Raw genomic sequence first — 230,686 nt, forward strand, 5'->3', positions numbered from 1 at the left:
CACCAGCCGCGGCGCAGCAGCACGGACATGATGCCGGTCGCGATGAGCACCGTCGGCACCACGACGACCAGGCCCAGGATCAGCATCTGGCCCAGCGGGACCCCGAGTACGCCGGCGAGGGCGACCGCGCCGACACCGGGGACCATGAACACGATCCCGCACTCCAGGCCGATCGCGAGGGCGGTCGCCATCCGCGGCAGCCCCTTGTCCCCGATGCGCGGGGCGATCCGGCGGGCCAGCGGTGCGGAGATGACCAGCAGCACGTCGACGAAGATCGACTGGAGTGCGGTGGAGACCGTGACGGCGGTGGCGTAGGGCATCCCGCGCGGGCCGCAGGCCCGCAACAGCGCCGAGACCAGCCGTTCGATGGCGCCCGCGTGGTGCAGCATCGCGCCGGTCAGCACACCGAAGGCGATGAGCAGCCCGACGTCGGCCAGGATGTCGCCGAACCCACCGGTCACCGAGTCGACCGTGCCTGTCACGCCCAGCCCGGCGGTCAGGCCAAGGTACACGGCGCCGATCACGAGCGAGACCACCGGGTTCAGCCGGAACCTCACGATCAGCACGACGACGGCGAGCACGGCGACCGCCGTGTTCACCACGATCACGGTGTCCGACACGGTGGTCCCCCCGGGCAACGACGACGACGTCTTGCCCACATCATGAACATGAACCCACCATGCAAGCAAGTCTCGCGGGTCAGCCCGCCGCCAGCGCCCCACCGAACCCGATCAACGCGAGCCCGGCGACGACGTCCCCGGCACGGCGCACGCGACGGCGGGTGAAGAAGGCCCGCGCCCGGTGCACGGCGAGGACCAGGCCGACGCCGTAGACGCCGCCGAGCACCGCGACCGACAACGCGAGCAGCACGGCGTCGGCGGTGGTCGTCACGCCGGGGACGAGGAACTGCGGCAGCACCGACAGGTACATGACCAGCACCTTGGGGTTGGTGATGTTCGAGCCGAACCCGACCACGAACGACCGCCGGACCGGGACCCGCGTCCCGCCGGAGGGGACCTCGGCGTAGTCCCCGCGGCGCGCGGCGCGCAGCGCCTGCACCCCGAGCACGCACAGGTAGACCACCCCGGCCCAGCGGAGCACGGTGAACGCGGTGTGCGACCCGGCGATGAGCACGCCGAGCCCGAACGCCGCCGCACCGCCCTGCAGCGCGTTGCCGGTGACCACCCCGGCCAGCGTCGACAGCCCACCCGCGCGCCCGCCGACGAGCGAGGCGCGCAGCATCACGAAGGTGTCGGGTCCGGGCATCAGCACCAGCCCGACGACGATCAGCAGGTAGGCACCGTAGGACGTCCAGCTCACGAGGGGCCATCGTAGGCTGTCCCCCCGTGAGATCCCGCCGGCGTCGTACGTCCCGGGAGGCCTCCCCGCTCCCGACGGTCGACGGCCTCGCGCCGGCCCGCGTCCGCACCCCGGCGACGCAGGGGTGGGCGACGATGCGCGACCACCTGGTCGACCGGTTCCCGCACGTCGCGGGGCGGATCGATGCGCGCCTGGCCGCCGGGGAGATCGTGACCGCGGCCGGCGCGATCACCCCGGCCACTCCCTACACACCCTCGACGACGCTGTGGCTCTACCGTGACGAGCCCGACGAGGTGCCGGTGCCGTTCGGCCTGCCGGTGCTGCACGCCGACGACGACGTGGTCGTCGTCGACAAGCCGCACCTGCTCGCGACGATCCCGCGGGGCAGCCACGTCCGCCAGACCGTGCTCGTCCGGCTGCGCCACGAGCTCGGCCTACCGGCCCTCAGCCCGGCCCACCGGCTCGACCGCGCCACCGCCGGGGTGCTGCTGCTGGTGGTGCGACCCGAGCTGCGGGGCGCCTACCAGACGTTGTTCGCCCGCGGCCGGGTCACGAAGACCTACGAGGCGCTCGCCCGGTACGACCCCACCCTGGAGCTGCCGCGCACCGAGGTGTCGCGCATCGTGAAGCGACCGGGGGTGTTCGCCGCCGTCACCGAGGACGGGGAGCCGAACGCCGAGACCCGCATCGAGCTCGACGGGCACCGCGGGGACCTGGCCCGCTACCGGCTGACCCCGCGCACCGGGCGGACCCACCAGCTGCGGGTGCACCTGAACGGACTGGGCGTCCCGATCCTCGGCGACGACGTGTACCCCGAGCTGGTCCGGCGTCCGCCCGCGGACTTCACCCGGCCGCTGCAGCTGCTCTCCCGGGCCCTGGAGTTCGACGACCCGGTCACCGGGGCCCGGCGGCGCTTCGTCAGCGGCCGCACCCTGCAGGCGTGGGACGACCCGGACGGCTGGGCGGCCGGGGCACCGCACGACGGGTGATCAGCCGACGCTGCGGTCGTCGTCGCCGTCGTCCAGCCGGTGGCCGTTGCGGTGCCCGCCGGGCACCGGCGCCCCGTTGAGCGCGCCGTTCAGGGAGCCGTTCGCCGGGCCGTGCGGGCCGTGGTCCTCCGCGGCGCGGTGGCGGCCCTCGCGCAGGCCGCGCTGGTAGCTGGCCAGCCGGTTGCGCACCCGGTCGGGCTGACGCTCCCGCGACCCGGTCGGCGCGACACCGTTCGGGGTGTCCCGCCAGGACGGCGGCACCATCGCCTGGCCGGGCAGCCGCTGCGGCAGTCCCTGCGCGGTCGTCGGCAGGTCGACGCCCCGGTCGGCCCGGATCCGGGCGGCGTCGAACTCGGCGTCGCCGGCGGTCCGCCAGTTGTCGTTCTGCGTGACGGGCAGCGCCGTCGTCTCGGTCGACCCCGGCTCCCGGAACCAGGCCGAGGCGACGGAGGCGAAGATCGGCGTGTCGTCCGCGTCGTCCACGGGCACCGGCACCTCCGAGTCGAACGGTCCGAACAGCTCCACCGGCGGGGTGCTCCCCGCCGCACCGGCCACGGGCAGTGCCTCGGTGGCCGGGGGCTCCTCCGGAGCGGGTGGCGGCTGCGGGGCGCCGTTGCGCCCCGGGCTCACGTCCGGTGGCTGCGGCGGGCGCACGACGGGCCCGGGCCCACCCGGGCCGGCACCACCCGGTCCGGGGGCCGACGGTCCGGGGACGCCCGGTCCGCCACCGCCCGGTCCGATGCCGCCCGGCCCGGGGCCGCCCCGGTGGGGACCGCCCGGGGCGGGGGGGCCGGCGAACGGTGTCGCAGCGGCGATCCCGCCCGCCGGGCGGGGGGCACGACGCGGCAGCCCCGCGGGGTCGTCCCGCTCGGGGACGGCCGGCGGCCAGCTCCGCTCGGGCCCGGCGGCCGGGGAGTCCCGCGGCGGCCACGGCGCCTCCGCGGTGGGGCCGGGAGCACGGGTGTCGTCCGGGCCCGGACGGCGCAGCGACGCCGTGGACCCGTTCCCGGACGCCTCCACCGGCTCGGCAGGCTGCGGCTCGGCGGCGGGGGCCGCGGCCTCGGACCGGCCACCGCCGACGGCCGAGGACGGCAGGTGCAGCACCGCGATCGGGGCGACCGCGGAGTTCCCGGCGGGTGCGCGGACACCCAGCCGCGCGCCGATGGCACGCGCCAGCCGGGCGGCCACGTGCAGCCCGATCTCCTGCGGGGCGACCGGGCCGCCGGGTGTGGCGGAGCCCAGGGCGCGGTCGAGCTCCTCGACCGGGGTGCGGTGCCGCGGCGACTGGGTCCCCTGCAGCTCGACGACGATCCCGCCGTCGGGACCCCAGCGGGTCAGCAGCTCGATGCGTTCCCCCGCGGGCGTCGTGCCCGCCGCGTGGGCGAGCAGCTCGGCCAGGATCTGACCGAGTACCGGCTCGGCGGCCGCGTCGACCGAGACGCTCGGCGTCGGCGGGACGACCGTGCGCGAGGCCGCCTCGCTGGCCGACACGACGGTGTTGAGCACCTGACCGAGCGGTGTGGGCGGGGCGGCGAGCCGGGGCCCGCGGGGCGCACCGGCGAGGACGAGGATGTGGTCGCCGTCCCGGGCGCCGCGGCGGGCGGCCGCGGCCAGCTCCGCGAGGTCGGCCAGCGCACCGGGACGCAGCTCACCGGCCCGCAGGCGTTCGGTCAGCAGCTGCTGGCGCTCGGAACGGGCCCGCAGCCGGTGCGCGATCGCGGCCAGGACGGCGTCCCCGGCCGAGGCACCCGCCGGGCCGGACGGGTTGGGCGGCGGGTCGTCTCGCGCCACGCGATCGTCCTCCGAACCGTTCGGACGGCGCCCGGGGTCGGACGCCACGTCAGTACCCGCTCGGGTAGCGGGCGGGACGGTTGCGAAGCCTACTCGTCGGTCCGCCCAGCGCCCGTCCTGATGCGGTGGGCGGTGGATCGTGGACGGGCGGACGGCGCGGCCCCTGCCGGCGGATCACCACGGGTGCCCGGACCGGCACGCCGGGCGGCCGGGCGGCCGCGCCGGAGGGCTGCGGCGGCGGGTGTTCACTCGAACCGGGACGGGTCCCCCGCGCCGTACCGCACGATCTCCGGCTCGTCGCCGGACAGGTCGACCACGGTGGTCGGCTCGGTGCCGCAGTCCCCGGAGTCGATGACGGCGTCGACCTGGTTCTCCAGCTCCTCCTTGATCTCCCAGCCCTGGGTCATCGGCTCGTCGTGACCGGGCAGCAGCAGGGTGGAGGACAGCAGGGGCTCCCCCAGCTCGGCCAGCAGCGCCTGGGTGGTGGCGTGGTCGGGGATCCGCACGCCGACGGTCTTCTTCTTGGGGTGCAGCAGCTGCCGGGGCACCTCCTTGGTCGCCGGCAGGATGAAGGTGTAGCTGCCGGGGGTGGAGGCCTTCACCGCGCGGAACACGGCGTTGGAGATCTGCACGAACTGGCCGAGCTGGGCGAACTCCGCGCAGACCAGCGTGAAGTGGTGCCGGTCGTCGAGCTTGCGGATCTGCCGGATCCGGTCCAGACCGTCGCGGTTGCCCAGCGAGCAGCCCAGCGCGAAGCAGGAGTCGGTCGGGTAGGCGATGAGCCCGCCGGAACGCACGAGGTCCACGACCTGGCTGATGCTGCGCGGCTGCGGGTTCTGCGGGTGCACGTCGTAGTACCGGGCCATCGCGGCACGGTACCGGCTCGGCGGGCGGCCCGGGGACCGGAGGAGCCGTGGCCCCCGGGCCACGGTGCAACCGTTGCCCGCGCCCGGCCCGGCGGTCCAGGATGCGACCCATGCGCGTCGTCGACTACCGGCCGGAACGGCACGAGTTCGCGTGGACGTTCGGCGGGGCGCCGCCGGTCCGCCGGGTCGCGCCGGGGACCTGCCTGCGACTGTGGACCGAGGACGCGTTCTCCGGGCGGCTCACGTCCACCTCGGACCGTCCGAGTGCGGTGCTCGACATGAGCGAGGTGAACCCGCAGACCGGGCCGTTCCACGTCGAGGGCGCGGAGCCGGGCGACACCCTGGCCGTCCACATCGTCGAGCTGACCCCCGCCCGCGACTGGGGCGCCTCGACGCTGATCCCGCTGTTCGGGGCGCTGTCGACGACCGACCGCACCGCCCTGCTGCACGAGCCGCTGCCGGAGCGGACCTGGATCTACCAGCTCGACCGGGCCGCGGGGACCATGCTGTTCGAGGCCACCAGCGCGGACCTGCGTCTGGAACTGCCGTGCAACCCGATGCTGGGCACCGTCGGCGTCGCCCCGCCCGGACGGGAGGTGCGCAGCTCCCTGGTCCCCGACGTGTTCGGCGGGAACATGGACACCCCGGAGATGCGGGCGGGCGCCACCTGCTACCTGCAGGTCAACGTGCCCGGCGCGCTGTTCTCGGTCGGCGACGGCCACTACCGCCAGGGAGAGGGCGAGAGCTGCGGCACCGCCGTCGAGGGCGCGATGGACGTCGTCCTGATCGTCGAGCTGATCAAGAACGCCCCGGCGCTGGCGTGGCCGCGGATCGAGACCGACACCCACTACGTCGTCGTCGGGTCCGCCCGTCCGCTGGAGGACGCGTGGCGGGCCAGCCAGGTCGGGATGATCGCCTGGCTGGGCGAGCTGTACGGCCTGGACCGGCTGGACGCCTATCAGCTGCTCACCCAGGCCGCGGAGTCCCCGCTGGCCAACGTCGTCGACACCAACTACAGCGCCGTCACCAGGATCGCGAAGGCGCTGCTGCCCACCGCGGCCGCCTACGGCGGGGTGCACCGGCACCTGCGCGAACAGTCCCGTTCCCTCTAGGAAGGCCCCTGCCGTGGACATGCTGCTGAACGGTCGTGTCGTGCTCGTGACCGGCGGGTCGCGCGGGATCGGGCGGGCGGTCGTCGCCGGGCTCGCGGCGGAGGGTGCGCGGGTCGCCTTCTGCGCCCGCGACGCCGAGGGTGTCGCCGCCGCCGAGCAGGAGCTGCGCGCCGCGGGCGCCGGGGAGGTCGCCGGGACCGCGGTCGACGTCGCCGACGGCGACGCGCTGACCGGCTGGGTGGCCGACTCCGCCGCGCGCTTCGGGGCCGTCGACGCGGTGGTCGCGAACGTGTCGGCGCTCGCGATCGGCCCGGGTGAGCAGAACTGGCGCTCGAGCTTCGAGATCGACCTGCTGCACACGGTGCGGCTGGTGGAGGCCGCGCTGCCGCACCTGGAGCGCAGCGACGCCGCCTCGGTCACCGCGGTGTCGAGCGTGTCCGGCCGGGAGATCGACTTCGCCGACGGCTCCTACGGCGTCATGAAGGCCGCGCTGGTGAACTACGTCTCCGGGCTCGCCTTCGACCTCGCCCCGAAGGGCATCCGGGCCAACGCCGTCTCCCCCGGCAACGTGTACTTCCCCGGCGGGGTCTGGGAGAACGTCGAGCAGCACGACCCCGCGCTGTACGCCCACGCCATGGGCCTCAACCCGACCGGCCGGATGGGGACCCCGGAGGAGACCGCGTACGCGGTGGTGTCGCTGGTCAGCCCGCGGGCGAGCCGGATCAGCGGGACCAACCTCGTCGTCGACGGGGCACTGACCCGCGGCGTCCAGCTCTGAGCGCTCACCGCAGCGCCTCCCGTACCACCCGCTCGACGGGTGCGGTGCCCGTGACGAGGTCGAACGCCGGCTCCGTCGCGGGCTCCAGCGGCGGCTGGGCGATGACGCGGGGCCCGGCGGCGGACGGGGACATCACCTGCGCCCGGTGCACCACGAACGGGTGCACCAGGTAGACGTCGCCGGCCCGGCCGACGGCGGCGGCCTCGGGGCACCCGGCGGTCGCCGGGACCGCCTCGGCGCAGAACGCCGACCACTCCGCCCCGGCGCTGCCGTAGGGGGCGAGCAGCCGGGCCACGGCGTGGTGAGAGCCGGTCCGCAGCAGCGTCGGCGCGTCGCGCGGGCCGACGTCGGTGTAGAGGAACAGCATCAGCAGCGCGCGCCCGCGCGAGTCCACCGCGAGCCGCGGGCCGCCGTCGGGTCCGGCGAACGACGACTCGACGTGCCAGCCGTCGTCGCCGGGCTCGCCCGGGACCGGGAAGCGGATCGGGAACGTCCCCATCCCGGTGCGCGGGCGCCACCGTCCGGCGCCGACCAACGCGTCGAACGCCGACCGCAGGGCCGGGGTGCCCGCGGACGCGGTGAACTCCGGGTCGGCCATCCCCCCGACCCGCAGCACCGGGCGGTCCCACCCGGTCGGGTCGTCGAGGTCGACACCCCGGTCGCGCAGCAGCGCCGCCCGCAGCAGGGCACGGCATCGGGCGGCGAGGTCCGCGGGGACGGCACCCGGCAGGTGCACCCACCCGTCGCGGACGAACTGCTCGATCACCGCCCGGATGCTGCCCGGGTCGCGCGCGGACGGCGAGCGGATTTCCCGTCCGAAACGGACAGTCCCTCCCCGCCGAGCACGGGTTAGGGTGACCTCACATCTGACGAAGGAGACCCTCCGTGACCCCGCCCCGGGCCGTGGTGGCGCTCGCCGCGCTGCTCACCCTGATCCTCGCCGGCTGCTCCGGCCCCGCCGGCGACGCGTCCGGCTCCGCCGATGCGACCCGTACCGTCGCGACCGCGCGCGGTGAGGTCACCGTCCCGGCGGCCCCGCAGCGCGTCGTCGTCCTGGAGCCGGTCCAGCTCGACACCGCCGTCGCGCTCGACGCCGAACCGGTGGGCGCGGCCGTTCTGTCCGAGGGCACCGGCGTGCCCGCCTACCTGGGCGAGCCCGGCACGCGGGTCACCGTGGTCGGCACCGTCGCGGCACCCGACCTGGAGCGCATCGCCGCGCAGCAGCCGGACCTGATCCTCGGGACCGAGTCCCGGCACGCCGCGCTGTACGACCGGCTCAGCGCGATCGCCCCGACCGCGTTCCTCGCCTCGCAGGCCGACCCGTGGCGGGACAACGTCCGTTTCGTGGGCCGGGCGCTCGGCCGCGAGGCCGGGACCGAGCAGCTGCTCACCCGCTACGAGGACCGGTGCGCCGAGGTCGCCCGCACCCACGACACCGCAGGGCGCACCGCGCAGATGATCCGTCCGCGCGACGGTCTCCTCACCCTGTACGGGCCGACCTCGTTCGCGGGCAGCACCCTGGAGTGCGCCGGGTTCACCATCCCGGCCCGGGACTGGGAGAACTCGATCTCGGTGGACCTCTCCCCCGAGCTCGTGCAGCAGGCCCGCGCCGACGAGGTGTTCCTGACCGCGGCCGACCCGTCGGCGGCCTCGGCGGTGCCGCCCTCCGTGGCGGCGGTGCGCGGTCAGGCCTTCCCCCGGCTGCACCCGGTCGACCAGTCGGTCTGGATCACCGGGGTGGGTCCGCTCGGCGGGCAGAAGGTGCTCGACGACATCGAGCGGGTCCTGGCCCGGTGACCGCCTTCGCCGGGTCGCCGAACGTCCTGTTCGCCGCGCGGGTGCTCGCCGTCGGCGTGCTGTCGCCGGGGTTCCGGCGGATCGTCCTGGGCGGGCCTGCGCTGTCCCGGTTCGCCCCGCACGGCCGTGACCAGCGGATCAAGCTGCTGGTGCCACCCGACGACGGGTACCCGGCGGTCCTGGAGCCCGGGCTGGTCGAGCACGAGTGGAGGGCCCGGCTGCGGGCGCTGCCCGCACAGATCCGGCCGGTGATGCGCAGCTACACCCCCGCCGCGGTCCGGCCGGACCGCGGCGAGGTCGACCTCGACGTGTTCGGCCACGCCCGGCCGGGGCCGGCGAGCGCGTGGGCGGCGGCGGCGCGCCCCGGCGACGCCGTGCTGCTGTCCGGTCCGGACGCACGGCGGGGGAACCCCGACCACGGCGTGCAGTGGCCCCCGGGCAGGCCACCGAGCTGCTGATCACCGGCGACGAGACGGCACTGCCCGCGGTGCGCGGGATCCTGGCCTCGCTGGGGCCGCGGCACCGCGGGCGGGTGCTGGTCGAGGTCGGCGACCCGGCCGATGCCGTCGGCCTCACCGCCACCCACCCGGGCCGCACCGTCGAGCTGTGCCGGCGGCCCGGGCGGCCGTTGCTCGACGCCGTCGCCGACTGGACGCGGGCCCACGGTGCCGCGGCGGCCCGTCTGGGCGACCGCTTCTACGCCTGGAACGCGACCGAGAGCACCCGGGTCGCACGGCTGCGCCGGATGCTGCACGACGCCGGCGTCGCGCCGGAGCGGGTGCACGCGCAGGGCTACTGGCACGACCGGCCCCGTCCCGCTGCCCGCTGATCACCCGCGCGTCACTCCGGTGTGTCCGTGCGGCCACCCCCGGGGCGCAGCGTTGCCACCGTGGACGAGACACCGGTCGAGCCCCGGGCCGACGCCCCCGACGCCCTCCTCCCGCACCCTGCGGCCGCCGACCCCGCGACGTTCCGGGTCGACGACTCCGACGACGACGACCCCACCCTGGTCGGCCCCGAAGGCAGCCCGGTCGACACCTGGCGTCAGGGCTATCCCTACGACGACCGGCTCTCCCGCGTCGAGTACGAGCGCCAGAAGCGGCTGCTGCAGATCGAGCTGCTGAAGCTGCAGAACTGGGTCAAGGACACCGGGAACCGGATCGTCGTGCTGTTCGAGGGACGCGACGCCGCGGGCAAGGGCGGCACGATCAAGCGGTTCACCGAGCACCTCAACCCGCGCGGCTGCCGGGTGGTGGCGCTGGAGAAGCCGACCGAGCGCGAGGCCGGGCAGTGGTACTTCCAGCGCTACGTCGGGCATCTCCCCTCGGCCGGCGAGATCGTGCTGTTCGACCGGTCCTGGTACAACCGGGCCGGGGTCGAGCGGGTCATGGGCTTCACCGACCCGCGCTCCTACATGGAGTTCCTGCGCGCCACCCCGGAGCTGGAGCGGATGCTCGTCCGCTCGGGGATCCAGCTGGTCAAGCTGTGGTTCTCGGTCTCGCGCGACGAGCAGCGCACCCGGTTCCTGATCCGCCAGGTCGACCCCGTGCGCCAGTGGAAGCTGTCCCCGATGGACCTCGCCTCGCTCGACAAGTGGGAGGCCTACACCGAGGCCAAGGAGGCGATGTTCTTCTACACCGACACCAAGGACGCCCCCTGGACGGTGATCAAGAGCAACGACAAGAAGCGGGCGCGCCTGGAGGCGATGCGCCACGTCCTGGGCCTGTTCGACTACCCGGGCAAGGACACCGGGGTGGCCTCCCCGCCGGACCGGCTGATCGTCGGGCCGGCCGCGGAGATGTTCGAGCAGGACGAGGGACCGCACCGTTTCCCCCCGCTGGCCGACCGGCGCCACTGACCGGTCGACCCGCCGCGGGGACGGCGCTCAGGCGGGCTCGGCCACCAGCGTCATGGTCAGCGAGTGGCCCACACCGAGGCCGGGCCCGGCGGCACGTTCGAGGCCGAGCAGGGCGCGGGAGAGCCGCGCGGCGTCGGCACCGGCGAGCGGCCCCGCCCCCCGGTACGGCTCCAGGGCGCCGTTCCACCGGTCGGCGAAACCGCGCAGCCAGGTCAGCACCTCCGCGGGTGCCCCCTCGGTCGCCGGGGTGAAGTGCAGGTCGTCCGGGTCGACCCGGGCCGGGTCGCGGACCAGGTCGTTCACCAGGGTCCGGAAGCGCGGTACGGACGGGTGGAAGGTCCCGGTCGCGGTGTGCCGACCGACCAGGACCGACCGGTCGACGGCGGTGCGCGACACCAGACGTGCGCCGCTGCCCGCCAGCGCGGCGTCGACGGTGGCGTCGAGCTCGGCGCGGCCGTAGAAGGTCATCGGCTCGGATATCGCCCCGCCGTCGCCGGCGAAGAAGCTCATCGCGTAGTCCCACCGCTCGGTGCCCCAGCGCGGCTGCCACTCCACCGAGTACCGGCCGAGGACGTCGACGACGACCGCGGCCCGCCGGCCCCGGTCCGCGACCGCGGTCAGCACCGAGCCGAGCGCGGCGACGAGCTCGTCGCGGGTGAGGTGGGAGTACGGGACACCGCAGGACAGGTAGAGGTCGAACGCGCCGCCGGGCAGCGCGTCGCGCACGTCGCCGAGCACGAACGTCGCCGACGGCGAGTCGACGGTGCCGCGTGCGGTGGCGACCATCTCCGGGTCGACGTCTAGGCCGACGTAGCGCAGCCGGTCCTCGTCGACGACCGGCGGGGCATCGCCTGCCGGGCGGGTGAGCAGTGTGAACCCGTCGGCGGTGCCGGACCCGATGTCGAGCACCGCCACGGGGTCCGACCGCCGCAGGTGCAGCGCGGCCAGCGCGCCGGCGATGACCCGCCGGGTGACCGGCTCCTCGGACCCGATCTTGACCGGGTCCCGGCGCGACGGGGACAGGTAGTGGGCACTCGCGCCGCGATAGGACGGGGCCTGCTCGGAACGGCTCACCGTCCCTTCCTACACCGAGAAGATCATTCTCGGCTCACCGCGGGCGGCCGGGGTCGGGCCGGCCGCCCGCGGGAGATCGGCGGGGCGGCTCAGGCGAGGTCGTCCAGCTCGCCGTTCCTGATCGAGGCCAGGAAGGCGGCCATGTCGGCCGCCGGGAAGGCGAGCACGGTGCCGTGCGGGTCACGGGAGTTGCGGACGGCCACGGTCCCCGTGGTCACGACGGCGAGCTCGACGCAGTTGCCCTGGTAGCCGCTGCGCACGCTCTTGCGCCACGCCAGCGAATCGATCGCCGCGGGGCCGCTCAGGTGCATCTGTTCCATGCGAATGCTCTCCTCATCTGCACGTGCATTTTCCGTTGCGGAAAAGCTAGCAGGGTGAACGCGGTTCGGTCGTGCAAAACAGGACGAACGCGCCCGGCGGTCGCCCGGCCGCGCCCGAGTGCGCCGGTCGGACCGTGGGCGGTCGAGAACCGACGGTGATCCCGGTCCCGGGGGACGCCGCGCCGTTCGTCGCCCGGCAGCGACGTCGTCGCAGGTCAGCGCTCGGCGCGGAGCTTGCTCAGGGCCTGTTTGGTCTGCTCCGGGCTCAGCGCGTCCACGGTGAGCCGGTCCATGGACCGGCCGTACCGCTCGACGTCGGCCCGCTTGTCCAGGTAGGAGGCTCCGGTCATCTCCTCGAGATAGACCAGGTCGGGCAGCTCCGGTTCGGCGAAGCGCAGCATGGTGAAGGCGTGTTCGGCGCCGTAGCCGGACAGGTCCCAGGGCAGCAGCTGCACGATGACGTTCGGCAGCGACGACAGCTCGACGAGGTGGTCGAGCTGGGCGCGGAAGACCGCCTCGCCGCCGCCCGGGCGGTGCAGCACGGCCTCGTCGAGGACGGTCCAGAAGGTCGGCGCGTCCTTGCGGTGCAGCACGCGCTGGCGCCGCAGCCGCACCTCCAGACGCTTCTCGACGTCGGCCCGCTCGGCGGGCGGGAGGTCGGGGTGTCCGCCGCTGACGACCGCCCGGGCGTACTCCTCGGTCTGCAGCAGCCCGGGGACGAACAGCAGCTCGTAGGACGAGATCCGCGACGCCGAGGCCTCCAGCCCCACGAAGTCCTCGAACCAGCCGGGCACGACGTCGTTGTAGCGGGCCCACCAGCCGCTGGAGTTGCTCTCCTCGGCCATCGACAGGACCTGGTCGCGCTCGGGCCCCTCGCCGATGCCGTACATCGTCAGCAGGTCGGCGACGTCGCGTTGCTTGAACCCGACCTTGCCGGACTCCAGCCTGCTCATCTTCGAGTCCGAGCCGCGGATCGCGTACGCCGCGTCGGCCCGCGAGATCCCCGCCCGCTCCCGCAGCCGGCGCAGGTGCGAGCCCAGGACGATGCGCCGCGCGATGGGGCCGCGGTCGGCTCCGGGCGGGGTGGGGCTGTTCGGGCTGGGGACCACCGGGACGGGCTCCTGCAGGTTGCGGGGACTGCCGATCGGGTGACCCAGCCTACACAACGGGCGCGCGGACCGTCTGCGGTCCCGATCACGGCCCACCACCGGACGGTGACGGTGCGTGCCGGTCGGGGGCGGTCCGATACGGTGTCCGCACCGGTGATCGGCGCCACGACGGGGCGCCGCCCGGGCACCGACCGACGACCCGGCGCCACCCGCGCCGACCACGCAGTGAGGACTCCGCCGATGGCCCAGCCGACCGAGGGTCCGCTCCCGCGTACATCGACACGACCAAGGCCAGCATCGCCCGGGTCTACGACTACGCGCTCGGCGGGAAGGACAACTACGAGGTCGACCGGGACACCATCGAGCGGGTCCGCAAGGTCGCCCCCGAGGTCAACCAGCTCGCCATCGACAACCGGGCGTTCCTGATCCGGGCGGCGCGCTTCGTCGCCACCCAGACCTCGATCACCCAGTACCTGGACTGCGGCTCCGGTCTGCCGACCGCGGAGAACACCCACCAGGTGGTGCAGCGACTGCAGCCGGAGGCCCGCGTCGCCTACGTCGACAACGACCCGACCGTCATCGCGCACGGTCGGGCGCTGCTGGAGGACAACGAGTTCACCCGCTTCTCCGCCGCCGACATCCGGGAGCCGGAGACGGTGCTGGCCGACCCGTCGGTGCAGGGCTTCCTGGACCTCGACCAGCCGGTCGCGCTCTTCCAGATCGGCACCATCCACCACTTCGACGACGCCGTCGACCCGCAGGCGATCATGGCCCGCTACATCGAGCGGCTCGCCCCCGGCAGCGTCGTCGCGATCGCGCACTTCTTCGACCCGGAGAACGCCGACAGCGAGCTCGCCCGGCGGATGGAGCAGGTGTTCGTGCACAGCCCGATGGGCAGCGGCCGGTTCCGCACGCTCGCCGAGATCACCGACCTGTTCCCCGGCCTGGACCTGGTCGATCCGGGCATCGTCCCCTGCTACCGGTGGTGGCCCGACGGCCCGCAGCTGCGTACCGAGGACCCGGTGCAGCGCTGCATCGTCGGCGGGGTCGGCATCAAGCGATGAGTTCGCGGGGCCCCCGCGGTCGGAGGGTGTGACACCCACCGAACACGGGAGGCCCACCGTGCCCGCCACCCTCGACCGCACCGCAGCGCTCCTGCACGACGCCGTCGACGCCGGGCGTGTCCCTGGGGTGGTCGCGGCCGTCGACCGGCCCGGCCGCGGCACCCGCATCCACGTCCTGGGCGAGGACGGCGCCGGGCACCTGCTGCGCCGTGACACCGTCGTCCGGATCGCCTCGATCACGAAGCCGGTGGTCGCGGTCGCCGCGCTCGCACTCGTCGAGGACGGGCTGCTCGACCTCGACGAGCCGGTCGCGGCGTGGCTGCCGGAGTTCGCCGCGCCGCGGGTGCTGCGCCACGAGGCCGCCGAGCTCGACGACACCGTGCCCGCACTCCGCCCGATCACCCTGTACGACCTGCTGACCTACCGCTGCGGGGCCGGGATGCTCCCCCGGTTCTCGTTCGACCTGCCCGTGCAGCACGCCACCGCCGGGCTGGGCAGCGACGGGCCACCGGGCAGCTATCCGTTGCCCGACCCCGACACCTGGACCGCGCGGCTGGCAGCGGTGCCGCTCGTCGCGCAGCCGGGGACGCGCTGGCTCTACCAGACCAGCGGCGACCTGCTCGGTGTCCTGCTGGCCCGCCGCTGCGGGACCGACCTGCAGACCGTGCTGGCCGAGCGGGTGTTCGGCCCGCTCGGGATGCACGACACCGGCTTCTCGGTGCCGGTCGCCGACCGCGACCGGTTCGTGCCGCTGCTGACGGCGGCCCCCGGTGGGGGCTTCGCCGTGGTCGACCCGGTCGACGGCGCGTGGGCGGCGCCGCCTGTGTTCCCCTCCGGAGCGGGCGGCCTGGTGTCCACCCTGGACGACCTGCTCGCGTTCGGCAGGGCGCTGCGCGACGGCGGCGCCCCGGTCCTGTCCCCCGGCGCGGTCGCCGGGCTGACGACCGACCGGCTCGACGCCGCCCAGCGCGCCGGTGCCGCCCCCCTTCCTCGACGACGGCACCGGCTGGGGCCTGGGACTGGCCGTCGAGCCCGGGGGCCGCTACGGCTGGGACGGCGGCCTGGGCACCGGATGGCGCTCCGACCCGTCGACCGGGGTGATCTCCCTGCTGCTCACGCAGGTGAGGTGGGACGGGCCCGAGGGGCCGGCGCTCGTGCACTCCTTCCGCGCTGCGGCGCACTCCTGAGGGTCGGCGGTCCTTCCCGGGCCCCGGCGACCCCGACGGCGACACCCGGGCGGTCGGAGGATCGCCGGCGACGGCCGGGTACACCCCGTCACACCGATTGCGGGACCGTCCCGGGAGGCGCATACTCGCCTTAATTCAACAGCAGTTGAAATGAGGTGGGTGCGATGACGGAGCGGACGACGTGCTGTGTGGTCGGGGGCGGACCGGCCGGGATGATGCTGGGCCTGCTGCTGGCCAGGGCCGGGGTCGAGGTGACCGTGCTGGAGAAGCACGGCGACTTCCTGCGGGACTTCCGCGGGGACACCGTGCACCCGACGACCCTGGACCTGCTCGACGACCTGGGGCTCGGCGAGCGGTTCGCCGCGCTGCCGCAGAGCCGGGTCGACGAGGTCGTGCTCCCCGACGAGCGGGGCGGCGCGCAGCGGATCGGGAACATGTCGCTGCTGAGCAGGGTCGGGGTGCGCCACCCCTACGTCGCGCTCGTCCCCCAGTGGGACCTGCTGGACCTGCTCGCCGACGCCGCGTCCGCCGAGCCGTCGTTCCACCTGCGGATGGACACCCGGGCGACCTCGGTCGTGCGGGAGCACGGGCGGGTCGTCGGCGTCCGGTACGCGACGACCACCGCCCCCGGGGAGGAGACCACCGGCGAGATCCGGGCCGACCTCACCGTCGCCTGCGACGGCAGGCACTCGGTCCTGCGCGAGGAGTCCGGGCTGCCGGTGACCTCCTACGACGTCCCGTTCGACACCTGGTGGTTCCGGCTGCCCCGCCGCTCCGACGAGGTGCGGGCGACGCTGCGTCCCCGGATCGGCGCCGGGCGTTTCGCCGTGGTCATCCCGCGCGAGGGGTACTACCAGATCGGCTACCTCGCCCCGAAGGGCGCCGACGCCCGGCTGCGCGCCGCGGGTCTCGACGCGTTCCGCGCCGACGTCGCCGACCTCATGCCGGAGTTCGCCGACCGGGTGGACGCCCTCACCTCGATGGACGAGGTGAAGCACCTCGACGTGCAGCTCAACCGGCTGCGCCGGTGGAACGTCGACGGCCTGCTCTGCATCGGCGACGCCGCGCACGCGATGTCCCCGATCGGCGGGGTCGGGATCAACCTGGCGATCCAGGACGCGGTGGCGACCGCGACGCTGCTCGCCGCGCCGCTGCAGCGCGGCACCCTCACCGGACGCGCCCTCGCCCGGGTCCGCAACCGCAGGCTGCTGCCGACCGTCCTGGTCCAGGGACTGCAGCGGATCATGCACCGGAACATCGCCGGACCGGCCCTGGCGGGGCGTCTGGACGGGCCCCCGGCGCCGTTGATGAGGCTGATGCGCGCGGTGCCCGCCGCCCAGATCGTGCCCGCCTACCTGGTCGGCGTGGGGTTCCGGCCGGAGCGGGCGCCGGACTTCGCCCGTCGCGACCCGGTACCGGCCGCCTAGACTCCGCGCCGTGCTCGCCCTGGACGCCCTCGACGTCGACCTGCTCGCGGCGCTGCGCGACCGACCGCGGGCCGGGGTCCTCGAGCTGTCGAGGACCCTGGGGGTGGCCCGCGGGACGGTGCAGGCGCGGCTGGACCGGCTCGAACGCGCCGGGGTGGTCACCGGGTACGGCCCGGACGTCGACCTCCCGGCGGCCGGGTACGGCGTGCAGGCGTTCGTGACGCTGGAGATCGCGCAGGGCGAGCTGGGCGACGTCGCCGCCGAGCTCGCGGCGCTGCCCGCGGTCACCGAGGCCTACGCGACGACCGGCTCGTCGGACGTGCTGTGCCGGCTCGCGGCGTCGTCGCACGAGGACCTGCAGGACACCCTGCTCGCGCTCGGCCGCTCGCCGCTGGTCGCCCGATCCACCAGCGTGGTGGTGCTGTCCACACTCGTCCCGCCACGGTGGCGCCCGCTGCTGGAGCGCGATCACCGGGAGGGACCGAGCCGGGCGCCCGCCTACCGGGGCTGACCGGATCCCCGTAGTTCGACGGTGCCCGCGCCGGGGCGGTCGGGGCACGATCCCTCCATGTCGAGGACGGTGCTCGTGCTCCTGCTGGTCGCGGTGCTGCTGGCCGGAGCCGTGGGTCTCGGATGGTGGCTCGGCCCGGGCCGCTACGAGCGCGTGCGCGAGCTGGCCCGGCAGGCGGCCGAGCGCGAGGCGCCGGGCGCGCTGCGCGTGCTGTCCGTACGGGGGCTCGGCGCCGCGGGCGGGTACGCGGTGACCGCCGCCGTCGTCGGCGACCCCGACGCCGTCGCGTCGTTCGGCACCGGCGCGCGGGGCGCCTGTCCGCCCGGGTCGCGGTGCGCGCTCGCCATCGGGCCCGCGGTGGAGCGGGCCCGGGCCGAGGCGGCCGAGCTCCGCAGCCTGACCGGCGTGCTCGACGGGTGCGGGGCGGACGTGGTCGGGATCCGCGAGCTGCGCCGGATCGACCGTCCCGGCGGGCCGCTCCCGGGGATCGACGACGCCGCGGGCCTGGTCGCCGAGGTGACCGTCGCCGACCGTCCGGGGACGGCCGCCGACGGCGGTGCGGCGCTGCTCGCCGTCCTGGACCGCTGCGCGGTCGACGCCGCGCGGGCCCGTGCCGGTCTGGCGGGCATCGACCCGGGCGGTCCGGTCACGCTCTCGGTGCGGGTGCTGGGCCGCGTCGAGCCCGTCCCGCCCGGGCCGGCCGGTCCCGACCGCCCGCGGGCCCTGGTCCTGCGCGAGGCGGCCGAGGCCGCCGCCCCGCACGTGCGGCACCGCACGACGGTCCGCCCTAACCGGGAGGGTGTCGTCCAGGGCGCGACGCTCGACTTCGGCCCCGCGGGCGACGCCGGTTACCGGGCGGCGGCGGAGGGCGCGGCCGTCGCCCACCTCGCGGCGACCGGCGTCCCGGCGGCGAACACCCCGGCGCTGCACGCCGCCCGTCAGTACCTGCCGGGCTCGACCGACCGGGTCCGCGCGTACGTGTCGTTCCGCTCGCCCACACGCGGCACACCGGGTGACGACCGGGTGGTCGCCGTGGACGTGGACGTGGACGGGTCCGATCCCGTGGCACGGCGGGTGCTCGACGCGCCGCAGCCCTGGCGGCTCCCGTTCGAGCCGAGCCTGCGCTGACCCGCCGGCGGGCTCAGCCCAGGTGGTGTGCGGCCCGGTGCGCCCCGAGCACGTCCAGGCCGAAGTCCGTCGACGGGTCGCGCCACACCGAGTGGGCGTGGTTGGCGTCGCGCTGGGTGTTGTCCCACTCGATGAGCAGGCGCGGGCCCTGCACCCGGTAGTAGTTCGGGGCGCCGTCCTCCAGCGGCCCCGCCCAGCCGAGGTGCACGGCGTCGAGCTCGGTGTCGTCGTCGTAGCGGGAGATCGGCTGCAGCGGCTCGGCGACCCGCTTCAGGTAGGTGCCCAGCAACGCGCGCAGCATCTCGCGACCCCCGGCGTCCAGGTCGGACGCCGGCACGCCGGCCGGGGTGCGCGACAGCGCGACGGTCGCCTTCTGCGCGTCGGTGAACGCGGCCCGCTCCTCGATGGCCTCGCTCATGTCGTCGAGCTTGCGCTGCTGCTCGGCGTCGGCGAAGGACCCGGTGCGCCAGATCCCGGCCAGCGGGATCCAGTTGTCCCCCTCCTGCGGGTCGGTGCGGTTCGCCGCCACCAGGTCCGGCGGGGCCTTGTCCAGCAGCACCGCACGCCCGCGCAGCTCGGCGGGCAGCGAGCGGACGAGGTCGCGGGCGAGGTCCTCGACCCGGCCGAGCGGGCGGAGCACGGCGTCGCCGAGCAGCTCGGAGGTGGCCGGGTCGGCGCCCAGGAAGCACGGGGTCGAGGCGACCACGACGCCGTCGACGACGAGGATGTTGACCGACACGTGGTGCCCGCCGAACCGCCAGCCCCAGGTGCCGGTGTCCCCCGGCTCGCCGAAGACGCGCAGGTGGTACATCTGCGGGTCCCGGCCGCGGGTCCGGTCGAACAGCGTCACGAAGCCCTCGGTGTGGTCGAGGACGTTCTCCAGCCCCATCACGGTCGCCACGGTCACGTAGGCGGCCCGCGACAGCCCGGACGCGACCAGCTTCATCGCGGCACGCTGCTGCGGCGGGAGCTGGTCGTGGAAGGTGAGCCCGCCGTGGTCGGTGGGGGTGTAGAACCAGCGACGGCGCTCGGCGTCGGCGTCGCCGTCACCGGTCGGGGCGTGACCGACGGCGACCTCCCGCTGCGCCGGGTCGAGGGTATCCAGCCAGGCCGACGCGGCCCCGGCCATCGCGTCCGCCGTCTCCCGGGTGTCCGCCGCACCGATCATTCTGCCGACGGTAGCGACTGCGGGCAGACTCCACCGGGCGAGATGCGCCATACTCGTTGTGCACAACTAATCGAGCCGGAGGCAACGATGCCCACTCCCACCGACGACAACCGCGACCTGCTCACCGTGATCGCCCGGATGCGGGCGAAGCCGGGCAAGGAGGAGGAGCTGAAGGCGGAGCTCGAGAAGCTGATCGAGCCGACGTCGAAGGAGGACGGCTACGTCAACTACGACCTCCACCAGGGCTGGGACGACCCCGCGGTGTTCTTCTTCTACGAGAACTGGGAGTCCGAGGCGAAGCTCGACGCGCACCTGCAGACCCCGCACCTGGTGCACTTCGTCGGGATCATGGGCGACCTGCTCGACGGCGAGCTCGTGATCCAGAAGCTGCGCCGCATCGCCTGACCTCAGCCCTGCCGGTACCCGGCCGCCAGCTCCGCGAACGCGGCCGGGTCCACCAGCGACGTCGTGTCGCCGGGCTCCCGCCCGGCGGTCACGTCGAGCAGCAGCCGTCGCATGATCTTGCCCGAGCGGGTCTTCGGCAGCTCCGCGACGAGCACGACCTCACGGGGACGCGCGACCGGCCCCATCTCCCGCGCCACGTGGGTGCGCAGCTCCGCGGCGAGCCCCTCGGTCGGGCCGTCGGTGACCGTCACGAACGCGACGACGGCCTGACCGGTCGTCGCGTCGGGCGCCCCGACCACACCGGCCTCGGCCACCCGCGGGTGCGACACCAGCGCCGACTCCAGCTCGATGGAGCCGAGCCGGTGCCCCGAGACGTTCATGACGTCGTCGATCCGGCCCTGCAGCGTCACGTACCCGTGCTCGTCGACGACGGCGCCGTCACCCGCCTTGTACCAGCCCTGCTCGGCGAAGTCGGCGAAGTAGGACGCGCGGAACCGCTCCGGGTCGCCCCAGACGGTCCGCGCCATCGAGGGCCACGGCCGGTCGATCACCAGGATGCCGCCCTCGCCGGGTTCGCAGGTCCGCCCGTCGCGGTCCACCACCCGCACCGACAGCCCCGGCAGCGGCCGGGTCGCCGAGCCCGGCACCAGCGGCGTCACCCCGGGCAGCGGGGCGCAGATCGCCGCGCCGGTCTCGGACTGCCACCAGGTGTCGACGATCGGGCAGCGGCCGCCGCCGATCTCGGTGTGGAACCACCGCCACGCCTCGGGGTTGATCGCCTCGCCGACGGTGCCGAGCAGCCGCAGCGACGACAGGTCGTGCGCCGCGGGCACCTGCGGACCCCACTTCATGTACGTCCGGACCAGGGTGGGCGCGGTGTAGTACACGGTGACGCCGTACCGGGCGATGATCTCGAAGTGCCGTCCCGGCTCCGGGGTGTCCGGGGTGCCCTCGTAGATCACCTGCGTGACGCCGTTGGACAGGGGGCCGTAGACCTCGTAGGTGTGCGCGGTGACCCAGGCGAGGTCCGCGGTGCACCAGTAGACGTCGTCGGGCTTGTGGTCGAAGCAGGCCCACGCCGTCCAGGACGCCTGGGTCAGGTAGCCGCCCATGGTGTGCAGCAGGCCCTTGGGCGTACCGGTGGTCCCCGAGGTGTAGACGAGCATGAGCGGGCTCTCGGCCGGGTGCGCCTGCGCCTCGTGGGTGTCCGGTGCGGTGTCGACGACGTCGTGCCACCACACGTCGCGCCCGGGGGTCCAGTCCACCTCCGAGCCGGTCCGCCGGATGACCAGGACGTGGTCCAGGGAGTCCACCCCGGCGGCGGCCTCGTCGGCGTTGGCCTTCACCGGGACGGCCTTGCCGCGGCGGTACTGGCCGTCGATGGTGACGAGCAGCTTCGCCGACCCGTCGGTGATCCGGAACCGCAACGCGGACGGGGAGAACCCACCGAAGACCAGCGAGTGGACGGCCCCGATCCGGGCGCAGGCGAGCATCACCACGACGGTCTCGACCAGCACCGGCAGGTAGACCACGACCACGTCGCCGCGGCCGACGCCGAGGGCGGTGAGCGCGTGCGCGCAGCGGGCGACCTCGCGCTGCAGGTCGGCGTAGGTGACGGTGCGCCGGTCCCCCGGCTCGCCCTCCCAGTACAGGGCGACCTTGTCCCCCGCACCGGCCTCGACGTGCCGGTCGACGCAGTTGCGCGCGACGTTCAGGGTGCCGTCGGCGAACCACGTGACCTCGGGCCAGCTGCTGCCGTCGTAGCCCTGCTCGGGCGCGCGGTCCCACTCCAGCCGCCGGGCCTGCTCGCGCCAGAACGCCTCCGGATCGGCGGCGGCCTCGTCGTAGGCCGCGGCGGTGACGTTGGCGTGCGCGGCGAGACCGGGCGGAGGTGCGTACATGCCGCCGATCCTCGCCGCAGGCGCCCCCGCGGCGCAGGCCGTCGTGAGACGACTCACCGGTGGGCGAAGGCCCGGTGGTGGTCGTCGAGCAGGTCCAGGCCGAGGTCGTTCTCCGGGTCACGCCACACCGAGTGCGCGTGGTCGGCACCGTCCTGGGTGTCGTCCCACTCCAGCAGCAGCCGGGGGCCGTGCAGCCGGTAGTAGTGCGGCTCCCCCGGCTCGACCGACCCGGCCCAGGCCAGGTGCACCTCGTCGAGGACGGCGTCGTCGTCGTAGCGGGGCATCGGGGACAGGCCGGCCGGTGCGCGGTCGAGGTAGGCCGACAGCAGCGTGCGCAGCTGCTCACGGCCGCGGTCGTCGAGGGCGGAGGCGGGGATCCCGGCGGGCGCGGCGGTCAGCGCGACGTCCTCGGTCCCGGGCACGGGGTCGCCGCCGGGCGGGCCCTCCCGGCGGATGGACGCGGTCGGCAGCGGCCGGTCCCCCGGCGCGACGAGCGGCCGGTTCGCGGTGACCAGGTCCGGCGGGGCCTGCGGGGACAGCAGCGCCCGGTCGAACAGCTCCACGGGCAGCCCGCGCACGATCGCCCGGGCCAGGTCCTCGGGCGGCCCGAGCGGACGGGACCGGGCGCCGCCGGGCAGTGCCACCGAGGCCGGGTTCGCCCCGAGGAAGTTCGGGGTGCTCGCGGCGACCCGCCCGTCGACGACGAGCAGGTGCACCGACACGTGGTGCCCGCCGAAGCGCCAGCCCCAGGTCGGCGAACCGGGGTCGCCGAACACCCGCAGGTGGTACAGACCCGGGTCGCGGAACCGCTCCCGGTACGGGCGCGTCGGCCAGCCCTGTGCCCGGTCCAGCACGTTCTCCAGCCCCATCACCGCGGCGACGGCGGCGAACCCCGCCTCCGACAGACCGGTCGCGAGGAGCTGCATCGCCCGCTGCTGCGCGGTCGGGGACTGCGCGTGCAGGGTCAGGCCCCCGTGGTCGGTGGGGGTGTAGAACCAGCGGCGGCGCTCGGCGTCGCGGCCCGCGTCACCGGACGGCCCGGCCCCGGTCGCGACGGCGAGCGCGTCCGGGTCCAGCGAGTCCAGCCAGGCGGCGGCCGCCGCGGCGCCGGCGTCGGCGTGCCAGGAGGCCGGGCCGGACACCGGGGGGCCGGAGGCCGGGGTGCCGGACGGGGCCGGGCCGGACGGGACGGGGTCGGTCACGTCCGCCCACGGTAGTCCGGTCGCTCAGTCCCCGGCGTCGCGCACGAGCAGTGCGATCTGCACCCGGTTGTCCAGTCCGAGCTCACGCAGCAGCTTCGAGACGTAGGACTTCACCGTCGCCACCGACATGTGCAGCTCCACGGCGATGTCGGCGTTCGACCCGCCGCGCGCGACGGCGTCGGCGACGTCGCGTTCCCGCTCGGCCAGCCGGGCCAGCCGGGCGCGGGCCGCGCGACGGCGGTCGACCGGCCCGCCGCCGTCGCCGCGCACGATGCCGATCAGCCGCCGGACGATGGCCGGGGACAGCACGGCGTCGCCGTCGGCGGCGGCGCGCACCGCCTCGACGATGCGCTCCGGCGCGGCGTCCTTGAGCAGGAACCCGCTCGCACCGGCGCGCAGGGCGCGGACGACGTGGTCGTCGGCGTCGAAGGTGGTCAGCACGACGACGGTCGGGGCGTCGCGCCGCGCGGTCAGCTCCCGGGTGGCGGTGACCCCGTCGACGCGACGCATCCGCAGGTCCATCAGCACCACGTGCGGCTGCCCGGCGGCCACCGCCGCCGCGACCTCGTCGCCGTCGCAGACGTCGCCGACGACCTCGATCCGGCGCACCGGCCCGGCGTCGTCACCGGGCAGCGTGTGCCCGTCGAGCATGAGCCGCAGTCCGGAGCGGACCAGCGGGTCGTCGTCGACGAGCAGCACCCGGATCGCGGTCACGTCCGCTCCGTCGGCCAGGGCAGGACCGCCCGCAGGACGTGCCCGGACGGCGTCGTGCCGTGCGTCAGCGTGCCCCCGGTCAGGGTCTCGACCCGCTCGCGTAGCCCGACCAGGCCGGTCCTGGCGCCCCCGGACGCGGGGCCGGCGATGCTCGGCCCGCAGCGGACGGTGACCGTCAGCTCGGCACCCGGCCTTCCGTCCAGGACGACCTCGACCCGCGCGCCCGGGGCGTGCCGGGCGGCGTTGGTCAGCCCCTCGCGCACCACCCGGTGGGCGACGCCGGCCAGCGGCCGCCCCGGCGGGGCGAGGGTCAGCAGCTCGGTGGAGCGCAGCCCGACGTCGACGCCGACCCCGCGGGCCTCGACCACGAGTGCGGCCACCGCACCCAGGTCGTCCACCTCGTTCGGGACGTCACCGGCGGGTTCGTGCAGCACCTGCACGATGGTCCGCAGGTCCTCCATCGCCCGGTGCGTGGTGTCGCTCAGCACCCGGGCGGTCTCGCGGACCGTGCTGGCGGGCAGGTCCCCGCGCAGCGCGAGCGCCCCGGCGTGCACCGACAGCAGTGACAGCCGGTGCCCGAGCCGGTCGTGCATCTCCCCCGCGATCCGGCGGCGCTCGTCGGCGCGGGCCTGGTCCTCGCGCAGCGCACGCTCGGCCTCGGCGCGGTCGAGCCGCTCGCGCAGGTCGTCGACCATCGCGCGGCGGATCCCGGTGAGCAGACCCGCGGTGACCGAGACGGCCTGGAAGGCGACGGCGCCACCGAGCAGCACGAGCACGGTCCAGCCGTCGGGCACGTTGCGGTACAGGGTGAACGCGGCGGCGCCGACGGCGAGCGCCAGCACCGGCAGCGTCTCCACCGCGCGCCGCCGGGTGGCGATCACGAACACCCCGACCAGCGGGAGGTAGGTGGCGATCGGCGAGACCACCGGCCCGAGCACGGCGAGCACCGCGAACACCCGGGGGAACCGGTAACGCCACGGGATGCCCGCGATCGACGCCAGTCCGGCGGCGAGCAGCGCCCACTGCAGCACCCCGGCGGTGGCCTGTGTCTCGGCGACCGTGAGACCTGCCGCGAGCACCGCGGCCACCAGCAGGGCGGAGATCACGGCGGGGCGGACCGGCACGCGTCGACCATAGGGGGCGGACCGGCGCCGTCCAGCAGGTTTCCGCTCGAACGGGACGGCCACCGGTCCACCTCCCCGTCCCCGACCCCCCGGGGTCGACGGTCAGCCTGCCGGGCGGCCCGGCGGCCGCGCACCCGTCGAAGGTCGCGCGCTGCGCGACCGAAGTCGGCGGGCCGCGTCACCCGGAATGAGTACGATTCGGACATGCCGGAACCGCACAGTCACCGCGAGAGCGGGCAGCACGTCATCGAGCACGCGCTCGAGCTCCTCGAGGCCGCCGACCGGGCGCAGGACTACCCGGAGGCCACCGACGGGCACACCGCGGCCACGGCGTACGCGGTCAGCGCGCTGTACCAGGAGATGCGCCACGGCGACGACCAACTGGCCGTGCTCATCTCCGCGGTGCGCGAGCAGACCGTCGTCCTGCGCGAGATCCGGGACGCGTTGCGGGGCTGATCCCGCCCGCGCCCCGCTCAGGCGCCGACGTAGGCCGCGAGGTGCACCCCGGTCAGCGTCGACCGGGCGACGACCAGCTCGGCCGGGGTCCCCTCGAACACCAGGGTGCCGCCGTCGTGGCCGGCGCCGGGGCCGAGGTCGATGATCCGGTCGGCGTGCGCCATCACGGCCTGGTGGTGCTCGATGACGATCACCGAGCGGCCGCCGTCGACGATCCGGTCCAGCAGTGCGAGCAGCTGCTCGACGTCGGCGAGGTGCAGGCCGGTGGTGGGCTCGTCGAGCACGAACGTCGTCCCGGACTCCCCCAGGTGCACCGCCAGCTTCAGCCGCTGGCGCTCCCCGCCGGACAGCGTCGTCAGCGGCCGGCCGAGGGTGAGATAGCCGAGTCCGACGTCGGCCAGACGCTCCAGGATCCGGTGCGCGGCCGGGACGCGTGCCTCGCCCACCCCGAAGAACTTCTCCGCCTCGGCCACCGGCATCGCCAGGACCTCGCTGATGTCGCGCCCGCCGAGGGTGTAGGCCAGCACCGAGGCGTCGAAGCGGCGTCCGTCGCAGACGTCGCACGTGGTGGCGACCCCGGCCATCATCGCGAGGTCGGTGTAGACGACGCCGGCCCCGTTGCAGTTCGGGCAGGCGCCCTCGCTGTTCGCACTGAACAGCGCGGGCTTGACGCCGTTGGCCTTGGCGAACGCCTTGCGGATCGGTTCCAGCAGTCCGGTGTAGGTGGCCGGGTCGCTGCGCCGCAACCCCTTGATCGCGCCCTGGTCGACGACGACCACCCCGTCGCGCCCGGCGACCGAACCGTGGATCAGCGAGCTCTTGCCCGACCCGGCCACCCCGGTGACGACGGTGAGCACCCCGAGCGGGACGTCGACGTCGACGCCGCGCAGGTTGTGCCGGTCCGCACCGCGGATCTCCAGGTGACCCGACGGGGTCCGCACCGACGGCTTGAGCGACGCCCGGTACTCCAGGTGCCGCCCGGTCAGCGTGCCCGAGGCCCGCAGACCGGCGAGGTCGCCGGTGTAGACGACGTGTCCCCCGTCGGAGCCCGCCCGCGGCCCCAGGTCCACGACGTGGTCGGCGATCCCGATGGTATCCGGCTTGTGCTCCACCACGAGCACGGTGTTGCCCTTGTCCCGCAGCCGCAGCAGCAGGTCGTTCATCCGGGCGATGTCGTGCGGGTGCAGCCCGATCGTGGGCTCGTCGAAGACGTAGGTGACGTCGGTCAGCGACGACCCAAGGTGCTTGATCATCTTGGTGCGCTGGGCCTCGCCGCCGGACAGCGACCCGGACGGCCGGTCCAGCGACAGGTAGCCGAGCCCGATCTCGACGAAGGAGTCGAGCGTGTCGCGCAGCGACGCCAGCAGCGGGGCCACCGTCGTGACGGTCGCGCTCCGCTCCGCTCCGTCTCCGTCGGCCCGCTCGAGCCCCCGGACCCAGTCGGCGAGGTCGGAGATCTGCATCGCGCAGGCGTCGGCGATGGAGATGCCCCGGATCTTCGAGGAACGGGCGAGCTCGGACAGGCGCGTCCCGTCGCAGTCCGGGCAGCGCTGGAACACGATGGCCCGGTCGACGAACGCCCGGATGTGCGGCTGCATCGCCTCCCGCTCCTTGGCCAGGAACGACTTCCGGATCCGCGGGATCAGCCCCTCGAAGGTGACGTTGACGCCGTCGACCTTGATCCGGGTGGGCTCCTTGTGGAGCAGGGCGTTCAGCTGGGGCCTCGTGAAGCTGCTGATCGGCTTGTCGCCGGGGAAGAAACCGGAGTTGGCGAAGATCCGGCCGTACCAGCCGTCCACGGAGTAGTTCGGGATCGTGAGCGCGCCCTCGACGATCGACTTCGACTCGTCGTAGAGGGCCGTGAGGTCGAAGTCGGACACCGAGCCGCGGCCCTCGCACCGCGGGCAGGCACCGCCGACGATCTCGAACTCGCGGCGTTCCTTGACCTGCTGGCCGTTCTTGCGGACGGTCACCGCGCCGGAGCCGCTGATCGTCGCGACGTTGAAGGAGAACGCCTTCGCCGGACCGGCGTAGGGGGTGCCGAGCCGGCTGAACAGGATCCGCAGCAGCGCCCCGACGTCGGTGGCGGTGCCGACGGTGGAGCGCACGTCGCCGCCCATCCGCTCCTGGTCGACGATGATCGCGGTGGTGAGACCGTCGAGGACGTCGACGTCCGGGCGCCCGAGGGTCGGCATGAACCCCTGGACGAAGGCGGAGTAGGTCTCGTTGATCATCCGCTGGGACTCCGCGGCGATCGTGGCGAACACCAGCGAGCTCTTGCCCGACCCGGACACGCCGGTGAACACGGTGAGCCGCCGCTTGGGCAGCTCGACGGAGACGTCGCGCAGGTTGTTCTCGCGCGCGCCGTGCACGCGGATCAGGTCGTGGCTGTCGGCTGCGTGCATGTCGTTCCCCCCGGTCCGGCCCTGCTCAGGGCCGCTGCTGGATGCGGACCATCGTGCCCGCGGGGTCGCGGAGGGCACGGTCGCGCATCCGGTACGGCTGGTCGGCCGGCTCCCCGGACGACCTCGGCGCCACTCCCCTGGAGCCTGTCGAACGCGGCGTCGAGGTCGTTACCGGAGGGGTGGGTGCCCTCGGCCGTCATCCCGGTTCACGCTAGTGAGGTCGACGGCGCCGTGGCTTCTCGATTCCTGACCGGTCGGGTGATCTGCTCGCGGTCGATGCGGTCGCGCGCACCGCGCGTCCGGTCGGTCGAGCTCGCGCAGGCGTCCTCGTCACGCTCGCTCACCCGAGGAAGTCCCCGAGCAGCGCCGCCACCTCGTCCGGGCGTTCCAGGTAGACCATGTGCCCGGCGTCGACCGGGGCGACGGTGAGGTCCGCGCCGAGCGTGGCGCGGCAGTCGTCCAGCCAGTCCTCGGAGACGAAGTCGGCCCGGACGGCGGGGACGACCAGGGTCGGCAGCCCGGCCGGTGGGACGACGGCGGGGCGCGCCATCTCCGCCCACGCCGCGACCAGACAGGCCTGGCTGAGCCGCCAACGCCAGGCGCCGGCACGCTGTTCGAGATGCTCGTCGACCTCGGCGTCGACGAGCGCGCCGGGGACATCGGCCCAGGTCCCGGCCTTGGCCGCGCGGGCGGCGTCGCGGGTCGCGAAGGCGACCTCGCCCCGGACGTCCTCGGCCGCGGCGAGCATGTCCTGCGGGTCGAGCCCGAGCGCCGGGTCGAGGAGCGCGAGCCGGTCGACGCGCTCGGGCGCGGTGCGCGCGAGGTGCGTGGCGATGGCGCCGCCGAAGGAGTGCCCGACCACGGCGGCGCGCCCGACGCCCTCGGCGTCGAGCACCTCCACCAGGTCCGCGACGTGGCGCTCCAGGTTCCACGGCGGCGCCCACGTCGACCGTCCGTGCCCGCGGACGTCGACGGTGATCCACCGCAGCCGGGGAAGGGCGGTGACCAGCGGCCGCCAGCGCAGACCGTGACCGGTGACGCCGTGGACCGCGAGGACCGGCGGACCGGCGGGGTCGCCCGCGTGGTGCACGTGCAGGGTCATGGCACCATTCTGCACTTTGCCGGAACAGCAACGATTCTTGCCGTTCTGCACGACGACGACCAGGCTGCACGCCATGGACACAGCGCTGCACACCATGGACACGGCACGGACCCACGACGTCGTCGTCGTCGGCGGTGGCCCGGCAGGCCTCAACGGCGCGATGATGCTCGCCCGGTCCCTGCGGTCGGTGGTCGTCGTCGACTCCGGCCTGCCCCGCAACGCTCCGGCCGACGCCGCACACGGCCTGTTCGCCCGGGACGGCGTCGCCCCGGCGGAGCTGCTCGCGACCGGCCGGGAGGAGGTCCGCCGCTACGGCGGCACCGTGCTGCACGGCGAGGTCGTCGGCGCCCGCCGGAGCGGGGGCGGCTTCGCCGTGACCCTGGCCGACGGCACCGCTCTGGGGGCCCGGCGGCTGCTCGTCACGACCGGGCTCGACGACGTGCTGCCCGACGTGCCGGGGCTCGCCCAGGGGTGGGGCGCCGACGTCGTCCACTGTCCCTACTGCCACGGCTACGAGGTGCGTGACCGCCCGATCGCGGTGCTCGGCACTGCGCCCGGTTCGGCGCACCAGGCGCTGTTGTTCCGGCAGCTCAGCGCGGACGTGGTGTACGCGACCCACACGGTGGGGCCGACCCCGGAGCAACGGGAGCGCTTCGACGCGCTGGGCATCACCGTCGTCGACGGGCCGGTCGGCGAGGTGGTGCGGAGCGACGGCGCGGTCACCGGGCTCGTCACGCCGTCCGGTGTGGTGGCACGGGAGATCGTCGCGGTGGCGACCCGGATGGAGGCCCGCGCCGGGTTCCTCGCCGAGCTGGGCCTGGTGCCGGTCGAGCACCCGAGCGGGATGGGCCGCCACCTCGTCGCCGATGCGACGGGCGCCAGCACGGTGGAGGGGGTGTGGCTCGCCGGCAACGTCACCGACCCGGGCGCGCAGGTGGGCGCCGCGGCGGCCGCCGGGGCGTTCGCGGGTGCGGCGATCAATGCCGACCTCGTCGAGGCCGGGGCGCTCGCCGCGCTGCGGGAGGTGGCGCACCTCTAGCCTGGGAGCGTGCTGGTCGTCTTCGGGTTGTCGCGCACGGAGCGCCCACTGGGCCTGGTCGCGCTGGGCTGCGGCACGTGCGGTCACGCGGGTCCGCAGCCCGCGGTACGGCGCAGGACCCGGTTCACGCTGTTCTTCGTGCCGGTGCTGCCGCTGCGCAGCCGGTACGCCACGCGGTGCCCGGTCTGCGGGGCAGGGCGCACCCTGTCCCGCGACGAGGCCCGTCGCCACGGCGCGCGGATCTGAGCCGCTCCCCTGCCCCGCCCGGTCGCGGCGACCCCGGGCGAGCACGGTGGCATCCGTCGCGGCCGCAACCCCTCGGACCGTGCGCCGTGCGTGGGCGGGGGGGGTGCGTGGGAGCTCCACGCACCCCGCCGTCGCACTGTTGCCGTCGCGGTCGGCCGGCCCCGACCCCGCCTCCACCTGCATCGCCCCGCAGTCGTCCCGCCGGCGGGACGGGCGTGCGTCCTGCGCCCGTCCCCGGGCGACGCGACCTCCTCGGTCCCCGCGGCGCGCGACGACGCCTCCCTCGCCGCGCGGATCGGTCGGCGGACCTCCCGCTCACCAGTTCCAGTTGCGCACGATGCGTCCCCCCGTCTTCCGGCCCCACTCCATATCGATCACCATTTCCCGTAGTACCGGTCGACTCCGGCCCGCTCCCCGGGCCGGGACCGGCCCGTGATCACCAATTCCAGTTGCGCACAACACGCCCTTCTTCTCGCTCGAACCCACCTCGCCGCGGTCACCAGTTCCAGTTGCGCACGACACGACTCCTTCCCCGCTCGAATCCGTCCGGAATGCGTCACCAGTTCCAGTTACGCATCGACGATCACCCCCTCCCGTGTCACCGCACGGCACCGGCGGACGTCCGGTCGACGAGCTCCGGCGATGCACACGGCCGGAATCACCGGAATCCGTGAGAACGGTTCCGGACAGCGCGACCGATTCCCGCCGTGCACGACGACCTCCACTCACGACCGGGCCACCCACTACGCCGAATGGCCTCACCGGCACGACGACGTCAGGTGACCGCACACGCGGTGCCGCCCTGCTCCGGGAGCGGCTCCGACAGGGTAGGCGAGGAACATCGGCACGTCAGCGCCTTAGTTGATCTTGAATGCCGGCCGGGGAGTCGCGCGCCGACCTCTGGAGCGGGGAGCGCGGCACGACTGAGCAGCGAGGAAGGCACCGGCGGCGACTATGCTGGGGCCGAGATCGAACGATCTACGATTCGAGGAAATCGGTGAACCGACCCGCCGCCCGGAGCGCTCTCCGGTCCTGGTGGGCGGAGTGGCACCTGTGGTCTCTCCCGGCGCCGGTCCGGGTGTTACTCGTCGCGGTCGAACTCGCCGCTGTGTGCCTGCTCACCGTCGATATCGCGGTCCACGGCCTTCCCCGGGACGGATCACTGTGGTGGACCGCGGGCGCGCTACTCGTCTTCAGCGGCGTGCACGCGGAGATCTCCTTGCGGGCAGAGCGATTACGGCGCCGTATCGCCGATACCCGGTACATCGATCTGAGTTCGGTCTGGACTTTCGCCGGCGCTCTCCTGCTGCCGCCGGCACTCGCCGCGTCCACCGTGATCGTCAGCTACACACATCTGTATTTCCGGGTGTTCCGACCGGCCGGCACTCCGCCGCACCGGCAGTTCTACTCGACGTCCACCGTCGTCCTGGCCGTCTACCTGGTCGCCTCGGTCCGGTACGGGTTCGAGGCCGTCGGCGCCACCACGTCCTGGCTCGCGGTCGTGGAGGTCCTCGCCTGCCTGGTCGTGTACACCGGCACGAACATGCTGCTGGTGGTCGGCGTCATCCGGCTGACCCAGCCGCGCAGCAGGTTCCTCGCGATCCTCGCCGGCGGCGACGTCGGCCTGGAGACGGCCACCCTGTGTCTCGGCGGCCTCGTGGCCACCACCGTGGTGCCGGACCACGTCCTGCTCGTCGGGCTGGTGCTCCCCGCGCTGGTGCTGATGGAACAGACCACGCTGATCCGGCAGCTGGAGACCCGGGCCGCGACCGATGCCAAGACCGGTCTGCTCAACGCCGAGGGGTGGCGGTCGCGGGCCCGGCTGGTGCTCGCGACCGCGGAGCGCGACAGGTCCGGCGGCGGGGTGCTGATCCTCGACCTCGACTTCTTCAAGGAGGTCAACGACCGCTACGGCCACCTGGTCGGCGACGCGGTGCTCCGCGCCGTGGCCGAGGCCATCAGCGACGAGATCCGCGACCGCGACGCCGCGGGCCGGTTCGGCGGGGAGGAGTTCGTCGTCGCGCTGGCCGGGGTCCGCGGACGGCCCGACCGTGACGGGGGTGCGGTCCGCGAGGTGGGCGAGCGGATCCGCCGACGGATCGAGCAGCTGCACGTCCGGGTCGACGACGAGGTCCCCGTCCAGGTCGCCGGCCTGACCGTGTCGGTCGGCGCCGCCGTCCACCCGGGGGCGGGCCGCGACCTCGACGTCCTGCTCGCGGCGGCCGACGAGGCGCTCTACGCCGCGAAGGGCGCCGGCCGCAACCGGGTCCTGGTCCGGCACGGACCCCGCACCCCGTCGCCGCCCGGCCCGTCCGTGCCCGCGCCCCGCCCGGGGGCCTGAGGGCGGTGGGTGGACCCGGCGCGGCGCCGGGCCGGATCCACCGCCCGCGCGCCTCAGGTCGGGAGCAGGTACTCCTCGCTGGCGTGGTGGCAGGCGCTCGGGTGGTGCCCGCCCGGCCGGGTCACCAGCGGCGGCTCCTCGGTCGCGCAGATGTCGGTGGCCTTCCAGCAGCGCGTCCGGAACCGGCACCCGCTAGGGGGGTCCACCGGGCTCGGAACGTCACCGGTCAGCCGGATCCGGGTGCGCCCCTCCCGGACCGAGGGGTCGGGCACCGGGACCGCGGACAGCAGCGCCTGGGTGTAGGGGTGCGACGCGCGCGTGTAGATCTCGTCCTCCGTCCCCAGCTCGACCATCTTGCCCAGGTACATCACGCCGACCCGGTCCGACAGGTGCCGCACGACGGACAGGTCGTGGGCGATGAAGATGTAGGACAGGCCGAACTCGCGCTGCAGGGTGCCCAGCAGGTTCATCACCTGCGCCTGGATGGAGACGTCCAGGGCGGACACCGGCTCGTCGCAGATGATGATCTCCGGCTTGAGCGCGAGCGCCCGGGCGATGCCGATGCGCTGACGCTGCCCGCCGGAGAACTGGTGCGGGTAGCGGTTGACGAAGTCCGGGTTGAGCCCGACGACGTCGAGCAGCTCCTGCACCTTCGCGCGCCGCTCGCCCTTCGGTGCGACCTCCGGGTGGATCTCGAACGGCTCCCCGACGATGTCGGCGACCGTCATCCGGGGGTTCAGCGACGTGTAGGGGTCCTGCAGCACGATCTGCATCTGCCGGCGCAGCGCCCGCAGCTCCGCACCGCGACGGGCGAAGATGTCCTCGCCGTGGAAGCGCACCGAGCCCGACGTCGGCGGCTCCAGGCGCATCAGCACCTGGGCCAGGGTCGACTTGCCGCAGCCGGACTCACCGACGATGCCCAGCGTCTCGCCCTTGCCCAGGGAGAACGACACACCGTCGACGGCGCGGACGTGCCCGACGGTCCGCTTGACCACCGCCCCGACCTTGACCGGGAAGTGCTTGACGAGGTCGTCGACCTCGAGGACGGGCTCGCTCATACGAGATCCTCCGCGAACAGGCAGGCCGACGCCCGCGCACCGGGCAGCGGGATCAGCGGCGGGTCGGTCTCCCGACAGCGGTCCACCGCGCGCGGGCAGCGCGGGTGGAACGGGCAGCCGTCGGGGATGGCGGTCAGCGTCGGCGGGAGGCCGGTGATCGCCCGCAGCTCGGTGCCCTTGCTGTCCAGCCGCGGGATCGAGGCCAGCAGCGCCTCGGTGTAGGGGTGGGCCGGGTTCGCGAAGAGCTGGTGCACGTCGCCCTGCTCGACGATCCGCCCCGCATACATCACCGCGATCCGGTCGGCAACCTCGGCGACGACGCCGAGGTCGTGCGTGATGAGGACCAGCCCCATCTCCCGCTCGCGCTGGATGTCGGCCAGCAGGTCCATGATCTGGGCCTGGACGGTGACGTCGAGCGCGGTCGTCGGCTCGTCGGCGATGAGCACGTCGGGGTCCAGTGCCAGCGACATCGCGATCATGACGCGCTGGCGCATGCCGCCGGAGAACTCGTGCGGGAAGTTCGTGACCCGCTGCTTCGCCCCCGGGATCCCGACCAGGTCGAGCAGCTCGACGGCACGGGTACGCGCGTCGCGCTTGCTCATGCCCCGCCGGGTACGGAGCTGCTCACCGATCTGGAACCCGACGGTGAACACCGGGTTCAGCGCGGACAGCGCGTCCTGGAAGATCATCGCGACGTTCTCGCCACGCAGCTCCCGGCGCCGTTCCTCGGTCGCGGAGAGCAGGTCCTCGCCGCGGTAGCGGACGGCGCCGCCGGCGATCCGGGCGGGCGGCATCGGGAGGATGCCCATCACCGTGTTCGCGGTGACCGACTTGCCGGAGCCGGACTCGCCCAGCACGGCGAGGGTCTCCCCCGCGTGGACGTGGTAGTCCACCCCGTTCAGCACCCGGGCGACGCCGTCGCGGGTGCGGAACTCCACGTGCAGGTCCTCCACCTCGAGCAGCGGCACACCGGCCTGCCCGGTCCCGGCCGGTGCCGGGGTCGCCTGGGTGTCGGGACTCATGACCGGCCCTTCGGGTCGAACGCGTCGCGCACCGCGTCGCCGAGCAGCACGAAAGCCAGCACGGTGACGACGAGGAACGCGCCGGGGAACAGCAGCAGGTGCGGCGAGGTGCGCAGGTAGCTCTGCGCCTCGCTGATCATCACGCCCCAGGACACGACGGGGTCGCGCAGGCCGACGCCGAGGAACGACAGCGTCGCCTCCGCCCCGATGAACGCACCGAGGGCGATCGTCGCGTACACCATCACCGGGGCGATCGTGTTGGGCAGCATGTGCCGCCGGATGATCCGCCACGGGCTCGCACCGAGGGCGCGGGCGGCCTTCACGTAGTCCTGGTTGCGGGCGGCGATCGCGGCGGACCGCATGATCCGCATGACGATCGGCCAGGACAGCAGCCCGATCGTGCCGATCACCAGGCCGCTGATGCCGAGCACGCTCTGCCCGACCGAGGTCCGGAAGGTGGAGAGCACGACGATCGCGCCGAGGATGAACGGCACGCCGAAGAAGACGTCGGCGATGCGGGCGAGCAGCGAGTCCACCCAGCCGCCGGCGAACCCGGCGATCAGGCCCATGACGGCGCCGACGAGCACGACCGCGGTCGTCGCCAGCACCCCGACGACGATCGAGACCCGGGTGCCGTAGACGGTGCGGGCGAAGACGTCGCGGCCGAGGTGGTCGTAGCCGAACCAGGCCTGGGCCGACGGGTCCTGCCGAGCCCGTGACAGGTCGCCCACGGTCGGGTCGACGGAGGTGAACAGCTGCGGGAACGCGGCCATGACCAGGAGGAACGTGATGAGTCCTGCCGCGACGAGGAACAGCGGACGACGGCGCAGGTCGTGCCAGGCGTCGCCGCTGAGGCTGCGGGTGCGGGCCGACGCCTCGGCACGGCCGTCGGTGGCCACGGGCTTGTCGGCCGTGGCGGTGGTGGGGTCAGTCAAGGCGGATCCTCGGGTCGAGCAGGGCGTAGGTGACGTCCACGACCAGGTTCGCGAGCAGGTAGACGATCACCAGCAGGACGACGACGCCGGTGACGACCACCCCGTCGAGCCGCTGGATGGACCCGAAGATCAGCCCACCGATGCCGCGGATGTTGAAGATGCCCTCGGTGACGATCGCGCCGCCCATGAGCGTGCCGAAGTCGGCGCCGAGGAAGGTGATCACCGGGATCGCCGAGTTGCGGGTCAGGTGGACGCCGACGACCCGACGCCGGGTCAGGCCCTTCGCGGTCGCCGTGCGGACGTAGTCGGCGCGCAGGTTCTCCGCGATCGAGGTGCGGGTCAGCCGGGCCACGTAGGCCAGTGACAGGCTGCCGAGCACGTAGCCGGGCACGATCAGGTCCAGGAACCCGGGGTCGGCCGGGACGGTCGGCGGGATCAGGCCCAGCCGCAGCCCGAGGACCGACTGCAGCACGTAGCCGGTCACGAACACCGGCACCGCGACCAGGAACAGCGTCGCGGTGAGCACGACGTTGTCCAGGAACCCCCCGGGCCGCAGCCCGGTGAGCACACCCGCGGTCAGGCCGATGATCGCCTGGATGACCAGCGCGACGACCGCGAGCTTGATCGTGACCGGGTAGGCGTTCGCGATCAGCGTCGCGACCTCCTGGCCGCGGAAGTTCTCGCCGAAGTCGCCCCGCAGCAGGTTGCCGAGGTAGGTGAAGTACTGGACGAAGATCGACTGGTCCAGCCCGTACTCCTCCCGCATGCGCTCGATGAACGCGGGCGGACAGGCCTGGTCGCCGCACTTGCCGGCGAGCGGGTCACCGGGCAGCGCCCAGACCATGAAGTAGATGAGGAACGTGGTGCCGAGGAAGACCGGCACGAGCTGCAGGAGTCGTCGCAGGACATAGCGCCCCACGGGTCACCTCCGGGTTCGGGGTCCGGCGGTTCGCGCCGGGCACGTGCACCGGCGGCCGGGTGGTGACCCGGCCGCCGGTGTGTGGTGGTGGGACGGCGTCACTCCTGGACGGTCACGCTCTCCAGGTCCAGCTCACGGCCGAAGGTCATCTCGACGTTCTGCAGGCGCGGCGACCAGCCGAACTGCGCGGACTGGTCGTTGATCGCGACGCCCGGCATGTCCTGGATCAGGACGCGCTCGGCCTCGGCCCACAGCGCGTAGGCCTCCTCGGCGGTGGCCGCGGTCGAACCCTGGTTGACCAGGGCGTCGAAGCGCGGGTTGGTGTAGCCGCTGTTGTTGTTCGCCGCCCCCGTCGTGTACTGCGGGCGCAGCACGTACTCCATGGTCGGGGTGGAGGCGACCCAGCCGGAACGGAAGATCCCGGTCAGGTTCTCGGCGCGGCGCTGCTCCAGGAACTCCGAGAAGGTCGGCACCGGGACGAAGTTGCAGGGCACACCGAGGGTGTTGCTGATGCTGACGCAGGCGGCCTGCATCCACTCGCGGTTGATCGCCGAGTCGACGTTGGAGATCAGCTCGATCGGGCCGGTGAAGCCGGAGGCGTCGAACTGCTGCTTGGCCCGCTCCGGGGAGAAGGTGCACAGCTCGCCGCACTGGTCGTCGACCTTGCCGGGCACACCCTCGGGGATGAACCCGGTGGCAGGCTGGACGAGTCCGTTGTAGACGTTGTTGATGATCGCCTCGCGGTCCACGGCCATCGAGATCGCCTGCCGCAGCTGCGGGTCGGCGTAGCGCTGGTCGTAGATCGGGAAGGTCATCGTGTGGATGCCGGCGTAGGGCTGGTTGCCGTTCCGGTCGGCCAGGTCCTGCTGGTACAGGTTGTCGATCAGGAACGAGCCCGGGATGGACTCGAGGAAGTCCAGGTTGCCGCTGACGACGTCCTGGTAGGCGGCCTCGCTGTCGGCGTAGAAGCGGAACTCGACGCCGCCGACGGAGACGGGCTGCTCACCACCCCACTCCTCGTAGCGGGTCACGGTCACGTTCTGGTCGGGGACGCGGGCCTCGAAGCGGAACGGGCCGTTGCCGACGGGGTTCGCCTCGAAGGCCGCCGGGTCGGCGAAGAACGACTCGGGCATCGGGTAGAACGCCACGTCGCCGAGGGTGTTCACGAAGATCGGCGACGGCGCGCTCAGCGCGACGGTGAAGGTGCGGTCGTCGACGACCTGCAGACCCGACATCGTCTGCGCCGTCGGCTCCCCCTCGGCCGGGCTGACCTGGTCGAACCCGGCGATGTTGGAGAAGAAGTCCGAGCTGGACTGCGCGTTGGTCTTCAGGGCCACGTAGTTCCACGCGGCGACGAAGCTCTTCGCGGTGACGGGCGTGCCGTCGTGGAAGGTCCAGCCCTCCTTCAGGCGGATCGTCCAGTTCTGCGAGTCGGGGGACTCGATGGACTCGGCGACCTTGTTCTCCGGCTCGCCCTGCTGGTTGTAGTCGACCAGACCGGACCACAGCGCGTCGAGGATCTTGCTGCCGCCGACCTCGCGGGTGTTGCCCGGCAGCAGTGCGTTCTCCGGCTCGGTGCCGTAGACCGAGATCGTGGGGGCGCCCTGGGCGTCGCCCGTGGTGCCGCCTCCCCCGCCGCCACAGGCGCTGAGCACCAGCGCGGAGGTCAGGGAGAGCGCGAGCAGCGCCGCGACTCGAGGTGATCGCATCAGAGTCCTGTCTGTCCGGGACGGCCGCGCCCCGCGGGGTGTGCAGGCGGCCGGTGCGGTTCGGTGGTGGGTCGCACGGTAGCCACACCATCCCCGTTCTCCGGTTACGAATCCATTGCGTCCATCGGCATTGCACTGCGCAACACAGAATGGCGCGCGACGGTCGGTGATCGAATCGCGACGTCCCGTCGGACCCGATCCTCACGAAAAACACATCAGCGCAGGTGGGACCCATTCCGAAGCATTCTTCCGTTGCGCAATGTTGCGTTGTACAACGGAACTACCGGCTGGCTCGTATGACTAGTACCACACCACGTGCGATCGACAAGCCCGTGAGCAGCGACGGCGCGCCGGGCGGGCGCACGAGCAACCACGGGTGAACCGGCTCCGTCCCACTCTCCGGAACGAGAACGTCACGTCGCGGAACACGCCCGCCGGAACCGATTCTGCGCCCGAATAGGGCCGGCGCCGTACTGCACGCATTTCTCGGTGAAGCCGCGTCGTCGATTCCACGGCCCCGCCGGATCACCCGCGCCGACATTTCCACACTTCTCGTCCGGCCACTCGGAGAATGGTGGAGGACCGCCCGGGCGACGACTCGCGGGGGCCGCCGGGGTGCGCTTCACCTGCGGGACCGCGGGATCGCGCCCGGGCCGGGGCCCACCGCGCCGACCACGCCATCGGCCCATCGGACGTCAAACGCTCGACGCGAGCATTTCCGGAAGACCGCCTGAAACGGTCATTCGAGTACGGGCGTACCAATCGTGCGGTCAGCGCTGCGCCGAGCGGCTGAACAGATCGCCCTTGAGGTAGATGTTCCAGTCGGCGGCCTTGAGACCGTGCCCACCGGAGCGCAGGTGGTAGCTCATCGCCGGGCCGCGGAAGGCCGTGTCGGCGGCGGGCTTCCAGCCCGTCGTGCCCAGACCGTTGTCGCCGAGGCCGTACAGGTCGTAGATCCCGGTCGCGGCCTCGTAGGCGAGGAACTCGCCCTCCGGGTCGGCGTTCGAGTCGTCGGTGGCGCTGGCGACCACCAGCGTGCGCGGCGCGACCAGACCCATCAGCTCGTGCTGGTCGACGGGCAGCTCGTCGACCTTGTCCCCGTAGTCCTTGTAGGTCTGCGGGAACCAGTGCGGGAACGAGCTGTTGACCCGCGACACCGTCTCGGCGCCCACTCCCCCGTCGCCGCGGCGGGCGAGCTTCGCCCCGGTCGAGCCGGAGTTGTTGGAGATGACCGCGGCGAAGCGCGGGTCCTGGGCACCGGCCCACAGCGCGGCCTTGCCGGACCGGGAGTGCCCGATGACAGCGATCTTCGACGGGTCGATGTCCTTGTCGGTCTGGAGGTAGTCCATCGCCCGGCTGGCGCCCCAGGCCCAGGCGGCGATGGCCCGGCCTGCGTCGTCGGGCAGGTCGCTCCCGGACGGGTAGAACAGGTTGATCATCTTGCTGCGGTAGATGCCGCTGTCGTCCGGGGCGATCTGCTCGGCGTCGATCTGGGCGAAGGCGTACCCGGCCCGGGTGATCGTCGAGACCGGCGCGTAGTCCGAGGACTGGCCGGGGTCGTCGGAGACCGAGCCCCGGTGGTCGATCATCAGGAAGGTGCCGCGCGGCGTCTGCCCCTTCGGGACGAACAGCCGCAGTGTGAACGACCCGGTGCCCTCCGGGCCGGTGATGCCGATCGTGACCTTCTTGCGGAGCACGTCGCCGACCTCGGTGCTCTGCACGTCGGCGGTCTGCCGGGTGGGCCGGGGCAGCGGCTGCCCGTAGACGTTCTCCCGGAACGCCGCCAGCAGTTCCGCACGCCGGGTCCCCTCCCACTGCGCCACGTCGGTGACCGCACCGCCGTCGAGCAGGCGCAGTGGGTTCGGGTACTGCGTGCCGTCGATCGTCACCGTCGCCGCGGCGGACAGGACCGCCGCGGGGGCCGAGGCGTGGGCGAGGTGGGCGACCGGTGCCGCCGTGCCCCCGCCCGCACCCACGAGCCCGGCCACGGCGACCGCGCCGACGACGAACAGCGACGTCGCCGTCCTCGTGACGGGGGGCGGGACGCGACGCCGGCTGAGCGGCGGGATCGAGGTGGGCACGTCCGGGACGTTACCGAGGCCGGGACTCTCTGCAACCGCCATCGCCGATGTGACGCCTATCGGGGACGAGATCACACCCCTGACGTGTGACGCCCATCGGCCCCGGTGTCGCCGCAGGTGACGACGGGGTACGGCCGGGCGGGACGGCCCTCGCGCGGTGATCGGCCCGGGTTCGCAGCTGCGAACCTCAGGACCGCGCCACGGTGCCGAGCGGGTCGCCGACCGTCGACAACGACCGCAGCTTCTCGTGGCTCGCGCTGCCGGGGACGGCGGTGTAGACGAACAGCAGGTGCGACTGGTCGGGGTCGACCAGGGTCTGGCAGTTCAGCTCCAGCACACCGAGCACGGGATGGACGAGCCGCTTCGTGTCCGGCGGGCGGAGACCGACCTCGTGGCGGTCCCACAGGGTGCGGAACTCCGCGCTGCGTCCGCGCAGGTCCTCGGCCAGCACGGCCGCCCGCGAGCCCGGTCCACGCAGCCCGACGATCCGGCGCAGCCCCGACGCGTACAGCCGCGAGAGGAACGGGTGGTCCTCGGCGGGGTAGAGCCCCCGCGCGGACGGGTCGGTGAACCAGCGGTAGCCGAGGCTGCGCGCCGCTCCGGTGTGGACGGTCGTGTCCCCGGTCAGCGCGACACCCGTCGGTGTCTGCCGCAGGGTCTCGCCCAGCTCGGTGACGATCTCGGCGGGGGTGTCGGCGAGCCGGTCGAGGATGCGCAGCAGGCCCGGCGCGACGTGTGCGCCGTCCGCACCCCGCGCGGGCGGTCGCTGCCCCGCGAGCCGGAACAGGTGGTCCCGCTCGTCGAGGGTCAGGTGCAGGCCCTGCGCCATCGAGACCAGCATCTGCGCCGACGGGTGCGGCCCACGCTCCTGCTCCAGGCGGGCGTAGTAGTCGGCCGACATGTGGCACAGCCCCGCGACCTCCTCGCGGCGCAGCCCCTCGGTGCGACGACGACGCCCGCGGGGCAGCCCGACGTCCTCGGGCTGCAGCACCGAGCGACGGTGCCGCAGGAACTCCGCCAGCCCGGTCCGGTCGACCATGCGCCCCTCCTCCGATCCTGCCGTCCTTCCTACCGTGCGGGCCACGGCCGCAGCCACGGATCGACGATCCGTGGCTACCGGGCCGCTCCCCGGCCAGGCTGGGGCCATGCCACGCATCCCTGACCTCACCCTCCCTGACCTGACCGGGCGCCGCGCCGTCGTCACCGGCGGCAGCGACGGCGTCGGACTCAGCATCGCCGGCCGGCTCGCCGCCGCCGGTGCCGAGGTGGTGCTGCCCGTCCGCAACGTGGCCAAGGGCGCCGCCGCCGCCGACCGCATCCGCGACCGGCACCCCGGCGCGACCGTCTCGCTGCGCGAGCTCGACCTGTCCTCGCTGGCCTCGGTCGCCGCGCTCGGGGAGACCCTGCGGGCCGAGGGACACCCCGTCCACCTGCTGATCAACAACGCCGGTGTCATGACCCCGCCGGAGCGTCGCACCACCGCCGACGGGTTCGAGCTGCAGTTCGGCACCAACCACCTCGGACACGTCGCGCTGGTCGCGCACCTGCTGCCGCTGCTGCGCGCGGGACGGGCCCGGGTCGTCTCCCAGATCAGCGTGGCCGCGGCCCGCGGCACGGTCCGGTGGGACGACCCGGACTCCGAACGCTCCTACGACGGGATGGCCGCCTACCGGCACTCGAAGATCGCGTTCGGGCTGTTCGGCCTGGAGCTGGACCGGCGCAGCCGCGCCGCGGGCTGGGGGATCACCGCGAACCTGTCCCATCCGGGCGTCGCGCCGACCAGTCTGCTCGACGCCCGCCCGGAGCTGGGCCGGGGGCGGCAGTCCCTCGGACGGCGGCTGATCGGCGCGATGTCCCGGGCCGGGCTGCTGGTCGGGACCGCCGACTCGGCGGGTCTGCCCGCGCTGCTGGCCGCGACCGCACCGGACGCCGGGCACGCCGTCCTGTACGGGCCGAAGGGGCCGGGGCGGGTGGGTGGCCCGCCCGCCGAGCAGGAGCTGTACCGGCCGCTGCGCGACGCCGATGCCGCCCGGCGGGTATGGGACCTGTCACAGGAACGGGCCGGCGTCTCGTTCGACGGCGCCGCCACCCCCTGACAGCCCCCCTCGCCGACGCCACCAGGACACCGGCGGACCCCACCGCCGCGGACCGCCCGGCCGGGGATCATGGAGGCGTCGACGTACGGAGGTGCCCAGTGGTGGACCGGTCCCCGCAGGAGCGCGAGATCCTGCTGCACGGACAGCGCGTGAGCTACCGCGAGACCGGCCGCGGCGAGGGCCCGACGGTCCTGCTCGTGCACGGTCTCGCCGCCAGCTCCCGGACCTGGGCGCCGGTGTTCGACGCCCTGGGCGGCGGGCTGCACGTCATCGCCCCGGACCTGCTCGGCCACGGCGCGAGCGAGGCTCCGCGCAGCGGTGACTACTCCCTCGGCGGGTACGCGACCGGTCTGCGGGACCTGCTGGCCGCGCTCGAGGTCGAGCGGGCGACGATCGTCGGGCACTCGTTCGGCGGCGGCGTCGCGATGCAGTTCGCGCACCAGTTCCCCGAGTCCACCGAGCGGGTCGTGCTCGTGTCCTCCGGTGGCCTCGGCCACGACCTGACCCTCGCGCTGCGGGCCGCGAGCCTCCCGGGCACCGAGCTGGTGCTGCGCTCGGCGGCGTCGCTGACCCCGCCGTGGATGCGCCGCGCCGCGCACCGGCTCGCCCACCGCGTCGGTCGCGTCCCGCCCTCGGACATCGACGGGGTGCACACCGCGCTGGAGACCTTCGCCGACCGCGGCACCCGCGGCGCGTTCGTCCAGACCGCGCGCGGGGCACTCGAACCGTCCGGTCAGCGGCTCGACGGCGCACAGCGTCTGCACCTGCTGGAGGAGGTGCCGGTGCTGTTCGTCGGCGGCGACCGGGACCGGGTCATCCCGCTCGCGCACACCCTGGCCGCGCACGACCGGCTCCCCGAGAGCCGGCTGGAGGTGTTCGACGGCACGGGGCACTTCCCGCACGCCGAGCAACCGGCACGGTTCGTGGCGCTGCTGGGTGAGTTCGTCGACGGCACCGCGCCCGCCGGCGTCGACCGCGACTCGCTCCGCCGGCGGATCCTGGGAGTCCCCCGGGCCGGCTGAGACGGGGACGCCGCCGGGGTCACCACCGGTCCCGGTGCACGACCTCGTCCACCGGGATGCGCGGCGCCGGCCGGAAGTCCGTGCCGACGGTGTGCGCGACCGGGATCAGCCCCGCCTGCATCACCGACTCGTGGGGGATGCCGAGCAACGCCGCGACGTCGCGCTCGACGGCCATGGTGCCGGTGGTCAGGACGGTGCCGAGCCCGTGCAGACGGGCGGCGAGCATGAAGCTCCACACCGCGGGGAACAGCGACCCCCACCGCGACGCCTGCCGGTCCGCCCCCAGACCGTCGGTGCGGCCCTCGATGCACGGGATCACCAGAACCGGGACCCGGTGCAGGTTCTCGGACAGGTGCCTCAGCCCGTCCCACACCTTCTCCATCGACCCGGGGCGGACGTGGGCGCGGCGCAGCTGCTCGTCCGACATCGGGCTGTCGCCGCGGCCGATGCCGGCCCGCCAGAGGTCGGCGAGCCGGGCGCGTACCGACGGCTCGGTGACGACGACGAAGTGCCAGTCCTGCTGGTGTCGCCCGCTGGGTGCCTGGGTGGCGATCTCGATGCAGCGCCGCAGCAGGGCGGGGTCGACCGGCCTGTCCAGATCGAGCCGTCGCCGCACCGACCGGGTCGTGGTGAGCAGCTCCTCGGCCGACAGGTCCAGGACGGGGTGGGCGGGCGCCGTCGTGCCGGCCGTGTCGTCATCCATGGCGGGTCTCCTGCTCGGATCGGTGGTCCCCGGCGCGGTGCCGGGTGTCGGGGGCGGTGTGCGGACGGGTCGCGCGGGCGAGGGCCACGGCGACGGCCGCGGCGAGGACGAACACGGCGACCTGGTACGCGCCGGCGCGTCCGAACGACGGCACCGCCCCGGCGGTGTAGGCGGCGCCGCAGAGCGCCACCCCGATCGTCCCGCCCAGCTGCTGGGCGGTGGGCAGCAGCCCGGACACCGTGCCCACCGCCCCGGCCGGGACCTCGGCCAGGACCAGGGCGAAGGCCGAGGCGGTGAACGCCCCGAACGCGATCCCGCCGAGGGCCAGTACGGCCCAGAGCGCCGGACCGGGACGGTCGACCACGACGACGGTCGCACCGCACACCGCGGCGAGCACGAACGAGGCGACGGCGAGCATCGACACGTCCCACCGCCGGGCGAGCGGCTCGGCGAGCGCACTGCCGGCGAGCGCCCCGACGGCGTACGTCGCGATCGTCCCGGCCGTGCCCAGCGGACCGAGCCCGACGGGTCCCTGCAGGTGCAGCGACAGGAGCAGGACGAAGGACGGCACCCCCGCGTTGAACACCAGCACGACCCCGATGCCCAGGCGGGCGGTGGCGGTCCCCAGCGCCGCCGGCTGGACCAGCGGATGCGGTGCGCGACGCTGGTGGACGACCAGCGCCGACAGCAGCCCCACCGCCACCGCGAGCGAGGCCCACGTCCACACCGGCCACCCCTGCTCCCCGCCGAGCGCCAGCGGGAGCACGACGGCGGACAGTCCCGTCACGCTGAGCAGGACCCCGACCCCGTCGAGCGGGACCCGGTCGGCGGCCCCTCCCCCAGTCCGCGGGAGCACCGGCCACCCGACCAGTGCGGCCACGCCCACCGGGACGGTCACGGCCAGGGCCGCACGCCATCCGGCGCCGAACGGATCGAGCTCGAGCAGCATCCCGCCGAGCACCGGGCCGGCCAGCGAGGCGACGGCCATCGTCGCGCCGAACCAGGACATGGCCCGGGCCCGCCGACCGGGAGGCACCGACCGCTGGATGATCGACAGGACCTGGGGGGCGACCATCCCGCTGCCGATGCCCTGTACCAGCCGTGCGACGACGAGGACGCCGGCGTCGGGGGCGAGCGCGCCGGCGGCCGCGGCCGCGGTGAACACCGCGGTCCCGACGACGAACAGGCGACGGTGCCCCCAGCGGTCGCCCAGACGTGCGGCGGTGATCAGGGTGCAGGCGAAGGTCAGGGTGTAACCGGCGGCCACCAGCTGGCCCGCTCCCGCGCCCGCGGCCAGGTCCGCGCGGACGTCGGGCACGACGATCTGCATCACCGTGACGCTCATGAGCTGCACGAACGTGCCCGAGAGCAGGACGGGGAGCGCCAGGCGCCTCATCGCCGGGTGGCGATGTCGGCGAGCAGCCCGCCGAGCTCGTCGGGACGGGTCAGGAAGGGCGAGTGACCGCCGGGAAGCGAGTGCACCGCGAACCGGCGACCGGGCGCGGCCCGGTCGGCCTCGGCGATCATCAGGTCCTGGGTCGCGACGGGAAGGGCGCGGTCGTCGGTGAGCCGGACGTAGCTGCGCGGCACGGTGCCCCACCGTCCGGGGGTGACCGCGAACGGGTCGGACAGGACCGCCGTCGTCTCGTCGGGCTGCAGCAGCGACCGCCATGCGGGCCGCCCGGCCGGCCAGTCGTGCAGGAACGAGGAGCGGATCGCCTCGACCTCGGCCGGGTCGGCGGACAGGGGGTTGATCCGCATCGCGCCGATCCGGTCCGGGTCGCCGATCCGGGGCGCGTGCGTGGCGTGGGCGTTCTCCGGCGCGCCGACGTAGTCGGTGAACCGGGGACGGCCCGCGGGGACGAACGCCGACAGGTACACGACGTGGTCGGCGAGGCCCGGCTCCTGTTCGAGGACGGCGGAGGCGGGCCCGCCCCCGGCGCTGTGGGCGACCAGGACCAGCCGGTCGGTGCGCCGCCGGATGTCCGCGAGCTGCCCCAGCAGGTCCTTCACGACGACGTCGACGGTGAGGTCGGCCAGCCCGGACCGCTCCGTCGTGAGCCCCGGCTGTCCCGGGAGGAGGTAGCCCGACGGGTACGGGGCGTCGAGGCCGTGTCCGGGCATGTCGAGGGCGTGGCTGCTCAGCCCGTGCCGGGCCAGCACCGTCCGCACCGGCCCCCAGTGCAGTGAGGAGTGCCAGGCGCCGTGCAGGAGCACGACGGAGGTGCCGGTGGCGGAGCGACGCGGGGAGGTCTTCGGTTCTGCGGACACGCTCCCACCTCACCGGTACCGGCCGGCGTCATCCACCTCCATATCTCGCGCACCGCAGCGTGATATCTCCGAGCTATCGTGACGCGGGTGGAAGCCACGCCATCTGCGGTACGCGCAGGCCCTGGCCGAGCACCGGCACTTCGGCCGGGCGGCCGCGTCGCTGGGGATCGCGCAGCCGCCGCTGTCCTCGCAGATCGCCGCCCTGGAACGCGAGGTCGGGGAGCGGCTGTTCGACCGCACGCCGAAGGGGGTGTTCCCGACCGCGGCCGGCAGGGCGTTCCTCGCACGCGCCCGGAGCGCGCTCGACGAGATGGGCGGGGCGGTCGTCGACGCGGGGCGGGCGGCACGCGGGGAGACCGGGCGGCTCCGGCTGGGTTTCATCGGGTCGGCGCTGCTCGCACCGCTGCCCGGGGTGCTCGGCCGGTTCCAGCGCGCCCGGCCGGACGTGCGGCTCGAGGCACGCGAGACGGGGACCCCGGCCGGCATCGCGGGGCTGCTCGCGGGCGAGCTCGACGTCGCCGTCGGCCGCGGGGCTCCCCGGGGCGCGGGGGCCGAGGACCTCGTCACGGTGCCGATCGGTACCGACGACCTCGTCGCCGTCGTCGCCGTGGCGCACCCCTTCGCGGGTACGGCGTCCGTCGCCATCGGACAGCTCGCCGCCGAGCGGCTCGTCGTGTCCGGCCGGGCCGACGAACCGGGGGTCGGAGCCTGGCTGCAGACCGTCTTCGCGGACGCGCCGACGGCACTGGACGGTGCCGCGACCGCCCGTGACATCCACACGATCGTCAGCCTGGCCGCGTGCGGCGTCGGTGTGGGGCTGGGACCCTCGCGGATGCGGCTGCTGGCCCGCGACGACGTCCGGTTCTGCGACGTCACCCCGGCGGTCCGCCTCCCCGACCTGCAGCTGTCGTTCCGTGCGTCGGACACCTCGCCCGTCCTCGCGGCCTTCCTCGACGTCGTACGGCTGCACTGCGACGAGGTCGGCTCACGGCTGGACCGCGGCCTCGCCCACCACCCCGGCGTCGGGGTCCGCTGACGACACGGCGGCGGGAGCCGCCGTCGCCCGTGCGCTCCGGACCCGGAGCGCACGGGCCCGCCGGGGTCGCGTCGCGGCCGGCCGGGCCCGGCCACGGGGGTCGTTCCGGCCGGGTCACCCGTGCGGCGGTCGCACGGGCGGGTCCGGTGGCGGCGGCGAGTGAAACCCCCCGTATTGGCGGTCGCGGCGCTCGGCGCCGATCATCTCGCGCCCCTCGCCCTACCGTTCGGACCATCGACGACGGACTCGTCCGATTCGGGTCCGGCCACGGGCACCCGGTCACCCGGACCGGCCCCGGCGCCGACCGCGGCGCCCGTCGTGGGAGAGGACCGCGCATGCACTCGTCCGTAGGAGGTGGGCCGTGGCACGCCAGCCACTGAGGACTCCGCACGGTGCACACCGGGGGTGGTCCTGATGCCCCGCAAGTCCCGCCCGGTCCCTGCCGGACCGCAGTGGCGCACCGCCCCCGGTCTGGGGTCCGGTGCGACCGGGCTGCGGGACCGCCCGGAGACACCGGAGCCCGACGCGCGGACCGACGACCGCGAGGCCGCGGTACGCGCGGCACCGGTCCTCGAGCAGGTCCCGGCCGCCCCTGTCACCGTCACCGACGACGAGCCGGAGCTCGCGCGCCCGCAGCGACGGCTCGACGGCGAGCTCCCCCGGTTCCGTCCGGGCGACACGGTGCACCACGGGGCAGGGACCCGCAACGGAGCATCCGCCCCGCACGGCGGCGCCGGTCCGGAGGTCGCCCCGTCCTCCCGTGACGCCGCATCGCACACCGGAGAACCACACACCGGGACACCGCCGCAGAACGGGGCGTCGGCGCGCAACGGCACCACCCCCCGCCACGACACCTCTCCGCGCAACGGCTCCGCTCCGCGGCACGACACGTCGCGCCACGACACCGCCCCGCACCGCGGCACCGCCGCGTACCAGGGCACCGACGACAGCCGGGCCCTCGTCCGGCGCCCGTCGGCGCGCGAGTCGTTCGCCCGGTCGGTCCGGTCCCTCGAGCCGATCTCCGACCAGGAGGCCGCCGCGTTCGCCGGCCGTTTCGCCGCCGACTTCCAGTCCTTCGACGAGGACGACCCCTCCCACCGGGCGACCGTCCTCCGGCCGCTGCTCGCCGACCCACAGGCCAGTACCTGGGGCTGGTCGGGTCGGGGGCGGCAACGCGCCGAGTCCCCGCTGCCGGGACGCCTGTTCCGCTCCTCGGACACGGTCGTGTTCGTCGAGGTGCTCGTCCGGGCCACCACGTACGCGCGGAGCCTGTCCACGGCCGAGCCCGAGCTGCCGACCGGGGGGTACGACGAGCCGGTCGGGATCGTCGGACCCTCGAGCGTCCCGCCCGAGTCCGATCCACGGTGGGTCGCCGTCGAGGCGAACTGGTTGCGCATGACCGTCCCCATCACCCGCTCCGCCGACGACGGCCGCCTGGTCGTCGATCCCCTCCTGGTCCCCGAGCAGACCGGCTGACAACCGCGAGGTAGCACCACTCATGTCGTCGACACACCACACCACGCCCGGCGGGGCGCCGTCCTGGCTCTCCGACAACAACGGCACCGCACGGGCCAGCGAGCACCCGCCGGCCACGGGCGAGCAGGCCCCGGGCCCGGACGACCCGTCCGGCGGGAAGGACGAGCCGCGGGCGACCGACGCCCCGAAGGCGGCGGACCCCGCCACCGCCGCCCCGGCTGCCCCGGCTGCCCCGGCCGGAGCCTCCACCCCCGGCCGACCGGTGGCGTCCGCCGAGCCGGTCCTCGGCAGGCCGACCGGTCACACCGGTACGGCCCCGGCCACCCGACCGGACCCCACGGCGGGCCGGGCGGCCCTGGGGCGCCCCGGCACCCCCACCCGGCCGAGCACCCCCACGCAGCCGAGCGCTCCGGCGCAGCCCGGCACGCCCGGCCGGCCCGGTACGCCGCCGGCCGCCTCCCGGCCGTCGGAGTCGTCGGCGCCGTCGGGGGCACACCGTCCGGCGGCCCCGGCGAAGGACCGCGGGCGCGCCGGGGCGGACACCGGCCCGGCGTCGGAGGCCGCACCGGCCGCCGAGACCAGGCCGGAGCAGGCCCGCACCCCGTGGGACGAGGGCGACAGCGTGCTGACCAACCTGGTGCGGGTGCGCAGCTCCCCGCCGAAGGAGGGGTGGCGCGCCATCGTCTACCGGGCGACGCGCGGCCGGTGGAACCTGGGGCTGTCGGAGCCGGAGGCGCGGCTGCGCGAGCAGCTGCAGAAGATCCGGACGCCGCTGCCCGGTCCGCACAGCGTGGTCGTGGGGAGCATCAAGGGCGGGATCGGCAAGACCACCGTGTCCTCGTTGCTGGGACTCGCGCTGGCCGAGCACCGGGGCGACCGGGTCATCGCCGTCGACGCGAACCCCGACGCCGGCACCCTCGGCGACCGTCTCGTCGGCGAGGAGCCCGCGTCGAAGACGACCGTGCGTGACCTGCTCGACAACATCGGCCACGTCCGTTCCTCGACCCAGCTCGCCGGCTACACCCACCTGGCAGGGCGCCTGCAGGTCCTGACCAGCGAGCAGGAGCCCGAGCTGTCGGAGATGTTCTCCGCGGGCGACTACGAGTCGGTGCTCCGCCTGCTGGCCCGCTTCTTCGAGGCCATCATCACCGACTCCGGCACCGGTGTCGTGCACTCGGCCATGCAGGGCAGCCTCGCCCACGCCGACTCCCTGGTGATCGTCGGTGCCCCGACCCAGGACGGGGCGTCGCGGGCGTCGCGGACCCTGCAGTGGCTGGCGACCCACGGTTACCGCGAGCTCGCCGAGGACGCCGTCGTCGTGCTGAGCTGCGACCGGCACTCCCCCTACGTAGACGAGTCGGTCGTGCGCGACCACTTCCGTGCGCGCTGCCGCGCGGTCATCGAGCTGCCGGCCGACCAGCACCTGTCGACGGGCGGCCTGATCGACCTCGAGGCCCTGCACCCGGTCACCCGGGACGCGGCGCTGCAGCTCGCGGCCACCGTCGCGGAGGGCTTCCACACCTCACGCGCCCGTGGTCTGTCCTCACACGGGTTCCGCAGCGAGGCCCTGCGGTGAGCGGACCGTCCGCGCTGGTCGTCGCGGCGGTGTCGGCCCTCACCGCGTCGCTGGTCGCGGTCGGTCCCGCCCCCGCAGCACCGCCGCCCGGAGTCGAGTGCTCCTGGCGGATCACCGCGTCCCACGTGCTCGCGGAGCTCGACGGTGACACCTCCGAACGGGCCGAGGACCTCCGCCAGGCGCTGCTCGACGTCGGCGCCGGTGAGCCGGGATTCGTCCCGGCGGGCTGCTACGACAGCCCCGGGGACACCGGGGAGACCGGGGGCTCCGGCTCCGGCTCCGGCTCCGGCTCCGACGACACGGGATCCGGCGGCACCGGCTCCGGCGACACGGGCTCGGATGACACCGGCTCCGACGACACCGGCTCCGGTGGCTCGGGCGACTCCGGGAACACCGGCGACTCGGGCTCCGGGAACAGCGGCTCGGGAGACACCGTCTCCGGGACCACCGGCTCGGGAAACACCGGCTCGGGGAACACCGGCGACTCCGCCGGGTCCACCGACCCGGCCGCACCCGCCGGCGGCTCGGGCCCGGACGGGCAGTGCACCACCACCGCGGCGAGCCGCTACGGGTGGGGGGCGCCCGCCCAGGAGGACCAGTTCGAGGGCACCGCGGTGTCCGACGGCTGGACCATGTACGACGGCCCCGGGCACGGCGGCAACGGGCGGCGGACCCCGGACGCGATCAGCGTCGCGGACGGCCAGCTGACCATCACCGGCTCCGAGAACGGCGACGCCGGAGGCATGGCCTGGACCGGCTCCCAGCAGTTCGGCCGGTGGGAGGGCTGCGTCCGTTCCCCGGCCCCGGCGGCGTCGAGCCTGCACACGTTGCTCCTGCTGTGGCCCTCGGCCGAGAACTGGCCGGTCGGCGGCGAGGTCGACTTCATGGAGATCTCCGACGGCGCCCGCCAGAAGGTCGAGGGGTTCCTGCACTACGGCGAGGACAACTCCCAGACCCACGGCTCGGTCGAGGTCGACGCGTCGCAGTGGCACGCGTTCGCCGTCGAGTGGACCCCGGAGCAGATCACCTACCTCGTCGACGGCGAACCGTGGTTCACCGACTCCGACCCGTCGCACAACCCTCCCGGTCCGATGCACCTGACCATCCAACTCGACTACTTCGGTGGTGACGCCTCCGGTGGCGCCGAGATGAACGTGGACTGGGTCCGGCAGTGGCCGATGGAGGGCGCGGGCCTCGACGTCGACATCGACGCCGGCGGTGTGGGTGTCGAGCTCGGCGTCGGCACCGGGGGCGGGACCTCCAGCACCGGATCGGACCGCGGTTCCGGCGAGGACGCGCGTCGCGGTGCGGAGGACGGCGCCGGGGACGAGGACTCCGGGGACGACGGCTCCCGGGACGGTGACTCCGGAGGCGGTGACTCCGGGGACGGGTCCCGGAGCAGGAGCTCCGGGAACGACTCCGACGACGAGTCCGGCGGTGGCGGGCGTGCCGGCTCCTGAGACGAGACCGGTCCACCGGGGAGGGGCGGAGCATCATGCGGCGGTCGCGTAAGCCCTACTGGGCCGAGCACGTGCCCCGCCGGTGGGACAGCACCGCGTTGCGTCGCTCGTCGGTCGCCGTGCTCACCACCGGCACGCTGCTCGGGCTCACCGCGGTCGCCGTCGGTACGTCGACCGACGCACCTCCGGCGACCGGGGAGGCGTGCGCGGGCCCGACCCGCGACCAGGCCCGCGCGTTGCTGGCCGACGTGGCGACGGTCGACGACCCCCGGGCCCAGGAGCTCGCCCGGGAGCTGGCCGGGCTGGGGCTGACCCCCGCCACCCGGCCCGCCGGGTGGCAGCAGATGGCCGTCGACGTCTCCGACCGGCTCAACGGCACCACCGACCCGCAGCTGCACGCCGTCGCCGTACGGCTCGCCGCGGCCGGGTACGGCCCCACCCCGCACGGGCTGCTGCGCCCGCCCGCCGACGACGGGTCCTCCGCGGACGTGGTGCTGCCGGACGGCTGTCTCGACCGGGTCGCGACCAGCAGCCGGGAGCCCGAGCCGCCCGGGGCCGACGGGGCCGCCGCGACCGGGGTGCTCGGCGATCTCGTCGGGGCGCTCACGTCCAGCTCCGACGAGGAGGCCGGAACCCTCACCGACGCCATCTCCGGTGCGCTCGACGCGGCGGACGCACTCCCGGCCGAACAGATCATCGACCTGCAGTTCGACCCGGCCGACCTGGAGGCCGCACCGGAGCCCGCCGTCGCCGACACCCCGGACCGGGCCTGGGCGGACGGCGCGCGCACCCTGGCCCGGCAGGTCGACGCCGCAGCGGCCACCGACCCGCTGGCGGCCGAGCTCGCCGACACCCTCGACCGGCTCGCGCTCACCCCGATCCCGGACCCGACGGCGCCGGGCCCGTCGGACCCGGCGACCGGGGCGGACGCCCCAGGATCCGCGGCGGGCTGGGAGGCCGGAGCCGCACAGCTGGCCGAGCAGGCGACGGCGGCCGCCGGTGTGGACCCGCTCGCCCGTGTGCTGTCCGAACGGCTGTCCGCCGCCGGCTTCCTGGCCCCGGACACCGATCCGAGCGGCACCGACGACGACTCCGGGGCCGACTCGGCGTCCGACACCGACTCGGCGACCGACTCGGCGACCGACCCGGCGACCGACACCGACTCGGCGACCGACCCGGCGACCGACACCGACTCGGCGACCGACTCCGACCGTAGCGGTGGCTCCGGGCCCGACGACGGCTCCGAGCCCGAGACCGGCTCCGCGACCGGGAACGGCTCCGACGGCGATGCCGGAACCGACATCGCCACCGACTTCGGCACCAGCAGCGACGGCGTCTCCGGCGGCGGCACCGGCACGAGCAGCGGCACCGGCACGAGCAGCGGCACCGGCACGAGCAGCGGCACCGGCACGAGCAGCGGCTCCGACACGAGCGGCGGCTCCGACACCGGTGGCGACTCCGCCGACGGATCGGTCACGACCCCGCAGGAGGCCGCCGGGGCCCCCGGCGGGACCGGCAGCGCGTCCACCCCGGCGCCCGGGGCCGCCCGCGCGGACGCTGCCGCGCCCTGGGAGACCGGCGCCGCACTGCTGGTCGACGAGGTCACGGCGGCCGCCGGGACGGACCCGCTGGCCCGCGAGCTCGCGGACCGGCTGACCGAGGCCGGCTTCGGCTCGGGACGGGGCCGGGTCGCGGACGCGACCTGGGACCGGCTCGCGGAGTGCGAGAGCGGCGGGGACTGGACCATCGACACCGGCAACGGCTACTCCGGCGGCCTGCAGTTCGCCCCCGCCACCTGGGAGGCGTTCGGCGGCCGGGGATCCGCGCACGAGGCGAGCCGCACCGAGCAGATCGCCGTCGCGGAGAAGGTCCTGGCCCGGCAGGGCTGGGAGGCCTGGCCCGCCTGCTCCGCCCAGCTCGGTCTCCGCGGCACCGACGCACCGTCGAGCACGTCCACGGACCGACCCGCACCCACCCCTGAGGAGGGCCGATGACGACCTCGGCCGAGCGCCGTCACCAGCCGGCGGCACCGCGCACGCCCTACGAGTTCAACCACCTGATCGGATCGGTGGCGCGCTCCCGCGCGGGCGAGCTCGAGGTCTCCGACGTGGAGGCGATCGTGGACGTCGTGGGCGCCGCCGCCACCGTGGAGGACGGCGACCGGGACCCGCTGAGGCTCGCCGAGGACCTCGGCGCCGCCGTCGGGGCGGTGCGCGACCGGAGCCGCACCGTCCTGCCCGACACCCGCTCGGTGTCGTGGTCACCGTTCGGGGCACTCGTCCCGGTGCTGGCCGGGTCGGCCGGGGCCGGTGCGTCCTCGATCGCCGTCGCGATCACCGACGCCCTGCAGCAGGAGCAGCGCTGCACGCTGCTCGTCGACGCCGACGATCCCGCCCGGTCCGGGCTGACCTGCGCGTCCACCCAGGACGGGCCGTGGACCAGGGAGATCTCCGACCAGCTCGCGGTGCGCTACAGCTGGCGGGACGACGCGCTGGTCGCACGCCTGTCCACCGACCTCCCCGCGATCACCCCCGGCATGGTGCCCGCGCCGCCGGACTGGCTCCCCGACCCGGCACCCGACCCGCTGCACGCCACCGTCGTCGACCTCGGTCACGGCGGCTGGCGGGCGGCGGCGACCCCGCTCTACGGGGCGGGCGGGTGGCTGCGCCGGGGCCTGCCGGCCCAGCGTCCGATCCTCGTCGTGCGCGCGACCCGCCCCTCGCTGCGCCAGGCCGAGCAGCTGCTCGCCCGGCTCCAGCCGTGGGTGGACCGCGGACTCGCCACACCCGTGCACCAGCTCGTCGTCAACGGGGCGCGCCGGTGGCCCACCGGGGTCGCGGGGGCCGCGGGGAGCAGGGTCGAGGCGCTGCTCGACGACGCCCTGTTCGTCCCGCACCAGGCCGGCTGGGAGCTCGCCGGCATCACCGACGACGCCGTACCGACGCGCGTCGTCGACGCCCTCCGGCCGTTGCTGGCCGCGTGGGGCCTCATCCCGTCGCCCCGACGCCGCTGACCGCCCGCCCGTCCCGTAGCCGCGGAGGACCCCATGGCCCTGCTCCACCACCTGCACGACGCGCTGTCCGTGCTGCCCGCCCAGGACCCGTCGCCGTTCGACGAGGTCGCCCCGACCGCTCCGCCCGGGTTCGAGGCGATCCGCCAGGTCGTCGGCTACCTCCAGTGGATCGCCGGTGCGTCCATCGTGGGCCTGTTCTTCGGCGGCATCGTCGCGGCGACCGCCGGGCGGCTGTGGGACCACCACGGGTCCGGACGGCTCGGCGCGCGGATGATCATCGGCAGTCTCGCCCTCGCCGTCCTGTTCGGACTGGGCTACACCCTGATCTCCCAGTTCGCCGACACCACGGCCTGATGAGCGACGCGAGCGCCACCGGCACCGTGGCGGACGACCGGGACCCGGCGCGATCCCGGCGCGGGCAGCGCCGGGCCGGGCTGGTCCTCGTCACGACCGGGCTGCTCGCGCTGCTGCTGACCGGCGGGATCGTCGCCGCCCTGGCCGACCTGGTCCTCGACGGGGGACGCGGCATCGCCGCCGACGACGACGCGCCCGACGCCGCGACGTCCGACACGGCGGCCACCGCCCGGACCGCGCTGGCCACCGCACCGATGCTCGACCTCCCGCCGGCCGCGGCGGCACCGCACGCGCTCACGACGCGGACGGCGGGCCCCCCGGTGGCGCTGCCCGCGGCCGCCCCCGGCGACCCGCTCGCCACCCGGTTCCCGGCGACGCCGGAGGGCGCGCTCGCCCAGCTCGCCGAGCTGATGCGGGTCGGCATGGCGGGCGGTGACCCCGCGGTCTGGGAACGGACCTACGACGCGGTCGCCGAGCCGGGAGCGGCTCCGGCCGCCGGCACCTGGACCGGCCGTGACCTGGTCGACCTGCGCCGCGGAGCGGGGATGTCCGTCTCGGGCCCGCCCCCGGAGGGCACCTCGATCTCCTGGACCCCGACGGCGGCGATGGTCAAGGGCACGCTCGACGGCGGCACCTACACGGTCGCCTGCGTGCTCGGCGAGCTCGTGGTCGAGAACCGGGGCCGGGTCGTGACCGCCGGCTGGGGCAACTGCCTGCCGATGCACCGCACCGGTGACCGCTGGCTGGTCGCGGCCGGACCGACCGCGGCGCTCGCACCGTCGGCATGGCCGGGCAGCGCCGAGGCGGTCGACGCCGGATGGCGGGAGATCCGCCGATGAGCCCCGCGGCGCTCAGCCTGCCCGCCCAGCCGCCGCCCCCGGACGGCGACGGCGGCTCCGGCCTGGGCAGCTACCTGTCCGATCCCGTCGGCTCGATGGGCGCGTCGTCGTTCGACACCGCGATGCAGAAGGTCTGGGACGCCGGGGCGCTCCTGCTGCGCGGCGCGTTCACGCTGACCGACCACGTCGCCCGGTTCGACCCGGCCACGATGCTCGGCGGGTCGGGCGCCGACGCCGCGGAGGGCGGCTTCGTGTCACTGTGGCCGTCCATGACGTGGCTGGCCGCGCTGATCGCGCTCGGGCTCTTCTTCCAGCAGCTGATCTCGGTCGCGCTGCGCGGGGGCCGCGGGATGTTCCGCGCGTTCACCGGACCCGCGCAGTTCGGCATCGCGATGGCACTGACCGCCGGCGCGGTCGTGACCCTGCTGACCGCCGCCGACGGGCTCACCACGATGTTCCTGAGCCGGCTCGACGACGCGGGCACCTTCACCGCCCTGCTCGACGACGGACGGTTCGGCCCGGACCCCGACCTCGGCACGGTCGAGGAGGAGACCCGGTCGATGCTGCTCGGCCTGGCCGCGTTCTTCGGCACGATCCCGGCAGGCGTCGGCCTGGCGCTGCTGACGGTGTTCCGGCAGGCGGCCGTGCTCGTCCTCGTCGCGACCATCCCGATCACCGCCGCCGCGCTGGTCTCCGACTCCACCTCCGGGATCTTCTGGCGCTCGGCGCGGTGGATCCTCGCCGCGGTCCTGATGAAGCCCGTGCTCGCGCTCGTCCTGCTCGCCGGGGTCACCGTGACCGCCGGCGCCGACGGCGTGGCCGGGCTGCTGGCCGGGACGACCGTCCTGCTGGTGTCGCTGCTCAGCCCGGTCATGCTGTTCCGGCTGCTCGCCTTCGTCGATCCCGCGACGGGCGCCGGCGAGGCGGCCCGGTCCCGCGGGCGCTCCCGGGCGTTCGCCGAGCCGGCCGGGGACGACGGCGCCAGCGAGGCGATCAACGTGGCCCGCTTCAGCAGCAGCCGGGTCCCAGGGCCCGGCGGGCACACCGCGGCCGGTGCCGACACCGGAGGGGAGCTCGGCGGGTCGACCGCCCACGACCGCCCGACCGGCGCCGTCCCGGCACTCCCGTCGCCGGTCGGGAGGCCGTCCGCGGCCTCCCCCGCACCCGGCACGGCGGGGACCGGCGAGCGGGACACGGGCGGCGACCGCGGGGGCGCCACCCCCGCCGTCCCGACGGGCAAGGCGGGCACCGGTCGTCGTCCGCGCCGGCGGGACCCCGGATCCACACCCCGGTCGCCCGCGGGGCGACCGGCCGGCATCGAACACCGAGGGGCGGAGGGACCGCGATGAGTGCACCCACGACGACGGACGGCCCGCGGGTCTACCGCGGACTCGCCCACCGGGAGGGCACCGGGTGGATCGCCGGGATGACGCCGGTCCAGGCGTTCCTCGTCATCGCCGTGTGCTCCCCCGCGCTGCTGGCCATGTCGCGCAGCCGATGGAGCCAGACGCTGGGCTGGGGGGCGTTCGCCGCGGTCGTCGTGGTGCTGATCGTCGTCCCGATCCGGGGCCGCCCCGCGTTCCGCTGGCTGGCGGATCTGATCATGTTCCAGACAGGAGTGCTGATGCGCTGGTCCCCCTGGCAGTCCCGCGCCGCCGCCGGGCTGGCCGGCGACCGCACCGAGCCCGACCTGCCCGGGGTGCTCTCCCGGCTGGAGTTCCCGGACGGGCCGGAGTTCCACGGCGCGCGGATCTGCCTGATCCACGACACCGCGGAGGGCCGGTGGGGCGCGACCGGCAGGCTCACCCACTCCGGGGTCGGCATGCTGTCCGACCAGGAGTGCGAGCGGCTCGCCGCCCGGCTGGGCTCGATGCTCGCCGGGCTCGGCCACCGGGAGGTCGTCGACCGCGTCTCGCTGCTGGTGCGCACCGTCCCCGACGACGGCAGCGAGTACGAGGTGTGGCGGTCCCGCCACGAACACCCGGACGCGCCCGACCTGGCACGCCGGGTGACCGCCGAGATCGACCGGGACGTCGCGGGGGTCTCGGTGCGGACCGAGCTGTTCGTGACCGTGTCGGGCACCGAGGAGGCGCTGCGCAGGCCGGCCAAGGCCGCGGGCGGCGGCGTCGCGGGCCGTGCCTACGCGCTGTACCGGCTGCTCGAGGGCGTCACCGACAGCCTCCAGGGCCTCGGTGTCCGCTCGGTGACGTGGCTGACCTCGACCGGGGTCGCCGAGGCCGTCAAGACCGGCTTCAACCCGGCGACGTCGGCCTCGCTGTCCTACCGGCGCCTGGTGCGGCCCGACACCGACGGCACCGTCGGCCTGCCGATCTCCCAGGCCGGTCCGGCGCTGGCCCCGGCACCGGACGCCAGGGCCTACCACCACGACGGGTACTCCTCGGTCTCCTACGCCGTCCAGCCGCCGGAGTCCGGGACGCTCTTCGGCTCGCTCGGCCCCATGCTGGCCGTACGCACCGCGGGCGAACGCCGCACCGTGGCGATCCACTACGAGATCCTGTCCCAGGCCGCGGGCGCCCGGGTGGTGCGCAGCGACCGGTTCCGGCACAACGTGCTGATCGACGCCAAGGCCGCCCGCGGCTTCGCCACCACCGAGGCCGACGCCCGCGACCGGCGCGGGTCCCGCGAGCAGGAGGCCGCGGTCGCGGCGGGCCACGCCGTCGTCCGGTTCACCGTGGCCGCCTCGGTGACCGTGCCGTCGGACTGGAACGTCGAGGACCACGCCGCCCGGCTGGAGAACGACTCCTCGGGCCGGTTCCGGCTGCTGCGCCTGGAGCTGGCACAGGACTCCGCCTTCGTGGCGGCCGCGCTCCCGGTCGGGATCGGGCTGCCCCGCCAGAAGCGGGCGTTCGACTCGTGAGCCCCCTGCGCAGGAACCGGCCCGTCAGGACCCGCGACGCCGCCGAGCTGCTCTCCCAGTTCGCCGGTCGGGACGCCGCCGGGCCCGATGCCCCGGGGTCGGAGCCGGACGAGCCCGGCGGCCGCCGGCGCGAGCGCGTCAACCGGGTCGCCGCGCCGCGCCAGGGGCACCGCGAGCCCGGGCGCGGCTGGAGCGCGGTCGACGCGACCCGCCGCACACCGGTGCACACCGCGACGACCGCCGAGATCGGCGGGCTGTTCCCGCTGCTGGCCGCGAACGGCGTCCCCGCCGTCGGCGCCCGGCTCGGCTACGACACCCAGTCCGGTGGCGCGTTCTACGTCCACCCCACCGAGTGGGTGCTGCGGGGCATGGTCACCAACCCGAACCTGGCCGTGTTCGGCGAGCCGGGTCGGGGCAAGTCCTCCACCGTGGTCGCGCTGCTGCTGCGGATGATGCTCTTCGGGGTCCGGTCGCTGATCAGCGGTGACGTCAAGGGCGAGTACACCCCGCTGCTGCGGGCGTTGGGGATCACCCCGATCGCACTCGGCCGGGGCAGCCCGCACCGGCTCAACGCACTCGACCTCGGGCCCGTGCGTGCCCGCTGGACGGGCTGGAGCATCGAGCGCCAGCGCGAGGAGCTCAGCAGCGTGCTCGCCCGGTGGACCCGGATGCTCACCGCGCTGGCCGAGGCGCAGGGCTACTCCCCCACCGTCACCGACGAGCTCGTCCTGTCCACCGTGCTGACCCGGCTGGTCGGTGCCGCCGACGGCTACACGGAGCTGCGGCCGATCACCATCCCGCAGGTGGTGGCCCGGCTCGCCGACCCCGACGACGACCTGTGGCGGGAGCTGCGCTTCGCCGACCGTCGCCAGTTCGTCGACCACACCCGCCAGATCACCGACGCCCTGTCCAACCTCGTCGTCGGGCCGCTGGCCGGGCTGTTCGACGAGCCCACCAACTTCGACCTGGACTGGGACGCCCCGGTCCAGTCGATGGACCTGTCGCTGCTGCGGTCCCGCGGGGACCAGGCGGTCGCGGTGGCGCTGACCTGCCTCGGCTCGTGGTCGTCGATGATCACCGACCTGCAGGACGACGGCGACGTGCGGATCGTCGTCCGGGACGAGGTGTGGCGCCAGATGCGCCTGGGCCTGCGCGCCGTCCAGGCCGTCGACTCCGACCTGCGGCTGTCCCGGGCCGAGCGCAAGATCCAGCTCCTGGTGATGCACAAGCCCTCGGACCTGCTCTCGGTCGGCGCCGCCGGCTCCCAGGAGGTCTCCATCGCCAAGGACCTGCTGGCCCTGTGCTCGACCCGGATCCTGCTCGGCCAGTCCACCCGGGTCGGTGACGAGCTCGCCGACGAGCTCGGTCTGTACGAGCGTGAGCAGGCCGTGATCACCGGGTGGGCCATGGAGGGGCCGGGGCGCGCCCTGTGGAAGCTGGAGAACTCACCCGGGATGAAGATCCAGACGGTGCTCTCGGCGACCGAGCGGGCCGTCTTCGACACCAACGCCGGCCTGCGGGACGCGCCGGCCCCGGAGCCGTCGCCCACCGGGAGCGGCGTGCGGAAGCCCCGGCTCGTGTCGGTACCGGCCGGTGGCGCGCCGGCGACCGGCGTCGAGCCGGGCGGCTCGTCCCTCCGGCGCTGATCCGGTGGCACGCCGCAGGTCGACCCTCGTGCTGGCGCTGCTGGCCGCTGCCCTGACCGTCGTCCCGGCCACGCTCGGCGTCGGGATCGCCGTGCTCGGCGCGGCCGTGGACGGCGCGCTCCCCTACGGCGGCTGCAGCGGCGACGGCGGGATCGGGGGCGGGTCGCAGTCGATCGGTGGGACCGAGTGGAACGCCGAGCAGACCGAGAACGCCGCGACCGTCGTCGCCGGCGTCGTCGGACGGGGGCTGCCCCGGCGGGCGGCCGTGATCGCGATCTCGACGGTGATCGTCGAGTCGCGCCTGGTCAACGTCGAGTACGGCGACCGCGACTCGCTCGGGCTGTTCCAGCAGCGCCCGTCGCAGGGCTGGGGCACCCCCGAGCAGGTCCTCAACCCGGTGTACGCCACGGGCATCTTCCTCGACCGGCTCGGCGAGCTGCCGGGCTGGGCCTCGATGCCCCCCGGGGAGGCCGCCCAGGCCGTGCAGCGCTCGGCGTTCCCGGACCGCTACGGCCCGCAGGAGGAGCCCGCGGCCGCGCTCGTGGACCGGTTCTGGACCGGGCCGGACAACCCCGTGCCCGCCCCCGGCGGGGCCGCCACGGTCCGGGCCGCGACCTTCGCCTGCCCCGACCAGGGCGGTGCCGGTCTGCCGAGCACCCCGACCGACATCGCCCCCGGGCAGCTCCCGCCCGGGTTCACCCTGCCCGCCGACCCGGCCCAGCGGGCCGCGGTCGGCTTCGCGCTGGCCCAGATCGGCAAGCCCTACGTCTGGGGGGGCAAGGGGCCCGACGGGTTCGACTGCTCCGGGCTGATGCTCGCCGCGTGGGCGTCGGCAGGCGTGGCGATCACGGCCGGGACGGTGAACCAGAAGTCGGCAGGCACCCCGGCGTCGCTGGCCGCCCTCGCCCCCGGCGACCTGATCTTCATCCCCGGTTCGCTCGGCTCGCCGACCAACCCGCGCCACGTCGGCATGTACATCGGCAGCGGGCTGATCGTCAACGCCGTCGACTCCGCCACCGGCATCATCGCGCAGCCGCTGTCGGACTGGGACGGCCAGGTCGTCGGCGTGCGGCACATCGCGGGGCCCGCCGAGCGGGCGGCCCCGGTGGGCGCCGGGCTCGCGGCCGCGCCCTGACCGGCCGTCGAGCGGGTCAGGGTCGGAGGTCGGGGCTGGGAGGTCAGAGGGACGCGGCGCGCGCGAGGGGGTCCTCGCCGCGCAGCGGGCTCGGCCGGCCGTCGTCCTCGTCGCGCCGGGTGCCGATCCGGGCGGTGGCCAGCCCGTACCGGGTGCGGCACCCGAAGCGGACGAACAGCCGCGTCAGGTGGTTCTCCACCGTCTTCTCGCTGACCTGCAGGTCGCGGGCGATCTGCCGGTTCGTCATCCCCTGCTCGACCATCTCGACGATCCGCGTCTGGACCTCGCTCAGTCCCGGTTCCCGGGACCGGCCGAGCGGCAGACGCACCCCGTGCTCGTCGGCCAGCCTGCGCACGTGGCTGCGCAGCACCGGGGAGCCGATCTCGGACGCGACGGTGTGGGCCTCCACCCAGAGATCGGTCGGGTCGGGCACCGCCGTCCCCGCGGCCAGGAGCATCCAGCACAGCTTCGCGTGCTGCCCGTGCTCGCGTGCCGACTGCATCGACCGGTCGAGCAGGGTCCGTCGTTCCGCCTCGTCCCCGAACAGCCCCTCCGCGAAGTCCACCGCCTCGGCGACGCCGACGGCGTCGGCGCCGCGTACGAAACGCCGCCAGTCGCCCGCGGCGCTACGCAGCCGGTCGTGCCACTCCCGGAGGCCGCTGACCGCCGCGATGCCGCAGAGCCGGTTCAGCAGGAGCCTCCGGCCGAAGTCCTGCGCTCCGCCGGGCGCCTCGCACCAGACCCGGTACCCCTGCTCGAGCGCGGCCGCCGCATCTCCGCCGGCCCAGAGCCGGGTGGCCCGCACCGCCGCGTACAGGGGCCGGTGCCGGGCCTGCGCGGAGTCCGGGAGGTGCTCCTGCCACACCGCGACCATGCGTTCGTCGCCGGCCCAGGTCGCAGCCTCCACCGCGAGCAGCGTGGCGAGCTCGCGCGCCCCGGCAGCAGCCCCGTCGGGGCCGTACTCGACGAACAGGGCCCGTGTCTCGTCCGCGGCCTCCCCCCACCGCCCGGCGGCGAGTGCGGAGGCAGCCCGCTGCGCTCCGAGATGGCTGCCCCGCGAGGGGCGCCGGTAGGCCGGGCCGAGCAAGGCCTCGAGAGCTCCGACGACGTCCGGTTCAGCAGCGCGGACTCGGCGGCCCGGTGGCCGAGTGACCGCCGGTCCGGGCCCGGTGCGGCGGTCACCAGCGTCTTGGTCGCAGCCGCCAGCTCGTCGGCGCGCAGGCCGAGTCCGCACTCCCAGCGGCGGACCAGGTGCAGGGCGGAGATCGGGTTCCGGTCGTCGGCCAGTGCCTCGGACACGGGCGGGGGCGCCGACTCGTGCAGGGACAGGGCCGCGACGCCGGCGGCGGCACCGAGCAGTTCGACGTCACCGTCGACGCCCTCCTCCACGAGCCGGGTCACCAGGGCCAGCACACCGCTGTGGTCCCCGGCCCGCAGCAGCAGCCGAGCCGTCCACTCGTCGTCCTGCGGCAGGTGCTCGTGCCGTGCAGCCGCGCGCACCAGGTCCGCCGCACGCTGCGGGGCACGGCCCTCCCGCTCCCCGGCCTGCATCAGCAGCAGCTTGCCCCACGCCGGATCGGGCTCGAGCGCGTCACCGGCCGCCTCGACGTGGTCGGCGAGCACGCCCGGCTCGATCGGCGACCCGAGAGTGTCGGACGCGTGGACGACGGCGGCGTGCAGACCACGCACCCACCCCGTCCCACAGCGGGCGCGCAGCGTCGTCGCGACGGCCGGGCACCGCAGGACCAGCTCCCCCCGCTGCTCCTCCAGGACACCGTCGGTGACGAGCCGGTCGAGGGTGCGGCCGGTGTCCCGGGCGGTCCGGCCCGTCGCCGCGGCCAGCAGCGGCACGTCCCCGGCCCGGACCCGGGCGGGCCCGTCGACGAGGAGAACGAGGTCTTCGGCGACACCACCCGGCTCGCCGACGGCCGTCATCGCCAGGGCGTCGCCCGGCAGCATCGGCGTCACCCGCGGCGCGCGCAGACACACCCGGCGGCCCACCGTGACCAGGCGGTCGGAACGGCGGAGCTCGTCGACGGCGGCGAGCACGGCGGCGGGGTTGCCCGCGAGCGAGCCGAGCGCGCGGCCGAGCGCGGCCAGCAGCGTCGTGTCCGGCCGGGCGCGCAGTGACCTGCGGACGAGCCTGCCGACCTCGTGGGGGTCCAGCGGCCCCGCGTGCACCAGCACGTCGGCCGTCCCGGCGAGCACTGCCGGTCGACCGGCCGTCACCACCACACGGTGCCCGGCCGCCCGTGCCGCGACGGTGACGTGCTCGGGACGGGGCACCCGGTCGACGTCGTCGAACAGCACGAGTCCGGACGGGCCCAGACTGCCGAGCAACCGGCCGATCTCCGCGTACAGTGCTCCCCGTCCGTGTGTGCCGTGGTACGACTCGGGTGTGCACCGGCGACGGAGTGCCGCGGTCCGGCCGACGAGCTCGGAGGTCGCGCGGAGCTCCTCGAACGCCCCGGTGACCGCGTCGAGCAGGGGGACGACACCGTAGAGGTCCCAGTCGGGGCGCGGACCGGCGCCGCGGACGGTCAGCACCGGCCGCCCGGCACAGCACCCGGCGGCGGCGAGCTCGTCGAGCACCGCCGTGCGCCCACTGCCCCGCTCGCCGTGCAGCACGGCCAGGACACCGCCCGGCCCGTCGGCGGCCAGCGCGGCGAGCTCGTCCTCCCGGCCGATCGGTCCCGGCGACTGGTTCGCCACGGTGCTGGTCCCCCTCCGTCGAGCCGGGGCGTCGTCCACCCCTTTCCCAGATGTTAGGACGGTGATCGTCGGATCGGGACCGGATCGCCCGTCCGGGCACCAACGGCGCCCCGGAGGACACCCGGGACGGGGCGCGCAGCGGGGCTGTTCCGTCCCGGAAGTCCCGATGCGCCATCATGATCGCCATGCCGGTGGCACGGAGCACGACCGACACGGTGCTCGAGCTGGTCGGCGCCGACGGGGGCCCGCCGGTCGTGCTGCTCACCGGTCACGCCGGATCGGGCCGCAGCACGGTACTGGCCCAGGTCGGCGCCGCGCTGCACGCGGAGGGGCGCGCGGTCATCGCGGCGCGTCTGTCCCGGGACGGCGTCACGACCGGGATGCACGACGGCTCCGGCGCTCCCCTCGCCCGCGGGGGCGGCCCGGTACCGGTCCCGCTGGGCCCGGTGGCGGGAGCGCACCGGGACCCCGGCGTGGCCCGCCGCGCCGCTGCGGCGACGGCGGCCTGGATGACGGGCCGGGACGCCGTCGTCCTGCTGGACGACGTGCAGTGGATGGACCTCGACACGCTCGCGGTGCTCGACGCGCTCGCCCATCGGCTCGCCGGCTCGACCGTGCGATACGTGTGCGCGGTCGCCCTGCCCTTCCCGGCCCACCTGGCGGAGGCGGGCTCTGCGGCTCTGGCACGGCTGCGGGAACAGTCCCTGCTGGCGTCGGTACGGGTCCCGGCGCTCGACGCGGGCCAGGCGGCGCAGGTCGTGCAGGAAGTCCTCGGCGCCGTCCCTTCGACGGAGCTGCTGACCTGGGTCCGGGACCACAGCCGGGGACTCGCCGCGGTGGTGGCCGCCGCGGCCGCGACCCTGCTGCACGGTGGCGGCGTCCGTCTCGTGTACGGGTACGCCTACCTGTTGCCCGGGGCCGACCAGGACCCGCCACCGGAGACGGCCGCGGCGCTGCAGGAGCGGATCCGGCGGCTCGGGTCGCGGATGTGGTCCACCGCGCAGCTCGCCGCCGCGCTCGAACCCGCCGGGGCAGCTCTGCCCGAGCTGCTGGCCACGGCGGCGGGGACCGACCAGCAGGACGCCCTCGACGGTCTGTCGGAGCTGCGGGCGGCCGGGATCCTGCACGTCGGGGGCGACCGGAGGTGGCGGTTCGTCGTCCCGCTGCTCGGCGCGGCGCTGCGCACCACCCTCGGCCCCTACCGGCGCAGCGAGCTCGCTGCACTGCTCGTCGGCGCGGCCTGGGACGGCCGGGTCACGCCCGACCGGTTCGGGCTCGCCGACCAGGTGGTGCTGGCCGGGCGGCTGCTGCCCGCCGATCGGGCGTACGCCGAGCTCGTCTCCGCCGGGACCCACGCGCGGCCCGACCACGTACGCCGCGAGCAGCGGTGGTGGCAGGCGGCGACCGAGGCGGCGCCGACCGCCTCGGACCGGCTCCGGGCCCGGCACGAGTTCACCCGGGCCGCCGAGCAGTCCGGGGACATCGTGACCACCATCGACTCCATCCGCGGGCTGCTCGAGGACGGTACGACGCCGCGCATCACCCGGCACGCGCTCTATCTCCGGCTCGTGCTGTGCCTGCACTCCGCCGAGGAGACCGAGGAGCTCGACGCCATCGCGAGCGGGTCGGCGCCCTCCCTGTGGAAGGCCGACGACGGCATCCGCGCGGTCTGCCAGGTGCTGGCCCGGGCGGTGCGCGGCCGCTGGGCCGACGCCTGCGCGACGCTGCGGACGACCCGGGAACTGTGGATGGGGGAACCGACCACCCACGCCGTCGGCGAGCTGACCGGGTGGAGTGCCGACCTGCTTGCCGGCCGGGCCTCCCCGGAGTCCGCGGTGGCCGTCGTCCAGAACGAGGCCGATCCGATCGGGGTGCGCTACCGGGCCACCTGGGCCATCTCGACGCTGGTGGAGATGGGTGACGTCCCCGCGGCACGGCGGGTCGCGCGCCGCGCCGGGTTCGCCGAGTACGAGCTGCTGCCGCGGCATCGAGCGGTGTTCGCCCTGCTCGAGGGCCGACCGGAAGCCCCGGAGCTGGCCCGGCGGGCGATCGCGCATCCGGGTGCGCTCAGCTTCGAGATCTCCGCCGCGGCGTTCCACCAGCAGTTCGCCGGTCTGATGGTGATGCGCGGGCAGCTGACGGGGGCCCGGGAGATGGCGGCGGCGGCCCGCGCCGAGGTCACGGTCCTCACCCATGTCCTCGACGTCGTCGATGCGGCGGGCGACGCGGTCCTCGGCGACCTGGACGCCGCCGCGGCCAGGGCCGACCGTGCGCTCACCCGGGCGCGGGAGGAGGACCTGCTGGTCGGCACGGACCTGTTGCTCGTGCTGCTGCTGGAGACCGATCTGGTCAGGGGGGACGACGAGACCGCGCGGCGACGCAGCCGGGAGCTCGACACGGTGGCCGAGACCCTGGGCACTCCCCGGGCGGTCCTGCACGCCACTTTCGGACGAGCGCTGGTGCACCGCGACACCGCCACGGCCGAAGAGACCCTGCACATCGCACGACAGACCGGACAGGCCTTCGACGGTGCGCAGCTGGGCAGGCGGTTGGCCCGGCTCGGTCTGCTGGGCGAGGAGGACCTGCTTGGCGTCTACGACTTCTACGACAGGATCGACGCGCCCCTGGCCCGCTACTGGACGAGAGCGGCGATGGAGGCCTCCGGTGTGCCGGTGCCCGGACGCGCGATCACCAAGGCCGAGAACGAGCGCCTGCTCGGCCAGCTCCTGACCGAGGGGCTGACCAACCGGCAGATCGCGCACATCCTGGACAGCACCGAGAAGAGCGTGGAGGGACGGCTGGGACGGCTGTTCGCCCGTACCGGCTACCGCTCCCGGATCGAGCTGGCGGCGGCGCTACTGGACCGGACCTTCGAGCACTGAGGCGTTCCGGTCCGTGCGGGCGCCGTTGCCTCCCCCGGGGCAGGAGATCGTCCGGGGCGCTCGCCCCCCGGGCCGTGCGCGCCTACCGTGCAGTGTCGGTACCGGACCAACGGAAGGCCTCAGGTGAACGAGTCTGCGCGCGGGCGGGGGCCGTCCGGGTCGGGGCGTCGGTCGGGTGATCCGGGTACGGGGCACCGACGGCGGACCGGCATCGCGGTCGCCGCGATCACCACGCTCGCTGCGCTCGGGGTGTCCGCGGTGGCCGTCACCGCTCCGCTGGCGGGCGCCGGTCCGACGGCCGACACGGCGCCGGCGTGGACCTCGGCGGACGGCTCCGAGCCCCCGCCCGCGGCGGCGGAGGCCGAGCCCGCCGGTCCTGGCGACGCGACGGCTCTCGACGCGGTGCCACCCGACGGTCGGGTCTCCGAGCTCCCCGCGCTGAACCCGTTCGCCCCGGGAGCGGTTCCCCCGGCGGACGCCGCTTCCCCCGGCACGCCTCCGGCCGCACCCGGCGGGTCGGGAGCGCCACCCCCCGGCCCCGCGGCCACGGGTCCGGACACGGAGCCGCCCGCCCCCGTCCCGCCTGCGGACATCCCGGCTCCCGCGCCGGTCCCGCCGCCCGGCGACCCGGCACCCGCCCCGCAGGCGGCAGCGGCACCTCCCCCGGATCCGGTCCCTGCTCCCCCGGCAGCTCCCGCCGCCCCGGCAGCTCCGGCCCCGGCGCCTCCCGCCGCCCCGGCCAGGGCGTCGGACCTGATCGCCGACCCGCCGGTGGGGCTCGCCGCCCCGCTCCCGGATCCCGTCCGGACCCCGTCCTCCGGGACACCGTCCGAGGGGTCACGGGGGGCGACACGAGAGGCGACACCGGAGGCGACCAGGGACGCGGCACCCGACGCGGTCGAGCCCACCGGGCGCCGGGCCGTTCCGCCGTCCGCGGCGTCGGAGGACGCCCGTCCCGGGACCGGACGGACCCAGCCGGACCCGGACCGCTCCCGGGCACCCGAGCCGGACCCCCCGGCGTCGCGGACCTCGGAGACCGGCACCACGGAGCCCCCGACCACGCAGCCCCCGGCCACACGGCCGCGGGCCACGGAGTCACGCGACACCGAGTCACGCGACACCGGGTCGGCCGACTCCGACGCGCGGTCCGGGTCCGGGTCCGCGTCCGCGGAGGCTCGGACCGGCAGTGGGGAGCGGGCGACGCAGGGACAGCCGGGGGCCGGAGCGCGCGCCACCCCGCGCTGCACCACGACCGGTGAGGACCTGCGTACCGCCGCCCGCAAGAACGACGACGGCGACATGACCGGCGCGACGGTCAGCGGGTTCCCCGACCCGTGCGACGACAGGCAGGTCCGGTTGCTCGTGCACCGCACGTCCGGCGACACCGTCGAGGCGACCGCGCGGGTGGACGACGACGGGCGGGCGAACTTCACCCTGCCCGAGGCAGTCACCCCCGGCGACATCCGTGGCGTGCAGCTGGCCCTGCGCCCCTGATCGGGCGTCCGCGGCGACGGGGCCCTCCCCCTCCGGAAGGGCCCCGTCGCGGCGTCCGGCGCGAGTGGCCGGTGCCCCGGTCGTCCCGCGCCGGGGCGCCGGGGATCACGGCGTCGTCTCGAGGTCCTCGACGGTCAGCAGGGTCAGGTCGTCCGCCGAGTCGGGCGGGGCCATGCTGAGCCGCGACGCCTGCCGGTCGGCCATCCGCTCGAACACCCGCCGCGCGGTACGCCCGTTGCCGAACGTGCCGTCCTTCGGGATCTCGTCGAAGTAGGTCAGCAGCGCCTGGGCCGCGTCGTCGGCGAGCCGGTAGTCGTGCTTGCGGCACTGCAGCCGCACGATCGTCACCAGCTCCTCCGGCGCGTAGTTGGCGAACTCCAGGGTGCGGGAGAAGCGCGACTCCATCCCCGGGTTCGCGGCGAGGAACTGCGTCATCTCCTTCGAGTAGCCCGCGGCGATCACCACCACGTCGTCGCGGTGGTCCTCCATCAGCTTCACCAGGGTGTCGATCGCCTCCCGCCCGAAGTCCGGGCCGGTGCCACCGCGCCCGGTGGACAGCGCGTAGGCCTCGTCGATGAACAGGACGCCCCCGAGTGCGCTCTCGAACGCCTCGGTCGTCTTGATCGCCGTGCCACCGATGATCTGCGCGACCAGATCGGCCCGCGCGACCTCGACGAGATGGCCCTTCCGGAGCACGCCGAGCTGGGCGAGGATCTCGCCGTAGAGCCGGGCGACGGTCGTCTTGCCGGTACCGGGGGCGCCGGCGAAGACCAGGTGCCGGGCCATCGGCGGTGCCGACAGCCCGGCGTCGATCCGGCGCTTGGCCATCTTGTTCAGGTTCACCATCGAGGTGACGTCGCCCTTGACGCTCTCCAGCCCGACGAGCTCCTGCAGGGCGCTGAGCGGATCGTTGCCGCGCCGTACCGGCGGTGGGGCCGGGGCCGGGGCGGCTCCGGACGCGGCAGCTCCGGACGCGGACGTCGCCACCGCGGGCCTGTTCACCGGTCCGGTGTCGTTGCCGCTCTCGGTGAGCTCGCGGACCTCCAGGTCGGTGTCGGCCACCCGTTCGACGAGCACCGGCCCCGCACTGTCGTACACCGCGCAGTCGAGGATGCGGACCGGCTCGGTCGTCGCGACGACGATCCCCGCGGCGCCGGCGCCGGCGATCTCGGAGCCGGACACGGTGCCCGCCGACCGCTCCCCGAACCACAGACCGGATCCGGCGGGACCGCGGACGCGGCACTGCTGGGCGTTCAGCTCGGCGCCCGCGTCGACGTGCACCCCGTCCCCGCCGGGCGCCTCGATGTCGGCCTCGGCGACGACCAGGGTGCCGCTCTCGGCGTGCAGCCCGTGCCCCCCGGGCGACCGGACGCTCACCCCCACCAGGTCGGCCCGCGCACCACCCCGGACGTGCACCCCGGAGCCGCCGGGCCGTTCGGTCTCCACGGTCTCCCAGCGGCCACGCGCACTGTCCACGAGGAGGCCGGGACCGGCGGGCGAGAGCACCCGCAGGCGGCGCACGAAGGGCTCGGAGTCGGCGTCGACGGCCATCCCGGCCGCCCCGGCACCGGACACGACCACCCGGTCGATCTCGGGACGGGCCCGTGTGGTCACCCCGATCCCCGCGCCCCCGGTGTCGACGACCTCGCAGTCCGACACGGTCCCGCCGGCCCGACCGGCGAAATGCAGGCCGCGGCCCCCGGCGCCGGTGACCCGGCAGCCGCGCAGCACCGGTGCGCACCCGGCGTCGACGTAGATCCCCTCGGTGCCGCTGCCGGGGACCGTGCAGTCGTCGAGGCTCACCGTGCCGGTGGTGGCCAGGAAGACGCCGACCCCGGCGGCGTCGCGGACCTGCACGGCGGTGGCGGTCAGACCGGCCGCGCCCTCGACGGCGACCGCCGGTTGGGCCGCCGCCTCCACCGTGCAGCCGGACAGCACGGCGGAGGCGGACCCGGCGACGAACACACCGTTGCCGCCGCTGCCGCCGATCTCGCAGTTGCGTGCGGTCAGCACACCCTTCTCGGTTGCGACGAGCGCGGAGGTCCCGATGTCGCGCAGCCGGGACGAGTCGATCACCGCACCGTCCGGGGAGGTCACGACGACCCCGGCGCCGGTCTCGTTGACGATCTCGCAGTCGCGCAGGACGAGCTCACCGGCACCGGAGTGCACCGTCGCCCACGCCGTCGACTCGACCCGGCACTCGACGAGTTCCAGGCGCCCGGCGCTCACCCCGGCCGCCGGGTCGGAACCTCCGGCGCGCAGGGTCAGCCCGGCCACCCGGGCGGTGCCGCCGAGCACGACCAGCGCCGGGCCCTCGGGAACGTGCACGCGGACCGACCCGGCGCCGTCCTCGGCCGCCACGGTGATGTCACGGTCCAGGACCAGCGGCCCGGTGTAGGTCCCGGCGGCGAGCACGACCGTCGAGCCGGCCGGAGCCGAGGCCACGGACCCCGCCAGCCCGCCCGCGGAGGTCGCGCTCACGGTCAGTACGGCACCGCTCACGGCGTCACCTCCGGGTCATGGCACGCGGGTCACGGCACGTCGGCAGGGTGGGTCGCCGACGACCCCGGAGGCCGGCCCGTCGTCGTGCCATGGCAGGGCCGGGCCGCACCCGGGGCCCTGCCACGATCATGACGTCCCGGTACCCCCCGCGGAACCGGTCTCCGGGGCAGCAACGCCGCCCTCCCCGGCGGCACGCGCGGCGACCTGGCGCAGGTCGGCGGCCGAGACCCGCATCGGAGCGGGCCCGAGCGGGTTGAACAGCACGTCGATCCCCTGGGGCGGCAGGATCGCGGCCAGGTCGGCGACCGAGCACAGGCGCCACTCCGCGACCGGCGGGTCCGCCGCCGCGGCGGCCGCGGGGCAGTGCCGCGGGGCGGTCGTCGCCAGCACACAGGGCACACCCTGCGGCCCCGGCGCCACCGTCACCGAGCCCTGTGCGTCGTGCCCGACCGCGAGGCCGATGTCGCCGAGGGCGGCGAGCACGTCGTCGCCGTCGGTGTCGCCGCCGGCCATGCCGCGCAGGACGGCGTCCACCGGATCGGACGGCACGTCCGGGCCGGAGGGGATGTGCTCGGGGTTCGGGAGGAATCGGCCGCTCACACCGTTCTCGTCGACCTCCCATCCGCCGATGACGAACTCGGTGGGGATGGAGCCATCGTCGTCGGGTTCGGCCGCCGGGTCGACCAGCACCATCAGGTCGCGGGCGGCGGTCCGGTCCGGGGTCTCACTCATCGGGGTCCTCCTCGGGGCGGGGTCGCTGGGCGGTGGGCGGTCCGTGGTTCCGGCGGCGACGCTACCGGGCGTCGTCGCCACGCAGCGGGGGGTCGACGGTGGCCGGCGCCTGGTCACCACCGGGGGGCGGAGCCTCTCCCCCGGGACGCCGTCCCGGGGCCCGCCCGTGCAGTCCCAGGTCGATGACCGCCGTTGCCAGACGTGGCACGGACAGCGAAGGTGCGTGGATGTCGGGCCGCCAGCGCCGCCGGTAGGCGGCGTAGATCGCGTCCACGGCCCCGGCGGAGGGTGCGGAGCCGGCGCTCCGGCGCAGACCCCGGCTCACGGCGTGACGTAGCGCGGCCTCCATCTGCTCCGGCGGTTCGCTCCCGGGCCCGGCCGGAGTGTCGCGATCGGGCTGTCCGACGGCCCGGTCGAGCCGCACGATGTGCTCGGTGATCCGGGCCGCGGTGTCTGTCGCCGTGGCTCCCAGGCGGCGCTGCTCGCGCAGCCGGCCGTAGACCCGGGCCACCTCACCCCGGTGCACGGGCGGTCCTGCTGTCAACCCCACCTCGGTGCGGCGATACGACACCGCCCGGACGACGAACGGGTGCAGCACCGCGATCCGTAGGCGAGTCGTCTCGGCGTCGGTCGCCCGGCTCAGGACCTCGGCCGGTGTGGCGCGGCGGACCTCGTCACCGGGGACGATCTCCACCCGGATGCGAACCTCGTGTTGCGGCTCGTCGCCCGAGCTGCCGGGCGCGCGTTCCACGACGACGCTGTCGTGAACGGACGCGTACACCACCTCGACCGGGAAGTCGGCCGGATCGCGCAGCTCTGCCGGCCACGACGCCCGGGTGCGGATCAGCGCATGGTCGAGCCGCCGCTCGAGCTCGGCTCCGATCGCGGCCGCGGCTGCCTGATCACCGGCCTCCACGTGCACCCGCAGCCCGTGGGGACCGGCGGCACGCAGGCGGGAGGCCTCAGCGGTCACCCACGCCGGGAGCGCCGACCGCAGTGCATCGTGAACGACCGACGGGGCGTCGGCCAGATCGGTCACACCGTCGCCCAGAACCAGGACGTGGTCCGGTACCTCCGTCCGGTCGGACCGTCCCGTCGGAGCGGGGTGCGCCGGCGCGTCGGGCACCTCGGGAACGGTGAGCCCGCCCTCCGCCGCTCGCGACCAGGCCAGGTCGACCCAGGAGTCGTCGTCGATCCTGCGGGCGACATCCGTCCACCGTCGCGACGTGGCGAGCGCACGTCCGACGTCCGAACCCGCGTGTGGGCCGAAGATCCGTACCTCGATCGGGATCAGCGGCAGATCAGCCCGGGACCCGCCCGCATCGTCGAGCGAGCCGAGCTCGGTCATCTGTCCGAACAGTGCCTCCTGCGACACCAACTCGTCCGCGTCGACCGCCACGACGGCCTGCTTGAGCGCGCCACGGGCCTTCTCCCAGTCCGGCTCGATGTCGAGGTCGTCGTCGGTCAGGACGGCCGAGGCCATCGTTCCCAGGGCGTACAGGGCATCGGCCAGGTCCGTGTCGAAGGGCGTGTCGTCCGACTCCGCCAGATCCGACACCGAGCGCCGGAACGCCTCGCCGATCTCGTCGGTCGAGTCGCTCAGGAACGTCTGCACCCGCGCCGGCAGCGCCGCACGCACGAGCGCTGGGGACACCCGCGGCAACAGCGGCGTGCCCATCTTCAACAGACCGAGTTCACGTCCGACCTCCGGTGCGAGGATCTGGAGGTAGACGAGCTCGAGGTGACCACGCAGCGCACGGACATCGGCCCACAGGGCACGGGGTGGGCCGTGCGGATGCTCCGTGCGGAAGGCCTCGGCGACCTCGTCGGCCCAGCCCGCCGCGCCACGCCCGACCGCCGCCCAGAATGGTGCGCGCTCAGGACGCCCTTCCTCCACGAGCCGTTCCAGCGCGTACTCGAACAGCCGGTGCTGGCCGAAGACCGCCACCCCCGACGTGATCTGAAGGGTCCGGGCGGGCCGATCCGTTCCCGGCTCCACCAGGACGATCGAGGGATCGGCGACGGTGAGACCGTCGACACCGGACAGCACCTCCCGGAGCCGCTGTCCGGGCCTGCCTGCGGTCAGGGCGCGGTTCACGATGCGCACGCTCTCCTCCACGTCCGGCTGTGGCCGGTGGTGGTGCTGCTCCCCCCGCAGCACCGCCGACGGTCTGGAGGCGATCTCCGCGCTCTCCACGTCGAAGTCGAAGGCGTCGGTCACGAGTCGGTAGTCAGGGCCGTCGAGCTCGAGCACATCGGACACCGCCACCTCGGTCTCGATCTCCACACCGATGGCGCCACCGAGTAGCCGGCCACGTTCCAACCGCGGCCGACCGTGATGCTCGGCGTAGGCCTTCGCCAGCTCGGCGGTGTACTCCGCCTCCTTCGGACCGCCGGTCAACGACGGCCCGATCGGACCCAGCCCGGCCCGCCCACGCAGATACTCCGCCAGCTGGTCGAGCTCGTGCCCCTCGGGGAGCGGGGGCAGTCCCGGCCTCCCGTCGGCTCGGTCCATTCCCCTGCGTACCGCCACCCGCTCGTTGTGGGACAACCGGGGCGGCTCGTGCAGACCGGCCCACGGACGGGCCGACGACGTGGCGTACAGCCGGTTCGCCAGCAGTTGCACCAGGTCGCGGCGGACGTGTGGACGTCCTCCTGAGCTGTCGATCTCACGCAGCATCGTCAGCACCGTCGTGACGGAGGGCGCGTCGGCCTCCGGCAGACCGTCCGCGGCCCGCCGGTCGTCCAGGACGCTCGCCACGTACTCGCGCAGCACCGCAGCATCCATCACCTCGTCGTCCAGCTGCCGCCCGATGATGGTCCGATCGGCCCGATCGCCGGTCACCTGCCCGACCCAGACCCGTACCGAACGCCGCTGCCCGGGCCCGTCCGGCTGCCAGTCCGGCGACCGGCTCGCGCCCGATCCCCGCGACGACACCTCGACCGACACCCGCCGCGTGGAGACTCCCTGGTACAGCGCGCGTGACGCCTGCTCCATGGCACCGACGAGCGCATCGTGCACTGTGGTCGCGCGCCGCCGGCCTGCGGCTACGGCGTCCGTGCCGGGCTCGCCGTCTCCACCCCCCTCGATGTGCACGACGAACCCACCGTTGTCGGGTCGCCCCAGCCGCAGGTAGTGGCTCACCACCTGGTGGGCGAACATCACGAGCTGCATGGTCGGTCCGCCCAGTCTTCGTGTGATCCCCTCGTCGAACGGCACCTCCACGGGCTGCGGAGCCAGTCCCCCGGCGGGAGGGCGCCGGGGCTCGGCGACGTGTGATCCGGACCTCGGAGCCGGTGGGACATCGAGGACCGAGTCCCCCGGGTGCACCGAATGTGAGGCGGCAGCCAGGATCCACGCCTGGTCGTCCACCCGCCGGGTGATGCTCTGCCAGCGCGAGAAGCCGACGGCTTCGCGGCCGGAGCTGCGCGGATCGGTGTCGCGTTCCCTCATCCGTAGTTCGAGCGCGACCAGTGGCAGTGCCGCACGACCGCCGAACGTGTCGAGCTCGTCGAGCTCGGTCGTGATGATGCCGCCGACGACCGCCCCGGCCGGGATGACCGTCTGCCCCGGTGGCACCGGCCGCCACGCCTGGTCCAGGAATCCCCTGACTGTGAACGGGCTCGGGACGGCGAGCGGTGTCCAGAAGAACCGCCCGCGATCGACGTCGATACTCCGGTCGAGAACGTCCTCGGGGATCGTCGCGGAACGGTGGACCGGAGGCTGCGGGTTGCGCCGGAGGACACTCTCGAAGTGCGCGGTGAGGTCGTCGGCGAGATGCTCCAGGAATGCCTGCACCCGAGGTGGGAGTCCGTCCCGGACCACGGCGATCGGCATCCGGGACAGGGAGAATGCTCTGTTCTTCGCGAGGGTCCCGGTGTCCCGGGCGAGCGCGGCGACGGCGGCGTGGGTGTAGACGAGTGTCGCGTACCCCTCGAGGGCGACCGCGTCGGCCCACCGGGCCCGCGCCCGCGCCCGCTCGGACACACCCTCAGGTGCCGGATCCGGGTACTCACGGAACCGGTCGGCGACCTCCTCGCCGAACACCCGTCCCTCCTGGAGCCAACGCAGCGTCAACCCGTCCCTGATCGGGTTGTGCAGCTGCAGCAGGTAGGCGGCGGTCTCGCGGAAGTGGAGCGACAACCCGAACACCGAGACTCCCACGGTCGGCTGCCGGAGCAGCCGCGGCATCGCACGATCCACGTCGACTGTGGTGTCGGCGCCGCTGTTCACGATGAACCCGGTGTGTGGGGGGAACAGCGAGCTGACGGTCTGACCGGGTCCCGCGCTGCGGAGCAGCTGCACGGCCCGGTCCATCTCCCCCCACAGCTCTTCGGCGTCCAGACGGCCCTGCTCGCCCCGCAGCACGGCGACCGGATCGCCCACCAACTCGATGAACGCGGCGTCCGGGCCACCATCGGTGATGATCTGCACGTGCCGACCCGAGACGTGCACGTCGTGGCTGCTCACGCGCACGTCGAACAGCTCCACCTCGGTGCCCTGCGCACCCCCGTTACCTTCTTGATCAAGCCCGCTGAGGGCTTGCAGGCCGCCGGCCGCGGTATGACTGACTGCCCCTGTCGCCCGATGATCTGGGGGGTGTTGTCGCCGTGGCCGGAGGGCGCCAACGACCGCTGATAGAGACCTGACCCGTGTGGTCTGCTCGTAACGTGGCTGCCGGCGCGGGTGCTCGTGGTCGGCCTGCCGCGACGAGAAGGGAGCGGCGGTTGCCCGATCCTGACCAGCACCCGACCGGGTTCGCGGTGTTCTGCGGCCTGGACGTGGGCAAGTCCGAACACCACGCCTGCGCGGTCGACACCAACGGGAAGCGGGTGCACGACAAGGCCCTGCCCAACGACGAATCGGCGCTGCGCACCGTGCTGTCCGGGCTGGCCGAGCACGGCGCGGTGCTGATGGTCATCGACCAGCCCGCCTCGATCGGAGCGCTGGCCATCGCCGTCGCTCGTGATCTGGGGATCACGGTGGCCTACCTGCCCGGGCTGGCGATGCGCCGCATCGCCGACCTGCATCCCGGGCAGGCCAAGACCGACGCCCGCGACGCCCACGTGATCGCCGAGGCCGCCCGGACGATGCCGCACACCCTGCGCCGGGTCGGCACCGACGACGAGACCCTCGCCGAACTCACTGTGCTCGCCGGTTACGACGATGACCTGGCTGGGCAGAGCACCCGGCTGACGAACCGGCTGCGCGACGCCCTGCTGCATGTTCATCCCGCCCTGGAACGCCTGCTCGGGCCACGCCTGGACCGCGGTGGCGTGCTCGACCTGCTCGCGGCCGCGCCCACCCCGCAAGCCCTGCGAGAGCTCGGCGCTGACGGGATCGCCGAGACGATGCGGGCCCGGTCGCCTCGACTGGCCCGCACCCTTCCCGCCCAGATCCTGACCTCGCTCGACGCCCAGAGCCTGACCGTTCCCGGCACGGCCGCGTTCGCCCGTGTCATCACCGGCGTCGCCGGGCAGCTGCGCCAGGTCCACACCGAACGCGACCAGCTCGCCGACGAGCTCGAAGCCCGCCTGGAGGCCCACCCTCTTGGACCGGTCCTGACCTCGATGCCCGGACTCGGGGTCAGGACCGCCATCAAGATCCTCACCATCGTCGGCGACGGCTCCGGGTTCCCCACCGCCGGGCACCTCGCCGCTTACGCCGGCCTCGCCCCAGTCACCCGCCGCTCCGGCACCTCGATCAAAGGCGAAACCCGATCCCAGCGCGGCAACCACGCCCTGAAATCCGCGCTGTTCCTGTCCGCATTCGCCGCCCTGGCCGACCCCGCCAGCCGCGCCTACTACGACCGCAAACGAGCCGCCGGCAAACGACACAACGCCGCCCTGATCTGCCTCGCCCGACGCCGCACCGACGTCATCTACGCCATGCTCCGCGACCGCCGCCCCTACAACCCGCCCACGGTCAACAACCCCGATCCAGAACTCGCCGCCGCTTGACGAACCCATAGAGACACCCCCCGCCCACGAGGACGCTCCAACGCCTCCCGACCGTGAAGCTCGGCATAGGCACGCCACGAACACGTCCTGCCGCGGACCTCCCGTCAACGCAGGCCCCACCTCACCCAGACCGGCCCGCTCCCGCAGATGATCCACCAGCTGGTCGAGCTCGCGCCCGAACGGCAACTCCGGCAGACCGGGCCGCGGATCCTCCCGCACCATCGCCGCACGCACCGCCGACCGCTCGTTGACATGCAGCTCGGGAGCGTCCACCCGGCCCCGCCACGGGTACTCCGGCGCGAGATCCCCCGGCCCGGCCGGCACGATCCCGTCGTCCGCCGCCGGCCGCGACCCCTTCGGCGACGCCGGCTGCCCGTCGCGGACCTGCTGCTCCGCCTCGTGCCGCGACCGGTCGGCGCGGGCACGGGCGGAGCGGGCGTCCGCCTCGGCCGCGGCCCGCTCGTCGAGGAGCCCGGCGAGGTCGTCCAGCCGCGCGGCGGCGTCGGCCCGTCCTGCGTCCCGGTGCGCCTGCGCCGCGGACCGGGCGTCGGTCGCGGAACGGGTCCCGATGATCTCCCGGTACGCGGGGTCGTCGAGTCCCGCGACGAGTTCCACCGCACGGTCCTCCAGGTCGGACAACCGGCGGCCGGATCCGGTCGACGCGCGGAGATCCTGCTCCGCCCGGGACACATCGAGGGAGTGCTCGGTCGCCACCTCGGCGAGGCGGAGCCCGTGCCGCGCCGCGGTGCGCTCACGCTCGATCCGGGCACGCACCGTCGTGATGGCGTTGCGGTGGTCGCGCTCGGTGACGGGATCGGTCACGTCCCGCCCGTCCTCCTGCCGTCGCGCTACGTCCCGCTCCACGGTGGCGAGCCGCCGCTCGGCACGCTCGACGGCGAGCGCCCGCTCCATCCGCACCTGCGTGCGTTCCCAGCGCTCGCGTGCGTCACGGATCTCGGCCGCCAGGCGCGAGCGGTCGTCGAGGAGCCCGGCGAGGCGCTCCAGCCGGACCGCCGCGCGGGGACGGCCGTCCGCGGCGTGCGCGGCGGCCCGGTCCCGGGCGTCGTCCGCCTCGACGACGACGTCGAACTCCGCGCGCTCGGGCCCGGCCAGGTCGTCGGCGAGGCGGTCGCGGCGGCGGCCGAGGGCGGCGAGCCGGTCCTCCGCGTCCGCCCACGCACGGGCCGCCCGGTCCCGGACGGCCGCCGCGTCGTGCACGGCACTGCCCAGCGCGCCGAGCCGTTGCGCGGCCAGCGGCTCGTCGAGGAAGAACGTGAGGCCGTGCAGGGTCAGCTCGGAGCGCAGCTCCGTGGGCCGGGCGGGCGCGACCGCGGGCCGGGGCGCCGCGTCGTCCGCGGGCCGGACGAGCACCGTCCCCTTATCCGGCGGGATCGACAGGGTCAGCACGTAGTGGGTCGCCCCGCCGACCTGGCGGACCGGGCCGGACGGACGGTGGATGTTGGCGCGAGGATCGGCCAGCCCGGGGCGCAGCGCCTCGCCACCGCCCCGCTCACGTTCCACCGGGTCGACCTGCCCGGTGTTGCGGACGCCGTCGCCGTGCCGCAGGTCGGGCACCCCGGCCGGCCCCCATTCCAGGGCGTGCTGGTCGGTGAGGCGCTCGAACCGGGAATCCGCACCGGTCGTCCCGTAGTGCATCGTCGTCTGGTGGTCGAGGTCGAGGGTGTCCGGTTCGTGGAACACGGCGCTCAGCCGCACGGTGAACCGCTGCGAACGGTCCTCCGGGTCGTAGACGGTCGCGACCTCCTCCACCCCGGCGAGGACGCGGCCGACGATCGTTCCGAAGAGCTCCGGGCTGAACAGCACGTCCAGCGCCCGGGACACGCCGGCCGAGTCCCGGAGCCCGGCCGGTACGGCCGGGTCGCCGTGCAGCAGGGCCTGTGCCTCCGACCGCAGCCGCACCGCGTCGGTGCCTGCCAGCACCATCGCCCGCCGGCCCGGTACGTCCACCGCACCGAGGACCCGGTCCCCGGCCGCACGCCGCAGCGCCTCCCCCGCCCGGTCCGGGTCGGCCGACGAACGGAGCCCGGTCGCGGGCACCCGGAAGACGAGGTCCTCGGCATCGCTGCGCGGCCCGGCCACGACCCGGTGCCCGCGCTCGACGTCGAGCTCGAAGCGGACCCGTCCGCCCAGCAGCGCCACCGGGCCCGCGTGGTTCACCGCGCGGGTCTCGCGCAGCGCCGTGCGCCGGTACCGGCGGCGGTCGGCGCTGCCCGAGGGTTCCAGTTGCGGCCCACCGATCCCGGCGTGCGACGCCCCGGGGTTCTCCGCGTCCGCCCCCCGGGCGCCGAGCATGCCGTGCAGCTCGGCCTCCGCCCCGGCCGCGTCGACGACGCCCTCCTGCCGGGTCAGGGCCCCGTACTGCTCGTTGCGCATGCGCCACCGGTCCAGGACGACGTCGACGACGGCGACGTCGTCGAGCGGGACGGCCCGGACCCGTGCGATGACGTCGTCGAACCCGGCGATCGTCCGTGCGCCGTGCATCGTGGTCACGCCGTGCCCGAGCAGACCGCCCAGGGTGCTCCCGACCAGGTCGCCGACCATCCAGGTCTCGAGCTGACCGGCGAGCGAGGCGACCTGGTCGGAGGACAGTCCCGGCACCCCGTCCCGGCGCAGCCGGTCGACGAGGTCCTGCAGCACCGGGGTGTACCGGTCGGCGTCCTCGACGTGGTGCATCCCCGGGATCGGGTTCGACGGGACGATCGTCGGCGGAAGGGCCCACCGCCGGGCACCGTCGTGCCGGACGGCGGGCAGCGGCGGGGGTAGCAGGCCCCACTCCCGCATCTGCTCCTCGGGGACACGCAGGTGGGCGCCGTCGGGGTGGAACACCCGCTCCACCGCCCGGCGGCCCGCCGGCTGCACTGCCGGGTGTCCGCTCGCCCGCACGATCGCCAGCGCGGCGAGCAGGTCCCGGGTGTGCTCGGGGCTGTGCCGGGCGAAGGTGAGCACCGCGTCGACGAGGAGGTTCTTGCGGCGGCCGGTCGCGACGAGGGTGACCAGACTGGCCGCCCGCACCCGGTGGGTGTGCAGCGTCGCGGACAGGCTCACCTCGAAGCCGGCGGAGACCACGCTGCTCCCGCCGGTCTCCCGGGAGACGGCGAACCGGCTGGTGAGCCCGCCGCGACCGGCGACCCGCGGCGCGTCCCCGGGCTGCATCGCCGGGTCGTAGGACAGGTCCGCCGAGCGGAACCCGCCGCCGGCTCCCAGCTCGTGGCGCACCGACGTCGCCTGCGCGACGCTCTGGTCGCTGCGTCGCAGGATCGCGACGTCCCGGGGCACACCGTTGCGGTCGTCCCCGGCGTCGTGGTCGTACCGCGCGTCGAACAGCCGGGCGGACGCCGTCACGCCGGTCACGAGGTCGTGGAGCCTGCGCTGGTAGGCGAACTCCGGGCCGCGTACCGGGTGCCCGAACAACCGGCGCAGGTGCCCCGGCAGCCACGAGCCGACAAGCGCGTGCGTGGCCTCGAGGCCGGCGCCGCCGGGCAGCGTCGCCGCCGCGTCGCCGTCGGAGGCCCGTACCAGGGCACGATCGACCCCTTCGTGCAGCTGCGCGACGCCGCCGAACCAGCTGAAGGTCGTGGTGGCCCGCAGCGGCAGCGCATCGTCCGCCGGACCGGGGTCGGTGGGATCGAGCAGCCGGGCCGCGGTCTGTGGCCCCGACACGGGTGCCGCGACCAGCTCGTCGGGGGCCAGGGTGATCGACCAGGCCGACTCGACGGCGTGCCGTCCGGTCTCGGGCGCCGCGCCCTCCGGGCCGGTCAGTTGCGGGACGTGCCGCCCCGGGAGACCGGGCTGCAGGAGCCTGCGCCACGGGGCCTCCCGCTCCCAGACCCGGACCTCGATCGTCCAGCGCGACCGGCCGGTCACGAGGTGGGCGTCCGCGGCGTGGTCGCTGGTCTCCCGCGAGCTCACCAGCATTCCGGCCGTCATGTCGGTGCCCCGGCGGTAGCTGTACCCGAACCGGCCGATCGGACCGACGCCCGCCTCCTCCGCCGCACCGAGCACGGTGCCGCGGAACCCGAGATAGGTGCGGCGGCTGGAGCCGGCGGACTCCGTGGTGCCGTGCCCGGACCCGTGGCTGCCCTTGACACGGGCCGAGGACAGTGGCCCGGTGTCGGTGGCGTCGAGGATCTCCTGCCGCACCTCGACGGTGGCGAACGTGTGCCGGCGCAGGCCACGGCGGACGAACGTCCGGCGGATCGCGTGCTGGACCGTCTCGTCCAGGTGCACCGCGAGCGACACCTCGCTGAGGAACGCCTCCAGCCGTTGGCCGTTGTCGCCGGCACGGGCCAGGTCCGAGCCGTGGGCGAGCCGGGCGGCACCGCGTTCGGGGGCGTGGGATCAGCTCGTCGAAACCGTCGAGCGTCCCGAGCAGGTCCACGGCCTGCTCGCGCAGCAGGCGCGGGGCGTCACCCAGTGAGACGGGCACGGCACGGCCGAAGCCCAGACGGTGCGCCAGGTACGGGGGCAGGTGCCTGCCACCGGAACCCGTCTCCATCAGCGTGCGGGCCAGGACCGTACTCAGGCCGACGGTGGTGCTGACGACGGCCGGTTCCTCGCGACGCACCGCCCGGAACGGCAGGGGGTACTGGTCGAGGCGCGACCCGCCGTCGCCGGTCCGGGCACCGTGCACCACCCGGATCTCCAGGCGCAGGTCGACGTCGACGGCGTGCAGTCCCCTGCTCAGTTCCAGGATCTGCCGCACGAGGTCGAGGCGGTCCTCGCGGGAGCCCCGGTACCGCTCGCGGCTCTCGCTGTACTCGGCCCCGACGAACTGCCCGGAGGCGTCCGCCGCGCCGCGGTAGCCGCCGTAGGCGAGCAACTGGTCGTAGAGGCCGGCCAGGCGCGCGACCGACAGGCTCGACTCGTAGCGCTGGGAGATCAGCACCGAGGCGTCGATCGGACCGAGCTCGGTCCAGCGCAGCGGGAGCAACCGCATCTCGACCATGGCCGTCGCGGCGGACACCCGGCCCCGTCCGTACAGCTGGCCGGACTGGACCCAGTCCCCGAGCAGGTCGGGCATCCGGTCGAAGATCTGGTCGTCGGACAGGAAGTCGGCCAGTGCCTCGCGCCCCGGGGCGTCCGGGTGCATCGTCTCCGGGTGCAGCAGGTCCGCCACCTGCTCGAGCACCGAGCGGTGCTTCTCCGCCCGGACGTGCAGACCCGCGCTCAGAGCGCGCCGGAACCCCTCGTCGGGGCGCCTGCTGCGCGCCGGTTCCACGGCCGGCCGGATCGACACCTCCCAGCCCTCGACATCGCCGCGGACCCGCAGACGGACGGCCGCTGCCGACGGCGTCGCCGCGAGGTGGACGTCCACCCGGGCCGGTGCCGGGGCCGGCGGGCCGTGCCGGGTCGTCACACCCCGCTCACCGAACGGGTTGTCGATGACCGTCGTCTCGGTGCCGTCGGTGACCCGGTGCAGCACCCCACCGCCGGCCAGCACCCCGGACTCGCTGCCATCGGCGCGCAGCGCGACGCCGACGCTCATCTTCTCCCGGTCCCCGAGGGTGGTGGCCCGTGAGTTCCGCCGGAAGATCTGCGACGCGGTCGTCCCCGCATCGGCCGGTGCCGCCACCGCCGCGCCCCGCTCGGGGGTGAGGGTCACCCGCACCTGACGGGTCTCGGTGGCGGCCGGCAGCGGGCCGGGGCGCGGCCGCCGGACCGTCAGCGGGAAGGTCCGGCCGTCGCCGCGGAATGTCCGCGGCGCGATCTCCAGGCTGGACGTCAGCTCGTCGAGTCCCTCGATCCGGCCGTCGCCCAGGGCTTCCCGGATGGTGCGGGCGACGTCGTCGGCGAGGCGCGGGGTCGCCGACTCGAGGTGGCGGTAGCCGGAGATCCCGGCGTCGGTGACGACCTCGCCGCGCCACGGGGCGAGCGCGATGTCGTCGGGCCGCCAGCGCCCGGTCCGCAGCTCCCGCCGGACCCATGTCGTGGCCGGGTCCAGGAACCGGCCCCAGTGTCCGAGCAGGTCGGCGCCGTGCGTACGCGGAGCGTCGACGTCCTCCAGCAGCCGGGCCAGGAAGTCCGCACCCGGCGGGGCCACCATCAGGTCGGTCGGCGTGCCACCGGAGACCAGGAGCCCGCCGCCGTCGGTGTGCAGCAGCGGCAGCAGCGGGACCCCGTTCCGGGCACCCGCAGGGAGCGTGGGCAACACGCTCAGGTCCAGGCCGTGGGCCGGGCGCACCGAGGGGTTGGCCCAGATCCCACCGAACCGGTCCAGCACCGCGGCCGAGGCGATCAGCTGGCGCCGTGCCGGCGGCGCGGCCGCCCAGCGGGCGCGGGCGGTCGGGTACGGGGCGAGCACCCCGGCGAGCCGCGGCTCCCGGACCCGGACCCCGAGCCGGCGCAGCGCGGTGCGCTGCTCCCCCGGCAGTGCCAGGCCGTCGGCCCACACGATCACCCGGGCCGGGTCGCCGACGGCCCGGACCCAGCCCCTCACCACGTCGAGGTCCAGCGCGCCGTGCAGACCACCCAGGTGTACCCGGCCCGGGTCCGCCTGCTGGTGCGGTGCGGCGCGGTCGGCGAGCACGACCTGCTCCGGCTCGACGACGGTGATCCGCACCGTGCCGCTCGGCGCCGGCCGGGTCGGGGACCGGGGGTCGGCGAGGACCGAGCGGGCGGCCTCGATCAGGCCCGGCTCGTCCAGGCGGCGGCTCAGCGCCTTCGCGACGGCGACGGCCCGGTCGTGACCGCGCTGCTGCCGGTCGGGCCCCCCGGGCAGGGTGAGGGCGTGCGCGTCCCCCTCGATCAGCAGCCGGGCGCGCGGGGTCCCGGCATCCCGGGACCGGCGGTTGTGTTCGTTGATCCGGTCGGCGAGGGCATCGAGGACCGTGTCGTGCTCGCGGGCGAGGAGACGGTGGGCGGGCCGGAATGTCAGGACTGTCGTCCACGGGCCGGAGCCGTGTCCCAGGTCGCCGGTGTCGGCTCCGGAGTCGGTGCCGATACTGCTGATGTCGTCGCTCCCGGCGGAGCGGGTCTCCGGCTCGGTGGTGCCCCCCGGCACACCACGAGGCCCCCCGGGTCCGGTGCCGGGTAGCGCAGGGGCGGTGCGCGGTGGGACTCCGTCACCACCGTCGGAGGCGGGGGTCGTGTCACGCGGCGGTGTGCCCTCCTGGCGCGGGGACCGCGCCGCGGCGAGCGAGTCCTCCACCACCGCGAGCGCGGCGAACAGCATGGCGGCGGCCCGCCACGGGCCCAGGCCGCTGGGGGTCTCGGGTCCCCTCTGGTCACGGTCGAGGGCGACGGCGAGGCCGGCGGTCCGGTCGGACGTGGCACCTCCCAGGTAGGGGGCCACGGCCTCCACCACGCGCGCCACGGTGCCGGCGACGGTATCCGGGTCCCGCAGGCTCAGGTCTGCGTATGCGGGAACCAGCTCCGCAAGGACGAACCGCACGGCCGACCCGGGGTCGCTGGACCACATGACGTCGCTGACGTGCCCGTCCGGCCCGCCGAGACCGTCGAGCAGCTCCGCCGCCGCGGGCGACCGTTCGCCGGCATCGAGCAGGAGCTCGGTCATCGCGTCCAGCCGGGACGCGGCGGCGCCCGCGTGTGCGAGGCCGTCCGGATCGGCGGATAACGCGGTCAGATCGGTGTCCCCCGACAGCGTCGACCGGGCGTCCGCGGCCGACGGGCGCCTGTCGTACCACGAGGCCGTCGAGTTCGACGCGGCGTCGTCGGCATCGAGATCGCCGTCGGCGGGGAGCCCTGTCGCAGAAATCCGGCCCAACGGCCCGTCCGACACGTGGGTGACCGGCACCACCGTCACACCGAGCGTGTCCGCGATCTCCTGTGCCACGGCGCCGGTCCACTGCGCGTTCTGGGCCCGCTGCGTTCCATCGAGCTGGTCGGCCGCGGCGGCGCGCAGGTCGTTGGACACCTCCCAGCGGCCGTCACGCAGCCGGAGCTCGCCCGTCCAGGCGCGGTCATCCATGACGGCTCGCACGGTGCCGTCGTCCACGATCCGGACGGGGAGCGCCGGATGACCGGCACCGACGAGCCAGGACCGGAACGCAGTGGCCGACATCGTCCCGCCGGGAACGGAGATGTTGCGGTTCGCAGCGGTGTCCGACCAGAACAGCGACGGCAGCTCCGCCGGGTCCCGGGCGATCCGGACCCGCGCGGCGGAGTCGACGACCACGGTCCAGGACCGGCGTCCGTCTGCGGCATCGAGGATCGCGCCACGGACCCGGTCGATGGGCCGGGACCGTGCGGAGTACTGGATCCCCGAGCGGTACTCGCCCGGGGTCGGGCCGTGTACCTCCTGCAACCGGGCCAGCTCGCCGGCCGGCACGCCGTCCGGAGTGCGGACGGCGCCCTCGTGCCGGGCGATGCCGGGCACGACCGGGACGATCTCCCGGCCGAGAAGGTGCCCGGCCTGGGCGGCGGCGGCGTACGTGGAGCGGATCCGCTCCGACGGGGACAGTCCGTGCCCGGTCTCCGGCCCCTCCGCGGTGTGCCGGAGACGCCAGGTGGCGCCCTCCGGCTCCACGGTCCACTGCAGCCGCCAGGTCGCGTCCACATCGGCCGAGCGCACCGTGGGGGTCGCGCGCCGGAGCGCCGGCACGTCGAGCAGGGTGTGGGGGTTCCGCGTACCCAGGTCCGGGTTCCCGGCGAACAACCGGCCGACGGCGTCGGTGCGCACCATCCAGGGTGCGTCGGTCTCCGCGCGCAGGGCGTCCTCCGGCACCGTCTCCAGGTGGTACCAGGCGGCCGGTTCCGCGGCGGTCAGCGGGTCGGCCGCCCGGTAGTGACCGGCCGCGAGGTCCGCCCGCAACGTCGCGGTCCGGTCGGGGTCGAGGAACCGGGCGAACGCCGTCTCCACGACGGCGTCGTCGAGCAGCCGGGCCGGGTCCGCCCGATGGGTCCGCAGGAGATCGGCGACGACGGCCGATCCCCGCCCACCGACCACGATCCCCGTGGTGGCGACGGTCTCGCCGCGGACCAGCAGGGGTAGGTACGGCACCCCGGTGCCGTCGGTCACGGGCAGCGGCGGCGCGGCCGTCAGGTCCAGCCCCTCCGGCCGCACGCCGGGCCCGGCCCACACGTCGCCGTGGGCCAGCAGGACCGAGTACCCGACGAGCCCACGCCACGCGTCGGGTCCCAGCGCGGCCGGGTCGACCGGGCCGACCGCCGCGTGCACGACGCCCGACGGGTCGTCGACGCGCACGCCACGCCCGGCCAGCGCTGCTGCGGCCGGGGCGGGCAGGTCGCCCGGAACGCTCCAGACCCGGACCCGGTCCGGATCACCGGTGGCCCGGATCCAGTGGTCGACGTCGGCGAGGTCGACCACGCCACCGGGTGCCCCGAGGTGCACGACCGGCTGCTCCTCGCGCAGCTCGCGACCACCGCGGCGGCCCATCACGGTGCGGGAGTCACGCTCGGACAGCGTGATCCGGGCGGACGACGACGGCTCGGGACGCTCGCCGGTCGGCAGGTCCGTCGCCGCCCGGCTGTCGATGACGACCCGGTCCCCCAGCTCGCCGAGGGCCGCGCGCACCGCCGCCGCGGTCAGGCCGGCCCGCTCGGCACCGGTTCCGGCCCGTCCACCGGAGCGCCATCGGCTGCCGTGCCCGTCGCCCACGACGTCGATGTGCAGGTACCGGCCCTGCGCGCGTGCGGCCGGGAGTCTGCGGCGGATCTCGGCGGCGATGTGGTCCAACGCCGCCCGTGCCTCGCCGGTGATCGTGCGGCTACGCGCCGCGAACTCGATGCCGGACGGGACCGGACCCGCCGGATCCGCCAACCCCGTGTCCGTGACGCCGTGGTGCGTGGTGCCCGGTGGCACGTCCGGTCCGCCGGCCGGGATGGCGGAAGGTTCGGCGACCGTGGCGATCGGGGACACCGGGTCGGGGGTGGCCGGGAGTGAGCCGTCGGCGGGCTGGGCAGGGGCCGACCACCGTGCCCCGGCGGGCTCCGGTGGACCCGGTTCGTCCGTCTCGGGGATCGGATCGAGCGTCAGCTCCCAACGGGTCCGCTCCGGGCCGGTCCCGGGGCCCGGCTCCGGTCGATCCGACTGCCGACGCACCTCGCGGGCCGGGCCGAGCGCGTCGAGCTCGCGGCGCACGGTGTCCTCGACGGTGTCGTCGAGGACACCGTCGAGTTCGGTGCGGCGGGCCTGCAGTCCGATCAGGCGCCGGTCGGCGGCCGTCCGGAGGTCCCGGTCGTCCATGAGATCGGCGAGCCGCCGCTCGGCGTGCGCGTGCTCGATCTCCTCGATCAGGTCGGCGAGCTGGTCCAGCGCCGCCGCAGCCCGGTGGCCCCGCCGCGCCGCCGCCTGCTCCCGGATCGCCGCGTGCACCCGGGCCACGTCAGCCGCCGTACCGGGCTCGGGGGTGACAGGGCGGGGGTCATCGCTCTGCGCGATCGGGTCCGGCACGTCCTGCCCGGGCCGGGAGGTGTCGTCGCCGGGATCGGTGTCCGGAGTGCTGTCGGGAGGCAGGACGGGCTGGGGCGGGTTCGAGGTCTGCAGGAACGGGCCGGGCCCGGTCGACGGTCCTCCCCCGCCGTCCGGAGGCCCGTCCGCGGGGCCTGCGGGCTGAATCCGGGCCTCGACGATCGAGGGGCCGTCCGCCGTTCCCGGATGGACGACCGTGTCGATCAGGTCCGCGGCCGCGACGTCCTCGGGCAGGTGGCCGGCGTAGCGGGAGGTCACTGCCCGCAGAGCCTGGTCGAGCTGGGGGGTCAGCCGGAACGTGTCGAGCGGTCCCGCGCTCGGGCCGGCGTCGACCGGCCGGTGGTGCAGCACCAGGCGCGGCAGCCCGCCGCTCCCGTCGGTCGGTGCGGTCCGGAGCGCAACCACCCAGCGGTCCGTCGTCTCGTCCCACTGTGCGCGCTCGGCGGCGCTCGGAGCCGGCGGCAGGACGCGACGGGCATCGGTGGACCCGTCGGCGCCACCCCTCAACCCGCGACCCCCCTCATAGCCGAGCGCGACCACCCACGACGCCAACTCCGCCACCGTCGTCGGAGCCGCGTGCCGGCCCGGCGTCCACCGCCGGAGGTAGGCATCGAACACCCCCGCCACCTCGACCCGTGAGAGCTGCCGCCCGGCCGACCGCCGCACCGCCGACGCCACCTCCGCCCGCAGGTCCTCGTCCATCCGCCCCGGCGGCCGCCACGACGTCGGCCCCTCCACCGCGGGGTGCTCGCGGACGGCGAGATCGTCGCGGGCGATCCGGTCGGCGACGCGCTCGGTCGTCTCCGCGCGGTCCTCGGCCGGGTCGAGGGTCAGCCGGTCCAGCACCAGCTCCACCTCGCCGGCCGACACCGGCTCGCCGGCGGGCAGCTCCGCCGCCGTCCGGGCTCGCGCGACGCGCTCCGCCACGGCCGGGGCGATGCTCGCCGCGTCCGCCGGTGACCAGCCCTCCCGGGGGCGGGGGTGATCACCGGTGAAGGCGGGGGCGGCTCCACGCGTTCGAGAACCCGGTCCACCCGGTGTCCGAAGGTCAGCGGGACGACCTTGGAGCCGAGCACGTCCGCCAGTTCCTGGGCGGCGTGGACCGTCCGGCTCGCGGTCGTCATCAGCGGATGGGCGTCGATCTCCGGCAGCGCGACCGGGCCGGCGTGGTTGACCAGCAGGAACGCGCCTCGCCGTTCGTCCCAGGTGACTTGGCCCAACCAGTGGTGCCCGGCCGGGGCGGGACGTGGGGCACCGACGGGGCCGAAGGTGAGACCGATCGCCGGGAAGCCGAGATCCGCCAGCCGCTTGATGAACTCCGGCACCGGCAGTGCCGCCAGCTCGCCCTGCGGGTAGCGGTCGCGGTAGGCGCTATGCATCCCCTGCTGCAAGTCGGCGGGGAGATCCGCCGCCGTCCAGGTGACGTGCGGGACGCCCTCGTGGTCGAACCGGAGCATCCAGGCCCGCCTGCCGCGCGTCTCCTGGATCAGGTCGGCGGCCTCGGTGAGCGTCATCGCCGGCACCGCACGCGCCTCGGCGGGCTGCCCGTCGTGGACCACCGGTCCGAGTGCCTGGGCACGGAGGTCGGGGGCGAGATCCGCCATCGGCTCGGCCGGCCGGGGATTGCGCACCTGGTGCTCGAGGGGGTCCCGGGACGCGGTATGCACGGGAATGACCGGCTCGCCCAGGTGGGCGGCCATCCGGACCGCCACGTTCCGCAGCCACCGCTCGATCTCCCGGCTGCGGTGCCCGACCGCCAGCTCGTCGGTGAAGCGGTGCGACGCGGTGCTCAGCCGCCAGGCACCGTCCTCGTCGGACCAGAGCAGCTCGCCACCGACACGCCCGAGCGGGCCACGGTCGGAGCCCGGCGGCAGGACCGCGATGAGCGACGGGTGACCCCGGCGTGCCAGCGAGGCGAAGAACTCGCGCACCGGGTCGTCGGTGCGGGCGCGGAAGTCGCGGCCGTGCACGGCGTACAGCTCCTCCTGCTCCTCGCGGCTCAGGATCGCGGCCGGGTCCTCGTGGCCCAGGATGATCTCCCGGTCGGCGTCGACGATCCACAACCACGTCCCCGAGCGGTGCTCACGCAGCACCGAGGCCGGCAGCGACCCGAGCGGGTGGAGCAGCGGGTTCGGTACGAGCGTGGTCGCGGTCCGGCCGCGCGCCTCCTGCCGCCGTAGCGGGAGTCCCTCGACCAGCGGCCCGTAGGTACGATCCGCATCGGCGGCGGCCGGGGCTCCCGGCGGTCCCTGCGGAGCGTTCGACGGCGCGACGGGCCCGATCCCCGGACCGGTGGCGGGCGGTTCGACGGACGGGGCGGTGCTGGACGTCAGCCGGCTCATCTGAGGGACGTCGGCGGCCGTCCGGCCGGGCTCGATCACGTACCACCCGGCATCGTCCTGCACCGCGAGCGTGGTCAGGCTCGCAGACCTGACGACGCTCAGCTCGCCGGCCGGCAGGTAGGTCGTCGTCTGGAACGGGTACATGGCCCGCGCCCACTCGGCCACACCGTCCAGCACCGCGTCGGCGGCAGCCCCGGTGATCCAGAGCAGGTACGGGCGACGGAGGTTGTTGCCGATGTCCGCGTCACGGAACGCGTCGTTCTGCCGTGTCAGACCGGCGAGCGTGCGCCCGTCCAGCACGATCTCGGTGTCCGTCCGCAGCACTCGTCCGTCGTGCCGGATCACCGCGGCCCCGGCCGGTGCGGTCACCCGGAACCCGCCGTCCCAGCGGGTCGTGATCAGCAACGGTGCCCGGTAGGTCTCCGCCCCGGGCCGTACCCACGGAGCCACCGTGCCGGCGGGCTGCGGGAAGTAGCCCCCCGTGCCCTGCCGTGTGTGGGGGACCCACTCGAACGGTCTTGCGCCGAGCTCCGTGTCTGCCAGGCTCTGCCCGGCCGATCCCAGCGCCAGGCCGATCGTCAGCGGTACCGATCCGCCGCCGTGCGCACGCTGGGTCGTTCTGATCCCGAGGTCACCGAGAGCACCGGCGTCGAGCAGCACGGCCGTCCCGTCGGCCGTACGCGCCTCGAGGACGGCCGGGTCACCCTGGGTGTGCCGCGCCACCAGGTCGGACGGATCGATGGCGGCGACACCGGGGTCCCCGTCCGGCAACCGGGCGTCCCGCACCACCTGTCCGGTCCGGAGCAGCTCTTCGATCGCGTCCAGATCCTGCTGCCGCAGCCGAGGACGCCCACGGTGGGCGCCCTCGCCCATGACTCCGTCGCGATCGTGGACACCTCCGAGCTGGAAACCGCCGCGATAGCGGTCCGACAGGCCGAAGAAGTGCAGGACCTCGTGTACGAGCATGCCTCCGGGCGATTCCAACGGCCAGTTGAGCTGGTCGGCTCCCACCCCGTCCGTCCGGACGTGCACCCGGTGGCGCTCGGCCAGGTGGGCGACGAACGGCGCCGGCGTCTCGACCTCGACCTCGACCTCGACCTCGACGATGTCGAGACGGACGTGCAGCTGGCTGCCGTCCCGGAACCGGTGGAGACCGTTCAGCGCGCTGTCGATGGCCTCCCGGGCGCGGTCCGCGAGCACCCCGGTCTGGTCCGCCGGTCCCGCCAGCTCGATCGGCACCGTGACCTCGTCCACCCATCGTCCGGGCGTCACCTCGATCCGTCGCAGGTCCAGGGCCACGGGAGACACGAACCTGTGCGAGGGGTCCGCCACCAGGCCGTGCAGACGCGCCCGCGGGTCGTCCGGGCGGTCCACCCGCAGGCTGGACGGCTCGGCCTTCTCCCGGAAGTGGACGGTCCGGATGTGCGCCACGGCCGCCGCGGCCCGACGGTGCGCCCACTGGTGCGGTTGCAGCGGATCCGCGATCGGTTCGGCGAACGGCCCGGGCTCGGTCCACAGCGGCCCGCGGCGTACCCGCGGCGGATCCGCCCGATCCTCGACGAGGACGTGGACGCCCCCGGCGCCGGGGCCGTGTGGCCCGTCGTCGACGGTCGTGTCGACCCGGTGGGTCAGGTCGTCGATCGTCACTACGGCGCGCCACCGGTCGGCGATGTCGAGCAACCGGGCCTGCACGGCGGCCCGCAGGGTCTGCAGCCGGCCGGCGGCGAGCGCGTTCCCGTCGCTCGGTTCGTGCGTCACCAGTTCCAGTCGGGGCACGTCGGCCACGTTCTGTGCGGGATCCGGCTGCGCCAGCGTCCGGGTGACCCACCGGTCGACCACGCCGTGCAGGCGTTGCAGCTCGGCGGGACGATCGTTCACCCGGTCCGGGGCCAGCTCGGTCGACCCGTCGGAGGCGAACCGGAGCCACACCCGGGACACGGGCACCTGTGCGGGCGGCACGATGCGCGAGTCGCCGGGATCGGCCGGGAAGGAGCCGGTGCCGGGCACGTCGGAACCGGTGTCCGAGTCCGAAGCCGGTTCCGAGGCCGAGTCGGTCCGGTCCGGGAGGCCGGTGTCCTCGAGGACCAGCCGCCGGGGCGGCGCATCGGGCAGCTCGCCGAACCCGATCTGCGACCACGGGGCGTTGTCGCGCACCGCGATGCCCACATGCCCGTCGGCCGTGACCGCTGCGACCGGACCCCCCGCCACGAACACCGACCCGCGGAAGGGATACATCGCCCGCGCCCAGAGCTCGACGTCGGACAGCGCCTCGGGTGTCCCCTCCGGCAAGCAGGAGAACGATCCGGGACGACCGGAGCCGGCCCTCCGTGGCCAGGAACGCCGGGGACCGCTGCACCACCAGGGCGAACGTCTCCGGGGTGAGCCACACCGTGGTTCCCGGCGGCAGCCGGCGCCCGGAGTGTGCTTCGACCACGAGCGGCGGCACGACGACGAACCCACCGTCCCACTGGGCCTCCACCACGAGCGGGGGCAGCCAGGACTGTGCCGGGACCGCCCAGGGCATGTCCCGGGGCGGGGCTCCACGCAGTACGACCGGCGACGCGTCACCGGGCCGGGAGCCGGGTTCGACGTGCAGCAGCGAGCCGAGTGGCCGGGGACCCAGGTCACGCCCGTCGAGCATCGATCCGTCGGGATGCGCGGAGATCCCGAGGGGGATCGTCGTCCCTCCGTTCCGGCTGAAGGTCCGCCGTACGTCGAGGTAGGCCGTGTCGAGCAGCACGGGCGCCCCGTTGACGGTCTCACCGGCCACGATCGCGGGATCTCCGGCGGTGTGGCGCGCGCGGAGATCACCCGGGTGGGTCGCCGGCGTCCCGGGATCGCCGGCGGACAACGGCATGTCCCGTACGGCGGGCCCGGTCCGGAGGATCTCGCCGAGCAGTCGCGTCTCCGGCTCCAGCAGGCCGGGATCAGTGCTGTGCGGCGCCATCAGCCCGGCGCCCGAGGCCTCGCTCAGCCGGGGCCGCCATACGTGTCGCGGGGGCAGCCCGACGCTCCTCATGACGTCGCGCAGCAGATCGAGCGCAGGCGCCTCCCGACTCCAGGTCCGCTCCTCGGGGCTCCAGAGCAGGGACGTGACGTCGACCCGGACGCGGTCCGGGTCGTCCGGGGCCCGCTCCGAGCTCTCGACGACCTCGACATCCACCAGCAGATGCAGCTGGCTGTCGTCGGGCAGGAGATAGCGCCGGTTCAGCTCGACGTCGATCGCCGTCCGCACCCGCTCGACCAGCAGCGCGGCATACGCAGTGGGCCCGACCAGCTCGATCGGCACCGTCAGCTCGCTGACCCACCGGCCCGGGACCACCTCGATCCGGCGCAGGTCGAACAGCATGTCCGTGACGTACCGGGGCCCCCGGACCGCCCCGTCGACCGAGGGGTCCTGCCCGTCCGGCCCCCCGGGGTGGTCGACCAGCCGAAGAGTCTGTCCGGAGAACCGAGCCGGCGCCGCGTCCACACGCCGCACCGCCCATTGGTCGGGGTGCAGCGGGTCGGTGACGCGAGGTGCGGGAGGCGCCGGCGGCTGCTGAAGAGATCCTGTGTGCACCAGAGCCGGCCGTCCCGGACGGTCGAGCGTCACCTCCACCCCGAACGGGCCGAGATCCTCCGGACCGCTGCCGAATCTGTACAGGACCAGCGCGTCCGGATCCACGTCCGGCGGCAACTCGTCCCGGCGCTCGCGTATCCGATCGGACAGGACGTCCACTACGTCGGCGACGTCGAGGAGGGTCAGACCTCCCTCGGTGACCGGGACGTCGTCACCGAAACCGTCCCGGGTCGACACGGTGAGGGTCGGGAACCCGGCCCGCCTGCCGACCGAGACGTGCTGCAGGCCGTAGTGCAGGACGACGGCGTCGAGCCACCGGTCGGCCAGTGCGCCCAGCCGCCCCCGCTCGGTGGGGCCGAGCCGGTCGGTCCCGGACGGAGCGTCGGCGAGGTGGGCACGCACCCGGGCCGGCGGCAGGGCGCGCCGGGTGTCCGCGGACCCGTCGGCGCCGCCCCTCAGCCCTCGACCCCCCTCATACCCGAGCGCGACCACCCACGACGCCAACTCCGCCACCGTCGTCGGAGCCGCGTGCCGGCCCGGCGTCCACCGCCGGAGGTAGGCATCGAACACCCCCGCCACCTCGACCCGTGAGAGCTGCTGCCCGGCCGAACGCCGCAGCCCGGACGCCACCTCTGCCCGCAGGTCCTCGTCCATCCGCGCCGGCGGCCGCCAGGACGACGACCCCTCCACCGACGGATGCGAGCGGACGGCAAGATCGTCCCGCGCGATCCGGTCGGCGACGCGCTCGGCCGCACCCTCCCGATTACTGTCCGCGCCGAGCCTCAACCTGCTCAGCGTCATCGTGACCTCGGCGATTGACACCGGCGCGGCCGCGGCCAGACCCGCCCCTGCCCGCGCCCGGCCCACGCGGTCCGTCACCACGGGCGCAATGACATCGGCCAGCCGCGTGACTGCCTCCGGTGCCTCGTCCGGCCGCGCGTGGAACCCCCGGGCCAGGACCTGAACCAGTTCCGCGCGATCCTGTGGGCGCTCCCCGGCACGGTCGAGCGCCGTCAGCGCCTGCTCCACCGCGGCGACACCCGGCATCCCGGTGTCAGGAATTCCATCCGCAGCCCGCAAGCGGTCCAGGGCAACCATCACGTACTCGCGCAGCACCGCCGCGTCCAGGGCGGCGTCGGTCCGTGCCGGGCCGATGCCGGCCGCCGCGAGCCGGTCACGGCGCACGGCCTCGGTCCAGATCCGGACCGAACGGCTCTGCTCGGGACCCTCCGGGGACCACCCCGGTGACCGGCTCGGGCCGGCCCCGCGCGAGGACTGCATCACCTCGATCGGCACCGCGCTGTCGACGAGGCGTCTGGCCCGCCGCGCGTCGAGGTTCAGCTCCAGGCGGTCCGCGACCACCTTCGCGCGACGCCGGCCCGAGGCCTCGGCACGTTCGTCACCACCACGGCCACCGTTGCCACCGCCCTCGACGTGCACGACCAGCCCGTCGGCGCCGTTGCGGCCGAGCCAGACGGCCTGGTCCAGCACGGCCGACGCGTACGGCGGGAGCAGATAGATCTGGTCGTCGAGCCTCGTCTTCTTACCGTTGTCGAACGCCCAGGTGAGGGGGTCCGGCGCCGGACCGTCGGGCCGGGTGAAGGGACTGGGCTCCGGGAGTGCGGGCGGGAGCTCGAGCACCGGGCTGTCCGGCCTGGCCGACTGCACCGCGGCGGACATCACCCAGGCCTCGTCGTCGATGCGCCGGATCGTGTCCGTCCACCGCCGGAACGCCACACGGATCAGCGTCGTATCCGGTACGTCGTCGCTGGTGCCGACCCGGAGCTCGAGGACGACGAGCGGCAACGCCGCGCGGCCGCCGGAGGAGTCGAGGGCGTCGAGCTCGGTCTTCATCGTGCCCGGGCCGACCACGTGCGAGGGCGGGATGACCGATTCCCCCGGTTCGAGCGGGCGCCAGGCCTGCCCCAGGAATTGCCGCAGGGTGAACGGGCTGACGTTGCCGTTGACGTCCATGGCCGCGTCGAGGAGGCCTGCGGGGATGCGGGACCGACCGTCGACCGGATGGACCGGGTCCCGCCGCAGGACGGCGTCGAACCGGCTGGTGAGCGTCTCGGCGTTCTGTTCCAGGAACGTCCGGACCCGCTCCGGCAGTCCCTTGCGGACTTCCGCCATCGGGACCCGGGACAGGGCGAACACGAAGTTCTTCGCCAGTGTGTTTCCAGGTTTCTGCGAGAGGGCGGCGACGGCGGCGTGGGTGTACACGAGCGCCGCGTAGCCCTCGACCGCGGTGGCCTCGGCCGCCAGCGCCCGATCCGGGCCGCGTCGAGGCGTCGAGCTGCGGCTCACGTACTCGCCGAACCCGGCGGCGACGTCGGCGCTGAACACCACGGACTCGTCGAGCCACCTGCGATTCGGGGAGATATCGGGGGAGATATCGGACAGCACCGGGTCCTGCGCGATCTCCTGGAACAGGGCGGCCAACCCGAACACCGATACGCCGACGGTCTGCTGGGTGTAGGTGTGCGGCCGGGAGACACCGGCGCGGACCTCGACGTCAGCACCATCGTCGACCCTGAATCCGGTCTCGCGCGAAAAGACCTGGCCCAGGGTCTGCCCCGCGCGGGCGTCACGCAGCAGCCGCACAACATGGTCGATCTCGCCCCCGACCTCGGCGGCACCCGGCCGCCCCTGCTCGCCCCGCAACACCCCGGCGGGCTCACTCACCAGCTCGGTGATCGGCCCGTGGCGTCCGTAGTCACTGACGATCCGCACGTGCCGGCCGATGATCTCGACATGGGGATTGCCGAGCGCCACGTCGTGCAGCTCCAACTCGGTGCCCTGGGCACCCCCGCGACCCCGCGGCTGCTCGAGTGGCCGCAGACCGTGGTGCTCGGCATAGGCACCCGCCAGACGGGACGCGATCCCGTCCTGGCGCGGTCCCCCGGTGAGCACGGGCCCGACCTCACCCAGCCCCGCCCGCTCCCGCAGATGATCCACCAACTGGTCCAGCTCACGACCGTACGGGAGCTCCGGCAGACCCGGCCGCGGGTCGGCCCGCAGCATCGCCGAACGCACCGCCGTCCGCTCGTTGTGCAACAGCACCGGGGCGTCCACGAGCCGGTCCCACGGCCGGTTCGTCGGGGCGTCCGCGGCGGCCGGCGTGATCTCGTCTCCCGGTCGCTCACGGACCGGCAGCTCGGAACCGGGCACCGACCGCCGGCCGCTCACGATCGCGTCCGCCCGCGACGGCAGGGTGTCCTCGATGTCGAGCGGCAGCATCGTGCTCGCGAGCGGACCGGTCGCGGTGTCGGGCAGGCCCGACGACGAGTCCCCGGGTTCGTCCGGTGCCGGAGCCGCCTCGGTCGGCCAGTCCCCCGCCACGAGGGGCGTCGGACCGTCGGCCGGGGCCGGTCCCCCGTCGTCGTCCGGACGGAACCGGGCCGGGGTGACCTCCTCGCCCAGGAAGACGACGGGCTCACGCGCGTCGTCGACCAGCAGGTCGCCCAGCTCCGGCGGGTGCCGCGCGAACCTCGTCGACACCGGCGAGGAACGACACCGCGGCCCGGCGGACCACGGCCGGCTCCGCGGGCCGCGCCAGCAGCTCGTCGACCTCGGAGAACCACAGGTCACCGGGCCGGTTCACCAAGTGCCGGAGCAGCACCGTGACCACCCGGGCCGTCAGATCGGTCGTGCCCGCCACGTCGGTCGTCTCGACCAGCGGCGGCCGCGGAACTTCGACGTCCGCCGGCCGGGTCCAGGCCCCCTCCTGCCCGATCCGCACACCGGACAGCGGGGTCGCCGTCACACCCATCCGGTCGAGGACGGTGTGGAAGACGCTCGGGCCGACCCGGTGGATGACCGACCGGCGCTGGGTGACCCGCCGAGGATCACGGTCGGCGGGATCGTGACTCGTGTGCGGCGGGAGGATCTCCGGTTGGGTGCGGCCGTAGTTCGCCAGCTGGCGCGCGATCACCGCGGACAGCACCGGGTGCTCCCGGGCGCCGAGGATCCCGCTGTTGTTGAGCGCGGTCGGGACGAACGCCAGTCCGAACGGGCCGCCGCGCACTGGCGCCAGACCGAAACCGCTCTGCTCGATGCCGTCCTCCTGGAACGGGTCGGGGCCCCAGGAATCCAGCTTGTCGTCGCCGTCCATGTAGAGCCCGCCGAACCGGTGCAGCAGGGCGACCCGCAGCAGATCCGAGGCCGCGGCCCGACCACGGCCGTTGCCGCGTAGGACCTCGCTGCGGTACGCCGCGTCCGCCGCCATCGGCTCGTCGCCGTGGAACAGCTCGTCCACATTGACGAGCCGGATTCCGTAGGCGTGTGCCCAGTCGGCCATCCCGCCGACGCCGGGATCGACCCGCTCCGCGGCTTCGCGGTCGGTGATGGCGGCGGCGAACCGCGCCCGGGAGATGTCGGTGACGAGCACGGCGGGACCGTCGAACTCCCGAGCCGAACGGGCGAAGCCTCTGGCGAACATCCGGCCCGCCCCACCCCGTGGGGAGACCGGATCCCCGATCCAGACCCCGAAGAGCACCTTGGGTGTCGTGAACGTCTCGGGCACCGGTCCGAACGTCCGGCCCGCCCACTCGGCCTTCTCGGCGGCGGACAACTCGTGCCGCAGGACCTCGGTGGAGTCCGGCAGGGCAGCGAGGGTGAGGTGTGCGGGGGCGGGCGGGCGAGCCAACATGTTGAGCCGGTCGAAGAACGACCCCACTTTCTCGGGCGGTAGCGCCTGCTGATCGACGTCGGTCAGGAACTCCGGCGTGGGCGGCGGAGTCGCGATGATGCCGAACGGATCGAGACCGAGCTGGGGACCCGCGGAGAGGGCGCCCTCCGTCTGCTCCGCAGCGCGCTCGCGCAGCCGCTCGGCCACGTGCGCGGCGGGATCCTCGGAGCCACTGCCGAGCAGGCCCGGACGCCCCAGTGCGGGGACGCCGAAGTGCTCCGCGTACGCGGCGGCGAGACCCCGGCCCAGCACGGTGCTCCGCGGCCCGCCGGCCGGCGCGTCGTCCAGATCCGGGCTGCCGGACCGGCTCCGCAGGAACTCCACCAGCTGGTCGAACTCCCGGCCCGCCGGGAGCTCGGGCAGGGCCGAGAACATCTCCGACCCCGGGCGCAGGTCGGCGGCCAGGATCGATCGCCGGACCGCGACCTGCAGGTTGTGCGGCAGCTCGGGTGCGTCGACGAGCCGGTCCCACGGCCGGTCCGCCGGTGGCTCCTCGTCCGCCGGCGCGATCTCGTCTCCCGGTCGCTCACGGACCGGCAGCTCGGAACCGGGCACCGACCACGAGCCGTGCTCGTCGGTCCCGGCGAGATCGGTCAGTTCGTCGGACGCCCGGTCCCGGGCGATCCCGCCCTCCCAGCCCGACTCCTGGCGCCGCAGCGACCACTGGCCACTCGCGATCGCGTCCGCCCGGGACAGCAGGGTGTGGTCGACGTCCAGCGGCAGCACCGTGTCCGGGCGCACCGGTGCGCCCAGCAGGTCGGCGACCAGCCCGGCGGCGGCGTTGCGCTCCCGCAGCTCGGTCTGGTCGACGCGCACCAGGCTCGCGGGATCGGCGTAGGCGTCGTTCTGCAGGACGAAACCGTCGGCCTCCCGGACGAGCAGGCCCGACCACCGGCGGCTGTCGCCGGCCGGGACCGGCACGCCGTCGTCGTCGAAGCGGACACCGGTCTCCGGGTATCCGGCGGCACGCAGCGCGTCCACGAACCGGTCGAGGTCGGCATCGGCGAGCGGGCCGTCGGGGAACCGCTCCCTGTGCCGGCCGAGGGTCTCCGGCCAGCCGTCGCCCGCGAGCTCGTCCGGGCGCGCGGCGAGCCGCGCGACACCGGCGGCGTCGATCATCACGGTCCACGACGACCGGGCCGGCCAGGGCGCGCCGGGCTCGGCGTCGCGGATCTCCGCTGCCGAGTCCGCGAGGGGCCGGTACACCGCCTCGAGGTCGGGGGCGGCGTCGACCGGTGCGGACGGGCCGAACCGGGCCGGATCCACCGGGGCGGTCCCGGCGCGGGGCGCGACCGGCTCGCCCAGGTGCCGGGACCGTTCGGCCAGCTCCGGCGGCACCCAGGTGCCCAGGTGGTCGCTGAGGGTGCGGGAGATCCGGTAGAGCCCACCGACGACGGAGCTCCAGCTCCGGGTGTGTGCGGTGTCGGCCGGCCCGGCGGTGCCGTCCTCCGGGACCAACCGCACCACGGGAACCCCGGCGCGCAGGTCCAGCTCACCCCGCAGCGACGCCGTGCCCGGCGGCATCGTCACCCCCGTTCCGGTCGCTCCGTGCGGCGGCCGGTCCCCCAGATCCCGACGCCCGAGGAGGATCTCTCCCGAATCGTCGGTCGTCAGGTCCCAGCGCTCCTCGGGCGCGGACCGCAGCGTCTCCCGGGACAGGTCGGCCAGCGGCCACCAGAGCGTGGTCGCTGCCGGGCCCCCGGGGCCGCCCTCGTACAGGCCGGCGGGCCTGCTGCCCTGCTGCGGGGCCTCGCCGGCAGCCTCGTCCGGACCGGGCCGCCAGGTCCCGTCGACGAGCGGGTGCCACGGGATCACCGGAGCGTCCACCGGCACGTCCGGTGCGGGTCCGCCGAGGTCACGGAGCCGCACGGGCAGGACCTGCTCGCCCCGGAACGTGACGGAGAACCCTCCGACGTCCTCGAACAGGTCGGCGAGCTCCGGCGGATGACCCCGTCCGTCCGGGCCGAACGGCACCGGATGGGTTACCGAGCGCACGGCCGTCCGCGTGCCGTCGGCACCGGCGATGAACCGGACCGCGGCCCGGCGGACGACCGCCGGGTCCGCGTGCCGCGCCAGCAGCTCGCCGACCTCGGAGAACCAGAGGTCACCCGGCCGGTTCACCAGATGACGCAACAACACCGTCACGACCCGGGCGGTCAGCTCGGCGGTCCCGGCCGTGTCGGCCACCTCGATCAGCGGCGGGCGGGCGACGTCGGCGGCCGGCGGCCGGAGCCAGGACAGACCGCCTCGCGCACGCACGCCGTCGAGCTGCGTCGCGATCGTGCCGAGTGCGGTCAGGGTCTGTCCGAACGCGATGGGGCCGACCCGGTGGACGACCGAACGGCGCTGAGCGACCCTCCGGTCGGCGCGGTCCGCGGGATCGTGACTCGTGCCCGGCGGGAGGATCTCGGGCTGGCTGCGGCCGTAGTTCGCCAGCTGCCGCGCGATGACCGCGGAGAGGATCGGGTGCTCCCGGGCGCCGACGAGCGCGCTGTTGTAGATCAGGCCGTTGCCGAAGGTGAGGCCGAACCCGGTCCGCCGGACCTCGGGGTCCGCGAGCGGATCGGACCGGAACTCGTCGCCGCCGTCGAGGTAGACCCCGCCGAAGCGGTGCAGCAACGCCGCCCGGACCAGGTCCGAGGCCGCGGCCCGGCCGGGACCGGTGCCACGGGCGACCTCGCTGCGGTACGACGCACCGGCCGGCATCGGTTCCCCGCCGTGGAACAACTCGTCCACGTTGACCAGCCGGATGTGGTGCCGGCCGGCCCAGTCGAGCATCTCACCGACGCCCGGGTCGACCCGGTCGGCCACGGCGCGGTCCGCGACGGCCGCGGCGAAGCGCTCGCGGGAGATGTCGGTGACGAGCACGCCGGTCGCACCGAATCGTCGGTGGGAGGTGGCGAAGCCGCGGGCGAAGTCCCGGCCGATCCCGCCGTCCGGCGAGACCGGGTCACCGATCCACACGCCGAACAGCACCCGCGGGATCGCGAACTCCTCGGGTACCCGGGTGATCCCCCGGCTCGTCCATTTGGCGGCCTCGGCCGGTGTCAGCTGGTGGCGCAGTACCTCGGTGTCACGGGTCAGCGCCGACGGTGCGAGGTCCGCGGCGACCGGGACCGGGTAGCGCATGTCCATCCGGCGGAAGAACGAGCCCAGCCCCTCCGGCGGGAGGGACCGCTGCTCGACAGCGGCCAGGAAGCCCGTGGGCGGCGGCTCCATCGCGATGGTGCCGAAGGGGTCGGGGCCGAACATCCACGGCGCCGCGCCGCGATCGGACGGCCGGCGGGCAGCCAGGTCGTGCAAGCGTGCGACAACGGCGTCCGCGGTCGCAGCCACAGCCGGATCGATCGGCGCGGGGTACGCCGCCAGTGCGCCGACGGTCGAGGAGGACGCACCCCGGTGCGGCGGGCCGGCCGGCTGCTGCGCCGGATCCGCGTCACCGGATCGGCCGAACCCGGTCGGCTCCGGAACGCGACCGAAGACACCGATCGACACCACGTCCACGGCGAACGGGCGCGACCCCGCAGGAACCGGACGCTCCGGGCTCACCACCGAACGGTTCGCCAGGTAACCCTCGAACGCCTGGTCCGCCGCATCCCGACCCGACGGCAACCCCATTCGCCGCAACTCCGACATGACCTCCAGGCGCTCGAACTCGTCGAGCACCGCAGGCGGCTCGGCCCGGAACCGGAGACCGCCGGACCGGCCCGGGGCGTCCTCCGGGGCGTCGGGTCCGGCTCCGGCGACCCGGGTCCACTCGGCGTCGTCCCGGACGGTGATCGCGGTCGTCCCGTCCAGATCCCCACGCTGCACCGGGCCACCGGCGGTCGCGGGCTCCCGCTGCGGGCCGCGGCCGGCACCGTCGGCCGAGCCCGGGGATCCGCCCTGGGACGGGCCGGACGGGTGCGGCGCGGGCGGGGGTTCCGGCGCCTGCTGGAACGGGCCGGGCCCGGTCGAGGGTCCACCGCCCTCGGCCGGGGACTCGTCCGCGGGGCCTGCGGGCTCGACCCTGGCCTCGACGACCGAGGGGCCGTCCACCGCCCCCGGGTGGACCGCCGTGTCGATCAGTTCCACGGCCCAGACGTCGTCGGGCAGCTCGACGTCTCCGTCGAGCAGATGATCGTAGTACCGCGAGTTCACGGCGCTGAGAGCCTGATCGAGCCGGGCGGTCAGCTGGTACGTGTCGACCGGTCCCGCATCCGGGTCGGCCTCGACCGCCCGATGGTGCAGCACCAGGCGTGGCAGCGCCCCGCCCCCGTCGCCCACCGCGTCCCCGAGCATCTCCAGCCAGCGGTCAACCGTCTCGTCCCACTGTGCACGCTCGGCGGGGCCGGGCTCCGGGTCCCCCGCGGGGGGCGTGGGTGTGCCGGGGGTCTCGGCGGCCGGGCCGTCGGCCGGTTCCGATCCCAGACTCGTCTCGGACCCGGCCGTCGCTGCACGACCGTCGTCGGTGCTGGTCCCGGTCCGGGTGTCCGAGCCGACGGTCGAAAGCCCGTCGGCGGTGGTCGGCGGGACGGTCAGGCGATCCGGCGCGTCGTCCGGGGTGCCCGCCACGACGGCCGGGGCGGCCGGCAGGTCATCGGCGAGCGGGCGCGGGCGCAGCGTATGCCGGGAGTCGTGGGAGGCGGTGTCGGAGCCGCCGAGCAGGTCCCGCTCCGAGGGGAGCAGCCCGAACGCATCGGCCCGGGAGCCGGCCGGTCGCGGAGCCGGGTGGGGTCACCGAGCAGGAGTGCGGTCTCGCTGGGGAGCAGGGCGGGATCGATGTCCGTCGGCAGGATTGTCACCGGGCGCACCGGTGCCCCCAGGATGTCGGCGACGATCCGGGCCGCGGCCGCGGTCCGGTCCCGGATCACGGACTGGTCGAGGTCCACCAGGTCGGCGATGCCGGCCGCGCCGTCGAAGGTGAGGACGAAACCGTCCACCTCGCGGCTGAGGACTCCCGACCACCGGCGGCCGTCCGGGGCCTCGACGGGTACGCCGTCGGCGTCGAACGCCACCCCGGTCCTCGGGTACCCGGCCTGCTCCATCGCCTGGGCGAAGTCATCGGTGCCCACCGCGGAGAAGGGGCCGTCGGGGAACCGGGACCGGTGCTCGGCGAGCATGGCGGACCACTCCGGAACGGCGGCGGCCACGATCCGCGGGCCGCCCGCAGCGTCGATCACCACCGTCCCGATCGGCACGGCCGACGACGGCGGGGCCGGAGCGGTCGCGCGCAGGGCCTCGGCCACCTCGGTGAGCGGCTGCAGCACCGGGGCGAGATCGACGGTCTCCGAGATCGCCGACGGCGGGCCGACCTGGTCGGCGCCGGGCCGGGAGCCGTCCGTGCCGGGCCACTGGACCTCGCCCTCGTACCGGGACCGGCTCAGCGGGAACGGCGGGACCCAGAACCCCATGTGCTGGGTGACGGCCCGGGCGGCGAGGTAGAGCCCGCCGACGACCGAGCCCCAGCTGCGGGTGTGGGCGGTGTCGGCGAAGCCCACACCGCGGCGCTCCGGGACGAGCATCAGCGCGGGGTGCGCGTCGCCGAGCCGGACGAGGCCCAGGAGCCGGGCCGACCCCGGCTGCACCCGTACGGCCGTCCCGGTCACGGGGGTGCCGGGTTCGGCCGTGCTCAGGACGGTGGCCGGGTGCCGCTCCTGGATGTCCCGGCGCCCCACCAGGACCCGGTGTGCGTCGTCGACCAGCAGGTCCCACTCGCCGCCGGAGGGCGCCAGGAGCGTCCAGCGCGACAGGTCGGTCAGCGGCCACCAGTGCATGGTCCGGTCCGGGGAGATCGGCAACAGCTCGGTCGGCTCGGCCGGCCCCTCCGGCGTCGGCCCCGCGTGCATGACGGGGGTGACGGGCTCGTCGAGCAGGCCGACGAACTCGCGGGCGAACGCGCGCAGCCCCGGCGGGACCTGGGGTTCGTCCATCAGGTGGGGCAGGCTGTCGTCCAGCGTCCAGCGGCCGGTGCGCGGCGAGAGCACCAGGCGGCCACCGAGCAGGACGGTCGCGGCCCGCAGGTCGGCCAGCGCCGTCGGGGTCTCCCGCGCAACGATCAGCGGCCCGTCCGGGGACCGGGTGAACCACAGCCACGAGGTACCCGCCTCGGCGGCGAAGGTCCGCGCCGGGAGTTCGTCCAGTCGCGCCCAGCGCTCGTCCACCCCCTCCGGGATCTCGTTCACCGGCTCGTCCCGGGTGCGCTCGGACGAGACCAGGGATGCGTCATCGGAGTCGTCACCGATCTCGACCTCGGTCTCGATCTCGGTCCCGGCGGGCTCCGGATCCGGGGACGCGGGCGGCCGGCCGGGCTGCACGGGGTGGTGCGCCGGCGACCGCACCAGCTCGGGCTCGGGCTCGGCGCGCTCGAGCAACGGCGTGTCGTCGTAGGACTCCGGGGAGGACTCCGACGTCACGTCGCTGCCGAGAGAGCCGTCGACGGAGCCGTCCTCCGTCCGCTCGGCATCCGCCGTGCGGGCGAGCGTGTCCAGCGAACCGAACACCGGGAGCCCGGGATCGGGCTCGGAGACGTCCGCGACGGCCCGGGTCGGGGCCGGTGCCGTGGCCGGCCCGCCGACCCGCTCCGCCGCCGGCACCACCGGTCCCGGCACGACACGCAGGTCGGGGCCGCTGTCCGGCGTCGGGTGCAGGCGTGTGCCCGGCGGGAGGGTGTACCGGGTGCCCCCGTCGGGATCGACCACGGCGAGCAGCGGTGTGCCCGCGGGCGCGTGCACCCGCACCGCACCGGACGCCGGCACCCCCCGCCCGGACCGGGCAGGGACGACGGGCAGCCCGTCACGGACCACACCATCGGTGTCCAGGGCGGTGGCCTGGACCTCGGCGTCGAACACGACCGGGCGGGGCGTGCGGGTGCGCTCCGCCGCCGTCGCGAGCGCCACCCGGTCTCCTACGGTCGGTGCCGGGGTGCCCGGGCCACGCTCCGCGGTCACGAGCCGGTCGTGGATCTCGGCGGTGCCGTCGTCGAGCGCCACCTGCTTGCCGGCCCAGGTGTCGAGTTCGGCCGCGACCGGGCGGCTGGACACGCCGGGGGCGTCGTCGTGGAGCGGTGCGGCGGGCGGGCGTCCGAAGCCGGTCGGCTCCGGGATGCGCCCGAACCGGCCGATCGCCACCACGTCCACCGTGAACGGCCGCGCCCCTCCCGGCACCGGACGCTCGGCCGGACGGATCACCGTGTACACGGCGAACACCCGATCGGCCTCGGCCCGGTTCGACGGCAGTCCCAGCCGCCGCAGCTCCAGCATGACCTCTGCACGCTCGACCTCGTCGAGCGCGGCAGGAGGCCCGTCCCGGAACCGGGGCGCCGTACGGCCGGTGGGCTCCGGTGCGCCCGTTCCCGGCCCCGAGATCCGCCGCCGCTTCGGGGCACCCGCACCGTCGGCCTCGTTCTCCCCCCGGGTCTGCCACGGGGACCGCTGCCACCCGCGCACGGTGTTGGCGGAGACCAGCCCACCGGACCGGGCGGCCAGGTCGGGCGCGCTCCGGCCGGCCAGCAGCCCGGCGCGCACCCACAGCCGGACGAGCGCCGTCTCGTCCCGCTTGGTGAACGGGGTGTCCGCGGCGAACCCCCCGCCGTGGACGGCGCGCAGCCCGTCCAGCAGGTCGCGCAGGGACCCGGCGTCGGCGGGACCGTCGCCGACCCACCCCTGCACCTGCTCGGCCACATCGGGGTGCGTGGCACGCCAACCGTCGGCCCGGTGCTCGGCGAGTGTCTGCGCACTCCACCGGTCACCGGCCAGCACGTTCGAGGCGGCGTCGTCGAGGTTCGCGGTGGTCGGGGCCGAACGGCCGCGCTCCTCCGCGAGACCGGCGAGATCGGCGAGGAACCCGGCGTCCGCCCGGATCGCCGCCCAGGCGACACCGTCCACGCCGGGGGTGGCCGCCAGCTGGGCACGCTTCGCGAGGACCAGCACACGGAAGCCGGGGCTCCCCGACATCGAGGCAACGTCCCACCGTGGTCCCGCCGGGCGGGGATCAGCCGCCCCGACTACCCGGCTCTGCTGGTCCCGCCACCTGCGGACCGCAGTGTCAGCGGTCAGCCCGCCCGACGCACGGGCGAGTTCGGCGGCCGGCCTACCGACGGCCAGCCCGGCCTCGACCCAGATCCGGGCCAACGCCCGCTCGTCCCAGCTCGTGAACGGAACCCCGCGGACGAACCCGCCATCGTTCGTCCCGCGCACCGCGCCGAACCGGTCGCGCAGCGTCCCACCCGAGACATCCGAGGCCCACCCCTCGACCTCCGCCACGAAGCCCGGATGCGCCAGGCGCCAGCCCTCGACACGCCCCGCCATGAACGGTTCGAATTCCCATCTGTCCCCCGCCAGCGCAGCGGACACCGCGGCACGGAGGCCCGCGCGGGACGGCGCCGGGCGGCCGGCGTCGAGCGCGCGCCACGCCGCGGCGGTTCCGACGCCCTCGTCGACCAGGAGCGCGTTCTGGTTCATCTCGGGCCTCCCAGGCGTGCGCACCAGCTCGCCACGCCGCAGGAGGACGAAGCTCTGGAAGGCCGGATCGCTCGCCAGCCACGCGTCGCCGGAGTCGGCGTCGCCGGCGAGGATCCGGGACGCGGCGGTCATGACGTCCCTGGTGGACGGCGTCGGATGACCGCGCTCCTCGGCGAGGCGGGAGACGTCGGCCCGGATACCGGCATCGGCCAGGGCCGCGTCCCAGGCGGCGTCGAGCACCCCGGGGCCTGCCATCAGCCGCGCACGCTCGGCGAGGACCAGCTCGCGGAAGCCGGGATCCGCCGTCATCGAGGCGACGTCCCACCCGGGCTCCACCGGGCCGGCTGCCCAGCCGTATCGGTCCTGCCACCCGCTGATCGCATCCGCGGTGGTGAGTCCGCCCGAACCGTGGGTCAGGTCGGCGGCGGTCCGGCCGTCCACGAGCCCGGCCTCGACCCAGATCCGTGTCAATGCCCGCTCGTCCCAGCTCGTGAACGGAACCCCGCGGATGAACCCGCCCTCGTTCGCGCTCCGCATCGCGTGGAGCCGGTCGCGCAGCGTCCCGCCCGACCGGTCCTCGGCCCACCCCTCGATCACGTCCACGAGGCCCTGATGCGCACGGCGCCAGCCCCCGACGCGCCCCGCCATGAACGGCTCGATGTCCCACCGGTAGGCCACCAGCGCAGCGGACACCGCACTGCGCAGTTCGGTGAACGTCGGCCCCGGGCGGCCGGCGTCGCTCGCGAGCCGCGTCACGAGCGCGCGGACATCGTCATCGGCCACGACCGCGGCGACGGTCATGTCGGCCGCCCCCGGGGTGCGCACCAGTTCGCCACGCCGGCGCAGGACCAGCTCCCGGAACTCGGGGTCGGTCGCCGGCCACACGTCCACCGGGCCGGCATCGGTCCGGGCCGGCGACGACGGTCCGGACGTGTCGTCGACGACGATCGTGGCCCGCGCACGCTCGGCGAAATGGCGCGCCGTCTCCTGCACCGCGTTCCGGACGCCCGGATCACCGATGTCGGGGCCCGGCTCGCCCCGGCCGAACAACTGCACCGCGACGTGATCGGTCACCAGCTCGAACGCGATCCGGCCCCGCGGCCCGGCAGCGGCGACGTCCCCCATGACCTCGGCGGCCACCGACGACGCGGCGGACCGCAGATTCCCCACCTCGTCGTCGGCGAGGCCGGCCGCGATGGCGAACCCGTCCCAGTCCAGCCGCGGCAGGACCAGCGCCTCGGTCACCTCACGTTCCAGGGTCTCCGGCGACTGCGCTGCACCGGGCGCTCCGCCGCGCAACCGCGGCTCCGGGACGTCCTGCTCCCGGTAGTGGCCGAGTAGGCGCGGGGCGAGCGAGCGCGCGTCCTGGGTGCCGATACCGCTCCCGGACACCACCGAACGCCCACTGCTCAACCGTTCGAACTCCACCAGCCGGTCGAGTTCACCGTCGTGCAGTTCATCGGTGGTGTGCCGGTCCATCCGGCGCAACGCGGTGCGGATCTCCGTCCGCACGCCGGGGGGAAGCTCCGGTGCGTCGATCTGCCGCCAGTGCACTGCTCCGGGCGCCACGGCGTCGGGGGATTCGGCGACGTCGTCCGGTGTCGTCTGCGGACGCTCCCGCGGTGCCGGGGTGGTCTCGGAGGCCGGGTCGGCCCCGGCGTCGTCGGGACGGTCCGCGCCGTCGGCCGGCCCCGGTCCGGGCTCCACGGGCCCGTCGGTGGGCCGGTCGTCGTCCGGTCCCGCCCCAGCCGGCAGGAGATCGAGGCGTGCGACCCACGCGTCACCGTCGAACGACAGGTCACGCACCCGCACGACCGACCCCGCCGGCACCACCGTGTGCAGCGCCCCGGTCGCCTGCGGACGCACGACGACGGTCGCACCAGCAGGCACCGCGACGATCACCGCGGTCCCGCCCGCCGACGACGGCTGGTCGGTCCCCTCCAGCTCGTGTTCCAGCTCGAAGGTCATGTCCACCGGCGGTACGGGCGTCGTCACGGGCCACGCGGCCGAGATGGTCCGCCGCTCCGTGGTCATCTCGCTGAACGGCGGAAGGGTGAACGTCCCGTCACCCCGGACGTCCGGGATGACGGCGAACGAGTCCGTCTGCGTCGTCTGCGGCGCGATCACCGTCAGGACCGCCCGGCCCCGGTGGTCGCCCGCGCGGTAGAGCACCGTCCCCGCCGGGAGTGACTCCCGGAGTTCCCCGTCCACCTCCGGTCGGATCAGCGGGGTGCCGGGGGGCATGTCGACCACGACCGGCACGCCGTGCGGCTCGGCGGGGTCGTCCATCCCCAGGTCGACGCGCAGCACCAGCGTCTCGCCGGTGGTGGAGGGTACCCGCGGCAGGGTCGCCTCGAGCTGCCTGCGGTGGAGGAGCGGGTACCGCAGGTCGGGGGCTGCTGCAGCCACCGCGTGTTGCGCCGCCTCCAGCGCGGCGAACAGCGCCACGGCGTAGCTCAAGACCGGTGTGCCCAGCGCCGTGGGGTCGCCACCCCGCTCCAGTCGTACCGGCGCAGCATCGACCGGCTGTGAGCCGGGGCGGGCGGGCCAGCCGGGAGGGGCCGTCCGGTCGATCTCCGCGGCCCACCGCGCGACGACGGTGCGCTGGGCGAGGGAGTCGTCCCAGGCCCGGCCCATGGCATCAGCCACCGTCTGCCAGAGCGTCCCGTCGGGCTCTGCTGCGTCGATCCAGCCGTCGTGCCGGGCGATGACGTCCGCCAGGCGCTCGCTCCGCTCGGTGTGAGCGCCGTCCACGACGGCGGCGACGTCGGCGTCGAGCTCGGACTCGTCGATCCCGTGGTCGACGCGTGGATCGGGCCGGGCGCCGCCCGGGTGCAGGCGGGCCCGGACGAGCGGGTGCGCGGCGGCACGCGGTTCCAGCGCCAGGTCCACCAGCTCGACCAGACGGTTCTCGCGTTCCTCAGCGGTGAGCGTCGATGCATCGAGGTGGCGGCCCGCGTGCTGCTCCACGGTGTCGAGGGCGACCTCGGCGGCACCGAGGAGCTCGTCCACGTTCTGGTCGAGGCCCCGGTACAGCTCCTCGGCCTCGGGGGATCTCGTGGCTGCACGACGCAGATGGTCGAGCACCGCACCCAGACGGCTGCCCGGCATCGTCGTCCCTGCGGGCACTCCGCCGTCGGAGATCGTCGAGGCCGCGTCGTCGTCCCACAGACGGGGCCCACGGGTCGATGCCCCGGAACCGGGGCCGAAGTCGGAGTCGGCGTCGGACACCGACATCGCGTCGTCCGCCGGGCCCGGCGCCGGGCCCGTGGCGGACCCGGGCTCGTCACCCATGACCTCGATGGTGCCGATCGGCCGCACCCGACTGCCCGTGAGGTCGGCGAGCTGCTGGGCGACCAGCTCGATGCGGGCGAGCACCTCGGCGCGGGTGGGGCCGTCGGGACCGAGGTCCCCCTCGACGCCGCCGTTGTTCCGGAGCTCGAGCGCGTCGTCGCCGGAGCGGTTCAGCGTGCCGGCCCAGAGGTTGCCGTCGAGGGTCGGGACCGGGTTGCCGGTGTCGTCGAACGTCACTCCGAGTGCCGGAAAACCGGCGAGCTCGATCGCCGTCTGCCAGTTCTCGCTCTGCTGCCCGATCTCTTCCATCGCCGCGGCGTCGGCGATCTGGTCGCTGGTCAGGAAGTCCGGCGCGGTCTCGGCGGCCCGGATGCGGTAGGCGGCAGTCCAGAACATCTCCGGGACCGCGCTCTCGGGCGGGCCGAACCGCAACCGGCCCTCCCTGTCGAGCAGTACCGGTCGGCCTGCACCACCCCGGGGACCCAGGACTGCGTGCAGGCTGGGACGCGACACCGGTGCTCCGGTCGCCGCCGGGTACACCGCGTCCTCCGACGGGGCCGCCAGCTGCTCGCGCATCGTGGTCTCGTCCGCCGGTCCGACGGACCGTGGCTCGCGCACTGTGCCCTCGGACACGGTCAGACCGTGCTCGTCCAGCTCGACGGGCATCGAGCTGGTCCGGTCACTCTGCTCGGCGAATGCCTGGCGCACCCTGCGGGCCGCCCGGACGACCTCGGCCCACGGCATCGTCGCGGACCGGTCGGGGATGCCGGTGGGCCGCACCTCGATCGTCCAGCCCGTGTCCTCGGCGACCGCCACCGTCCCGGTCAGCCGGGCCGTGGTCACCGCCGTCCGCGGGGCCCGGTCGATCCGGTCGCCGTAGCTCTCGCGGTCGGCGTCGGGCAGCAGGTCCAGCGGATGCCGCTCGTCGAGCGCCGGGTGCCCCACGAGCACGTCGCCCTGCTCGGTCAGCACGAACGACCACGGCTCGTCCGAATCCGGTACCCCGACCAGGACGATCCGGTCCACCGGGTACCAGTCGGTCACCGGTCCGAGGTCGAGGGACGGCGAGGTGCCGTCGACCGGGGCGTCGCCGTCCGGGACCGTCGGCTCCGGCGACGGGGCCGGTCGCGGGCTGTCCGGATCCGGGTCCGGCACCAGGGTGGCCGGCGGCACCTCGTGCGCCGCATCGACCGCGGCGAGCTCGCGGCGCACGGTCTCCCCGACGGTGGCGTCGAGCTCCGCGCCGAGCTCGGCCCGCCGCAGCGCCAGCTCGCCCAGGTCCCGGTCGGTCTCCCGCCGTGCCTCCCGGTCGTCGAGGAGATCGGCGAGCCGGGCCCGGGCACGGGCCAGCTCGATCTCGTCGAACAAGTCCGCGGCACCGTCCAGCACCTCGGCTGCGCGTCCCTCGCGGCGTGCCGTCTACTGCTCGCGGGCGGCCCGCTCCGCCATCTGTTCGCTCGTGGTGATGCCGTCCAGCTCCCGGCGGGTGGCGTCGGGCAGTCCTGGGTCCAGCACGTCCAGGCGGCGCGCCACATCGGTGCGGCGCGGGTCGGTGGGCTCCGCCAGCTCAGGGTCGATCGCGGCGAGCTCGGCTGCGAACCGGGCGCGGGCGTCGTCCACCAGGATGGCGGCCAGCTCTGCGTGCCACCGTTCGGCCGACCGCCGGGCATCCGCGTGGCTCCGGGCCACCTCGGCCGCGGTGAGCGGCCCGGGTTCGACGGTTCCGGAGCCGTGCAGGGACGGTTCCCGCCGCAGCAGGCCCGCGTGGTCGTCGTCGCCGTGTGTGTTGCTGCCGGACAGGTCGGGTCCGCCGGCAGCGGAGCCCTCGTCCGGCGCGTTCTGAGCGTCGGCCAGAACGGCGTCCAGCGACGGGGTCGTCGGGCTCTCGGGCCGTGGCTCGAAGATGTCGGTCCGGGTGTCCGTACCGACTCCGGCGGTGCTCGTGCGGGGGTCGGCTTCTCCGTCGGGCAGCGGACCGGTCGACGGGCCCCCGGGCGGCTGCGGGGCACCGCCCCGCAGACCCGGCCGATCCAGGGGGGCACCCCGAAGTACACGGCGTAGGCATCGGCGAACCGGCCGGCCGGATCCGTCCGGGGCGCACCGCCATGACCGGGTCCCGACCCGATGTCGTCCACCCGGGCGCGCAGGAACTCGACGAGCTGGTCGAACTCCCGGCCCTCCGGCAGTTCGGGCAGCGCGGCGAACACCGCGGAACCCGCACGCGGATCGGCCACCTGCATCGCCCGCCGGAGGTCGCCCCGCTCGTTGTGCGAAAGCTCGGGGGCGTCGACCAGCTGGTGCCACGGGCGCCGGGCCGGGCGGGTGGGCAGATCGGTCCTCTCCGTGCCGTGTACGTCGTCCGGGCCGAGGATCCGTGACCGTTTCGAGGCCGGCTCGGCTTCCGGCTCGATCGCCCCCGGGTTCGGTGCGATACCCGCCGTCCGCACCCGCCGGGCGAGCTCGTTCGCCACGGCTCGGGTGCCCTCCGCGGCGGCGGTGCCGGCGGTGGGCGAGCCCGTCAGCCCCCACTCGACCAGCTCCACTGCGATTCGGTCCACCATCAGGCTGAACGCCACTCGGCCTCGAGGGCCGGACCAGAGCAGATCCGGCAGAACCTCGGAGACCAACTCCCTCGCCGCAGCATCCAGGTCGAACAGCTGGCCGACGGTTCTCCCCATTCCTGTTGCGAGGACATGCCAGTCCAGCCGCGGCAGTTCCAAAACCTCCGACACCGACCGTTCCAGGTCGGGCGGGAGCTCGGGGCCCGGTGTCGCGTCGGCCGCCGCATCATCGCGGATGCGCGTGTCCGCCGTGGTCGGCGTCTCGTCCGCGCGCGCCGAGGAAGGCACCGAGCGACGACGGTTCGCGTCCCACTCGTACAACTCCGCCCAGTCGCGGATCGTCGACACGCCCACCAGGCCGTCGGCCCAGTCCGCAAGCTGCTCCGGTGACCGGCCCGACAGGTACCCGGCTCGCGACGCGATCTGGACGAGTGCCATCTCGTCCCGGCTGACGAACGGGATGCCTGGTACGAAACCACCGTCGTTGGTCGCCCGCAGGGCCGCCAGTCTGTCCGGCAACGATCGGTCCGGGGCGGGGTACTCGCGACTCCATCCCCCCACGAGCGCGACCAGCTGCGGCTGATCGGTGCGCCATCCGTCGGCTCTGAGCTCGACCTGCCTGTGCTGTCCCCACGGGTGATCCGCGAGAACCGCAGACACCGCAGCCGACAGGGACGGATCGGAAAGCATCGCACGACCCACCTCGATGCCCAGGCTCACGACCCTCTCCGCGAAGACGGCGCTCGTCCCGAGCGTGCCCGCCATGGTGTCCGGGACGCCCGGCGTACGGGCCAGCTCCGCGCGAACGCCGAGAACCACCGTCCGGAACCCGTCGTGCTGCGTCAGCACACCGACATCCCGGAACTTCGGGACCCACGTGTGGGCGTCCCGCCAGCCGTTGATCTGGGTTGCGGTCGCCAGTCCGCCGGAAGCCCAGGACAGCCACGGAATGGGCCGCCCGCTGACCCAGCCGGCGCGAGCCCAGATCCGGGTGAGCGCTTCCTCGTCCCGCTTCTCGAAGGGCACCCGCGGTGCGAATCCGCCGTCGTTGGCCGCCTTCAGCTCGTCGAGCCTGCCACGGAGTGACGGAACCGCAGTTCCATCGGTCGCCCAGCCCTCGACCATCTCCACGAGTTGCGGATGCTCGGTCCGCCATCCCTCCATCCGCCGGTCGACGAAGTCGTGTCTCCGCTGCGGATCACGAGCCAGGACCTGCCTGATCGCCTGACGCAGTACCGCAGCAGGCAGTTCGACTCGGCCGTCCCCGGCACGGAACCGTGTCAACCGGTCTCGGAATGTTCCGTCGACCTGAACCGCGTCCTGGGAGAAGTTCGCCGCGCCCGGTGATCTCACGAGACGGTCCCGCGCCTCGCGGACGATCTCCGTGAAAGCGCCGTCCGACGCCAGGGCGTCGGCGTCCCAACGGGAGACCTCCCCGACCGGTACATACGGGGGTGGTGCGGTCCGCGACGGTCCAGCCGGGGCCATGGTGGACGTCGAACCGTGCGAGCGCCCCGCCGAGCCGATGAACGGCCACAGGAAGCCGGCGTCCTGTGCCTTCTCCACCAAGAGCCGCGCGGACTCCGTGATATCCGATGGAACGTCCGTACCGACGAGCCCTGGTTCCCAGATCCGTTGCTCGACCAGTGCCGTGGCCACGTGGTCGATCAGCAGGTTGTAGACGATCCGCTCACTCGGCGGCGGGTCCGGGCTGACGACCGTGCCCATCACTCCGGTTGCCGTCTCGCCGGCGATGGCCAGCAACTCGGTCTCGCTGCCGTCCTCCCACCCGCGGTCGGCAGCGAATCCTCCCCAGTTCTGCTGGTGGACGTCGAGCTCGCGCGACACGACTCCTGGATCGGTGACAACACCTCGACTCCATTTCCCCAGCGTCGTCGTGTCCACCAGGCCTCCGGACCGTCTGATCAGGCTGCGTGCGGAGGAGCCCGCGCGGAGCGCCGCCTGGGCCCAGACGCGGACGAGGGCCGACGTGTCGAGAGTGGTCATGCGTGTGCCCGGCAGGAGCGACCGCCCGCCTTCCTGCCACCCGCCGTCCAGACGGCTCCTGACGGTGCTGGGGTCATCGGCCCCCGTGGCCGCCCATTCCTCCAAACGCTGGACGAACTCGGGGTACTCCGCCCGCCAGCCGCGCGCACGAAGACTCAGGGTGAGCGTCGGCAGTATCTTGTCGGCGCCGAGCACGTGGGACACCGCTTCCGTGAGAGCTTTGCGGCCCGGGAGCGTGCGCCCACGTTCATCGGCGAATCGACGGAGTTCGGAGAGGACGTCGGCACGGCTCACCAGACTCGGTGCGCCGACCGACGCCACGCCGGGGGTTCGGGCCAGCTTCCGGCGGCCCTCGACGACGATGTCTACGAATCCGGGGTCGGCCCTCATCGACGAGGGATCCCACCGCGCGGGCAGAGAGCTCTCGACGGGGACGTTCCCGACGGCGTCGGACGTCCGCCGCGACGACGTCGTCCCGCCTGTCTCGTCGAGGTCGTGGGGACCGCTCCCGGCGAGCCTCCTCTGTGCGCCGCGGGTGCTCTCCCGGAGACCCTCGATCGCCGCCACCGACTCTGAGGTTGATGCATCCACACCCGGTCCCGGTGCACCGCCGCCCAGCCCCGGCTCGCCCGGCGTCTTCCCCTCCCGTGCCAGAAGCGCCCGGGCTAGACCACCGGCCAGAAGCGTCGCCTGCAAGCCACCGATCCTGTCGCGCGGAACCGGGCCGAGTTCCCGCACGGGCCACGACGCGGCCTCTCCATCGGTTCCCAGCCCCGAAGCCGCCGACTCCCGCCGACGCTCCAGCGCGACCCGGGTCTCCTCCCGCAACTGCGACACGAGCTCGTCGAACTCGGCACCGTTCGGCAACTCCCGGCCCCCGAGCAACGTGCCCAGTTCCCGACGTAACACCGCGCGCACGTTCGGGTGGATCTCCTCCACCCAGACACCCGGCGTCACGCCGCCCGGCTCCACCTCGAACGATCTCTCGGGAGACTGCTCGACGAGGTCGGCCCCGGGGGTCGGTACCGGTTCCCGGGCCGGGGTGTCCGGGCCGAGGGCACGAGCCGGCCGGGAGGGTCCGGCGCCCAGGATCTCGTCGATCGACCCGACCAGGGGCCGTTGCCGCGGAGCGAGCACCCCGGGGGATCCGCGCTCGGCGCCCCGCCCGACCGAACTTCCGCTGGAACCGTCGGAACTGCTCGACCCGGACTCCGAGTCACGGTCCGGATCGGGCCCGAGGTGCTCCAGCACCAGGTCGGCGACCCGGAGACCACCCGTGTCCGACTCCCCCATCACCGACATCCGGGTACCGGCCGGCAACCTCGGCCCGGATCCCCCGGGGCCGCTCCACCAGGCCACGGACGCCGGCTCGGGGACGAGCAGCCGCACCGGGCTGCCCGCCTGCAGCGGACGGAAGGACGGGTCGAAGTCGGCCGTCAGCTCGAACGACCGGCCGACCGCGGGGATCTCGGCCGGGAGCAGGCCGGACCAGATCCGCTCGCCGACCGACTCCGCCCCGGCGTCCTGCCCGGCCCCGCCCGTACCCCGCTGCCGCTCGCGCAGGCTGTCGACCAGGCTCGTCGACGGGACGTCGAGGATCATCTCCGGCGTGGGCCCGTAGGGCGGGTAGGTGTGCAGGATCGCCGGCCGCACCCGCTCGCCGATCTGCGTCAGCGGTTCCGACGGGATCTCCTCGATCAGGGCGGAGAGGTCGGCGGGGAGCGCGACCCGGTTCTCGCCGGTTCCGAGCGTCACGCTCTCGACCCGCAGCCGGACCTGCGGCATCGACGCGAGGAACCGCAGCGCACCGCGCCAGATCAGGTCGGGCTCGACGTGCCGCGAGACCAGCGGCTCCACGGCGGACAGGTGCAGGTCGCCGGGGCGGTTGTGCAGGTCCCGCAGCAGGGTGCTCACGACCCGGGCGGTGAGGGCGACGGTCGGCTCGACCGCCTCGGCCGGGATACGGGGGCGCGCATCGGGCGACGGCGGGCCGTGCCAGCTGTTGTCCTCCCCGATCGTCACGCCCTCCATCAGCGGAGGGAGCGGCATCAGGACGCCGGGCAGGCTGGGGAGCGAGGTGAGGCTCCGGGGGAAGCGCGGTAGAGCACCGACATCCGCCGGACCGGCTCGTCGCCCTCGAGCTCACTGGGCACGATCTCGATCTGCGTCCGGTCGTACTGCTCGGCGACGACGCGCAGGCGCTCCCGCACGACCGGGTGATGACGGGCGGCGAGGAGGTGGCTGTTGGAGTAGCGCCCGCCGGCGTGCCCGTCCAGGACACCCGATCCGAACGCGGCGTCGGCGTCGGACAGGATGTCGTCGCCGTCGAGATAGAGCCCGCCGAACCGGTGAAGGATCTCCATCCTGGCGATGTCGGACGCCTTCGCCCAGCCGCCCTTGGTCCCGCGCAGCATCTCGGAGCGGAACTCCGCGTCGAGTTCGAGCATCGGGGCGTCGCGGTGGAAGAGCTCGTCGATCGAGGCCAGCCGGACCCGGATCTCTGCCGTCCGGTCCAGCATCTCGGCCAGGGCGGGGTCCGCGGCACCGGGGTCGCGGCGGACGGCCGCGATCTGCTCCCGGGTGAGATCGGTCCAGAGAACGGCCGGGCCGTCGAACGCCGCCCGGGACCGGGTGAGACCCGCCATGAAACCCTGTGACGGCCCCCGGTGCGGGGACGCCGGACTGCCGAACCAGATGAAGTGCAGCAGCCGGGGGGTCTCGCTCTCCCCGCGCGCGCCGAGCTCGGCCCAGGTCTCGGCCTCCTCGAAGCGGTCCCAGTCCTCCCGGATCACCGGGGTGTCGCCGGTCAGGTCCGCCGTCCGCAGGGGCGCCGTGGGCGCCTCGGGGGCAGCGAGATCGACGGCGGCGAAGAAGGAGCCGAGCGACTCGGCCGGGATCGTGTCCTGGTCGAGTCCGCGCAGGAAGCCCGGCGCGGCGGGCGGCGACAGCAGGCCGAACAGGTCCGGTCCGAGCATCGGGCGCACCGCGGGGGCGCCGCCGGGACCGGTCAGCGCCCGGGTGCGCAACGACTCGGCGAGGTCGTCGGCCGGGTCCGGCCGGTGCACGGCCCCGACGACCGGCGGACGACCGGCCCCGCCCTCGTCGAGGACCTGCAGCACGCTGCCCGCGGGCAGTACGGTCCGCGGTCCCGTCGACGAGCCACGCACGACGACCGGGACACCGGCCGGCACCTCGACCGTCACCGTGGTGCCGCGGGCCGGGGAGCCCTCGGTGAGGTCGTGGTCGAGCACGAACGTGTCGTCGCGGCCGAACGACCGCGGCGCCACCGATCCGGTCCAGCGCTCGGCGGCGGTGGTCCGGGAGACGAGCACCTGGCCGGGCTGGAGCTCCGGGCGCGGTGCGGGCCGGGTGGACGGGCCGGGGTCGTTCAGACCGGATGCCGCCTCGGGGGTGCGCCCGAAGCCGGTCGGCTCCGGCACGTGTCCCAGCCGGCCGATCGCCACCACGTCCACCGCGAACGGCGCCGACTGGGTCGGCACCGGACGGTTCGGATACCGGTCCCGCCGGTTGCTCCGGTAGCTCTCGTACAGCGAATCCGCCAGCTCACGACTGCTCGGCAGCCTCTGCCGACGCATCTCCGAGATGACCGCCATCCGCTGGAACTCGTCGAGCACCGCCGGCGGCTCGTCCCACCATCGCCGTCCCGCCGGACCCGTGTTCGCATGGTCGTGCAGCTGCCGCGCGATCTCCTGGGCGAACGCCGTGCGGGTCGACGGCCGTCTCCTGAACCGGTAGGTCTCCTCGATCGTCCGCAGTACCTCACCGGCGTCCGGCGGCGCGACACGACGCCCGTCGTCGAGTGACATCCGCTCCAGCAGCGCCGCGACGGTCGGGCGCAGCACCGCCGCATCCAGCGCCGCCTCACTGATCTCCGGATCCCTGGGAGCGGGCGCCGTGTGTCCCCGCCGGACCGCGTCGGCCCAGAGCCGCACCTCACGTCGTTCACCCGAGTTCCTCGGCTCCGGCAGCGGGCTCGCCCCGGAGCCCGAGCCGCGGCTGGACCGCTCGACCCGGATCGGGATCGGGTTCGCGGCCGCCCGCTCGGTCCGGAGCTCCGCGATCCGGCGTTCCAGTTCGTCAGCGACGATCCCGGCCCGCTCGTCGCCCCGCGCGACCGCACCTGCGCGGCTGCGCAGCCCGCCGTTGCCGCCGCCCTCGACGCGCAGGACCAGCTCCGGCACCTCGCTGTCGGCCAGATCGACGGCCCGGTCCAGCGCATCCCTGGCGAACGTGTCGACGGTCCGGGCCCACCTACCGTCCACCGGGGTGTCGCCGTGCTCGGCGAAGCCGACCCGCGCCGGGTCCGGGAAGGGCTCGTCGGACAGCAGGACGCCCTCGGGCCTGCGTGCCGGCGGTGGGAGCGTCGCCACGAACTCCGGCCCGCGCTCCGCGACCGCGGACTCCGCCATCGCGACCCACGCGTCGTCGTCGATCCGCCGCGAGATGTCCTGCCAGCGCAGTTGCCGGACGTAGGCGCGGGCGATGCCGTCGCCGCCGGAGACGGTGCGGAAGTAGCGGTGCTCCAGCGGCACCAGGGGCAACGCCGGACGGCCGTCGTCGGCGGTGTCGAGCCGGTCGAGCTCGGAGTGCATCCACAGGACCATCGCGTTCGGCGGGACCACGACCTCGCCCGCCGGGACCGGGCTCCAGGTCTGGCTGACGAAGTGTCTCCCGGTGAACGGGCTTCGGCCCCGGCCGAGCCGCTGGTCGAGGAGTGGACCGGCGGTGTCGATCCCCGTGCGCGGGCCGTTCGCGGCGATCGTCTCCTCGAACAGCGTGGTGAGCCCGGCGGAGTTCTCGTCCATGAACCGGCGGACCCGGCCGGGCAGGCCACCGCGGACCGCGGAGATCGGGACCCGGGACAGGACGAGGGTCAGGTTCTTCTCGATGGTCTGTTGCGGCGCCGACTTCCGCAGGCCCGGAAGCAACTGTGTGTAGGCGAGCGCGGTGTGTCCCTCCACCGCGTCCAGGTCGGCCCGCAGGGCAGGGTCCGCGGCGAGCCGGGACCGCGCGTCGGGGCCGGCGACGGCGATGAGAAACCGCTCGCCGACCTCCTGTCCGAACGCCCGGGCATCCCGGTTCGCCCGCATGGCGAACTCGTCGGTGGGCACGCCCTCACGGAGCGCGTCGTCGTAGGCCTCCCGGAGATGCCTGCCCAGACCGAACACCGAGGACCCGACCGTGACGTGCTCACCGATCGCCCGTACCGGGAGCTCGTCACGGCGGATCTGCTCGACGTGCCCCTCCCGGACCGAGAAACCCGCCTCCGTACCGAAGATCGACCGGATGGACGCGCCCGGCCGGGCGTCGCGCAGCCTCCGGAGCAGGCGGTCGATCTCGGACCAGACCTGGTGGGGCGGCGGGCGACTCTGCTCGCCGCGGAGCGCCGCCATCGGACTCGCGACGATCTCCGCGATCCGCTGGCCGTCCTCCAGCAGGTCGGTCTCGAGCCTGACGTGCCGGCCCGCCACGACGGTCTTCCCGGTCAATCGGACGTCGGCGACCTCCAACTCCGGTCCGAGTGCGCCGCCGGTCAACGCCACACCCGGCGTTCTGCCGTCGCGGGCCAGCAACGCCTGTACCAGGTCGCGGACGAGATCAGCGGCCTCGCCGCGGCCGATCGCGTCCCCGGAGACCGGGGCGATCTCCCATCGGGGCCACCGGTCGGGCTCGCTCACGGCGCGGTTGCGCTGGTAGGCCGTGTGCGTCTCGTCGCGTAGTTCCTGCACCAGCCGGTCGAAAGCCGGCCCCTCGGGCAGGTCGGTCCCCGGGAGCGAGGTGAGGATCCCGGTACGCAACTCGGCCCGCACGTCGTCGGACAGGCTCGGGATCCGGCTCCCGGCCGTGGTGTGTTCGACGGTCCGGTAGTCGTTGCTCTCCGGATCGAACTCGTCCTCGGGGACCGGGTACCCGCGTTCGGGTGAGTGCTCGATGGAATCGGGGTCCGATCCGGACCGCGCTGCGGCGCCCGGGGTGTCGCGCACCGACACCGGTGCGTGGTCCACATCCACCGACGCGACGACAGGCCGTCCGAGAATCGGTGCGGACTCCGCCGCCAGCCCGCGCATCCGCAGCTCGGCCTGCGCCTCCGGCAGCCGCTGGACGAGGTCGTCGTCCAGGATCCAGCTCTCCAGCTCCGGCACCCAGGTCAGATGCCCACCCATCACCGATCGCCGCTGCAGGTCGGCGAGCGCCTCCGGGGTCTCAGGGGCCACCCGCACCGGGTCCTTCGCCGTCTCCACAGACCACAGGTGGGCCGGACCGTCGGGCGACGGTGCCGCGGTCTCGTGCGGGCCGCCGAGCTCCGTCCACGACGGTGCCGCAGACACGGTCAGGCTCCCGCTCCGGGGAGCATCCGTGACCGGGACATCCGTACCGGCAAAGTTCGTTCCCGCGAGGTCCGTACCCGTGGAGTCGTCGTGCACCGGTGTCGAGATGCGGAGATCGGCCCGCACGTTGTGGGAGAGGTCCGGAGCCGGGTCATCGGCTGGCGTGCGGTCGGTCCCTGAGGGACCGTCGAGCAGTGGCGGAGTCGCCTGCCGTGTCGCCGGCTCCAGCGGCGACGGCTCCGGGGTCTGTGTCCGCGGGGCCGGGGGTGGTGTCGGAGGGCTGTCGAGGTCGGTGCCCGCATCGCGGCCGGTGTCGCCGGCCGGGGGCTCGGTGTTTTCGGGCGCCTCCTCGATCGGGGCGATCCGGTCACGCTCCCGGTTCGGCGGCACGGGCCGCTCGCCGACGAGGTCGACCACCGCGGCGTCGTTGCCTTCGAGCGTCATCGGCTCGGCGAACTCGCGCGTGATGTCCGCTGCCCCGGTCCGGCTCTCGTAGTGCAGCGTGTGCTGCGCCTCGACGCGGAGCACGGTCATCTGCGACGAGGTCTCGTCGGTGCCGGTCGTCGAGTGCTCGACCCCCGAGGCCCGGGTGCGCACCGAATGGATCGGCGCGGAGTCGACCACCGAGGTGTAGGGGGTGTACTGGGACGACTCGTTCTGGCCGTCACCGTCGGTGTCGAACTCGGCAGGCCGGGTCCGCAGCTCGACCGAGCCGTAGGAGTGCGCGGCGAAGTAACGGCCGTGGTCGCGGCTGCCGGACCGGGTCTCGGCCACCGATCCGGTCCGGAGGCCGGCGACCGGGCCGTGAACCTCGACGGTGGTGAAGTCGGTGCGGATCGTGACCGCGGAGTACCGCCCGCGGTTCAGTTCGATCCGGCGGCCGCCCGGCCCGAGCTGGGTCCGCAGGTTCTCCGCGGTGTTCGACCGGGACAGTTCGAGGAGCAGTGTGCGGCGCTCCGCGGGCGGCATCACGGTCGGGTCGGGCCGGTCGTCGGGCCCGTGGGTGATCGGGTCGAGCCCCCGCGGGATGGATACCGCCGGGTTCGGCCGGACCCGGATCCGGGCGTTCTCGGAGAGCCCGGGACCCGGCCCGGCCTGCCGGGCCTGCCAGGAACCCTCGACCTGCTGGGTCGGTTCGGTGGCGGGCTCCGCGGTCGTGCGCAGCGCCCGCTCGATGGTCTCCCTCGCGGTGAAGTCGGCCCGAGCGGGCTCGCCCCGGCCGAAGAACTCCAGCAGCGGGTGGAGCCGCCGCAGGACCGAGCCACGGCGGGCGACGGCGTGGACGCCGAACTCCAGGTTGAGGTCGCGCACCGTCCGGGCCCGGTCGGCGACCCGGTCGGTGCCGGTGGAGGAGCGCTCGGTGGAGCGTCCGGACACCGATGTGTCCGTGGCCTCGTAATCGACGAAGTAGGCGGCGAACATCCTCGGCCGGGCCCGTGTCGCGTCGCCGAGGAAGGCACCGGCGCCCCCGTCGTGCCGCACCGACCATTTCCGGGACTCGCTCTGCCCGGTCTTCTCGGTGTGGGTGGGCCGGGTGGTCCCGGTGACGTCGGACGGGGCGTCGCCGAAGCGGCGCGCAACGCCGAGCGAGCCCCTGACGTCGACCAGCAGGTCCAGCGACCGTCCCCCGGAAGCCGCGGTCACCAGCAGCGGCCAGCCGTTGCGCAGCAGATCGAGGACCAGCGCATCCATCCGGGCGGGGTCGTTCGTCGGACCGAACTCCCGGTCCTGGACACGCATCGCCAGGACCTTCAGCGGCCCGGAGGCGCCCTGCTCGGCGCCCCACGCGTCCAGGACGCTGCCCAGCCGCTCATGAAACTGCTCGACGACCCCGCTGCGGTGAAGCTCGACGTGGCCCGGCGTGCCCGCCTCACCGTCCGGAATCCGGTCGTCGGGCGGGGTCGTACCGGGTTCCGGCGCTGCCGCCCGGTACGCGGAGCTCTCGCCCGGGTTCAGGAACCCCAGCGAGGCCTCGTCGAGGACACCGACGTCGTGGATCTCGCTCGCCGGGACCCACTTGGTCAGCCCGCCGGGCACCTCGACCCACCGTTCCGGGGCGTGGTTGCGGTTCGGCAGGCCGTGGTCGATCCCGAACGGGTCGACGACCCGTTCCTGCACCTTCCCCTCGAACTTGTCCGTGTAGTCGTAGACCACCTGGAATCCGCGCTCGGTGTGGGTCCGGGTCTGCAGCTCGCGGTCCCTGCCACCCGACGTCGACCGGGACGTCGTGAGCCGCTGGACCTGCAGGTCCCCACCGAAGCCTGCGACCACATGGTCCAGTACCCAGGTGATCCCGAGTGCGCCGACCCGGCCTCGCCAGCCGCCGTGCGTCCCCGCCTCCCGGCCGACGTCGACGCCGGGGTCGACGGTGTGGGTGAAGGTGTGTGCCTCGTCGACGGCGACGATCCGCGGGTTGCCCAGCGTGCGGGTCTGCCGCAGCTGCAGCAGGTCGGCACGCTGGCCGAACCAGCCCTCGCGGCCGCTGGTCGTGAGGTGGATGTCGCGGTGCCGGGCGGCGGCCTCGTCCCCGATCGCGCGCTGGGCGTGGGGGGAGGTCGAGGTCTCGAGGATCTCGAGCGCGGCGTTCTTCGAGTTCGCGCCGTCGCGGCGCGGGTCGTGGCGGAAGAACCGGCGGGCCCGGTGCGGCTCGTCGATCCGGTCCGGCCGGGAACCGACGAACGGCGCGAACAACGGCCGGAGGACCCCGCGGACGACCGCGCCGACGCCCGTCGCCGCCGGACGGTGCAGCAACCGGGCGGCCTCGACGGTGAGGTCCGGCGCCTGCTGCACGGTCTCGTTCTCCGAACGCAGCGGCGGATTCCCGCGCCGCGCGAACGGCTCCGGCGCCGTATCGCTCCAGCGGGCCGTGGCGGCTCCGGTCCCGGGTGCGTCGCCGGCCGGCGGGTCGGCGGCCGGCGCGGGCACGATCACACCCACCCTTCCCGGCAGCGCAGCGCCGTCCGGGCCGGGCGTCGACCAGCTCCCACCGATCCCGACGTGGAAGCTCGCCGGGTAGTCCCAACCCTCCAGCGGGCGGGCCGTCGTCGTGCTGGTGGCGTTCGCCAGGAGCGCGGCGGTACTGCTCTCGGCCGCACCCCACTTGTAGGTGGCGCCGGCGCTGACGTAGTAGAGGCCCTGGGCATAGCCCTGGAAGGTCGGTCCGAGGTTGGTGTCCTTCCGGTACGCCACACCGGACTCGTCGCGCTGACCGGTGCCGGTCGTGCTGCTCCCCGTGCTGTTCGGGATCTCGTGCCGGCGCCCGGAGCTCTCGCCGACGGACGCACCCACGAACACGTCCGGCGCGCCCCGGACGATCTCGTTCATCGGGAACCGGGCGCGCCCGGTCGTGATCTCCTCGGCGTGGGTGTCGAGGAACCTCCGCAACGGGCCCGCAACGAGATCCGGGTCCACCCCGTGCTCGGCGGCGAGGCGCTCGGAGGCATGCGCCACCACCAGGTCCCGGCTGTCCTGGTCCAGCAGATGGACCGCGCCGGCCCGCCGGCGGGCACGGGCGCCTTCGGTGATCTCGGCAGGATCGACACCGCGACGGGTGGAGTCGGTCCCGGTGGACGGTACGGGCTCGGGCTTGACCCACAGCCGGGCCGTCACGACACCGCCGCCCTCCAGCACGGTCGGCGGACCCGACTCGGGCGCGATCGTCGCGAACACCCGGCGCCGCACGTCGTGGCGCTGGATCGGCCCCGAGTGGGTCCGGACGTCGACGACCTCCTGCTCACCCACCGTACGGTTCGTCGTCGTGGTCGTGCGGTAGCGGTTGTAGGCGGGCCCGCCACCCAGCCCGAACACCCCGGGGAAGAACACCCCACCCATGACGGTGAGCCCCAGGCCCCGCCAGCGGCCGCGGAGCCGGTCGTACCGCGTCTCGACGGTACGGATGTCGCGCTGCTCGGCGGTGCCCTCCCGCGGCGGGTAGGACCACCAGGCGACGCCGTCGGTCGGGCCGACCGTGACCGTCACCGGCCGGGACGCGCGCGTCGGTCCGGACGACACCACGGAGAACGTGCGCGACTCCGGCCCGGTCAGCAGGGACTGGTCCATCTCGTGCAGCCAGCTCCGGATCTCGTCCGCCGCGGGGTCGCCGACCCTGATGTCGAGTCGGGTCCGGAGCCGCTCGGCCAGGTCGTCGAGACCCTCGAGCTGGGCGTGCAGCACGTCGTCGGGCCGGGACCACACCGGGCGCTCGGTGCCGGGATCGCGCAGGGTCGCCTCGGCGCCGGTGCGCTGCCCGATCTCCGCGGTGGCCCTCGCCTCGCGCCGGGCGTGTCCCGGGTCGCCGGGCAGATCGAGGTCGAGTGCGAAGCGGACCCGGTTACGGGCGGTGTCGACCTCGACGCCGCTCTCGGCCACCGAGGTGCTGCGTCGGTAGGACCGGACCGATCCGAGATCGCTCCCGCGGCCGGTCAGCAGACCCGCCGCCCGGATCATGAGATGCACGAACAGCAGCGGGATCGAGATCGTCAGAGGCTCGCTGAAGACGAGGCCACGGCCGTGCGAGACGCGGCGGTCCGACAGCGACCGTTCCGCACTGCGCGCCAGGTCGTGCAGGCTCCGGCGCGCCGGCTCGGCGTCCGGCTCCACCGAGACGGTCCGGACCCGGATCCGGGCACCCTGCGCGGCCTTCGCGCCGAACTCGACGACCTGCACCGCCCCCGGGTCGCGCCGCAGCTCGGCGGCCAGGTTCGAGTCCGACAGGGCGGCGTCGACCATCGCGCGGGCGCCGTCCACGGCCCGCTCCGGCAGCGTCACCTCGTCGAGCAGGGCCCGGGCCTGCGCACGGACATCGGCTCCGTCGACCTGCTCGACACGGGCCCGCTCGCTCGAAACGGGTGGCGACGCGCGGAGCTCACGTGCGCGGGCCTCGCGTTGCGCTGCGGCGGCGGGGTCGCGCAGCTCGTCGAGCCGGGCGTCGCTCAGCTCGCCGACGCGGGGATCGCTCGCGCGGGCCTCCACCGCTCGGGGATCGGTCAGCCGGCCGTCGAAGGTGAGCTCGGACAGCTCGATCGCACCGGCGAACTCGGGGGCGGGCGGTGCGGGGGTCACCGGCCGGGACTGCGGAACCCTCAGAGCCTCCCGGGGCAGTGCCTCCGAGGCCCGCGGGACCGCCGGCTCGGCCAGCGGGTTCTCCGCACGGTAACGACCAGAGGCGAACTCCTGGCGCAGCGGCGTGGTCGAGGACGGGTCCAGGTGGCGGGCGAACACCCCCTCCACTGCGGTGTCGTCCAGCATCCGCGCCGGGGAATCCCGGTGAGCGTTGAGCAGCGCGTTCACCGCCGGAGACATACGCGGACCGACGACGATCCCCGTGGTACCCGACTCCCGTCCCTCGGCCAGGCGCGGCAGATAGGGCAGGTCCGCACCGGCGCGCACCGGCAGCGGCACGGCAGCGCGCACCTCGATCCCCTCCGGGGAGACACCGCGGTCGACCACGATCCCGCCCCAGGCGTACTGCGGCACCCACTTCAGCAGCGCGTCCCGGGCGTCGGCGTCGAGTCCACGGACGTCGACACCGAGGTTCTCCTGGACCTCCCTGGCCCCGTCCTCCAGGACCACACCCAGGTCGGCCAACCTCCGGTAGCTCTCCGGCCCGACCAGCTCGGGAACGCCCCAGACGCCTACCCGGGAAGGATCTCCGGTGGCCTCGACCCACGCCTCGACCTGTTCGAAGTCGATCTGCGAGTCGGGGGTGCGCAGGAGCACCCGCGGCGGCGCGTCACCGACGACCCGCCCACCCCGGTCGCCCATCACCGTCCGCGGCTCCGGCGCCACCACCGACACCACCGCCGACGCCGACCGCGGCGGCCGTTCCGCCGGGTCGAGAGTGGCGGCGGCCCGCGTGGTGATCACGACGTCCCGGCCACCGGGCACCTCGGCCAGGATCTCCCGCAACCGGGTGGCGGTGATCTCGGCGCGCACGGCGCCGGTCCGCTCCCGGCGGGCCGCGTCCCACCACGCGCCCCGGCCGTCGCCCACGACCTCGAACCGGCGCCTCGGCCGGTCGGATCCCGCCTCGGCGTCACGCCGGTCCGCGGCCACCAGCGACTCGACCAGCCCGCGCAGAGCCGCGTCGTCCTCCGGCGCGATCGTCCGGCCGCGGCGGCCGAACCCGACCCGGTGGGTCCCGGCGCCGTCACCGGACCCACCCGTCCGGCCGGACGAGTCGGACCCGTCCGACGAGTCATCCCCGCTGCCGTCTCCGTCCGATACCTCGGAGCCGGGTTCGTCGGTGACCGGCCGGGAGTCCTCCCGGACCAGCGCCCGAGGGTCGCTCCCCTCCGTGTCCGGACTCGACCGACCGGCCGACCGACTCCGGCCGCGGCGCCGGTTCGGGTGTCTCCCCACCCAGCTCCCGTAGAAGGCGATCCGCGACCTCGGCGTCCTCGACGAGCGAGTCGCGGGCGGTGAGGCCGGCGGGCCCGGTCCGGCTCGGGAGGAGGTCCTGTGGAACTGACACCTCGGGCTCCGGGATCGTCGGGTCCTCGACGATCTCGGTCCGGTCGTCCATGGAGGTCGTGTGCGACGCCCGGGTGCGTGCCTCGAACGCCTCGGCCGCGACGTCCGCGTCCGTGCCGACGGCGAGGTCGGCCGGCGGGTCCGTCCGCCGGAGGTTCTGCTCCGGGATCACATCGCCGACCTCCGGGGACCACACCACGATCTCCGGCACCGGCGGTGGTGTCACCACTCCGTCCGGCTCCTGCGGAGGCGTCACCACGATCTCCGGCACATCCGGCGACGACGGGCGCGTCCCGTCGGCGGTCTCGGGGGTACCGGCCCGGGGGGCGCTCGTCTCCGTCGTGGCCGGACCACCACCGGTGTGCGTGTCGAGTGGTCCGGGCGCTCCGCCGCGCAGGCCGGGTCGGCCCGGTGTCCTGCCGTTGTCCTGCAGCAGCTGGTGGACCAGGAACCCGGCGTGTCGGTCCGCCTCCAGCCGCCCGATCTCCTCCGTCGGCAGCTCCGGCAGCGCCGCCGCCTGTTCCGGATCCGCCAGCAGCCTCGCCCGCAGCTCCGCGACACCCCGGTCGAACGCCGCACCGCGCGGCATCTCCAGGCCCGGCACCAACCGCGTCATCGCCTGCCGCAGCTCGTCCTGCACCCGGGAGCTGAGCTCCGGTACCCACAATGTCGGCAGGTCGTCCGAGCGCGCCGGTTCGATCCGATCGGCGGCATCCCCGGGGACCGGGGGCGGGGCCTGGGTGCGCGGGGCCGGGGGTGGTGTCGGCGGGCTGTAGAGGTCGGTGCCGGTGCCGCTACCGCTGCGGTCGCTGCCGGTGTCCCCGGGCGGGGTCCCGGGCTCCTCGGGCTCCTCCTCGATCGCCGGCAACCGGGTACGGCCCGGGTCCGGCCGGACGGGCCGCCGGTCGGCGAGGAGGTCGGCCAGCGCGGTGTCGTCGCCCTCGAGGGTCATGGGCTCGGCGAACTCGCGGACGGTGTCGTCCGTGGTCCCGCTCCGGTGCTCGTACTGCAGCGTGTGCCGCGCCTCGACGCGGAGCAGGGTCATCTGCGACGAGGTCTCGTCGGTGCGGGTCGTCGAGTGCTCGACCCCTGATGCCCGGGTACGCACCGAGTGGACCGGCGCCGCGTCCACCACCGAGGTGTAGGGGGTGTACTGGGAGCCCTCGTTCACGCCGTCGCCGTCGGTGTCGAACTCCGCAGGCCGGGTGCGGGCCTCGAGCGAGGCGTAGCTGTGAGCGGCGAAGTAGCGGCTGTGGTCGCGGCCGCCGGACCGGGTCTCGGCCACCGAACCGGTCCGGGTGCGCTCGATCGGGCCGTGGACCTCGACGGCGGCGAAGTCGGTGCGGATCGTCACCGCGGAGTAGCGGCCACGGTCCAGCTCGACCCGGCGGCCCTCGGGCCCCAGCTGGGTCCGCAGGTTCTCCGCGGTGTTCGAGCGCGACAGCTCCAGAAGCAGCGTGCGTCGGTCGACCGGCGGCATCACGTCCGGATCGGGCTGGCCGTTGGGCCCGTGGGTGATCGGGTCGAGCTCCCGCGGGACTCGCAGACCCGGGCTCTGCCGGACCCGGATCCGGGCGTCCTCGGAAAGACCAGGAGCCAGCCCGGCGGCCCGCCGGGCCTCCCGCCAGGAACCCTCGACCCGCTCGGTCCGTCCGGTGGCGGGCTCCGGGATCGCCCGCAGCGCCCGACGAGGGTGCCGGTCGCCGTGAAGTCGGCTCGGGCATGCCTGCCCCTCCCGAGGCGCTCCAGCAACGGATCGAGCCGCCGCAGCACCGATCCACGGCGCGCGACGGCGTGGACGTCGAAGGTCAGGTCCAGGTCACGCACCGACCGGGTCCGGTCGGTGATCGTGTCGGTCCCGGACGAGGAGCGCGTCGTGGACCGTTCGGTCGACGACGTGTCTATGGACTCGTAGTCGACGAAGTAGGCGGCGAACATCCTCGGCCGGGCCGCGCTCCCGTCACCGGCGAAGGCACCGGGACCGGCATCGTGACGCACCGACCACTTCCGCTCCTCGATCTGCCCGGAGCTCTCGGTGCTGCTGGGCTCCACGGTCGACTCGACCTTGGACGGGGCGTCGCCGAGCCGGCGAGTCGCTCCCAGCGAACCCCGCACATCGACCAGCAGGTCCAGCGACCGGCCCCCGGCGGTCGCGGTCACCAGCAGCGGCCAGCCGTTGCGCAACAGGTCGGGGAGCAGAGCCTCCATCCGCGCGGGGTCGTTCGTCGGACCGAGGTCCCGGTCCTGAACCTGCGTGCGCAGGACCTTCAGCGGCCCGGACGCCCCCTGCTCCTCCCCCCATCGCTCCAGAACCCTGTTCAGCTCGGCGTGGAAGTCCGCGACGACGCCGCTGCGGTGCAGCTCGACATGGCCGGGGGCCCCCACCTCTTCGGCCGGGATCACGTCGTCGGGCCGGTGCTCCCCCTCCTGCTCCGGGAGCGAGGCGCGGTACGCGGCAGTCTCCGACGGCGCCAGGAACTCCAGCGAGGCGTCGTCGAGCACGCCGACGTCATGGATCTCACTGGCGGGGACCCACCGCTCCAGGCCGCCCGGCACCTCCACCCACCGGGTCGAGGTGTGCTCGCGCTTGCGCAGGCCGTGATCGATGCCGAACGGGTCGACGACCCGCTCCCGTACGCGCCCCTCGAACTCGTCCACGTAGTCGTAGACGACGTGGAAGCCACGCTCGGTATGGGTGCGCTTCTGCGGCTCACGAGTCACCTCACCCGATGTCGACCGGGTCGCCCGCAGGCGCTGGATCTGCAGGTCCCCGCCGAAACCGGCGGCCAGGTAGTCCAGGACCCACGCCAGACCCAGCGCGCCGACCCGGCCGCGCCAACCGTCGTGGGTCCCCACCTTCCGGCCGACGTCGACGCCGGGGTCGACGGTGTGGGTGAACCTGTGCTCCGGGTCGACGGCGACGATCCGCGGGTTGCCCAGCGTGCGGCTCTGACGCAGCCGCAACACATCGGCGCGTTGCCCGAACAGTCCTTCACGGCCACTGGTCGTCGAGTGGACGTCACGGTGCCGGGCCACGGCCTCGTCGACGATGGACTGCTGGACGTGCGGTGTGGTCGAGGACTCCAGGATCTCCAGCGCGGCGTTCTTCGCGTTCACCCCGTCGCGCTGCGGGTCGTGGCGGAAGAACCGGCGGGCCCGGTGCGGCTCGTCGACCAGGTCCGGCCGCGTGCCGACGAAGGGCACCGCCAGCGTCCGGAGGATCCCCCGGACGACCGCGCCGGTCCCCTCGGCCGACGGGCGCTGCAGCAACCGGGCGGCCTCGACGGTCAGGTCCGGCGCCTGCTGCACGGTCTCGTTCTCCGAACGCAGCGGGAGATTCCCGCGCCGCGCGAACGGCTCCGGCGCCGTATCGCTCCAGCGGGCCGTGGCGGCTCCGGTCCCCGGTGCGTCGCCGGCCCGTGGGTCGGCGGCCGGCGCGGGCACGATCACACCCACCCGCCCCGGCAGTGGAGCACCCGCGGGGCCGGGCGCCGACCAGCTCCCCCCGATCTCCACCGTGAAGCTCGCCGGATAGTCCCAGCCGTGCAGCGTGCGGCCCGCGGTCTCGGTCGTGGCAGTGGCGAGCATGGCGGCGGTCCCGGCCTCCGCACCACCCCACTTGTAGGCGCCGCCCGCGCTGACGTAGTAGAGGCCCTGCGCGTACCCCTGGAAGGTCAGACCGGCGTTGGCGTCCTTCCGGCGGGTGATCTGGGACTCGTCGCGCTGACCGGTACCGGTCGTGGTGGCCCCGGTGCCGTCCGGGACGTCGTGCCGGCGGCCGGAGAGCTCCCCGACGGATGCGCCGATGAACACGTCCGGCGCGCCGCGGACGATCTCGTTCAGCGGGAAGCGTGCCCGGCCGGCCGTGACCGTCTCGACATGGGAGTCGAGGAACTGCCGGAGGGACGTCACGACCGTGTCGATCTTGCCGGCCTTGTCGGTCCCGTCGATCGCATCGACCCTGCCGGGCTCCAGCACACCCTCGTCGAGCAGGCGCCGGACCACGTGCTCGACGACCAGATCACGGCTGTCCTCGTCCATCACGTGGAGGGCACCGGACCGCGTGCGGGCACGGGCGCCCTCGGTCACCTCGTCGGGATCGACACCACGCCCGACGATGTCTCCGTCACCGGTCGAGAGGGCCGGCTCGGGACGGGCCCACAACCGGGCCGTGACCGGGACGGTGATCTGATCCGCGGGGGGCGACGGTCGGCCGTCGCGGTCCGGGCCGGTCGGTCCACTCGGGTCGGATGCGATCTGCGCGAACAGCTGACGGCGCACGTCGTGGCGCTGCAGCTCCCCGGTGTACTCACGTCTGCCGACGACCTGGCCCTCCTGGGCCGCACGGTCGGTCGTGGTGGTGGTGTTGTAGCGGTTGTACACCGGGCCGCCGCCGACGCCGAACGTCAGCGGGAAGAACACCCCGCCCATGACGGTGAGGCCCCACCCACGCCACCGGCCCCGGGACCGGTCGTACCGCGTCTCGACGGTGCGGGTGTCACGCTGCTCGACGACGGCCTTCCGTGGCGGATGCGACCACCACGCCACCCCCGTGGTCGGCCCGACCGTCACCGTCACGGGCCGCGACACCAGCATCGGCCCGGACGCCACCGAGAACGTGCGCGACTGCGGTCCGGTCAGCAGACCCTGGTCCATCTCCCGCAACCAGGTCCTGATCTCGCCCGCCGCGGGATCACCGACCCTGATGTCCAGTCTCTCCCGCAGCTGTTCACCGAGCGCATCGAGCCCCTCGAACTCGGTGTGCAGGATGTCATCGGGCCGGAACCACACCGGGCGCTCGCTCTGCGGGTCACGCAGGGTCGCGTCCTCGGCGGTGCGCCGCCCGATGTCGACGGTGGCCGTCGCCTCACGCCCAGGACGGGTCCGGCCACCGGGGAGGTCGAGCTCGAGCTCGTAGCGGACCGTGTGCCGGGTCGTGTCGACCTCGACTTCCTTCTCCGTGACCGACGTGTGACGGCCGTGGGTGCTGACCGAGCCCAGGTCGACCCCGCGGCTGGGCCACAGACCGGCCAGCCGGATCAGGAGGTGCACGACCAGCAGCGGGAGCGAGATCGTCAACGGCTCGCTGAACACCACACCGCGCCCGTGCGAGACCCGACGGTCCGACAGCGAACGCTCAGCACTGTGCAGGACGTCACGCAGCCCTCGCCGCGGTGGCTCGGCGTCCGGTTCCACCGCCACGGTGCGCACCCGGATCCGGGCGCCCTGCACACCCGACCCACCCCCCGCGAACGGCATGCTCTGCTCGGCCTTCGCGCCGAGCTCGACGACCTGCACCGCCCCCTGGTCACGGCGCAGGTCGGCGGTCAGCCGCTCGTCCGACAGCGCCGCATCCACCATCGCGCGGGCGCCTTCCAGAGCTCGCCTGCGCAGCCCGACCCCGTCCAGCAACCCGTGGGCCTGTGCACGGACCTCGGCGCCGTCGACCGGCCCGACGTGCGTCCGCTCGATGGCGAACGGCGTCTCACGAAGGTGACGGTCGCGGGCTGTGGCGCGGGGGTCGGCCAGCCGGCCGTCGACGGTGAGGGCGGACATCTCGATCGCATCCGCGAGCTCGGGAGCGAGCGCCGCGGGGGTCGCCGACCGGACCGGCGGGAGACCGAGCGCCTCCCGGGCCAGATCCTCCGACGTCCGCCGGACCTCCAGCTCCACCGGCTCCGCCTGCTCCACCAGCGGGTTCTCCGCACGGTAACGACCCGAGGCGAACTCCTGCCGCAGCGGCGTCGTCGACGACGGATCGAGGTGGCGAGCGAACACCCCCTCCACAGCGATGTCGTCCAGCATCCGCGCCGGAGAGTCCCGATGAGCGTTGAGCAGCGCATTCACCGCCGGGGACATGCGCGGACCGATCACGACCCCCGTCGTCCCGGTGTGCCGACCCTCCGCGAGCCGCGGAAGGTAGGGCAGGTCCGCACCGGCACGCACCGGCAACGGCACCGCACCACGGACGTCGACCCCCTCCGGGGAGACCCCACGGTCCACGACGATCCCACCCCGGGTGTACTGCGGCACCCACTTCAGCAACGCGTCCCGCGCGTCCCGGTCGAGCCCACGGACGTCGACACCGAGATTCTCCTGGACCTCCCTGGCCCCGTCCTCCAGAACCACACCCAGATCGGTCAACCTCCGGAAGCTCTCCGGCCCGATCTGCTCGGGCACGCCCCACAGCCGCACCCGGGACGGATCACCCGCCGCCTCGACCCACGCCTCGACCTGCTCGAAGTCGACCTCCGAGTCGGGAGCGCGGAGGAACACCTGCGGCGGCGTGTCACCGACCACCCGACCACCCCGGTCGCCCATCACCGTCCGCGGCTCCGGCGCCACCACCGACACCACCGCCGACGCCGACCGCGGCGGCTGGTCCGCCGGGTCCAGAGACGCAGCGGCCCGCGTGACGACCACGACGTCCCGCCCACCGGGCACCTCGGCCAGGATCTCCCGCAACCGGGTGGCGGTCTCCTCCGCACGCAGGTCACCGACCTGCTCCCGGCGGCCGGCGTCCCACCACCGGCCCCGGCCGTCACCCACGACCTCCAACCGGCGCCTCGGCCGATCGGACCCTGCCTCGGCGTCGCGCCGATCGGCGGCCACCAGCGACTCGGCCAGCGTACGCAGAGCAGCAACATCCTCCGGCGAGATCGTGCGGCCACGCCGACCGAACCCGACCCGATGGGAACCGGGGCCGTCACCGGACCCACCCGACCGGCCGCCCGACGAACCGGACCCGTCCGACGAGTCATCCCCGCTGCCGTCGCCGTCCGAGATCTCGGAGCGGGATTCGTCGGTGCCCGGCCGGGAGTCCTCCCGGACGACGAGACCCTCCCGGTCACTCACCTCGGCGTCGTCCTCCGACGAGAGCTCGACCGACCGGCGGACCGGCTCCGGCCGGAGTGCGGGCTCGTCACCGAGCGCCTGGCGGAGGCGCTCGGCGCGGGCGGCGTCCTCCGCGATCTCGTCGAGGGTGGAGCGGTCCGCGGGCTCGGGCCGCGGCGCCGGCTCGACCTGCTCGATCGGTCCGGTCCGCGCCTCCGCCAGTGCATCCCGGGTCCGCTCGGCGACGTCGGCCAGCTCGGCCAGCTCGATGTCCTCGGGCCTCGTGCCCGTCGTGCCGTCCCCGGGCACGCTCGCGCCACCGGCCAGGCCCGGCCACCGGTCGGTCCCGCCGTGCTCCCGGGCCAGCTGGTGGAGGACGAATGCGGCCAACCGGTCCGCCGCGCGCCGGCCGATCTCCTCGGTCGGCAGCTCGGGCACCGGTCGGCGCTGCGCCGGGTCCGCGTCCGCCGCGGCCAGCAGCTCGGTGACGCGCCGGTCGAAGGACTCCGGGTCGGTGGGCATCACCGCGCCACGGTGGGCGCGGGCGATCGCCGACCGCAGCTCGTTCCGCACCTGGTCGCTCAGCGCCGGGTTCTCCGCGACGGGCTCCGGGGCCCGCGACGACACCGGGGTGATCGCGTCCGGGTCGTTCCCGGCCCGTGTGGTCCGGGGCGCCGGGGGCGTGGTGTGGCGGGGCGCGGCCGTGTCCGGAGCGCTCGATCGCCCACCGGCGGCGCCACGCTCCCGTCGGCCCCCGTCGCCGTCGACCGGGGGCAGCGGCGCTCCGCCGTCGCTGTCGGAGTCGCTGGTGTCGTCGACGGTGTGCCACGGGCCGACCACCAGGCCGGTGCCGTCCCACCCGTTCGCCTCGGTCCGGGCGACGTGCTCGGCGAGTTCGGCCACGGTGTCCGGCCAGGGGTTGCCGCGGTCGAGCCACTGCCGGTACATCCCGAATGCCTCGAGTGCGTCGGCGCGGGTCGCGGGTTCACCCGTGTACCGGGTCAGCTCCCGCTGCACGTGAGCCAGCACGTCCGTATCGCCGAAGCGCGCGCGGACCCCGTCGGCCAGGTCGCCGGGCGGTGTCACGGCGGGCTCCGGAGTTCCGGCCACGGACTGGTGCACGCCACCGGGGCGCGCCGGCGGATACGGGCGGGCGAGATCCGCAGCCGGCCCCGATGAGGCGGGCCGCTCCGGCGGCACCGGCCACGGGACCGTCGACCCGAGGTCCGGTCGCTTCGCCCGGTCCGGGACGGCGTCACCCAGCATCCGCTGCGCCAGGTCGGAGACCAGGGCGACCCGGTCCTCCGGGCGGGCGCCCGACCGGTCGAGGTCTCGGAGTTCTGCGCGCACGTCGGCCGCGTTCGGCCGAGCGTCGACGACCCCACGGTCGGTCAGCGCGGCGGCGACGAACGGGGCCAGCACCGCAGCGTCGAGCTGTGCGTCGTCCATGATGTGGCCGGAGGACACCTGGGGCTCCGCCACCCGGATCCGGACGTGATCCTCGCCTACCGGTGCACCGTCGGCCCTCGAGAGGCGGGAGGATACGACCTCCACCGGAACAGGCTTGGGGAAGCCGTCCCCGCGCTCCGCCCGGAGCACGTCGAGGTGCTCCTCGACCAGATCCCGCACCGCGGCCGCGGTGGCCTGCCCGGCCGGGCCGCGGTCGCCGTCCCACTCGACGTGCACGACCAGCCGATCGGCGCCGTGGAATACCAGCTCGACGGCTTCGTCCAGCGCGCGGCGGGCGAACTCGCGGGCGGTGTCCTGGCCGGGACCGTCGACGGTGACGGTATCGGGGGCCCCGACGGGCACCGTGACGGGAGCGAGCCGCTCGGTGGTCCCCGGGCCGGGCAGTGCCTGCGGGACCTCGCCGAACACCCCGGCGGGGCCATCCTGTGCGGACCGCGACGCCGCGGCGGCGCGCCAGGCCGCGTCGTCGATACCCCGGCTCAGCCGGAGCAGGCGCAGCGAGGTACCGAACACGTACTCGAGGGCGTCCGCGCCGGATGCCGTCGCGAGGAGCCGTAGCTCGATGACGCGCAACGGCAGGTCGGCGCGCCCACCGAACGCGTCGAGGCCGTCCAGCTCGGTCTTGAGCGGACCCGCGACGTCCGACTGCAGGATGGGGTCCTCGTCCGGCCGCAGTGGCTGCCACGCCTGCCTCAGGTAGTCCCGCAGCGTGTTCGCGATCGCCTCACCGGCCTGCCCAGGGCCCATCGAGACCTCCGGCGGGGCCTCCAGCCGGGCGCCGAGCGGGACGCTCAGCGGATCCGGCGAATCCGGGTTGTGGCCGCGGTGCTTCTGGTCGAACAGGCTGGTCAGCTCCGCCGCGTCGGAGTCCAGGTACTGCTGAACCCGCTCCGGAAGCGCAGCCCGGTCCGCCGCGGCCGGGGTACGGGAGAGGAACAACAGATCGTTCTTGATCAGCCCGTCGTTCCAGCCACCGGCGGCGACCGCCGCGTGGTGGTAGATCGTCGCCGCGTGGGCCCGGACCGCGGTCTCATCGGCCCGGCGTGCGGCGGCGGAGTCCCACTTCCCGGGGGGAGCGGCGTCCACGTAGGCACGGAACCGGTCGGCGACCGTCTTCCCGAAGTCCAGCCCGTCGTGGAAGACCCGGAAGTTCTTCGCGGCCTCGTTCCCCTCGAGCGGGATCGCCGTCGCGATCACGTCGTGCAGGCGGCTCAGACCGAAGACCGACACGCCGAGAGTCACCTGCGGGTTGATCCGCGGCGGTCCGGAACGGGGCCGCTCGAACCGGGTCTGGGGCTGCTGGACCCGGAATCCGTCGCGCTCGGGGAACACCGTGGTGATCCGCTGGCCGTCGGAGAGACCGCTCAGCCGGCGCCAGAACTCGCCGATCTCGCGCCACACGGTCGACAGGCTGGGAGGGCCCTGTTCCCCGCGCAGCCACGCCGACGGCTCACCGACGACTTCGACGATCGGCGTACCGTCCTTGAGGGCGTCGGTGACCATCCGGACGTTGGTGCCCTGGACACGGGCCCGGTTCTCGTCCAGCCGGATGTCGGCGACCTCCAGCTCCGGGCCACCCGCACCGCCGCGCAGGCCCGGCCACTGCCGCGACCCATCACCGTCCTTCACCAGCTGGTGGACCAGGAACTCCGCCTGCGTGCGTGCTTCCAACGTCCCGATCCGGTCCGTCGGCAGCTCCGGCAACATCCGTACCTGCTCCGGATCCGCCACCAGCGCCGCCCGCAGCTCCGCGACCCCATGGTCGAACTCCGCGCCATCGGGCAGCCACAGTCCCGGCACCAACCGCGCCATCGCCCGCCGCAGTTCGCCCCGCACCTCGGGGCTCAGCTCCGGCACCCACAGTGACGGCCGGGCGCCCGGCACGTCCGATTCGATCCCCCACGGATCCGCATCACGGTCGGTCACCGATCTGCGGTCCGACCGCGGATCGGAGTCGTGATCGGTTTCCCCGTCGGTGCGCGCCCCGTCCGGCGCCGGGGTCGCCCGGGGCTCCTCGGCCGCCTCCGGTCCCCCGCCCCGGTGCACAGGCGCCGGCGGAGCCTCGCCCGGCCGGGCTGCCGGGGTCTCCACGCCGCGGACGGGCTGGCCCGTCGACACCGCCGGGCGAGACGTCGGCGCGGTCGACGTCGCAGCCGGGGTGGACCCCCCACGGGACCCGTCGGCCGGGGTGTTCGGGGCCGCGCTGTTCGGGGTCGGCAGCGAGGACGGGGCCAGGGCTGTCGCGGGCGGAGCGACCGCCCCGGCCGGGGAGTCCGCGGCGGCGGAATCCCGTCCGTGGGCATCCCGTCCGTCGGTACGGCTCTCCTCCGCCGGCCGCCGGGTCGCGGTGCGGTCGTCGGTCGGGGTTCCCTCGGCCGGACGGTGCTCGGCGGTTCCCTCGCCGGACCGCGCCGCGCCGGTACGTGTGTCCTCGGCGCGGGCCTGCTCACCCCGACCCTCGTCGCTCCGGGTGGTCCGCCCCGTCTCGGCGGGCGTCGCGCCGTCCCGTGCCCCGTCCGTGGGCGCCGCGCCGTCCTGCCTGTCGGCCGCGGGCGCATCGTCGGCGGAAGGCTGTGCCGCGGATCGGATGTCCTCCCGGGCCACCGCACCGTCGAGGTCGTCCTGACGCGCGGCTCCGCGGGTGTCCTCCCGGCCGGGGGGATCGTTCGTCCCGGGCCGCCCGGTGGCGTCGTCGACCCCGTCCCGGCCCGAGGTCGGCGCGCCCCCTGCCGGATCGGACGAGCCCGACCGGTCGGCGGCCGGTGTGGACACGGCGTCGGGGGTCGGCGCCGAGGTGTCGAGGACCGGGTCCGGGGCCGCCACCCGGTCCGTCGACCCGGCGGTCTCGCGACCCGCCTCCGGACGGGAGTCCGGGACGGGGGTGCCGTCACCGGGCGTCGTCTCGGGGCCGGCCCCGCCGGTCGCCTCGACGGCGCGCTCCGGGCTGGTACCGGCCGGCGACGAGCCGGTCCCCGGACCACCACTCGACGGAACGGACCCCGGACCGGTCGACGAGACGGAGCCGGGACCGGTCGAGGTCGCGGGCCCACGCGAGCCGGTCGAGCTCCCGCCGGTACCGGAACGATCGCCCGTCCCCCCGGCCGGCGAGCTTCCGGGAGCGGACTGCTGACCGCTCTGCGACGCGACCGGCGCGCCGGTACCGGGAGTGCTCCCCGCAGCCGGCGCCGTCGTGACGGGCGGTCCCGATGTCGCAGGGGTGCCGGGCGCGACCGGCGCCGGCGCGCTGTCGGTGCCGCCGTCCGCCCCGGGACCGCTCCGTCCACCCTGCTCGGTCGACGCGAGGTCGTTCGTACCGCTCGACGGAGCCCGGTCCGTCGGGGCCGCGTTGTCGCCACCCGCCTCGATCGGCGAGCCGGGCAGTGTGACGGGGCCTTCGGCGGTGGCCGCCCCGTCACCCGCACCGCCGCGCGACTCCGTCACCGATGTGGGAGGCGGTGCGGCCGCGTCGTCGCCGGTGATCGCCCGATCGGTCGTGCCACCTGCCTGGGGTGTCACGCCGGCCGGCGACGTCCCTCCGGCCGGGACGCCGACCTGCTGATCGCCGGTCGTGGCCGGTCCACCCGCGCGGTCCGTGGAGGCGAGATCGGTGACCGTGCGCTCCGGGCCCGTGGCGGACTCCCGCGGCTCGTCCACCGGCGCACGGCTCGATTCGGGCGGCGCGCCGTCACCGCCGACGGCCTCCGACCGACCCGACGAGCCGCCGGTCCGGTCGCTCGTGGTGGCGTCGACCGGCGCATCGGCACGTGCAGAGAGCCCGGCACGGTCGTCCGCCTCGGGCTGTCCACGACCACCGGTCTCGGTGGGGGCCCCGTCGCCGCGCTGGGAGCCGTCCACCGTGCGGTCCAGGTTGCCGCCGTCAGCTCGCACGTCGCCCTCGGAACGGGAGCCGCTCTCGTCGCGGTGCCCCCCATCGGACCGGGAAACGCCTTCGCCGCGCGAGCCGTTCTCCGTGCGCGACGACGGCTCGTTCCCCGAACCATCCTCGCTCCGCGACGCCTCGCTCTCGTCCCGGGGACTGCCCTCGGAGCGCGGCGCACCGTCCTCGCGCCGACCGCTCTCGTCGCGCGAACCGTCGTCGGAGCGCGACGATCCCTCGTTCCGCGAGTCGCTATCGGAACGCGAGCCGCCTTCCTCACGGAATGCACCGTCGTCGCGTCTCCCGAGCCCGTCGTCGCTACGGCCCCCGTCCGAGCTGTCGGAGTCCGAGTCGGAGAAGGACGAGTCGTCGGTCCAGCTGTCCCGGCTCTCCAGACTGGTCACCGAGCCGAGGTCGGAGAGGGCACTGCGATCGTCGCCGCCGGAGTCCTTCAGCTCCTCGGCAACCGCTTCGCCGAGACCGCCGAGCCCGATCGTCGCCAGCACTCCGGCGTCGCCGAAGTCGATCTTTCCGAGCGCGTTGTTGTTCAGGTTGATGTCCCGCAGCGCGTCGATGTTCTGCAGTGAGTCCGCGGTGTTACCCCGGCTGCGCGGCCGCTCGATCATCAGGATGCCGTCGTGGGCGTTCGCGTCCCCGCCGGTGGCCACGCTCGACGCCAGCGCGGCCCCGGGGATCACCGCCATCTGCACCCCGCCGAACAGCGCGATCGCACCCAGGCGGGTCCCCACGCCGGTGGCTCGCGGAGCCTGGTACCCCTTGAGCTTGTGCCGCTCCGCCGACGCGTCCAGCGACCGGTACAACGGCTTCGGGTCGATCCCCATGCGGGTCAGCGTGGGGTCGGCGCCCCGGCGTACGAACAGCTCCGCGACCTTGTGCGGCCACGACATCCCACCGCCGGTCACCTTCTGGAACACCGATGCGCCCGTGTTGTGCGGGATCCGGTCGTCGTCCCACAGGAGGGCGCGGGTCTTCGGTCCCACCGACTCGACCGGGATACCGCTGAGCCGGGGTACGTCGGCGTCACCCCGCGTCCCACCACCGTTGCCGGACTCGCCCGAGCCACCCTTCTCCCCGGGACCCGGCTCCTGCCGGTGTTCCGCGACCCGGGTGACCTCGGGCGTATCCGTACCACCGGTGTCCGCGGAGTCCGACGTCGCGCGCTTGCCCGGGATCTCGTCGGCATCCGGCCCGCGCGACCCGACCTCGTCCGGCCCACGCCCCGGCCCGTCACCCTTGAACGAGACCCCGTCCGGCCCCCTCAGTGACACGGGGTCGGGCCCCTTCACCGAGACTCCGTCGAGCTTGATGTTCAGATCGTCGAGATTGCCCTTCAGGATGGCCGCGATCCTGTCGTTCGCGAGGTCACCGACCCCGCGCATGATGTTGACCGCGCCGCCGAGGACCGCCCCGTTGACCGCGCCACCGATCGCCGCGTTCTTGATCGACTCAGTGTCGATCTCGGTACGGCCGTGGACCTCGCCATCGCCCTGGTTCGCCTTGTGGTCCGCCAGCTGGCCCAGCTGGATACCGCCGTCCAGCGCGACCTCGAACGCCGTCTCCCCCGCCACGTAGCCGCCGGTGCGGGTCAGGAACTTCAGCGCCATCTTCGGAGCGTTGGTCAACAGCTTGTTGATCAGCTCTTTGAGCGCCGCCCACAGCGCGACCCGCACACCGCTGATGACGATCGGCGCGAACAACGCACCGATCAACGTGCTCAGCAGGAACACCACGGTCGCGAAGGCGATCGCGGCCATCGTGATGAACAGGATCTTCTGCTTCTGGATGTCGGCGGCGCTGTTCTGCGCCGTCTTACCCAGTTCCCGCGCCGCGTCCGAGTACGACAACATCGGGCTCTGCAGGTACTCCTTGATGAAGGAGCCCAGCGCCTGGGCGGTGTCGCCCTCCATCGCGCCGTCCACATCGGAGGCGAAGGTGCTCGCGTCCCCGGCGCTGTCGTCCAGGGCCTCGGCGAAGTCGTACCAGGCACCGGCGATCGCCTTCAGCCCCGCCTCGGACCCCTCCGGCCAGCGCAGACCGATCGTGACCTCAAAGAAGGTCTGCAGCTCGGGAGGCAGTCTGACGACCTCGTCCTCGCCCGCCACGACCGACCTCCCTCCGTCTGCTCCGGCCGCCCTGGACCGATTCCCCCGGTATGGGAGTCAAGAGGAAATCGGCTTCTCGGTGTCGTTCGGTCCACGCGGTCGGGCGACCCGGCGGAAGATCCCTCACCAAGAGTGCCGGTCGCGGACGGGCTCCGTACGGGGCGGGCCGGGGCTGGTCAGCGGAGGTAGTGGCGTCGCAGGCGTGACGTCGCGCGGGACCGCCGAGGACCGGCACCCGACCGCCCGCTGATCGTCGCCGCCACGGGCCGGACCGCACTCGGGGCCGGTCGGTCACCGTGGCGACAACGGAGTGGTGCGCAGGGCCCGGCCAGGCGGGTACAGCGGTGTACGCGCTAGTCCTTCTCGGTCCAGGCCTCGATGTTGTCGGCGTACACACCGTCGATCCGGTCCGCGTTGTCCTCGTCGACCTTGCGGAACTCGCGCGCCATGTTGACGGTGAACTCACCGACGCCGGAGAAGTTCTCCCCCAGGGGCTCCGTATTGACGCGCAGCGGGTCCGCATACTTCGAGTACGAGTTGTCGAACGCCTTGCCGACGTCGTCGGTACCCCAGCAGCCGTGCCGAGCCTCCAGCAGCGAGGCGAGGTTCCGGTGCGCCTTCTGCAGACGGTCACCCGCGGATCCGGCCCGCTCGCCGGCCCGGATCGCCTCGTCCTCGTCGATCTCGAAACGGTCAGCCACGGTCGCCGCCGCGCTTCTCACGCGTCGTGTCCCCCGGGGTGTCCAGATCGCCCAGGCCTTCCAGCCCCTCCATGAACGGCTTCATCAGGGCGTCGATCGCCTGGCGCGGGTCGACCTTCCCGGTCGCGATACCGACGACGTCGAGGCCGGGGATCGACCCGGTCTTCTCCGCCATCTTCTCGATGCTCTCCAGCCGGCCCTGCTTCACCGCCTCGATGATGCGCGTCGCCAGCTCGGCCGGGGCGAGGGTCCGGTACCGGTTTCCGTGGAAGGCCAGCTCGCTGATCTCGCCGCGCCCGTCGAAGGTCATCGTGAAGGTGTTGTCCTTGGCGCGGACGGTGGTGGACTCCTCGTCCCACACCCTGCCGACGTCGTCGAGCTTGCGGCGCTCCTCCTCGAAGACCGCCATCGGATCGTCGGTCCCGGTGAAGAACCCGTCGGTGTCGCGTGCTGCCATGTGACTCTCCTCTTCTCGGTGGGGTCTCAGCGACGGCCGAGTACGGCGGGGGCCGCCCCGCTGCCGTCGTCCCAGGCACCCGGCTCCTCCTGCAGGACGACCTCGCGGGTGCGGTTCTCGTCGGACGGGGGGCCGCCCATGCCCCCCATCCCGCCCATGCCCATCGGCATCATCGGCGGGTGCATGCCGGGACCGGACGCCGCCGTCGCCGGCACCGGGGGGCCCGGGCTCGGGGCGCTGCGGCGGGCTGAGCGACTGCAGCGCCGAGGGCGGCGCGAGATCGGCCCGGCGCGCCGCGATCGCCGGGTCGGGCACGACCGGATTCGACGGCCGGCCTGCCACCGCGGGCTCGGCTGCGACCGCTGTCGCTGGGATACCCGGCACGTTCCCGACCGGCGGCGCGGGCAACGGCGCCACGACGGGCTCGGGCACCGCCGACGCGGTCGTGACCCGGTCCCGGGGCGTGTCGGACCGCCGGCCACCCTCCGCCTGCATGGTCTCCACGACGGGGCTGTCCGGGAGGACCCCGCCGCCCGGCCGCGACGACGACGCGACCTTCGCCTCACGGCCGAGCGCGCGAGGTGGAGCACCGGAGGCGGGAAGGTGCGTACCGGCCGTCGTCAGCGCGGCGAGGGACGCCGACCCGGGCGGGAGCATCTCGAGGGACGTCCGCTCCGGCGACGCCGGGTCGGGCGGGACGGCCGTCTCCCGGCCGAGCGCCCGCGGGGCCGGCGCATCGGACCCAGCGGACGGCTGCATCGCCGCGCGCACGGGGACCTGTGGATCCTGCGCCATGGCTCCCCGTAGCGGTCCGGGGCCGCCGGCCATCGCCCCCAGCACCGCCGGTACCTGCCCCTCCGGGAACGACGTCGGGGTGACCACGGGCTCGACCGTGCGGCCGAGCACCGGAGCCATCCCCGCCGGCATGGGTGGGGTGACCCCGCCGGGACGCCCGGTCACGGCCGGATCGACCGCCACGGCGTGCACCCCGGACACCGGCGCGAGCGACAACGCCGCGACCGGCAGGGCCGGGACGGTACCCGGGCTCTCCTGCAGGGCGACGTCCTGGACCCCGTCGGCTCCGCTGGAGCCCGCCCCGGTGCCGTCGCTCGGCGACACGACGTCACCGGCCCCCGGCGCAGCGGGTGCGCCCGTCGCACCGGGGAACGGGGCGAACCCGGTCCCCACCTGGACATAGGTGCGGACGAGTCCCTCCAGCACGCTGCGAGCACGCTCGTCGTACTGTGCGGCGGCGGCCTGCGGATCGGCCGCGTCCGCGACGGCGCGCGCCCGCTCGGCGACGAGCTCCCGCATCGACTGCTGGGCTCCGGCGACCCCGTCACCCGCCCGCCGCAGCAACGCCGCGTCCCCGGCGATCGCCGCGGCGACGGCATCGACCTCTCCCGTCAGACCGGTGCCGTGCTGCGCGGCCGAGGCACCCGCGTCGCCCGTCAGGTTCTCGCCCAGTTCGGCGCTCTGCATCCGGATCCGCGCGGAGACGTCCGCGAGCGTGTCCGCTGCGGCGGAGACCGCCGCAGCCCGGCGATCGAAGCCGTCCGCCGGGATGGACAGGACGAGCTGGGACAACGCCTCGAACCGCGCGGTGTAGACGCCGTCCGCATCGCCCTCCGGGGGAGGCTGCACCGCGGGCACGGGCTGTGCCGCCGTCACGAGCGTCCCAGCACGTTCGGAGCGATCGAGTCGTCGTCGTCGTCCCAGGCGCCGCCGTCGGCCTGGAGCCAGATGGTGGGCTCCCGCTCCTGGTTGCCCCCGCCGGCACCGCCGGCCCCACCCATGCCGCCCATCGGCGGCATCATCGGCGGCATACCGCCACCCGGCATGCCGCCGTTCAGCATGCTGCCGGCGTTCGGGAACACCGACGTGCCACCACCCTGACCGAGTGGGGTGTGGGAGCCCGGGGCGCTGATCGACTCACTGTCGAACCCGTCCCCGCCGACCGCCGGGATCCGTGAGGCGAGGTGCGATCCGGCTCCCCCGCCCGGGCCACCACCCCCCTCGGGGAGGGGATCGATCTGCGGCGTCATGGGCGTGAAGTCACGGCTCTGCATCTCCTCCAGTCCGCCGCCGAGCCCCCCGACGGCGTCGTCGACGGCGTTGCGCGCGTCCTCGAGCGCCTGCGCTCGGGCCGGGTCGTCGCCCTTCGCGGCGAGCCCGTCGATGGCGTCCTTCGCCGCCTGCTGCGCGTCCTGCGCCGTCGCACCGTCGCCGAGGCCGCCGAGCGCGTCCTGCACGGCGTCACCCGCCTGGTTCAGTGCCTCCCGACGGGCCGGCTCGTCGTCCGGGCCGCCGAGCGCGTCCAGCGAGTCACCGATGGCCCGGCTCGCGGCCTCCGGACCGGTGGGGTCGGTCAGGGACGTCATCGCGTCGTGCGCGGCGTCCCGGGCGTCGTCCAGCGCTCGCTGACGCACGGGATCGTCCTCATCGGCACCGACGTCGTCGAGGGCCTTGTCGATCGCCTCCCGGGCCTGCTCCGGGGTGGCGTCCTCGGGCAGATCGGCGAGCGCGTCGGCGACGGCGTCCTGCGCATCCATGAGCGCCTCGGTGCGCGCGGGGTCGTCCGACGGCCGTCCGAGATCGGCAATGGCATCGTCCGCGGCTCGGCGAGCCGCGGCCGGACCGTCCGGGTCGGCCAGCGAGTCGATCGCGTCGCCCGCAGCCCTGCGGGCATCCTCGAGGGCCTGGTCCTTCTCCGCGTCACCACCGGTGTCGATCTTGTCCAGCGCCTCGTCGACGGCCTGTTGCGCCTCCTCGGGGGTGGCGTCCTCGGGTAGGTCGCCGAGCGCCTCGTCGATGGCCTCCTGGGCCTGCTCGAGTGCGTCGGTCCGCTCCTCGGAGTCCTCGGGCCGGGGAGTGCGTCCTCGACGGCGTCGCCCGCATCGCCCGGCTCGAAGGCCGCATCCGGGTTCTGTCCCATGAGGTCGTCGATGGCGTCGTTCGCCGCGTTCTTCGCGTCCTCGAGCGCCTGGTCCCGTGCGGGGTCGGAACCGGATCCACCACCGGATCCGTCCTCCTCGTCCCCACCGGATCCGCCGCCGGGGCCGCCGCCGGTGCCGCCGCCCTCGCCGCCGCCCTTCAAGCCGTCGATGGCGTCGTTCGCCGCGTTCTTGGCATCCTCCAGCGCCTTGTCCTTGGCCGCCTTGTCCTGCGCCGCCTTGTCCTTGCCCGGGGTGTCCTTGCCACTGCCACTGCCACCGCCACCGAGGGGGCCCCGCCGGCACCACCCAGCGGGTCGTCGCCGACTCCGGCCAGGTCACCGATCGCGTCCTGTGCCGCGTTCTTGGCGTCCTCGAGCGCCTTGTCCCGGGCCGGGTCCGACCCGTCGCCCTTCAGATCGTCGATCGCGTCGCCGACGGCGTCCTTGGCGTCTCCGAGCGCCTCGTCCCGGGCCGGGTCCGACCCTCCACCGAGCCCCTCGCCGGTGCCGTCACCGCCGTCGAGGCCCCCACCGGCGCCGTCACCGCCACCGAGGCCACCTCCGTCCAGGCCGCCACCGGCGGCATCGCCCAGACCGTCGATCGCGTCGTTCGCCGCGTTCTTGGCGTCCTGCAGCGCCTTGTCCTTGGCGGCCTTGTCCTGAGCGGCCTTGTCCTGGGCGGCCTTGTCCTCAGCGGCTTTGTCGTCGCCTCCGCCACCGCCGAGCCCGGAGCCGGGACCGCCACCCAGGCCGCCACCGGTCCCCCACCCGTACCGCCGCCGGCGTCCTCGCCACCGCCGGCGCCGTCGCCGTCGCCGAGACCATCGGTGTCGGAGTCGCCGATGCTGTCGCCGAGACCGTCGCCCAGGCCTCCGCCCAGACCGCCACCGGCGCCCTCGCCCGTCTCGTCGTCGGATCCGCTGCCGGAGTCGTCCTCCAGCAGATCGTTGATCTCGTCGCGCGCGTCGCCGCTGAGCTCGTCGAGCTTGTCCCGGTCGTCGCCCTTGTCGTCGCCCTTGTCGTCGCCCTTGCCGTCGCCCTCGTCGTCGCCCTTGCCGTGGCCCTCGTCGTCGCCCTTGCCGTCGTTCTCGTCGTCGCTACCGCCCAGGTCCTCGTCGCTCGGGACGTCGGGCTTCTGCAGTGCCGGGTTCGATGTACCCGTGGTATAGACGGCGAAGAACGGAGGGATCGCAGAACCTCGCTCGACGTATCCGTCGGTGAGGTTGTCCGCCAGGATCTGCAGCGACTTGAGCAGCATCTTCTCGCGCTTGTCCTTGAGCTGCTCGTTCCAGTTCTCGGCGCTGGAGATGACGTCCTGGAAGTCGCTCGAGTTGCCGCCGTAGGCCGCGACCAGGTCGGCCCAGTGCTTGTGGTAGCGGTTACTGGTCTCCTGGGCGTTGTGCAGCCACGCCTGGGTGTCCTCCTTGGCCCGCTTGACGCCCTCGGCGAAATGGGAGATCGACTCGCCGGTGTGCCAGAGCTTGCCCGCGATGTCGGCGTCGGTGGCCGTCCGCCAGAGTTCCTGGCTCTCCTTGAGGATGCCCTTGGCCCGCTCCTGGAAGGCTTCCGAGGACTCGCCCTCGATCGCATCTTCCATCGCCTTGATCTGGTCGCTGAACTTGTTGTTCGTGGTCTCGAGCTGCGCGAGAGCGGATTTCATGTCCTCGCTGAAGTTGCGCCATCCCTGCGTGACGCCGTTGCCGCTGCCGAAACCCAGGTACTTGTCGGAGTCGACGGTCCCGCCGTCGTAGATGATCTGACCGAAGTACTCGAGGAACTCGCTGACCGAGCCGAACGTCCTCCGGTCGAAAGCCGGAGGACTGGACTCGAGCGTCCCCGAGACCGGATACACGGATCCGCGCTCAGCCATTTCTGCTACCTCTCACAAGACGCGTCGACGGGCCGACCCGTCGCCCGGGACGACGGCACACCTGGGCAGGATTCACACGGCGGGTGTGGGCGTCGGGCCGCGGACGGGAACACCACGCCGCACCGGCACGAACTGCCCCACCGGTGCGAGCCCCGGCCCGGTGCCGCAACCGTCACCGTTCACCCCACCGCCGATGCTCATGCCCACCCCTCACCCAGCCAGGGACCTCTTCTCGGACGAGGCTAGGAGTCGGACGGCATTCCCGGCGCCGATCCGGAGGCAGAAGTGCGATCTGCGGGGTTTCCCCCGCCAGTGGGACACGGCGATACCACCCCTACTCACACCTTGGAGCCGGTCCACGTGTCGTGGGGATAGAGGTTGACCTCGTCCTTCCGACCTCCCCCGCTCCCGTCCTGGTCGTCAGCGCCCTCGTCCTCGTCGTCGTGGTCGTCGTCCTCGTCGTCGTCCTCGTCGTCGCCGTCGCCGTCGTCGTCAGAGTCGGAGTCGGAGTCGGAGTCGTCCGATCCGAACGAGTCCGCATAGCTCGGCGCCTTGTTCACCGACTCATAGCCATTCGTCTCCGACGGACCGTCCTCGGGCTGGGTGAAGTTGCGCTCCTCGTCCTCCACCGCCTCCGCATGCTCGTTCAACCGATCCCCGATCGAATCGGTCACGTCATCCAGCTCCTTGTCGACAACCTTCTTGATCTCCGAAGCGTTGTCCTTGTCGACCTCCTCCAGATCGGTGGCAATCGACTTCACACCCTTACCAAGCTCCTGCAAGGCGATGTTCATCCGCTCACCCTGCTGCACGACCGCGTTACGGCGATCGTCCATGACATTCTCCAGCCACAAGCCCGTCTTGAAGTTCCCCGCCTCCGGCCAATGACGCTCCAGATCAGCGAAGACCGACATATCGCCTTCCATCAACGTCGTCAGCTTCTCGCCGATCTTGTACAGATCGTCGGTCCAACTCGTCTCCTCGGCCACGACTCACTCCTCAGGTGATCGGTCTCGGACGGTGGTTCTCAGGCACCCGCGTCGGCGCGGGCCGCGGTCGTACTCAGCACCGGCCCCGTCGGGAGCAGGTCCAGCAGTGACCCGGGCAGCGCCGTGATCGGCGCGCCGTCGTACCCCAGCCCCTTCAGGGCCGCGTCGTCGGCGATCGGGAACCGGGTCCCGGTCTCGGTGACGAGGAACGTCCCGGCCGCCGCGGCCCCCTGGTCCCGCACCAGCACCCCGCCGCCGGTCGGGAACGACACCCGGTCGGTGGCGACGCCCGCTGTCTTTCGCGGAACGACCGAGGAGCCCGTGTCCACCTCGGTCCGGTCGCGCAGCTCGATCGTGGTGGTCACGCCGTCGGGGCCGGGTGTGTGCCGGGCACAGGGCACCGCGTCCGCAGACGGCGCCGCCGCTGCCGGCGGGCGTTCCGGCAGGCCCGCGGCCAGATCGGGGCCCGGCGACGCCGGGATCGCGGTGAGCGCGGCCTGCCCGATCGGCACGGGCTCCGGGGGCCCGCCGGGGTAGGCCGCCGCCGTCGCGGGGTCGGCCAGCAGCAACGCGGCCACGCTGGTCGAGATCGGGCTGACCCCGTCGGTGCGCAGCAGGTAGAGCTGCTCGGACTCCAACGCCGGGTTGCGGACGGTGAGCACCTGCCCCACGAGCGTCGGCGTCCCGCCCACGACGGGGCCCGGCGTACCCGCCCCGTCGGACGGGGGAACGCCGAGGTCGCGGCCCGCGGGAACGGTGTCGAGCCACCCGGCGGGCACCGGCACCGGGGTGACGGCGTCGTAGCCGAGCACCTGCACGGTGTCGGTCTCGGGGATGCGGAACCGCTGCCCCCGCCACAACAGGTGTCGCATCCCGTCCGGGCTGGTGACCAGCACGCCGTGGGCGTCGTCGAGCGGCCGCCCGGCCGGTCGGCCGACCAGCACGGTCAGCTGCGGTGCGCTCGCACCGACGCGGGATGCGGGCAGGGTGCAGACCGACCAGGGGCCGGCGTCCAGGTCCGCCGCCGTGGGGATCGCGTCCGGTGCGTCCGGGATACCGATCGGTCGTCCGGTCGGCGCGTCGAGCGAGGCCACCGACACCGAGGTGACCGGCCCGGCGGTGGCACCGGCCAGCCGGGCGGAGGCGTAGTTGAGGACCGGCCGCAGCTGGCCGTCGAGATAGAGGTAGCGGGCGCCGGTCTCCTCGACGGCGATCACCGTGCCGGGGGTGCGCCACTTGTTGTTCCCGCCGGGCACGAACAGCCCGTAGATGAAGAAGATGCCGGCGATCAGAGCCGCGATCAGCATCCCGATGACGACGCCGGTGCTGCTGCGCCGGTTCGGCTGCACCAGCGCGTCCGGCCGCCCGTGCGTGACGGCCGAGATCATCCGCCCGACGACGAAGAAATAGGCCTGGACCTGGTCCCTGCGTGACTGCATGTGCTCAGCCGCTCAGTCCGCGCATGTAGGCGTACACCCCGAGCACCGCGAGCAGGATCGGCACCAGCGAGATCGAGGTCAGCGTCTCGAAGATGTCGACGGCCCGGCCCCAGTAGGGCTGGAGCCGCCGCCCGGGCATGACGTCGACCAGCCACAGCATCCCGGCCCCCACCGCGAGCGTCGGGAGCAGCGTGGCGAGCAGCAGACCGGTGAGGCCGGAGCCCGCGGCGAACCCGACCACGGCGGCGCACACCGCGGTCGCCGCGGGGACCAGCATCGCCCAGCGCGGCAGCGTCGCACCGGGATGGCGCGAGCGCAGCATCAGCAGTACCGCCGTCACCAGTGCCAGCACCGTCGGCCAGCCTCCGGCCAGTGCGACGACGATCAGCAGCGGCGTCTGCGCAGCGCCGAACCCCAGGTGCAGCGCGGCGGTGTAGCCGACGGTGACCGCCCCCCGCTCGACGACCACCTCCTGCGGGACCGGGTCGATGTCCTCGCTGAGCTGCTCGGGTGTGGTCGGCAGCAGCGGCAGCGACAGCCCGGACAGCCGGAACGCCAGCGAGGAGACGAACAGCTGCAGGATGCAGGTCACGATGATGGTGACCGCCGCCGTCCGGACCAGCCCCAGGCCTGCGAGGGTGCCGATCAGACCGGCCTTCGTCGCGATGAGGGTCGTGGTCAGGGCGCCGGCGAACAGCAGCGCCGAGTCCGCGACGACCACGAGCCCCACGGCGAGGATCGCGACCGTCACCGCCCCACCGACGGTGAGCGCCGTGGTCGGCGTCGGGTCCGGGGCGAGCGCCAGGCAGACCAGCACCGACGCGGTCGTGCCGTAGAGCACGGCCAGACCGACCAGCACCGTACCGACGACGGTGTCCCGCGCCCCGCGCGCGACGAGTGCGGCCACGCCGAGCAGCGCCGCCGCGACCAGCGCGCCGACCGGTCCGGTCAGCACACCGGCCGCGGGACCGGGTAGCCAGAGCAACGGTGCCCCGAGACCGAGCAGCACGGTCGCCGCGGTCAGGAGCATCCCCCGGGTCCGGCCCGCGGTCCACGCCCCGGGATGCGCGGCGACCTGCTCCCCCGCACCGGCGACGATGTCGTCGTAGTCGATACCGGCGAGCTGCTCGTCCCGCGGGCGCAGGTAGAGCGTCTCGCCGTCGTGCAGGTCGAGCTGGGCCGCCGTCAGCTCCTCGTCCAACGGCGGCTCGCCCAGCCGCTGCACCACCCAGCCCTCGTGTTCGGCGCCCGCCTCCACCGTCTCCGCCCCGAACTGGGGCAGCACGGCGGGCAGCAGGTCGACCAGCGGCACCTCGGCGGGCACCGCCACGTCCATCGACCGGTCACCGAGAACGAGGTGTAGCCGCGCCGAGGTCCATGTGCGAGTCTGGGTCTGTTCCTCCGCCACGCGTTCAGGTCCTTCCTGCCAGGGTCGAAGACCGTGAACCGATCGGACCGTAGGTCCGCCATCCGCACCGGGCGTCGTCCCGGCCGGCCGGCGGCCGCGATCGTGGGAAGTTCACCCACCAAGGAGGACGCGTGAGCGCAACCGTCTGCCCGGCACCGCGACCGTGGCCCGCGGGTACCGGCGGGACGAGCTCGTGAGCTCGGTGCTGTTCGCCCGTCGGTCGCGGCGGCAGAAGCCGCCGGCCCCCGAGGAGGACATCGAGCTGCAGGAGCCGCCCGCCATCCCGGAGGACACCGGCGGCGGGCTCAGCTCGGTGCTGCTGTACGCGCCGATGGGACTCGGCGGCCTGGCCATGATGATGATGTTCCTGCGCCCGGGGTCGGGCATCATGTCCTACATCGGCGGCGGCCTAATGGTGCTGTCGGTGGTGGGCATGATGTTCGCCCAGATCCTGCGCAAGGCCGTCGAGCACAAGCAGAAGCTGCACGGCCACCGCCGGGACTACATCCGCTACCTCGGGCAGCTCCGCCGCCGGGTCCGCAAGGGACTGCGCGCCCAGCAGCACGCCGCCCGCTGGACCCACCCGGACCCGAGATCGCTGTGGTCGATCGCCCTCGGCTACCGGCTGTGGGAGCGGCGGCCCTCGCACGACGACTTCAGCGAGGCCAGGATCGGGCTCGGTGCCCAGCGCTCGGCGCTGCGCCTGGTCACCCCGGACACCAAGCCGATCGAGGACCTGGAGCCGCTGGCCGCGCACGCGCTGCGCCGTTTCCTGCGCGCCTACTCGACGCTGCCGAACGCGCCGATCGCGATCTACCTGCGCGGTTTCGCCCGCATCCAGCTGCAGGACGCGCCGCAGGACGTCCCCGGCGAGCCGGAGACACCCGAGATCTCCGACGGCTCGGACTCCGCCGACGCCGGTCTCGTCACCGGCTCCGAACGGCCGTCCACATCGGATGACGACGCGGCCGACCCGCTCCCCCCGTCCGCACTCGGCAGGCCGGCGCGGTCTCCCGACGCCGGTGGTGTGAGCGCCCGGGTACCGGAGGACGGGGCCGAACCGGACGCACCGCAGACCCCCGGCCCGGACCCCGTGCTCGGCGCGGTCCGCGCCCTCCTGGCCCAGGTCGCGACCGCGCACGCGCCCGGCGACGTCCGCATCGTCGTCGCCGCGTCCGCCGACCGCCGCCACCGGTGGGACTGGTGCAAGTGGCTGCCGCACCACCTCGATCCCGAGGTCCGCGACGGGGCGGGCGAGCTGCGCATGGTCGCGGACTCCCTCGCCGGCGCGGAGGACCTGCTAGGGCGTGTCTCCTAAAGTGCGCAACCAGGTGACGATGGCCTTCAGTGCAACTCCGCCGCGGAAGGTCAGCGCGAGCTTGTCGTAGCGGGTCGCGAGGCCGCGCCACTGCTTGACCTCGCAGAACCCGCGTTCGACGACGTTGCGGCCGCGGTAGTCGACCCGGTCGAACGCCGGTGGTCGGCCGCCGCGTGTGCCGCGTCGTTTCCGGTGTCCCTGCTGGTCAGCCGGCTCCGGGATGACCGCGACGATCCGTCGTCTGCGCAGGTGGGCGCGGATGGCGCGTGAGGAGTAGGCCTTAGAGCGTCCGGCGATTGATGGTTATCGGAGTCGACGGGTCGTGGGTCGGGTTGTCCAGCGGTAGCGGCTGCGGGCATGGTTGATCAGCCGGCGGATCACGGTGAGCGCGGCGGCGAGGTTGAGGTAGAACTCGACGATGATCTTCCGGCGATCGGTGAACCGGCGCAGCTTGCCGTAGCCGTTCATCCAGGAATGGGTGCGCTCGACCGGCCACCGCTTACCGACCTGGATCGGGGCGGGCCGGCCCTTGGTGGCGATCTGTGCGTCGAACCCGAGTCGTTCGAGCAGATCGCGGGTCTTGCCTGAGTCATAGCCCCGGTCCAGGTGCAGGCACGGTCGCTCGGGCAGCGGCCCGATCATGTCGTAGATCCCGATCAGGGTCGGTTTCAGCAACGGCGAGTCGTGGTCATTGGCGCGGGCGCTGATCAGGTGCAGCGGGATCCCCGCACCGTCGCAGACCACGGAGCGTTTGGTGCCCTGTTTGCCCCGGTCGACCGGGTTACAGCCGGCGACCTCGCCACCGCAGGGAGCCTTGGTGATCGCTCCGTCGGCAGACAGATCGTCGAGGTCGAGACCGATCATCTGGTCATAGCCGGCCAGCGCGGCCCGAAGGACCTGCTCCCCGACGCCGGCGGCGGCCCACTGGGCGAGACGGCGGCGGATCGTGCGGTCCGAGCAGCCGGGGGTGGCAATGCGTTCGTAGCCGCTGCCGTGCACCAACGCCGCGAGCACGTGCTCGAACACCAGGCGGTCGGGGATACGGCGGCGGTGACATCCCCACGGATGGGCCGGGTCGAACTCCGGGCGCCGCTCTGCCTCGATCAGGGCAGCGAACTCGACCCAGAGGGGGTCGATCAGCGATTCTGGCAATAGAGGCACGGACCCTCCAGGCGACCATCAGGACATCAGCAATCCCATGATCACTTGCAGGTCCGTGTCTCTACCAACACCGACACACGGCCACCTCTACTGCCGGACGCTCTTAGAGGTCGTTTCAGAACGACTTGTCGAGTTTCCATTGACCCCTCGACGACAGATCAAACGGCAGGTCAGATAGCCGCTTGTCGTCTACAACAGACACGTCGACCTCGTTCTGAAATGACCTCTTATCTGCGCGGACCCGCTCGGGTCGGGTCCGCGGTCGGCCCGGACCGACCCGTCCGACGCTCAGATGTGACATCAGGTGCGCGAACATCGGGGCGTCACCGGCCTGGCCAGGGCCGACCAGTACGACCAGCGGGCGGCCGTGTCCGTCAACGAGCTGGTGGATCTTCGTGCCGAGCCCTCCGCGGGAGCGGCCCAACGCGTGATCGGGCGGCTCGATCAGCAGATTCTTGTAGTTCGATCCGGCCCCCTGTGTCCCGCTGCAGGGTCGCGGCGTGTTGGTGAGCGCGGATGATCGTCGAGTCGACCGACACGGCCCAGTCCACGAGACCGGCGGAGTCGGCATCGGCGAGCAGAGCTGCGAGAACCTGGTCCCAGGTGCCGTCACCGCAGTAGCGGCGGTGGCGTTTCCATAGGGTCTGCCACAGCCCGAACTCGACCGGGACATCACGCCAGGCCAGCCCGCAGCGGAACCGGTAGATGATCCCCTCGATCACTCTGCGGTGATCGGCGAACGGGCGCCCTGGCATCCCGTCCGACGAGGGCAGTAACGGCTCGAGTCGGTCCCACTGGGCATCGGTCAGGACGGCACGGCGCGACACCTACTGATCATCGCGCAGGCCCGACCAGCCGGGTTAGGAGACGCGCCCTAGGGGGCACCGCGTTCACCGGCCGCCCCGGTTTCGAGCCGGGCAGCCCGGTCACCGCGACCGAGCCGATGGTCGTCCTGGTGCTCGACGGTGTGACGGTTCCCGACGACCACCGTGCGGCCGGCGAGGGGTATCGGAACACGGTCGTGGTCGACGTCGGCGGAGCCCTGTCCTGGTCCGCGCGTCCCGACACGCTGTACCTGGAGATCGGGCCGGAGCAGGCGAGCACGGTGACCTTCGACCGGCTCGGCAAGCCGCACAGCCGGGCACTGTGCCGTCCCGACCACCTCGGTGAGGCGTCCGCGGCGGCACTGGCCAGGACGATGTCGCGTTACCGGATCGGCACCGCCACCTCCGGCAGCGACGAGCCCCTGGTGTCGGACTACGACCTCGCGGCGCTGCTCGGCGTGGGCGACGTGCGGACCTTCGACCCGGTCCGCTACCGCGCGGAACGCCGCTCGGCCCGGCGGCGGCTGCGGGTGCCGATCGGGATCGCCGGGGCCGGCGGCCCGCTGGAGCTGGACTTGAAGGAGTCCGCCGAGGACGGGATGGGCCCGCACGGGATGTGTGTCGGCGCGACCGGTTCGGGCAAGAGCGAGCTGCTCCGGACGCTGGTGCTCGCCCTGGCCACCACGCACTCGTCGGAGGACCTGAACTTCGTCCTCGTCGACTTCAAGGGAGGTGCGGCCTTCCTCGGCTTCGACCGGCTGCCGCACACCTCCGCGGTGATCACGAACCTGGTCGACGAGCTGGAGCTGGTCGACCGGATGAAGGACGCGCTGACCGGTGAGCTCACCCGGCGCCAGGAGCACCTGCGCGCGGCCGGGAACTACGCCTCGCGCCGCGACTACGAGGCCGCCCGCGCCGCGGGCACCCCGCTGGAGCCGATGCCCGCGCTGTTCATCGTCGTCGACGAGTTCTCCGAGATGCTGACCTCCAAGCCCGAGTTCATCGACGTGTTCGCGATGATCGGGCGGCTCGGCCGCAGCCTCGGGGTGCACATGCTGCTCGCCAGCCAGCGGCTCGACGAGGGTCGCATCTCCAAGGTCGAGACCCACCTGTCGTACCGGATCGGTCTGCGGACCTTCTCCCCCGGCGAGTCGCGCAGCGTGATCGGGGTGCCGGACGCCTACGAGCTGCCGTCCAGCCCGGGCAACGGCTACCTGCGCCCCGACACCCAGACCCTGGTCCGGTTCAAGGGTGCCTACTCCTCGGCGCCCTACCGCCCCGCCCGGCGGCGTACCGCCCGTAACGAGGTCGAACAGCAGGTCATCGCCTACCACAGCGACTACGTCGAGCCGCCCCCGGCGCCGGAGCCCGAGCCGGACCCGGAGCCCGAGATCGCCGAGAAGACCCAGGCGATGATCGACGTCCTGATCGAGCGCCTGGAGGGCATCGGCCCGCGGGCACACCAGGTGTGGCTGCCGCCACTGCAGCTCGCCCCGACCCTGGACCAGCTACTGCCGCCGCTGGTGGACCACCCCGAGCTCGGGCTGCGCCCGGTCGGTGGGCTGGGTACCGGGTCGCTGTCGGTCCCGGTCGGCCTGGTCGACCTGCCGGACCAGCAGCGCCGCGACCTGCTGCTCGCCGACCTGGCCGGGGCACGCGGCAACGTCGCCGTGGTCGGCGGCCCGCAGAGCGGCAAGAGCACCCTGCTCCGCACCCTGATCGCCGGGCTCGCGCTGACCCACTCGGCCCGCGAGGTCCAGTTCTACTGCCTGGACTTCGGCGGCACGTTGTCCTCGTTGTCGTCGTTGCCGCACGTCGGCAGCGTCGGCGGACGGCTGGACCGCGACCGGGTGACCCGCACCGTGCTGGAGACGACCAACCTGCTCGCCCGGCGCGAGGCGTTGTTCGCCGCGAACGGCATCGACTCGATGGCCACCTACCGGCGGGCCAGGGCGGCTGGCCGGTTCCACGACGAGGACCCCTACGGGGACGTGTTCCTGGTCGTCGACGGTTGGTACACCATCCGGCAGGACTTCGAGGTGCTGGAGGAGCGGTTCTCCGAGATCGCCGCCCGCGGACTGAGCTTCGGCGTGCACCTGGTGATCGCGTCCAGCCGGTGGGCGGAGATGCGCCCCTGGCTACGCGACGTGCTGGGGACCCGCTACGAGCTGCGCCTCGGCGACCCGTCGGACTCGGAGATCAACGGCCGGTTCGCCGCGACGGTGCCGCAGCGCCCCGGACGCGGTATCACCCCGGACCGGTTGCACTTCCTCACCGCACTGCCCCGGATCGACGGCGACCAGGGCACGTCGGACCTCGCGGAGGCCACGGCCGACCTGGCCGACAGCCTCGCCGTCCCCGACGCACCGACCGCACCGGCCGTGCGGCTGCTGCCGATGGAGCTGTCGCCGTCCGCCCTGCCGTCGCCGACGGCCCCGAGCTCCACCGCGGAGATGCGGATGCCGCTCGGAATCGAGGACGTCGAGCTCGGGGTGCAGTGGCTGGACTTCGACGCCAGCCCGCACCTGATGGTGTTCGGCGACGCCGAGACGGGCAAGACCGGTCTGATGCGGCACATCGCGCGCTCGGTCGTCGCCCATCACCCGGCGGGCGAGGCCAAGGTCATGTTCGGCGACGTCCGCCGCGAGCTCTACGACGCGATCCCGCAGGAGAACCAGATCGAGTACGCCGTCGGCAGCGACGCACTGGCGACGTCGATCTCCAACGCAGCGGCGGCGCTCAAGAACCGGGTGCCCGGCCCGGACATCCCACCGAGCAGGCTGCCGCTGCGTGACTGGTGGACCGGTGGCCGGCTCTACGTCATCATCGACGACCTGGAGCTCGTCGAGGGCGGCGGCATGAGTGGTGGGCCGCTCGATCCACTGTTGCCGCTGATCGCACAGGGTGCGGACATCGGGCTGCACCTGATCGTCGCGCGCAGCACCTCCGGAGCCAGCCGCTCGATGATGAACGCGGTCATGCGCCGGATGTGGGAGCTCGGCACCCCCGCGGTGCTGTTCTCGTGTCCGCGCGACGAGGGCGCGTTCCTCGGAACGGTCAAGCCGCGCACCCTGCCGGCAGGACGAGCCCAGTTCATCAACCGGCGGCGCGGGGTACGGCTCGTACAGACCCCGCTGCAGCGCGGGGACTGACTGCGGACACCGACCGGCGACACGGCTCGACGAGCCGTGTCGCCGGTGGGTCCGGCCTCCCGACCTGGGCGCAGCGCGGTATCGAGGCAGAGGGGTCGCCGTTCCGGACGACGTCGTCCGCCCTCCGTCGGGGTCGTCGCCACGATTCTCGCGCACGGTCGACCGCGTCATCACGTGACCACACGGAAACGACCTCCGATGCAGTGGCATCGGAGGTCGTCGGTCGTGCCGTGAATCGGGTTCCGGTCCCATCGGGCCGGAACCCGACACTTCACCGGTTCAGACCTGCAAACGCCTGGCGCCGGCGCCGTCGGTGTCCTGCATGTTCACAGCCCCGTTCTTGAGGCTGTTACCGACCTCGAACAGATTCTGCTGACGCCGCTCGAGATCCTTGTTGATCTCAGCGGAGGTGGCCTCGTAGCTCTTCGAGGCGTCACCGCCCCAGGTGTCGGAGACGAGCTTCTGCACGTCCTTGCGCATGGTGTCGGCGGTCTGCTGCATGTTGTCCACACCGCCCGCGATCGCCTTGTTGCACGCCTCGATCACAGCGTAGTCGTACACCGTGTTGTTGCCGGCCATCTCAACCCTCTCGTCGTCGGTGTCGTCGCAGCTCAGATCAGCTGAGGAAGCTGTTGAGACTGTTCATGTTGCTGGCGTTCGCCTCGTCCGACGCCGTCTGCTCCTCAGCCGTGACCCGCATGCTCTTGGTGAGGTCGTTGCAGCGGCTGACGATCATCTGGTCGACGTTGCGGAACCAGGACTCGTACACGTCGGACAGAGCCTTGGTCTGCGCGCTGTTGCTCGACTGGAGGGTGTTCTGGACGATTCCCTGTACCCGCTTGAGCTCGGAGCGCATCGCCTCCTGACCCTGGTCGTGCATCTTCGCCGCACTGTCGATTGCGCCCTGTTCGAAACTGGTAACTTCCGCCACGGCGGACCACCTTTCGCGAGAGTCGAGGATCGAACCGGACATCGACTTGCAACCGGTGTCCGGCAGGTAGTCCCGAACCTAGTGTCGCGTAAACGATGTTCTTTGACCGGGTCGGCAGTGGTTGAGTAGGTGGTCTGCGGGTTTGGTCCAGATGAACGGGTGGCAGCGTTCGTTCCAGCCGTCGATGAACCGGCCGATCGCGCCGATCAGTTCTCTGACGCTGCCGAAGCTGCCACGGCGAATGGCCTGGCGGGTGATGACCCCGAAAAAGACCTCGACCATGTTCAGCCACGATCCCGAGGTCGGGGTGAAGTGCAGGGTGATCCGCGGGTTGCGGGCCAGCCAGGCCTTCACTGCGGGGTGCTTGTGGGTCGCGTAGTTGTCCACCACCAGGTGCAGCTTGCGCCGCGGGTAGGCCTTCGCGACCTGCTTGAGGAACCGCAGGAACTCCTGATGGCGATGCCGCGGCAGGCACGCCTGCTCGACCCGCCCGGTCGCGACCTCTAACGCCGCGAACAGCGTGGTGGTGCCGTGACGGACGTAGTCATGCGTCCGTTTCTCCGGGATACCGGGCATGATCGGCAGGATCGGCGCTGTCCGGTCCAGGGCCTGGACCTGGGATTTCTCGTCGACGCAGAGCACGACGGCCTTGTCCGGCGGGTTCAGATACAACCCGACGATGTCGCGGACCTTGGCTTCGAGCTCGGGATCGGTGGAGAACTTGAACGTCTCGGACTTCCACGGCTGCAGCCCCCACCGCCGCCAAATCTTGCCGATCCACACGTGGGAGATCCCGAGCTCGGCACCGAGCAGCCGTGACGACCAGTGCGTGACTCCGAGCCGCTCAGGCGGCGGTTCCAGCGTGGCGAGCACGACCGCGACCTCGTCGATCACCGGCGGCCGGCCCGCCTTGGGCCGGTCGGCCAGCCCGGCGATCCCCTCAGCGGCGTAACGCTTCTTCCACCCGATCACCGTCGCCTTCGACGCCCCGACCAGTGTGACGATGTCCTTGACCGCCACCCCGTCCGCGGCCAGCAACACGATCCTGCCCCGTCGGGCCAGTCCCGCCGAAACCGACGAGGAACGCAGCCAGGACTCCAACACCTCGCGGTCGGCGGCCGGAACGTCCACGGTCACAGTCAACGGCACAGCTCATGATCCCGTAAACCAGCCCGTGAGTAAAGTAACCTAGTTACCGCAACACTAGGGAACTCGGCCCGCGCACTCGACAATCCGTCGTCACGCGGGAAAGTTCGGAGGGATATCCCTCACCAGGGCGACACGACAATGCGCTGGTCACGGTCCTCGGCCGGCCCGCACGAGTTCTCGGCGTCGCGGATCGGGATCACCCCGGCTCAGGGCGCGGTGGCCTCCAGGATCGAGTACGGACCGGGCGTGGCGACGACGCGGTCGAGGGTGAACCCGGCACCGGCGAGCAGGTCCCGGTACTCCTGCTCGGTCCGCTCCCTACCGGGCAGCATCCCCAGCATGGTCAGGTCGACCGCCTTGCTGAGGTGCGGCTCGTCGCCGTCGGGGACGACACCCTCGATGAGCAGCACCCGGGCCTGTGAGGGGGCGGCCGCGGTGATCGAGGCGAGGATGCGCCGGCAGGACTCGTCGTCCCAGTCGTGGAAGATGTGGCCGAGGATGTAGACATCCGCCGTCGGCACGGCGCGGAAGAAGTCGCCCCCGACGAGTTCGACGCGGTCGCGCAGACCGGCGGCGGCGACGGTCGGCTCGGCGTTCGGCACCGTGGTCGGGAGATCGAACACGATGCCCCGCCGCCGGGTGTCGCCGTCGCGGGTGAGCAGCTCGACGAGCACGCTGCCGTCGGAGCCCCCGATGTCGGCGACGGCCTCCCCCGCCGGGAGCCGGTACCCGTCGAACATGCCGGTGCGCACGCCGGCGGTGATGTCGGCCATGGCCCCGCTGAACAGCGCGGACCGGTCGGCGTCACGGCTGATCCAGTCGAACATCGGCTCGCCCAGGTACTTGGTGGCACCGGGCTCGCCGGAGACGACGCTGTGCAGCAGCTCGCTGAAGGGCAGGTAGTGGGTCTCCATCCGCATGCGGGCGACGCGCAGCAACGACTCGGGGTGCTTCTCCGACAGCGTCGCACCGACCGGGGTGATGCTGACCAGGTCGCCGTCGGTGGTGAACACCCCCACGGGGGCGAGTGTGCGGATGAGCCGCCCGAGGGGCTCGGGACGCGAGCCGGTGCGGGCGGCCAGCTCGGCCACGGTGGTAGGACCTTCCTGCTCCAGGATGGTCGCCACGCCGAGCTGCCCGATCACGTAGACCGCCTGGGAGATCTGGAAGCCGCCCATGAGCTGGATCATCACCGCGCCGGGGGGCGGTCCGGGTGGCGTGGCTGTCGTCGACATACTTCTCCTCTTTCTCACGGTTCTGTTCGATGTGGATCCGGTCGATCCACGGGATGGGTGCACGTCCGGACGTCGGGACCGGAGACGTGACGCGTCACCCCGTTCCTCGCACTCCGGTCCCGCACACAGGTCGCTCACCGGGGCTCGATCGGAACCCCGACCGCCGGTGGCGAGGGCTCGGTGCGCAGCACCCGGGCCGGTCGCCACGACCGCCGCCTGCCCTGCCGTCCCCACCGCACCCCCACCCCGGTGCCCACGACGACCAGCGCCGCCGCCGTCACGGCCAGCACCGACGCGACGACGGCAGGCAGGTGGTCCGGCGGCTGCGGGGCGAACGGAGCCAGCGCCGCCTCGACGCGCGCACCGGCGGTCTCGGCAGGCAGCAGCGCGGACACCGCCGCCGCCGGGTCGACCACCCCCCAGCCCAGCGCCGGGTCCGGCAACGTCGCGGCCGGTGCGGTCGCGGTCGCCTTCAGCCGGTCCGCGACCTGCACCGCGGACAGCTCGGGGTGGTAGGCCCGGATCAACGCGGCGGTGCCGCTCACGAACGGGGCGGCGAAGCTGGTGCCGCTGCCCTCCCAGTGGCCCGGCCCGCCGGGCCCGAGCCCGATCACGTCGACGCCGGGAGCCGCCAGCGCCAGGTGCAGCCCGACCTGCGAGAACTGTGCATGCTTGCCGCCCGCGTCGACGGCGCCGACCGCCAGCACCGACGGGAGGCTCGCCGGGAAGGTCGCCGGGTCCCCGGACTCGGCGCCGTTCGCAGCCGAGGCGACCAGCACGACGTCGCGGGCCGCGGCGTACTCCACCGCGGAGCGCAGCGCGGGCGGCGCGGACGTCGTGCTCGCCGACACGTTGATCACCCGGGCGCCCCGGTCCACGGCCGCGCGGATCCCGTCGGCGAGCGCGAGCGCGTCGACCTCACCGGAGTTCGCCGTGCGGGTGATCCGGATCGGCAGGATCGTCGCCTCCGGTGCCACACCCGCGAACCCGGTGTCCGGCCGGACCGTCGCGGCAACGATCCCCGCGACGAACGTGCCGTGCCCGACGCAGTCCGCGTCGGCCGGCCCACCCCCGGTGACGTCCACACCGGACAGCACCCGGCCCCGCAGCTGTGGAACCGATCCGTCCACACCGGAGTCCACGACGGCGACGACGACGCCGGCGCCGCGGGTCAGCTCCCACGCCCGCTCCGGCCGGAGCTGCTGCTGCGGCCACGGGACGTCGGGGCTGTTCGCCGGTGGCGGGGGGAGACACCCCTCCTGCGCCCGTGCCGGAGCGGCCGCCCCCGTCGCCAGCCCGAGCGTGAGCGTGGAGACGAGTGCGAGCACGAGCGCCGCCGCGCGGGCCCGGTGTGCCCACGAGCGGATCACGACCCGGCTCCCGAACGCGCCCCGGACCCGGCGGGCACCGGTGCACCGGCCGACCGCCCGGCCGCCACCGCCTCCGGGCTGACCACGGCCAGTCTCCTGGTCAGCCGGGCGACGACCACGGGGTCGTCGACGACCCGCGCGGTCGCCCGGCGGCGTCCGGCGAGTGCGCGCTCCAACCGGCTCAGGGCAGCCTGGTCACGGGCGTCGAGCTCGCGTGCCGTGCTCGCGGTCTCGTCCGGGCCCAGCTCACGCAGCAGCAGCGCGACCCGGGGGATCCCGTTCTCCTCGGCGGTCGGCTCGGCCTCGTGCAACCCCAGGGTGCGGTACCGCGACCCGGCGGGGAACACCGCCTCCGCGACGGTCGCGCCGCCGGTCAGCTCGCCGGTGCGGCGGGCCGTCGCCGGCATGATGAGCACGTCGTAGCGGGCATCGGGAACCGTGACGTCGAGCTCGGTGCTGGCGCTCAGGAACGCCGCCTCCCCGAGCAGCCGACCGGTGACCCCCTGGTCGGCCCCGACGTCGTCGACGGACTGGCGCAGTACCGGGCGCCGGTGCACCGGGAGCCGGCGCAGCCCGGACACCAGGCAGGGCAGCTGGCCCCCGACGCGTCCCTCCCGCCCACGGCGGATCGCGCCGTCGACCTCGGCGGCCCGGGTGCCCTCCCCACCGTCGAGGTACAGGTAGACGGCCGCGAGATCGGCCTTCGCCTCGTTGTCGGCGTCGTTCCCGGCCCCGCCGCGCAACGCCGGCCAGGCGGCCATGGCGGTGTTGACCGCGGCGAGCGCCTCGGTGAACTCGTCACCGGCGGCCGCCACGAAGCGGCGTCGCTCGGCGGTCGTGCTGGGCCGGTCCGGCACCTGCAGTGCGGTCTCCGGGACCGGGTCCTCGTCGGGGGCGCCCGGCGGCTCGGGCACGACGGGTTGCTCGTCCGGCGCGTCGACCGGGGAGGTGGGGTCCGCCACCGCCGGGACGTTCTCCGACACCGGTGCGGGGCCCGCGGTGCCGGTCGTGACCGGGGCCGGCGACGGGGGCACGGCGGGGGGCTGCCGCGGGACGACCGGGACCGCCGCCCCGATGTCCGCGGAGCCGGACGCCGGTGGCTCCGCCGGTCCACCCTGAGCACGGGATCTCTCCCCCGCCGCCTCGTGGGACGAGCCGGGCCCGGGGACGCCGTCGGGCCGCTGCCTTGCGGCCGGGGTGATGCGCGGACCGGGACGCGTGGGGCGCCCGTCGGGTCGTCCGGGTTCGTCACCGGCACGCCCACCCGCCGCGGGTGCCGAGGCCCGATCGCGTCGGGCGACGGGGCCCGGGGTGCCCCGGTCGGGAACCGGTGTGTTCCCGTCGGGAACGGGGGTGTCCTCGCCCGCGACGGGAGCGTGCGCGCGCGGCCGTGCGGTGCCGGCGTCGGTGGGACCGTCCGGGGGCACCGCGTCCGGTGGACCCGCCGGGGCCCGCCGCCCGGGAAGCGTGGTCCCGGAGCCGTCCGGACGGCTCCTGCGCAGACCGAGGCGCGCCGCCCGGGCGCTGCGGCCCTCCGGGATCCCCCGCCGCCGGACCACGGGCCCGGATGCGTCCGGGGCTCGCGGCGCCGTGCGGTCGGCATCGCTGCCCGGAACGGCATCGGGGTCGGGGTCGGCGTCGGGGTCGGCACCGTGCTCGACGACCCGCATCGTCGTCCGGCGTCCGGGGTCGAGCCCGGACACGAGGAGCTGCGCCGTGGCCCGCACCGCGTCGTCCACCGGGTCGTCCGGCCCACCCAGTTCGAGTGTCCAGCCGGTCGGGTCGAAGCGGCGCGTCCGGTCCGACGCCGGAGCCGGAGCGCGCCCGACGACCAGGCCGCTTGGCACCACGTGCACGCGGATCCCACTGTCGTCGCCCTCCCCGGGCAGGTAGCCGGTCTGTCCCGCACTGCGCCAGCCGGGCGGCGGCGGCGCGGCGACGACGACCTCCTGGGTGCCGTCCGGGTCCAGTTGCAGCACGGTGGGGAACGGGTCGAACAGCTCACTGCCTGCCTCGTCGAGCACGACGTCGCGCACCTCGCCGTCGGCGGCGACCAGGGAGGCACACGGCGCGATCAGCACCGGCCCGCCGACCGCGGCGCACAACGCGTCGAGCCAGCCCGGCGACGCAGCGGCGGCGGACAGGGTCACCACGGTGGGGGGCGCGCCGCGGAACCGGGAGAGCACCGTCGCGACCGCGCCCGGCGTCGGCGGGGGGTCGGCGACGACGACGCGGGCGGCGCGGCGGCCACCCACGATGTGGAAGGCCAGGTCACGGGCGCCGACGGGGGTCGCACCCGCGGCGCGGACCGCGATTCCCGCCATGGTCGGGGTGCTGGTGAGCGGGTGCGCGGAGACGTCCGGTACCGACTTCTCCCACGGCCGTGGCGGGAACCTCCACCCGTCGGGCCGCGGCGGGGCGCCGCGGGCACTGCGCCACCATCCGGGCTCCCCGCCCGCGTCGGACACGACGACAGCACTCCCCGCCGCGAACGACAGCTTTCCCACCGGTCCGAGCACGTCGACCCCGGCGTCGCGGGCGAGGTCGGCGAGCAGCTCCCGGTGGTGTGCGAGCCCGGGGACACCGAGCCACACCTCACCCAGGGTGGGGTCGGCGGCCACGGCGTCCCGCATCGCGTCGCGCAGCGCCGCGCGCAACACGTCCGGCTCGGTGTCCCTCGACGCCGCCCGTCCGAGCAGCACGAACCGGCGCCCGAGGGGCGCCGGTAGCCGCTGGAGGAACGCACGCTCACGCTCCGGGTCCTGCGCACCCCGGAGCACCACGTGCCGGCCGACCGTCTCGGCGACGATCCGACCCGGCTCAGCTCCCGTCATCACCACCGCTCCTGTCGCACCAGCTGCTCGGGCCGGGACACCCTGTCCCGGCCCGGTCCGACGCCCCGTGGTTCAGATCGCGCCGATCCGCAGCGCGTGCGCCACCGCGTGGGCCCGGTTGCGCAGACCCAGGCGGGTCTTGACCGCATGCACCACGGACTTGATGGTGCGCTCGGAGTAGTTCAGCCGACGGGCGACGTCCGCGGTCTCCAGGCCCGCGGCGAACAGCCGGAGGATCTCGGTCTCCCGGGTGGTCAGACCCGCCCGGTTGACGCCGACCGCCGCGAGCCGGGTGTCCATCGACCGGATCTCGTCGAGCAGCCAGCCGACGGTGGCCGACGGCAGATCAGCGCCACCCGCGCGCGCCGTCACCACGGCCGAGATCACCTCGTCCCAGCTCGCGGAGCTCCGGGCGAGCACGGCGGAGAGCTCGTGCGCGACCGCCCACCAGAGGTGGCGCTCCTCCATCTCCTCGACCACGAGCACGAGCCGGGGAGCGGTCCCGGTGTCGTGGGCGGCCGCGATCTCGGCGACGACGGCCTCGACCTCGGCGCGCAGGTCGAGATCGACCGCGTCGGCGAAGACCAGCACGACGTCGGCGGTCTCGCCCGCCACCTCCACTTCGGGCCGCCCGTTCAGGTAGGCGTCGGCCGCCTCGCGCAGCACCGGATCGGCGCACAGCACACGGGTGGCCACCGGACACGGCTGGTGGCGCGGCCTCGGTGTGCCGTCCGTGGCGATGTGTCCGTCCACGATCACCGTCATGCGACATCTCCTCCCGACAACCGGATGCAGTACACGGTGCCCACCCGACGTGGCGCGGCGATCACCGGACGGACTCTGCACGCCTGGCCCAGGGAGATCCCCCACCAGCCGGACCCGGCACCGGCCGACCACCGGGCCGCGTCCTCGACGGGCGTTTCGTGGGGGTTTCCCCCGGGGCACGAACGTGATCACGGCGGGCAGCTCTCCGTCCACCGCTTCGGGCGCGATGGTGGCCGAGGCCGGACGCAGCGGATCCGAGATCCACGCACCAGATCGGACACAGGACACGTGGACTCCCACAACACGGTATGGCTGGAGACCCTGCTCCCGGCGGGCGTCGTCCGGGCTGATCGGCTGGTCCGGGTGTTCGTGCGACGTGGGGGCAACCTCGACCTCGTGGAGCCCACCTGCGACGACGTCACCGACGTGTCGTTCTGTGCGGAGATCGAGACCTCCGACCGGATCCTGCTGCTGGGGTGCACCGACGAGGTCGACTCCGCCGACGACCAGCTCGGTGAGCTGATCGAGACGTTGACCCGAGCCGCCCGACGGTCCGACCCCGGGCCGACCTTCGTCGTCCGGGGCGACGGCGGAGCCGGTCGACCACGGTGGACGATCTGCTCCCGACTCCCCGGTTCCTCCTGAACTCCCGCACCGCGCCACGAGGGCTCGTGCGCCCCGCACCCGAATCCGCACCGGGCGGGACATGGCATCGGGCCCGCAGTTCCGGGCCCGGACGGAATTGCGCCATCGAGGTCACCCGGGAACGCGGACGGATACGGGCGACACAATCGGCCACGACACCATCGACATGGCGATCAGCGCGCACAGATCGTCCTCGCGAGTATCGAGACGAACGACGGCACCAGCTTCGCGGACAACCCCGGCGCACCGGTCCGCACCAGTCGGACGCGTGGGCCACCACCGCCCGTCGGACCCACGACCTCCTGCGTCGGACCGGCGTGGGCACCTCGACAGGACTGAAGGGTGACGATGGAACGGTGGGCGCCCGGCCCGTCCACCTCGTGAAAGAACCGTTGATCGATCCAGCACCCGATCTCCGCGGTCGGCATTCTGATCAACTGCCCCGATGGTCCCCGAAAATTGCACTCGGCGACGGCGCGGTCGGCGCGGATATCATTGACGACCACCGGATCGCAATCGAATCGGGTAGGACGTGAAACGTTCCTCATCATGCTTGAGATCTCCACCCTTCTGCGGACAGTGTCGTCGCAGACGATCGACACCACACGCACGCGCTGCCCGGGGCACCACCCCGCGCGACTGCGATCGACCGGAGGACACGCACCGATGCGTCCCGACACCGTCAGCCCCGACACGATCTCCGAACCGGCACCGGGTCTGCGGGACCTCGCCGCGGTCCGATCACCCGACGATGTCCGGGTCCGGGTCGTGCCGGCCGACCCGGAACGCGGATCCGGACCCCGTGTCCTCGTCGTCGTCGAGGACATGCCCCATCTCATCGATTCGGTCATCGCCGAGCTCCGGCACCACCGGCTCGTCCCCGACCGGGTCGTCCATCCGCGGGTCCGGGTCCGGCGGGACGTCGCCGGAGTACTCGTCGACCACGAGTCCTCGGACACCGGCACCGTGACGCTGACCGAGTCGTGGACCTCGCTGGAGCTGGACGGGCCCCTGCCCGGCCCGCGCGAGGCACTCGAGGCAGCGGTCGAGGACAGGGTCGTGCGACTGCGCGCGCACCTGCGGCGACGGCCCGGCCTGTCCGCGCAGGTCCGGGATCTCGCCGTCGCGCACGCCGCATCGGGCCGGACCGACGGGCTCACCGACTTCCTGCTGTGGTGCCGCGCGGGCAACATGCACCTGCTGGACCTCGTCCCGTGCGACGGGTCCGGGGGCGGGCAGGACCCGCTCCTGATCGGCTGGCGGGCCGAGGTGTCCGATGTGGTCCGCGACGAGCGGCCACTGCGGGTCGTGGTCCCACCGACCCGCCCCGGAGAGCCCGCGCACGAACTCATCGGGTTGCTGACCGACGAGGCCGCGCGGACCGACCCGCGCACCATCCCCGTGCTCGGCGCCCAGGTACAGGCTCGTTCCGAGGACCTCGGGATCTCGGCGGAACGATGGTCGGGCCGGCGTTCGCTGGAGCTGCTGCGGGAGTACCCGCGCAGTGCTCTGCTCCACTCCGGTACCCGCGCTCTGGACCGGGTGCTCGGCGCGGTACCGGGGATCACCGACCGGAGACGGCTGCGGGTGGTCGCCGAGCGCGACGGTGCCTCCGTGGTCACGTCGGTCCTGGTGTTCCTGGGCCGCGACCGGTGCACGCCCGACGCGCGGGAGACCATCCGTCGGGAGATCGAGGCCTTCGTCGGCGGGCCGGTGATCGAACACTCGGTGGCGGCCACGGCGTCGGCGATCTCGATCGTGCACCTCACCACCGGGAGCTCCCGGAGCCCCGCGGAGTCCGTCGAGGACGAGCTGGAGACCCGGCTGACCCGGTTGCTGGGAAGCTGGGAGGAGCAGCTCGCGGCCCTCGGCGGGACCGGCCGGCCCACGGTCGTCTTCCCGCCCGAGTACCGGGCGGCCGTCACCCCGTCCGAGGCCGCGCACGACCTGGCCCGGCTCGGCACGCTCGACTCGGACGCCGGCGGGCGGATCGACGTCGCGTTCCTGCCCGGGCCCGCCGGGACCGACGGGGCCGTCCGGTGGCAGTTCCGGCTGTACTCCGGCGACGAGCGCATCGCACTGTCGGCCGTGCTGCCCGTCCTGCACTCTCTGGGTCTCTACGTGCTCGACGAGCACTCCTGGCCGGTCGCCCGCGGGCGCGACCGCCTCTGGGTGCACCACTTCGACGTCCGCGCCCGGTTCGTCGTGGACGACACCGTGGCCGAACCGGCCGACCGGCTCGGGGACACCTTCGTCGCCTGCTGGACCGGCGAGTGCGACGTCGACGGGTTCAACCGGCTGGTCGGTGTGAGCGGCCTGGACTGGCGGCAGGCCCGGCTCCTGCGGGCGCTGGCCCGTTACCTGCAGCAGATCGGCCACCCGCACGGTCCGGCCGGGGTCGCGGACACCCTGTGCGCGCACCCGGCGATCGCGAGCCGTCTGGTCGCCCTGTTCGAGGCCCGGTTCGCCCCGGAGACCGGCGACGGGAGCCGGACCCCGGTCCCCGAGCGGCTGCGCCGCGACCTGGTCTCCCGGTTGGACACGATCACCGCGCGCGACGCCGACCGGATGCTGCGCAGCCTGTTCGATCTCGTGCTCGGCGTCGTCCGCACCAACCACCACACCGCGCCCCGCGATCTCGCCCTCAAGCTCGATCCGGCCCGCCTGCCCGAGGTCCCGCTCCCCCGCCCGGTCTCGGAGATCTTCGTGTTCTCCACCGCCGTCGAGGGCGTCCACCTGCGGTTCGACCGCGTGGCGCGAGGCGGGTTGCGCTGGTCGGACCGCAGCGACGACTACCGGACCGAGGTGCTCGGGCTCGCGAAGGCCCAGACGCTCAAGAACGCCGTCGTCGTCCCGGGCGGTGCGAAGGGCGGGTTCGTCAGCCGGACCGAACCCGGTGACGGATCGGAGCACTACCGCCGTTTCGTCACCGCGATGCTCGACGTCGTCGACGACCGGGCGCCCGACGGTGCGGGCGAGGTCCGTCCCCTGCTCCCGGGGGTGCGGCACGACGGCGACGACGACTACCTCGTCGTCGCCGCGGACAAGGGGACCGCCCGGTTCTCCGACCTGGCCAACGAGATCGCGGCCGGCCGCGGGTACTGGCTCGGCGACACGTTCGCCTCCGGCGGCCGCACCGGTTACGACCACAAGGCGATGGGCATCACCGCCCGGGGCGCGTGGGAGAGCCTGCGCCGGCACCTGCACGAGCGCGGCGTCGACGCCGACCGGGACGCGTTGACCGTCGTCGGGATCGGCGACATGTCCGGCGACGTGTTCGGCAACGGCATGCTGCTCTCGCCCGCCCTGCGGCTGGTCGCGGCGTTCGACCACCGGCACGTCTTCCTCGACCCGGAGCCCGACCCGGACCGCGCCGACGCCGAGCGACGGCGCCTGTCCACGGTCCCGGGCAGCTCGTGGGACGACTACGACCGCACCGCGATCTCCGCCGAGGGCGGCGTCTGGCCACGCTCGGCGAAGTGGGTCCCGATCGGTCCCCGCGTCCGGCACGTGCTCGGTCTGTCCCCCAGCACGCAGCGGCTGGACCCGCCGGCGCTGATCCGGGCGATCCTGCGGGCCCCGGTGGACCTGCTGTGGAACGGCGGGGTGGGCACCTACGTCAAGGCCTCGCACGAGACACACGGCGACGTCGGCAACCGGGCCTGCGACGACCTGCGTGTCGACGCCGCGCAGCTGCGGGCCGCGGTGGTCGTGGAGGGCGGCAACCTCGGGCTGACCTCGGCGGGGCGGGTCGAGTTCGCCGCGGCCGGCGGCGGCGTCAACACCGACGCCCTCGACAACTCGGCCGGGGTGAGCTGCTCCGACCACGAGGTGAACATCAAGATCGCGGTCGACGAGCTGGTCCGGGCCGGCTCGCTCGCCCCCGGGGAACGCGACGGGCTCCTCGCGGACATGACCGACGAGGTCGCGGCCCTGGTGCTCGGGGAGAACGCACGGCACAACACCGTCGTCGGCCTGGCCCGCAGGCACGCACACCGCCGGCTGGGCCGGCACGCGGCGCTGCTCGCCCACCTCGAGCAGCATCACGGGCTCGACCGGTCCCGGGACGTGCTCCCTTCCGTCGAGGAGATCGAACGACGCCTCCGCTCCGGAGCGGGTCTCACCTCCCCCGAGCTGTGCACCCTGCTCGGCCGGACCAAGCTGGCGCTCTCGGTCGAGCTCGCCGCGTCGGACCTCCCCGACGACGACGCGCTCATCGGCCTGCTTCCCGGTTACTTCCCGGCCGCGCTGACCGAGCGCAACCCGACCGCGCTGACCGAGCACCCGCTGCGGCGCCAGATCGTGGTGTCGGCGCTGACCAACCACGTCGTCGACAGCGCCGGGATGTCGTTCTGCCACCGCCTCGCCGACGACACCGGCGCGAGCTGGCCGGAGGTGGTGCGGGCACACCTGGTCACGTCGTCGGCACTGCGCATCGGCGAGCTGCAGCCCCGGATCGCCGGGATCGCCCCCGGACTGCCGTGTGCCGAGGCCGACGAGTTGTGGGTCATGTCGCGGCGCCTCCTGGAACGGGGCACGCGATGGCTGCTGCAGCACCGGCCCCGCCCCGTCGACCTCACCGGGGAGATCGCCCGCCTCACCGACACGGTCCCGGCGCTGCTCGCCCGGACCGCGCAGCACCTGCACGGGGCCGAGGCCGACCGCCTGGAGTCCGATATCGGACGGTTCGTCGATGCCGGCGTCCCCGACGAGGTGGCACGACAGTGCGTCGGATCCGCCTACACGGTCTCGCTGCTCGACATCGCCGAGATCGCCCGCGGGGTCGAGGACGCCGGGGGTGACGGGGCCGAGGACACGGGGGCCGAGGACACGGCGGCCGAGGACACGGCGGCCGGGCCGGACGGCCGGAACCGGCCGGCGGCGCTCTACTTCGGACTGGCCGAGCGGCTGGACGCGCACCGGCTGATGGACTCGGTCCGTGCCCTGCGCCGGTCGACCCGGGCCGAGCTGCTGGCCCGCGCGCACCTGCGGGACCTGATCTACGACGTCCTGCGCACCCTCACCCGCCGGCTAGCCTCGGCTCCCGGCGGACACGACCCGCACGAGCTCGTCGCGAGCTGGGAGGCCGAACACATCGGCCGGATCGACCAGTTGCGCTACCTCCGCCGGGAGTTCGGTCTCGAGCGCAACGCACCCGACCTGGCGTCGACGGTCGCCGTGGTGCAGCAGTTGCACCGGCTGATCGGGTGAAGCGCTCAGATCGCGATGTCGTCCCGGTGGGCGGCGAGCCGGGCCATGGCCAGGCCGTGCCGGGTCCGGCAGCCGAACTGCTGGAGCAGGCGCGTCACGTAGGTCTCGACGGTCTTCTCGCTCACCCGGATCGCGCGCGCGATCTGCCGGTTGGTCATGCCCTGCGCGACCAGTTCCAGGACCCGGGACTGGGTGTCGTCGAGGCTCGTGGACCGGCGCCGGGGACGACGCACGCCGTGCTGCTTCATGAACTCGCGCAGCCGGGCCCGCGGCGTCGGTGTCTGGAGGTCCTGCGCGATCGACTCCACGGCCGCCCAGTCGGTCGTCGGGTCCTCGGCGGCCGACCCCATCAGCATCCACCCCAGGTCGATGAGGTGGCCGCGGTCCCGTGCCCGCTCGACGGCCCGCTCCCGGGCCGCACGGTCGCGCGCGGTGTGCCCCAGCACCCCGTGCACCAGGTCGCGCACCTCGGCGGCCTCGATCGCCTCGGGGCCCTCGGCGGTCCGGGCCCACGTGTCGGCGGCCTCGCGGAGGCGCCGGAACCACTCGGGCCGGCGGTCGGTCGCGGCGATCCCCGAGAGCCGGGTCAGCAACGCCCGCCGGATCAGCGCGTACGCCCCGGGAGGTACCTCGCCCCAGGCCCGCCACCCCACGGCGAGCGCGGCGTCGGTGTCCCCGGCGACCCAGCTCTGCGCCGAGTGCACGTAGGCACGCAGGATCCGGTTGAGCGACCCGATCGCCCGGTCCGGGAGCAGGTCGAACCATGCCTCGACCGCACGGTCGTCGTCCTGCAGGACCGCGGTGTCGGTGACGAACAGGACCGCACGTTCCCGCAGCGCCGCCGCGTGGACGTCGTCACCGTGGTCGGTGAACATCGCCCGGACCGCGGCGGCGGTGTCCTCCCAGTCGCCGCTGCGGTAGGTCCGGTACACGGTGTCCAGTAGCGCGAGGGATCCTTCGGGCCGCCCCGCGTACGCGGTGCCGAGCAGTGCCTGCAGCGCGGCGACGGCGTCCCGTGCGTCGAGCGCGTCACCGGTCTCGACCAGTACGTCGACGTCCGCACCGAGATCGGGACCGCCCAGCGGGGCGAGCGCTCGGGCCAGGTCCGCCGCGGCCGGGGTCGCCCCCGCCGCCCAGCCCTGCGCGATGCCCAGCGGATCGGCGGCGGTCTCGTCACCGGCCAGCGCCGTGTGCACGGCCTCGGCGACCGGCCGGCGGAGCGTGAGCGCGGCGACCGAGGCGGTCGCGGCGAGCAGGGCGGAGTCCACACCGGTCGGCGTCACGCCGGAGTGGTCACCGCGTGTGACCACATCGGACACCACCTCGGCCAGGAGGTCGTGCTCACCGGCCCGGACGAGCAGCCGCAGGACCCGCTCCGTGGTCCGGGACCGGCTCGGCTCGTCCGGGTCGTGCCGCCCGCAGGCCAGCAGCAGGCGCGCGGCCCGTCCCGGCCGGTGCTCCTCGTCCTGCGCGGCACGTGCGGTGAGCAGCGACGCCCAGCGCCGGTCCGGATCGAGCGCCGTGCCGGCCGCGGCGACGTGGTCGGCGAGCACGTCGACGTCCGGCTCGGACAACCTGTGGTCGTCGGGGAGGACCGCCGTGCGCGCGAAGGCCGCGTGCAGCTGCCGGACCCGCTCCTCGCTCGCCCGGGCGCGCACCGTGGCGCAGACCGCCGGGGACACGATCGTCAGCGCACCGTCGACCTCACCGAGCACCTTCTCCACGACGAGCCGGTCGATCTCGCCACCGATCTCCCCTCCGCCGCGTCCGAGCGCGACGGCGAGCGACGGCACGTCGTCGACCCGCACGCGCACCGGACCACCGGCGAGCAGCACGATGTCCTCGGCGATGCCTCCCGGGCGTCCGACGGCCCGCATCGCCGGTGCGTCCGCCGGCAGGGTCGGCATCCGGTGCGGCGCACGCAGGCAGACCCGGCGCGCCACCGTGCTCAACCGCCCGGCGGCCTGCAACTCCTCGAGCAGGGCCAGGACGTGGGTGGGGTGACCGGCGAGCGGACCGAGTGCGCGGTGCAGCGTGGCGAGCAGGATCGGATCCGGTCGCGTGCGCAGTGTCCGGCGGGCGAGCGTCTCGACCTCGTCCGCGGTGAGCGGGCCGAGCCGCACGATCGCGTCCGCGGGAAGACCGGCCGGGGCGTCCGGACCGGTCACGACCACGACCCGGTAGCCGACCTTCCGCGCGACGACGGCCAGGTGCTCGCGGTGGAGGACCCGGTCGGCGTCGTCGAGCAGCAGCAGCGGACTGCGTCCGATACTCGCGAGCAGTCGGCGCATCTCGACGAGCACGGCTGCCCGACCGTCGGTGGTCCGGTAGGACGCCGGGTGGTGGCGGCGCCGCAGCAGCGCGGCCCGGTGCATCACCTCCGACCCGGCGGCGAGCTGCTCGAACCGCGCTCCGACCGCATCCAGCAGCGGCCCGACCGCGTACTCGTCCCAGTCGGCGACCTCGCGGGCCAGATCCAGCTCCAGGACCGTCCGCCCGGCGGCGTGGGCCTCGTCCGCAGCCTCGGCGAGCAGCACGCTGCGTCCGCTCCCCCGTTCACCGGACAGCACGACGATCGTGTGCCCGGGCCCGGTCGCCCCGAGCGCGGCGAGTTCGTCGCGCCGACCGACCAGCACGTTCCGCCCCGCTGTCATCGACCCTTCCGTTCGCGCATCACACCGACCGTCCCGCGTCGGGGCGGCGGGTGCGGGCCCGCTGTCGGGACCACGGCCGCCACGACGAGTGCACGGAGCAACTGTTGATACGTATAACCTCTCAGCGGTGATCAAACCACGTGCGGTGGGGGGAACCGGAGCCGCTGCGGCACACGATGGGGGCGCGTCGGATGCGACGGCCACCACATCCCGGGCGGTCATGGAGCTGCTCGATCTCGTCCTGGCCGACGACGGGCCGCCCCTGACGGTGCTGACCGGTCACGTCGGCACCGGGCGGACCACCGTCCTGCGCGACGCCGCCGACGCCCTGCGTAGTCGGGGGCGCACGGTCGTGGAGGTCCGCGTGGCACCCGACGGGGTGTTCGTGGGCGAGACCGACAACGATCCGATGTGGACCGAGCACGCCGGGTACCCGTTCGCCCACCTGCAGGACGCGGCCACGGACCGGGAGGTGGCGTCCCGGATCGCCTCGACGATCGCCGCACCGCTGGTGGCACGCGACACCGTGGTGCTGATCGACGACGGGCAGTGGATGGCCCCCGACGGGGTGGCGGCCCTGACGGCGCTGGCCTTCCAGCTCGCCGGGACGGCGGTGCGGTGCGTGTGCTCGATCGCGCTGCCGTACGGGGGGACGGGTGCCGCGTCCGGTGTCGCGGGGCTGCGCCGCCTGCGCGCCGCCTGCCTGGCGGCCACGGTCCGGGTGCCGCCGCTGGACAGGGAGTCGACGGCCCGGGCCGTCGCCGAGCTCCTGCACGCCGAACCTGCTCCGGAGCTGGTGTCCCACGTACGTGCGCGGAGCCGGGGGATCGCTGCCGTGGTGACGGACGTGGTGTCCACACTGCGCAGCACCGACGGAGTACGGGTGATGGCCGGGTACGCCCACCTGTCCCCCGCCGCGGCGCACGGTCGCGTCGTGCTCTCCACCGCCTCGCCGGCGGTGCACCTGCGGCGCCTGGACGATCGGACCCGGCAGACCGCGGCTGCCACGGCCGCACTGGAGCCGGCCGGGTCCGCCCTGCCGGTGCTGCTGGCCCGAGCGCTGCAGCGGCCGCAACACGAGCTGCGCGCCGAGCTGGACGAGCTGGAGGCCGCGGGATTCCTGCGACGCACGCGTGCGGGCGGGTGGCGTTTCCTCCTCCCGGCCCTGCGCGACCATCTCTCGCTCGCACACGGACCGTGGTTGCGCCGCTCGCTCGCCGCGGTCCTGGTGCGGGCGAGCTGGGACGGGACGGTCGGGCTGGACCGGTCCGAGCTCGCCGACCTGACGGTCGTCGCCGGCCGGCTGGTGCCCACCGAGCGGGCCCGCGGCGAGCTGCTCGCCGCGGCGCAGGACGCGGCGCAGGGGCCCGCCGAGCTCCGGCACGCACAGTGGTGGCAGGCCGTCGCCGAGCTGACCACCGACCACCGGGAACGGCTGCGGATGCGCCTGGAACACGCCAGGGCGTGCGAACGGGCGGGGGAGGCGGCCGCCACGGTCGCCGCGGCGCGCGAGCTCCTCCACGAGGGTGACGCGCTGGACGCGGACGCCCGGGACGAGCTGGCCCTCCTGCTGACCGTCGGGCTGATCAGGACGAGCGAGACCGACGAGCTCGACCTCGTGCTCGACGGTTCCGCGGACTGGATGGACGACGAGACCATCGCCGTCGCCTGCCGGGCCCTCGCCCTGGGGATCATCGGTCGCTGGAGTGCCGCGGCGACCGTACTGGCCGGCTCCCGGACGTCGTGGACGGCCCGCCGCCTCCCCCGCGACGCGGGCACGGCGGTGCAGTGGGTCGGCGACGTCTACGCCGGACGGCTGCGCCCCGCCGACCTCCTGGTCACCGAGGGTCCCCCGACGAGCATCGGTCCCGACCACCGCGACCACCCGCTGTGGGCGATCGGCTGCCTGATCACCCTCGGGGACTCCCGCGGCGCCCGGAGCCACGCCGAACGGGCCGGCCTCGCCGACGCCGACCTGCCGCCCTCCCACCGGGGAGCGCTCGCACTGCTCGAATGCCGCCCGGAGTCGCCGGCGCTGGCCTGGAGCGCGCTGACCGAGCCCGACGACACCGCGGCCGGGCTGACCCGGGCCACCTTCCACTACCTGCTCATCGGGCTCACCATGGCGTCGGGACAGATCGGTGTCGCACGTCAGCTCGTCGAGACGGCACGGAAGGAGGTCCTGCTGGGGGACCACGTCGTCGACTTCGCCGACGTGTCCGTGGATCTCGCGCTCGGCGAGGCCGGGACCGCGCAGGCCCGCCTGGTGGCTGCGCTCGAGCGGGCGCGCAGCGACGATCTCCTCGTCGGCACCGACCTCATCCTGAGCGTTCTCGTCTCGCTCGCCCAGCTGCGTGGCGACGAGGCCGGTGCTCGACTGCGCATGCAGGAGCTCGACGAGGTCGCCCGCGCGCTGCAGAGCCCGCGGGCCTCGATGCACGCGGCGTTCGCCCGCGCGACGGCCCACCGGGACACCACCGCGGTCGAGGAGTTCCTGAGGCTCGCCGAGGAGACCGGCCCGGAGTACGAGTCGACCCACCTGACCCTGCGCCTCGTAGGCACGGGGCTCGCCGACCCCGCCCTGCTGCACGACGTCTACGCCGTGTACGGCCGTCTCGACGCGCCGCTCTACCGGGCCTGGACCCGTGCGGCGATGGAGGCGCACGGGGTGCCCGTACCGGGGCGTGCCCAGACCAAGGCCGAGAACGAGCGGCTGCTCGGTCGGCTGCTGATCGAGGGGCTCTCGAACCGGCAGATCGCGACGCTGCTGGGCAGCAGCGCGAAGAGCGTCGAGGGGCGACTGGGCCGGCTGTTCGCCCGCACGGGGTACCGGTCGCGGATCGAGCTCGCCTCCGCGCTGCTCGAACACGGTTCGCTCGTGGCCCCCCCGGATCGGTGACCACGGGTCACGACACCGGGACCCGGTCCCGCAGACCCGCGCGTCGCACCTGCCGTGTCACCGACGGCGCACCGGCGGCTCGCGCTCATGTCCCGACGCACGGTCCGGCCCCCGACGCCGTCCCACGACAGGTGCCGGAACCGTTCGATGATCGCGGACGATCGCCGGCGCAGCCCACCGTCCACACCGGTCGACCCGGTGCTCCGCGGACACCCGTCCGCGACGGACCCCGGAGGAGCGGTCACCCGGGTGCGAGCCGCCCCTCCAGCGACCGACAGACCTCACGCAGCATGTCCAGGCCGGCCGCCACGGCGGGCTGGTACTGCGCGCCGGCGCGGACCCCGGCGATCGCCCGTCGGATCGGCACCGGTGGCGTCCCGATCCGCAACCGGCGGGTGTCGTGCCGGGTGGGGAGGTCGGCCAGCCGGGGTACCAGCGAGACCCCGAAGCCCCGCGAGACCAGCGCCGCGCCGGTGTCCCACTCGTCGGCGTGGTGGGCGATCTCGGGTGCGAAGCCCGCACCGGCACAGGCGGTCATGACGAGCTGGTGGTAGGCCCGTCCCGGGCTGCTGCAGATCCACGGGTCGGCGGCGAGGTCGCGCAACGCGACGTCCGGCCGGTCGACCAGCGGATGCTCCGGGCCCACCAGCAGATCGAGCGGCTCGTCGAAGAGGGTCCGCTGGTCGAAGGCCGGGTCCGACACCGGCGGGATGCTCGACGTCGCGACGACCACGACGATGTCGGTCTCCCCGGCGGCGAGCAGGTCGAACGCCCGGCTGGGCTCGCACTCGCGCAGCGACAGGCGCAGTGCCGGGTGGGTGTCGCGGAGCCGGCCCATCACCTCCGGCACGACGGCTGCGGCCGCGGTGGAGAAGCCGCAGAAGCGCAGGGCGCCGACCGCGTCCTCGCCGCGGTGCGCCGCCAGCTCGGCCTGCGCCCGTTCCCACTGGGCGGTGAGGGTCTCCCCGTGCACGAGCAGCGTGCGCGCGGCCGCCGTGAGCCGGACCCGGCGCCCGTCGGGCTCGAGCAGGGTGACACCGAGCTCCCGCGACAGCGCCTGCATCTGGTGCGACGCCGAGGAGGTCGTCATCCGGCAGATCTCCGCCGCCGCCGTCACGGTCCCGTGCCGCGCTATCGCCGCCAGGACCCGCAGCCGCCGGTCGATCATCCGATCACAGTACACGATCACTAGCGTAAATCTGTGATGGACGTGAACATAATCCGCTGCGCATCCTGATCCCCGGCACCACTGATCCCCAGGTCGACCCGGGGAATCCTCGGCACGGGCAGGAGCTGCGACCATGACGACCTACCGCGCGATCGTCGTCGGCCTCGGAGGGCTGGGCTCGGCGGCCCTGCACCGGCTGGCACTCGAACTGGGGCCCGGCGTCCTGGGGGTCGAGCAGTTCGAGCTCGGCCACCACCGCGGCGCCTCCCAGGACCATTCCCGGATCATCCGCCTCGCCCAGCACCAGGAGCAGTACGCGGCACTGGCCGGCCCGGCGTACAAGGCATGGGCCGAGATCGAGGCCGAGTCCGGTCAGCAGATCCTCACCCGCACCGGCGGCCTGGTGATCGAGGACCGGGTCGCGCGCCGGGGCGCCGCCACCGGCACCCGCAACATCGAGGGCTACACCGAGATGTTCGACCGCTTCGGGGTCGCCTACGAGCTGCTCGACGCCGACGAGCTCGGCACGCGGTGGCCGCAGTTCCGTCTCGCCGGCGGCGAGCAGGCCCTCTACCAGGAGGACTCGGGCATCGTCGACGCCGCCCGCGCGAACGCCACCCACATCGCACTGGCCCGGGCGCACGGGGCCGAGATCCGCACGCACACCCCGGTCCGGGCGGTACGTGCCGACGGTGGGGGCGTCGCGGTGGTCACCGACACCGGGACGGTGCGGGCCGACCGGGTCGTGCTGGCCACCGACGCCTGGACCAACCGGGTGCTCGCCGGGACCGGCGTGACGCTGCCCCTCACCGTGCTGCGCGAGCAGGTCACCTACTACTCCACCCCGCACCTGGCCGAGTTCTCCCCCGCCCGGTTCCCGGTGTTCATGTGGCACGGGCGGCACAACTTCTACGGCTTCCCCGTCTACGGCGAGGTCGCCACCAAGCTCGGCCAGCACATGGGCGGTGACGAGACCACCGCCGAGGAGCGCTCCTTCGACCCGGACCCGGTCCGTCGCGAACGCTACGACGAGTTCCTGGCCCGGCACGTCCCGCGGTTCCGCGGGCCGGAGCTCTACTCGAAGACCTGCCTCTACACGGTGCCTCCGGACCAGAACTTCATCCTCGACAGCCTGCCGGGGGCACCGCAGATCGTGGTGGCCAACGGGGCCGGGCACGCCTTCAAGTTCGCCGCCCTGATCGGGCAGGTGCTGGCCGATCTCGCGCTGGACCGCCCGCCCGGACACGACCTCGACGCGTTCGCGATCGACCGCCCGGCCCTGACCGACCCCGCCTTCCCCCGCAGCTTCCACATCTGAGTCCGCTCGACCACCGAGAGGAGACCCCGGCCATGTCCATCGACGCCACGACGACCGGTGACCCGAACGCGCTGCTGCCGGCCCGGCCGATCGACCCTGCCCTGTTCACCGCGGAGGAGACCTACCGGCACACCCGCCTGCCGGTGGACCGGGCCTCCACGCTGATCCCCGACGCCTACACCTCGCCCGCGTTCTTCGCCCTGGAACAGGAGAAGGTCTTCACCTCCGGCTGGGTCGCCGCCGGCCTGGTGAGCGATGTGGACCGACCGGGCGCCTGCGTCGTGGTGGAGGTGGCCGGGCGGTCGATCATCGTCACCCGCAACCGGCACGGGGAGCTGCGCGGCTTCCACAACGTCTGCCGGCACCGCGCCACCCGGCTGCTCGACGCCACCGCCCGCGAGGTCGGCAGGCGTGGCCGGATCCGCTGCCCGTACCACAACTGGACCTACGACACCGACGGCTCGTGCCTGGGTACCCCGCTGTTCGAGGGCTCCGACGTACCCGAGGGTCAGGAGCCGATCTTCGACACCTCCGGGACGGCCGGTTTCGACCGCGCGGACTACGGCCTGCTGCCGGTGGCGGTCGACTCCTGGGGCTTCTTCCTGTTCGTCAACCTGTCCCCCGACCCGGCCCCGCTCCCGGCCCAGCTCGGCGACCTGCCGGAACGCTTCGCCGACCACGGGCTCGCCCGGTGGGTCCCGCAGCGACGCACCACCTACGACGTCGCCGCCAACTACAAGCTCGTCGGCGAGAACTTCATGGAGTACTACCACCTGCCCTGGGTCCATCCCGAGCTCAACCAGGTCTCCCGGTTCTCCGACCACTACCGCTGGCAGGGACCCGGGATGTACACGGGGATGTGCACCACCCCGGTGTCGCGCAACACCGACGCCGGAGGCTGGGACGGGCTGGCCCCGCTGAGCACGCTCGGCCCCGACGACGCCGACAGCGGGCGGTTCGTCTGGCTCTTCCCGAGCACCGCCCTGGTCGTCCTGCCCAACCACGCCTTCGTCCTGTTCAACCGCCCGGTGGCCGCCGACCGCACGGTCGAGACCGCCGTGCTGCTCACCCACCCCGAGTCCCTCGACGACCCCGGCGCGCCGGACGGGATCGAGCAGCTCGCGAAGTTCTGGGACCTGGTCAACCGCCAGGACCTCGAGATCGTCGAGCAGGTCCAGCTCGGCCTGGCGGACCCGGCCTACCGGGGCGGGCGCATGTGCTTCCGCTTCGAGGAGCCGCTGCACCGGTTCCAGAACATGGTCGCGGACAGGATGGTCGGCATCGACCGCGTCCCCGCCGGCGACGACGAGACCATGACCCGCATGTTCCCGGACCCGGCATGAGCGCCGCCGTCACCGGGGCCGTGCACGGGCACCACATCGCCGGTGCCACCGTCGCGGCGCGCGACCGGCGCACGCTGGCCGTGGAGGACCCCTCCACCGGTGACACCGTCGCGCACGTCGCCCGCGGCGGCGCGGCCGACGTCGACGACGCCGTCCGCGCCGCACGGGCGTCGGCACACCGGCTGCGGGACGCGGCCCCGGCCGAGCGCGGGCGGGCACTCGCCGCCGGGCTCGACGGGCGGGCCGAGGAGTTCGCCCGGCTCGAGACCCTCGACACCGGCAAGCCGCTGTCGCTGGCCCGCTCCGAGGTGGAGGGCTGCGTCGCCTACCTCGACTACTACGCCGGGGCCGCCGACAAGCTGCACGGCGAGACGGTCCCGATCGGGCCCGGGTCCCTCGCGGGGACGGTGCGCGAACCGGTCGGGGTGACCGCGCACATCGTCCCGTGGAACGCGCCGTTGTCGATGCTGTGCCGCAGCGTCGCCCCGGCGCTGGCGGGCGGTAACGCCGCCGTGGTCAAACCGGCCGAGCAGACGCCGTTGACCGCCCTGGCCTTCGCCGAGCTCGTCGAGGCCGCCTTTCACCCCGACGGGACGTTCCACATCGTGATCGGTCTCGGGGCCGAGGCCGGGCACGCGCTCGCCGCCCACCCCGGTATCGGGTCGCTCACGTTCACCGGCTCGGTCCCGACCGGCCGGGCCGTACTGCGCGCCGCGGCCGAGCACATCACGCCGGTGGTCACCGAGCTCGGCGGGAAGTCCCCGCAGATCGTGTTCGCCGACGCCGATCTCGACGACGTCGCAGGCCAGGTGGTCACCGGCTTCACCGCCAACTCGGGCCAGTACTGCGACGCCGGGTCGCGCCTGCTGGTCGAACGCACGGTGCACGACGAGCTCGTCGAGCTGGTCGCCGGACGGGCCGCGGCCCTGACCCTCGGTCCCGGTCGGGACGACCCCGACCTGGGCCCCCTGGTGTCGGCCGGGCACCGGGGCCGCGTCGCCGGGTACGTCGAGGCCGGCCGGGCCGAGGGCGCCGTCGTCGCACGGGACCCGCAACCGGTGCCCGGCCGCGGCCACTTCCTCGCGCCGGTGGTGTTCACCGGCGTCACCCCGGCCATGCGGATCGCCCGCGAGGAGATCTTCGGACCGGTCCTGACCGTCCTGCCCTTCGACGACGAGGACCATGCCGTCGGGCTCGCCGACGCCACCGACTACGGCCTCGGCACCGGGATCCACACCCGCGACATCGACCGCGCGCTGCGCGTGGCGGGACGGGTCCGCGCCGGCTACGTGATGGTCAACGAGTACTTCGGCGGCGGCGTCGCGGTCCCCTTCGGCGGGACCGGGCTCAGCGGCACCGGCCGTGAGCGGGGCCTGGTCGCGCTCGACAACTATCTCACCACCAGGACCGTCGTCACCCGCGTCGGCCCGCACCGTCCCCGGAGCGCCCCATGACCGCACACCCCGACATCGCCGAGGTCGTCGTCGTCGGCGGGGGGATCGAGGGCTGCGCCGCGGCCTGGGCCCTGACCCGGCGCGGCGTCACCGACGTGACCGTGGTCGAGCGCGACACCGTCGGCTCCGGCGGCACCGGCAAGTCCTCGGGCGTCGTCCGCTGCCACTACGGCGTCTCCTCGCTGGCGGCGATGGCCACCCGCAGCCTCGATGTCCTCGAGAACGCCGAGGACGTCCTGGGCGTCGACGTCGGCTTCCGCCGCACCGGTTACGTGGTCGGGGTCGGTGAGCAGGACGTCGCCGCGCTGCACGCCTCGCTGGCCGACCAGCGCGCCGTGGGCGTGCGCACCGAGAGCGTCGGGCGGGCCGAGGTCGCCGCGCTGTGGCCGACCGCGGACCTGGAGCCGTTCGCGGCGTTCGCCTGGGAGGAACGGGGCGGCTACGGCGACGCCCACCGGACGGCACAGGGCTTCGCCGGTGCGGCCCGCCGGGCCGGTGCCCGGCTACGGCAGGGCACCACCGTGGCGGCGATCCGCGTGACGGGCGGCCGCGTGACCGGGGTCGAGCTGGCCGACGGCTCGCACATCGCCACCGGGCACGTCGTCCTCGCGGCGGGCCCCTGGTCGGTCCCGCTGCTCGCCGACCACGGCATCGACCTGCCGATCACCGTGCACCGCGAGCAGATCGTGCTCGTCGACCCCGGGCAACCCCTCGGTCCGGTCCCGGTCTTCTCCGACCTCGTGTCGTTGCAGTACATCCGCCCCGAGGGCGACGGCGGGCTCCTGTTCGGCAACTCCGACCTGTCGGTGCTCGACCCCGCCGACCCGGACCGCTACCGGAACCGGGCCGACGACTCCTTCCTGGAGACCGCCGTCGACAAGATCGGCACCCGGCTGCCCGGCCTGGCGAACCCGGCCGTCTCGGCCACCTACGCCGGTTGCTACGACGTCACCCCGGACTTCAACCCGGTCGTCTCCGGGTCCGGGATCGACGGCCTGGTCGTCGCCGCCGGCTTCTCCGGGCACGGCTTCAAGATCTCCCCCGCGGTGGGGACCCTGGTCGCCGACCTCGTCGTCGACGGCACCAGCAGCGACCCCGACATCCGCACCGAGGACCTGCGCCTGTCGCGGTTCGGCGACGGCGACCTGCTCACCAGCCCCCATCCCTACGTCGGCGCCGGACAGATGCGCTGAGAGGAGACGTCATGGAGCTGATGGTCCACGAGCGTCGCGACGAGGCCGACGGCGTCGTGTCCCTGACCCTCGTCCGTGCCGACGGGGCCGACCTGCCCGCCTGGTCCCCGGGCGCACACGTCGACGTGCACCTCACCGCATCGCTGACCCGGCAGTACTCGCTGTGCTCGGACCCCGGGGACCGCAGGCGGTGGCGGATCGGGGTCCTGCGCGAACCCGGCGGGCGCGGAGGGTCGCAGTACGTCCTCGACAAGGTGCACGCCGGGGACATCGTCGAGGTCGGCGCGCCGCGCAACCACTTCGAGCTGGTCCGGGCACCGCGGTACGTGTTCGTCGCGGGCGGCATCGGGATCACCCCGATCCTGCCGATGGTCGCGCAGGCCGAGCGGGACGGCGCGGACTGGACGCTCCTCCACGGCGGGCGAAGCCGCACGTCGATGGCCTTCACCGCGGAGCTGGCCCGCTACGGGGGACGGGTCACGATCGCACCCCAGGACGAGGTCGGTCTGCCCGACCTCGACACCCTCCTCGCCGTCCCGCGCGCCGACACCGCGGTGTACGCGTGCGGGCCCGGGCCGCTGCTCGACGCCGTCGCCGAGCGGACCGCCGCCTGGCCGGCCGGGTGCCTGCACGTGGAACGGTTCGCCCCGGCGGCGCACCGCGACACCGCTCCCGGGGAGACGTTCGTCGTCGAGTTCGCGGCGAGCGGCGTGCGCGTCACGGTGGGCCCGGACCGGAGCATCCTCGCCGCCGCGCAGGCGGCCGGTGTCCGCGCCGACTTCTCCTGCGGGGAGGGGACCTGCGGGTCGTGCGAGGCGCCGCTGCTCGCCGGGCACGTCGACCACCGGGACTCCGTGCTCGACGACGACGAGCGCGAGGCGCAGGACTGCCTGATGATCTGCGTCTCCCGGGCCGGGCCGGGCTGCCCGGTCCTGCGCATCGACCTGTGACACCCGGGGGAACCGACCCTGCCCTCGTCGTCGCCCCGGGGGCAGGCCGGGCGACGTAGGCTCGACCTGCCGATCATCGACCCTCTGGAGGCCGTCCGTGCCCCGTCCGCCGGCCCGCGTGTTCGCCGAGATCGCCACCGCACGCCCACCGCGGGGACCACGCACCGTCATGGGCCGCGCCGTGGTGCTCGGGGCGAGCGTGGCCGGGATGCTCGCCGCCCGGGTGCTCGCCGACCACGCCGAGGAGGTCCTGCTCGTCGACCCCGACGGCGACCCGACCGGTCCGGGGCCCCGCCCGGGCGTCCCGCAGGGCGGACAGGTGCACGCGCTGCTGCCCGCCGGGCAGGTCCAGCTCGAACGCTGGTTCCCCGGCTTCACCGACACCGCGATGCGGGAGGGTGCGGTGCCGCCCGACCCCGCCACGGTGGAGCTCTGGGTCAACGGCCGCCGCCGTCCGCTCCCCGCCACGCCGCAGGAGGAGCCGACCCTGGTGACGACCCGCCCGTTCCTGGAGAACCTGGTCCGGCGGGCCACCACCGCCGTCCCCGGGATCCGCGTCGTCGCCGGGCGTGCCGAGGGGCTGGTGTTCGACGGTGCGCGGGTGTCCGGGGCCCGGGTGCGGGTCGACGACGAGGTCGTGACCGAGCCCGCGGACCTGGTCGTCGACGCCACGGGCCGGTCGAGCAGGCTCGCCGAGTGGCTGGAACACGGTGGTCATCCGCGTCCCACCTGGCAGCGGATGCCGATCAGGCTGAACTACGCCAGCGCCCTGTTCGAGCGTGACCCCGCGGTCAGCGACGCCGGCGTCGTGATCGCGACCTCCGACGCCGACGACGGCCGGGTCGCCCGCCAGGCCGGGATCCAGGCGGTCGAGAACGACCGGTGGATCGTCCTGGTCGCCGGCTACGGCGACGACCGGCCCACCCGCGACACCGCCGACTTCCGCACGCGCTGCGAGCGGGACTTCCCGTCCGCGTTCGGCGACATCGCCTCCGGCGCCCGGATGATCGGCGACGTCGTCACCTACCACCAGGCCGACAGCCGCCGCCGCGATCCCGCGTCCCTGCGACGGCTCCCCGCCGGTGTCGTCCCGATCGGCGACGCGATCGCCTCGTTCAACCCCGTTTACGGGCAGGGGATGACCTCCGCCGCGCTGCACGCCTCCTGCCTGTCGGCGTACCTGCGCTCCGCCCCGTCGCCTGCCGAGCCCGCCCGCCGCTACCTCGACGACGTGCAGGTCGTCGTCGACGCCGCCTGGAGCATCTCGACCCTGGCCGACCTGCGGCTGCCGCACGTCGACGGTCCCTACCCGCGCGGATACCCGGTCGCGGCCTGGTTCGGGCGACGGCTGCAGGCCGCGTCGTTCACCGATCCCGAGCTGAACCGGCGCCTGTCCGCGGTCACGATGATGCACGAGCACCCCAGCGTGCTGGCCCGCCCCGGGACGGTGGCGCGGGTGCTGCGCGGAGGGCGCCGGAAACCGGTCGGCTGAGCGGGGAGGGCCGGCTCCGCGGATCCGGCCCGTGGCCCACGACGGACCCGGTGTGGACGCGGCCGGGAGGCAGGCGGCCGCCCCCGGGCCACGTACGCGACGTCCCGGCACCCGCCACCGACCGGCACAACTAGTTGCCTACACGGAAAGTAGGTGGCACCCTGGCTGCATCACCGGGGAGGGAACCATGAGCCGGAGCCCGTCCGAACGCGCCGCGACAGAGCTCCTCGAGATCGATGCGGCTCGCCGGGCCGTCGACGCCGCCGACCGCACCGCGCGCCCTGCGCTCCTGCTGGCGACGGCCGCCCTCACGTTCGTCGACCACGCCGTCAAGGACCACGTACCGAGGCGGACGCAGAAGGTGGTGACCGCCGTCGTGCAGACCACGCTCGTCGCCTTGACCGTCGCCGTCTCCCGCTCCAGCCCGGTGGTCCCCTACGAGCCCGCAGCAGGACCCGCGCCCCGTCGCGCAGCCCTGCTGTTCGGCTCGATCGCCGCCTGGATGACGACGGAGCGCGTCGCGGTCGCACTGCTGCGGCGACGCCGGCTGCGCCACCCCCACCGGGCCGCGGGTGCACTCCTGGCACTCACCCGACCGGCAGGCATCGTCGTCGTCACGCGCCTGCTGCCCCGCGCGGGACGCGATGTCTGACGACGCACCGGACACCCGCCTGGCCCCCCTGCTCCTCGACCCCACCCGGCTGCGCATCGTCGCGACCCTCCTGGCCGCGGGAGAGGTGGAGTTCGGCTTCGTACGGGACCGGGTCGGGCTCACGGACTCGGCGCTGTCGAAGCAGGTCAGGTCCCTGGCAGGCTCGGGCCTGGTCGAGTCCCGGCGAGAACGCCACGGACCGGCGCGACGAAGTTGGCTGCGGCTGACCCACGGGGGCCGCGAGCAGGTGGAGACCCACGTCCGGGCACTGCGGGACATCGCCGCGCGGGCGGCGGAGTAGGACGTCGACGCCGGGGCGCCGCCCGCCCGGGCGCGCGCAACGCCGGCGACCCACTGCGACGTCGACGACGAGGACGTGCGGGGTGCCGCCGGATCCGGACCGAGCGGCCCGTGATCGACGACGATGCCACCGCGATGAACCACTTGTTCGCCGGGGAACCGCGATAGTCACGCAGCACGACAGGCAGCGCAGCCGGACACGACGCCCCCCCTGGTCACATTCGGCTAGCTGAGCCTGTGACCACGGGTTTTGACTGTGGGCGATAGCGGGATCGAACCAGTGACTTCTTCGGTGGGAAGCAACCGAAACGACTGCTCGACAAGTGATGCTTCCCAGGTCGATGCGATCGCTTCGTCCGTGGGCGCCCACCGGGTATCGCTCATGTGATGGGCCGTTGTCAGGCAGCTGGTCAAACAGATCTTTGCTCTGCACGGTTGCGGCTCGCGCGATTCGCGGTCCGGCCCGACCGACGGGACGCGGCCCTCGTTCCTTCCGTGCCACGCTCTCCAGAACGGAGCGTCGGGCCGTTTCCGCCCCATGCCGGGCAGAGCGCGGCGGCGTTCACATGCCTTGGCAGCGTAGGGCCTCCACAGTCCTGATGATGCCGTACCGCAAACTGCAACACCCGATCTCCCCGCGCGACACAGGGGGTGTGAAGACGCCGCAGGCCCCGCAGGGCCCTTCCCAGCACACCCCGCCGGGCCACTTTCCGCAGCAGGGCCAAATCCCGCAGCAGTGGAGCCCGCCGATAGCCCCCTGGGCGCAGCACACCTCGCACGCCCACCAGGCCCAGCAGACCTCCCACACTCACCGGATGCAACAGACCTCGCACGCCCACTGGGCGCAGCAGGCTTCGCAGCCCCCGACTCCGAGGCGACGGCGGAAGTGGCCCTTCATCGTCGGCGGCGCGGTCGCACTGATTGTCGCCGCCGCAGCAGCGGGGACCGACGACGGGCGCACAGGGACCTCGGACGCAACGGCTCCAACCTATGCACCTGCGGTCATCCCGCCCACCTCAATCGCCGCACCACCCCTGGCCACGGTGCCCGCACCGAAGACCACGCTGTCAGCCCCCGACACGTTCGCTGCAGCCCCGCCGGAACCGACCACACCCGCCCTGTCGGTGAGCCGGCAGAACGCGGTCGCGTCGGCCGAAAGCTACCTCGACTACACCGCGTTCTCCCGCCAGGGCTTGATCGACCAGCTCACGTTCGAGGACTACTCCACTGCCGACGCCACGTACGCCGTTGATCACGTGTCCGTCGACTGGAACGAGCAGGCGGCGAAGTCCGCCAAGAGCTACATGGACTACAGCTCGTTCTCCCGCGGAAGTCTCATCGACCAACTCGAGTACGAGGGTTTCACGGCTGCCCAAGCCAAGCACGGCGCGGACTCGGTCGGACTCTGAACCACTGCCATCCCAGCCGCGCGCTGCACACCCCTGCGCGCCGCCCTCATTCACCTCCTCGGCGCACAGAAGTCGAGCCTGGCTACCCGTTCATAGGCCGAAGCGCTCGTCTGTTCCGCGGCTCTACTCCCAGCTGCGGTAACCCACGCCGGGCGTGACCCGCCCGCTCCACCACATCGGCGACCGATAATGCGAAGCTGCTGCTGCCCAGTTTGTACCGGATTTGCACCGTCCAGTGACCGCGCCGAGCAACCCGGACGCCGATCCCCCGGCGCCGCCGCACATGACGGTCTGGCGCTCGGGCCGGCTCGACGGCGACACCAAGACCCGGAAGTCACGGCGCACCATCGCGCTGCCGAGTCGTTGCATCGAGGTACTACGGGCCCAGCGCGCCAGGATGGATCGGCAGCGCGTCCACGCTGGAGCACGCTGGCACGACCACGACCTCGTGTTCGCCTCCGAGAGCGGGACCGGACTCGACGCGGCCAACGTGCGTCGCGGCTTCCGCCGGGTCCTCACCGCCGCCGGGATCGACGCAGCCGAATGGACGCCGCGCGAGCTGCGGCACAGCTTCGTGTCGCTGCTCTCCGACAGCGGTATGACGGTCGACCAGATCGCTCGACTCGTCGGCCACGCGGGCGGCAGCTCGGTCACCGAACTCGTCTACCGCAAGCAGATCCGACCCGTGATCGACGACGGCGCCACGGCGATGAACGACCTGTTCCCCGAGGAACAGCGATAGTCAGGCAGTTCGACAGGCAGCACACCCGAAGACGACGAAACCCCTGGTCACATCCGGCTCGTTGAGCCTGTGACCAGGGGTTTTGACTGTGGGCGATACTGGGATCGAACCAGTGACCTCTTCGGTGTGAACGAAGCGCTCTCCCCCTGAGCTAATCGCCCTCAGCGGTGACGCCAACTCTACACAGCCCGCGCCACCGCCGTTCACCGGGGTCGCCCGTGATCACTGCGGGCTCGTGACCAGCTCCGATCCGGGCACCGGGACCGGCGGGGGCGGCGGCTGGATCAACGGCAGCAGCGGCGAGTGCAACCACTCCCAGTCGATACCCACCCAGCCGCCGACCGTCTCGAAGATCCCGAACAGCCACGCGCAGACCGCGACCGTTCCGAGGATCAGCGTCATCACCAGCAGCTGCACGAGACGGTTCTGGCGACCCATCCAGGCGACCCAGCCGTCGTAACGGACGCGGACCCAGTGCAGGAGCCGCTGCGCCCAGCTGAACTCGGCGGCGAGCACACCCAACCCGAGGAAGATGATCGCCCAGCCGGGCCCGGGTGCGGGCAGCGCGATGATCCCGATGACGACGATCGCGGTGCCGAGGACACCCATGGTGATGCGGTAGGTCAGGTCCAGCACCGGGTTCCGGGCCACCCGGGCCCGGAACACGCGGTAGCGGACCTTCGCCCGCCGGTACTTCTTGCGGACACCGGTGTAGCGGCGCCCGGAGGTGGTCCTCCCGGACGCCGGTGCACCGACGCCGTTCTTCTCCGTCGTACTCAGGTCTCCACCTGCCCGGCCACGACTACCTTGGTCGGCGCGGGGGGAGCCTCCCTTCCGCGCTCGAGCGAGACGGCGTATGTCCCGTAGTTCCCGCTGTCGGCGGATTCTACGGACACCGGTCCCGACTGCCCCGCCCGCACGTCGAACGTGCCGACCGCCCGCGGAGTTCCGTCGTCGTTCAGACCCCACAGCACATAGGTCTGGTCGGCGGTCTCGTTCGGGTCGAGCCCAATCGGCATGACCTGCCGTCGGCCGTCCTTCATCACGACCGCCGCGACCATCGGCGCCCCGGGCTCGGCGGAGAGGAAGGCGTGCGGGGTTCCGGGCTGCGCGATGGCGGAGAGCACGTCGCGCATCTCCTGGGCCTGCGCGAGGCTCGCGTCGCGCTCGGCCTGCAGCGACTGCACCTGCCCGATCGCCGCTCCCCCACCGACGATCACCGCCAGTGCGAGGGCCGCGGCGACCAGCACCCGTCCGGGGCGGCGCAGCCACCCGTTCCGGGCGGGGCCGCGTCCGGGCCCCGCCGGCGGGCGTGTCGTGGCACCGGTGGACCGCTCGGAGCGTGCCGGGCGGGCCCGCGGCGCCGCCTCGGCGGCGGCGCGGGACGCGACCTCGTCGCGACGGGCGTGCCGCGGGACCGGGCGCTCGGACTCCCGACCGATCTGCGGGGTGTTGCGGGCCTGCTCCAGGATCGACTCGCGCAGCGACGCCGGCGGGTCGACCTGCGGCACCGCGCTACCGAGGACGGTCGTCGTCTCGGCGACGTCCGCGGCCAGCCGTCGGCACTCGTCGCAGCCCTCGAGGTGCTGCACCACCTCGATCTCCTCATCGGGCTCGAGAGCGTGCAGCGCCCACCCGACCGTCTGTTCGTTCATCGGACAGGGCCTCCCCTCGTTGCCGTTCACGACAGCCCTCCCGCCAGGTCCGCCCCGGCCTCCCCGAGCACCGGCCCCAGCAGGTGCCGGAGCTTGGCGACCCCGGTGAACATGCGGGACTTCACGGTGCCCAGCGGGACACCGGTCATGGCGGCCACCTCGCGCTGGGTGTAGCCGCCGTAGTAGGCCAGTGCGAGGACCTTCCGCTGGTCGGCGGGCAGCTGCCCGAGCGCGTCCCGCACCTGGCCCGCGACGAGCGCGCCGATGGCCCCCTCGTCGGCGCCCGGCCCGGGCGGCGCGTTCCACTCCGAGCCGTCGTCGGTCGCCGGGACGGTGCGGCGCCGGATGGCGCTCTCCCGGCGGACGGCGTCGACGGACTTGTGGTGCACCAGGGTCAGCAACCAGGTGCCGAAACGGCCCTTGGCCGGGTCGAAGCGCGACGGGTCGCGCCAGAAGGCCAGGAAGACCTCCTGCACGACGTCCTCGGCCAGTCCCTCGTCGGCGCAGATGCGCCGCGCGAGGGAGTAGGCCTGACGCCCGAACCGGTCGTACAGCTCACCCAGTGCGGTCGAGTCGCCGGACACGATCCGTTGCACGAGCCTCGTGTCCGCGGCGTCGTCACGACGCGACGGTTCACGGCGCGCGGCAGACCCGGCGGCCCGCCCGTGCTCCGGGTGGTCCGGCGGTTCGGCGATGCCTGCCACCAGCGTTGTCCTCACGATTGCTGTGTTCGGTGTCCGCCCCCTCTTCGGTTCGGACTCCGACGAGAGTAGTCGTTCTGTGCTGCGCCGCTCACACGCCAGGACGTCGCGGAGCCCGTTCAGCCCCGCCGTCGCACGCGGTGAGTTACACCGTTGTGACTCGATCGGGGGTCATCCCACGGTGATCCACGTTCTTGCGCATCGAACCCGTCACCCCGAGGCCTTCTCTCTCGTTCCCACACTGACGCCCCACGCAACGCCCCCACGAAAGAGGATCACCGATGCGCGACGAGTCCAAGACGATCCGGGCGACGGCCATGTTCGAGCTCATCGCTCCGGACGCGCCTGTCGTGCCCGTGAAGGTCGAACTGTCCTACACGAGCCGCGACCCCTACGCCGTGCAGGCCTCGTTCAAGACCGGCCACGACACCACGGTCGACTGGGTGTTCGCCCGCGACCTGCTCGGCGACGGACTGGTCGACTCCGCCGGGACCGGCGACGTCCGGGTGCAGCCGATGAGCGACGACCCGACCCGGATCGAGCTCGAGCTCACCTCCCCCTCGGGCCACGCCCTGTTCACCACCTCCGCGGCGACCCTGTCGGAGTTCCTGCAGGCGACCTACGACGCCGTGCCCCCGGCCGCCGAGTACTCGTGGCTCGACTTCGACGCGGCCCTCGCGGACCTGCTCGACACCACCGCCCGGGACTGACCCGACGCACCCCACCACCGGGCGGAGCGCGTCTCCGCACGTGAGAGAACACCCGGTGATGGAGAGGGGGGCGGTCGGACCCCCCTCGGGGCGGGTGCTAGTGTTCTCTCACCGCGCCGCGGGCGGGCCAGTCGGCCCGGAACGTGGTGCACGGTGCGGACGTAGCGCAGCTGGTAGCGCATCACCTTGCCAAGGTGAGGGTCGCGGGTTCGAATCCCGTCGTCCGCTCGGAGACTCCTCTTCCCACGCGCGATTAGCTCAGCGGGAGAGCACTACCTTGACACGGTAGGGGTCACTGGTTCAATCCCAGTATCGCGCACCATTCCCGGATCCCCGGGGCCGCCCGTCGGCCCCGGGGATCTTGCATGTGCGGGGCGTGCGACGCGGAGCCCCGGTTCGTCGCGGAGCGCTCCGGGGCGTCACGGACCGCCACGGCGACGCTGACCTGGCCGGACGATCATCGGGCACCCCCTCGACAGCGCGCGAGGACGGTGCGCTACTGTTCTCCCAACGCACCGGGAACTTGCGGAAACGCCTCGGGAACGGTGCGACATGCGGACGTAGCGCAGCTGGTAGCGCATCACCTTGCCAAGGTGAGGGTCGCGGGTTCGAATCCCGTCGTCCGCTCTGCCGGGCCCGTCATCAGGCCGGTTTCCGGCGGCGTGGCCGAGTGGCTTAGGCAAGGGCCTGCAAAGCCCTGTACGCGGGTTCGATTCCCGCCGCCGCCTCGCGCGATTAGCTCAGCGGGAGAGCACTACCTTGACACGGTAGGGGTCACTGGTTCAATCCCAGTATCGCGCACCATTCCCGGATCCCCGGGGGCGGAGTTCCCGCCCCCGGGGATTCTGTCGTCCGGCCCGGGGCGCCGCGCTTCAGCGCACCTGCTCCACCGGTCGGACCAGCATCTCGTTGACCGCCGCGTGTCGCGGCCGGGTCACCATGTAGACCACGGCGTCGGCGATGTCGGCCGGCTGCAGCACCCCGCGCTCGCCCTTCGACTTCGCGTCGGGCGCGTACTCCGCGCCCGAGGTCGTCATGGCCGAGGCCACCAGGCCGGGTTCCACCAGACCGACCCGCACGTGACGCCCGGCGTACTCCTGGCGCAACGCCTCGCAGAACGCGCCGACCCCGTGCTTGGTGGCCGCGTACACGTTGCTCTCCGGCGAGGGGACCCGCCGTCCGGCCACCGAGCTGACCGTGACCACGTCCGCGACGCCGCGCGGCCCGCCTGCCGCGGTCGCCAGGTGCGGCAGGGCCGCGTGCGTCGTCGACAGGACGCCCGTGAGGTTGACGTCGATCATCGTGCGCCAGTCCGCGACGTCGGCCTCGGCCGCCGGGCCCCAGGCCCCCACCCCGGCGTTGTTCACCAGGACGTCCAGCCCGCCGTGCCGTTCGACGACGGCCGCGACCGTGCTGTGCAGCGCCTCGTCGTCGGTGATGTCCACCGGGTGCGCCGAGGCCCCGGGCAGCTCCGAGGCCAGCTGCTCGAGCCGCTCCCGGCGCCGCGCCAGCAGCGCCACCGTCGCCCCCTCGGCGGCCAGTGCCCGTGCGGTCGCCTCCCCGATACCGCTCGACGCGCCCGTCACGATCACCGTCGTCCCGTCCAACCGTCCGCTCATGACGGCGGCGTACCCGCGGACCCGGCCGGCTAGTGATCGACACCGGAGGTGCGGCGCGGGCGCGGGGACCCGGTGCGTTATCGTGGTCGGGCACACGCACCGACACGGTGCGACTGCGGACGTAGCGCAGCTGGTAGCGCATCACCTTGCCAAGGTGAGGGTCGCGGGTTCGAATCCCGTCGTCCGCTCCACCCCGCCCGTCGTCCTCGCCGCGTGAGGGTGGCGACTCCCCCGGCGCCGCGTCACCACCTCCCCCCGGAGGCCCCCGGGCGCAGGGGTCACCGCGACCGGCCGGTGCGGACCACGGTCGGCGGACGTCAGCCGCGGGCGGTCTCCGGGGAGATCGCGCAGCGCAGCCGCGCGGGCAACGCCTGCGGGTCGGGTGCACCGCCGCCCTGCAGCCAGGACGTCACCGCGCGGACGTCGTCGGTGCTGCGCACCGGGCCGACCGCGACCACCGGCGACGCCGGACGGGTGCGGGTCTCGTCGCAGGCCTGCACCAGCAGCATCAGCCCGGGTCGCCGCACCGCGCAGACGCCCGGCCCCAGCCGGCACCCCGCGGTCACCAGGACCCCGTGGGCGCTGTCCTGCACCACCGCCCGCAGGCCCTCGACCAGCACCTCGTCGACGCCCGGCAGGGCCGCGACGGTGCCGTGCGCGTCCTCGTCGAACCCCGACGGCGCGTGGGCGCAGGCCCCGCACCGGACCACCGTGAACCCGTCCACCGGAACCCTTCCTGCAAACAGTAATCGTTGTCGATTAGGATAGGACGGTAACACCCGCGACGCAGGAGGAACACCGTGAAGCCCGGCATCCACCCCCCGTACGGCCCGGTCGTCTATCGCGACACGTCCACCGGCGACGAGTTCCTGACCCGGTCGACCGAGACCTCGCGCGAGACCGTCGAGTGGTCGGACGGGAACACCTATCCCCTGATCAAGGTCGACACGACCTCGGCGTCGCACCCGTTCTGGACGGGCAACGCCCGGGTGCTCGACGCCGCGGGCCAGGTCGAGAAGTTCCGCCGCCGCTTCGGGGAGCGCACGCGCGGCTGAGCCCGCGTAGCGTCGCGGGCATGCGTCGCCGCCGTCGCGATCCGGTCCCGGGCGTCACCGACCTGACCGAGCCGCTGGCCGTCGAGCACGGGCGCCGGATCCGCATCCGGCTGGTCGCGATGGCGGTGTGGATCGCGGGCTGGGTCGTCGCCGGCGCCCTGTGGCGCGACGGCTGGCTGGCCACCGCGATCCTGCTGACCAGCGGTCCGGGGGTGTGGATCCTGTGGTGGCTGTTCGTCCCGCCCCGGGAGCAGGGACGACGCCGGCCGGTCGGCTCACGGGTCCCGCGGGCGCTGCCCGGGCCGCGGGAGTGATCGGGTGGGCGGCCGCGGGGTTCCGCGACCACCCACCCCGGCATCCGGCGTCGTGGGCCGGAGGGTCATCCCGCGCTGCTGATCTCCACCATGTCCTCGCGCGGCACGACCTTGGTCCGCTCGCGACCACGCGCCTCGCCGAGGCCGCGCTCGTGCTTGTCGAGGGCGAGCCATCCGGTCCAGGTCGTGTACGCCACGCCCCGCCGCTCCAGCAGCGCGTCGACCTCGGCCGGGTCGCGGCGCGGCGCCCGGGGCAGCTGCGGGGCATCGGCCAGCAGGCTCGCGACGGTCTCCGACGCGCAGCCCTTGGTGTGGCCGATCAGCCCGACCGGTCCACGCTTGATCCAGCCGACCGCGTAGACGCCGGGCAGCTCCTGGCCGTCGATGTCGTGCACCCGCCCCGCGCGGTGCGGCAGCACGCCGTGCTCGTGGTCGAAGGGCAGCCCGGCGAGGTGTGAGCCGGTGTAGCCGACGGCGCGGTAGACCGCGCCGACCGGGAAGTCGGTGAACTCCCCGGTGTCGCGGACGTCGCCGTGGCCGGTGTACTCGGTGCGCTCGATCCGGATCCCCTCGACGCGGTCGGTACCGAGGATCCGTTCCGGGCGCGACAGGAAGTGCAGGTGCACGCGACGCGGGTCACCGCGCCGGTCGCGCAGCGCCCATCCCTGCAGGGTCCGCACCACCATCTCGACGTGCTTGGCCGAGCGGACCTCGGCGGCGGCGGCGGCGGCGTCGTCGAACTCGACGTCGGCCGGGTCGACGACCACCTCGACGCCCGGCACGTGGTCGAGCTCGCGCAGCTCCATCGGGCTGAACCGGGCGTGCGCGATCCCGCGGCGGGCGAACACGTGCACGTCGGTGGCCCGGTTGGCGGCGAGCCCGGCGTGCACCGAGTCGGGGATCTCGGTGCCCGACAGTCCTTCGGCGGTGCTGGCCAGGATCCGGGCGACGTCCAGGGCCACGTTGCCGGCCCCGATCACCGCGACCGACGACGCGTCGAGCGCCCAGTCCCGCGGGACGTCGGGGTGCCCGTCGTACCACTGCACGAAGCGGGCGGCGCCGTGGCTGCCCGGCAGGTCGACGCCGGGGACGTCGAGGTCCCGGTCCCGCTCGCAGCCGGTGGCCGCGATGATCGCGTCGTAGTGGTCGCGCAGGTCGGACAGGGTGACGTCGGTCCCGACGTGGACGTTGCCGAACAGTCGCACACCCGGGCGGTCCAGCACGCGGTGCAGGGCGTGCACGATCTGCTTGATCCGCGGGTGGTCCGGGGCCACCCCGTAGCGGACCAGCCCGAACGGCGCGGGCAGCTTCTCGAACAGGTCCACGGCGACGTCGGCGTCGGACTTCAGCAGGGTGTCGGCGGCGTAGATGGCGGCCGGACCGGCGCCGATCACGGCGACGCGCAGCGCAGTCATCGTTCTCCTCGTGGTGTCGACGGACTCCCGAGGCTATAGCAAGGTAAGCCTTACCTAACTATGACGCAGGCAACACCGTGCGCGTCAACAGGTCCGGGAAGTGGCTCCCGACCCGGTCCGAGTGGCGTCGCCACTCCCGCGGATAGCCCAGCGACACCTCGACGAACGGCACGTCGTCGACCGTGACCGTGCGCGGGATGTGCAGGTGACCGTGCACGACCGCACGCGCCCGGTAGCGACGGTGCCAGTCGGCCGTCGCGATCGTCCCGCACCAGAGCGCGAACTCCGGGTACCAGAGGACGTCGCAGGGCTCCCAGACCAGGGGCCAGTGGTTGACCAGCACGGTCGGCAGGGCCGGGTCGAGCGCGTCGAGACGTGCGGCCGTCGCCGCCACCCGCGCCGCAGACCACTCCGCACGCGTGGCGTACGGCGCCGGGTGCAGCAGGTACTCGTCGGTGCAGACGACGCCGGCGGCGTAGGCGGCGGCCAACTCCTCCTCCGGCGTCGTGGTGCCGGCAGGCAGGAACGAGTAGTCGTAGGGCACGAACAGCGACGCGACGACGACCGGCCCGCCGGGGCCCTCCCACACCGGCCACCCGTCCTCCGGGGTCAGGACCCCGATCTCCCGGCAGCGCCGGACCAGCTCCTCGTAGCGGGCGACGCCGGCGAGCTGCTCGACCTCCTCGGCCCGGGCGTTCTTGGCGCGGGTCCACAGCTCGTGGTTGCCCGGGGTCCACAGCACCTGTGCGAAGCGCCCGCGCAGCAGGGCGAGGGTCGCGACGACGCTCTCGATCCGTTCGTCGACGTCACCCGCGACGATCAGCCAGTCCCCCGGGTGCCCCGGATGCAGCCCCGCGGCGATGTCCGCGTTCTCCGCGTGCCGGACGTGCAGGTCGCTGACCGCGAGCAGGCGCGGCTCTCCGACGGCGGTCACCGGTCATTGGTACCCCGTGGCGTCCGGGGCACCGGCCACCGGGGGCCAGGAATCCTACCTACCGGCGGTAACTTACTGCTGGTAGCTTCGAGGGCGAGCTCGACGACGAGGCGGGGAGGCCGGCATGGCGGCATCGCGGGGCGTGCGACGGTGGATCCGGTGGGTGCTGCGGCACGGGGCGATGCGGCGGGAGGTGACCCGCCAGGCCGCCAAGGGCGACCTCGGTGCCCACATGATCATCAGCCCGGACGCGGTCCGGGACCCGTACCCGGCCTACGAGCAGATCCGCGGGCAGGGCCGGATGGTGCGCTCCGCGCTGACCTGGACCACCGTCGACCACGAGATCACCACCGAGGTGCTGCGCAGCCCCGACTTCTGTGTGGGCATGCGCATGCCCGAGAACGCGCCGGGCCTGCTGCGGGCGCTGCTCGCCGCAGGCGGGACGTGGCCGCTCGGCCCGGCCGAGCCGCCGTCGTTGCTGTCGATCGACCCGCCGGACCACAACCGGATCCGCAAGCTGGTCACCCGCTCGTTCAGCGCCAAGGCGATCTCCTCCCTGCGCGGGCGCACCGAGGAGATCGCCGCGCAGCTGCTCGCCGACCTGGAGGCGCGGACCGGTACCGACCGGCGCGCCGACGTCATCTCCGGCTACGCCTCGCTGCTGCCGGCCACGGTGATCACCGAGATGCTCGGAGCACCGGTGGGGATGCGGGAGAAGTTCCTCGAGTGGGGCGAGGGTGGTGCCTACTCCCTGGACATGGGCCTGGACTACCCGACGTTCCGGCGGTCCGAGCGCGACATCGACGCGCTCACCGACTGGATGACGGGTCACTTCGAGCGGCTGCGCCGCGAGCCCAACGACTCCATCCTGTCCTCGCTCGTCGCCGCCTACGACGAGGAGGAGGGCCGGCTCACCCACGACGAGCTGCTGTCGCTGGCGATGCTGCTGCTCGCCGCCGGCTTCGAGACGACGGTCAACCTGATCGGCAACGGCACCCGGCTGCTGCTGACCCACCCCGACCAGCTCGCCCGGCTGCAGGCCGACCCGGCCCTCTGGCCGAACGCCGTCGACGAGGTCCTCCGCCTCGACTCCCCCGTGCAGCGCACCGGGCGGGTCGCCGCCCGCGACACCGAGGTGTGCGGGTTCCCGGTCAAGCGGGGGGCGCTGGTGCTCACCCACCTCGGCGGCGCGAACCGGGACCCGGAGGTCTTCGCCGACCCGGCCCGCTTCGACGTCGGACGCGAGGGGGCCGACCGGCACGTCGCCTTCAGCCAGGGCATCCACTACTGCCTGGGCGCGGCGCTGGCGAAGATGGAGGGCGAGGTCGGGCTGCGGGCGCTGTTCGACCGCTACCCCGACCTGCGCGCCAACGGCCCCGCCGAGCTCAGGGGTACCCGGGTACTGCGCGGATACCGGTCCCTGCCGGTCCGGCTCGGCGACGCCCGGGTCCCGGTCGGCGCCTGAGCTCAGACCCGGTTGGTGGCGCTGGTGACCGTCGTCGTCACCAGGCTGATGATCGACATCCCGATGACGAGGTGGATCACCGCGGTGGCGATGCGGACCGTCCACGGCTGCTCGGTCAGTACCAGCGGGGACACCGCGGCCAGCGCGGTGAGCAGCCCGGCGATCCACCCGAAGTAGGACATCGGGCTCGGCACCGCGACCAGGAGCAGGTGCGCGAGCCCGGTGGCCGCCAGGCCGGCGACCGCCGCCCAGATCGCGAGGCTCTGCGCGGCCGCCCAGCCGTCGAGCGGCTCGGAGACCGCCGGGGCCAGGTAGGGGATCTGCAGCAGGACCTGCAGGATGAGCAGCCCCACCAGGGCGATCAGCGCGGCGGTCACCGCCGTCGCGACCCCTCCGGCCCAGAGCCGGCCGGGGTTCACCCCGCTGCGGGGGCGGGGCCGGGCGGTCTCCCGGCTCATCTCTCGGGTGCGGTCGTCGGCCTCGGACATCGTCGTACTCCCCCGGTCGCGGACGGGCCTTGCGCGGCATCGGTGCGGCGCGCCGCGACGGGACCGATGCCCCGCCGACCACCCGCGCCCCGGTGATCACCTGTGGTGGGCAGCAGACTACGCCCCGCGAGATCGGTCCGTCGGTCGGCGACGCACTGCGACGAGTGCGGCCTCGGCGTCGGCGACCACCCGCTCGCGACGACGCTCCAGGGCCTCCCCCGACTCGGCGCCCGCACCCATGTTGCCCTGGGCGTAGCGCGTCCAGACCCCGGCCCCGATGCAGGCGCACCGCCAGTGCGCGAACGCGACCCAGTACGGCAGCTGGTCCAGCGCCCGCCCGGAGCGCTCGGCGTAGCGGGCGGCGACGAGGTCGCGGTCCGGCCAGCCGGGCGCCGCCGTCGGCCCGCTGGTGATCGCCGGCAGCGTGTCGCCCGGCCGCTCCCAGGACGCCAGCAGCCACCCGAGGTCGGCGAGCGGCTCCCCCCAGCGTCGCGAGCTCCCAGTCGAAGACGCCGGCGATGCGGCCGCCGCGGAACGACAGGTTCCCCGGCCGGAAGTCGCCGTGCGCGATCCGCGGCCCGCCGGCCGGCTCCGGCGGCATCGCCTCGACCAGCGCGGCGTGCGCGGCGTCGAGCGCGGCGAGGTCGGTGAACGCGCCCGCGTGCGCCTGCCGGTGCCAGCGGCGCAGCTGCCGTTCCAGGTAGCGGCCGGGCCGCGCCATGTCGCCGAGCCCCACCTCGGCCGGGTCGACGGCGTGCAGCGCCGCGAGTACCTCGGCGGTGTCGAGACCGCAGGCCCGCCGCTCCGGCTCGGGGACGGCCTCACCCGCGGCGCGGTCCCCCGGACCACACCGTCCACCCAGCCCATCAGGTAGAAGCCCGCGCCCAGCACCGCCGGGTCCGAGCACAGGGCGACCGGCTCCGGCACCGGGACCGCGGTGCCGGCCAGCGCGGTCAGGAAGCGCCACTCCCGGCCCATGTCGTGCGCGGTGGCGAGCACGCCACCGGTCGGCGGGCGGCGCAGCGCGTACGGCGTGCCCCCGGCGTCGGTGACCCGGAAGGTCAGGTTGGAGTGCCCGCCGGAGATGCGCTCCACGGCCACCGGGCCGTCGCCCAGCTCGACCCGTGGCACCTGCGCGGCGAGCCACCGGGTCAGGGCGACCGGGTCCACCCCGTCGTGTGCGTCGGTCATCCCCCGATGCAACATGATCGCCCCGCCACCGACCACCCCCCGTTTCGCACGGAGCGATTGCGGGCACCTCTCCCTTGATCATGACCGGTCGCGTCCGGCGCACCCCGGCGCCGTCGACGACGACCGGTGGGAGAGGAACCCGTGAACGACCGGATCACCGTCACCCGCACCGTGTCCGCCACCCCGCATCAGCTGTTCGCCCTGCTGTCGACCCCCGCCCGGCACCAGGAGATCGACGGTGCCGACATGCTGCGCGGCGTCGAGGGCTCGACCGGGATCGGCGCGGTCGGCGACGAGTTCGTGATGAACATGCACAACGGCGACCTCGGCGACTACCAGATGAAGAACACCGTCACGTCCTTCGAGGAGGACCGCGTGATCGGCTGGGCGCCGTCGATGCACCCGATCGACGCGAAGAAGGACGCGATCGGTGACGTCCGCGCCGAGGGCCACACCTACACCTGGCACCTGGAGCCCGAGGGCGACGGCACGACGGTCACCCAGGTCTACGACTGGAGCGGCGTGCAGGACCAGGACTTCAGCGGGTTCTTCCCGATGCTGAGCGAGCAGCAGCTGGCGGACTCCATCGAGAAGGCCGGGCGGGCCGCGTCCTCCTGACCCACCGCCTGCCGCACGGCGCCGTACCGGGTCACCGGGCGGCGCCGTCGTGCGTCGGGACCACGGGCAGGACGAGCCGGGCCAGCAGCCGCCCGGCCTCGGCCGCCGGGTCCGCGGTGAGCCCGGTGTGGACCGGGCCGGGGCGCACGATGGTGCTGCGCGCGGTCGTGAGGCGCCGGAAACGACGGCCGATGTCCTCCCCCGAGCCCGGCCCGCGGGCGGCCAGCGCCCCGGTGGCGTGCCGGTCCGACCGCGGCGGCTCGGGTACCGCGGCGACCGCGGCCACCGTCGCCAGCAGGTCGTCCACGGCGTCGGCGTCGGCGTCCGGGTCCAGGGCGGCCAGCCGGGCGCGGTCGAGATGGACCCGCACTGCGAGGACGTCGCGCGCCCGGCAGTGCAGCAGCACGCCGGCGTTCATCAACTCCCCCCGCTCCACCCGGGGCACCACCCGGAGCAGCGCGTACTCGTAGGCGACGAGGGCGCTCACCGTGCCTGCCCTCCGCCGGCGCCGCCGATCCGCAGCCACGGGGGCCGGCGCGGGGCACGGTCGACCGGGCGCGGTCGGCCCGACGCCACCGTCGCGACGACGTCCGGCAACCACTCCCCGCGGGCCGCGACCCGGGCCAGCAGTGCCTCGGCGTAGGCGGCACGGACCGCCTCGGGGCCGCCGACCCCGTCGACGTCGGCGATCCACTCGTCGGGGACCAGCGCGAGCACCGTGTCGAGCAGCGCCGGGGTGACGAGCGGGGCGAGCGCGGCGTCGGCGGCGTCGAGGTCGGGGTGCGCACCGAGCAGGACGTGGTCGCCCGCGTCGAACGGCCGCCGGGCGAACCGCGGCGCAGCCGACCAGTCGTGGGCGAAGGTGAGCGTGGCACCGTGGTCGATCAGGTAGGGCCTGCGGTGCCAGAGCAGCATGTTCGAGTTGCGCCAGGAACGGTCGACGTTGCCGACCAGCGCGTCGAACCAGAGCACGCGCCCGGCGAACCCGGGCCCGACGTCGAACGCGAGGGGGTCCAGGTCGAGCGCGCCGGGCAGGAAGTCCACGGCGAGGTTGAGCCCGTCGGAGTGCCGCAGCAGCTCCTGGACCTCCTCGTCGGGTTCGGTGCGCCCGAGCGCCCCGTCGACGACGATCGTCGCGATCCGTGGGACGGGCAGGCCCAGTCCGCGGGCGAGCTCCCCGGAGACGATCTCGTTGACCAGCACCGGGCGGCCCTGCCCGGCCCCGGTGAACTTGACCGCGTAGGTACCGAGGTCGTCGGCCTCCATCAGCCCGGGCAGCGACCCGCCCTCGCGCAGCGGGGTCACATACCGGATCGCGGTGAGCCGGGGCAGCGCCCGCCTCCCGGTACCGCGCTCGTCGCTCACCCGCGGAGGTTAGCGCCGCAGCGCCCGACGGCCCGCACCCCGTGGCGTCGGGGTGCGGGCCGTGGTCGCGCTCGCGGGCGGGTCGGGAGGAGGATCACCGGCCCGCCCGGCTCCGGGGCGCGCGGGCGGGCCGGGAGGTACGGGTCAGACCGAGACGGTCTGGCGCGGGATCGCCTGGGTCTGCTCCATCCGGCGGGCCGCCTGGCGGGACAGGAGCTCGTCCACGCTGAACCGGCCGGCGCCGGTGGACATCAGGATCAGCGTGGCGCAGATGATCGTGCCGACCAGGGCCCAGCCGTTGTCGGCCATGAACAGGCCGTTCTTGCCGTGGACGAACCAGATCGCACCCGCCATCACGAACGTCATCAGCGCGCCCGGCAGGACCATGCGCACCCCGAGGGCGACCGAGAGCGAGAAGACCAGCTCGACGACGATCGTGAAGGAGGCCGCACCGATGGCCAGCGGGATGCCGAACTTCGCGAACACGGTCGCGGTGTCGAACAGACCGGCGTCGATCTTCTTCCACGAGTGCATGACCATGATGTAGGCCAGCAGCAGGCGGGCGACGAGCAGCACGACGTCGCGCGGGGTTCCGGTCAGGGAGCGGTACACGGTTCCTCCAGGTACGAGATGATCACCGCGGGTGAGCTCGTCACCACGGAATGCACCGAAGGCTAGGGCCGTGACCGCACCACATCACCCGGATCTGCCACTCTGAGCGACGAAGCGGCCGCAGCACGCGACGAGATGCGCGCCACCGCGTGGCACCCGACCGAGTGGCACCGTGGCCGGTGGCCCGGGCGGCACGACCGGTCGAGCGGTCGTGCCGGCCCGGTGTCCCCGCAGGTCATGGGCACACAGCGTGTCGTCGCCGGGCCGCGCATCACCCGGACGTCGCAGTGACCGCCGACTCACTCGACCGGGGGTCACCGAGGGTCGGGGCGGCGTGCAGCCCGCCGACGGGGGCAGACCGTTCGCCCCGCAGGACCCCCCGTGCGACGGGCGGTGCGCCCGAGCGGACCAGTGACGCGCCGCCGGATCGTGCCGCCGCGCTCGGGCCCGGGGGCTGCGCAATGATGGCCCGCGTGTCCGACACGAACAGCCACGACATCACGGCGACGCAGGAATGGACGGCGCTGACCGAGCATGCGGCGGAGGTCGAGCCGCGTCACCTGCGGTCGCTGTTCGACGACGATCCCGACCGCGCCGCCGCCCTCACCGCCACCGGGGCCGACCTGGTGCTCGACTACTCCAAGCACCGCATCACCCGCGACACCGTCGGGCTGCTGACCGACCTGGCGCGGGCGGCCGGGCTCCCGGCCCGCACGGAGGCGATGTTCACCGGCGAGCACGTGAACACCTCCGAGGACCGGGCGGTGCTGCACACGGCGCTGCGGCTGCCGCGGGACGCCTCGCTCACCGTCGACGGCCAGGACGTCGTCGCCGACGTGCACGCCGTCCTGGACCGGATGGGCGAGTTCACCGACGCGGTCCGCTCCGGGTCGTGGACCGGGTTCACCGGGCACCGGATCCGGACGGTGGTCAACATCGGTATCGGCGGCTCGGACCTGGGCCCGGTCATGGCCTACGAGGCGCTGCGCGACTACGCCCGGCGCGACCTCGAGTGCCGCTTCGTGTCCAACATCGACCCCACCGACCTGTACGAGAAGACGGTCGACCTCGACCCGGCGACGACGCTGTTCGTCGTCTCGTCCAAGACCTTCACCACCCAGGAGACACTGACCAACGCCCGCAACGCGCGGTCCTGGCTGCTCGCCGGTCTCGGGACGGACGACACCGACGCCGTCGCGAAGCACTTCGCCGCGGTGTCCACGAACGCGGAGAAGGTGTCGGAGTTCGGCATCTCCACCGACAACATGTTCGGGTTCTGGGACTGGGTCGGCGGTCGCTACTCGCTGGACTCGGCGATCGGCCTGTCCCTCATGTGCGCGATCGGCCGCGAGCACTTCGCGGAGTTCCTCGCCGGCATGCACGCCATGGACGAGCACTTCCGCCACACCCCGCTCGAGCAGAACCTGCCGGTGATCTCCGGGCTGCTCGGCGTCTGGTACTCGAACTTCTTCGGCGCCGACACCCGCGCGGTGCTGCCCTACTCCCAGTACCTGCACCGGCTGCCGGCCTACCTGCAGCAGCTGACGATGGAGTCCAACGGCAAGTCGGTGCGCGGCGACGGCACCCCGGTCACCACGACCACCGGGGAGATCTTCTGGGGCGAGCCGGGCACCAACGGCCAGCACGCGTTCTACCAGCTGCTGCACCAGGGCACCCGGCTCGTGCCGTGCGACTTCATCGGCTTCGCCCGGCCGCACCACGACCTGCCCGGCGAGGACGCCGCCGACTCCCAGGACCTGTTCATGGCGAACCTGTTCGCCCAGTCCGCAGCCCTGGCGTTCGGCAAGTCCGCCGCGGAGATCGAGGCCGAGGGCACCCCGGCCGACGTCGTGCCGCACAAGGTGATGCCGGGCAACCGGCCGTCGTCGACGATCCTGGCCGAGAAGCTGACCCCCTCGGTGCTGGGGCAGATCATCGCCTTCTACGAGCACGTCACCTTCGTCGAGGGCACGATCTGGGGGATCGACTCCTTCGACCAGTGGGGCGTCGAGCTGGGCAAGGTCATGGCCAAGCAGTTCGGCCCGGCCCTGTACGGGGAGACCCCGCCGGACGCCGGCGACGCCGGTCTCGACGCGTCCACCGCCGCGCTGATCGGTCGCTACCGCGCCTGGCGCGGCCGCTGAGGGCCCCCTCACCCGGCGGGCCGCCCTCGGGCCGGTGAGAATCGACCGGTGAACGACGAACGGTCGGCCCCGCTGCGGGCCCGTGTCACCGGCCCGGTCGCCGGCGTCCTGCTCGTGCTCGCCGCGGCGCTCGTCGCCCTGGCGTGGACCGGGGTGCTGCAGACCGGCGACACCGAGACCGCGGTCGGGCTCGCCGCGGACCGGATCCCGGGCGTCACCGTGCTCGCGCTGGTCGTCACCGAGCTCGGCAACACCGTCGGCAGCACCGCGGTCGCGCTCGTCGGCGCGGCCGTGCTGGCGGTGCGGGGCCGGGCCGCCGAGGCGCTGTGCCTGGCCGCGGTGCCGCTCGTCGCCAGCGCGGTGTTCACCGTGATCAAGCGGGTCCTCGACCGCGCCCGCCCACCGGCGGACCTGCAGGTCACCTTCATCGCGAACGAGTCGTTGCCGTCCGGGCACGCGACCATGGTCGCCGCCGCCTGGGCGACGCTGGTGCTCGTGCTGTGGCCGGTGCTGCGCTCCCGGGGACGGGTGCTGCTCACCGCGTTCGCGGTGCTGTGGGCAGGTGCCGTCGGGTTCACCCGCGTCTACCTGGGCGTGCACTGGCTGTCCGACGTGCTCGCGGGGTGGACGCTGGGGGTGGCGCTCGCGTTCACCGGGGTGACGGTGCTGTCGCTGGTGCTCGACCGCCGCAGCCGGCGCCGGGACGGTGCCACCGCCGCCTGACCGGGTCCCGCCCCGGGCCGGTCAGGCTCCGGGGTTCCCCTCCGGCGCGCCCGGAGCCGCGCCGCCGCCGGTCAGGTCACCGGTGATGCGGGTGGCCCGCTCCCCCGCCGCGGCCAGGGTGCGGGCCTGGTCGTGCCAGGCACCGATGTCGTCGCGCAGCCACGCCGCGCGCAGGGCCTCGGTCGCCGTCGTCCACTGCCGCAGCAGCGCGACCCCCTCGGCGGCGGGACCACCGGCGCGCGGGTAGACGCGCAGCGCGCCGGTCATCGCGATCACGGCACGCATCGCGGTCGCGACCTTGCCGGTGATCTCGATCGGCACCGGCAGCCCCGCCCCGGCGTGCGCGACGGCGGCGGCGCGGGTCAGCAGCAGCAGCGAGGCCACGACCCCGACCAGCACGACGAGCACCGCGACCCAGAACGCGGCCCCGGCCACCGGTGTGAACGCGAGCACCAGCACGACCAGTACCGCGACCGGGACGACCCACCGGGCGCCGCGAGCGGCTCGCACCAGGGTGTGGGCGCGACGCTGGGCCGCCGGGTCGGGCGGGGCGTCGTCGGCGCGCACGAGGCCGCGGTCGAGGTAGAGCAGAGCGGTGTCGGACGCGTCCGGCATGGAGTGATTGTGCACGGCCCGGGACGGGCGGTCCGCAGGACCCGCTCACCGGGCGGACGAGGTCCTCCGGGTGGGCACCCGCCCGGCGCACGCCGGTCGGGGACGCCCGCGCGCCACGCGGGAGCCGGGTCGGCCCGCTCCGACTCAGACCTGCTCCCGGGGGCACCACCAGGTCGACCGCCCGCCGACGGTCCCGTGCACCATCTCGGACCCGCAGCGCGGGCAGTGCCCGCCCGGGTGGCGGTGCTCGATGACCTCTCCGGTGTGCACGCCGCCGTTCGCGATGGCCTGTTGCAGAGCACGGTCGAGGGTGCGGTGCAGCCGGTCCAGGTCGGTCCGGGTCAGGTCCTGCACCCGGGTCCGCGGGTCGATCCGGGCCTGCCAGAGCGTCTCGTCGGCCAGCAGGTTCCCGACACCCGCGAGCACCGACTGGTCCAGCAGCCGGGCCTTCACCGCCGCCGTCCCGCGCAGCAGCCGGTCACGGAACTCGGCGGGCTCCATCCCCTCGGCGTCGGGGCCGAGCCCGGACAGGTCCGGGTCGAGCCGTACCCGACCCAGGCGGCGCTTGTCGAAGAGCCGGAACTGCCCGCCGTCGTCGAAGGTCATGGTGAACCGGTCCCACTCGGCCTTGCGCGGCTGCCGGTCGGGGCGGGCCGGGCCGCCACCGATGCGCTCGCCGTCGGAGTCGGTGACGACGATCCGACCGCCCATCCCGAGGTGCACGCCCAGTGCCGGGCCGGCGTCGCCGTCGGCGGTCTCGGTGTCGCACCACATGGTCTTGCCGATCCGGTTCGCGCGGGTCAGCCGCCCGCCCTTGAGCGCGGAGGCGATGTCACCGGGGCGGTGCGGGCGGCACACCCAGTCGTCGCGGTCGTCGATGTCGGTGATCGTGCGCCCGACGGCCTCGGCGAGGACCGTGCGTGCGTTCTCCACCTCGGGCAGCTCGGGCATGACGATCAGTGTGGCGCGGGCCGGGAACACCCGCGCGGCGATCAGTCGTTGAGCCGGTCGTGACGGCTGGTGAACGGATGAAGGTGCGTGCGCCCGAGCTGCGCGGGCGGCGCTGGCTCAACACCGGGGGCGCCGAGCTCACCCTGGCGGGTCTGCGCGGGCGGATCGTCGTGCTGGACTTCTGGACCTTCTGCTGCGTCAACTGCCTGCACGCGCTCGACGAGCTGCGCCCGCTCGAGGCCGAGTTCGGCGACGTCCTGACGATCATCGGGGTGCACTCGCCGAAGTTCGTGCACGAGGCCGACCCGGCCGCCGTCGAGGCCGCCGTGGAGCGCTACGACGTGACCCACCCGGTGCTCGACGATCCCGAGCTGACCACCTGGGACGCCTACGCCGCCCGCGCCTGGCCGACCCTGGCCGTGATCGACCCGGACGGGTTCGTCATCGCCCGGATGGCGGGCGAGGGCCACGGTCCCGGGCTGGCCGCGCTGGTGCGGGAGCTGGTCGCCACCCACGGCGACCGGCTGCGCCGCGGGGACGACCCCTACGTGCCGCCGCCCCCGCCGGACACCGCGCTGCGGTTCCCGGGCAAGGTCGTCGCGCTGCCCGGTGGCACGTTCCTGGTGTCCGACACCGCCCACCACCAGCTCGTCGAGCTGCGCGCCGACCTGGAGACCGAGGTCCGCCGGATCGGGTCCGGGACACGTGGGCTCGCCGACGGAGCTCCGGCCGCCGCCCGCTTCTCCGAGCCCCAGGGCCTGCTGGTGCTGCCCGGTGGCGGCACCGCGCTCGTCGCGGACACCGTCAACCACGCCGGCCGCCGGGTCGACCTCGCCACCGGCGCGGTGACCACGCTCGCCGGGACCGGGGAGCAGCTGCGCGAACGGGTCGCGGTCGGCGGGACGTCGGCGCTGCTGTCCTCGCCGTGGGATCTGGTGTGGTGGGGTGGGACGGTCGTCGTCGCGATGGCGGGACCACACCAGCTGTGGACGGTCGACCCCGGCACCGGCGAGGCCCGGGTGCTGGCCGGGACAACCAGCGAGGGGCTGCGCGACGGCGCGTTCGTCGAGGCGTTCTTCGCCCAGCCGTCCGGACTGGCGACCGGGCCGGACGGGGCGCTGTGGGTGGCCGACTCCGAGATCTCGGCGCTGCGCCGCCTCGGGGACGGGCCCGGCGCGGCGGTGGCGACCGCCGTCGGGCAGGGGCTGTTCGAGTTCGGGCACCGCGACGGCCCGGCCGCGCAGGCGCTGCTGCAGCACCCGCTCGGGGTGGGCGTGCTGCCCGACGGCTCGGTCGCCGTCGCCGACACCTACAACGGTGCGGTGCGCCGGTTCGACCCGGCGACGCACCGGGTCTCCACCCTGGCCGAGGGGCTCGCCGAACCGTCGGACCTGCTCGTCGACGGCGAGACGCTGGTCGTCGTGGAGTCCGCGGCGCACCGGCTGGTGCGGCTGCCCGTACCAGCCGGGTCACTGGTGTCCGGCGACGCGCACGTGGTCCGCCGCACCCCGACCGCGCTCGCGCCGCGGGTGTCGCTGCGGATCGGGTTCACCCCGCCGACCGGGCAGCACCTCGACGACCGGTTCGGCGACCCGACGTCGCTGACGGTCGCGGCCGACCCGCCGTCGCTGCTGCGGGGCGGCGGCGGCACCGCACCCGGGCTGACCCGCGAGCTGCAGCTCGACCCCGGCGGCGGCGGCGGGGTGCTGCAGGTCGCGGTGGCCGCGGCGGCCTGCGACGACCCGTCGGACGGGTTCGCCGCCTGCCACCGCTACCAGCAGGACTGGGGCATCCCGGTGACCGTCGACGACGGCGGACCCGCCGAGCTGGCGCTGGACCTGCGCTCGGTCTAGCCCAGCCAGGCGAGAACGGCCATGACGCGGCGGTGGTCGTCCGACGACGGCGGCAGCCCGAGCTTGGTGAAGATCGAGGAGATGTGCTTCTCCACCGCGCCCTGGGTGATCACCATGAGCCGCCCGATCGCGATGTTGGTCCGGCCCTGGGCCATCAGCTCCAGCACCTCGCGCTCGCGTGGGGACAGCTCGGCCAGCGGGTCGCGACGACGGCGCTTGGTGAGCAGCGCGGAGACGACCTCCGGGTCCAGCACGGTGCCGCCCACGGCGACCCGGCTCAGCGCGTCGGACAGGTCGGCGAGCTTGGACACCCGGTCCTTGAGCAGGTAGCCGACCCTGCCACCGGCCTCCAGCAGGTCGGTGGCGTAGGACTCCTCGACGTACTGCGACAGCACCAGGATCCCGACCGACGGGAACCTCCGTCGGATCTCCAGCGCCGCCCGCAGCCCCTCGTCGGTGAACGACGGCGGCATCCGGACGTCGACCACGGCCACCTCGGGCTGGTGCTCCTCCACCGCCGCGACCAGCGCGGTGCCGTCCCCGACGGCGGCGAGCACCGTCGCGTCCGCCTCCTCCAGCAGCCGGACCAGGCCCTCGCGCAGCAGCACCGAGTCCTCGGCGAGGACCACCCGCATCGTCATGGACCCATCCTGGGTCACGCGTCGCCGAGTCCGGCGACCGGGACCTCCGCGGTCAGGACGGTCGGGCCGCCGGGCGGGCTGTCGACCTCGAGGCGACCCTCGACGATCTCCAGCCGGTCGGCGAGCCCGGCGAGGCCGTGGCCCTTCCCCGGGTGGGCGCCCCCGCGGCCGTCGTCGCGCACGCTGACCCGCAGCAGGGTCGCGTCGACGGTCACCGTCACCGTCACCGCGGACGCGCCCGCGTGCTTGGCGATGTTGGTGAGCGCCTCGGTCACCACGAAGTACGCGGTGTTCTCGACCAGCGCCGGCAGCCGCGCGCCGTCGTCGAGGCCGACGTCGAGATCGACCGGGACCGGGCAGCGGCCGGCGGCGGCCCGCAGCGCGGGTCCGAGCCCGCGGTCGGCGAGGATCGGCGGGGCGATGCCCCGGGACAGCGCCCGCAGCTCCGAGAGTGCCTCCCGGCTCTGTTCCAGGGCCTCGTGCAGCAGCGGGCGGGCGCGCTCGGGGTCGTCGTCGAGGCGCCGGACGGCCGACTCGAGGTCCATGCCGAGCCGCACCAGGCGCTGCTGCGGCCCGTCGTGGATGTCGCGTTCGAGCCGGCGCAGGGTCTGGGCCTCCGCCGCGACGGCCGCCCGCCGTCCCGCGGCCAGCGCCAGCGCACGGGCCCGCAGCGCGGCGGTCTGGTTGGTGAGCAGACCCCGGGCGAGCAGCGCACGGACGTCGGTCAGCCAGCGCACGACCGTCGGCAGCGTCACGAGCAGCAGCACGCCGAGACCGGTGTTGAGCGCGACGTCGCCCAGGGTGGAGTCGATGCCGGTGATCGAGCCGAACAGCGTCCAGTTGTCCGGTCCGCGCGGCAGCGACCACTGCCAGAACACGTAGAACAGCCCGCCGAGCCCGGTCACCGCCCAGGCCAGCGCGACCGCGGCGGTCACCGCGCGCACCGGGAGCGCGGCCACCGCGTGCGCGACGTCGCGCCAGCTCTGCGGGTCGGCCAGGGCCCGGAACAGCCTGCCCATCAGCGACCGCCCCCGGTTGGGGCGGTAGTGGTGCGGTGGCAGCGGGCCCCCGGTGGCGGCCTCGGTCGCCCGTCGCTCCAGCCCGGCGAACCCGCGTGCCGCGGCCAGCAGCCCGACGGTGATCGGCAGCCCGATCCAGATGACGAACGTGCCCGCCCCCAGGACCAGGCCGACCAGCACGACGACCCCGCTGACGACCGCCAGCGGCAGACCCGTCAGCAGGTACGCCATCTGTGCCCCGAGCCGGGTGCGCCCCGGCCACGACGACGGCCAGCCCGGCGCGTGCGGCAGGTGCAGGCCGCCGGCGCGCAGCAAGTACTCGCGCAGCGCGCCGTTGCCCCAGCCCTCGAGGGCGCGGACGAGGTGCGGGTCCAGATGGCTGCCGCCCGGCTCGTCGGGCGCGGGGCGGGGCCGGACCTGCTCCTCGGCACCGGGAGGGCGCGGCTGCTCCTCGACGCCGGTTCGGAGCCGGGTCGCGAGGTCGCGGTCGACCGGCTCCTCGGACATGCGGTCCTCCTGCTCGGCGTGACGCGGGTGCACCCCGAGGATAGGCGGTGACGAACGCCGCGCCGGGGTCGCGGGGGACCGTGCCGCCATGATGAGCTACCCCCGGTAACAGACGCGACGACGCGAGAAGGTGCCCGTGGATACCGCCGACCTCACCGATGTCCTGGCCTCCGTCCGTGACTTCATCCGCACCGAGGTGGTGCCGCAGGAGGAGCGGATCGACGCCGAGGACGCGGTCCCCGAGCGCATCGTCGCCCAGTGCAAGGAGATGGGCCTCTACGGGTTCACCATCCCCGAGCAGTACGGCGGGCTGGGGCTGACCGCGTCGCAGGAGGTGCTGCTGGCCTTCGATCTCGGCTGGACCACCCCGGCGCTGCGCTCGCTGTTCGGCACCAACAACGGCATCGCCGGGCACGTGCTGCTGGAGGGCGGCACCGAGAATCAGAAGAAGCAGTGGCTGCCCCGGCTGGCCTCCGGCGAGGTCACCGCCTCGTTCGGGCTGACCGAGGCCGACGCCGGCTCCGACCCGTCCTCGCTGAGCACCCGGGCCGTCCGCGACGGCGACGGATGGGTCCTCAACGGCTCCAAGCGCTACATCACCAACTCCCCCGTCGCCGACGTGATCATGGTGTTCGCCCGCACCGACCCGGACGCGCCCGGCAACCGCGGCATCTCCACCTTCCTCGTCCCGAAGGACACCCCCGGGCTGTCGGTCGGGCCGAAGGACCACAAGATGGGCCAGTTCGGCGCCTGGACCGCCGACGTGTACCTCGACGACGTCCGCGTCCCGTTCGACCACGTCGTCGGGGGCGAGGAGGGCATCGACAAGGGGTTCCTGGTCGCCGCGAAGTGCCTCGCCCACGGCCGGCTGCACATCGGCGCCGTCTGCGTCGGGATGGCCGACCGGCTGGTGCACGAGACCGTCGAGTTCGCCAGGACCCGTGAGCAGGGCGGGAAGCCCATCGCCCGGTTCCAGCTGGTGCAGGGCCTGGTCGCCGACTCGGTGACCGACGCCCGCGCCGGCCGCGGCCTGGTCCTCGACGCCGCCCGCAGCTTCGACGACGGCACCGACATGGTCTCCGGCCCCGCCGCGGCCAAGTACTTCTGCTCGGAGATGGTGGGCCGGGTCGCCGACCGCGCCGTCCAGGTGCACGGCGGGGCGGGCTACATGCGCGGGGTCGTGGTCGAGCGGTTCCACCGCGACGCCCGGCTCTTCCGGATCTACGAGGGCACCAGCCAGATCCAGCAGGTGATCATCGCCCGCGACGCCCTCGGACGCGCCGCCCGCGGCTGACCCGTCGCCCGGGGTGCATCTGCTCCTCCGCCCCCCGGGTTTCGCACGCCACCCGGGGTTCGCACGAGCGGGCCCTTCGTACGACGCACCGGGTCGCACGACACCCCGGGTTCGCACGAGCGGGCCTTTCGTACGACGCACCAGGCCGCGCACGACACCCCGGGGTTCGCACGAGCGGGCCGTTCGTACGAAAGGTTCGTACGAACGACCCGCTCGTACGGCCGGGGCACCGGCTCAGGCCGGATCCCGAACGACGACGACCGACGGGCGCGGCAGCAAAGCCGCCTGGGAATGGGCCCGACGCAGCTCGTCGACGACCTCGTGCGCAGATCGCTCGGAAGGCTCTGGACCACGACGACGCCGGCCGCCACGAGTGCCGACCGTCGCCGCACGGTGCGCTCGTAGTCCGCGGGAGCCAGGTGGAACTGGAGGGAGTCGATCTCCCAGGCCAGCCCCGCCTCGTCGAACCAGAAGTCGGGGATCGCCAGGAAACGACCGTCCGGCAGTTCCAGCCGGACGTTCTGGGACGGTGGCGGCAGTCCCGCTCGTCGGACCAGCCCCGAAGCCGTCGCCTCCGCGACCGAGCGCGCGCCGCCGACGATCTCCCGCAGTACCTCCCTGGGCAGGGCGCTACCCCGGTTGCACCCGTCGACGAGCTCGCGCACCAGGTCGCCCACCCCGCAGTGCCCGTGTTGCACCGCCCCGGCGAAGACCGCCCGGACGAGATTGCGGTCCCTGGACCGGCGGGCGAGGTCGAGCGCGGCCCGAGCGACCGGGGCGAGCGGGACCTGACCCACCGCGGGCGGGAGGCGCTCGGTCCGCTCCGCGATCACCAGCCCGGACCCGATCCGACGCCGGTCGGACGGCACGAGCACGTGCACCGGCCCCGACGGCACCGGGGCCGCTCGGACACTGTGGCGCACGAGTGCGTCCGCACCGGTCACCACGGCGCCCGGGCCGGCGTGCACCAGGCCCGCGCGACACCGGTCGTCGCGGGTCTGGGGTCCGTTGCCGAGCCGGACGACGCCGGAGCCCATGCGGGTCCACGGCCCACCAGCGCGACACCGGTAGGCGATCGTGGTGCGCGGCACGCCGAGCGCCTCCAGCGTCGCGACGCCGACCACGCGCTCGGGACAGGCAGCGACGATCTCCTCAGTGCTCGGTCCGGGCCGTCGGCGAGGGCTCATGGACTCGATCGTCGCTGCCGGCGGGGCTCGCGGAGCGGCGACGTCGTCGCCTGTGGATCGGCACCGCCGACCGCGCGGCGCCGTCCTCGCCCCGTCGACGCCGCCCCGTCGACGTCCGTACGAGCGGGTCCTTCGTCCGAAAGGTTCGTACGAAGGACCCACTCGTGCGGACAGGGGCGCGGGCGCGGCGGGGGCCAGGGCGGGGGGCAAGGCAGGGGGGCAAGGCAGGGGGGCGGGGAGGTGGGAAAAGGGCGCGCGACGACGAACGGCCCCGCCCGGGATTCCCGGGCGGGGCCGTTCGTGCGGTGCGGTGGATCAGTGGGCGGCGGGGCCCTGGTGGTACTCGAACACCAGCCCGCCGACGGCGATCAGCACCAGCGTCATACCGATGACGATCATCCAGGCGTACCAGAAGGCCACGCCCAGGGCGGCGAAGGCGGCCGCGGCGGCCAGGCCCAGCGGCCAGTAGCTACCGGCGGAGAAGAAGCCCACGTCCCCGGCGCCGTCGGACACCTCGGCCTCGGGGTTGTCCTCGGGGCGCTCCTCGAGGCGGCGCGAGACGAACCGGAAGTAGGTGCCGACGATCAGCGACAGACCCGCGGTCAGCCAGAGCGCGGTCACGCCGACGACCTCACCGGCGATGAACATGTACGCCAGCGCGGCCAGGATGAAGAAGCCGGTGACGATCTCGAAGATCCTGGATTCGATCTTCATGGGTGCGCGTCCTCCCTCAGCCCGTGACCTGCGCGGCCAGCTGGCCGCGGTCGGTCGAGAACGGCTGCGTGCTGATCGCCTCCGGCGCGCACCACTCACCGCAGTTCAGCGCCTGCAGCGCCTCACCGGTGGAGTAGGCCTGCCCGGTCTGCGGGTTGGTCTCCTTGCGGAGCTGGATGTACCGGTCGAACAGGGCGGGCTCCAGGGCACGCACCTCGAAGTTCATCTGCGAGTGGTAGGTGCCGCACAGCTCGGCGCAGCGACCGACGAACGCACCCTCACGGTCGATCCGGTCGATGATGTAGGTGTTGTCCTGCTCGTTCCGCTCCGGGAACGGGAAGACGTCGCGCTTGAAGAGGAACTCCGGCACGTAGAACGAGTGGATCACGTCGGGCGAGCGCTGGGTGAACTGGATCGACCGGTCGGTCGGGAGGACCATGATCGGGATCGTGTCGCTCGTGCCCAGCGTGCTCACCGGGCGTCCGCCCTGGCCGGCCTCGTCGGGGTAGGAGAACTCCCAGTTCCACTGGAACCCGACGATGTCGACCCGCAGGTCGGCCGGGCCACCCGCGGTCGGGCTCTCCTTGTCGATGAAGTTCTGCACGTTCACCGTGAAGCCGAAGAGCACCGCCACGATGACGGTCGGGATCGCCGTGAAGACGAGCTCGACCGGCAGGTTGTACTGCGTCTGGCGCGGCAGCGAGCCGTCGTCGTCCTTGCGCTTCCGGTGCAGGATCATCGCCCAGAACATCGCGCCCCAGGTGATGACACCGACGATCAGCGCCGCGATCGCGGACCAGGTCCACAGGTTGCGCATCGACTCGGCTTCGGGGGTCACCCCCTCGGGCCACCCGAACCGGATGACCTCCTGGACCGAGCAACCGGCCAGAGCCGGAGCCGCCAGCAGGCCGACCACGGCCACCTTCGCCGCCCGGGCGATCCGGGAGCGGCCTTCGGTTCGGGCCACTGCACGCCGCCTTCCTGTCGTCTCCTGCGTACGCCGCACTGCCAGCACGTTCTTCCTTGCTCCGCCGTCACGACACCGCGGTCGAAGGGGATCTTGTGCCACCCGTATGGAGCACCGTCTTCGACCTCGCGTAGAGACTAGACGAACGCCGGTCGTGCCGCGCCCCCCGGGGTTCCCGGCCACGACGTGCACCCGATCATCGGCGCGGGGAAAACCGGCAGTCTCGCAGCGGGAAGACCGATTCGCACCGGGGCGCGCGAGACCCGTCCGGCTGACTCGGCATACTGATCGGTGTGTGCGGACTGCTGGGACTGCTGACCGCCGGGGCGGACGCCGCGACCCGGGTCGACCCGATCGCCGACGCGCTGCGCTGTGCGCGGCACCGGGGACCCGACGAGAGCGAGACGTGGAACGACCACGACCTCGTCCTGGGGTTCAACCGGTTGTCGATCATCGACGTGGACCATTCCCACCAACCCCTGCACTGGGGGCCGGTGCCGGGAGAGGACACCCGCTACACCATCGTCTTCAACGGGGAGATCTACAACTACCTCGAGCTCCGTGAGGAGCTGATCGAGACCTACGACGCCGCGTTCGCCACCGACGGCGACGGCGAGGTCATCGTCGCGGCGTTCCACTACTGGGGCCCCGACGCGGTCCAGCGTCTGCGCGGCATGTTCGCGTTCGCCATCTGGGACGTCGTGGAGCGCGAGCTGTTCGTCGCCCGCGACCCCTTCGGCATCAAGCCGCTGTTCCTGGCCACCACCCCGGTCGGGACCGCGTTCGCCAGCGAGAAGAAGTCGCTGCTGGCCCTGGCCCCCGAGCTGGAGATCGGCCTGGACCTGGAGCCGGCCGCGCTGCAGCACTACCTGACGCTGCAGTACGTCCCGGAGCCGATGTCGCTGCACCGGATGATCTCCCGCGTCGAGTCGGGCACCCACGTCACCGTGCGTCCCGGCGAGGAGCCGCTGCACCAGCGCTACTTCACGCCGAAGTTCATCTCGCTGCCCAGCCACGCCCCGGCCAGCGCCGAGGCCGAGGCCATCGTGCACGGCGAGATCGCCGACGTGCTGCGCGACTCGGTCGCCAAGCACATGCGGGCCGACGTGACCGTCGGTGCGTTCCTGTCCGGCGGCATCGACTCCACCGCGATCGCGGCGCTCGCCAAGGAGCACAACCCGAACCTGATCACCTTCACCACCGGGTTCGAGCGCGAGGGCTACTCCGAGGTCGACGTGGCCGCCGAGTCCGCCGCCGCGATCGGCGTGCGGCACGTGGTCCGCACCGTGAAGCCGGACGAGATGATGGAGGCCCTGCCGCTCATCATCTGGTACCTCGACGACCCGGTCGCCGACCCGGCGCTGGTCCCGCTGTGGTTCATCGCCCGCGAGGCCCGCCAGCACGTGAAGGTGGTGCTGTCCGGCGAGGGCGCCGACGAGCTGTTCGGCGGCTACTCGATCTACCGGGAGCCGCTGTCGCTCTCGCCGTTCGAGAAGGTCCCGGGCACGCTCCGCCCCCTGATGCGCCGGGCGTCGCGCAAAATGCCCGAAGGCATGCGCGGCAAGGACCTGCTGCGCCGCGGGTCGCTGTCGATGGAGCAGCGCTACTACGGCAACGCCCGCATCTTCCGCGACGACCAGCTGCACGAGGTCCTGCGCGGCTACGACCCGCGGGTGTCGCACCAGGACGTGACGGCGCCGCACTACTTCGCCAGCCACGACTGGGACCCGGTCGCCCGGATGCAGCACGTGGACCTGTTCACCTGGCTGCGCGGCGACATCCTGGTCAAGGCCGACAAGATGACGATGGCGCACTCGCTGGAGCTGCGGGTGCCGTTCCTCGACCCCGAGGTCTTCGACATCGCCTCGTCGCTGCCGCAGTCGCAGAAGATCACCCACGGCGCGAACGGCACCACGAAGTACGCACTGCGCCGGGCCTGCGAGGGCATCATCCCGCCGCACGTGCTGAACCGGCCCAAGCTCGGCTTCCCGGTGCCGATCCGGCACTGGCTGCGCGACGAGATGTACGCCTGGGCCCGCGACATCCTGCAGAACTCCGGCGCCGGGCACCTGATCGACCTGCAGGCCGTGCACCGCATGCTCGACGCGCACCGCGAGGGCCCGGTCGACCACTCCCGCCGGATCTGGGCGGTGCTGGTCTTCCTGCTGTGGCACGGGATCTTCGTCGAGAAGCGGATCGTGCCCGAGGTCCCGACCCCGACCTACCCGGTCAAGATCTGAGCGGTTCCCGCACGACGAACGGGCCGGCGCCCCCTCGGGGGTACCGGCCCGTTCGTCGTGCGGAGGGTGGTCAGCCGGGCAGGACGGCCCGGATGTCGTCGGCGGCGGCGCCCCCGAAGGCGTCGCGCAGCCGGGTCAGGGCCGCGTCGCGGTCCCAGGTCCACTCCTGCGGGCCGTCGGACTCCAGTACGTAGGTCGCGATGAGCGCACCCAGCTGGGCCGAGCGCTCCAGGGACAGCCCGGCACCGAGCGCGGTGAGGAACCCGGCGCGCCAGGCGTCGCCCACGCCGGTGGGGTCCACCAGCTCGGTCGGCGGCACGACGTCGATCCGGGTCTCGGTGCCGTCGGCCTCGACGATCAGCGCACCCCTCTCGCCGAAGGTGGTGATCCGGGTACCGACCTTCGCCCCGATCTCCTCGGCCGTCCAGCCGGTCTTCTTGAGCAGCAGCTCGAACTCGTAGTCGTTGGTGACCAGGTACGTGGCGCCCTCGATGAGGCGCTTCACCTCGGGGCCCTCCATGCGGGCCAGCTGCTGGGACGGGTCGGCCAGGAACGGGTAGCCCTTCGCGCGGCACTCGTCGGTGTGACGCAGCATCGCCTCGGGGTCGCTGGCGCCGATGAGCACCAGGTCGAACCCGCCGACGCGCTCGGCGATCGGGGCGAGCTCGATCTCCTTGGACTTGGCCATGGCGCCGGTGTAGAACGACGCGATCTGGCGCATCTCGTCGTCGGTGGTGCAGACGAAGCGGGCGGTGTGGACGTCGTCGTGGGTGTGCACCCCGGAGGTGTCGACACCCAGGTCGTCGAGGACCTGCTTGTACTCGGCGAAGTCGGCGCCGACCGCGCCGATCAGCACCGGGTTCTGACCGAGCACACCGAGCGCGAAGGCGATGTTGCCGGCCACGCCGCCCCGGCGGACCGTCAGGTCGTCGACCAGGAAGCTGACCGAGATCCGGTCGAGTTGGTCGGCGAGGATCTGCTCGGAGAACTTCCCGGGAAAGTGCATCAGGTTGTCGGAGGCGATCGACCCCGTCACGGCAATAGGCACACGGGGGACCCTACGTCACCGACGCCGAAGGGCCCCGCCGGAGATCACCGGCGGGGCCCTTCGGACGGGGTGCTGCAGCACCCGGCTGCAGACTCAGTTGAAGCTGTCGCCACAGGCGCAGGAGCCGCCCGCGTTCGGGTTGTCGATCGTGAAGCCCTGCTTCTCGATGGTGTCGACGAAGTCGATCTTGGCGCCCTGCAGGTACGGCGCGCTCATCCGGTCGACGCCCACCTTGAGACCGTGGAAGTCACGGAACAGGTCCCCGTCGAGCGACCGGTCGTCGAAGAACAGCTGGTAGCGCAGGCCGGCGCAGCCGCCGGGCTGCACGGCGATGCGCAGGTGCATGTCGTCGCGGCCCTCCTGCTCGAGCAGGGTGCGCGCCTTGACGGCAGCGGAGTCGGTCAGCTCCACGCCGTGCGTCTGCTGCGTGGCCGCGCCCGCGTCCACGGTGTTGTCAACGGTCATGACTCTCCCAACAACGTGCGTGGTCCGCCCTGTTCCCACCGGGCGTCGGAACCCATACTACGTCGTCCTCCCGGCCGGTATCGGTGCGGAGACCGTGCGATTCGCCGACGCGCAGGTGACGGGGCTCACCGGCGCCAGCGCGGGGCGACCCGTTCGGCCAGGTCGGCGAGTGTCCCGGCCGGATCGGCCATCGAGGCCTCCAGCCCGATCTCGTCCGCCACCCCGAAGGCCGCGTCGACCCCCGCCGCGGCCGCCTCCCGGCGGCCGACGCTGACCTGGCCCGCCAGCACCACGCACGGCGTCCCGCGGTCGGCCGCGCCCCGCGCGACGGCGGTGATGAGCTTCCCGCGCAGCGACTGCCAGTCGAAGCTGCCCTCCCCCGTGACGGCGACGTCGGCGGCGTCCAGCTCGGCGTCGAGGCCGACGAGGTCGCGGACCAGACCGGCGCCGGACTCGACGCGCGCGCCGAGGGCCAGCAGGGCCGCACCGAGACCACCCGCGGCGCCCGCGGCGGGCTCGTCGCGCACCTCCCGTCCGGCGAGACCGGCGAGCACCCCGGCGAAGACGGTGAGCGCGCCGTCCAGCTCGGCGACGGCCGCGTCGTCGGCACCCTTCTGCGGACCAAAGACGGCGGCGGCACCGTGCGGGCCGAGCAGCGGGTTGTCGACGTCACTCGCCGCGACCAGGGTCATCCCGCCCAGCTCGGGGGTGCCGTCGAGACGGACAGTGCCGCGCCGCCCGGCGGGAGCGGGAGGCCGTCGTCGTCGACGGGCACGGCACCGAGCGCAGCCAGCAGACCTGCGCCCCCGTCGGTGGTCGCGGACCCGCCGAGCCCGACCACGGCGGTGGTGACGCCCGCGTCGCGGGCGGCGGCGAGCAGCTCCCCCACCCCGTGGGTCGTCGCGGTGCGGGCGACCCCGGGGACCCGGTCCTCGCGCGGGACGTGGTGCAGCCCGCACGCCGACGCGCACTCGAGGTAGGCGGTGTCGCCGACCTGCAGCCACGACCCGGTCACCGGATCGCCGAGCGGCCCGGTGACCGTCAGCTCGTGCACGGTCCCGCCGAGGGCGGTGTGCAGCACCTCCGCGAAGCCGGTGCCGCCGTCGGCGAGGGGGACGATCGCCACGTCGGCGCCGGGGACGCCGCGCCGCCACCCCGCGGCGATCGCCTCCGCCGCCTCCCGTGCGCTGAGGGTTCCGCCGAAGGAGTCGGGAGCCACCACGATCCGCATGCGGGGCAGGCTAGCGGCGGCCCGTAGTGTGGACACCTGTGAGGTTCCTGCGCCGCTCCGAGAGCTCCGACCAGGCCGGTCAGACGGTCGTCGAGCCCCCGGCGGACACGGACGCTGCGGAGACGGAGGACGAGGGCGCGACCCGCTCGCGTCCCCACACCACCCCCGGCAAGGGCCGGGCGACGCCGAAGCGCCGTGACGCCGAGGGCAGGCGGCGCGGTCCCGCGCCGCCCCCACCGCGCACCCAGCGGGAGGCCGCGAAGCTGGCCCGCGCCACCCGGCCGTCGAAGGACGAGCGCCGGGCCAAGGCACTGGAGCGCCGCAAGCGGATGGACGCCGGCGACGACCGCGTGCTGCTCCCCCGCGACCGCGGCAAGGTGCGGGCCCACGTGCGCGACATCGTCGACTCGCGCCCGCACGTCATCGGGCTGTTCCTGCCGCTGGCCGCGCTGGTGCTGGTCGCCGCGCTGATCCAGAACCCGGTGATCCAGCAGTACGTCACGCTGTTCACGTTCCTGATGCTGATCGTGATGGTCGTCGAGGGCACGCTGCTGGGCATGCAGGTCCTGAAGAAGGCCCGTGCCAAGTTCCCCGACGAGGAGATCAAGGGCCTCGGCACCGGGTGGTACGCGTTCTCCCGCGCCACCCAGCCGCGACGCATGCGGGTGCCCAAGCCGCGCGTCAAGCGCGGCGACGCGGTCTGACACCGTCCGGCGGGCCCTGGGCTCAGAGCACCAGCGGCCCGCCGGGCAGGTCCAGCACGGCCTGCAGCGACGGCGTCCGTCCCGCGACGACCTCGGCCTCCCCACCCGCACCGACCGCGTCGAGCAGTGCGGTCACCCGCTCCGGTTCGGGGTGGGTCAGGCGCAGCGTGCGCAGGCTCGCCGGGACCGGCAGGTCGGCCGACGGGTGCCGGGTGGCGCCCCAGTCGATGAGGAACGGCAGCACCCCGCCCGCGTCGTCGGGCGGGAACGCCAGCCGCCACTCCAGCAGCGTGCCGTCCGGACGGCGGCGCGACATGTCGCGCGCCGGCCCGGGGTCGTGCCCGGCGGCGCGGGCCGCGGCGAGCGCGGTGTCCAGGTCCCCGACGCGCACCGCCCAGGTGACCAGAGCGGGCGCGGTCAGCGTGTCGATCCGGAAGGGGCGCGGTGCCCCGGGCTCCTCCTGCGCGGGGTCGGGGCCGACGACCTCCAGGTAACGGCCCGGCCCGATCCCGGCCAGGCGGTTACGGGTGCCGACACCCGGGTGCGGCCCGCCCTCCAGCGTGTGGAGATGACGTCCGGCCAGGTCAGCGGCGGTGTCGTCGACGTCGGGGGTGGCCAGGACCAGATGATCGAGCACCTTCGCGACGCTACCGCGGACCGGTAGGACACGATGTGCGGCGTGACTCCTCCCGTCGAACCGCGGACGCTCGTCCTCGGTGGCACGCGCTCCGGCAAGTCCCGGCACGCCGAGGAACTGCTCGGCGACGACGCGGCGGTCCGCTACCTCGCGACCGGGCGGCGGATCCCCGGCGACGCCGACTGGGACGCGCGCATCGCCGCGCACGCCGCCCGCCGCCCCGTCCACTGGACCACCGAGGAGGTGGGCGGCACCGGACTGGCCGCCGCCCTCGCCCGGCCCGGCCCCGTCCTGGTCGACGACCTCGCCACCTGGCTGACCGGGGTCCTCGACGACGCCGGCGCCTGGGACGCCCCGGTCGTGCCCGCCGCGGTCGACGCCGCGGTCGAGGGGCTGGTCGCCGCGGTCGCCGCGGCGCCGGGGCCGGTGGTGCTGGTCTCCGCCGAGACCGGGCTGGGTGTGGTTCCGGACACCCGCGCCGGGCGGGTGTTCCGTGACCGGCTGGGCGAGCTGAACGCCGCCGTCGCCCGGGTGTGCGACGACGTGGTCCTGGTGGTGGCGGGGCGGGCGCTCCCGTTGCCCGCCGCGGGCGCCGGACCGGGCGCCACGACCACACCGGTGGCCGCCACGGGTGGCACCGTCGCGACCGCGACCCCCGCCGGCCCCGCGACCCCTGCCGGCCCCGCCACTCGCGCCGACCCCGCGACTCCCGCCGACCCCGCCACTCCCGCCACCCTCGTCGGCCCCGGCGACACCGCCGGCCCCGCCGATGCTCCCGGCGCGGAGGTCCCCGACCCCGACGGTGACGTCGCCGGCACCCCCGCCGGGGTCCCGGGTGCGGTCCTCCCCGTCACCGGGGCGGCTGCGGGCGACGTCGCCGGTGCCGCCGCGACACCGGCCTCGGTCACCGAGTCCGACGTGGAGATCGTCCCGGTGACCGTCGGACGGCCGGACTCCCGCAGCCGCCGGGAGGCCGTCGCACTGGTCGAGGGGCTCGCGATGCCCACCGGCGGGCTCGGCAGGCTCGGCGAGCTGGGCGTCTGGCTGGCGTCCTGCCAGGGCGCCTGTCCCCCGCAGGCCCCCGTGCGGGCCCGGGTCGTGCTGCTCGCCGCCGACCACGGCATCGCCGCGAACGGCGTCTCGGCCTACCCGCCGGAGGTCTCCGCGGTGCGCGCCACCGCCGCCGCGGCCGGGCGGTTGCCGGTCACCGTCGCCGCGCGGGCCGCCGGAGCGACCGTGCGGGTGGTCGACGTCGGGCTCGTCGCCGGGGCGGAGGGGGCCGAGCCGGGCTGGCTCGTCAGCCACGGCACCGGGCGGATCGACCGCGAGGACGCCCTGGACGGCGAGCGCGCGACCGCGGCGTGGCTGACCGGGCGCCGGCTGGCCGACGCCGAGATCGACGCCGGCGCGGACCTGCTGATCCCGGCGACGCTCGCCGTCGGGGCGACGACCCCCGCCGCGACGCTCGTCGCCGCGGTCACCGGGGCCGAGCCCGTCGCCGTCGTGGGGCGCGCGTCCGGGATCGACGACCGCGCCTGGATGCGCAAGGCCGTCGCGATCCGCGACGCGCTCCGCCGGGCCCGCCCGCACCTGCGCGACCCGCTGGCGTTGCTGCGCACCGTCGGCGGCACCGATCTGCTCGTGCTCGCCGGGTTTCTGGCCCGGGCCGCCGAGCGCAGGGTGCCCGCGGTCCTCGACGGGCTGGCCGTCGGCGCGGCGGCACTGCTGGCCGAGGAGCTGGCCCCCGGGGCGAAGGACTGGTGGGTCGCCGCACAGCCGTCGACCGAACCGGCCGCGACCCTCGTCCTGGAGCACCTCTCGCTGGTCCCCGTCCTGGACCTCGCGGTGCGGACCGAGGACGGGACCGCCGCGGTGACGACGCTGCCGCTGCTGGTGGGCGCGGCGCGGCTGCTCGCCGAGACCGGGTCCGCGCAGGACACCGGGGTGCTCCCGGGGGACGTGACCGCGCCGGCCGGCGCCGGACGGTGAGCGGACCCCGGCCCCTCGCCGGGCTCGGGCTGGCGGTCAGCTGGCTGACCGTCGTGCCCGTCCGGGTGCGCACCACCGCCGACGGCGCGCTGCCCGACGGCGTCGCCGCCGCCGCGCTGCGCTGGGCGCCCCTGGTCGGCGCCGGACTCGGCGCGGCCGGTGGTGCCCTGCTCGTGGTGCTGGTCGCCCTCGGGGTGTCCCCGCTGGTCGCCGGCCTGCTGACGGTCGGGGCGGGCGCACTCGCGACCCGTGGGATGCACATCGACGGTCTCGCCGACACCGCCGACGGCCTGGGCAGCTACGGTCCGCCGGAACGGGCGCTGCGGATCATGGCCGACGGCGGGGCGGGACCGTTCGCCGTCGTCACGCTGCTGGTGGTGCTGGGCGCCCGGGCCGCCGCGCTGGCACAGCTGGTCACCGCGCCGCCGGTGGCGGTGCTCCTGGTGTGCACGCTGGCCGCGGCGACCGGGCGGGCCGGGTTCTGCTGGGTCGCCCGCCGCGGGACGCCCGCCGCGCGCCCGGGTGGCCTGGGTGCGACGGTCGCCGGGTCGCAGCCGGTGTGGACGGCACCGCTGTGGTGGGCCGGCCTGGCCGCCGCCGCGGCCACCGCGCTCGTCGTCACCCTCGACCGGGCCGGCGGGCCGCAGCGGTACGCCTCCGTCCCGGGGGCGGGCCCGGCCGAGGTGGTGCTCGCCGTGACCGGGGCGGTGCTGCTCGCGGCGCTGCTCGTGGTGGGGCTGGCCCGGCACACCCGGCGGCGGTTCGGCGGGATGAGCGGCGACGTCCTGGGTGCGGCCTGTGAGCTCGGCGGCACCGCGGTCCTCGTCGTCCTGGCGGCAGCGCTGACCGGGTGACCCGCACGGCGTGATCCGGCCGGTCCGGGCGGCCGGCATCGCACGGCCGGGGATCAGCGCCGCCCGGGGATCAGCACCGCAGCTGCGCCGGGGATCACCGGTTGTGGAGCGCAGCGTCCGCGAGGCGGGCGCGACACCCCACAACCGGTGATCACGGGCCGGGCCGGGCCGGTCAGACCGACGCGGGGGCCGGGACCAGGGTGTGCATCCAGCCGTGCGGGTCCGGCGCCGCGCCGCGCTGGATCCTGGTCAGCGCCTCGCGCAGCTGCAGGGTGATCGGGCCGGGCTCACCGTTGCCGACGGTCACCTCACCACCGCTGTGTTTGACCGTCCCGATGGGGGTGATGACCGCTGCGGTGCCGCAGCCGAACACCTCGGTCAGGACCCCGCTCGCGGCCCCGCCGAGCCACTCCTGGCCGGAGATGCGGCGCTCGACCACGGAGATCCCGAGGTCCTTCGCCACCGTGATCAACGAGTCGCGGGTGATGCCGGCGAGCACCGAGCCGCGCAGGTCCGGCGTCGCGACCTCGACCGAGCCGTCGTCGGAGCGGAAGACGAAGAACAGGTTGTTGGAGCCCATCTCGTCGATCCACTGGCGCTCCTCGGCGTCGAGGTAGGCGACCTGGGCGCAGCCGTGCTGGGCACCGACCGCCTGCGGCAGCAGCGACGCCGCGTAGTTCCCACCGCACTTGGCGGTGCCGGTGCCGCCGAGCGCGGCGCGGGTGTACTCGGTCTCCAGCCACACGTCCATCGGCTGGACGCCACCGGCGAAGTACGGCCCGGCGGGCGAGGCGATCACCGAGTAGAGGTACTCCGAGGACGGCCGCACCCCCAGCCCGACCTCGGTCGCGATCATGAAGGGCCGCAGGTAGAGCGAGTCCTCACCACCGGCCTCGGGCACCCACTCGGAGTCGACGGCGAGCAGCTCGGACAGCGAGGCGAGGAACAGCTCCTCGGGGAGCTCGGCCATCGCCAGCCGCCGGGCGGAGCCGGCGAACCGGGCGGCGTTGGCATCGGGCCGGAACGAGGCGATCGAGCCGTCGGGCTGGCGGTAGGCCTTGAGCCCCTCGAAGATCTCCTGGCCGTAGTGCAGGACCATCGACGACGGGTCCAGCGTCATCGGCCCGTAGGGCACGACCGCCGGGTCGTGCCAGCCGGTCCCCGCGGTCCACCGGATCGTGACCATGTGGTCGGTCATGTACCGGCCGAAGCCCGGTGCGGCCAGTACGTCGGCGCGCCGCTGCGGGGACGCCGGGGCGGGGTTGCGGGTCACGGAGAACTTCGGCGCGCTCATGACACGAACGGTATCCCCGGCGTCCACCCGGCAGACAGTCGGATTCCCGACCGTCGGACGGGTCACCGCACGTGGGAGGGCACCAGGGGCGGCTTCACGACCTCCACCGGCAGCGCGCGGCCCCGGACGTCGATCACCAGCGGGTCGCCGACGGCCACCCCGCCCGCGGTGTCGACCAGGGCGAGCGCGATACCGGTGCGCAGCGTCGGGGAGAACGTCCCCGAGGTGACGACGCCGACCGGCGCGCCGCCCTCGCCGTCGAGGACGGTCATGCCCGCCCGCGGGACACCGCGGCCGGTCGCCCGCAGCGCCCGCAGGCGCCGCGCCGGGCCCGCCGCGCGCTCGGCGAGCAGGGCGTCCCGGCCCCAGAACGCGGGCTTGTCCCAGCCGACCGCCCAGCTGCTCCCGGCCTGGACCGGGGTGATCTCGGTGGACAGCTCGTGGCCGTGCAGCGGGTAGCCCATCTCGGTGCGCAGCGTGTCCCGCGCCGCGAGACCGCAGGGCCCGCCGCCCACGGCCCGGACGGCGTCGAGCAGGGAGTCCCACATCGCCGGGGCCGCCCCGGCAGGGAGGACCACCTCGTAGCCGAGCTCGCCGGTGTAGCCGGTGCGGCAGATCCGCACACCCCCGTCGGCGAGACCGCCCTCCAGGTCGGTGAACGCCATGTAGTCCAGGTCCGTGACACCCTCGCCGGCGGCACCGAACGCCGCGGCGAGGGCCTCGGCGGAGCGGGGGCCCTGCACGGCGAGCACCGCGAGCTCGCGGTGGCGGTCGGTGATCGTGACCCCGGGCGGGGCGTCGGCGGCGAGCGCCGAGACGATCCGGGTCGAGTTCGCGGCGTTCGGGACGAGGAGCAGGTCGTCGTCGGACGCCAGGTAGACGATCATGTCGTCCTCGACGCCGCCGCGGTCGTCGCAGGCCAGGGTGTACTGGGCGCGGCCCGGGCCGATGCGGCCGAGGTCGTTGGTGAGGCAGGCGTTCAGGTGCGCGGCCGCCCCCGGCCCGGAGATCGGGACGGTGCCGAGGTGGCTGACGTCGAACAGGCCCGCCGTCTCGCGGACCGACGTGTGCTCGGCGACCGTGCCGCCCGGGTAGGAGATCGGCATCGACCACCCCCCGAACTCGCCGAGGGTGGCGTCGAGGGCGACGTGCCGGTCGTGCAGCGGGCTGGGCAGGAGCTCGTCGGTCACGCCCGCGACCCTATCGGCCTCAGGCCGCCTGCTCCTCGGGATCGCTGCGGGGCACCGGATCCTCGGCCGCGGCGCGGGCGCGCGAGCGGGCCGAGACCGCGCACAGCACCCAGCCCGCGGCGAGCGCCGTGGCCGTCCCGAGGAGCGGCCACAGCGGCATCGACGCGGCGACGACGAGGCACCCCGCCCCACCGGCGACGGCGACCACCGCCGCCCGCACCGGGCGACCCGGCAGGCGGAGCACCGCCGCGTGCACCATCGCGTGGTGCACCAGGGCCGCCACCACGGTGATCACGATCGCCGTCGTCGCGGACAGCAGCAGGGTCATGGCCAGGGTCAGCGCGCCGAGAGTCAGGTCGGCCGCCCACGGTGTGCCCCGGGACCCGCCGCGCCCCAGGAACGCGGGCAGCTCCCCCTCGCGGGACAGCCGGGCGGCCCCGGCCGCGGCCCGCGACAGACCCCCGAGCAGCGCGGCCACGGTCGCGGCGGCGGCCCCGACCCGGACCAGCACCCCGACCTGGGCGCTGCTGCTGGTGTCCATCAGGGCGGCCAGCGGTGCCGACGCCGACGCCAGCCCGGACGCACCGAGCCCGCGCAGCAGGGCCGCCGACAGCAGGAGCAGCAGCAGCGTGGTGATCATGACCGCGAGCGCGGGGGCCCGCCGGATCGCCCGTGCCGGGTCGCGCAGGCCACCCCCGAGCTCGGCGACGCGGGACAGCCCGGTGAAGGCGAGGACGACGAACCCGGCGGCGGCGAGCACGCCCAGCGGGCCCGGCTCGATCGCGGCCTGCAGCGTGGCCACGGCCGGGTCGTCGGGCGTCCCGGCGCCGTCGGCCGCGACGCCGGCACCGGTGGCCGCGGCCGGCATCGCCGAGGACAGCACCGCCTGCGGGCCGTCCGAGCTGAGCCCGACCCCGATCGCGAGGGTGAGGGCGAGCACCGTGCCCACGACCAGCCCGCGCGAGGCACCGGGCGAGATCCGCACGCCGAAGGCGTTCACCGCGACGACGGCGAGCACCGCCACCACCGCGATCGTCACCGGCTGGGTGGGCAGCACGTAGGCGCCGAAGACCAGCGCGGCGGCCGCACCGGCGGCGGCGCGCGAGGTCACCCGCGCGACCGCGCCCAGGCGCAGTGCCGGGGCGGGCAGGTCGCCGCGGGTCAGCTCCGGCCCCGCCGGACGGGCGAGCGCCAGGTGCGCGGTCGAGCCGACGACGCCGAGCGCGAGCAGCGCGGCGAGGAGCACCCCGAGCGGGAACCAGGTACCGGCCGACGCGGCCGCCGGGCCGAGCGCGGCGTACAGCCCGGTACCGAACATCGCCGACAGGGCGACGACGACCGCGGTGACGGTCGGGATCCGGTACGGGGGGCGCGGCACCCGCTCACCATCCCATCCACCCCTGTGCCGCGCGGCGCCGCGGGGGTGTCATTACCATCTCGGTCCGGTCTCGTCGGTCGCCCGCCACCCGGCTCCCCACCCGGCCGGCGCAGGGGACGTGTGCGCTGGTCACCCAGGGTGAGATCAGGCGGCCCGGAGCCACACGTCCGATACCACCGCCCGCGTCCGACCCCGAGGAGTGCCCCCGTGCCGATCGACGTCCCGACCCTCCCGCAGACCGCCGCCCACAGCGGTGCCGAGCCGGAGGCGGCCGTCGACGCCGTCGTGGTCGGTCTGCACGCCCCCGCGGCCGACGCCGCCGACGGCACCGGCCCCGCGCTCGCCGCGGGCGCCGACGGCGTCGACGCCGCGTTCTCCGGGGAGCTGCTGGAGCTGCTCACCACCGTCGGCGCGACCGGCAAGGCCGAACAGGTCGTCTCGCTGCCCACCCGCGGGGCGCCGTCCGCGCCGCGACTGGTGGCGGTCGGTCTGGGTCGCCCGGCCGAGGGCCCGAAGGCCGCCGAGGCGGTCCGGCGGGCAGCCGGCGCCGCC

The 230,686-nt window shown here is 74.2% G+C and carries 151 protein-coding genes, 7 tRNA genes and 2 pseudogenes (2 of these 160 only partly in view); 74 read left to right on the plus strand and 86 right to left on the minus strand.

Features of this window, described 5'->3' with window-relative positions:
* On the minus strand, positions 1–620 hold the start of the coding sequence (locus KPF47_RS20540; RefSeq protein WP_224390362.1) for a GntP family permease. 991 nt of this gene lie to the left of the window's left edge; only the first 620 of its 1,611 coding nucleotides appear in the window; its start codon is at positions 618–620; the stop codon falls past the left edge of the window.
* A 79-nt stretch (positions 621–699) separates the two neighbouring features.
* The gene (locus KPF47_RS20545) at positions 700–1,320 is read right to left on the minus strand and encodes a LysE family translocator (protein WP_224386193.1); all 621 of its coding nucleotides are present in this window, start codon (positions 1,318–1,320) and stop codon (positions 700–702) included.
* Positions 1,321–1,346: 26 nt separating this feature from the next.
* Here KPF47_RS20545 and KPF47_RS20550 point away from each other — a divergent pair, with 26 nt between their 5' ends.
* The gene (locus KPF47_RS20550; RefSeq protein WP_224386194.1) at positions 1,347–2,309 is read left to right on the plus strand and encodes a pseudouridine synthase; all 963 of its coding nucleotides are present in this window, start codon (positions 1,347–1,349) and stop codon (positions 2,307–2,309) included.
* Here the strand turns inward: KPF47_RS20550 and KPF47_RS20555 are convergent, their stop codons facing one another.
* Together KPF47_RS20555 and KPF47_RS20560 are read right to left on the minus strand one after the other, a co-directional pair.
* Positions 2,310–4,100: a hypothetical protein gene (locus KPF47_RS20555; protein WP_224390363.1), complete on the minus strand. Its 1,791-nt coding sequence runs from the start codon at positions 4,098–4,100 to the stop codon at positions 2,310–2,312.
* Between the two features lie 245 nt (positions 4,101–4,345).
* On the minus strand, positions 4,346–4,966 hold the full coding sequence (locus tag KPF47_RS20560) for an L-threonylcarbamoyladenylate synthase (RefSeq protein WP_224386197.1): 621 nt from the start codon (positions 4,964–4,966) through the stop codon (positions 4,346–4,348).
* 110 nt (positions 4,967–5,076) lie between these two features.
* Here KPF47_RS20560 and KPF47_RS20565 point away from each other — a divergent pair, with 110 nt between their 5' ends.
* Positions 5,077–6,078 (plus strand): acetamidase/formamidase family protein, encoded by a 1,002-nt coding sequence (locus KPF47_RS20565; RefSeq protein WP_224386198.1) that lies wholly within the window; start codon positions 5,077–5,079, stop codon positions 6,076–6,078.
* A gap of 19 nt (positions 6,079–6,097) precedes the next feature.
* Positions 6,098–6,856, plus strand: coding sequence for an SDR family NAD(P)-dependent oxidoreductase (locus KPF47_RS20570; RefSeq protein ID WP_224386203.1), 759 nt, complete (start codon positions 6,098–6,100; stop codon positions 6,854–6,856).
* Positions 6,857–6,860: 4 nt separating this feature from the next.
* On the opposite strand, the gene KPF47_RS20575 is transcribed toward KPF47_RS20570, so the two are convergent.
* Positions 6,861–7,622: a phytanoyl-CoA dioxygenase gene (locus KPF47_RS20575; RefSeq protein ID WP_224386199.1), complete on the minus strand. Its 762-nt coding sequence runs from the start codon at positions 7,620–7,622 to the stop codon at positions 6,861–6,863.
* 119 nt (positions 7,623–7,741) lie between these two features.
* On the opposite strand from KPF47_RS20575, the gene KPF47_RS20580 reads away from it, so the two are divergent.
* Genes KPF47_RS20580 through ppk2 form a run of 4 tightly spaced genes read left to right on the plus strand, consistent with a single transcriptional unit; the run spans position 7,742 to position 10,511 of the window.
* A complete protein-coding gene (locus tag KPF47_RS20580; RefSeq protein WP_224386200.1) occupies positions 7,742–8,653 on the plus strand; it encodes an ABC transporter substrate-binding protein in 912 nt (303 codons plus the stop codon).
* Complete coding sequence (locus KPF47_RS20585) at positions 8,650–9,111, plus strand: siderophore-interacting protein (protein ID WP_224386201.1); 462 nt, start codon at positions 8,650–8,652, stop codon at positions 9,109–9,111. Before KPF47_RS20580 ends, KPF47_RS20585 begins: the two co-directional genes overlap by 4 nt.
* A complete protein-coding gene (locus KPF47_RS20590) occupies positions 9,081–9,482 on the plus strand; it encodes a siderophore-interacting protein (protein WP_224386202.1) in 402 nt (133 codons plus the stop codon). Before KPF47_RS20585 ends, KPF47_RS20590 begins: the two co-directional genes overlap by 31 nt.
* A 60-nt stretch (positions 9,483–9,542) precedes the next feature.
* A complete protein-coding gene (gene ppk2 / locus KPF47_RS20595; protein WP_224390364.1) occupies positions 9,543–10,511 on the plus strand; it encodes a polyphosphate kinase 2 in 969 nt (322 codons plus the stop codon).
* Positions 10,512–10,538: 27 nt separating this feature from the next.
* Here ppk2 and KPF47_RS20600 read toward each other — a convergent pair whose 3' ends face one another.
* The 3 genes from KPF47_RS20600 to KPF47_RS20610 all read right to left on the minus strand — a co-directional run bounded on the left by KPF47_RS20600 (position 10,539) and on the right by KPF47_RS20610 (position 13,014).
* The gene (locus KPF47_RS20600; RefSeq protein ID WP_224390365.1) at positions 10,539–11,585 is read right to left on the minus strand and encodes a class I SAM-dependent methyltransferase; all 1,047 of its coding nucleotides are present in this window, start codon (positions 11,583–11,585) and stop codon (positions 10,539–10,541) included.
* 89 nt (positions 11,586–11,674) lie between these two features.
* Positions 11,675–11,905 (minus strand): DUF397 domain-containing protein, encoded by a 231-nt coding sequence (locus tag KPF47_RS20605; protein WP_224390367.1) that lies wholly within the window; start codon positions 11,903–11,905, stop codon positions 11,675–11,677.
* A gap of 215 nt (positions 11,906–12,120) precedes the next feature.
* Positions 12,121–13,014 (minus strand): helix-turn-helix transcriptional regulator, encoded by an 894-nt coding sequence (locus KPF47_RS20610; protein ID WP_224390368.1) that lies wholly within the window; start codon positions 13,012–13,014, stop codon positions 12,121–12,123.
* A gap of 275 nt (positions 13,015–13,289) precedes the next feature.
* Between KPF47_RS20610 and KPF47_RS20615 the strand changes: the two genes are divergently transcribed.
* Genes KPF47_RS20615 through KPF47_RS20635 form a run of 5 tightly spaced genes read left to right on the plus strand, consistent with a single transcriptional unit; the run spans position 13,290 to position 18,331 of the window.
* Complete coding sequence (locus tag KPF47_RS20615; protein ID WP_224390912.1) at positions 13,290–14,078, plus strand: SAM-dependent methyltransferase; 789 nt, start codon at positions 13,290–13,292, stop codon at positions 14,076–14,078.
* 58 nt (positions 14,079–14,136) lie between these two features.
* Positions 14,137–15,399 (plus strand): serine hydrolase, encoded by a 1,263-nt coding sequence (locus tag KPF47_RS20620; protein ID WP_224390369.1) that lies wholly within the window; start codon positions 14,137–14,139, stop codon positions 15,397–15,399.
* A gap of 30 nt (positions 15,400–15,429) precedes the next feature.
* Positions 15,430–16,692 carry an FAD-dependent oxidoreductase gene (locus KPF47_RS20625; protein WP_224390370.1) on the plus strand — a complete coding sequence of 421 codons (1,263 nt, stop codon included), beginning with the start codon at positions 15,430–15,432 and terminating at the stop codon, positions 16,690–16,692.
* 10 nt (positions 16,693–16,702) lie between these two features.
* Positions 16,703–17,203 carry an Lrp/AsnC family transcriptional regulator gene (locus KPF47_RS20630; RefSeq protein WP_224390371.1) on the plus strand — a complete coding sequence of 167 codons (501 nt, stop codon included), beginning with the start codon at positions 16,703–16,705 and terminating at the stop codon, positions 17,201–17,203.
* Between the two features lie 57 nt (positions 17,204–17,260).
* A complete protein-coding gene (locus KPF47_RS20635; protein WP_224390372.1) occupies positions 17,261–18,331 on the plus strand; it encodes a hypothetical protein in 1,071 nt (356 codons plus the stop codon).
* Between the two features lie 13 nt (positions 18,332–18,344).
* Here the strand turns inward: KPF47_RS20635 and KPF47_RS20640 are convergent, their stop codons facing one another.
* On the minus strand, positions 18,345–19,499 hold the full coding sequence (locus KPF47_RS20640) for a DUF3500 domain-containing protein (protein WP_224390373.1): 1,155 nt from the start codon (positions 19,497–19,499) through the stop codon (positions 18,345–18,347).
* Positions 19,500–19,586: 87 nt separating this feature from the next.
* On the opposite strand from KPF47_RS20640, the gene KPF47_RS20645 reads away from it, so the two are divergent.
* Positions 19,587–19,904 (plus strand): putative quinol monooxygenase, encoded by a 318-nt coding sequence (locus tag KPF47_RS20645; RefSeq protein ID WP_073574481.1) that lies wholly within the window; start codon positions 19,587–19,589, stop codon positions 19,902–19,904.
* Positions 19,905–19,906: 2 nt separating this feature from the next.
* On the opposite strand, the gene acs is transcribed toward KPF47_RS20645, so the two are convergent.
* Genes acs through KPF47_RS40280 form a run of 4 tightly spaced genes read right to left on the minus strand, consistent with a single transcriptional unit; the run spans position 19,907 to position 24,845 of the window.
* Positions 19,907–21,805, minus strand: a complete 1,899-nt coding sequence (gene acs / locus KPF47_RS20650; RefSeq protein WP_224390374.1) for an acetate--CoA ligase — start codon at positions 21,803–21,805, stop codon at positions 19,907–19,909.
* 53 nt (positions 21,806–21,858) lie between these two features.
* Positions 21,859–23,007, minus strand: coding sequence for a DUF3500 domain-containing protein (locus KPF47_RS20655; RefSeq protein ID WP_224390375.1), 1,149 nt, complete (start codon positions 23,005–23,007; stop codon positions 21,859–21,861).
* Between the two features lie 24 nt (positions 23,008–23,031).
* Positions 23,032–23,721: a response regulator transcription factor gene (locus KPF47_RS20660; RefSeq protein WP_224390377.1), complete on the minus strand. Its 690-nt coding sequence runs from the start codon at positions 23,719–23,721 to the stop codon at positions 23,032–23,034.
* Positions 23,718–24,845 (minus strand): histidine kinase, encoded by a 1,128-nt coding sequence (locus KPF47_RS40280; protein WP_224390379.1) that lies wholly within the window; start codon positions 24,843–24,845, stop codon positions 23,718–23,720. Before KPF47_RS40280 ends, KPF47_RS20660 begins: the two co-directional genes overlap by 4 nt.
* A 204-nt stretch (positions 24,846–25,049) precedes the next feature.
* On the opposite strand from KPF47_RS40280, the gene KPF47_RS20670 reads away from it, so the two are divergent.
* The gene (locus tag KPF47_RS20670; protein WP_224390380.1) at positions 25,050–25,301 is read left to right on the plus strand and encodes a hypothetical protein; all 252 of its coding nucleotides are present in this window, start codon (positions 25,050–25,052) and stop codon (positions 25,299–25,301) included.
* A gap of 17 nt (positions 25,302–25,318) precedes the next feature.
* Here the strand turns inward: KPF47_RS20670 and KPF47_RS20675 are convergent, their stop codons facing one another.
* From KPF47_RS20675 to KPF47_RS20690, 3 genes are all read right to left on the minus strand, one after another.
* Positions 25,319–27,706, minus strand: coding sequence for an excinuclease ABC subunit UvrA (locus KPF47_RS20675; protein ID WP_224390381.1), 2,388 nt, complete (start codon positions 27,704–27,706; stop codon positions 25,319–25,321).
* A gap of 206 nt (positions 27,707–27,912) precedes the next feature.
* Positions 27,913–28,050 (minus strand): hypothetical protein, encoded by a 138-nt coding sequence (locus tag KPF47_RS20685; protein WP_224390382.1) that lies wholly within the window; start codon positions 28,048–28,050, stop codon positions 27,913–27,915.
* On the minus strand, positions 28,047–28,808 hold the full coding sequence (locus KPF47_RS20690) for an alpha/beta hydrolase (protein WP_224390383.1): 762 nt from the start codon (positions 28,806–28,808) through the stop codon (positions 28,047–28,049). The genes KPF47_RS20685 and KPF47_RS20690 overlap by 4 nt, the downstream gene beginning before the upstream one ends.
* Before the next feature lie 73 nt (positions 28,809–28,881).
* On the opposite strand from KPF47_RS20690, the gene KPF47_RS20695 reads away from it, so the two are divergent.
* The 3 genes from KPF47_RS20695 (at position 28,882) to KPF47_RS40285 (ending at position 32,434) form a co-directional block, all read left to right on the plus strand.
* Positions 28,882–29,847 (plus strand): NAD(P)/FAD-dependent oxidoreductase, encoded by a 966-nt coding sequence (locus KPF47_RS20695; protein ID WP_224390384.1) that lies wholly within the window; start codon positions 28,882–28,884, stop codon positions 29,845–29,847.
* Between the two features lie 9 nt (positions 29,848–29,856).
* A complete protein-coding gene (locus tag KPF47_RS20700) occupies positions 29,857–30,093 on the plus strand; it encodes a zinc ribbon domain-containing protein (protein ID WP_224390385.1) in 237 nt (78 codons plus the stop codon).
* Between the two features lie 1,333 nt (positions 30,094–31,426).
* Positions 31,427–32,434: a GGDEF domain-containing protein gene (locus tag KPF47_RS40285; RefSeq protein ID WP_224390386.1), complete on the plus strand. Its 1,008-nt coding sequence runs from the start codon at positions 31,427–31,429 to the stop codon at positions 32,432–32,434.
* A 53-nt stretch (positions 32,435–32,487) separates the two neighbouring features.
* Here KPF47_RS40285 and KPF47_RS20710 read toward each other — a convergent pair whose 3' ends face one another.
* The 7 genes from KPF47_RS20710 to KPF47_RS20740 all read right to left on the minus strand — a co-directional run bounded on the left by KPF47_RS20710 (position 32,488) and on the right by KPF47_RS20740 (position 41,197).
* Positions 32,488–33,492, minus strand: coding sequence for an ABC transporter ATP-binding protein (locus KPF47_RS20710; RefSeq protein WP_224390388.1), 1,005 nt, complete (start codon positions 33,490–33,492; stop codon positions 32,488–32,490).
* A complete protein-coding gene (locus tag KPF47_RS20715) occupies positions 33,489–34,514 on the minus strand; it encodes an ABC transporter ATP-binding protein (RefSeq protein WP_224390390.1) in 1,026 nt (341 codons plus the stop codon). Before KPF47_RS20715 ends, KPF47_RS20710 begins: the two co-directional genes overlap by 4 nt.
* Positions 34,511–35,449, minus strand: coding sequence for an ABC transporter permease (locus KPF47_RS20720; RefSeq protein WP_224390392.1), 939 nt, complete (start codon positions 35,447–35,449; stop codon positions 34,511–34,513). The genes KPF47_RS20715 and KPF47_RS20720 overlap by 4 nt, the downstream gene beginning before the upstream one ends.
* Positions 35,442–36,368 carry an ABC transporter permease gene (locus tag KPF47_RS20725; protein ID WP_224390393.1) on the minus strand — a complete coding sequence of 309 codons (927 nt, stop codon included), beginning with the start codon at positions 36,366–36,368 and terminating at the stop codon, positions 35,442–35,444. The genes KPF47_RS20720 and KPF47_RS20725 overlap by 8 nt, the downstream gene beginning before the upstream one ends.
* A gap of 98 nt (positions 36,369–36,466) precedes the next feature.
* A complete protein-coding gene (locus KPF47_RS20730; RefSeq protein ID WP_224390395.1) occupies positions 36,467–38,077 on the minus strand; it encodes an ABC transporter substrate-binding protein in 1,611 nt (536 codons plus the stop codon).
* 770 nt (positions 38,078–38,847) lie between these two features.
* A complete protein-coding gene (locus KPF47_RS20735; RefSeq protein WP_224390398.1) occupies positions 38,848–40,158 on the minus strand; it encodes a dienelactone hydrolase family protein in 1,311 nt (436 codons plus the stop codon).
* 187 nt (positions 40,159–40,345) lie between these two features.
* Entirely contained in the window at positions 40,346–41,197 is an 852-nt protein-coding gene (locus KPF47_RS20740; RefSeq protein ID WP_224390399.1) for a helix-turn-helix transcriptional regulator, read from the minus strand.
* 106 nt (positions 41,198–41,303) lie between these two features.
* Between KPF47_RS20740 and KPF47_RS20745 the strand changes: the two genes are divergently transcribed.
* A complete protein-coding gene (locus tag KPF47_RS20745) occupies positions 41,304–42,254 on the plus strand; it encodes an SDR family oxidoreductase (protein ID WP_224390401.1) in 951 nt (316 codons plus the stop codon).
* Between the two features lie 98 nt (positions 42,255–42,352).
* Positions 42,353–43,276, plus strand: coding sequence for an alpha/beta fold hydrolase (locus tag KPF47_RS20750; protein WP_224390403.1), 924 nt, complete (start codon positions 42,353–42,355; stop codon positions 43,274–43,276).
* Positions 43,277–43,295: 19 nt separating this feature from the next.
* Here KPF47_RS20750 and KPF47_RS20755 read toward each other — a convergent pair whose 3' ends face one another.
* Genes KPF47_RS20755 through KPF47_RS20765 form a run of 3 tightly spaced genes read right to left on the minus strand, consistent with a single transcriptional unit; the run spans position 43,296 to position 46,250 of the window.
* Positions 43,296–43,979, minus strand: coding sequence for a nitroreductase family protein (locus KPF47_RS20755; protein ID WP_224390405.1), 684 nt, complete (start codon positions 43,977–43,979; stop codon positions 43,296–43,298).
* Positions 43,972–45,375: an MFS transporter gene (locus tag KPF47_RS20760; RefSeq protein ID WP_224390406.1), complete on the minus strand. Its 1,404-nt coding sequence runs from the start codon at positions 45,373–45,375 to the stop codon at positions 43,972–43,974. Before KPF47_RS20760 ends, KPF47_RS20755 begins: the two co-directional genes overlap by 8 nt.
* Positions 45,372–46,250 (minus strand): alpha/beta hydrolase, encoded by an 879-nt coding sequence (locus KPF47_RS20765; protein ID WP_224390407.1) that lies wholly within the window; start codon positions 46,248–46,250, stop codon positions 45,372–45,374. Before KPF47_RS20765 ends, KPF47_RS20760 begins: the two co-directional genes overlap by 4 nt.
* 103 nt (positions 46,251–46,353) lie before the next feature.
* Here KPF47_RS20765 and KPF47_RS20770 point away from each other — a divergent pair, with 103 nt between their 5' ends.
* From KPF47_RS20770 to KPF47_RS20825, 12 genes are all read left to right on the plus strand, one after another.
* Complete coding sequence (locus KPF47_RS20770) at positions 46,354–47,286, plus strand: LysR family transcriptional regulator (protein ID WP_224390913.1); 933 nt, start codon at positions 46,354–46,356, stop codon at positions 47,284–47,286.
* 414 nt (positions 47,287–47,700) lie between these two features.
* Positions 47,701–48,762, plus strand: a complete 1,062-nt coding sequence (locus KPF47_RS20775) for a hypothetical protein (protein WP_224390408.1) — start codon at positions 47,701–47,703, stop codon at positions 48,760–48,762.
* A 22-nt stretch (positions 48,763–48,784) separates the two neighbouring features.
* The gene (locus tag KPF47_RS20780; RefSeq protein ID WP_224390409.1) at positions 48,785–50,338 is read left to right on the plus strand and encodes a MinD/ParA family protein; all 1,554 of its coding nucleotides are present in this window, start codon (positions 48,785–48,787) and stop codon (positions 50,336–50,338) included.
* Positions 50,335–51,798 carry a family 16 glycosylhydrolase gene (locus KPF47_RS40290; RefSeq protein ID WP_224390410.1) on the plus strand — a complete coding sequence of 488 codons (1,464 nt, stop codon included), beginning with the start codon at positions 50,335–50,337 and terminating at the stop codon, positions 51,796–51,798. Before KPF47_RS20780 ends, KPF47_RS40290 begins: the two co-directional genes overlap by 4 nt.
* Before the next feature lie 35 nt (positions 51,799–51,833).
* Positions 51,834–53,792, plus strand: a complete 1,959-nt coding sequence (locus KPF47_RS40295) for a transglycosylase family protein (protein ID WP_308015446.1) — start codon at positions 51,834–51,836, stop codon at positions 53,790–53,792.
* Positions 53,789–54,811, plus strand: coding sequence for a hypothetical protein (locus KPF47_RS20795; RefSeq protein ID WP_224390411.1), 1,023 nt, complete (start codon positions 53,789–53,791; stop codon positions 54,809–54,811). The genes KPF47_RS40295 and KPF47_RS20795 overlap by 4 nt, the downstream gene beginning before the upstream one ends.
* A 33-nt stretch (positions 54,812–54,844) precedes the next feature.
* The gene (locus tag KPF47_RS20800; RefSeq protein ID WP_224390412.1) at positions 54,845–55,165 is read left to right on the plus strand and encodes a hypothetical protein; all 321 of its coding nucleotides are present in this window, start codon (positions 54,845–54,847) and stop codon (positions 55,163–55,165) included.
* Positions 55,165–56,004, plus strand: coding sequence for a hypothetical protein (locus KPF47_RS20805; protein ID WP_224390414.1), 840 nt, complete (start codon positions 55,165–55,167; stop codon positions 56,002–56,004). The genes KPF47_RS20800 and KPF47_RS20805 overlap by 1 nt, the downstream gene beginning before the upstream one ends.
* Positions 56,001–57,353 (plus strand): hypothetical protein, encoded by a 1,353-nt coding sequence (locus KPF47_RS20810; RefSeq protein WP_224390415.1) that lies wholly within the window; start codon positions 56,001–56,003, stop codon positions 57,351–57,353. The genes KPF47_RS20805 and KPF47_RS20810 overlap by 4 nt, the downstream gene beginning before the upstream one ends.
* The gene (locus KPF47_RS20815) at positions 57,350–58,882 is read left to right on the plus strand and encodes an SCO6880 family protein (RefSeq protein ID WP_224390416.1); all 1,533 of its coding nucleotides are present in this window, start codon (positions 57,350–57,352) and stop codon (positions 58,880–58,882) included. Before KPF47_RS20810 ends, KPF47_RS20815 begins: the two co-directional genes overlap by 4 nt.
* On the plus strand, positions 58,879–60,528 hold the full coding sequence (locus KPF47_RS20820; RefSeq protein ID WP_224390417.1) for an ATP-binding protein: 1,650 nt from the start codon (positions 58,879–58,881) through the stop codon (positions 60,526–60,528). The genes KPF47_RS20815 and KPF47_RS20820 overlap by 4 nt, the downstream gene beginning before the upstream one ends.
* Before the next feature lie 4 nt (positions 60,529–60,532).
* Complete coding sequence (locus tag KPF47_RS20825) at positions 60,533–61,663, plus strand: C40 family peptidase (RefSeq protein ID WP_224390418.1); 1,131 nt, start codon at positions 60,533–60,535, stop codon at positions 61,661–61,663.
* A gap of 43 nt (positions 61,664–61,706) precedes the next feature.
* Here KPF47_RS20825 and KPF47_RS40300 read toward each other — a convergent pair whose 3' ends face one another.
* The gene (locus tag KPF47_RS40300; protein ID WP_224390419.1) at positions 61,707–62,468 is read right to left on the minus strand and encodes a helix-turn-helix transcriptional regulator; all 762 of its coding nucleotides are present in this window, start codon (positions 62,466–62,468) and stop codon (positions 61,707–61,709) included.
* Positions 62,351–64,375: an ATP-binding protein gene (locus KPF47_RS20835; protein WP_224390420.1), complete on the minus strand. Its 2,025-nt coding sequence runs from the start codon at positions 64,373–64,375 to the stop codon at positions 62,351–62,353. Before KPF47_RS20835 ends, KPF47_RS40300 begins: the two co-directional genes overlap by 118 nt.
* Positions 64,376–64,560: 185 nt before the next feature.
* Here KPF47_RS20835 and KPF47_RS20840 point away from each other — a divergent pair, with 185 nt between their 5' ends.
* Positions 64,561–67,257 carry an AAA family ATPase gene (locus KPF47_RS20840; RefSeq protein ID WP_224390421.1) on the plus strand — a complete coding sequence of 899 codons (2,697 nt, stop codon included), beginning with the start codon at positions 64,561–64,563 and terminating at the stop codon, positions 67,255–67,257.
* A 1,299-nt stretch (positions 67,258–68,556) separates the two neighbouring features.
* On the plus strand, positions 68,557–68,751 hold the full coding sequence (locus tag KPF47_RS20845) for a hypothetical protein (RefSeq protein WP_224390422.1): 195 nt from the start codon (positions 68,557–68,559) through the stop codon (positions 68,749–68,751).
* A gap of 105 nt (positions 68,752–68,856) precedes the next feature.
* Here the strand turns inward: KPF47_RS20845 and KPF47_RS20850 are convergent, their stop codons facing one another.
* The 3 genes from KPF47_RS20850 to KPF47_RS20860 all read right to left on the minus strand — a co-directional run bounded on the left by KPF47_RS20850 (position 68,857) and on the right by KPF47_RS20860 (position 76,477).
* Positions 68,857–71,253 (minus strand): right-handed parallel beta-helix repeat-containing protein, encoded by a 2,397-nt coding sequence (locus KPF47_RS20850; RefSeq protein ID WP_224390423.1) that lies wholly within the window; start codon positions 71,251–71,253, stop codon positions 68,857–68,859.
* A gap of 126 nt (positions 71,254–71,379) precedes the next feature.
* Entirely contained in the window at positions 71,380–71,985 is a 606-nt protein-coding gene (locus tag KPF47_RS20855) for a type VII secretion system-associated protein (protein WP_224390424.1), read from the minus strand.
* Positions 71,986–72,046: 61 nt separating this feature from the next.
* Positions 72,047–76,477, minus strand: coding sequence for a hypothetical protein (locus tag KPF47_RS20860; RefSeq protein ID WP_224390425.1), 4,431 nt, complete (start codon positions 76,475–76,477; stop codon positions 72,047–72,049).
* A gap of 236 nt (positions 76,478–76,713) precedes the next feature.
* Between KPF47_RS20860 and KPF47_RS20865 the strand changes: the two genes are divergently transcribed.
* The 6 genes from KPF47_RS20865 (at position 76,714) to KPF47_RS20890 (ending at position 87,829) form a co-directional block, all read left to right on the plus strand.
* Complete coding sequence (locus KPF47_RS20865) at positions 76,714–77,946, plus strand: IS110 family transposase (RefSeq protein ID WP_224386690.1); 1,233 nt, start codon at positions 76,714–76,716, stop codon at positions 77,944–77,946.
* 4,489 nt (positions 77,947–82,435) lie between these two features.
* Complete coding sequence (locus KPF47_RS20870; protein ID WP_224390931.1) at positions 82,436–83,485, plus strand: hypothetical protein; 1,050 nt, start codon at positions 82,436–82,438, stop codon at positions 83,483–83,485.
* Positions 83,486–84,424: 939 nt separating this feature from the next.
* On the plus strand, positions 84,425–85,000 hold the full coding sequence (locus KPF47_RS20875) for a hypothetical protein (protein ID WP_224390932.1): 576 nt from the start codon (positions 84,425–84,427) through the stop codon (positions 84,998–85,000).
* Positions 85,001–85,396: 396 nt separating this feature from the next.
* Positions 85,397–85,540 (plus strand): hypothetical protein, encoded by a 144-nt coding sequence (locus tag KPF47_RS20880; RefSeq protein ID WP_224390933.1) that lies wholly within the window; start codon positions 85,397–85,399, stop codon positions 85,538–85,540.
* 1,170 nt (positions 85,541–86,710) lie between these two features.
* Positions 86,711–86,917 carry a hypothetical protein gene (locus tag KPF47_RS20885; RefSeq protein ID WP_224390934.1) on the plus strand — a complete coding sequence of 69 codons (207 nt, stop codon included), beginning with the start codon at positions 86,711–86,713 and terminating at the stop codon, positions 86,915–86,917.
* Positions 86,918–87,013: 96 nt separating this feature from the next.
* The gene (locus KPF47_RS20890; RefSeq protein ID WP_224390935.1) at positions 87,014–87,829 is read left to right on the plus strand and encodes a hypothetical protein; all 816 of its coding nucleotides are present in this window, start codon (positions 87,014–87,016) and stop codon (positions 87,827–87,829) included.
* A gap of 1,358 nt (positions 87,830–89,187) precedes the next feature.
* Here the strand turns inward: KPF47_RS20890 and KPF47_RS20895 are convergent.
* From KPF47_RS20895 to eccD, 13 genes are all read right to left on the minus strand, one after another.
* The gene (locus KPF47_RS20895; protein ID WP_224390426.1) at positions 89,188–92,988 is read right to left on the minus strand and encodes a hypothetical protein; all 3,801 of its coding nucleotides are present in this window, start codon (positions 92,986–92,988) and stop codon (positions 89,188–89,190) included.
* A gap of 4,709 nt (positions 92,989–97,697) precedes the next feature.
* A complete protein-coding gene (locus KPF47_RS20900) occupies positions 97,698–103,232 on the minus strand; it encodes a hypothetical protein (RefSeq protein WP_224390427.1) in 5,535 nt (1,844 codons plus the stop codon).
* A 236-nt stretch (positions 103,233–103,468) separates the two neighbouring features.
* The gene (locus tag KPF47_RS20905; RefSeq protein ID WP_224390428.1) at positions 103,469–112,054 is read right to left on the minus strand and encodes a hypothetical protein; all 8,586 of its coding nucleotides are present in this window, start codon (positions 112,052–112,054) and stop codon (positions 103,469–103,471) included.
* A 5,248-nt stretch (positions 112,055–117,302) separates the two neighbouring features.
* Positions 117,303–127,658: a hypothetical protein gene (locus KPF47_RS20910; protein ID WP_224390429.1), complete on the minus strand. Its 10,356-nt coding sequence runs from the start codon at positions 127,656–127,658 to the stop codon at positions 117,303–117,305.
* Between the two features lie 142 nt (positions 127,659–127,800).
* Positions 127,801–129,555, minus strand: coding sequence for a hypothetical protein (locus KPF47_RS20915; protein WP_224390430.1), 1,755 nt, complete (start codon positions 129,553–129,555; stop codon positions 127,801–127,803).
* Positions 129,555–142,379, minus strand: a complete 12,825-nt coding sequence (locus KPF47_RS20920; RefSeq protein ID WP_224390431.1) for a hypothetical protein — start codon at positions 142,377–142,379, stop codon at positions 129,555–129,557. The genes KPF47_RS20915 and KPF47_RS20920 overlap by 1 nt, the downstream gene beginning before the upstream one ends.
* A gap of 353 nt (positions 142,380–142,732) precedes the next feature.
* Positions 142,733–143,080, minus strand: a complete 348-nt coding sequence (locus KPF47_RS20925; protein ID WP_224390432.1) for a WXG100 family type VII secretion target — start codon at positions 143,078–143,080, stop codon at positions 142,733–142,735.
* Complete coding sequence (locus KPF47_RS20930; RefSeq protein ID WP_224390433.1) at positions 143,073–145,208, minus strand: hypothetical protein; 2,136 nt, start codon at positions 145,206–145,208, stop codon at positions 143,073–143,075. The genes KPF47_RS20925 and KPF47_RS20930 overlap by 8 nt, the downstream gene beginning before the upstream one ends.
* Positions 145,205–146,089, minus strand: coding sequence for a hypothetical protein (locus KPF47_RS20935; protein WP_224390435.1), 885 nt, complete (start codon positions 146,087–146,089; stop codon positions 145,205–145,207). The genes KPF47_RS20930 and KPF47_RS20935 overlap by 4 nt, the downstream gene beginning before the upstream one ends.
* A 795-nt stretch (positions 146,090–146,884) precedes the next feature.
* Entirely contained in the window at positions 146,885–148,342 is a 1,458-nt protein-coding gene (locus tag KPF47_RS20940; RefSeq protein WP_224390436.1) for a hypothetical protein, read from the minus strand.
* A gap of 338 nt (positions 148,343–148,680) precedes the next feature.
* Positions 148,681–149,331: a hypothetical protein gene (locus tag KPF47_RS20945; protein ID WP_224390437.1), complete on the minus strand. Its 651-nt coding sequence runs from the start codon at positions 149,329–149,331 to the stop codon at positions 148,681–148,683.
* Between the two features lie 38 nt (positions 149,332–149,369).
* On the minus strand, positions 149,370–150,770 hold the full coding sequence (gene eccB / locus KPF47_RS20950) for a type VII secretion protein EccB (protein ID WP_224390438.1): 1,401 nt from the start codon (positions 150,768–150,770) through the stop codon (positions 149,370–149,372).
* Positions 150,771–150,774: 4 nt separating this feature from the next.
* On the minus strand, positions 150,775–152,178 hold the full coding sequence (eccD, locus tag KPF47_RS20955) for a type VII secretion integral membrane protein EccD (protein WP_224390439.1): 1,404 nt from the start codon (positions 152,176–152,178) through the stop codon (positions 150,775–150,777).
* A gap of 193 nt (positions 152,179–152,371) precedes the next feature.
* Between eccD and KPF47_RS20960 the strand changes: the two genes are divergently transcribed.
* The gene (locus tag KPF47_RS20960; RefSeq protein WP_224390440.1) at positions 152,372–153,496 is read left to right on the plus strand and encodes a hypothetical protein; all 1,125 of its coding nucleotides are present in this window, start codon (positions 152,372–152,374) and stop codon (positions 153,494–153,496) included.
* Here the strand turns inward: KPF47_RS20960 and KPF47_RS20965 are convergent.
* The 4 genes from KPF47_RS20965 to KPF47_RS20980 form a co-directional block, all read right to left on the minus strand.
* Entirely contained in the window at positions 153,479–153,793 is a 315-nt protein-coding gene (locus KPF47_RS20965; RefSeq protein WP_374108880.1) for a transposase, read from the minus strand. The two genes, KPF47_RS20960 and KPF47_RS20965, sit on opposite strands and share 18 nt — an antisense overlap.
* Before the next feature lie 6 nt (positions 153,794–153,799).
* Positions 153,800–154,657 carry an IS5 family transposase gene (locus tag KPF47_RS20970; RefSeq protein ID WP_224390441.1) on the minus strand — a complete coding sequence of 286 codons (858 nt, stop codon included), beginning with the start codon at positions 154,655–154,657 and terminating at the stop codon, positions 153,800–153,802.
* Between the two features lie 115 nt (positions 154,658–154,772).
* Entirely contained in the window at positions 154,773–155,081 is a 309-nt protein-coding gene (locus tag KPF47_RS20975) for a hypothetical protein (RefSeq protein WP_224390442.1), read from the minus strand.
* Positions 155,032–155,484 (minus strand): IS5 family transposase, encoded by a 453-nt coding sequence (locus tag KPF47_RS20980; RefSeq protein ID WP_224387966.1) that lies wholly within the window; start codon positions 155,482–155,484, stop codon positions 155,032–155,034. Before KPF47_RS20980 ends, KPF47_RS20975 begins: the two co-directional genes overlap by 50 nt.
* Here KPF47_RS20980 and eccCb point away from each other — a divergent pair.
* Positions 155,406–158,633, plus strand: a complete 3,228-nt coding sequence (gene eccCb, locus KPF47_RS20985) for a type VII secretion protein EccCb (RefSeq protein WP_224390914.1) — start codon at positions 155,406–155,408, stop codon at positions 158,631–158,633. The genes KPF47_RS20980 and eccCb overlap by 79 nt on opposite strands.
* Before the next feature lie 279 nt (positions 158,634–158,912).
* Here eccCb and KPF47_RS20990 read toward each other — a convergent pair whose 3' ends face one another.
* From KPF47_RS20990 to KPF47_RS40305, 7 genes are all read right to left on the minus strand, one after another.
* A complete protein-coding gene (locus KPF47_RS20990) occupies positions 158,913–159,212 on the minus strand; it encodes a WXG100 family type VII secretion target (protein ID WP_224390444.1) in 300 nt (99 codons plus the stop codon).
* A gap of 37 nt (positions 159,213–159,249) precedes the next feature.
* Positions 159,250–159,564, minus strand: a complete 315-nt coding sequence (locus KPF47_RS20995) for a hypothetical protein (protein WP_224390446.1) — start codon at positions 159,562–159,564, stop codon at positions 159,250–159,252.
* Positions 159,565–159,642: 78 nt separating this feature from the next.
* Positions 159,643–160,707, minus strand: coding sequence for an IS630 family transposase (locus tag KPF47_RS21000; RefSeq protein WP_255658826.1), 1,065 nt, complete (start codon positions 160,705–160,707; stop codon positions 159,643–159,645).
* A gap of 212 nt (positions 160,708–160,919) precedes the next feature.
* Positions 160,920–161,948, minus strand: a complete 1,029-nt coding sequence (locus KPF47_RS21005; RefSeq protein ID WP_224390448.1) for an acetylserotonin O-methyltransferase — start codon at positions 161,946–161,948, stop codon at positions 160,920–160,922.
* A gap of 134 nt (positions 161,949–162,082) precedes the next feature.
* Positions 162,083–163,318, minus strand: coding sequence for a type VII secretion-associated serine protease mycosin (gene mycP / locus KPF47_RS21010; protein WP_224390450.1), 1,236 nt, complete (start codon positions 163,316–163,318; stop codon positions 162,083–162,085).
* Positions 163,315–166,152 (minus strand): hypothetical protein, encoded by a 2,838-nt coding sequence (locus KPF47_RS21015; RefSeq protein WP_224390451.1) that lies wholly within the window; start codon positions 166,150–166,152, stop codon positions 163,315–163,317. The genes mycP and KPF47_RS21015 overlap by 4 nt, the downstream gene beginning before the upstream one ends.
* Before the next feature lie 72 nt (positions 166,153–166,224).
* Positions 166,225–166,848 carry a LuxR C-terminal-related transcriptional regulator gene (locus tag KPF47_RS40305; RefSeq protein WP_224390452.1) on the minus strand — a complete coding sequence of 208 codons (624 nt, stop codon included), beginning with the start codon at positions 166,846–166,848 and terminating at the stop codon, positions 166,225–166,227.
* Between the two features lie 357 nt (positions 166,849–167,205).
* Between KPF47_RS40305 and KPF47_RS21025 the strand changes: the two genes are divergently transcribed.
* Both KPF47_RS21025 and KPF47_RS21030 read left to right on the plus strand, forming a co-directional pair.
* Positions 167,206–167,562, plus strand: a complete 357-nt coding sequence (locus KPF47_RS21025) for a hypothetical protein (RefSeq protein WP_224390453.1) — start codon at positions 167,206–167,208, stop codon at positions 167,560–167,562.
* Positions 167,563–168,228: 666 nt separating this feature from the next.
* Positions 168,229–172,773, plus strand: coding sequence for an NAD-glutamate dehydrogenase domain-containing protein (locus KPF47_RS21030; protein ID WP_224390454.1), 4,545 nt, complete (start codon positions 168,229–168,231; stop codon positions 172,771–172,773).
* Positions 172,774–172,778: 5 nt separating this feature from the next.
* Here the strand turns inward: KPF47_RS21030 and KPF47_RS39730 are convergent, their stop codons facing one another.
* On the minus strand, positions 172,779–175,427 hold the full coding sequence (locus KPF47_RS39730) for a LuxR C-terminal-related transcriptional regulator (protein WP_305080456.1): 2,649 nt from the start codon (positions 175,425–175,427) through the stop codon (positions 172,779–172,781).
* Positions 175,428–175,647: 220 nt separating this feature from the next.
* On the opposite strand from KPF47_RS39730, the gene KPF47_RS21040 reads away from it, so the two are divergent.
* Positions 175,648–178,326, plus strand: a complete 2,679-nt coding sequence (locus tag KPF47_RS21040; RefSeq protein WP_224390455.1) for a hypothetical protein — start codon at positions 175,648–175,650, stop codon at positions 178,324–178,326.
* 241 nt (positions 178,327–178,567) lie between these two features.
* Here KPF47_RS21040 and KPF47_RS21045 read toward each other — a convergent pair whose 3' ends face one another.
* Positions 178,568–179,515: a LysR family transcriptional regulator gene (locus KPF47_RS21045; RefSeq protein ID WP_224390456.1), complete on the minus strand. Its 948-nt coding sequence runs from the start codon at positions 179,513–179,515 to the stop codon at positions 178,568–178,570.
* A gap of 112 nt (positions 179,516–179,627) precedes the next feature.
* On the opposite strand from KPF47_RS21045, the gene solA reads away from it, so the two are divergent.
* The 10 genes from solA to KPF47_RS21095 all read left to right on the plus strand — a co-directional run bounded on the left by solA (position 179,628) and on the right by KPF47_RS21095 (position 190,347).
* Positions 179,628–180,812: an N-methyl-L-tryptophan oxidase gene (gene solA, locus KPF47_RS21050; RefSeq protein WP_224390457.1), complete on the plus strand. Its 1,185-nt coding sequence runs from the start codon at positions 179,628–179,630 to the stop codon at positions 180,810–180,812.
* A 32-nt stretch (positions 180,813–180,844) separates the two neighbouring features.
* Positions 180,845–182,155, plus strand: coding sequence for an aromatic ring-hydroxylating dioxygenase subunit alpha (locus KPF47_RS21055; RefSeq protein WP_224390459.1), 1,311 nt, complete (start codon positions 180,845–180,847; stop codon positions 182,153–182,155).
* The gene (locus tag KPF47_RS21060; RefSeq protein ID WP_224390460.1) at positions 182,152–183,609 is read left to right on the plus strand and encodes an aldehyde dehydrogenase family protein; all 1,458 of its coding nucleotides are present in this window, start codon (positions 182,152–182,154) and stop codon (positions 183,607–183,609) included. Before KPF47_RS21055 ends, KPF47_RS21060 begins: the two co-directional genes overlap by 4 nt.
* On the plus strand, positions 183,606–184,802 hold the full coding sequence (locus KPF47_RS21065; RefSeq protein WP_224390461.1) for an FAD-binding oxidoreductase: 1,197 nt from the start codon (positions 183,606–183,608) through the stop codon (positions 184,800–184,802). Before KPF47_RS21060 ends, KPF47_RS21065 begins: the two co-directional genes overlap by 4 nt.
* Before the next feature lie 11 nt (positions 184,803–184,813).
* The gene (locus KPF47_RS21070; protein ID WP_224390462.1) at positions 184,814–185,752 is read left to right on the plus strand and encodes a PDR/VanB family oxidoreductase; all 939 of its coding nucleotides are present in this window, start codon (positions 184,814–184,816) and stop codon (positions 185,750–185,752) included.
* Between the two features lie 97 nt (positions 185,753–185,849).
* Complete coding sequence (locus KPF47_RS21075; protein WP_224390463.1) at positions 185,850–187,244, plus strand: NAD(P)/FAD-dependent oxidoreductase; 1,395 nt, start codon at positions 185,850–185,852, stop codon at positions 187,242–187,244.
* A 187-nt stretch (positions 187,245–187,431) separates the two neighbouring features.
* Positions 187,432–187,896 carry a hypothetical protein gene (locus tag KPF47_RS21080; protein WP_224390464.1) on the plus strand — a complete coding sequence of 155 codons (465 nt, stop codon included), beginning with the start codon at positions 187,432–187,434 and terminating at the stop codon, positions 187,894–187,896.
* Complete coding sequence (locus KPF47_RS21085) at positions 187,889–188,197, plus strand: transcriptional regulator (RefSeq protein ID WP_224390465.1); 309 nt, start codon at positions 187,889–187,891, stop codon at positions 188,195–188,197. The genes KPF47_RS21080 and KPF47_RS21085 overlap by 8 nt, the downstream gene beginning before the upstream one ends.
* Positions 188,198–189,239: 1,042 nt before the next feature.
* A complete protein-coding gene (locus KPF47_RS40310; protein ID WP_224390466.1) occupies positions 189,240–189,605 on the plus strand; it encodes an Ltp family lipoprotein in 366 nt (121 codons plus the stop codon).
* Positions 189,606–189,840: 235 nt separating this feature from the next.
* A complete protein-coding gene (locus KPF47_RS21095) occupies positions 189,841–190,347 on the plus strand; it encodes a tyrosine-type recombinase/integrase (protein ID WP_224390467.1) in 507 nt (168 codons plus the stop codon).
* 89 nt (positions 190,348–190,436) lie between these two features.
* Here KPF47_RS21095 and KPF47_RS21100 read toward each other — a convergent pair.
* The 4 genes from KPF47_RS21100 to KPF47_RS21115 all read right to left on the minus strand — a co-directional run bounded on the left by KPF47_RS21100 (position 190,437) and on the right by KPF47_RS21115 (position 192,706).
* Positions 190,437–190,508 (minus strand) — tRNA-Val (locus KPF47_RS21100).
* Between the two features lie 61 nt (positions 190,509–190,569).
* Positions 190,570–191,013, minus strand: coding sequence for a TIGR02611 family protein (locus tag KPF47_RS21105; RefSeq protein ID WP_224390468.1), 444 nt, complete (start codon positions 191,011–191,013; stop codon positions 190,570–190,572).
* 110 nt (positions 191,014–191,123) lie between these two features.
* Positions 191,124–192,002, minus strand: coding sequence for an anti-sigma factor (locus KPF47_RS21110; protein WP_224390469.1), 879 nt, complete (start codon positions 192,000–192,002; stop codon positions 191,124–191,126).
* Positions 192,003–192,028: 26 nt separating this feature from the next.
* Positions 192,029–192,706 carry an RNA polymerase sigma factor gene (locus tag KPF47_RS21115; RefSeq protein ID WP_224390470.1) on the minus strand — a complete coding sequence of 226 codons (678 nt, stop codon included), beginning with the start codon at positions 192,704–192,706 and terminating at the stop codon, positions 192,029–192,031.
* 278 nt (positions 192,707–192,984) lie between these two features.
* Here KPF47_RS21115 and KPF47_RS21120 point away from each other — a divergent pair, with 278 nt between their 5' ends.
* The 6 genes from KPF47_RS21120 (at position 192,985) to KPF47_RS21145 (ending at position 194,217) form a co-directional block, all read left to right on the plus strand.
* Positions 192,985–193,413, plus strand: coding sequence for an SsgA family sporulation/cell division regulator (locus KPF47_RS21120; RefSeq protein WP_224390471.1), 429 nt, complete (start codon positions 192,985–192,987; stop codon positions 193,411–193,413).
* A gap of 155 nt (positions 193,414–193,568) precedes the next feature.
* Positions 193,569–193,641: transfer RNA gene (locus KPF47_RS21125), tRNA-Gly, on the plus strand.
* Positions 193,642–193,660: 19 nt separating this feature from the next.
* Positions 193,661–193,735 (plus strand) — tRNA-Val (locus KPF47_RS21130).
* A gap of 232 nt (positions 193,736–193,967) precedes the next feature.
* Positions 193,968–194,040 (plus strand) — tRNA-Gly (locus KPF47_RS21135).
* A 29-nt stretch (positions 194,041–194,069) separates the two neighbouring features.
* Positions 194,070–194,141, plus strand: a tRNA-Cys gene (locus KPF47_RS21140).
* A gap of 1 nt (position 194,142) precedes the next feature.
* Positions 194,143–194,217 (plus strand) — tRNA-Val (locus KPF47_RS21145).
* Positions 194,218–194,285: 68 nt separating this feature from the next.
* Here KPF47_RS21145 and KPF47_RS21150 read toward each other — a convergent pair.
* Complete coding sequence (locus KPF47_RS21150; protein WP_224390472.1) at positions 194,286–195,032, minus strand: SDR family oxidoreductase; 747 nt, start codon at positions 195,030–195,032, stop codon at positions 194,286–194,288.
* 115 nt (positions 195,033–195,147) lie between these two features.
* Between KPF47_RS21150 and KPF47_RS21155 the strand changes: the two genes are divergently transcribed.
* Positions 195,148–195,223, plus strand: a tRNA-Gly gene (locus KPF47_RS21155).
* Between the two features lie 126 nt (positions 195,224–195,349).
* Here KPF47_RS21155 and KPF47_RS21160 read toward each other — a convergent pair.
* Positions 195,350–195,757 (minus strand): hypothetical protein, encoded by a 408-nt coding sequence (locus tag KPF47_RS21160; protein WP_224390474.1) that lies wholly within the window; start codon positions 195,755–195,757, stop codon positions 195,350–195,352.
* Positions 195,758–195,832: 75 nt separating this feature from the next.
* Between KPF47_RS21160 and KPF47_RS21165 the strand changes: the two genes are divergently transcribed.
* Together KPF47_RS21165 and KPF47_RS21170 are read left to right on the plus strand one after the other, a co-directional pair.
* Complete coding sequence (locus tag KPF47_RS21165; RefSeq protein ID WP_020624102.1) at positions 195,833–196,087, plus strand: type B 50S ribosomal protein L31; 255 nt, start codon at positions 195,833–195,835, stop codon at positions 196,085–196,087.
* Between the two features lie 20 nt (positions 196,088–196,107).
* On the plus strand, positions 196,108–196,401 hold the full coding sequence (locus tag KPF47_RS21170) for a DUF3099 domain-containing protein (protein ID WP_224390476.1): 294 nt from the start codon (positions 196,108–196,110) through the stop codon (positions 196,399–196,401).
* Positions 196,402–196,466: 65 nt separating this feature from the next.
* Here the strand turns inward: KPF47_RS21170 and KPF47_RS21175 are convergent, their stop codons facing one another.
* Positions 196,467–197,816 carry an FAD-dependent oxidoreductase gene (locus KPF47_RS21175; RefSeq protein WP_224390478.1) on the minus strand — a complete coding sequence of 450 codons (1,350 nt, stop codon included), beginning with the start codon at positions 197,814–197,816 and terminating at the stop codon, positions 196,467–196,469.
* A gap of 58 nt (positions 197,817–197,874) precedes the next feature.
* On the minus strand, positions 197,875–198,750 hold the full coding sequence (locus tag KPF47_RS21180; RefSeq protein ID WP_224390479.1) for a metallophosphoesterase: 876 nt from the start codon (positions 198,748–198,750) through the stop codon (positions 197,875–197,877).
* Positions 198,751–198,874: 124 nt separating this feature from the next.
* Between KPF47_RS21180 and KPF47_RS21185 the strand changes: the two genes are divergently transcribed.
* Positions 198,875–200,215 (plus strand): cytochrome P450, encoded by a 1,341-nt coding sequence (locus tag KPF47_RS21185; RefSeq protein ID WP_224390480.1) that lies wholly within the window; start codon positions 198,875–198,877, stop codon positions 200,213–200,215.
* 2 nt (positions 200,216–200,217) lie between these two features.
* Here KPF47_RS21185 and KPF47_RS21190 read toward each other — a convergent pair whose 3' ends face one another.
* From KPF47_RS21190 to KPF47_RS41020, 3 genes and pseudogenes are all read right to left on the minus strand, one after another.
* On the minus strand, positions 200,218–200,703 hold the full coding sequence (locus KPF47_RS21190; RefSeq protein WP_224390481.1) for a DUF6069 family protein: 486 nt from the start codon (positions 200,701–200,703) through the stop codon (positions 200,218–200,220).
* Positions 200,704–201,232: 529 nt separating this feature from the next.
* Positions 201,233–201,610 (minus strand): annotated as a pseudogene (locus tag KPF47_RS41015) (phosphotransferase); the annotation flags it as partial.
* Positions 201,550–201,909 (minus strand): annotated as a pseudogene (locus KPF47_RS41020) (phosphotransferase); the annotation flags it as partial. The pseudogenes KPF47_RS41020 and KPF47_RS41015, both read right to left, overlap by 61 nt.
* A 126-nt stretch (positions 201,910–202,035) precedes the next feature.
* Between KPF47_RS41020 and KPF47_RS21200 the strand changes: the two are divergent.
* Complete coding sequence (locus KPF47_RS21200; protein ID WP_224390482.1) at positions 202,036–202,512, plus strand: SRPBCC family protein; 477 nt, start codon at positions 202,036–202,038, stop codon at positions 202,510–202,512.
* 31 nt (positions 202,513–202,543) lie between these two features.
* Here KPF47_RS21200 and KPF47_RS21205 read toward each other — a convergent pair whose 3' ends face one another.
* The 3 genes from KPF47_RS21205 to KPF47_RS21215 all read right to left on the minus strand — a co-directional run bounded on the left by KPF47_RS21205 (position 202,544) and on the right by KPF47_RS21215 (position 204,489).
* On the minus strand, positions 202,544–202,999 hold the full coding sequence (locus KPF47_RS21205) for a DUF3037 domain-containing protein (RefSeq protein WP_224390483.1): 456 nt from the start codon (positions 202,997–202,999) through the stop codon (positions 202,544–202,546).
* On the minus strand, positions 202,996–203,877 hold the full coding sequence (locus tag KPF47_RS21210) for a HipA family kinase (RefSeq protein ID WP_224390484.1): 882 nt from the start codon (positions 203,875–203,877) through the stop codon (positions 202,996–202,998). The genes KPF47_RS21205 and KPF47_RS21210 overlap by 4 nt, the downstream gene beginning before the upstream one ends.
* 144 nt (positions 203,878–204,021) lie before the next feature.
* On the minus strand, positions 204,022–204,489 hold the full coding sequence (locus KPF47_RS21215) for a DoxX family protein (protein WP_224390486.1): 468 nt from the start codon (positions 204,487–204,489) through the stop codon (positions 204,022–204,024).
* A gap of 473 nt (positions 204,490–204,962) precedes the next feature.
* Here KPF47_RS21215 and pgi point away from each other — a divergent pair, with 473 nt between their 5' ends.
* Complete coding sequence (gene pgi, locus KPF47_RS21220) at positions 204,963–206,633, plus strand: glucose-6-phosphate isomerase (RefSeq protein WP_374108873.1); 1,671 nt, start codon at positions 204,963–204,965, stop codon at positions 206,631–206,633.
* A gap of 48 nt (positions 206,634–206,681) precedes the next feature.
* Entirely contained in the window at positions 206,682–207,356 is a 675-nt protein-coding gene (locus KPF47_RS40315; protein WP_224390489.1) for a phosphatase PAP2 family protein, read from the plus strand.
* Positions 207,357–207,377: 21 nt separating this feature from the next.
* Here the strand turns inward: KPF47_RS40315 and KPF47_RS21230 are convergent, their stop codons facing one another.
* Complete coding sequence (locus KPF47_RS21230; RefSeq protein ID WP_224390490.1) at positions 207,378–207,971, minus strand: hypothetical protein; 594 nt, start codon at positions 207,969–207,971, stop codon at positions 207,378–207,380.
* A gap of 144 nt (positions 207,972–208,115) precedes the next feature.
* A complete protein-coding gene (locus tag KPF47_RS21235) occupies positions 208,116–208,922 on the minus strand; it encodes a DNA-formamidopyrimidine glycosylase family protein (RefSeq protein ID WP_224390500.1) in 807 nt (268 codons plus the stop codon).
* 77 nt (positions 208,923–208,999) lie between these two features.
* Here KPF47_RS21235 and KPF47_RS21240 point away from each other — a divergent pair, with 77 nt between their 5' ends.
* The gene (locus tag KPF47_RS21240; RefSeq protein ID WP_224390502.1) at positions 209,000–210,775 is read left to right on the plus strand and encodes an NHL domain-containing thioredoxin family protein; all 1,776 of its coding nucleotides are present in this window, start codon (positions 209,000–209,002) and stop codon (positions 210,773–210,775) included.
* On the opposite strand, the gene KPF47_RS21245 is transcribed toward KPF47_RS21240, so the two are convergent.
* Positions 210,772–211,410 (minus strand): response regulator transcription factor, encoded by a 639-nt coding sequence (locus KPF47_RS21245; protein ID WP_224390915.1) that lies wholly within the window; start codon positions 211,408–211,410, stop codon positions 210,772–210,774. The genes KPF47_RS21240 and KPF47_RS21245 overlap by 4 nt on opposite strands.
* A gap of 20 nt (positions 211,411–211,430) precedes the next feature.
* Positions 211,431–212,942: a sensor histidine kinase gene (locus KPF47_RS21250; RefSeq protein ID WP_224390504.1), complete on the minus strand. Its 1,512-nt coding sequence runs from the start codon at positions 212,940–212,942 to the stop codon at positions 211,431–211,433.
* Positions 212,943–213,078: 136 nt separating this feature from the next.
* Between KPF47_RS21250 and KPF47_RS21255 the strand changes: the two genes are divergently transcribed.
* Positions 213,079–214,236 carry an acyl-CoA dehydrogenase family protein gene (locus KPF47_RS21255; protein WP_224390505.1) on the plus strand — a complete coding sequence of 386 codons (1,158 nt, stop codon included), beginning with the start codon at positions 213,079–213,081 and terminating at the stop codon, positions 214,234–214,236.
* On the opposite strand, the gene KPF47_RS21260 is transcribed toward KPF47_RS21255, so the two are convergent.
* The 3 genes from KPF47_RS21260 to KPF47_RS21270 form a co-directional block, all read right to left on the minus strand.
* Positions 214,164–215,423, minus strand: coding sequence for a hypothetical protein (locus KPF47_RS21260; protein ID WP_224390506.1), 1,260 nt, complete (start codon positions 215,421–215,423; stop codon positions 214,164–214,166). The genes KPF47_RS21255 and KPF47_RS21260 overlap by 73 nt on opposite strands.
* Before the next feature lie 315 nt (positions 215,424–215,738).
* On the minus strand, positions 215,739–216,137 hold the full coding sequence (locus KPF47_RS21265; RefSeq protein ID WP_224390507.1) for a cytochrome c oxidase subunit 4: 399 nt from the start codon (positions 216,135–216,137) through the stop codon (positions 215,739–215,741).
* Positions 216,138–216,153: 16 nt separating this feature from the next.
* A complete protein-coding gene (locus KPF47_RS21270; protein ID WP_224390508.1) occupies positions 216,154–217,104 on the minus strand; it encodes a cytochrome c oxidase subunit II in 951 nt (316 codons plus the stop codon).
* 293 nt (positions 217,105–217,397) lie between these two features.
* On the opposite strand from KPF47_RS21270, the gene asnB reads away from it, so the two are divergent.
* A complete protein-coding gene (gene asnB, locus KPF47_RS21275; protein ID WP_224390509.1) occupies positions 217,398–219,344 on the plus strand; it encodes an asparagine synthase (glutamine-hydrolyzing) in 1,947 nt (648 codons plus the stop codon).
* A gap of 70 nt (positions 219,345–219,414) precedes the next feature.
* On the opposite strand, the gene KPF47_RS21280 is transcribed toward asnB, so the two are convergent.
* The 4 genes from KPF47_RS21280 to KPF47_RS38995 all read right to left on the minus strand — a co-directional run bounded on the left by KPF47_RS21280 (position 219,415) and on the right by KPF47_RS38995 (position 222,088).
* Entirely contained in the window at positions 219,415–220,350 is a 936-nt protein-coding gene (locus tag KPF47_RS21280; RefSeq protein WP_224390916.1) for a carbohydrate kinase family protein, read from the minus strand.
* 135 nt (positions 220,351–220,485) lie between these two features.
* On the minus strand, positions 220,486–220,857 hold the full coding sequence (locus KPF47_RS21285) for an iron-sulfur cluster assembly accessory protein (RefSeq protein ID WP_224390510.1): 372 nt from the start codon (positions 220,855–220,857) through the stop codon (positions 220,486–220,488).
* A 125-nt stretch (positions 220,858–220,982) separates the two neighbouring features.
* Positions 220,983–221,549: a glycerate kinase gene (locus tag KPF47_RS38990; protein ID WP_255660104.1), complete on the minus strand. Its 567-nt coding sequence runs from the start codon at positions 221,547–221,549 to the stop codon at positions 220,983–220,985.
* Positions 221,546–222,088: a glycerate kinase gene (locus tag KPF47_RS38995; RefSeq protein WP_255660105.1), complete on the minus strand. Its 543-nt coding sequence runs from the start codon at positions 222,086–222,088 to the stop codon at positions 221,546–221,548. Before KPF47_RS38995 ends, KPF47_RS38990 begins: the two co-directional genes overlap by 4 nt.
* 38 nt (positions 222,089–222,126) lie before the next feature.
* Between KPF47_RS38995 and KPF47_RS21295 the strand changes: the two genes are divergently transcribed.
* Entirely contained in the window at positions 222,127–222,792 is a 666-nt protein-coding gene (locus KPF47_RS21295) for a DUF3043 domain-containing protein (protein ID WP_224390512.1), read from the plus strand.
* Positions 222,793–222,814: 22 nt separating this feature from the next.
* Here the strand turns inward: KPF47_RS21295 and KPF47_RS21300 are convergent, their stop codons facing one another.
* A complete protein-coding gene (locus KPF47_RS21300) occupies positions 222,815–223,429 on the minus strand; it encodes a VOC family protein (protein WP_224390513.1) in 615 nt (204 codons plus the stop codon).
* Between the two features lie 42 nt (positions 223,430–223,471).
* On the opposite strand from KPF47_RS21300, the gene KPF47_RS21305 reads away from it, so the two are divergent.
* The gene (locus tag KPF47_RS21305; protein ID WP_224390515.1) at positions 223,472–225,418 is read left to right on the plus strand and encodes a bifunctional adenosylcobinamide kinase/adenosylcobinamide-phosphate guanylyltransferase; all 1,947 of its coding nucleotides are present in this window, start codon (positions 223,472–223,474) and stop codon (positions 225,416–225,418) included.
* Positions 225,415–226,272, plus strand: coding sequence for an adenosylcobinamide-GDP ribazoletransferase (locus tag KPF47_RS21310; RefSeq protein WP_224390517.1), 858 nt, complete (start codon positions 225,415–225,417; stop codon positions 226,270–226,272). The genes KPF47_RS21305 and KPF47_RS21310 overlap by 4 nt, the downstream gene beginning before the upstream one ends.
* A 172-nt stretch (positions 226,273–226,444) precedes the next feature.
* Here KPF47_RS21310 and KPF47_RS21315 read toward each other — a convergent pair whose 3' ends face one another.
* The 3 genes from KPF47_RS21315 to KPF47_RS21325 form a co-directional block, all read right to left on the minus strand.
* Positions 226,445–227,566 carry a branched-chain amino acid aminotransferase gene (locus tag KPF47_RS21315; RefSeq protein WP_224390526.1) on the minus strand — a complete coding sequence of 374 codons (1,122 nt, stop codon included), beginning with the start codon at positions 227,564–227,566 and terminating at the stop codon, positions 226,445–226,447.
* A gap of 62 nt (positions 227,567–227,628) precedes the next feature.
* Positions 227,629–228,756, minus strand: coding sequence for a glycine cleavage system aminomethyltransferase GcvT (gene gcvT, locus KPF47_RS21320; protein WP_224390527.1), 1,128 nt, complete (start codon positions 228,754–228,756; stop codon positions 227,629–227,631).
* A gap of 19 nt (positions 228,757–228,775) precedes the next feature.
* Positions 228,776–230,134: a hypothetical protein gene (locus KPF47_RS21325; RefSeq protein ID WP_224390528.1), complete on the minus strand. Its 1,359-nt coding sequence runs from the start codon at positions 230,132–230,134 to the stop codon at positions 228,776–228,778.
* A 213-nt stretch (positions 230,135–230,347) separates the two neighbouring features.
* Here KPF47_RS21325 and KPF47_RS21330 point away from each other — a divergent pair, with 213 nt between their 5' ends.
* Positions 230,348–230,686, plus strand: partial view of a leucyl aminopeptidase gene (locus KPF47_RS21330; RefSeq protein WP_374108881.1) — the beginning only. It continues 1,170 nt past the right edge of the window; only the first 339 of its 1,509 coding nucleotides appear in the window; the start codon lies at positions 230,348–230,350; the stop codon falls past the right edge of the window.

It is taken from the genome of Pseudonocardia sp. ICBG1293, assembly GCF_020131355.1.
Classification (GTDB): Bacteria; Actinomycetota; Actinomycetes; order Mycobacteriales; family Pseudonocardiaceae; genus Pseudonocardia.

Excerpts from the sequence above, each read along its gene's own strand:
- KPF47_RS21230 (WP_224390490.1), bottom strand. The coding sequence starts at position 207,971 with ATGCCGGACGCGTCCGACACCGCTCTGCTCTACCTCGACCGCGGCCTC.
- KPF47_RS21280 (WP_224390916.1), bottom strand. The coding sequence starts at position 220,350 with ATGCACTTTCCCGGGAAGTTCTCCGAGCAGATCCTCGCCGACCAACTC.
- KPF47_RS21240 (WP_224390502.1), top strand. The coding sequence starts at position 209,000 with ATGAAGGTGCGTGCGCCCGAGCTGCGCGGGCGGCGCTGGCTCAACACC.
- KPF47_RS20740 (WP_224390399.1), bottom strand. The coding sequence starts at position 41,197 with ATGGTCGACCGGACCGGGCTGGCGGAGTTCCTGCGGCACCGTCGCTCG.
- KPF47_RS21175 (WP_224390478.1), bottom strand. The coding sequence starts at position 197,816 with ATGACTGCGCTGCGCGTCGCCGTGATCGGCGCCGGTCCGGCCGCCATC.
- KPF47_RS20605 (WP_224390367.1), bottom strand. The coding sequence starts at position 11,905 with ATGGAACAGATGCACCTGAGCGGCCCCGCGGCGATCGATTCGCTGGCG.
- KPF47_RS21185 (WP_224390480.1), top strand. The coding sequence starts at position 198,875 with ATGGCGGCATCGCGGGGCGTGCGACGGTGGATCCGGTGGGTGCTGCGG.
- KPF47_RS20935 (WP_224390435.1), bottom strand. The coding sequence starts at position 146,089 with ATGGATGCGCAGGACGCCGTCGCCGACGCGCTCGCCGATCTGCCCGAG.
- KPF47_RS20805 (WP_224390414.1), top strand. The coding sequence starts at position 55,165 with ATGAGCGACGCGAGCGCCACCGGCACCGTGGCGGACGACCGGGACCCG.
- KPF47_RS20635 (WP_224390372.1), top strand. The coding sequence starts at position 17,261 with ATGTCGAGGACGGTGCTCGTGCTCCTGCTGGTCGCGGTGCTGCTGGCC.
- KPF47_RS20775 (WP_224390408.1), top strand. The coding sequence starts at position 47,701 with ATGCCCCGCAAGTCCCGCCCGGTCCCTGCCGGACCGCAGTGGCGCACC.
- KPF47_RS21190 (WP_224390481.1), bottom strand. The coding sequence starts at position 200,703 with ATGTCCGAGGCCGACGACCGCACCCGAGAGATGAGCCGGGAGACCGCC.
- KPF47_RS20690 (WP_224390383.1), bottom strand. The coding sequence starts at position 28,808 with ATGACCCTGCACGTGCACCACGCGGGCGACCCCGCCGGTCCGCCGGTC.
- KPF47_RS20900 (WP_224390427.1), bottom strand. The coding sequence starts at position 103,232 with ATGCTCGGGGACGCGGTGGGCGACGGGGGCGGGGCGCTGCCACGCCTG.
- KPF47_RS20780 (WP_224390409.1), top strand. The coding sequence starts at position 48,785 with ATGTCGTCGACACACCACACCACGCCCGGCGGGGCGCCGTCCTGGCTC.
- KPF47_RS20710 (WP_224390388.1), bottom strand. The coding sequence starts at position 33,492 with ATGAGCGAGCCCGTCCTCGAGGTCGACGACCTCGTCAAGCACTTCCCG.
- KPF47_RS20675 (WP_224390381.1), bottom strand. The coding sequence starts at position 27,706 with ATGCACGCAGCCGACAGCCACGACCTGATCCGCGTGCACGGCGCGCGC.
- KPF47_RS21235 (WP_224390500.1), bottom strand. The coding sequence starts at position 208,922 with ATGCCCGAGCTGCCCGAGGTGGAGAACGCACGCACGGTCCTCGCCGAG.
- KPF47_RS20760 (WP_224390406.1), bottom strand. The coding sequence starts at position 45,375 with ATGAGGCGCCTGGCGCTCCCCGTCCTGCTCTCGGGCACGTTCGTGCAG.
- KPF47_RS20670 (WP_224390380.1), top strand. The coding sequence starts at position 25,050 with ATGCCGGAACCGCACAGTCACCGCGAGAGCGGGCAGCACGTCATCGAG.
- KPF47_RS20800 (WP_224390412.1), top strand. The coding sequence starts at position 54,845 with ATGGCCCTGCTCCACCACCTGCACGACGCGCTGTCCGTGCTGCCCGCC.
- KPF47_RS21080 (WP_224390464.1), top strand. The coding sequence starts at position 187,432 with ATGAGCCGGAGCCCGTCCGAACGCGCCGCGACAGAGCTCCTCGAGATC.
- KPF47_RS20745 (WP_224390401.1), top strand. The coding sequence starts at position 41,304 with ATGCCACGCATCCCTGACCTCACCCTCCCTGACCTGACCGGGCGCCGC.
- solA (WP_224390457.1), top strand. The coding sequence starts at position 179,628 with ATGACGACCTACCGCGCGATCGTCGTCGGCCTCGGAGGGCTGGGCTCG.
- KPF47_RS21150 (WP_224390472.1), bottom strand. The coding sequence starts at position 195,032 with ATGAGCGGACGGTTGGACGGGACGACGGTGATCGTGACGGGCGCGTCG.
- KPF47_RS21260 (WP_224390506.1), bottom strand. The coding sequence starts at position 215,423 with ATGAGCCCTCGCCGACGGCCCGGACCGAGCACTGAGGAGATCGTCGCT.
- KPF47_RS20940 (WP_224390436.1), bottom strand. The coding sequence starts at position 148,342 with ATGGCTGAGCGCGGATCCGTGTATCCGGTCTCGGGGACGCTCGAGTCC.
- KPF47_RS21085 (WP_224390465.1), top strand. The coding sequence starts at position 187,889 with ATGTCTGACGACGCACCGGACACCCGCCTGGCCCCCCTGCTCCTCGAC.
- KPF47_RS20625 (WP_224390370.1), top strand. The coding sequence starts at position 15,430 with ATGACGGAGCGGACGACGTGCTGTGTGGTCGGGGGCGGACCGGCCGGG.
- KPF47_RS20715 (WP_224390390.1), bottom strand. The coding sequence starts at position 34,514 with ATGAGTCCCGACACCCAGGCGACCCCGGCACCGGCCGGGACCGGGCAG.
- KPF47_RS38995 (WP_255660105.1), bottom strand. The coding sequence starts at position 222,088 with ATGCGGATCGTGGTGGCTCCCGACTCCTTCGGCGGAACCCTCAGCGCA.
- KPF47_RS20645 (WP_073574481.1), top strand. The coding sequence starts at position 19,587 with ATGCCCACTCCCACCGACGACAACCGCGACCTGCTCACCGTGATCGCC.
- KPF47_RS20565 (WP_224386198.1), top strand. The coding sequence starts at position 5,077 with ATGCGCGTCGTCGACTACCGGCCGGAACGGCACGAGTTCGCGTGGACG.
- KPF47_RS21120 (WP_224390471.1), top strand. The coding sequence starts at position 192,985 with ATGCGCGACGAGTCCAAGACGATCCGGGCGACGGCCATGTTCGAGCTC.
- KPF47_RS21265 (WP_224390507.1), bottom strand. The coding sequence starts at position 216,137 with ATGAAGATCGAATCCAGGATCTTCGAGATCGTCACCGGCTTCTTCATC.
- KPF47_RS21055 (WP_224390459.1), top strand. The coding sequence starts at position 180,845 with ATGTCCATCGACGCCACGACGACCGGTGACCCGAACGCGCTGCTGCCG.
- eccB (WP_224390438.1), bottom strand. The coding sequence starts at position 150,770 with ATGCAGTCACGCAGGGACCAGGTCCAGGCCTATTTCTTCGTCGTCGGG.
- KPF47_RS21170 (WP_224390476.1), top strand. The coding sequence starts at position 196,108 with ATGCGTCGCCGCCGTCGCGATCCGGTCCCGGGCGTCACCGACCTGACC.
- KPF47_RS40295 (WP_308015446.1), top strand. The coding sequence starts at position 51,834 with ATGCGGCGGTCGCGTAAGCCCTACTGGGCCGAGCACGTGCCCCGCCGG.
- KPF47_RS20795 (WP_224390411.1), top strand. The coding sequence starts at position 53,789 with ATGACGACCTCGGCCGAGCGCCGTCACCAGCCGGCGGCACCGCGCACG.
- KPF47_RS20845 (WP_224390422.1), top strand. The coding sequence starts at position 68,557 with ATGACCGGCGCGACGGTCAGCGGGTTCCCCGACCCGTGCGACGACAGG.
- KPF47_RS20815 (WP_224390416.1), top strand. The coding sequence starts at position 57,350 with ATGAGTGCACCCACGACGACGGACGGCCCGCGGGTCTACCGCGGACTC.
- KPF47_RS21015 (WP_224390451.1), bottom strand. The coding sequence starts at position 166,152 with ATGACGGGAGCTGAGCCGGGTCGGATCGTCGCCGAGACGGTCGGCCGG.
- KPF47_RS21040 (WP_224390455.1), top strand. The coding sequence starts at position 175,648 with ATGGAGCTGCTCGATCTCGTCCTGGCCGACGACGGGCCGCCCCTGACG.
- KPF47_RS20855 (WP_224390424.1), bottom strand. The coding sequence starts at position 71,985 with ATGAGTGAGACCCCGGACCGGACCGCCGCCCGCGACCTGATGGTGCTG.
- KPF47_RS21070 (WP_224390462.1), top strand. The coding sequence starts at position 184,814 with ATGGAGCTGATGGTCCACGAGCGTCGCGACGAGGCCGACGGCGTCGTG.
- KPF47_RS20990 (WP_224390444.1), bottom strand. The coding sequence starts at position 159,212 with ATGGCCGGCAACAACACGGTGTACGACTACGCTGTGATCGAGGCGTGC.
- KPF47_RS21030 (WP_224390454.1), top strand. The coding sequence starts at position 168,229 with ATGCGTCCCGACACCGTCAGCCCCGACACGATCTCCGAACCGGCACCG.
- KPF47_RS21005 (WP_224390448.1), bottom strand. The coding sequence starts at position 161,948 with ATGTCGACGACAGCCACGCCACCCGGACCGCCCCCCGGCGCGGTGATG.
- KPF47_RS21315 (WP_224390526.1), bottom strand. The coding sequence starts at position 227,566 with ATGAGCGCGCCGAAGTTCTCCGTGACCCGCAACCCCGCCCCGGCGTCC.
- KPF47_RS20730 (WP_224390395.1), bottom strand. The coding sequence starts at position 38,077 with ATGCGATCACCTCGAGTCGCGGCGCTGCTCGCGCTCTCCCTGACCTCC.
- KPF47_RS20695 (WP_224390384.1), top strand. The coding sequence starts at position 28,882 with ATGGACACAGCGCTGCACACCATGGACACGGCACGGACCCACGACGTC.
- KPF47_RS20570 (WP_224386203.1), top strand. The coding sequence starts at position 6,098 with ATGCTGCTGAACGGTCGTGTCGTGCTCGTGACCGGCGGGTCGCGCGGG.
- KPF47_RS20810 (WP_224390415.1), top strand. The coding sequence starts at position 56,001 with ATGAGCCCCGCGGCGCTCAGCCTGCCCGCCCAGCCGCCGCCCCCGGAC.
- KPF47_RS21250 (WP_224390504.1), bottom strand. The coding sequence starts at position 212,942 with ATGTCCGAGGAGCCGGTCGACCGCGACCTCGCGACCCGGCTCCGAACC.
- KPF47_RS21110 (WP_224390469.1), bottom strand. The coding sequence starts at position 192,002 with ATGAACGAACAGACGGTCGGGTGGGCGCTGCACGCTCTCGAGCCCGAT.
- KPF47_RS38990 (WP_255660104.1), bottom strand. The coding sequence starts at position 221,549 with ATGACCCTGGTCGCGGCGAGTGACGTCGACAACCCGCTGCTCGGCCCG.
- KPF47_RS20640 (WP_224390373.1), bottom strand. The coding sequence starts at position 19,499 with ATGATCGGTGCGGCGGACACCCGGGAGACGGCGGACGCGATGGCCGGG.
- KPF47_RS20840 (WP_224390421.1), top strand. The coding sequence starts at position 64,561 with ATGCCGGTGGCACGGAGCACGACCGACACGGTGCTCGAGCTGGTCGGC.
- KPF47_RS21060 (WP_224390460.1), top strand. The coding sequence starts at position 182,152 with ATGAGCGCCGCCGTCACCGGGGCCGTGCACGGGCACCACATCGCCGGT.
- KPF47_RS20915 (WP_224390430.1), bottom strand. The coding sequence starts at position 129,555 with ATGCCGCCGGTCGACCGACGCACGCTGCTTCTGGAGCTGTCGCGCTCG.
- KPF47_RS39730 (WP_305080456.1), bottom strand. The coding sequence starts at position 175,427 with ATGACAGCGGGGCGGAACGTGCTGGTCGGTCGGCGCGACGAACTCGCC.
- KPF47_RS20755 (WP_224390405.1), bottom strand. The coding sequence starts at position 43,979 with ATGGATGACGACACGGCCGGCACGACGGCGCCCGCCCACCCCGTCCTG.
- KPF47_RS20560 (WP_224386197.1), bottom strand. The coding sequence starts at position 4,966 with ATGGCCCGGTACTACGACGTGCACCCGCAGAACCCGCAGCCGCGCAGC.
- acs (WP_224390374.1), bottom strand. The coding sequence starts at position 21,805 with ATGTACGCACCTCCGCCCGGTCTCGCCGCGCACGCCAACGTCACCGCC.
- KPF47_RS21065 (WP_224390461.1), top strand. The coding sequence starts at position 183,606 with ATGACCGCACACCCCGACATCGCCGAGGTCGTCGTCGTCGGCGGGGGG.
- KPF47_RS21285 (WP_224390510.1), bottom strand. The coding sequence starts at position 220,857 with ATGACCGTTGACAACACCGTGGACGCGGGCGCGGCCACGCAGCAGACG.
- KPF47_RS21245 (WP_224390915.1), bottom strand. The coding sequence starts at position 211,410 with ATGCGGGTGGTCCTCGCCGAGGACTCGGTGCTGCTGCGCGAGGGCCTG.